This window comes from Pasteuria ramosa, from assembly GCF_056496785.1.
Window position 1 is genome coordinate 57,672 of record NZ_CP143099.1, and the last position, 230,686, is coordinate 288,357.

Here is a 230,686-nt window from a genome sequence, read left to right on the forward strand (position 1 = left end):
GCACCCGCAATCCCAATATCCGCCTCTTTAGCTTCTCCAGGTCCGTTTACAGCACAACCAAGTACAGCTACTTTTATAGGTACATGGATATTAGATAGATATTCTTCAACTTCATTGGCTAAACTAATCAGATCAATCTCAATACGTCCACAAGTCGGACAAGCAATCAATGTAGGTACATTATCAGCTAGACCAAAAGATTTAAGAAGTTCGCGCCCCACCTTGATTTCTTCTACAGGATCAGCAGTTAATGACACACGTATTGTAGAACCAATACCCTGGGCTAATAGAACACTCATACCAGCAACACTTTTAATCGTTCCAGCAAAAGGCGTTCCAGCTTCAGTAATACCAAGATGTAACGGATAGTTAAATGCTTCAGCAGCTTTTTGATAAGCTTGTATTGATAACATGACATCGGATGCTTTAAGTGATACAACAGTTGATGTAAATCCTAATTGTTCAAGAATATTTATATGATAAAAAGCACTCTCCAGCATCCCATCAGCTGTAGGATAACCATATTTTTGAATAATTTTTTTCTCAAGCGAGCCTGCATTTACACCAATTCTAATAGGTATATTATACTCTTTAGCTAAAGAAACCACTTCTGCTACTTTATGTCTATTACCAATATTACCTGGATTTATCCTTATTTTTGAAATACCATTTTTAATTGCTTGACAAGCCAATCTATAATCAAAATGAATATCAGCTACCAAAGGTACATCCACACGTTCTTTAATAGATGAAATAGCTAAAGCGGCTTCTTCATTAGGAACAGCTAAACGAACCAGCTGACAACCCGCTGTTATTAGACGTTTAATTTGCGCAACAGTAGCCTCCACATCTTCTGTTTTCGTTGTACACATACTCTGCATAACCACACGATCATTACCACCAATAGTCAGTGATTCGCCAATCTTAATTTCAAGCGTTTGTCGTCGATGGAACAAATTCAGTCCTCCTTATGCCGATAAACACAATTGACAATATTATGCTAACAGAATTACGGATCAGTTAACCTTTATTATTCATAATAAAAAGGAAAATAATGATTAATGAATTAAAAATAAATTCATTAACTAAAAAAACTTGTCGTTAAAATTTGTAATTAATTTAGATATAAATATTATTACATTAATAAAAACAAGTTTGTAAACAGCAAGAATATGCGGAAACCAACAAAATTAAAAAATTTTATAAAATTCAAATTGTATGAATTTTAATTATACCAGATAATTCAATGCATTTTATACAATTTATTAATAAATAAAAAACAAAATAAAATAAAATAAAATAAGTAACGAAAGGGATAATAAATTATAAATTTAATATAAAGATAAACATATAGAGGTTTTCCCTTATATCCAGATTACTTCAATATAAAAATAAAAAATAAAATGGTTTAGAATTAAATATCATAAAATGAGCTGATGATAACTTAAAGCTAATATCCAGCACCCAACAGCTAAGTCATTATCCAACTACAATTATATCCAAACATCACATAAATATGCTAGTTTTAACCTAAGACCATAAAAGCAAATACAAAATTAATATATATAGACGAAAGTCCTGAGATTAAAATATTATAATTTAACTTTTATTTTAATTTAATTACTTTATATTGAATATATCGGACTTGTGTCTAAATACAGCATAGGAGATTAATATAAATAATTGTTATTTATTATAATTTTTAAAAATTTATTAAAAAAATAAAATTTTAAAAAAGAAATCCCTATTTATATATTACTATTAAGATAAAATTTAACACTAAAAGAAAAGAGTAAATAAATATGTCTAATATTAAATATAAATATGGGATATGGGAAAATAGCATCATTCACTGGAAAGAAATTTATTTCTGCTGTAGGCGTTGATAAAACAAACTTTTTAATTATAGTAAAAAATGGGGGAAAACATGACTTTAAAAATAATAAAAAAGGGGGCAGACCAAACATACTCGACTTAGTAGAAAGAGTTATAGGATGGCTAAAAAAATTCAAACTTATCGCTAATAGATATCATAATAAGCCTAAAAAATTCCCAAAACAATTTGATTTAATATGTGCAATGTTCAATGCGGAAATAGCTTTAGAAAAATTCCAAAAAGTTAAAGAAAATAAAGAAGCAAGCTAAATAAATGCAAATTCAAAATTCGGATAATTTAAATATTTATTAGTTAAGCAATTTTAATATAATCCGATTTTCTATAAATACAAAAATGTCAAATTAAAAATATTGATAAAATCCCTACAACAAAAATCTTCATTTTTTTATATTTTAAATGTACTTGCAAAAAAAAATAGGCCATAATTTTTGATTTTCAAAAATTAACTTGAAAAGTTTATTGTAATCTAAGTTTGAACATTATTTGTTTATACAAAAGAGCGTTTTTATTTTTAGAGTAATTTAGAATCCTTATGTTTAATTAATCTAAAAAGAGAATTTATATATTTGTATTGTGATAATAAATTTAATTATATTTATGTATAGCCAAAAAACAAACCGAGCCTTTTTTAGTTTTTTACCATATTTATCCTTTTTAATTGTATTTGCAGATTTATGCTACCTCTTGAAATTGATAACAGTAGGCCCTTAGTGCTGCTCTTAATCCTTTTTTGGCACGTGATAAAATAAGCTTCAAAGATATATGCTTAGGAATATCTAAATATGATATTATCTCTTTAAAACATGGAATGAATATATCAATCATATCTTCTATTCGATAAGCTTCTTTTTTAGCCTGATATTTACGTAATCACTTTAGGAGATTGCCATTACCTGTATGTATACAATAAATCGCTACAAACATTTGTAAAATTAAGTATCTATCTAAAGCTTTGCTGGATATGACTTGGTATACTTGCAAAGAAAGATAATTTTTAGCTTTTCTAAAATAGGTTTCGATTTCCCATCTGTTCGAATAATAATTTAGAATTTCTTCATTGCTTAGCTCCCTATCTGTGCAAATAAAAGCTTTTGCTTTAGATATATCTTGACCTTCCTTAACAAAAATAAGAACAAACGCATTGTCAATAAAATTAAGATTACCTTCATATCTATAAACACTATAATTTTTTTTTTAATGGTAACAACTTTTTTATCTGTATTTTTTATAAAATTTAAAAACATTTTATTTGATTTTTAATGCCTAAAGGACAAATAACAATATCGATTCTTAATGCACCTATAAAATTAAATCCTTTTTTAAGCTTGTTTCGATGATCTTTTTTGAAATATACCAGGAATCTACGCAAACATATGCTTTACTATCTGGCTCGGGCGCACTAGATATGATATTGCAAGAAGTATCCATTTTATTGATTTCTGTTTTATTAGCACGTTTAACTTCTATAGGATAGCTTAAACCATCTGTATGTAAAATAGCTTAATGACCATATACACTCCTTTGAGCTAAATTAGAATAATGATAACTTGCTGCTTGCATAGGGTGTTCAGCTAATAATGATGGCTTTTTCTTACGGCATACTGTATCGTCAATTATCAGAAAGTAAGGTTTATTTTTTCTCTTAGCTTGATGGATAAATTCTTTATAAGAAACATTTTTCATGGCGTCAATAAGTATTTTTTCATCCCATTTTGAATTAGTCATCATATGGCTTATCGTTTGTCGGCACCTATTATAAAAGCTTTTTTTATGAATATCCGACAAAGTTCCGTTAAAATTTTTTGACAAAATACCATCAATAATCTGCAAAATATGATTAAAACCAGATGAAGTAAATTGGGATATTAACCCCAATTTACGAAAAAATTTGACCAAATGAGATTTATTTGTTAACCTACAATTAATAGACATTCTTTATCCTCATGTTGGTTTTTTTTAGGACACTTATATTCTACACAGGTGATAGAGGAATGTCTATTTTTGTTTGTAAAATCTTAAAATATAATATATTGTAAACTTTGTAAATATAATCATATTTTATTATTTTTATTAATAATTTAAATTTTTTTGCTTTTTTCGCATGTACAGTTTTAACACTATTAATGGAATCCAAAAAAAAATATCCATTATCCTGTAAGTACTGGAAAATGAAGTAAAAAGTTGAAAATGAGATTTTAAGAAGGAAAAAAGGTATAAAAACAGACATACCTTTCTCCTCTGTATAAGATATAAGTACCAAAAATAAAACATGCGGAGAGGAAAAGTATGTCTAATAAAAATAATTTACCACAAAAAGAAGGTTTGAGAAAATTTTTTAAAGAGTGGAATCTATAAATCTATTTTACCAAGCCGTCTTTAAAAAATATTACAAATATGGTAGATGGAATATTATCTGATGATGGACTTGTGACTAAACTTTAATTCAGGGTGTATTTAAGACTAATAAAGTGTCTTAAAAGATATTATTATCACTACTTTAATGATTATATTTTATCGTAAGCGTTAAAATATAAATAAAAATCTTTTAATCAGGGGACTAAGTTTTACTTACTTTTCCTTTATGCTCTATCTAATTATTTAGATTTAAATAATTACTAAAATTATATTAATTTTACCTAGCTGACTGCTTATGTAAATTGACTGAATTTTTTAATTTCTATTTTTGGATTTTATATAGATTTTTTGAATTTATTTAAAGATAAATGATGATTGAATATTGCTGAGATTAGATCAAATTGCTTCGAGAAATTTTTAATTTTATTACGATATCTATTAGCAATCAGCTTGAATATTTTGAGCCATCCTATAACTCTTCAAACTAAGGATCTTTCTTGGGATAAAATATGGTTATAGTCTTTTTCTGCTTGGCTTAAAACTTTGTATTTACTGTTTTGATACGGTATTTTTGCATACAAATGATATTGATTTAGGCCTTTAAAACCTAAATCACCTATCAAAGTTGCTTTTTCTGATAATGGTATATGTGATTTTTTGTAAAGATTAAAATCATGTACACTACCAGGTGAGAAATTTGTGTGGCCAATAGAAGCTGTTTAAGCACAAATTGCAAGGCAAGACTTCATTGTAGGATACTTTTTTCTTCCATATTCATATTTTTTATTATCTTTTTTTGGTCTTTCTATGCGCACTTCAGTACAATCGAATATAAACAAACCAAATATGAGAGATAAAAAGTATGGGCTCTGATTTGCAGGATATCTTTTGGATAATACTTTTTTGGCTATACCTTGTATCTTTTGTATAATGTTATTAACCGTGATTTTACTAATAACAAAAATTTGTGCAATCATTATATTCATAAGCCCAAGAAAAAAATTATAAAAAAATAAGTATACTTGATTTTCAGGGTCGTGGATATTTTGCCTTCCACCCTTTCTTTTGGTCTTTAAATCTATTTTTCTAACTATATTAAATATTTTTTCGAAGATGCTTTTATCTACACCGACAGAAGACATGAATTTGCTTTCATCAAATGCTGCTATTTTGGAATATTCCATATTTAAGTATTTAAATTTAGATTTATACATATATGCTTAATCCTCTCTTTTAAATATCAAATTTTATAGTAGTATATATCAAAAAAAATCACAATGTTATATTGATATTGTGATTTTTTTTGATATATACTACAATATTAAATTCAAAAATATTATAAAGAGATAAAATTATTTTATATAAACTTTTTTTAGCATGAACTTAAAAATATTAATAAAATGTATGCATTTCGATATATAATTATCAATATTCAAATAATTAAAACATTAGTATTTATATATCTTAAAAAATATATCAAAGGCAGCTTTATTGTTTATTTTAAGCTTTTTTAATAAAATTTTAAAATTGACAATAACTACAAATAATCTGTACTAATCGGATATATTAGTATTCTTGGACAAGTCCAGCATTTATCTAAAGATAAATTCAAAAAATCTATATAAAATCCAAAAATAAAAATTAAAAAATACAGAAAATTTACATAAGTAATCAGCTAGGTTTAATTAATATAATTTTAGTAATTATTTAAATCTAAATAATTAAATAAAGCATAAAAGGAAAATAAGTAAGACTTAGTCACCTGATTAAAACATGTTTATTTATATTTTAACACTTACGATAAAATATAATCATTAAAGTGGTGATAATAACATCTTTTAAGACACTTTATTAGTCTTAGATACACCCTGAATTAAAGTTTAGTCACAAATCCGGTTTTAAAGGTACATTGGCATATATTCATCGTGAAAGCCTGCATAATCAGGATATAAGAAGCATTATCTATATGCTTTCAAGTTTTAAATAAAATTAAGAATTTTTAAACAGGGTAGTTCGTCAAGTTTCTTATGAGGAAATCAAAACGCAAGCTGAGAAAAATGACCAACCAATCTTTTGTATAATTGACGATACTATCCGTAGAAAAATAAAGCCCTCTTCACTGGCGTTTAATTTTATAGAAGGAGCTAGTTTTCATTATTCTTCATTAAGATAACAAACAAGTTTATGGGAATGCTGTTCTTCAAGCTCTGCTGCGTACTGTTGATTTGATATATCTATTTTCTACAGAAAGATATGTCCCTAAAAAAAGAAAAAACAAAAGAAATTAATATAGCAGTTAATATGATTAATAAATTGCCTTAATTATGTCCAAAAATATATTTTTGGATTGATTCTTGGTGTGTTTAAAAATAGATGTTTGACACAAATGCTAAAAAAGGTTGTTATGTTATTGATGGATTAAAAACAAATCGCATTTTTTATCCACAAGGAATTAAGCAATCCCTAACTGAATTTGCTCCCCATATGAAAAAGTCAGATACCTATGTTGGGGCCATCAAAAATGGCCTTTATAGGGTATATCTTTATGGAGGAAAGCTTAATAACATTTATAATGCTGTTGTTATCATTCATCGAGAAGATGGAAAAGTTTTTTATCCTTCTAATTTTTACTTCATTTTCCGGCATGTACAGAATTAATATAAACAGACCTGAATATAATTAATATTTTGGCCTATTTATATTTTTATTTCCCTATAATTTCAAACAACAGATTTAGAACAGAAAACATATAATAGAATAAAAAAGAAAAAATTACTCATAAAAACTTAAATACAAAATTAGATATAAGTAATCTTTATTTTTACAACCCTTTTTTATGGTAAATTAGAATTAAGAACTATCAAAATATGCCTGTACATCTTTTGGAAAAGCCTAGTGCATTAATGGGTAGTATATATATTATTCTTAGCCCTTTTATTTGATGTAGTAGCAATTGATGATGAAAGCCCAGAGCTGACTTGAAGCCGATTAAGGTCTCGATTCCCATTCACTACCGATTCCCTATTAGTTACCCGATTAAGATTTCTACTACTTACCGTATTCTCAGATCTAGTTTGAGATCTAGAAGGATTATGATTCCTCTGAATCTTAAACTTTAGATTATCTAATTGATCACGGGCTTTACTCGCTACCGCAACAGGTGACGTGGCAATTTTAAACCAAACAGGAACTTTTTCCCGATCAGGTGTATCTCCATAGCTATATTTACGTTCAACTGTAGGTTTAGGATGATTCCTCGGTGTCTTTTTGCGGATCCAATTAGTTAGCTTAGAGTATTGCGTACGAACTTTATCTGCTAACCCCAAAGGTGCTAGGACAACCCTCAATAATAAACTTCTTTGATCTCGAATGCTCTCTCCAGGATTTCTGCTTTTAGCAGATGAACAAAGCCCCCCTGATGATCGTTTACATATATTATGCCCAGGCGATCTATCAATTAATGGTCTAGACTTATTAGTATTAGTAGGCCATTTAAAATTTAATGGGGTAAATTTATTGTTATTTGGGCTAATTATAGAAAATAAATATAATAGGGCATTCATAATTTTAAAAGGACGTTGCTCTCTTTCTTCTTTTTCTAATTCAGCTGTTTGTTCTAGATATAACTTGTTAATACGAGCACCATATATTGATTTTTCCAAATTCTTATCAGCCTGGTCCTTAGCAGTTTTTAAATCATTTCCTAGTAGTTTTTGCCAGTATGAATAGTCACCAGTAATATCTAGACTAGAATAACGTCCAACTTTATTTTTAAAGTAAGAAACAAGTTTTTTAAGAGCCTGGGAATTTCCCTTTTCCTTGTCAAGATAGTAATTGTTAATAACCTTTGCATATTCAGGATTATCAGAAGTTAAAAAATCATGAATTGATCCATCAAATGAAATTTGTTCAATATCAGGCTTTGTCATATCTTCATAAGTATAAAGAATCCTCTCAGAGATTTTTTTATAGGCCATATCCGAATTATACCCTAACAAAGATATAATATTATTTAGATTACCTATGTAATAAATATCTTGATACTTATCTGACAAAAATTTCTTGAAAGATTCAAATACATCTGACTCAGCTTTTTTTAAACTTTTAGTTTTTTCCACTTCATCGTGGTTAACCGACTGTATAAGTTTATAATAATCTTTGAGATCTGAATCTTTTTTAGAATCTACAAAGCTTAGAATTCGACCATAATCTTGGAGGTTTTTCTTCTGATCATACTTCATACCTTCGTTTGCATAAAAAATCTCATCTTGTATATTTGAAATGCCCAATCCCTTATTATGCCCCACCAATTTTCTCAATTCAGAATTATCAACAAATTGAATATCGGAAAAACATGTTTCCTTTAAATAATAATTAATAGCCTTTTTGAGATTATTAATATTATCATCTGGTTTGTTGTAATAGTCTTTTAATATTTTTTGTATATTAGAATCTTCTGATCTTAAAAACTTCAAAACATTGCTATATAATCTAGTATCCTTAGGATTTTTGCTTTTAATATAATCGATCTTAGATTTTATATTTAAAATGCTCAATCCCTTATTAGTACCTAATAATGTTTTCCATCGGGAATTATCATCCGATGTAATCTTCGATAAACCTTCAGACTCCTGAGAAGCATTAAAAGCATCTAAGAGTTCCTTCATATTATTAGAATCATCGGGTTTTTTGTAATATTTGTCTATTTGTGTTTTTATATAAGGATCTTTTGATTTTAAAAACTTTAAAACCTTTCTATCTAATCTAATAGCATCATAATTTCGGCTCATATAAGATACATTTTCAATACCCGATTCCTTAATAGGTCCCAATAATGATTTTAAATAATAAACAGCAGAATTCCATCTAATCGACTGTAAACCTTTTTTATCAAAATAAGCATTAAGAGCTTCTATGATCTTCTCCATATAGATGTTAGCATTAGTTTTAGCATTGAGGTTTTGGTAATAGTCGTTTATTGTTTTTTGTATATTAGAATCTTCTGACCTTAAAAACCCCAAAACAGTGCTATATAATTCAGTATCCTCAGGATTTGGGTTTTTAATATAAGAGATCTTATCTTTTAAATTTTTAATACCTAATTTCCTACTACTGTCTAATAATGATTGCAAATAATAAACAGCAGAATTCCATCTAATCGACTGTAAACCTTTTTTATCAAAATAAGCATTAAGAGCTTCTATGATCTTCTCCATATAGATGTTAGCATCGTTGTCAGCATTAGTTTTAGCATTGGGGTTTTGGTAATATTCTTCTATTGTTTTTTGTATATTAGAATCGTTTGAGTTTAAAAACTCCAAAACAGTGCTATATAATTTCATACTATCAGGATCTCGACTTCCAAGATAAGATATCTCAGCTTTTACGTTCGCGATACCTGATTCCGCATTAATACCTAAGATTGGAAAAAATCTATCCGGGTCAGCAAATACAGACCAGGAGACACCTTTTTCAGACATATATTCATTAACAGCATTTAAGGTTTTAGTTTTAATACCAGAATTCGATAGATTAGAGTAATATTCGTTCATTATTTTATTATTTGATTTTAAAAAATTCAAAAGATCTAGCCATATTCTAGTATAAATAGGATTTTTGCTTCTTCTATATAATAGACTATTATCAGGATTTGTTATTTCATTAGGGTGGTGACTATTATCAGGATTTGTTATTTCATTAGGGTGATGACTATTATCAGGATTTGAGCTTTCAAGATCAGCTATCTCAGCTCTGACCTTTGAAATACCTGATTCCTCATTAACATCTAAGAGTGAAAAAAATCTATTCGGATCATCAAATTTATCTTTGGAGACACCTTTTTCGGATATATATTTATTTGCATAATTTAAAGTTTTAGTTTTAATCTCAGTATTCGATAGATTAGAGTAATATTCGCCCATTATTTCCTTAGAATCTTTTGATCTTAAAAAAGCCAAAAGATCTAGCAATATTCTATTATCATCATTTTTTTTGATTTTAGTAGCATCTTCTTTAATCCCTGAAACATTTTGATGGAATTTATCACTATTATTAGTGTTTAGGATTTCAATATTACCAAGCTTATCTGTAATAATAGATTCCTTATTATTGTCCAATAATGTTCGCAATCGAGAAGTATCATCCAATGTAATCATCGTTAAACCTTGGTTTTTAAGATAATCATTAATAGCAGATATGAGTTTTTTCATATTATAATAATCATCAGGATTATCGTAATATAACTTTAGTATTTTTTGCAGCCCAGAATCTGCTAATTTTAAAAACTTTAAAACATTGCTATCTACTGTAGTATCATCAGTTCTTTGTATTTTATCAGAATCTTGTGAATTATCCGTAATATATTTATTAGATTTTTGACTATTATCTGAACTCCCTATCAAATTATTTTTACCTTCCGATATCTGTACAAAAACAGTCTGTGAAAATAACAAAACCAAAAATGGGAAATTAATCCATAATTTCTTATTTCTATGATTCATCAATTATAATCCCCTATTTGCAATTTTTACATCCTAAACAAATTATAAATGCAATTTTTACGATATGTATAAATTTAATTACAAAAAATATATAGTATTTAGCAAAGTTGTTGAATATTTATTTTAAAAGCTTAAAAATAAAAAAGCTCCAATTATATTTTATTTTTAGCTTTTTTATACTTTAAAAAATACTATAATGAGTTTAAAACATGCTCAATTAATAAAGTTGTTTTTTAAAGAAATATATATTATCATTAAAATAAATTGCAATATTAATATAAAAAGAGCAATCAATATGAATAATATAGTTTTATAATATATAAACATAGAATATCAGAAAAATAATCATTAGATTCAGGGGTATTTAAAATATCAATAGAAATTATTAAACCAACATTTTTAAGTTTAGTCTATGCATTTTAAAAAAAATCTTAAAAAAAGCATAAAGGTGGAAGGCCTAATAAATTAGATTCAGAAAATCAAGTATTATTATTCTTTCATAGCATCCGATGAGATTATACATATGAAAATATCCCTTTTGATTTTTTGGTTGATCAAATTAATGCTTGGAGAACTGCAAATTATATAGAAGATATATCAAGTATTATATTCTCGCTTACTGGACTGTAATTATATAAATGATCCAAATATATGCTACGTAAATACAAAGACCTAAAAAAGATCAAAAATCCTATTTTTCTGGCTAGAAGAAGAAACATACATATACAAATTGGCTTATAATTACTTTCATAAGCAAAAAAATTTTGATAAATTTTTATAAAGGTAGTATGAATGATTTTAATATGTATAAACACTTACCTATTAATCTACTAGAATTCGTGAATTTAATAGCTTATGCTGGATTTCAAGGCATGTCTAAGTATCATTTTAATGCAATTATATACATAAAAAGAATCAAACTCAAACCTTTAACCATAGAAAGTGCGATAAACAATTTAAATTTTTCACGACGCGGAATACCTGTAGAACATGGTATAGGTTTTTTGAAAATATTTAGGATTATCTGCATATATTCTTAAACACAATAGAAAGTTTTTAATAACAATTTAATGTTATAATTGTTATTTATAATTATTATTTGCAAATCAAAATAAATGGAAAAATCAAAAAACAGATAGTCTATGCTTGTTATTTGGCTAGACTATAATTTTATTATATTTGACACTTAAACATACATATAAAATATAAAGGGAAACTAAATTTAAGGATTAGCTTATATTTTTTGATACTTTAATATTATCGATAAATTTTAAATTCAATAACAAGTTCTTATTGTATCTTATAAACCAAATTATGCAGTTTATCTTCCTATAATATCTTTTTTGCAACAATTATATTGGGGGGCTAGAAAAATAGATTTAAAGAACCAAAAAGAGATGGGAGGCCAGACATCCCCGACCCTTAAAATTAAGTATACTTATTTTTTCCTTGGACTTACTAATAGGATGATTGCACAAATTTTTATTATTAGTAAAAACACTGCTAATAGCATTATACAAAAGATACTAGTTATCGTCAATAAAGTATTATCCAAAAGATATTCTGTAAATCAGTTTGCATATTTTTTATTTCTAATATTTAGTTTGGTTATCCTTGATTGTACTGAAGAAGTGTTCATAGAAAGATCAAAAAGAGATAATAAAAATATGAATCAAGAAGAAAAAAGACCCAAAAATGAAGTCTTTCGTTGCAATTTTTGCTGAAGCAGCTTTGATTGGCTACACAAATTATGTACCTTGTAGTGTGCATAATTTTAAACTTTTTAAAGATTAACATATTCCGCGGTTATCTAAATCTGCTACTTTGGACTTGTCCAAGAATGCTAATATAGACGATTAGTGCAGATTATTAGTAGTTATTTTCAATTTTAAAATTTTATTAAAAAAGCTTAAAATAAACAATAAAGCTGCCTTTGATATATTTTTTAAGATATATAAATACTAATTTTTTAATTATTTGAATATCAATAAAATATATCAAAATTCATATATTTTATTAATATTTTTAAGTTTATACCAAAAAAAATAAGTTTATATAAAATAATTTTATCTCTTTCTAATATTTTTGAATTTAATATTGTAATATATCAACAAAAAATCACAATATTAATATAACATTGTGATTTTTTGTTGATATATACTACTATAAAATTTGATATTTAAAAGAGATGATTAAGCATATATGTATAAATCTAAACTTAAATACTTGAATATGTAATATTCCAAAATAGCAGCATTTGATGAAGGTAAATTCATGTCTGCTGTCGGTGTAGATAAAATCATCTTCGAAAAAATATTTAATATAGTTAGAAAAATAGATTTAAAGACCAAAAGAAAGGGTGGAAGGCAAAATATCCTCGACCCTGAAAATCAAGTATACTTATTTTTTCATAATTTTTTTCTTGGGCTTACGAATATAATGATTGCACAAATTTTTGGTATTAGTAAAAGCACGGTTAATAACATCATACAAAAGATACAAGGTATCGCCAAGAAAGTATTATACAAAAGATATACTGCAAATCAGAGCCCATACTTTTCATCTCTCATATTTGGCTTGTTTATATTCGATTGTACTGAAATGCGCATAGAAAGACCAAAAAAAGATAATAAAAAATATGAATATGGAAGAAAAAAGTATCCTACAATGAAGTCTTTCCTTGCAATTTGTGATGAAACAGCTTCTATTGGCCCCACAAATTTCACACCTGGTAGTGTACATGATTTTAAGCTTTTTAAAGATTCGTACATTCCATGGTTATCTGAATATGCCACTTTAATCGCTGATTTAGGCTTTCAGGGCTTACAAAAGCTATTTCTTTTACCATATAAAAGAAGTAAGTTAAAGAATTTGACTCAGGAACAAAAGGAATATAATCAAAAAATTTCTCGTAAAAGATCATTGGTAGAAAGAGTTATAGGTTGGTTAAAAAGATTTAAGATTATTTCTAATAGATATCGTAATAATCCTAAAAAATTTCCAGAACAATTTGATTTAATATGCGCAATGTTTAAGCTCACCTAGCTTTAGGGAAATTCCAAGAATTTAAAGAAGATAAAAAAGCAAGCTAAATAGTAAAATTAAAAATTCTGACAATTTACATATATATTAGTTAGGTGCTTTTAATAGAATTTCATTGTTTATAACTACAAAAATGACAAATTAAACCTATTAATAAAATCCCTAAAACAAAAATCTTCGTTTTTTTATATTTTAACACTATTTATGGAATTTAAACACAAAAATAGCCATTATCATAGCTTTTTGTGCATTAAATTAGATTCTTAAACACGCTTTAACATGGGTTATTGGACAAGCTAAATATTTTGGGCCATCCTATAACTATTTAAACTAAGGATCTTTCTTGAGATAAAATATGGTTATATTCTTTTTCTTCTTGGCTGAAAACCTTGTATTTACTGTTTTGATACGGTATTTTTGCATACAAATGATATTGGTGTAGGCCTTTAAAACCTAAATCACCTATCAAAGTTGCTTTTTCTGATAATGGTATATGTGATTTTTTATAAAGATTAAAATCATGTACACTACCAGGAGCTTAATTTGTAAAATAAATCTTGGCAGTTCTAGGCAAATTAAAATTAAAGGATTTCTTACTTGTTTGTTTTTTAAGTCCAGATAAATAGGGTTCATAATTTACTTTAGGACGTTGCATGCATATTTCTGTACAGATAATATTCCAACTACCATATGTGTAATATTATTTACAAATGGCTTGATAAAATAGGGTGATAGCTTCCATTTTTTAAAGCATTTGCTCAAACCCTCTTTTAGCGGTAAATTATTTGTATTAGAAATCCTTTTTATACTAAATGTGTTTTGTTTTGGATACTTACAAAGAAAAGGGAATTATGGCTATTTTTATACCTATTTTCCTTCCCAAAATCGAATTTACAATTTTTTACTGCATTTTCCGAAAAGTACAATTTATTAATTAAACATGTTTTAAAAGCGTTATAGTATTTTTTTAAAAATATAAAAAAAATAAAATATAATCAGCGCTTCTTTATTTGATTTTATATCACGTATTCAAAGCCATTAAACAGCATAAAGGGGTTTAATTAAAAAATATTATTCCTTTTATAATTATCTGATTTTAATTTATATACCAATATTAGTTGTAATAAATTTTTATTTTGATTAATTAATTTCTAAAATTAAATCAGATGGCAATAATTAAGTAAAATCTCATATATTATACTTTTGAAACATGTCTCATAAATGAAAAGTAAAAGCAATCCTAATTTAATTTTAAAAAAAACACGGATTGCTTAATGAGCATTTGCTTTAGAAATATTTATTTTAAAATTTTTTTTTTGAGATTATTGAATTGTAAACGCAATAAAGATGGCAAAATACCAAACCATCTTTGTGAAAATGGTTCTTTATGAACATCTCCCCTTTTTTGCATTGTTCTTTCAATAGAATAACGTAAAAGATCTTGGAATTTCATTATACTATTCACCTCACCACTATTCTAACCAAAAAATATAATAATTAAAATCATTTCATAAATTTAATCTAAAAGATGTATATGGCATTTAAATCTATGGATTAGGTATATTTGACAACCATCTTTGCAATCTCCACCAACTTATAATACAAGATGCCACAAATTTAGGTGATTTACTGGCATCAATAACATAGTCAGCCTTAGCATAATAAGAAAGCCTTTTCCAAAACAAAGCCTCCTGTTGCATAGGCGTACCTTTAAGCATGGGACGTTGCAAAATTTGTTTTTCCAGACGCGCTCGAATAATGGGCCAATGAACACGAAGATGTACAATAAATCCTGCCTGATACATCCTTTTTCTATTAAGAGGGTTTATCATCATACCACCACCAGTCGCAATCACCGATGTAGGTGATTTTAGCAACTCATAAAGTATTTCTTGCTCTAATGATCGGAACGCACTTTCTCCATATTTTTTAAAAAAAGCAGAAATCTCCATCTGTGTATTTTGTACAAATATTTGATCTGTATCAAAATGTGGTGCTTTCATCTTCTTAGCAATAATAGGAGCTAAAGTACTTTTACCACTTCCCATAAAACCAACTAAAATGAGATGATGTTTCACCATGGGATCAGGTAAAAATGATTTACAGGGCAGTTTTCCTCATCCACCTTTTTATTTTTTATTTTTTATTTTCTTTGTTTTAATACTGTTCATTTAAAATAATTCATATATTCTGTTTTATAATTCTTTTTATATCTTTTATTTATTATTTTATTTCATTAAATAAAGTGTGTTTAGTGCCATTTCTACCAAAAGCTGTTGCTTGGAAGTATTGTTTATCCGCAAAAGTGATTTCTTGTATATAAACGGGATAATTCATGATATTTTTATAAAATGGTAATCTATCTCCCGTCTGGAATCTGACGTATATTAAAGCATTTTCAGCCGCATATCGCAAAAAATCACCTTCAATATAGAGGTTGATGAAGCGGTTTATATACCAAGATGAACTTATTAAAGTCAAGCAACTGATAAAAATTAAACTTGTCCATATACCAACCATAGGGGTGAAGAAACCATTAGGTAAATATGCTCTCTTGTGCAAGCGTATATCCCCCTATCGTAAAAGCCATTTGAAATGGTACGTCCATACGTCTCTTTATATCTAGTAATGTTAATTTAATTAAAAAGCCCTTTGTTAAAGGCTGAAAAATAAGGTCTTTGATATCAGAAATGATAATTCCCCATCCCTGAAATTTGGCTGAATCATGTGCTATTTGACGGATTAATTGTCCATTTTTAAATGTATAAGATACTTTTGTATTATTTGGGAATTCACAAATAATACTTTGTAAATTAACATATTTTATATCTTTAGCATAGCGCAATTCATCTTTTAAAACAAGGAAGCTACTTAAAGTACGCATTATTATTTGATTTTTCACTGTATTATGATAAATATCATTGTTAAATGTTTGATATATCATCAAAAAAAAAGGTAAAAAAAAACAAATAATTGTTAGGGCTAAGATAGCCTCACTTAAGAGGAATCCTTTAGATCTAATATAAGGATCGATTTTTGTTCGATACCTAAAGGATCGCGCCAATTTACTTTTACGGTAATACGCCATAAATTAGCCCCACTTTCCTCGATTTGGGATAGTAAATTATAGGTTGTAAAAGCATGCCATTTACTTGATATAGAAAAAGTATCGTATCGAATCTTTTTTTTAACATACCTTTGTCCTTCTATAAAAGCTTGCATTGTTAAATGAGCTTCTAGTCTCAATTGTTGAGCCACGTTTTTTTGTTGTACCCATATCTTAAGTTGCCAAAAAGCAAGTAAACTTGTACTAAAAATAAAAATAGACATGGTAAAATCAATTAACCAAAAACCTTTTTGGCCTTTGTTCATAATTGTATATGAGCAGGTATTATGTTTATATTAGCTGTCGAAACGTTGATTACTAACTTACCGGCATAATTATGATTTAAATATAAATATATACTACCTCCGCGAGATATGCCGTTTTTGCTAAAGGTAATTCTATTACCAGGGAAGTTGCTATCAAATTTATAAGTATCTGACCAATGATATACTTGTAATAAGTCACCTTCACACCATATATAACCTGCTTTAGCTAACAAAATAGTAACCTTACACTGCCGAACCATGGAATGTAATTTGGCTTCTAAAATAGCAGCCGTTATTTCTTGTAAAGCTTTCATTGAAGAAACTTTATGGATCATGTTAGCAGATATATTTAAATAAAAACTCAAAATTAACATACAAATTGTGAGACTAATCGTCGATTCAATCAGCATTGTACCACGTTCTGACTCTCTCATTTACAGCTTATCCGATTTTGCGGTGTCTGTGTCATAGACTGATCTACACTTAAAATATATTCTCCATTATTTAGAGGACAAGTTGGTTTAGCGCGCAAATATCCTTTTTGAACCAGTTCATCTATAGATTGCGGATTTTTTCCTTGTTCAAAAATATACTGATCTATTTGCGCCACGATCAGTTGTCGATTCACATCATCAGCTCGTTGATTAGCTTTATCCATTGCTGTTTTAAAATTAGGCATCGCTAATGATAAAAGTAAACCCATGATAACTAAGACGACGAGCATTTCTAATAATGTAAAACCCGCTTCTTTAGGATAGATAACTTTTTTAGACATAGAGGTCATCTCCTTAAATACCTTCAATCAAGGTCATAAAAGGCATCATCCAGCTTAGGACTAAAATAGCGACACCAAATCCTGCAATACATAAAATAAGTGGTTCTAACCATAAAAGTATACTTTTGATTTGGTTTTTTAAAGACTCTAAAGTAGACTTCGTTAAATGCTCCCAAAGCTGTTCACAACATCCACCGGCTTCACCTAGAATAGTCATATGATATAAGGTGCTTAAAAATAGTTTTTCAGGCTTAAAAGCCAATGCTAGTTCTTTCCCTTGTAGAACACGCTCTTTAACGCGATTAATAGCATACGCTAACTGAGGCCAAGGGGCTGTTGAAGCTGCTAATTCTAATCCGCGCATAATAGGTAAACCAGATTTTAAGGAAATCATTAGTTGATGGACAATAAAATATGTAGCAAATGTGCTCGTTATTTGCTTCATAATAGGTGTATGTTGTAAAAGAAAAAAGAGATATCTCTTATGCATTTTTTTGTAAGCAAAATATACAATCAAAGGCATTATCCAACACATAATTTGAAACACAAGCATGAAATTAAAAACAAAATCTAAGTAACTAGGTGGTGATATTTGTAATGTATTGTATAAATTAGCAAATTGAGGCATGATCATTTTCCAAATCCACAAAAAAACAATTGATGTCATAAAAAATACAAAAAAAGGATAACGCACAAGACGCTGAAACTGTTCACTCAGGATAGCACAATGATGATAAAAAAGTGCACTTTGTTCCAAGCTGATAACATAATCACCTTGCTCTTCTGCAATCTCAAGCCAAGAAACAAGCAATTTAGGCATTTTTTCCTGTTTCCAGATTTCAGCTAATGACTTTCCCTGTTTAAGATTTAAAAGCGTCCTCTGAGCTATAGGATTAGGCAATAAAGCTTCTTCTTGTAGCAACTTAATAGCAGTAAGTAAAGGCAGCCCACTAGCTAATAAATTCGCTAAACATCTACTTAAATGGGCACAATTTTTAAGCTTTAAACGCCCCAAGAGACATCATCACCCTCTCTCGTTCTGTTTTGTCGGTTTGCATACGAATATTTTTCAGCTGCAAAATTTTTTCTAATGATAAAATACCCATTTTTTTTACATGTTGTCTAAACAGGGTCAAAGAAGCTTGTTTTATAATATATTGTTGTAATATTTCGTCAATAGGTAACAATTCAAAGATACCAATACGTCCTTGGTAACCACTTTGTAAACAATGGTGACATTTAATATCACTATTGTGACATTTCACACAATTTTTACGCAACAAACGTTGTGCCACAATACCACGCAAAGCTGCTGACAGCTTATATGGAGCAATCCCCATATCTAACAAACGCGTAACCACACTCACAGCATCTACAGTATGCAAGCTCGTTAAGACTAAATGACCTGTTAAAGCTGCTCGAATAGCTATATCGGCTGTCTCATGATCACGGATTTCACCAATCATAATACTATCAGGATCTTGGCGTAAAATAGCGCGTAAAATAACTGAAAAAGTTAAGCCCGCTTTGGGATTAATTTGCACTTGACTAATACCAGCAATAATTTGTTCAATAGGGTCTTCTAAAGTAATCACATTGCAATTTTTGCGATAAAGATGTTTTAACATCATATAAAGCGTCGTTGTCTTCCCTGTACCTGTAGGACCTGTGACAACTAACAAACCACCTCCACCCATCAACCAATGAGCTAACTGTTGTGCTTGTTCACTGAATAAACCTAATTGACCCCATGACATCCAATGATGGTTAACAGGCAACAAACGCAAAGCAACACGTTCACCATGCGCTGTTGGCAAGGTAGAAATACGCAATGAAACTTTATACCTACGCAAGTTAAGTGAAAAATGACCATCCTGCGGTAAATGGCGCTTACTAATATCCAAATTACCCATTACTTTCAAATGCATAATAACCTTACTCGATTCTTCCTTAAATAATTGAGAACCCCGAAATAAACGACCATTAATACGAAAATGAACACAAAATCCACCAGGCAAAGCTTCAAGATGAATATCACTCGCCTTGCGTTCAAGAGCTTCCAAAAACATGTGTTCTACAAATGATACAACATCCAAAACGCCGGCTCCTTTCAAGGAAGAAAAAAGTTTATATTTATGTTTTCTAGAACTAGTTCATTATTCCTGCTAATATAATATTTTAATTTTGGATTTTATATTTTCATATATTAATATTAATTTTATATATTTAGTTATTTTTATATTTTTTTATACTTTTTATATTATATTTCGTTATCCTTTTATATTATCTTGTTTATCCTTTTATATCATTTTATTAATTTTAAAATAATAGATATTATTAAAAATTTTTTAAGGTTAAGTTGTTTGTACATATTTCATTTTTATATCTATATATATTAAATTAACATATATAGATATAAAAATGAAATATATATAAAAATGGAATATATATAAAAAATAAAAACAAAAAATATGCATACAAAGTAATATTTAAACTTGTAAACATATTTCATAAAAAAATATTTAATTAATCACGCAGATTGATCAGTTTGATTATCATCTTCATTTTTTTTATGCTCATAGTCCTCGTTTATTTTTTGTGATAACTTGCGCTTTTGCCACAAATATCCTACTAATACAGGCAATACAGTTAAAACAACGTATGTTAAATAGGTGAATAATTGATCTATGCTTTGAAAATAATCCTTTACAAATTCCTCTTCTAAAATAATTTTAGCAGCTGCATGCCCTAAAACAGCTGTACCTATATATATGACAATGGGAAAACGATGTAATAGTTTTGATACTAACTGACTACCCCAGACCACAATTGGCACGCTTACTAAAAGGCCAATGATAATAAGTAAATGACTACCTTCAGCTGATGCAGCTATAGCTAATACGTTATCTAAACTCATAACAACATCTGCAATAAAAATTGTTTGAATAGCTTTCCAAAGATCACTTCTACTGCTTTGCTCATTTGATGAATCATTCGATGACGTAATATCCGTCGAGGTCAATAATTTAACAGCAATAAATAATAACAAAACACCACCTATAAATCTCAACCAAGGTAAACTCAGTAATTCCACGGTACCAAATGTTAAAGCAGCGCGGAAAACAATAGCAAAAAATGTCCCTAAGAAAATAACAAAACGTCGTTGTTTAAGCGGTAATCTATTTGCCGCAATAGCAATCACAATAGCGTTATCTCCGGCTAAAACAATATCCATTAAAATGATCTTAAAAACATTTACCCAAGAAAAACCATCCAAAGAAAAATAATTTAAAAGGGAAAAATCCATATATATAACCTATTCCTTTCTTTGAATCAAGTTTTAAAATTACATATCTCAAAAAATAACATAACCAATGCATAACTTAACAAATAAAAAAGCAAAAACAAAAAAATTTCTAAAAAAGAGGAAAATATATAAGTAAAAATATATAAACCAAAATTTAAAAAATATATAAGTATGATAGCTAAATACCTGGCATAAAATGGTCAAAAAAGCACAAGTTCCATAAATATCTATAAAAAGAAATAATTTTTTAAATTAATAAATTTCATTGCTTATTGTATCGTATTACACAAAAACTAATACCATCTACAAAATAACAAAATTTTTTATAAAATTATTTTTTGTTTTTTTGTTTTTTTTGTTTTTTGTTTTTTCTTGTAAGACTTTTTCTTTTTTCAAACTTGTTAAAATATCATTTCCAAGATTGGCCAAAATAACCCGAGAGATAAACTTCATCTTATACGTAAGCGATAACCTATACCACGAACTGTTTCAATACACCCATCCATACCTACATATCGTAATTTTTTACGCATACGTGTAATACACACATTGAGTGTATTTTCATCAATAAATTTTTTGTCATCCCATAATTTAGATAGTAAACTTTCTCTACTTACAATACGGAAAGAATACTGAAACAATATTTCCAATAACATCATTTCTTTTTTACTTAATTCTATTTTCTCTTTATCGACCATCAACAAAAAACGTTCTGGATAAAGAACCATCGAACCATAGAATAACACACGTTCCCTTTGCATAACAGAATATGCTCCATAAACGCGCCGTAAATGACTACGTATTTTAGCTATGACAACCTCATGGTCTAATGGCTCACATAAATAATCATCTGCACCAGCTTCAAGCGCTTGCAGCTGTAATGTTTTGCAATCACCAACACCGATAAATAAAATGGGACAAGCTGAAACATCACGAACTTTTTTACACCAGTATAGTCCATCAAAAAAAGGCAGTTTAGTATTGATCATCAATAAATCAGGACTTATATCACAAAAATGATTCTGGATATTTAAAAAATCATTGGCAATAATAACTGTATAGCCATGTTGCTCGATATTTTTTTTTAACAATGTATTTATGTTGAAATTATCTTGTATGATAAATATCTTGAACAAAATATAATGCTCCCTCCTTAACGATATAAGACAACATATAAATATTTATAATTATATGTTTAGGCATTTTATGTATAATTGCCTCGAACTTGTCCCAAAACCTCTATAAAGAAAGTTTAAGAACCTAATTAAAAGAACTTAAAAGAGATGATAATGGCTATTTTTATGTTTAAACTACATCATTACTAATCGGCTATATTAATATTTCTGGACAAGTCTATCATTTAAATAGCTTAATAATTAGCTTATTATTTTTTTGCTATTTGCGTGTTATTTGTTTAGAATTTATTTGTTTTTTGAATAATTATAAAAAAAATGATCAATTTAAAATATAAGAATTATTGTTTATAATTAAATCAAAATAAAAAATAAATTTTACATAAAAAATAAAAATACTATTGCGAAGCGTTGTAAGCAACCTTAAGAATGTTAAAAGCTAATCAAAAACAATATATTATTAATTTTAATGTTAATTTTAATATAAAATTAACATTACCAAAATTATAACATATTAATAACAAACATACACCTAAACTTGATTTTGAACCCACTACCCTGTAAAATATAATTCATTGATATTTTATAATTTAATTTTTAACTCAAAGAAGCTGCTTTAATTATAAAGTTCAGCTTCTTTTTAATTCCAAAAATTGCTAAACTCCCCTTATTAAGAATGGTAATTTTATTATTTAAAATTTAGTTTTTTAGTTTTTTTAAAAAATGACATTTAAAAACTATAGTATTTATTTTTAGCAAATCTAAATAAAAACCTTTTTAATGGCACATTCGCAAAATAAACTAGACTCAGGGATCCGAATGATATCTTGGCAAATATTTGATAAAAACCAATCATGAAGGAGCGCCATTATATAACAATGAAGAAAAAACCTTCAAACAATAATTCATCTAGTTCGATGAAAAGTCCTCTACTTCGAGGTTGGATTTGCATCTTGCTCGGTCTAACGCTTTCATTTCCTGGTATTCCAGGTCCGGGAATACCTCTAATCATTGCAGGTCTATTCTATTTATCTCAGAAATATAGCTGGCCAAAACCCATTTTATTCTGGATTTTCATGAGATTGGAAAAAGGACACTCATGGTCTAAAAATAAATTATTGAAGTTAAAAACGAAATTCCCAAATTTACATGATAAATTTTGCAAAATGAATAAGAAAGACAAAAAACCTTTCCAAATAAAATTTCCTAAACTATACAAATTTGTAAAATCAGTATCACACAAATTAGAAATAACTCAAATTATGAGACAAGCTAAAAAAGATTATGAAGATCATAAGAAAAAAATAAACTGCAAATAAAAAAGATTACGGTGCTAACCGAAAGAAAAAATACGATCTGCAGATTATTTAATATATTAGGATGTTCTTTGTATATTATAATGTATAAAATAATCCTAAACCATCCCCTATTGGGAGAATAGTTGAAATAAAACGATTATCATTTGCTATTTTAACATTAAAATCATGGAGTGTTTTAGCAAATACAGGTCTTTTATCTTCATCCTTAAAAATAGCTTTATTTAATAAATTATCTATAACGATTACAGATCCTTTGTTAGCTAATTTGTAAGCCAATTCTAAATATAATGGACAACCCTGCTTATCAGCATCGATAAAAAAGAAATCAAATTTTTTGCCTTGAGCTAGAAAATAATAAAGCCATTCCTCAGCTGATCCTACACAGTAAGTGACACCTTCAATACCTGCTTTTTTAAGGTTCTTTTTGGCCATTTCAATACGTTGAACAGAAAGATCTACTGTCCATAAATGACTATCTTTATTTCTAGATAAAGCCCGCGCTAACCAAATAGTACTATATCCACCTAGGGTACCAAGTTCTAACACATTTTTTGGTGAAAGCATTTTAAGTAATATGTATAAAAAATGACCAACTTCCGCCGGAATGGACATAGGCGGTATATCTTTCTGTTTAAGTTCATATAAAACTTCTTTTAATATATCATCTTCTTGTGCAAATAAATTTCTTATATAATCTACATTATGCAGAAATATCCCAACCTTTTAAAAATAACGTTTAAAAAATAATTACGAAAGATACATAAATAGTTTATAAAAGTAGTTTATAACAAAAATCATGTTCGGTCTAATAAAATAACTAACATCACTTAGTATAATTCAGGAAATTTTAAAAATTAAAAAAATAATAACTAAACAGAACCTTAAAAGATAATTATATATAATTTCCAAGGTTCTGTTTAGTTGATTAAACCAAAGATATTAAAACAAAATATGAAGTGGCTCCCAAATAATAGCTAGTAAAAATGTGAAAGATCCTAATAAAATAGCCCACCATCCTGTCGTAACTTGGCGTTTTATCGATAAAACGCCAAGAAAAATTGACAAAGGAGCAAATAGAAAAGGCCATACAAAGAAGGAAAAAATAGCAACCACTATCCCGGCAACACCTAAAGATAAGCCTACATCTTGCCTTTTATCAAAATCATTCCCTTGTTTATTACGGTGTAATACATCTTTTGGTTGTTGTATAGAGGTATACGGAAAGGCAGCCATGTCATCAGCTGCCTCCATATCGCCAAATTCTTCTTGGTCATTAGGAGAATTTTTATTATTTTGATGCCGTTTCTGGGGATGAGTAGCACGCTTACCCTTTTTTTTACTCAATTAACATAGGCTCCTTCCACACAAACTATAAAGCCATAGCTATAGTATGGATACTTATGATAAAAAAATAAGTAGGGATTTAATCAGCATGCTGATTAAAAATTATTTAGTAATCTGTTTACGAAGATATTCAAAATTCTCTTCCAAATATTCCAATCGAGAAAGTACTTTCTCGATTTGTTTGGTTAAGTTTTGCATACTATCATCACCTGGTGCTTGCCTATACCTACGCCCAGAATTCGCCATATTAGGCAAAGTATTTCTGAAAGAATTTGTATTACTTAAATTATTATTACCACGCAAAGATAATTCACTATCTGTAACCTCTAAAGTATCAACTGCAGACGGTGCATTTTTTTGTTTAACTGTTTTTTTATTAGACTCATTAATAAATTTCGTCATTTGATCTTTCAATTGTTGATTCTCTTGCAAAATATCTTCATAACATTTGATAACTTGATCTAAAAATTCATTAACTTCCATTTTATCGTAACCACGGAATGCCTGTTTAAAATCTTTGTTAAAAATATCGATAGGCTTTAAACGAGCTCTTACACCATTCATTTTATTTTACCCCTTCCTCTACAATGGCGCTTCCTACAGTAAATGTGCCTACTACAAAATCCTGTACGCAATCAGAGAACAGGTAGAACAAAAAATATACCCAAATATTTAAATTTTGTTCTTTGTATACCATATAAAAATTTCCGGGCGCTTATTATAAACAAATAATAGGTAAAAAACACATATTAAATGAAATATCGATTTATTTTAAACATTATATAATATAAAAACTATATAACCAAAAAAAGTTATGTGTTCAAAATAGTTATGTGCTCAAAATAGTTATGTGCTCAAAATAGTTATGTGCTCAAAATAGTTATGTGCTCAAAATAGTTATGTGCTCAAAATAACATAAAGACAAAAATTCAAGTACAAAAAGTATGCCTATGCTTGTCCTAAGTTGTAAAATAAGTGTAAAATCGCCCATACAAGTATTTAATTTTTTATTATGATAAAAGAGGTTGATGGGATTGCAAAAAAGCAAACCTGATTATTGGCTTATCTTAATTACGTTATGCCTTTTGGGCTTTGGGCTTATCATGGTCTTTAGCACAAGTTATCATATCGGTTCATCAGGTTTTAATTACAGTTTAATTTATAAACAAACACTCCTGGCTTTAATAGGTATTATCCTTTTTTTCATTTTTGCCAATATACCCTACAAAATCTATAAAAAAAACTTAGGAAATATTTTGATCATCTGTTTTGCTCTACTAATTACCGTCCTAATATTTGGTAAAGAAACTAATGGTGCTAAAAGATGGTTAGAATTAGGTAATGATATTTCTTTCCAACCATCAGAAATGGTAAAGATAGGTTTCATAATTTACATAGCATCTATTATGTCCCAAAAACAAAAGGTAATTACATCTTTTGGGAAAGCTGTTATTGCCCCTCTAAGCGTTATTGCTGTTGCATGCACTTTATTAATTTTACAACCCCATTTTAGTACAGCCCTTATTTTATTAACAACCTGTCTAATCATTATGTTCTGTTCTGGATTAATGTGGAAACATATTATGTGGTTAGGTCTTGGTTTGTTACCAGTCGTGGTCATAATTTTTTTCGCAAAAGAATATCGCCTAAATCGGCTTATAAGTGTATTTGATCCTTTATCAGATCCCTTAGGCCATGGTTATCAAACTTTGCAATCACTGCTAGCTATTAATACTGGTGGACTTACAGGCCTTGGTCTGGGAAAAGGTATTCAAAAATTAGATTATTTACCTGAAGCACATACCGATTTTATTTTTTCCATTATCGTCGAAGAAACAGGTTTGATCGGTGCATCATTTATCCTTATTTTATTCGGTATGTTATTTTTTCGAGGGATCAAAATTGCACTTCAAGCTCAAGATCTATTCGGCATGCTATTAGCTATAGGGTTGATATCCCTATTAACAATAGAAGTAATCTGTAACATAGGTGTAGCAACCGCCTTACTTCCTGTAACGGGTATCCCCTTACCACTCATAAGCTATGGCGGTACAGTGTTAATCGTTAAATTAGTTCAATTGGGTATTTTGCTTAATATTTCAAGATATTGTCAAAAGAAAAACTAATATTAAAATTAATAACTAATAAAACTACTTGTCATAATTCACGCCACAAAAGCTAATCATATACAAAGTGGAAAAAGCCACCGGTGCAAAGGCTTAAATCCTCACGTAAAAAAGCCCACATAAAAAAAGTAAAATAATTAATAAACGTGCCGGGATATCCGGCACGGATTAACAAATTATGATTAAATAGCATAATGAATGTAAAATAATATATAAAATAAATTAAATATTAGAAATAATTAATTTAAACATTTGGCAAAATGATTCTTTATGAATATTATTTAATATTTTATTCATCTTATTTTAATATTTTATTCATCTTATTTTAATATTTTATTCATCTTATTTTAATATTGTGTTAATATTGTGTTAATATTATTTTAATATTGTGTTAATCTTTCATTTTTATAAAAAAGCTTTATAAACAAATTAAAAAATAGCCATTTTAATCATAACTTTTTTATATGTATTTGAAAAGAAAAATTATCTATTAAAAAAATAACACAAAAATCTGATTTAATTAAAATTAATCTCATATCAGCTCTTATCTAAGTAACTGGTTGCTCATTGAACAAATACTTTGATATAATCATGTTTGATGAAGATGAGGAAACAAGGCAATCGCCGGTGATATAGCCGAAAGGCTTCACGGGAGGAAAGTCCGAGCTCCATAGGGTCAGGGTGCCGGTTAACGGCCGGTGGGGGTAACCCTAAGGCTAGTGCCACAGAAATGAGAACCGCCAAACGTCTTTTTTTTGACGAGGTAAGGGTGCAACGGTGCGGTAAGAGCGCACCAGCAACGTGGAGACACGTTGGCTAGGTAAACCCCACTCGGAGCAAGACCGGATAGAGGATCTTCGTGATTAATCACGTAGCTGTGGCCCACAGTGATCCCGGGTTGGGTCGCTTGAGCATAGTAGTAATGCTATGCCTAGACAGATGATTGCCACTTCGCTACGCGGGAGATATATGAGCGTATCGCTTAACCGCATGGAGTACAGAACTCGGCTTAATGTTTCCTTTTCTTTAGTAACCCGCTCGTACCGAAGCCACCCTTTTAAGGTAATTTTTATAGTTACCTATATGCAGGGTGGCTTTAGTTTTTATAGAAATTATTTATAACAATATGATACAATAACAGATGGTTCATAAAATCCATACTATTTTCATCAAGTATGTCCTTAGCGCTAAAAAAGGAGCAAAATATCAAGCGAAAGGGCGTTTTTTATGCAAGAAGCTATTCTTAATTTTTTACAGGAGATCTTGGAAACGCCTTTTATAGAAGAATATTTTTACATTTTTATTTCTTTATTTCTTATCTTAGGGATCGTTGCATTTCCACTACCTGATGAAATTGTTATGATTTTTTTAGGACATATGGTAGCTAACGAAGCACTAAGTTTTGCACCAACCTTAATAAGCGCTATCTTTGGTTCCATTTGTGGTGTAACTATCAGTTATACCTTAGGAAGAAAATTCGGCTATCCTCTTATTCAAAAAATAGGTAGCAAAATTTTCATTACCGAAAAAAAGATTGAGATTACAAGAAAAATGTTTAAAAAACACGGGAATTGGCTTTTACTATTTGGTTACTTCATACCATTCGTAAGACATTTAACAGCATACTTAGCAGGTATATATGCAAAACCTTATAGAATTTTTGCAGCATACGCCTACATAGGAGCCATAATATGGTGTAATACTTTTATCGGTATAGGATATATCTTAAATCCGTATTATAAATTATTAATTGAAATTATACCTAAATACAATTTTTATATACTTATCTTTATAATTATAATAATTCTAACGATATATATTTGGCAAATTTTTAAATGGCCTATACCTTTTAAAAACCAAAAAAAACATAAAAAAAGTAATAAGCAAAGTAATAATTAAGTAATAACAAAAACAATAATAAATAATAAACGGAATTATTCTAATGGAATAATTCCCAAAATACTTTACCTATTTAAAAAAGCATTTTGGGAATTACCGAAATTATCAATAATTAATTAAAAATGTTAAATAGATATAAAAATAGGGATAATCGAAATATAATTCATCAAGATATTAATCATTAAAAATATAATTTATAATTAAAAAATATATCTATATTTTAAAATTAAGATTGTTTATTAAATTATTGTGCTATAAAAAATATTCTAAAGTTCATGTAGCTGAACTACATATAAAAACTAGGCTTAGTAACAATCACTTATTATACTTTGTATGACTGTAATTGCAAAAAAAATAAGGCCATAATTTTTAATTTTTAGGTAATCAAGAATCCGTCTTCTAACTTGCATGATAATAATGATTTAGATCATTTGTAAATATAATTATATTTACAAATGATCTCTAAACAAACCTAAACTTTCGGCTTTTTACCATATTTATAATTTTAAGTGTATTTGTAGATTTAGGATAAATGTTGAATTGACGGGAATAGGCCCTTCGATCTGCTGTTAATAACTTTCTTTTCTTGACACAGAATAAAATCAGTTGAATAGAGACATAGAAAATAATGTGTTGGTATTAATTTAAGCTAGTTGATTAATACCAAATCAAAAATGGTTTATTAAATATAAATGAAATGATTATATCTATAATATTATTTGAATTAGGTATTTATATCTATTAAATCATTAAATAATAAAAAGGTATCGTCTGTATTCCTAACATCTATTTTTAAATGAAGATCTAAGCTAGCTTGCATACTAAGCTCTTCACCTGGGCATAAATTGAAGTTTATAATCCGAATCTTGTGTCCTTGTTTATTTGTCGTATACCATAAATCGCGATAATATTTAACTTCATTGTTTATTAATTTATATAAATATAACAAATTAAACAAAGAACGATCTTCATCAATATAAGCTAAAGGTTGTGTAAAACTAAATTCACTATATTTAACTTCATCTGATTGAAAATCATCTGTGGCGATATTGGATTGTTGCAAATCTTTTGTTTTTAATATCTCAGCTAGATATATCAAAAATTGTATGTTATATAAATTAAATTCATCATAAGTTGCTTTTTCATTAAAAATAACTGGTCTTAAATCATTATTTATACTTTCATCAATCTCCTGCTTTATATATCTATGTAAGGATGTTAAAAATCCTGAATAAAGCTCAGAGGAATCCGAACGAGTAAAAGAAAGTAGAGCAATCCAATAATAATCATCATCTAAAGTAATATCAGGGTTTATGAGTAATGGCAAAAGTCCTTTTACCATATCACATAATCTATAGTTATCACTCATAAGTGATATTAAATCATCTAAAGATTGAAAATCTTCATCTTTAAGGGCGCCTAATGTAGGTTGTGACAATATAAATGAAAGTTTGGAACGCATTTGATAAATCGAATAATTGTGATCTTTAAATATATTAGTAGATAAGTTGTGCAAGAAGTGATCTAAAGGATTAACAGCTTGAAAATCATGCAATTGAAAGGATTTTACAATTTGTTGTGCCAAAAATTGTAACTTATGTTCAGCTAATTCAAAAGTAAAATTATTATATATTTTGCTTTGATATTTATGATAAATATCAACAAAAATAGCAGCATATAAATTATATATTCTCTTATCTTCATTGTTAATATTTTTTAAAGAATTAATAAAACTGGTTAAATTAATATTATTATGTACATCAGTTGTTAAACTGTCTGATGCTAATCCCCTAGCTAAAATAGTAAGAAAATCAGTAAAAGTAACTCCAAATTTATCATAATTAAAAAAATCAGATTTCACCGAAAATGTATTCTCATCCAAAGTATTATTTATCCAAATTCTCATTAAAGTCAGCGTATGCTGTAGATTGATAATTTCTTTATCTTCTGGACCTAGCTTTAAAATTAACTTAATCTTATCAGCAAATTCCTTTGAAATAAAATAAGAAGGTGTTACTAAATTATCTGTTTTAATGATACCTCCCTCATCTCTTACAACTTCATTCGATACAGCAGAAGAAAAATCAATACAAGAAGTATACATCATCAACAAGAAAGATAACTTATATAATTGCTGATATCTTCGAATAAACATTTTATAATGCACCTCTATATATTTTTTTAAAATATAAAACAAAATATAACAAAAATAATATATCCAGCTAAGCTAAATAATTAATAAAGCTGGTCCGAAAATCTATATAAAGAGAGCTTAAGAACATAATCTAATGAACTAAAAGATATTATAATAACAATTTTTGCGTTTAAATTACATCATTAATAATCAGATATATTAATATTTCCGGTCAAGTCTACAATATAAACTGCAAAAATATATTTAAAGTTTAGGCACAAGTCCACTATTAATTTAATTCGAATAAAAAGATATTTAAACAAAACTCTAAATAAACCCCGATGGTTTTAATACCACCGAGGTTTATAAATAATAATTATATCTTTAATTATTATTTATTTGCAAATTTTTAGTATATTTTAAATGATTACATAATAATTATTGAAAATATAAAATAATGAATATAATTTTTTTATTATCCATCCTTTCTACGGTTAGATTTAAATTTTAAAAATGAAAGATCTTTTTTTAATTTAGTTACGAGTTCTTTCATATTTTTTGCATCCTTCTTACTTTTCGTGATTTTTTCATCTAATTCTATTTTTGGAAAAACTGGAATATTTTCATTATCCCTATCAAGAGCTAATAGTATAAAACTATTCTCTAATAAAGTTTTTTGAATTGAATTTGAACTTTCATGTAAAACTTGTTTATATTCTATATTATTCTTATCAATTTCACGTTTACTGCGTGCTTCATGAAATGATTTAAAGAAATCTGCCATAAAATCATCTTCATAATTAATATAAATCAAAGAAAATAAAAGATGTTCTCTAAAAGAATATTTATTCGTATCACTTTTCATTTCCTTACTTAACAAAAATGGTAAAACACCTTTAGCTAATTTAGACAATCTAATAGTTGAATTTAGTAATTCTTCATTCTTTTCTTTAGAAGAAAAATCAACATCAGAAATACCGCCGAAATATTCGCCTTCTAATGAATTATTATTTTTAAAATCCGATCCATTCAAACTTAAATTACTTATCAATTTTTTAAAAAAACTATCATATGTATCTGAACTAAATGAACGATGGTCAATTGCACTAAATAGACCTATAGCCAATTTAGATGAAATATCTTTTGAAATAATAGAAAACTGCGATTTCCAATTATAATATGGTTTAAAAACTTGAATCAATAGATTTTTATATAATTCATATTTATCTATCGATAAATCTTTCTTTGAAAAAATCAATTCATGATCACTGTATGTATCAATATTTTGTATCTCTTTAAGTTGTTTAGCTATATCAATTAGAAAATTCTTAAATTCCATGGGATCAAAATTGATATCATATAAATTAGATTCTTTTTCTAATATGTCTTTAATATGAAATTCTAAACTCTCACCAAAAAATGCTAGATCAACTATAGAACTTTGACCAGATAGATCTTTAGTTATTAAAAGAGAATTTAAAACTTTAAGCAAATTACTATCAAAAATAATTTTAAATTCTTCATGTTTAACTTCATCTATTTCCTCTATATCTGATTTTGATTCTTCGACATCTGGTTTTACTCCCGGGAAATCATCCCCTGATTCTACTTGTCCTACACTTGCTGGTTCCGACACAACGGATGATGAACTAGAATCATTAGCAAAAATACTAGATGAAAATAAAGATGCAGATGTAAGCGCAATAAAAGAAATTCTGCTTAATTTAGCAAATTTACTGATATTCATGTAAAAAAAATCACCTCTATAAGTAAAATTTTTAAATCTATTAAAATAGTATAAGAAGTATAAGTTTATATATAATATATAAAATGTTTATACCAAAATACTACCTTATGTACACATACATATTCAAGTATAAAAAAACAAATAATAACATTTTATAAAGAAATACGAAAGATAAATTCACTTCAATACAATATTTGTATTTTATAAAGAAAATAAAATATCATCAAATAGTATATAATTTAATATATTTAAAATTTTAATTGTAATTAATTGGATTAAACACCATAAAAAATATTAATAGGTCTATAAAAATAAATCTAAACTATACTTGGAACTTGTCCAGAAATATTAAATAGCCGATTAGTCATAATTCGAAAATTGCCGTTATTATAAGCTTTTAGTGATTTCGGTCAGTTCCCGGAACTACCTTTTCCATGTGTTTTTGGACAAGCTCTTGCTAAAAAAACATAACTTTGGATTTATAAAAATGAACTTACAAAGGTGATTATAATATAAAAATATTATTTTTTTATACAAAAGAGAATTTATATATTTGTATTATTATGATAAATTTAATTATATTTATGAATAGCCAAAAAACAAAACTAGACTTTTTGGATTTTTTTACCATATGTATCCTTTGTAACTGTATTTGCAGATTTAGGCTACCTATTTCAATGGATAACAATAGGTCTTTAGCCCCTATCTTAATTCTTTTTTGGCAAATGATAAAATATGAAATTAATATATAAATCATATCCTATATTAGACCAGCTTCTTCTTTCACCTGATATTTAATTAATACCTTTAGAAGATTACCTGTATATATACAATAAATCGCTAAAAAAAACTGTAAAATTAAGTATCGATCTAAAGCTTCGCTTAATCTAACTCGATATCCCTGCAAAGCAAGATTAACTTTAGCTGTTTTAAAATATGTTTCAATTACCCACCTATTTGCATAATAATTTAGAATTTATTCATTATTTAGCTCCATATCTACGCAAATAAAAGCTTTTGCTTTAGATATATCTTGACCTTCCTTAAAAGAAACAAGGAGAACGGCATTGACGATAAAATTAAGCTTCCCTTCATATTTATAAATATGATACTTTTATTTTTTTAATGGTAAAAACTTCTGCATCTTTGTTTTTTTATATACTGCGAAAATTTTTTAATTGATTTTTTAATGCATAAAAGATAAATAATAATATCTGTTTTTAATACACAAGTAAAATTAAATCCTTGTTTTAAGATTATTTAGATTATCCCTTTTGGGGTATACCAAGAATATGTTAAAAATATGCTTTTGTATCTATAATTTGACCAAATGATATTTATTTGTCAATCTAAAATGAATAAATATTCCTTGTCATCCTGTTGTGTTTGTTGTAACGCTTACATTTTACAAAGGGGATAGGGGAATGTCTATTTTCATGTGCAAAATCTGAAAATATAATATATTATCTTGTTTTTATTTATAATTTACATTTTTTGTTTTTTGAATGTACAGCATAAAAACTCCGATATAATTTTAATCGGGTTAGACAAATTGATTAAACTGGTAAGTAGACTTTAGTATAGGAAATTAATAATAAAAATTTTTATTGGGATAATTTATAAAAAAATGTTTATATCTTTAGATCAAAAATATAATATAGCAAAAAACAACAATAATACTGAATAATATTATTGTTGTTTTTTGCTATATTATATTGGTTAGGAAAAAATAAAATAATTATTCTAAAAATCAAAATAGATATGTAAATAGAGGGTATGCTAAAACAAAATCTTTATGTTAAAAAAATTTATATCTAGAGTTTGGGTCAATAGAAGAACTTTTTTAAAAATAGTAGAAAAAGTTAACAAATTGACTTTAAAAACCCCAAAAAAAGATGTTAAAGAAACAAAAATAAACGCTTAAAATAAAGTACTTTTTACATATTTTTTATCGATCGTACTTACTTATTGAACAAAATTTTTATATTAATCGCAATAACGATAAAAAAGTATAATATATAGCTAAAAAAACATATTATTAAATAAAATACTATCTATATGGAAAATAATTATATAGCTTAACATATGATATATTTATTATCGATGGCAAAGAATCATCCTTTCAACGTACCAAAAAAAGATATAAAAATACGTATCTGATTGCAAAAAGCACACGTAAAAAATTTGGCTTATAATTAACCAAAAGGAAAATTATAATATTATATACAAATAAAAATTAAGATAATTAATATATCTATTAATTAAGGGTGATAGATATAATTTAAAATCATATTAATATTAAAATATAATGTTAAAAATAGTTTCTAAAAGTAAATCAAAAAGCAATTTAAAATTAAAAAATACTTTCAAATAAATTAAATCTAATAATAAATATTATCTATTTCTAAAAACATTTATATATCTATTCAAACATAAAGAAAGTAATGATGAAAATACAATAACAGCTAGAGAAAGTGAAAGTGATTGCCAATAACCCATCTCAATACTAAGGGATTTTTTAGGGTATGTTTTATTTTCTAAATTTTCCATTGATGCCTGATCATATAAAAGATATTGGTTATTACCACGAAGATTGTTATTTAGCATTCCTGTATTGTTAACAAGATCAACACCATTAGTAGTTGATGAATTTGCTCGATAATATGGATTAGAAAAACCTATAAAAAACCCCGAGGAAAAAATATAAATAAATGGTAATATATATATTAAAATCAATCTATATTTTTTATTCATAATTAAAAATAACTCCCATCATTATTAATAATTAAATTAATATGATTTTTTATGGATGATTATCAATTATGCAACATAAATCAACTAAAAAAGTTTCTAGAACAATATTTATATTAATTAATATCAAATGTTATTAACATCTAAACCAATTTACCACAAATATCTATTAGAAACAAGTCTTTTTTATTTTTGGATAAAAATAAAATAAATACATACAATCCGAAAAATAAATCAAATGATAATATATAAAAACATTTTATAAAACACTATATTCATTAAATAAATAAAAAAAGACTGAATCGCACTATTACTTGGAAATAATAGTGAAACCCAATCTTTATTAAATTTTATCCTTTTAATGCTAATAAAATACTTTCACCTTTATCGCCTTTATCGCCTTTATCGCCTTTATAACCTTTATAACCTTTATCTCCTTTATCACCTTTATAACCTTTATCACCTTTATCACCTTTATCGCCTTTATCGCCTTTATCGCCTTTATCGCCTTTATCGCCTTTTTCACCTTTATCGCCTTTTTCACCTTGTGCTCCCTGAGGGCCAGGTTCACCACGTCTACCAGGTGCTCCAGGTGCTCCAGGTGCTCCATTTAATCCAGGTACTCCGGGCAAACCACGCTTTCCTATATCACCTTGTGCTCCTCTAAGACCTACTAATCCCCTGTCACCTCTAGGGCCAGGTGATCCAACTTCCCCTCTAGGACCTACAAAACCCCTATCCCCTTTAGGACCAGGCATTCCAGCTTCTCCTTGGTCTCCTTTAGGACCAGGCATTCCAGCTTCCCCTTGGTCTCCTTTAGGGCCAGGCATTCCAGCTTCCCCTTGGTCTCCCTTAGGGCCAGGCATTCCAGCTTCCCCTTGGTCTCCTTTAAGACCAGGCATTCCAGCTTCTCCTTGGTCTCCTTTAAGACCAGGCATTCCAGCTTCCCCTTGGTCTCCTTTAGGACCAGGTATTCCAGCTTCCCCTTGGTCTCCTTTAGGACCAGGCATTCCAGCTTCCCCTTGGTCTCCTTTAGGACCAGGTATTCCAGCTTCCCCTTGGTCTCCTTTAGGACCAGGTATTCCAGCTTCCCCTTGGTCTCCTTTAGGGCCAGGTATTCCAGCTTCCCCTTGGTCTCCTTTAGGACCAGGTATTCCAGCTTCCCCTTGGTCTCCTTTAGGGCCAGGTATTCCAGCTTCCCCTTGGTCTCCTTTAGAGCCAGGTATTCCAGCTTCCCCTTGGTCTCCCTTAGGGCCAGGCATTCCAGCTTCCCCTTGGTCTCCTTTAAGACCAGGCATTCCAGCTTCTCCTTGGTCTCCTTTAAGACCAGGCATTCCAGCTTCCCCTTGGTCTCCTTTAGGGCCAGGTATTCCAGCTTCCCCTTGGTCTCCCTTAGGGCCAGGCATTCCAGCTTCCCCTTGGTCTCCCTTAGGGCCAGGCATTCCAGCTTCCCCTTGGTCTCCTTTAGGACCAGGTATTCCAGCTTCCCCTTGGTCTCCTTTAGGACCAGGCATTCCAGCTTCCCCTTGGTCTCCCTTAGGACCAGGCATTCCAGCTTCCCCTTGGTCTCCCTTAGGACCAGGCATTCCAGCTTCCCCTTGGTCTCCTTTAGGGCCAGGCATTCCAGCTTCCCCTTGGTCTCCTTTAGGGCCAGGCATTCCAGCTTCCCCTTGGTCTCCTTTAGGGCCAGGTAATCCAGCTTCCCCTTGCCTACCTTGCGGACCAGATTCTCCCGGGTCTCCTTTTTCTCCTTTAGAGCCAGATAACCCAGGTTCCCCTTGCTTACCTGGTGGTCCGGGTAATCCAGCTTCCCCTTGCCTACCTTGCGGACCAGGTTCTCCCGGGTCTCCTTTTTCTCCTTTAGGGCCAGATAACCCAGGTTCCCCTTGCTTACCTGGTGGTCCGGGTAATCCAGCTTCCCCTTGCCTACCTTGCGGACCAGGTTCTCCTGGATATCCTTGTGGACCAGGTATACCAATATCACCTTTTTTACCCGGTCTACCCGGAATTCCAGGCGGACCTTCTCTTCCAGGTGGACCCATTGGCCCTGCTGGCCCAGGCGGACCTACTGGTCCTGAAAAAATATTTTTAAAATTAGTATCTTGTGCTAAAGTCATGAATACCTCAAAAATTTTATGATCCAATCCAATATGAGACTCAGAAAATATAGTTTCTATTTTTTTCCGAATATCAATCATCCAATTTTCACCATATTTTTCCGCTGAAACTAAATGAAAATTCCCACATAACATAAATACTGAAAAACTGCAAGAAATAAATATTTTTTTATATTTATTCATAAAAAAATCCAATCCCCTTTATTTATATAAAATAATTTATATAAATTATTATTTTTGCGAAAATAATCAAATCTAAAATAAATAAGAAAATAAAATATATCTAAGGGTAATGATAAATCAAAAAAATAATTAACTTAATTTTCTTTTAATTTATAGCAAAATATTATTTTAGATTAATCAAAACATATGTAATTTAAACAAGATAAATTTATATAAATAGTATTTTTATAAAAATATATCTGGAATATAAAAAGATTGTAGTTGCTAAAATAGCAAATCGAGCAACCACAATTTAAATAATGTATTCTTAAAATTTATTTTTTATATAATAATCTGAATTTACTAGAAATTATTGCCGATAATAGCGAAACCGTAAAGGTTGATAATCCAAATACTAAATAATTCATATACCCACTAGATGTATCAGCTGATTCAGATAAAGATGTTGATATTTTTACATTTCTATCTGTAGTCATGTTAGAACCAGAATCATTATTTAAACCGCTCATCTGATTAACAGCAAAATCCTTGTCATCCTTAACAGAAGTTTCAAAGATGGACAAATTACCAGTCTCAAGCTTTTTAGCTGCTTCTTCACAAGCATATTGAACATTCTTCGACTTTTGATCCGGTGAGGAAAGTATCTTACAACCCAACTTAATACGCGAATCATTGCCGGACGAAATTGTAAATCTTACCTTCACACCATCTACTACCGTATCCCAGACCTTATTTAAAAAACCCCTTTTAAGATGATCATTAAATATCAGCGGCAAATTTTTTTTATCCCCTAAACCATTATCATTATTTATGACTTGTTCACCTTTATCTCCTTTCAGGCCTTGTTCACCTTTATCTCCTTTCAGGCCTTGTTCACCTTTATCTCCTTTCAGGCCTTGTTCACCTTTATCTCCTTTCAGGCCTTGTTCACCTTTATCTCCTTTCAGGCCTTGTTCACCTTTATCTCCTTTCAGGCCTTGTTCACCTTTATCTCCTTTCAGGCCTTGTTCACCTTTATCTCCTTTCAGGCCTTGTTCACCTTTATCTCCTTCCGGGCCTTGTTCACCTTTATCTCCTTTCAGGCCTTGTTCACCTTTATCTCCTTTCAGGCCTTGTTCACCTTTATCTCCTTTCAGGCCTTGTTCACCTTTATCCCCCTTGGGTCCTGGTTCACCCATAGGGCCAATTTGTCCGGGTTGTCCAGCTAATCCTGGTAATCCCGGAGGTCCTTTTAATTGATGTCTAGCATCATCGTCACTTACTAAGGCAGTAAACATATCAGCAAACTTTTGTGCCTCATCCGTAACAGAGGAAGCTATATCACTCAGCTTCTTCTTAGTTTCCGCAGAAGCAATAAAAAGGTTATTATCCTCAGCCAAGACTGGTGGGAATCCTCCAAAACAAGAAGTAGCCATAGCTAAAGTAACGACTACTAAGGTCTTTTTATATTTATACATAGAAACTAATCTCCTTTATTCAACAAATTAATTAATTCCATAAAATTAAAATATTCCGAAAAATAATGTTTTAGAACTAAACTAGCAATACATAAAAAATTAAGCACATAATTAACCCTATGGATAATGTCTCCCCCAACTATATTATGTAAATAATTTAAAATATCCGCATAAAAATAATCAGATTATTACATATATATAAAAAAATCAAAAAAAATCGGTTTTTTAATTATAACGTCTATGTTTAATTAAGTCTATATTTTTTGGTAAAATTACATCATAAAAGCAGATTTAACAATAATCGCCTATAACAAATTTTATAAATAAAGTCATAATTAAAAAATAGATAAAATAATTAAATAAATATTAAATAAATTTTTATTGAACAAATATCCACATACTTAGCCATACATATTATCACGAATAAAAAAATAAGATATAATTTTAAAATCCAAAATTATATCTTTAAAAGAATAAATCATATATATGATAAAATGCAAAACAATATAAATGTTAAGATAAATCAAAAAGGCAAATTATAATATTGAAGAAAATAGATTTTAAACATATATTTAAGCTAAAAAACAGACATATATATCTGTTGATTATTTAGAGATATTTTCAATTTGCTCGAATTAGATTTATGCTATACAATTATTAAAAATAGCTTTTATCAATACTAAATTTTTTTATAAAACATATAAAAAAATACGGCTACTATAAAGTAACCGTATTAAATAAGTTCTAACTAAGCTTGGTCAGATAAACTACGACGACGCTTGATGAATAAACCTGCTCCTGCTGCACAAGCTGCTGCTGCCATAGCTGCAATCGCCCATTGAACATGTCCAGCATCTGTTTTAGAAGATAGATCATTAGAAACAGACTTAGAAGGAGTTGGTAGACTTCCTCCACCCATACCTGATGGTAAGCTGCCACCACCAATTGAACTAGATGATACTGGTTGCATTGGTTTGTTGTTTAAAGAACCGCCACCCATAGGATTTGATGTACCCGCAGCTGCACTAGAAGCAGAACAAGCATTAGAAGTAGCTGTTTGACATTGAACATTAGCACCTGATTTTGACATAGTTACAGTAACTGTTTCACCATTTGCTAATTGTGAAGTAACAGTAACATTACCCTTTATATCTTCTTTAGCTGAACCAACCAAAGAATTAACGCCATTAGCATCTATGGATTTTTGATTTTTCATGAAATCTTCTATCATCTTTTTAACTTCTGCATTTTTATCTGTTGTTGCTGTTGTTGCTGTTGTTGCTTGTGTTGTTGTTTTTTTATTCTTAACCTCTTCTAAACTCTTGTTCCGTTCGTCGTATCTCTTTTGTGCTGTAGCTGTCTGTTTTTTCGCCTCGGTAAGAGCCTCTTCCAAAGGACGTAAATCAGTCTCTAATGAGCTAACTTGTCCGAGGTCTGCTGTTGTTACCTGTGTTTTTGCATCAGAAACAATTTTTTTTGCAGCATCCAACTCTCGCTTTTTTTCGTCATACTTCTTCTGAGCTGCTTTTTCTGCTGTCTTCTTAGACTCTAAGTTATCCTCTGCAGCATCGCGCACATTTTGTTGACTAGTCAAACCAAAAGAATATAGAGCATCATCAGCAGACGTATTAGCGAATACAGAAGTTAAAGCGCCTCCTACTAAAGACATAGAAACAGCCAAAGCAACTACTAATTTTTTAGAATTATTCATTATGATTGATCCCCTTTAGGTTTATGTTTGTTTTTTAAAAAAATTATGTTCCATCTAGAAAAATATAAAACTATAAATTAAGATAACCCCACTAAAATTACCATCGTTAAGTAGTGAATACCCGAGAATACATGTTCTTATAAATTATATGCAGTCAAGGAGAATATCCAGATTAATTAAAGAAAAATAAAATTTCTTAATTATATAATAAATTACTTAACATGTATAGGAAATGGAATAAAATATACTTTAGTCCAGAAAGCCTATATATCACATATAAATAATATAATCAAAGTCATCCGAAATAGTATAAAAAGGAACATGTATTCAAGAGTTCAAAATATATTAAATCTGGATAGTTCAGCTAGATAAGAATACTTTATATTAGTACCAGATCCAACATCTCCCCGTCCTGATATAATAAATACTACATCAAAAGTAGTATTCATGGCAATACATTTTTTAAAAAAATTTTGAAATAGAATACTTGATTAATGATATATTCCAAAATAAATACGCCACAGCAGACTAATAATTATATCTAAAAATTTGACTTTCTTAAAAATGTTCACAAAACAACTTTCGACAAAAATATGCTTTGTGAAGCCAATCTGCTCGCTCCATGATTCTATCATAATTTACGAAAAATGCAAATGCTAGATATAATGTCCACACGATATGATATTTTATGACCCTTTGATTTCCATAATTTATAGTATGTAACATATTATTTTAAATAGTTTGTGATTTTCAATAAAAGTTATAAGCAGGCATCTGCTTATAACTTTTTCATTTCTTTTTTCTGTTTTTGTCATTTCTTTTTTCGTTTCTTTAATGTTCCTTTGTCAAGCTCAATGTATTGTTTAGTTCTTTGTTTACTTAGCAAAAAGGTAATTTATATAGCCATTTCTTGAAGAAAGCCTGTGCCATTTGTTTGGCTTTTAAACTATCTATTTTCTGCTGTATAAAATGATCTGTTAATGTTTGTTCTGCTATAGCTAAGAAATCACACCCCCTTGCTATATCATAACGATATTGCTCATAATATTGTTTAATCATCGCTATAACTTTATCTAAACTACCAAGTTGTTTAGATAAATCAAATAGCATTGCGGCAGGACGCAGATAAACCATGATAGCATAATTATCTGGAGGATATTTATAAACAGCTTCGGTAACACCTAAACCTGTCTTTTTATAGATATCATCTGCTTTATCTGAAACATAGGACAAAAAATCAAGGCCATTTTTATGTTCTTTTTGATACATGTACAAAAATTCGGCAAAAGTTGTTAAACCTTCATCCACCCAAGGTTCATTAACTTGGTCATTACCAACAATACCGTAGAACCACTGATGTGCCATTTCATGTGCTACGACATTTATCGCTGGTTCTGCTTTGGCATTTTTGTTTTCTTGAAGTGCAAAGATAGAAGTGATCAATCCCGGATACTCCATACCTGCCACACCCGCACCTGTTTCACCTATTACCACATCTATTTCTTCATATGGATATTGACCAAATTTTTGACTATAAAATTGCATACTGTTGATTGCAGCTTTGTGTAAAATACTAGCAAAATCATTGTGATAGTCTTCTGTAGGCTTATACCACAGGTTCACACGTACATTATCAATAGTTTTTTGTAACATCCGATGTGTAGGCGTCAGAAATACAGCAAAATCGCGCACGCCCTTTTGGACAATTGTTGTATTTTTGGTCGTCTGAGGATTATTACCAGTACTAACAATCTGATAACCATCAGGAACATTTAAGGTCACATAAAAATCCGCTAACCTTGTATAGAAAGGATCACCAATATCCGTATAAGGATCAAAATGCCAACCCTTGTTATCACGAACAGCTAACATAGGATACCATTGCGCTAAAAAAGCTTCTTTGTCATTTTGTGTTAACCGCATACCCTTTTCCGGTATCTGTAAATGATAATCCATATTAACTGTCAACTTATCAGTTTTAGTAATTTGCGTTAAATCAATTTGCAACAAAGTATCATTAAGCACCCGATAAGGTACAGCAACACCATTAGCTAAAACATTAGTTACATCAATAAATCCCGGTTTCGTAGGCGTATTCTCTTTATCATATTTCCACGATCGAAAAGCATTAGGATACAAGTGAAAATATATATAATTATCCTGCGTTTCTGCCTGTTCTTTCATTAATATCAAAGTCATGTTACCATCAACAGCCGACTTATCAGGTAAATAATTTGCCTTAATATCATAAACAGGTAACTGTTGCGGATATTGCGCTATGCTTTGTGAAGGGAATGCAAAAAAACATAAAGTGAGACTTAAGCAATAACAAATAAAGCCGTAGTTATGGAAAGCAACAAATCTAGACCAAATTTTTGTTGCCATTATCTTCATAAAAAATGTCTCCCTCTGTCACAAATAGGGCTTAAATCAACAAATATCTTTAAATAAAACGTCCATAATAGTATCCCCACTAAATTGATCAACATGTTTTAATTGTATAGAATAAATTTAAATACTATAAAATATCGTTTTTAAATATAAAAGATGTTATAATACATCTTCAAGAGTCAATCGGATACAAAAAATATGAACCAAAAAAGGATGATCATCTATAATATAAATAATTTAAGTTATCTTAATTTGCTAAATAATAAAAATATACATATTATAATTATTATTAAATGCATTTGTTTTATAAAAAAAGTATTTGTTTGAATAATAATAAAAATTATTATATGGTTAATTTTAAATTTAAAAAATAATATAATAAAATATTTGTCTAAACAAACATTAAAATAAGGTCTTTAATAACTCAAACTTTAAAACAACATATCTTGTGAGAAATAATAAGTTAAACTTTATTTATAAATATAAGTTATATAAAATCAAAACATATAAATACAACATCCTAAGGTATTTTTTTCTCATAATGAGCATTTAGAAAAAATATATCTAAGATTGGCCTTCATAAAGATATTATGCCTTCAAAAACTTCTAAAGAAAAAGTTATTCAATGATGGACTTGTCCGGAAATATTAATATAGCCGATTAGTAATTGTGTAATTTAAAAACAAAAATAGCCATTATAATAGCTTTTTGTGCATTAAATTAGGTTCTTAAACACTATTTAACATGGGTTATTGGACAAGCTCAATATATAACTGTACATGCAAAAAAAGCAAAAGTATCGTGTTTATAGATATGAAGGTAATCTTAATTTTATTGCGGTTGTCCTTATTTACGTTAAGGAAGGTCAAGATATATCTAAAGCAAAAGCTTTCATTTGCATAGATATGGAGCTAAATAATGAAGAAATTCTAAATTATTATGCAAATAGGTGGGTAATTGAAACATATTTTAAAACAGCTAAAGGTAATCTTGCTTTGCAGGGATATCGATTTAGATTAAGCGAAGCTTTAGATCGATACTTAATTTTACAGTTGTTTTTAGCAATGTATTATATACATAAGGGTAATGGTAATCTTCTAAAAGGATTACGTAAATATCAGGCTAAAAAAGAAGCTGATCGAATATAAGATATGATTTATATATTCATTTCATACTCGAAAGGGATGATATCATATTTAGATATTCCTATGCATATATCCGTGAAGCTTATTTTATCACGTGCCAAAAAAGGATTAAGAGCAGCACTAGGTTCCTACTGTTATCAATTTAAAGAGGTAGCCTAAATCCGCAAATAAAATTAAAAATGATAATTTGTTAATGATTTAAAAATTAATATTTATTGTTTTAAAAATCTAGTCAATTTCATATATATGTTAATCTTATAATATATATATAATATTAAATTAATAATATTTGTTAAATATAATTAATATTTAAACATTTTGTTAAATTTATTATACATCATAGGTTATAAATTAATCCAAGAAATATTTAGTAACTAAAATCATGTTAAAACCTTTTCATCGAACGATGAAAAATGATAATTACCTAATTTATTAAATTGGACTTGTCCAGAAATAGTAATATAAGCCGATTAGTAATGATGTAATTTAAAAATAAAAATAGCCATTATCATAACTTTTTGTGCATTAAATTAGGCTATCAAACTCTCTTTAACATATGTTATTGGACAAGATCATTATATAGATTTGATAAATTAGTTAATTATCATTTTTTAATGTTATTAATATCCAAATTCATAAATAATTATTACATAAAAAGAATTGTTATATGTCAATAAAAAGTTCTCAAAAGTAATTTATATATTTTTTATATAATCATCTATATTTAAACCAATATATTCTGTTGCGCTAAATATTTTTATTTATCTTTTTTTAAACAATATATAGAGCTTGTCCAAAAAACCATGTTAAGAATCTAATTGAATTCACTAAAAGCTATGATAATTGCATTTTTAATGGCTATTTTTTTGTTTAGATTACATCATTATTAATCGGATATATTAATATTTCTGGACAAGTCCATCATTTAGTATGTCTAATTTTGATAAAAAATTTATCTGATATTATCATTATTTATAAAATCTGTTTCTCAAAAAGGTTTTAATCTAAGGCATTAATATTGCATATAAAATGAAAATATAATAAATCACGTTTTTTGATCTTTATAATTATATAATAAATAAATAAATAAATTGTAATCATTGTATGGATAATAATTACTTTTTCTTAATACAACAAACAGATAATTAAATGAATAAAAGAATTTTAAATGATATCTTGGATCCAAGCATTGATCAAAGGCAATCATCAAGCTATAATCAGTCTGTATAGAGTTTGTTTGCACAGATCAGTAACAGAGGATAAAATTAAATCGTTTATTTCAATTATTTAACAAATATTTATGACAGTTTTAATTAGATTTTTTTTATCTTTTTAAAATCAGTTTAAACATTCTGTATATAGACTTTCACATCATAGTACCTGTATATTAATTCTAAATAAAAATAGACCGCAGCTTTGAGCCGCGGTTGCTGAAAATAATGCTGTTATTGTTATTCTAAAAAATCTTTAAGTTGTCTGCTACGACTAGGGTGCCTTAGCTTACGCAATGCCTTTGCTTCTATTTGTCTAATACGCTCTCTTGTTACACCAAAGACCTTACCTACTTCTTCAAGGGTACGCGTCTGTCCATCATCTAGACCGAAACGCAAACATAGAACATTTTTTTCGCGCTTTGAAAGCGTATCTAAAACACCCTTAAGCTGTGATTTAAGCAATTCATAAGCTGCAGCATCAGCTGGTGCTTGCGCATCATTATCTTCGATAAAATCACCTAAATGGGAATCATCTTCTTCTCCTATAGGTGTCTCTAACGAAACCGGTTCTTGCGCAATTTTCATAATCTCACGCACTTTTTCTGGCAAGACACCCATCTCTTTAGCTATTTCTTCAGGCTTAGGTTCACGACCACACTCCTGAAGCAATTGACGTGAGATACGAATCAATTTATTAATCGTCTCTACCATATGAACGGGTATGCGAATCGTACGTGCTTGATCCGCAATAGCTCGCGTAATCGCCTGTCTAATCCACCATGTAGCGTAAGTGCTAAATTTGTAACCCTTGTTGTAATCGAACTTCTCTACCGCTTTAATTAAACCCATGTTACCCTCTTGGATAAGGTCAAGAAATAACATACCTCTACCTACATAACGTTTGGCTATACTAACTACAAGACGAAGATTAGCCTCTGCTAATCTTCTTTTAGCCTCCTCATTTCCCTCCTCAATCTGTTTAGCTAAACATACTTCTTCGTCAGCCGAAAGAAGGGAAACTCTACCTATTTCTTTTAAATACATCCTTACAGGATCATTAATTTTAATACCAGGAGGTACTGTGAGGCTATTGTCATTCAAATAAGCGTCCTGTCCGGCCGTATTCGCCTCAGCTGGGTTAAATTCCTCATCTGAGGTATTTAGTAATTCAATTCCTTGATCTGTAAGATGTTCAAAAAAATCATCCATTCTTTGTGCATCTTGTTCATATGGGGCCATTTTTTCCATGATCATTTTGTACGTCAATACGCCTTGTCTTTTACCTAGTTCAATTAATTGTTCTTTGATCTGATCTAACTTTGACTCAACCCCGATATCGGTGTTTCGTTCTTTTGCCAACTTCTATTGCCTCCTTTGAATATCCCCTTGTTGTATACCGTGCATTGACGATTTGACGTTGCCGTAGAGCCACGGTATCTATCAACATTTGTAACGCCCGCTCGGTATCTCCATCCTCCTGCACAAAACGGTCAAGCTCAGCCTCACTCTCCTCAACAGCATGCATCAGGGGATAAGATCTCAGATGAAAGAGACAATCACGAAGGGCGTGGCCAGCATCATCTAAAGGGATATCAAGACGAGCTAATGTAAGAGCTTTTGCTTGTAGGGTAGGATTGTCTGCCAAGATTGTTGTAAATGCATCATAATCCATATGCTGTTCTTTTTCATAATAAGCATACAAATGAGCGGCCAAAGCTGCATAGCAATCCGTGGGGAAAAGGTCACCAATCTGTTCCTTTGCCCACAAAGTCACGGCACGATTTTTCATCATACAAGCTAACAGCATTCTTTCGGCTGCTTCCGGCGTTGCATAAGAAGATACCCCTTTTGTATCTACAATTGCTGGTATTGTCACATTTTTATCGACATAATGATACTTCTTCTGGGAAAGTAAATTTTGAAATTCCATCTGCAAATCACTAAGAGGCACATCAAAGGATGAAGCAAGCTCCCTTAAATGATACTCACGTTCTAAAGGAGACACACCTACTAACAAAGTAACTGCTTGTTTTAAATACTGTCGACAATCATCCGGACGAGCAAAGTTATAATTATGCCTTAAGGTTTGTAAACGAAAAGTAACTAAATCAAGCGCTTCTTCCCATTTAGTCAAGAACGCATCTTTTCCATGAGTACAAATAAATTCATCCGGATCAGTACCCGGTGGTAAACGCAGCATATTTATCCAGGCACCCCGACTATATAATTGCTGCCCACATTTCACAGCTGCCTCAGTACCAGAGACATCAGCATCATAGGCAATTACAATGCGTGTTTGTTGGTTTGCTTTCTGATTTAAACGCATCAGTCTTTTTAATTGTTCTTCACCTAATGACGTGCCTAATACGCCTATTGCATTCCTAATTCCTGCTTGCCAAGCTGTAATGACATCCATATACCCCTCAAGTAAAAGCAATTGCTTGGACGTATTAATATCTCCGTATGCCCGATGCCAATTAAATAGATGATGCCCTTTTTGGAATAAAAGAGAGGTTGTGCTATTCAAATATTTAGGCTGTGTATCATCATTTTTAATTAAACGCCCCCCTAAACCAACCACAAAACCACGATTATCATGGATAGGGATAATAAGACGGCCAGCAAAACGTTCCTTATCCATCGCGGTCAATAGTCCTAACTGTTTTAAAGGGGTTAATGAAAAATGACGACGTTGATAAAAGGAAACCAAAGGATTTTGTGTAAAAGGAACAAACCCAATTTGAAAATCATCAACTGTCTTAGGTGTAATTTGGCGCTGATTTAGATATGAACGTGCAGATTCGGCATAGTCAGCTTTTTTCAAACACAAGTGGTAAATTTGTACAGCATAAGACAAAGCCTTACGAAGGGTCTGTTTATCATCCTCAGGGTTGGTTTGCCCCTTTACAGACTCCCCTAATACATTAGGTGGTAAAGCCACACCTTCTTCACTTAATAATGGTGGTGGTAGTGGTGGTGGTGGTAATGGTATTTGAGGGTCGTCAAGATGAGGCTCCAAATTATCAGTCGAAGGCCGCAAATCGGTCTTAGGTATTATGCCATGTATACGCTCACGGGCTTCCGTAAAAGACAGACCCTCCATTTCCATCAGAAATTTTGTAGCATCACCACCTACTCCACAACCAAAACAGTAAAACATCTGTTTAGCTCCAGAAACACTAAAAGAAGGTGTACGCTCTGCATGGAATGGACATAAACCAAACCAATCTCGACCTTTTTTATGTAGTTCCACATAACGTCCGATAAGAACAACAATATCCACTTTATCCGTTACCGATTGATCTACCTCTATATGTTTTGGATTGTATTTTATTAAATATACCCCTTTTTAAACATTTTGTCCCATAATACCAAAAACATCTGGCTATTCCTCTAAATAGACAATACAATGAAAATAACTAAGTAATAAACATCGGAATGATTTGCAATGACAAATATCATCAAACTAATTGACAAACAGCTGTTACTACTATCTTAGAATCTTTTCAACCAAAAAATACCCTCTAAGGCCAATAATCACTAATTTTTTGATTTTCGTTTTTTGAAATATTTTTTATTTTTTAATTTTCTCGAAATATTCAAAAATACCTAACAAATATCCTGTAATATTACTAACCTTATCCATGATTTCAAATAGAAAAAACACTATTAATAACTCATCTATACTTAATGGATATCAAAAAACTTTTCAGTAATTAGCTTAGATATTTATTTTAGTACAAACTGTGTTTCAACTTTCATGATTTTTTTGTTTTTGTGTTTTTTTAATTATCGCTGCATCTTAAATCAAATATTGCTGCTTTATATCTATTACAAAGGCTAGGTCATTTAATTTAATATAATAAATTATCAGAGAATGCTTGTCCCATAAAGGAAAAAAATAAAAAAAGTTTGTTAAAAGAATAAAAAGAAAAAAGAAATAGTGCACTAATACCAATATACAGTATTGTAAACTATTCCTTGTCAAAATTCAATGTTTTTGATATCAAAATATGCTCATTTTAAAATATTAAGAACGATATGGTTTATGCAATTTTCTTTCTATATAAATGATCACACAAGTTACAATAACAGGATAAGTTAACGGATTCACAATGCATGTGCGAATACCATGAGCTGCCAAATAAAATATAGTATTATACATTTTGACATGATGGGGAATAAAAAGATTTATTCTTCATTTCCGTTTGTACAAACTTGGTTTTTGATGTCCTTTAAAAATGCTGTTTTAAGTATTTGATCATACTGAGCAAAAACAGCCATATTGCTTCTATTCTTTTCGTTAGCAAGTTTAGGTGTAGATGATACACCCACGGGTCATTGATTCATCCTATGATGTCTTAGAAACATCTCTAATAACCGGTGACATATACTTTATGGTTTGCTTTGGTATCGGAGTAGCAATGGGCGTTTTGTGCTCTTTTAGTGATATATGGTCCGAAGTCATAGGTATTTCAGATGTGCTTTTTAAACTTTGATCTTTTTGCTTAGTACCATAAGATTGTTCCAACTGTGCTATGGTCCAATTATTTAGAGAGCTTAGTTTGTACATCTGTTAAATCAGCTAAAGTAAATCCCTTAGATAAAGGTAATAAAATTAATGATATCGTTAATTTTGGCTTAATATTGATTATTTTCTTTATTCATTTTTTTCTTTATTTTAATATTTTTCACAATATTACCTTCATCATCTTTAGGAATCTAACCTAAAAACTAACTAAATATCTAAGAAAAATCCTCATGCTGCTATGCAAAAAAGAGGAATATAAAGGGAGATATTAGGAAAAATATAAGTAGAGATATAAAGAGTAATAGAGAGAAAGAAATAAGCAATAACCCTAGAGGAATAAATGTAAAGATAAAAAGGAAATATGCTTATGTATATCTTCTAACCTATTAATTTCTTTTAATAAATAATTTTAACAAATTTAAGTCTGTTTATTTAGTCTGTTTATTATGATAAAGGTGTCTACTGTGTATTAAATTTATTGAATTGCTTTATTCCATTTTTTTACTGCAGCTTCTTTTTGTGCGTGCTCTTCTAAACCTAGTTCTATTAATTCTGTTAAAAGTTGTGCATAAGGTAAATTTGCTTCAATCCAAAGGCGTGGGTAGAGGCTAGTTTTTGTTAAGCCTGGTAATGTGTTAACTTCACTTAAAAGAATTTTACCTGTCTTTTTATCAAGAAAGAAGTCCATTCTAGCTGTTCCTTTAACGCATAAGCATTGGTATGCCTTTAAAGCAATGTACTGCAATTCACCCTCTTCTTCAGAAGAAAGACGGGCGGGTAGTTGTAATTTATGCTTGTTGTGGTTGTATTTAGCCTCATAGTCATAAAAGTTGTTTAATGGGACAATTTCTGCTATCGCTGATAGTTTTAAGTTATCATAATGGTTACCTAAAACCGCGATAAATAATTCGCGACCTCGTATTGTTTCTTCGACAATAATTTTTTCATCGTAGTAAAAAGCATTTAGGATAAAATGCTTAAGTTCTTCACGGGAGTTAGCACATGAAATGCCTACGCTGGAACCGGCGTTAGCTGGTTTGATAAAGACGGGATACTGAAAACGATCCTCTATATCTGAATAAATCTTCGTCCAATAATGCAAATGATCCTGCTGTTTCTCAAGCAAAAAACGTTTGCGAACTTTTTTATCTTCTAGAAAAGGGGAAATAATAGAACGGTGATAGACGAGATAATCTGTTTGAGGAATATGTGCGGACGTGAAAAGTCTTTTAGCAATATCTTTGTCCATACAGATTGCGGAGGAGGCAACACCAGCACCTATGTAAGGAATGTCTTGCATTGTAAAAAAACCTTGAATTGTACCATCTTCACCATAAGGTCCATGTAAGACTGGGAAAGCAATATCTATTTCATGTTTGTTTAACGGTAAAGCGATATCAAAAAATTCACCTGTCGGTTTTTCGCGTAGCAATGATAGTGCAGCTTCCCCACTATGCCATTTACCTTGCTTATCTATCCCAATAGGGAAAACCTTGAACCGATCTCGATCAAGATTTTCTAAAACCGATTTAGCAGAAATACACGCAACATTGTGCTCAAAAGACCGTCCTCCAAATACTACCGCTAAGCGACATAGTTCATCTCGCAAAATATCAACCTCCCTATCTAGGTGAAAGCAATATGTTTAATAGTTTCAGCGGCAATGATCTTCACTAGATATCTAAACATAACTGCTGTAGTTCCTTTAGACCAAGTTTGGTTTTTGATGAAAAGGGAAGAACCATCCCTCCCCTTTTCATACACATCTGTTGTTTTAATACTTTTATCTTATGAGCCCAATGCGTTTTGGAAACACAATCTGCTTTTGTCCCAATAATAATAATAGGACATTCTTGTGACAACAAAAACTGATGGGCCTCGATGTCAGTACGAAGAGGATTATGACGAAAGTCAATGATCTGCAAAATGCCATATCTAACTTTTTGTTCCTCTTCTGTATCAAGGCTCTGTTTTTGCATCCTACGTTTATTTAAATAACTACCCATAAGATGTGCCCATTTATCACGCATTTGATGTCCAACGCGTGCAAATCCATATCCAGGTGTATCGACAAGACATATTTTTTTATCTACATGATAAAAATTAATCATCTGTGTTTTACCAGGCTTACTACTAATATAAGCTAAGCGCCTACGATTGGTTAACGTATTTAATAATGATGATTTACCTACATTGGAACGACCAACAAGGATCCATTCGGGTAATAGTGGATCAGGTAATTGTTTCTCTAAAGCAGCACACGTAACTAATTCAGCATTCTTTAACATATTTTCACCAAAAATTCTTATGAATTACAATCATCTTTATTATGCCTATTTATCTTTAACTAAAGCTAATTTTAAAACTTCATCCATATGCGTAACCGGTATCATCTGAAGCTCCTCTAAAATGCTTTGCGGAATATCTTCTAGATCCTTCTCGTTTTCTTTCGGAAAAAGCACGGTTTTAATACCTGCACGATGCGCGCTTAATGCTTTTTCCTTCAATCCACCTATCGGCAAAACACGCCCTCTAAGAGTAATTTCCCCGGTCATTGCAACGTTTTTCGAAACAGGTGTTGAAGTTAAGGCAGAAACTAAAGCTGTTACCATCGTGATCCCGGCTGAAGGTCCATCTTTTGGTATTGCACCTTCAGGTATATGAATGTGCATATCATTTCGTTCATGAAAAATCGGATCGATTTTTAAAATATCGGCACGTGAACGTATATAGCTAAAAGCAGCCTGAGCTGACTCTTTCATCACTTCACCTAACTGTCCTGTCAGGGTAAGTTTACCTTTGCCAGGAAAAAGTGAAACCTCAACTGACAGGGTATCGCCACCATCTTCTGTCCAGGCTAGTCCTGTTACTAAGCCGATCTGATCACTAATCTCAACTTGGCTATGCCGAAATTTTACCGATCCAAGATAATCGGCAAGGTTTTTTTTTGTCATCTGCTTGTGTTCTTTTTGACCAGAAACGAATTCGCGTGCCACTTTACGACATAATTTGCCAATTGTCCGCTCTAGGTTACGTACACCTGCTTCGCGTGTATAATGACGAATCAAATATATGACAGCATCCTCTGCAAAACTCATATTTTCTGATGTAAGTCCATGTTCTTTCATCTGCTTAGGAAAAAGATATTCGTTAGCAATGTTTTCTTTTTCTAAATCAGTATAGCCTGAAATAGCAATTACTTCCATACGATCTAATAAAGGGCGAGGAATATTGTGCAAAGCATTAGCTGTCGTAATAAACATAACATTCGACAGATCAAATGGCATTTCTACATAATGATCGCTAAAACTATTATTTTGATTAGGATCTAATACCTCAAGTAAAGCCGAAGAAGGATCACCGCGAAAGTCCATCGACATCTTATCGATTTCATCCAACAAGATTAAGGGATTAGCCGATCCAGCCTGTTTAAGGGCTTGTATGATACGTCCAGGTAAAGCTCCTACATAAGTACGGCGATGTCCACGAATTTCTGCCTCATCCCTAACACCGCCTAAAGAAATACGCACAAAACACCGCCCTAAAGAACGGGCAATGGAACGGCCTAATGATGTTTTACCTACACCAGGTGGTCCTACTAAACACATAATAGGCCCTTTAAGGCGTTTAACCATTTTACGCACAGCTAGGTATTCTAAAATACGCTCTTTGACTTTAGATAGACCGTAATGATCCTCATTTAAGATTTTTTCCGCTTCATCAATAGAAATTTGATCTTCGGTCATTTTTTCCCAGGGAAGTTCGAGTAAAAGTTCAATATAAGTTCTGACAACACCGCCTTCAGCAGAACTAGCGGGAATTTTTTCAAAACGTTCAATTTCTTTTTTAATTCGGTCGATAACAGATTGTGGAGCAGCCAAATCAGCTACTTTATGGCGCAATTCATCAATTTCACCCGCACGACCTTCTTTGTCACCTAGTTCACGTTGAATAGCCTTCATCTGTTCACGCAAATGATACTCTTTCTGCGTTTTTTCCATCTGCTTTTTAACACGTGTACTAATTTTTTTCTCTAATTCCAAAACTTCACGTTCATTGTTTAAAATATCCAATAATTTTTCTAAACGGCTCTTAATACTAACTGTTCCTAAAATTGTTTGCTTATCAACCAAACTTAATGGTAAATGCGCTGATATGACATCTGCTAAACGACCAGGTTCTTTTGTATCAGCAATTGTCTGATACATATCAGTCGACATTTTTTGCGAAAGACGCAAATAATGTTCAAAATGCGTTAATACCGCTCTCATTAAAGCTTCCGTATCTACGCCGCCTTCGTCAACATCACTCACAACTTTATATTCAACTTCATACATATCATCACATATGATGAATTTAAGTATTTCAACACGCTTAATACCTTCTACTAAGACACGAATTGTCCCATTAGGAAGCTTAAGCATCTGTCTAATTTTTGCTAATGTACCGATGTTATATATATCAGCTTCTTTAGGTTCTTCTATATGAACCTCACGTTGAGAAGCTAATAAAATCAAGCTATCAGACATCATCGATTTTTCAAGTGCCTGTACAGAGCGATCTCTACCCACATCTAGGTGTAAAACCATAGTAGGAAACACAAGAAGTCCACGCAGAGGTAACAAAGGCATAATATTTTTTTTATCTTGGATAACCATCCTTGTCAACCTCCATCGCCATAAAAAAATCCGTTTGTTTATAATTAAATAAAGATACATCATCTAATTCAGTAATAAAAGCCTTATATTCTCAATTACTCTGACTTTGAACTTGGATGTTTATTAGGATAACCAAATAGCTATAATGCTATCATTTTTGAATTTATATATTTTTTTAAATGGCTAAGGAGAAAAAAGCACCTGCACACAAGCAGATGCTAACTAAGCTGGAAATTTTAAACTAAGCACTCTCTTCTTTTTTAGGCTTATTGACCACATGTCCTTCGCGTGAAATAAGCTTAGGTGCTAAATTACGCAAAACAGTATCTTGTGAGATCGTGCATCGAATGACATCATCTCTTGATGGTAATTCAAACATAACATCAAGCATAATACGCTCAATAATAGCCCTCAAACCACGAGCACCTGTTTTACGTTTAATAGCTTCAGCCGCAATAGAATCAAGCGCCTCTTTTTCAAAACGCAAGTCTACATTATCCATTTCTAGTAACTTAATATATTGCTTCACTAAAGCATTTTTTGGTTCTGTTAAAATACGAACCAATGCTTTTTCATCCAAAGGTTCTAAAGTTGAAATAACCGGTAATCGACCAACAAATTCTGGTATCAAACCGAATTTCAAAAGATCTTCCGGTAAAACCATACTCAAATATTCGCCTGGACGAGTTTGGGCACCTTGTGTTTCTGCATCAAAACCGATAACTTTACGGCCTATACGACGTTTAATAATCGGTTCCAGACCATCAAAAGCACCACCACAAATAAATAAGATATTTGAGGTATCAATCTGGATAAATTCTTGATGCGGATGCTTGCGTCCACCTTGTGGCGGAACACTTGCGACGGTACCTTCTAAAATCTTTAGCAACGCCTGTTGAACACCCTCACCGGAAACATCACGTGTAATCGATGGATTTTCAGACTTTCGCGCCACCTTATCGATTTCATCGATATAAATAATACCACGTTCCGCTTTTTCGACATCATAGTCTGCGGCCTGGATCAACTTTAATAAAATATTTTCCACATCTTCACCAACATAACCAGCTTCGGTTAAAGATGTAGCATCAGCAATAGCAAAGGGCACATTAAGTATTTTAGCTAATGTTTGAGCCAATAACGTCTTTCCGCTACCTGTTGGCCCCACCATCATAATGTTACTCTTCTGTAACTCAACATCATCTGTTTTCTGGGACATATTTATACGCTTATAGTGGTTGTACACAGCAACAGATAATGATTTTTTTGATCTTTCCTGCCCGATAACATACTGACCAAGAATATTACAAACCTCTTGTGGTTTAGGAAGATCGCGAAGGTCGACATCCTCTTCACTTCCTAATTCCTCTTCCACAATTTCATTGCAAAGTTCTATACATTCATCACAAATATAAACACCTGGTCCAGCAACTAATTTCCTTACCTGATCCTGTGTTTTATTGCAAAACGAGCACTTAAGATGTTCCTTTCCATCCTGGAACTTGAACAAGGGAGACATCCCTCCTTCACCTTGAGCCACCAATATAGAGATGTTAAAACCATTAAAGCGCTCTCCCTGCGCGATAATGGTTTAAAAATATCATCAGCCGGTAAGTGATATAAAAATCATTTTGATCGTTTTTATATAACATTAAAATAACGTTATTTTTAATATTAAGCAAGACAAGCGCTGAAGAAATATAATACCTAGCATGACAGATAAACAAACCTGCAAAATACGTCCAATTTAAATATAAGAGCTAAATTTTATTTATCCGATGTCTTACTAGAAGTTTTCTTTGAAATCACCTTGTCGATAATACCATATTTAACAGCAGAATTAGCATCCATAAAATAATCACGATCGGTATCATTTGTAATACGTTCGATAGGTTGCCCAGTACGCTCTGACAAGATCTCATTAATTCTTCTTTTCGTACGTATAATCCATTCAGCATGAATTTGGATATCGGAAGCTTGACCACGAGCTCCCCCCATAGGTTGATGAATCATCACTTCACTATTCGGTAAAGCATATCTTCTACCTTTTTGACCCGCCGCAAGCAAAAATGCACCCATACTAGCCGCTAAACCAACACAAATCGTGGAAACTGCAGGCTTAATAAATTGCATTGTGTCATAAATAGCCATACCTGATGTAACAGAACCCCCTGGAGAGTTTATGTACAAATGTATATCTTTCTTATTATCTTCTGCTGCAAGAAATAAGAGCTGAGCAATAACCAAATTAGAAACACGATCATCAATCGCTGAACCAAGAAAAATAATGCGATCTTTTAAAAGACGGGAATAAATATCACACGAACGCTCACCACGACTAGTCTGTTCTACAACCATAGGAATAAGTGGCATGTTAAAAATCACCTCTTCTCACAAATAAAACCTAAGCCATAAAAAACAAGTTTTATTTATATATGCCAAAACCAGAACGTATTTACATGAACAATCAACAAAAAAAACAAATTAATCCGTAGATATATCCTTACCAATCTCATTGACTAAACTCGCTAAATCGTTATAATGTACACTTTCTTTAAGCAACCATTCCGTAGCAATATCACGCTGTTTATCTTCCCTATCAGCATCACTATCTACGTCTTTCAACAAATTAGCTTCTTTTAATGTTTTGAATAGGACTTCTAAAAATAATTTAATCTTTAAACGCTCAGTAGCTTCAAATACGAAACCACTTCGTAATTGTTCTATAGTTGTTTGTGTAATTTCTAAATAACGATCTAATGTCATCTCTTTATTTTGACGCATTAAATTCATCTGCATCTGACTAATAAGATAATCAATCTCAATACGAAGCATACTCTCTGATAGCGGCGGCAAATCTTCCAGTTGATATGCTTGAGCTAAAATAGTCCCTTTACAAAGTCCTAAACATTCTTTCTTGCTTACGGTTATTAAATCAGATCGTACCTTTTCGCGCCACTGATCAACACTATCCATATCCGCGATCTGATCAGCTAAAGCATCATCTAAAGGTGGTAACTCAGGTTTTTTAGCGCCTATCAGCTTAATGGCCATGCATACCCAACGATCGGCTAAAACACGCGCCATATGATTTGGGGGGAAATTAATAATCGCTGATTTTACATCGTCGACCTTCATGCCTAAAATATGTTCTTCAAGCTTGGGATCGATTTCATTTCGACCAAGAACAAAATTCAACTCTTGACCAACTTGCTTCTTCTTGTTAGAAACATCTAGCCAAAATTTAGACTCTTTATCCTTAGCTTCGTTCTCGGTCTTATAATCATCCATAGCTAGGAAAGATATATGTACAGAATAGCCTTTTTCTACAACTTGGTCGCCTTCCAATGGTTTCCACAAAGCGTTAGCTAACCTAATGTCTGAAAAAACTGCATCAACGTCTTCTTCTGTAACTTCTTTTGGCTCAATCACCAACTTATCAACTTTTAATCCTTTATACTTATCAAGGTCAATACGAAAACGACCCCAAAGCATTTCCGGGCCAATAGTAAACTCGATCTTGTAAATAAAAGGTTGCTTCTCTACAAGATCTGTCATCTCATCTTCTAAAAGTTTTGGTTTCTGTGTCTCATCAGGTACAACATCCACATCGGATAAAGCATGACCTATACTATCATTGATAAGAATATTTTGTGCTTCATTATATAAAACTTCCTTACCATAACGAGAAACAAACACAGAATAAGAAACACGCCCAGGCCTAAACCCTCGTACAGGATATTTATGACTTAAAACAGCCAAAGCTTCTTTCACAGCCTTATCAACAGCTTCAACATCATGTTCAACCGTTAAAATCCCCTTAAGATCACTCGTCTGTTGCCAATTAGCTTTCATTGTAAATAATTCCCCTCCAGTCACTAAAATAGTGATAAAGCAAAAATCTCGCCCAAAATATAAAAAACAAAGAACTTACCCAAAATAACAAGGTAAGTCCATTACGCCCCGACCATCTAAAAAAGGCTTAACAAGATATACCTCTATAAATCATATGGCAAGCTGCTGGCAAAAATTTCACCTTCAAAAATAAAAACAGATTAAAACAAAAAAATCAATCACCATGATTATACGATCTATGGCAGAAGGATTCAATGGTAAACAAAATCAAATCAAATAAACATAGAAAATCATAAAAAAAACGTCCCAGGAGAGATTCGAACTCCCGACCGACGGCTTAGAAGGCCGCTGCTCTATCCAGCTGAGCTACTGAGACAAGTACAAGATAAAACAAACTACAAGTGAATTATAGCTTATCTATCCCGATGTTTGCAACGTTTATAATTAAATATCCAGAAATAATATACTAACCTTAAGTATAATCCACATTTTTTATATACAACAACGAAGCATAAGACCAGCATAAAACGTAAAAGGGATTTTATAAAATACTGTGTACTAAATCAATCATATTTTCTGCAAAAAAGCAGCGAAAGCTCGTCCGCGATGATTTATTTTTAATCTTTCATCTGCTTCAAGAGCAGCAAAGGTCGTTTTTAAGGGTGCATAATAGAAAATGGGGTCATAGCCAAAACCATCTCCACCATGTGGTTTGAAGGTAATTTGTCCTTCACACATACCATGGACGATGAAACTAGCCCCATTTGGCGCACAAAAAGCAATCGCACATACAAATACCGCTACACGCAATGATATATCATCAATATCTTTTAATTCATACAGAATTTTTTGGATATTTTGTTCATCAGTAGCTTTATCTCCTGCATACCTTGCCGAAAAAATCCCAGGATGTCCACCTAGTATAGGCACAACTAAGCCGGAATCATCAGCTAAAACAGGTTTATTAAAGATCTGACATACAGCGCGCGCTTTGAGCATAGCATTCGCGGCAAATGTATCCCCATTTTCTTCAATGGGGTCTATTTGTTTATGCATATCATCTAGGCTAAGTACATCGATATGATGATTTTGTAGCAAAGTCTTTAATTGCCTACACTTCCCTTTATTGTGTGTCGCCAGCAATAGTTCGGTCATTTTTTCTTTGCTTTGTAAATTTTTAGGATTTCCTGCACATGCTTCGATTTGACCATCACCTCCTTGTTTTTCCAAAGATAGTAAGTAAAAAATATAAATAAAGATAAAGATATAAAGAAAAAACATCAAAGATATAAAAACATAAAGATAAAAATCTAAATATTACTATTAAAATATACAAATCAAAATATTACTATCAAAAAAACTAATCATTCAAGTTACTAGAATCTCCGATACCTTTAGCGCAATCACCCAAGATTTCTTTTTGTTTGATCACAAGTTGATCAACGCCTTTTTTGCCTATGGCTAATAATTGTTGTAATTGATCATGTGTAAAAGGAGCTTCTTCACCTGTACCTTGTATTTCAACAAATTCACCTTTACCAGTCATAATAACATTCATATCGACTAAAGCAGCTGTATCTTCTTCATAACATAAATCTAATAGCGCTTGTTTATTGAAAATACCAACGCTAACAGCAGCAAGAAAATCACGTACCGGCAATTTACGCAATACTCCTTTATTAACCAAAGAAGCTAAAGCATCCACCATGGCAACAAAAGCGCCTGTGATAGCTGCTGTACGCGTACCTCCATCAGCTTGAATCACATCACAATCAACCCACAATGTTCTTTCACCCAACGCTTTATGATCAACGACTGACCTTAGCGCTCTGCCAATTAAACGCTGTATTTCCATTGTGCGTCCACTTTGACGTCCTTTAACAGCTTCTCTAATAGTCCTCGTCCTTGTAGCGCGTGGTAACATTGCATATTCCGCCGTAACCCAACCTCGACCAGCATTACGCAGAAACATAGGTACACGATCTTCAATCGTTACCGATGTAATAACATGCGTATTTCCCAGCTTTATATAAACAGAACCTTCTGCTGTACTCATATATCCGCGTTCCATACTAAGTGATCTAAGCTCTTCAAAATCACGACCATCTACGCGCACATGTTACCCCTTCCTCTATTACCCTTTTTATGAAACACTAGGATTAATCCACTGCGGACGCATTACATCCTGTGTCTGTTTATCATCATTTTTTTCCTTGCCATTAACGATAATACGCACTTTTTGGGCTTTTATATTATCCGTTAAAGAAAGAACAATCGTTTGCATAGCTTCCTGTGAAGCAATACCTTGTGGATGATACTGTAAAAGGCGTTCATCTAAATCCACCGTTATAACATCATCTTTAACCGAAACACTATGAACACGCATATCAGCATCAACAGCATTAACCAACTTCGTCCCAGGACGAGGCCCTTCAATTAATGCTTGTAAAGCAGCCTTAGGGATATCCTTTGTACGTTGAATCATGCGCGTTACGGGAACATAATATACACGTTTGTCCCTATCCTGGCATAAAAAATAAAGAACCACAGGCATGCTATCACCAGGACGTACATTTTGAATATCTTCAATATTGATGCCCACATTTGCCCTTGTCAAATTCTGAGCAGGTGTTTTTTGTTTAGGCATCTCTTGTAACGGTTCACCTTCAACAAATAAATTTACCATATTTACAGCAGAAAAACCCGTTAACGTCCACACGAGCGCACTAATAATATTTTTTTCTTGATTGTCCTGATATTGCAAAAATTCTTTAGACAGATCAACATTCAAAACACCTTTATTCTGTTCAACACCTAGCACACGAACATCGGCAGGTAAAGGAAAATTAAATCCCGGAGGAAGTGTTAAACGTTTGACAGATTGTTGATTACTTACCTGAGCATCATGAATAGATGGAGGTATGAGCAATTGAAGCGAATCACGAATTTTCGTAGCCTGTGAGGTGAAAGGAAAAGGCACACTGTATGGCACTAAGTAACCTTCACCGGATAAGAGGTAAAGTTCTACCATAGATATTTTTTTATGTTCTTCATTATTATGCGAAGTATATCCAGAATTATCATTAACTTTCGAAGCTCGTACAGACTTTGTTTGACCATTCAACCAAGCTTCTTCTAAAGACTTAGGCGGAGGATCAATGGAAGGACTACTATCCTGCAAGCGAATTAAATTATCTTCGCAACCGAGCAAACCAAAACCCGGCAACACAATAGCTCCCAAAATAAACAATGGCAAACGACGGGACATCCTATAAATTCCCCCTTGGTTAGTAACAAACGATATTATATAGCCCTATCTCCATTGTATGAAGTAAAGACGATAATATCCCAAATAAGGCATGTGGGATGTCCCAAAGACACGCAATAATGAATTGGCTATATATACGCAATTGATAAAAAAGGAATACTTGTTATTTGGTGCTTCATATTTGCTGTTTATCCCTTATTTTTCTTTCTTGCATTCTCTTTTATATGCATGCGCATGTCTTTTTTTGTATCTATGATGATCTTTTTTTTAAAAGAAAATCCTAAACAGCGATCACATCAATATCTCTACTTAGCCAGGTGTAGGCCAATTTTTTAAATTTAGCTGGATCGCCTGTGGTATAAAAGATATGTTTGGGTTTAGCGGCAAAAGAGAGTTGATGATTTTTTGCTAGCAAAACTTTAAGTTCGGAAACAGTTTCTAAAGCTGAGCTGATAACACTTATCGATGTACCAACTGTTTTTTTAATAGCACATCCTAATAATGGATAATGGGTACATCCTAAAACTAAGGTATCGATATTCCTTTGTAAAAGTGGTTTTAGTTGTAAAGCGACCATTTCATAAGCTTCCTTTGTGTCAGCAAGCCCTGATTCTACAATATTGACAAAAGACGGACAAGCAGACGTATGTATCGATAAATTGGGCACTAGTTCTAAAAGTTCGCGTTCATAAGCACGGCTGTTGATTGTCCCTTGTGTACCTATAATACCTACAGAACCTATCTTTGTCGTTTTTATAGCTGTACGTGCTCCTGGTTTGATAACGCCAATCACAGGGATCGTAACTTGATTAATAATTGTCTGTAAAGGAACTAAAGCTGTGGCTGTATTACAAGCAATCAAAAGCGCTTTTAAGGGTGAACCCATTAAAAAACGAACTGCTTCTAAGGTCATATACCGCACCTTAGCAGCTGATTTGGAGCCATATGGACAATTAGCAGTATCACCAAAATAGCAAATAGCTTCACAGGGCAAGTGTTGAAAAAGTTCTTTAACAACTGTTAAACCACCTGCTCCTGAATCAAAAATACCAATAGGTGCGTCTTGATAAGAAAAATTATTCATTATGTTCATATGTTTCAATTTATCACCTAATAAAAATAAATATATGCACAATTTATGCTAAATAAAAATAAATATTTCAATGTATATAAAAAATACATTTTTTAAGCTTGTTTTTTACAGCTCGTTTGAGAAACCTTAGTCACAAGTTTAAGGAAATTATCAAAAGCAACCTGATCCATACCCGGTTTCGGTAGGTCTTTCTCATCTTGACGCATCAAATCTTCGTATATGTCTACAAAATATTTCACCTTGTTACATTTATCCACTAAATAAATTTTCACACTATGTATAATATCTTTTTTGTTATCTGGCGTTTCATTTTTTATAAGAGGCGCTTTAAATGTACCCTCAGAAAATTTACTTATAATGTCAAAAGATTTGTCAGGATCTTTATCGTAACCGGTAACCAAATTTAAATTGCGCGCCATTGGTTTTGTTTGTTGATAATATACTAAATCAGCAATCTTATCTTGAGCCGGATCAACGCTAAACGCATACACAGGAATTTCAGCGGGTAATTTTTGCTGTAATTCCTTCATGAAACGCAAAACAGAAGGACAAGCAGTATAACAATTACCAAAAAACAGACCTGCGATCCATGTTTTATTTTTCAAATCTTCAATATCAAAGTTTTTTTCCTGTCCTTGATAAGTTACAACACCTTTAAGAGGCAAAACCTCCCAATCAACTTCTGTTTTTGGTCGTTTATTGCTGGTTTCATCACGAGAAGCTGGCGCGATATCATAATTATATCTATTGTATGCATAGTATAAAAAGAAGGTAGTAATGATAGTTAGCAATAAAAAAATAGCTGGTATTTTCAACTTTTGTGCCATACTTACACCCTTCCTGGCAAGTTTTGGATTAAACCTTTTACTTTTTCAATTCTCCTAATAAACGGTGTGCAACACGCCAAATGTCTCCCGCTCCCATTGTCAAAACAATATCGCCCTCTCTTACAATCTGAAGAAGTTTGTTGAAAGCATCATCATGATTTTCTACTAATTGAACCTTATCATTACCAAGATGTAAAATTTTATCTACTAATTTCATAGATGTAATCCCCTCTAACGGTTCTTCACCTGGAGGAGCATAAATAGGCGCAATAAATACTTTGGACGCGTCCTTAAAACAAGCAGCAAAACGATCCATAAACAAAGAAGTACGAGAATAACGCTGCGGCTGAAATAAAATCAGCAATCTTTCCATCTTACGGATCTCGTTTTTCCATAATCTAGCAGCTTCCAATGTAACTTCAATTTCTGTCGGATGATGCGCATAATCATCTACAATGACAATTCCTCTTTCTTCACCAAGTACTTGGAAACGACGTTTTGCCCCGGCAAAGCTATTAAGCGCTAAAGAGATATCATAAAAAGAAATTCCTAATTTCAAACAAACAATAGTCGAAGCAAGAGCATTGGCTGCATTATATATCCCAGGCTTTGACAATTCAATGGCGCCTAAGATTTGGTCATTGTGACTTACCGAAAAACAAATACCTTGTTGGCTATGTTTAGCAGAAACTACACGATAATCAGCCGTTTTATTTTCAATAGAATATGTAATAACATTGCATCTTGCGTGATCAATAATAGACATTAAATGAGGATCATCAGAACATAAAATCACTATACCATCAACAGGAACTTGTTTCAAAAAACGACAATAAGCATCTTTTAATTGTTGAAAATCACCACCATAATTTTCTAAATGATCAGCCTCGATATTCGTAATTACAGCCATTTGAGGTACATACGAAAGAAATGATCCATCACTTTCATCTGCCTCAGCTACAATATGAGGACCTTTACCTGCTTGCGCATTATTTCTTAAGCTAACAACTTCACCACCTATAACATAGGTAGGATCTAGTCCACATTCAACCATGGTATGAGCAATCATAGATGAAGTTGTTGTTTTACCATGTGCTCCTGCAACCACAACGCTGTAGTTTTGTTTCAAGAGATAGGAAAGCATATCTGATCTATGCCAAACAATCATACTATGCTTTTTAGCCGCTTGTATCTCCACATTACCTGGCAAAATGCTGGAAGAGTAAACGACCAAGTCCGCACCAGCAATATTGTGGGCATCATGACCAATAGCTACCTTAACACCCTTTTCCATAAGCATTTTGACAGCTGCATTGCATTCTATATCAGACCCTGTAATATCTAAACCTTGCTCGACTAAAACGCGAGCAATAGCACTCATACCATATCCACCGATACCAATAAAATGAATTCTTTTCTTCTTCAATGACTATACACCTCCCTAAAGCTTTTTGTGTGCCTATTGCAAAAAGTATACTTTTATTAGCTAGATTTTAAATTCGTCATGTCATATTACTTTGTGACACTTAATAATACACCACGTATTAACGATATGAGATAAAAAGAACCAGTCACAACTAAAATATCTGATGATTTAGAAAAACGATACCAGTTTAAAACTTCAGCGGCAGGATTGCACCAAATATCTATGTGCAAATTCTTTGGAGACATTTGTTTTAAAATAGCAGACATATGATACGATTCATAAAATTTTTGTTTAAAAGCACAAATATCAGCCACAATCATACGTTTTGCATGTTTAAATACAGGGGAAAAAATGTTTAATTGTTTATCTATAGCTGCCGAAATAAGAAATGTCGCCGGTAACAAATCATAATTTCGTAAAGTTTGCAAAAGGCTTTCGATGCCTTTCTCATTGTGTGCGCCATCTAAAATGATTGTCGGCGACGTTGTTAGTTGTTCAAAACGTCCTGGCAAACGCGCGTGAAAAAAACCTCTTTTTATATGTTTAATATTAAGAGAGAAGCCATATTTTTGAATATGGTCCAATACCGTTAAAGATAATAGCTGGTTAGCTTCATGATAAGTATGATAATAACCTTTTAGAGGTTTGGTGAAAAAAAGAGGTGCTTGAGCTTTATGGGCTTGAGCTAAAAAGATGTTTTTAATCGATGAAGGGACATCCCCTACAATCATCGGAACATCTTTTTGCATAATACCAGCTTTTTCGGATGCGATTTCTGACAATGTATAGCCCAGCTTATCCATATGATCATAAGAGATGTTTGTTATAACTGTCATATGTTTAGACATGGCATTTGTAGCATCTAAACGCCCACCAAGTCCTATTTCCCAAATAATCATATCAGGAACAGGTTCCTGCGCAAAATATAACATGGCTATCAATGTCCAAGCTTCAAAACGCGTTAATTGATCTATGAAAGGATATATCTTTTGCAAAAAAGTTAAACAATCACTTTTGCTAATCGGTATTTCTTGCTGCGACACACGTTCATTCCACAAAACCACAGCCGGTGAAATAAACCGCCCGACATTATAACCTGCTTCCATCAGAGTTGATGAAATAAAAGCGGCTGTTGAAAATTTGCCATTTGTCCCACCTATATGGAGGTGAAAGCTTTGGGAAAAACCGGGATTAAGTTTGCAAACAATTTCTTTTAAATTACACAATCCAAGCGTACAATCCCGTGTATGACTTAAAATCTCAGCTATATCATCGGGTTCTAATAAAGGATGATCTAAAATACCTACTTTATGCATCTGAATCATTAATAAGTTCGCGCCAGCGTTTTTGTGCTTGAGCTAATTGAACTTCATAAGATAAACCTTTTTTTTGCTCCGCCTCTACAATCTCTTTAGGAGCATTTGACACAAAGGACTGATTTTTAAGCTTTTTTTGAATACGCTCAACCTCGTATATCATTTTATTTAGCTGTTTCTGTAAATTATGTTTAATATTAGCTAAATCATCACTTTTGAACAAAATAAATATTTCTATACCTGCTGCCAAAACAATCGTCAAAGCATGTGCCGGTCGAGCCAATTTAACCCCACAAGCAAGTACCTCAACATTGGCCAAAGAAGCGATAATAATGCTTTGTTTCAGAAATATTTCCGCTAAAGGATTAAGATCATGTAAATTAATGTGGATATTTAAAATTTGTTGTATAGGTAAACCTATCTCAGCACGCAAATTACGTATAGATCTTACCGCATCAATCATCGTATCCATATACTTAGCTTGTGATACAAATGATACTCCGTTTGTCAAAACAGGCCAAGGTAAAAGCGTTAACATCTGGTCATTTTCACCATTAATCGTTAAATTTTGTACAAGTTGTTGCCATATTTCTTCCGTCACGTGCGGAGCAAAAGGATGGAATAACCGCAAAATTTGAACCAACGCATTTAATAAGCTTAATTGAGCAACTTGTTTAGTCTGTTCATCTTGCAGAGATTTTTTGGCCAACTCTATGTAAATATCACAGAAAAAATGCCAGAAAAATTGTTCAATACTTTTCAAAGCTTCGTTGAATTCATAAGCATTGATCTGTGTGGCAACTTTTTGGATTGTCATTTGCAGATGATATAACAGCGCTTCATCAGCTAATGTATATAAATGTTTATGTTTCTCAAGTTCATCATGTAAGCATGTCAGGTCCTTATATTTAAAGCCAATATTTTGTTGCAAAACAAACCTTGAGGCATTCCACAATTTATTAAGCAAATATCCCGCATGCGTTAATCTTTCAGGTCGGAAGCGCAAATCTTGACCTAAAGTACAGTTAGAAATAAGAGATAACCTTAAAGCATCAGAACCATTGTTTTTGACAATATCTGTTGGATCAATCCCATTACCTAATGATTTAGACATCTTCTTGCCTTGTGCATCACGTATTAACCCTGTAATTAAGACATCCTTAAAAGGTAATTTTTTGGTGAAACGCAAAGACATAAAAATCATCCGCGCGATCCAAAAGTAGAGGATATCATAGCCAGTAACCATAGCATCAGTAGGATAGTAACGATCATAATCCCCTTGCTCATCAGGCCAACCCATCGTCGCAAAAGGCCATAGTGAAGAACTAAACCATGTATCCAAAACGTCTTTATCTTGAATAAAGTTTGTTGAAGAACAAGCACGACAACGGCTTGGCTTTTGAGCTTCAACGTGTAATTCTTCGCATTCTACGCAATAAAAAGCTGGTATTGGATGTCCCCACCATAATTGTCTGGATAAACACCAATCACGAATATTAGTCAACCAATATCTATATGTTTTATCATATCGTCTTGGTATAAAACATACACCGGCATCTTCTTGCTGTAACTTAAGTGCATGATCAGCCATCTGACGCATCTTTAAAAACCATTGCGTTGACAAACGAGGCTCTACTACCGTATTTGTACGCTGACTATATCCTACTGTATGTTTATGAGGCAAAGTACGCGTTAAAATACCCGATTCTTGTAAATTTATCACTAATTTAGATCGACATTTTTCTCTTGTAAGACCCTGATAAGAACCAGCTTCAGCAGTCATATTACCAGCTTCATCCATAACTGTGATCATCGCTAATTTATGTTTTTGTCCAATTTCAAAATCATTAAAATCATGCGCTGGCGTTATTTTTAAAACCCCACTACCCATCTGGGGATCAACCATTTCATCAGCGATAATTGGCAACTTACGTTTAAACAATGGCGAAAGGACATGCTTACCAATTAAATCCTTATACCGTTCATCATCAGGATGCACCGCTACCGCAACATCACCAAAAATCGTCTCTGGACGCGTCGTAGCAATTTCTAAGTAAGGTATATTATGTTCATCAATCAAGTCATACCTTAAAAAATAAAGCTGACCATCTGTGTCTTTATGCTCAACCTCAATATCAGACAAAGCTGTTTTTGTCACAGGATCCCAGTTAACCATATAACGACCTCGATAAATAAGGTTCTCTTTATATAGACTGATAAAAACATCTCGCACAATTTTGGACATTGTAGAAGATAAAGTAAATTGCTCCCTACTATAATCCAATGACAAACCCAACTTATGCCACTGCTGACGAACATTTACACTCTGCTGATCCTTCCATTGCCAAATACGCTCACAAAACACTTCCTGCCCCATAACCTCTTTACTTAAACCCTCTTTAGCTACTTCAGCCTCTACACGCAATTGAGTAGCAATACCAGCATGATCCATACCAGGCAGCCATAAAACATCATAACCAGACATACGCTTAAATCGGACTAAAATATCTTGCAATATATTATTTAAAGCATGACCCAAATGTAAATTACCTGTAATATTTGGCGGGGGAATAACAATCACATATGTTTTTTTTTGTTTATCCAAACCTGCCAGAAAACAATTATGCTTTAACCACTGCTCGTATACAAAAGGTTCTATACGTCGAGGATCATATTTGTCAACCAAAAGTGATATATGCAATCATATAACCCCCTTTTCTATGTATTTTACTTATTGACTAGCATAATAAATCCCTTAATAGCTTTAGTTGTTTATTTTTTATGGATTTATTTTTAATTGGTTGTTAATTTATTAGTTTTTGCTACATTTACTAACTTCATATAAAATACTTTCATTAATATAGTCCTAAAAATAATAAAACACAAAAAAGACTTCCCGCCTAGAGCGAGAGGCCTCTTCATCATATAGCTCTGCACAGGACTCACTCCCTAAAAAGGGATATATTCCAAAAAAAAATAATTAATAAATTAAATCTAATTTTCATATTACATAATTGAAAATATGATCATTTAACGATCTATAGCTTGCTCTGATTGTACGATATTTCAACTATGTGATGCAAACAGTAATTAGAGGTTTTGGATTTGAAAATTAAATTTTAACATTATATATAACAAGACATAGTGGATTCATGTAGTACAAAATCCAAAAAATATATTTTAACATATTGTTCTAATATATTGTTCTAACATATTTTCTTTTAATTTCCACGGTAAGAAAAAAATGCTTAAATTGCTTAAATTGCTTAAATTGCTTAAATTAGACTTGTTGCAAAAAAGATCTTATGGAAGAATTAAATATAGTCAAAGTTCATAGTTTGGCCTAAAAGCTATTGCTTAAATTAAGAGCGCCGCATCCCAGGAGAAATTGTTGATCGTGAACGCACGGACCATAATGAGCGAACAATGCCTTGGAGCTGTTCTAAATGACACAATTCAGCTTTCCATAAAGGGATCATTTCTTGAGATGTTAAAGGTTTTATATTAGCAAGGGTTCGATATGTTACTGGTACATTTTCGTTATCCGTATATACAGCAGGTGCACATTTCCTTAATCGTTTCATAATACGTTCTGGATAAGCTAAATGAATAGCTAAGATTTTCTTTTCTTTAGGTCGAAGACGCCATTCTTCTTCATAAGCTTCAAGAATATGTTTAGGATCTGCTCCACCTTCTTTATCTGGTGTATAACGTCTCATAAGAACCGCTAAGTCACGGATAGGACTACAAATTCCACTATCATCAAAATCGAGTAAGTAGAAAGCAGCCTCTCCCTTTACGATATTACTAGAATGGATGCGACAATGACATAATGTGTAACGTGGTGCCTTGCCTTTTTCAATTGAAATAAACTTCTCCATACCCCTTAGTGAAAAAGAGAAAGCTTGATCCATCTTTTCGCTATAATCATTCCATAAATCAGATGTTTGATCACAGTATTTGTTTTTTAACCAATATTGTTGTTCTTTTTTCCAATTAGGTTGTTGTTCTTTCCAGCTTTGAAAAAGCAGTGTTTCTGAATTACATAGAAATTCGTCATTACTACTTACCAACTTACTGGCTAAACGATGAAATCTAGCTAACGCACGAGCTATATCAACACCTTTAGCAGATTTATCCCCATCAGGGGAAAGAGATGATTGCCATGGCATCATATACCAATTACCAATCTTATGCTCGGTAATCATCTTCCCTTCAGCATTAACAACTGTTGGTAATAAGTGAGGATAACCTTCTTCACGAATATCTTTAAGCAATTGGTGAACACGCTCTAAACGAGCCAAAGGTATATGTGTGCATTTAAGAGCATATACACCTTGATCTGTAAAAACTTTATATATAGAACCTATTAATTGTATATATCTAGGTGTGCATTTATATTTAGAAATCACATGATAAACTTCATCTATATTCCCATAAAGTGCTGGTTGCATAATTTAACCCCCTTTGTGTCTTGGGTTATTTAAAACATGTCAAAGATATTTTTAGAAAAAAATTTTTCAAAATATCTTTGAAAATATGAATTGAAATAATTTATTTACAATTTAAATAAAAATATCTATAAAATAAATATAAAAAATTAATTAGGAAAATAGAGAATTTGACCTTCAATGATATCATTTGAAGTTAATTGATTTTTTTTTATTAACTTAGTAATATCAACGTCATATTTTTCCGTTAATTTATCCAACGTATCCGTGCGCTGAACAATCACCATCTTCATAGGCGTAAATGTCTCTGGTGCATGCTCCAAAAAAAAGCAAAACCAATCTTTTTCTAACTCGCCTTCTCTTATCTGTTCTACATTCTTATTATCCTCTATGGTCGCTTTAGTACCTAAATCTTCAATTTCATTCAAATCTGTGTGTAGTTCATCAATAAGCTCTTTATCTAACTTAAGATCAGTTGTTTCAGATCGATGTAATTTTGTCATGTCAATATGATTTTCATTTAAAATATCATCGCCATGACTCGCTTCTGACATTCCATCTTCAAATGTATATAAAGGCTGTTTATCAACAACAGCCTTTTGTTGAGCTAATAAACCATCTAAAAGCAATATTGCTTCTATCTGTAATTCAGTTGATGATAACAATTTGTAATCAAAGTGTTCAATCTCAGTACAAATTTTCTGAATATCGGCACAACGCGCAGGCAAAGTAATTTCCACAGGAACTTCATATGTTAACTCTTGCTTTGAAGTTGTTTGCTGAGCAATTTCATGTGATTGAGATTCGTATGTACCACGCAACCGCAAACAACCATGGATTTTTAAATTTTCTCCTTCATATTCGATTGAAACATCTGGATATAGGTCTAGTTCTAATAAATCTTTAATCCCTGGTCGATTTGCTGAAAGTTTAACTTTTTCGGAAATATCACATCTAAATTGATTAAATGAATTTGGCATAGCCAGTTTATAACCTCCCAATAATATTGTTAAATAATGTGTTCAGATAATATTGTTAAATAATATTTTTTATAAAAAATATTTATACACCATTGAAAAGCTCGTACAAGCAAATAGCAATAGGCTTGTTATTTTAATGTTATGCTGTTTTAATAAAGCAAATTACTATATAATAATTTATAACTAATAATTTATAAAATTTGTTCAATAATTATGACTAAAAGATTAATGTGTTATTTTATAACACAAATAATAAAAACAAACAAAATTAATATATCATAATTAATTTTTTTCTATGTTTTTCGGTTAAAAATTGTCGATGGCGCAACCATTGTTGTTTTGATCATCTTTTTTGTCAGAAAAGATATATATTCTTTTGACCAAAGAAAAGAATTTATAAATATAGATGACAATAAATATATTATAAAATGTGTATATTGATAATCATAAAACATTGCGTATAAAAAAATTAAGGTTAACAAAAAAAAAGAACCTATGATCGTTAGAACTGAAAAGTTACAATAAGCAGCTATTTTATGCTGTTTATTTATGCGCTTTAAACGCACATTATGAAACAAGATGACCGTAATAATAATAATTGTGAACCAAATACCTAAGGTGGAAAACCAAATAAAACTCAGATGAGATAGAGAGTTATAGACAGAATCTAGGACCATAAATAAGATAAAATAACCAAAAATATTTACTAGAAGCCAACCTGTATGTATTTTTTTTTTTGATATAAGCCAATAAACAGGTAAAAAAGCCAATGTACCTAAGCAAAACATGCCATAAGAAATGGTTTCACGTCCTCCGAAAGTACCTTCAATCAATTTACTTAGAAGCCAGGATACAAACAAACTATTGCTTGCAGTTTGACATATACGACATACGTCCATAAGTATATCCCCCTTATGGCATGCATTGATTTAAGATACGCATTTTTATGTTATAAAATTTGGCTCATCTTCATTTTGGATCATCATTATCAAGGTTCTTATCCGTTGGTTTTTCATAAGAGATAACTAATTGCTTCTTTAACCAATTATTCATCATTGTTCTAGCAGCCCTGTGTCCGCGTCGACAAATTACTTCCCAATCAGCCGAAGTTAATTCTTGTAAAATTTCTTGACGTCTTTTTGTACTAATTTCTTGATGCTGCAAATAAGCACGCGCCTCTTTTAAAATTTTGATCCAAACAGCATAAGAAGGCCCATAACGAGCCAATAATTCCACACGTATACGACGTACTAAAGCCGGGCTAACACCACCGGTAGAAATCCATAAGCGCATATCTCCTCGTTGAATCGAAACAGGTATCTGAACATTCCCTTTATTGGGACGATCAACAACGTATACCAACGCACCACATGATTTAGCTTCACGTTGGATCGTATCATTTGTTAATGAATCATCAGATGCTGCAATGACTAACCAAGCTTTGACTAAATCACCATATCGATACTCACGTTGATGCCATATTAAATTGTTAGAATCAAATCCCGAACGCAAACTAGCTCCTAATTTTGGACTGATAATTTCCACAATAGCACTAGCTTCAAGCAAATCGCGTACTTTACGCTCTACAATAGGTCCACTACCGATAACAACACAATGGCGGCCCTCTAAATCAACCATCAGTCCATACCATCCCATTTATCCACAATCCCTCCTGATGGCATCATTTATTTATCGCTTCTGCAGCTCGTGATCTACCCTTTACTCCAATTAGTATAACCAAAGAAGCTTGCACACCAAGCACTTTATAAGCATTTATTTTTAAAAATTATTATTTATATTTTAAAGCTTTAACTTATAATAAATTAAAACAAAAAATATTTTTAAATTATATATGCATTTTTATAAAATAAATATCGATGAGATAAAAGCTATTTATGGAAATAACGTCCATAATGAAGATAGCTTATTGTCACAAAATTAAGCATTTTTAAACACGAAAAAAAACTAAATCATTGGCTACTTCTGGTATCATTGTATTTAATATATTCTCATAACGGAGGCAAAACATATGATGATCCAAATGCGTTTATTAGGTTTTTCTTTAGTTATGGTTGGTTGTTTCATCATCGCACAACATAAAGGTATTATTTCTACAATGGCATTTGCATCAAAACATTTTCTTTTTTTAGTTTTTGGACTCGTACTAATGATGATAGCTTTAGCAAAAAGAAACGGTCTATTAGCACTTATAAGCGGTCTTTTTACAAGTTTTACCTTATTTTTATGGGGACATAATCATATCACAGGTTGGCCATCACACTGGAGTATTATGCTCTTTTTGTTAGGAGCCGGCATATTATTCCGCTGCTGCGTGGACAAACATAAACAAACTACCACGATAGGCACAACACTTCTTATATGCGGATTTTGCGCCTGGCCCAAATTACATACCATACCTGGTTTCTCAGGTATCTCTCCTTTCTTAAATACTTATTGGGCACTACTTATTGTTATCTTAGGCGTACTTCTATTTAGAAAGAATTAAACATTATAAATTAATTTATATATTGATTTATATATTGATTTATATATTGATTTATATATTGATTTATATATTGATTTATATATTGATTTATATATTGATTTATATATTATTTTATTGTTTATTAATTAATAAACTTATATTAAGTTAATTACATAAATAATTTTTTTATCTATTTTATTTTCCAATCATTAAAGTAAATTAAAAAAACCTGTTATATTCTAAATTAGATTCTAGATGTTAACAGGTTTTTTGTTTTATATAAAAAAATAAATATAATTCTCACCACAGATTAATCAAGTCCATAAATCATTTATCTTTAGTTATAATATGACTTAGGTCAGCAAAAGAAGATGTTAAATTCATGATATTTTTTAATAATACCAAACGATTTTGTTTTATTTGTTCATCTTGAACCATGACCAATACTTCAGCAAAAAAACGATGGATAGGCTCGGTTAAAATCGTAATAGCATCATACATGCCTTGTGCATTTCTACTGGTATGTGCAAGATCATATTTTTCTCTTGCTTCTTGTAAGCAACGGTAAAGATCGATTTCAGCCGGCGCTCTTAAAGATGGTGGATATACTTCTTTTTTTTCTTCAACACGCGATGTAATTTTAGCTACGCGTACGAAAGCTTCGGCATGGGTTTTCAAATCATCTGAGGAACATAATTTTTCTAATAATTCACCTTTAGATAAGACTAAGTAAGGAACCGTAATATCTCCAGCCAAGACAGCTGTTTTGACCTCTTGACGAAAAGGACGTATTTCAAGTAACGATACCATACGTAAGTGAAAAAATTGTTGTAAAGCCTCGATAACTTCACCACGAGATGCCTTTAATAATCTATCTTCTACTAAAGAATCAATTACTTTGTTAAAAAAATATGAAGTACTTAACTGCGACCATTCAGGTTGTAAAAGGGTTGTCACCACAGCTTGTGCTCTTCTTCTTAGACCATAAGGATCTTGTGACCCGGTAGGACGAATACCTGCAGCAAAGTAAGCGGTAATCATTTCGAATTTATCAATCAAAGACAAAATAATACCTAATTTTGTGCCAGGGATATCATCACTTGATGATTTAGGCATAAGATGCTCAGCAATCGAATTGATCACTTCATCTGATTCACCAAATACGCGAGCATAATGTGCTCCAATGGTACCTTCTAATTCAGGATATTCATTAACCATCATCGTTGATAAGTCACATTTACATAATTCAACTGCTCTTAACAATAATTTGAGTTCTTTAGCATCTAAATTATAAGCAGGTCCTACATTATTAGCTAGATTACCCATACGCTTAACGCGTTGTAAGACACTACCTATTTTTTCATGGTAAATAATTTTATCCAGGCTTGCAATATGATCTTCCAATGTTCTCTGCTTATCTGCTTGATAAAAGAAATTAGCATCAGCCAAACGAGAAGCAATAACACGTTCATTTCCCTGAGCAATCATTTCGATATTTTCATCATTACCATTACGTACAGCAATAAAAAGGGGTAAAATTTTCTTATCTTCAGTACTTCGTACAGAAAAATAACGTTGATGGATCCTCATTGTAGTTAAAAGTACTTCTTCTGGCAATTCAATACTTTGGGCAGGTAAATCACCTACAAAAGCTGTTGGAAATTCCACGATATCGGTAACTTCTTCTAAAAGATCTAAAGGCGTATCAACGATAAAGTTTTCTTTTTTAGCAAGTTGTTGTAATTGCATACTTATTTGTGTCCTACGTTCAACCCGATCAGCTAGAACATATTGTTCTCTTAGTTGCTGAAGATATGTCGACGGTTCACTAATTTCAACTACACGCCCTAAAAAACGATGCCCTCTGGTCGTACGACCTGATTGAAGATCAGCCCATTTCATAGGTATAACTACGTCCCCGTGTAGGGCTAAAATCCATCTAACTGGTCGTAAAAAACGTGCGTTGTTTATGCCAAAACGCATGCTGTTAGGTAATTTAAGGTTGTCTAGTAAAATAGGTAAAGATGATGCCAAAAGATCCGTAGTAGAATTGCCTTTTTGTGACACTTGCGCAAAGAGATATTCCGTACCCTTAACTTCACGAACATTTAAATCATCTGCACTCAAACCATATTTCTTGGCAAAACCCGATGCTTGACGCGTCCATGAACCTGTACTATCTTTAGCAATAGCCAATGAAGGTCCGCGTATTTCGGTCAAACGTTGTCCTTGTTTTAAGGAAACTTGTTCGATACTAACAGCCAATCTTCTCGGTGTAGCGTATGATTCCGCACGACCAAACGTAACCTTTTCCTGCTCTAAAAAAGCAACAATATCCTCACAAAGTTCCTGTTTCAATGAAGGCAAAAAACGCGCTGGTAATTCTTCACAACCTAATTCTAGCAAAAAATCCGCTTTACGCATTTATCTCCCCCATTTATCATTTATTTTGTTGTGTTTTATTTATTTTGTTGTGTTTTGTTTGTCTCTCATTGTTCAACAGCAATATTTGTCTGTTCAAGCAAAGGGAACCCACGTTTTTTACGTTCAGCTATATATATTTTAGCAACACGGCGCGCTAAATTGCGAATACGACTTATGTATGAGGTGCGTTCTGCAACACTTAAGGAACCCCTTGCTTCAAGTTGATTGAAGATATGCGAGCACTTTAAAGTCCAGTCATATGCGGGGAAAGCTAGTTGGTGATTTTCTAGAATTCTCTCTGCTTCTTGTTCATAAATTAAAAATAATTGAACTAGTTTATCGATATCAGCAAATTCTAGGCTGTATGCCGATTGTTCATATTCTGCTTGTATAAAAATATCTCCATAAGTAATATTATCATTTAACATAATTGAAAAAACACTTTCTTTTTTCTGAATGTAGGCACCAAGTCGTTCTAACCCATAGGTTATTTCTACGGGAATTAATTCAAGGTCTAAGCCTCCTACTTGTTGAAAATAAGTAAATTGTGTTACCTCCAAACCATCCAACCATACTTCCCATCCTAAACCCGCTGCACCAAAGGTAGGGTTTTCCCAATTATCTTCTATGAAACGAACATCATGTTTTTTTGCATCTATGCCCAAGACTTTTAAACTTTTAAGGTATAAATCTTGAATATTGTCTGGAGCAGGTTTTATAAGTGTTTGAAATTGATAATGTTGATATAAGCGATTTGGATTCTCACCATAGCGGCCATCGACCGGTCTTCGTGATGGTTCTAAGTAAGCAACACGAAAAGGTTCAGGGCCTAAGGCACGCAAAAAAGTAAGGGGATTCATCGTCCCGGCACCTTTTTCGACATCATAAGGATGTAAGATAACGCATCCTTGTTTATCCCAAAATGCCTGCAAAGCATTTATTATCTCTAGCCAGGTCATCATTTTTTTTCTTCTCCTTCTAAACACCAGGTAGTTCGAAGTGCAGATAACAATGATTGCGTACGCAAAGCACATGGTAAATGCGCTGCTAACCAGGCAGCGCATACACGAGCTAATTGTCTGTGTGTCGATTTTTGTAATGATACTTTGCCTAAATGTTTTAAAACAAGGTTAGTCATGCTAGGTAGTAAATGCTGTACGGCTTTTGATAAATAAATCACATGCCCTTGAATATGTTTTGTCTCATGACAAGAAATACATACACGGCCACCTTGTTCTGGCATGAAACAAAAAGGTTTGTTCAAAAAACCACAAATGATACATCGCTCAAGTGTAGGTAACCAACCAGCGAACATCATCAGGCGCAATTCCACGATTCGTGTTAAAAAATCAGAATGTGCACCTGTCGAAAGTTTGTGTAAAGCAGTTTGCATAAAGTCATATAAATGGGGTATATATTCACGTTCAGCAAAACTAATAATCAAGATTTCAAACCAATAAGCTGTATAGGTACACAAAAGCAAGTCATTGCGCAAATGATGATGAATATATAATGTTTCAACATCATATAAACGTGGCAACTGCGTCTCACGATTAAAAACACGATAATGCCAGATAGCCTCTGCTAAAGGCTCTGTAACAGCTAACATCCGACTTTTTAAACGTCTAGCACGAGGTACTAGAAGCGAAATACGACCATATTTATCTGTCAATAAATGAACAATTTTATCACTTTCACCATATAGGGTAGTACGTAATACTAATCCTTTACAAACATGGAGCATAAGATATGCTCTCCTTAATCAAGAAATAAATCAAGATTTATGGCGACAAGGTCATAGGAGTAGAAGGTGTCACAAGATCCAATTTAATGTTACAAGTTTCTTTGGCTTCTTCTTCTAGCTGATATTCATCCACCATTTTACAATGATGATCTATTTCACGGTAAAGTAAATAAAGTTCAATACTACCTGTAAGAGAGAAACAATCCCAAATAAACTTACGCACCCTGGCATCCTCCTTTTCGTGGGTCTTCGCCAAGCTCGAGTTGCTTATCTTGGTTACAATGCGCTATGCACATACCAAACCTCACAACAGAAGCAGCCTGTAGGGTAACCAAGTTTATAGATCTTGATGCATAAAAATATTTTCAAACAAATTAACTCATTGCTATTTTACCCCAAAACCAAGTTGATATAAAAATTCTTTATCCTGACGCCAATCTTTTTTAACCTTAACCCAAAGTTCTAGATGAACCTGTTTTTTTAATAAAAGTTCAATACATTGCCGTGCTTCAATACCTATTTGCTTAAGCATTGAACCTTGGCTACCGATAATAATGGCTTTTTGCGACACGCGTTCAACATAAATATCAGCCCTAATATGACAATGATTCTTTTTATGAGAAATATCTTCTACTTTAACAGCCACCGAATGCGGAATTTCATGTTTGGTATGTAGTAATATTTTTTCACGAATAAATTCTGATATTTGTGTGGATAAAGACTGATTTGTACATGATTCCTTATTGTAATACATAACACCTTCAGGTAACAACTTTTCCATATGTTCAAATAAAATAGACACTTGCTCACCATTCAAAGCTGAGATAGGAACAATAGCCTCACATGGTAAGTACTTATTAACAACATCTATCAAGGGTAAGATACAATGAGGTTTGACACAATCGATTTTGTTAATAGCTACTAAAAAAGGTTTTTGCTTCTTTTTTAATAATTCAAATATATAACGGTCCGATGGTCCAATTTGATCCTTAGCTGATAGTAAAAGTAAAATTATATCTGCTGTTTGCAAAGCATTTTCAACATTTTCAGATAAATACATACCTAAGCGATGCTTTGGTTTGTGTATACCAGGCGTATCTAAAAAAATCATTTGACTATGATCAGTCGTCCGAATACCAGATACATTCAATCGCGTTGTTTGTACCTTATCAGAAACGATAGCAACTTTTTGCCCCATAAAATAGTTCAATAAGGTTGATTTACCCACATTCGGTCTACCGACTAGTGTGATAAAACCAGCTTTGAACTCAGGTGCTGTTTTCGTAATAACGATATTTCATATATCCCTTCTATGCTAGAATGATTTAAATGTTTCCAGAGAAAAACAATGTGGTAAAAGTTCTTTTAGCAACAACTGGCAAGAATCACCCTGCTTGTTCATCCATCGAACAATGGTATCAGCTAAGCCAAATTCAGCAATAACTTGTCTACAAGCCCCACAAGGAGGTATAGGCTCTTTGGCATCCGATAACACTAACACACCTTTAATAACTGGCTTCTTAGCAACTTTTTGCACAGCATTAAAAACAGCTGATCTTTCGGCACATATAGTAAGACCATAAGAAGCATTTTCAACGTTACACCCGCCCACAAAAACATCACCCTCTAACCATAAGGACGCACCAATAGAAAGCTTAGAATAAGGGGCATAGGAACAACTAAAAGCCTCTTCAGCCAATTCATGCATTCTTTTGAACACAATATCAGGTAACATTAAAAAAACACCTCCTAAAATAAAATTTTAAATAAAAAGCCAATATAATACAAAACATAGCTCCCAAAATCAGAAAGCTAAAATTTACCATACATCAAATAATAACATAAAATAGCAGTAAAAATAAATTGTTTTCAGTATTTTATTGGACAGATAAAAAGCAGATCAATAGATATCTATATCGCCAATTCAGGCTTAATATCCTAGAAAACTACTAAAATAACGAAACAAGATATGTCTCGTTATTTTATTATTTTATTTTTTCTTTTATTTTTTTTTATTGTTTTTTTCTTATTTCTTCTTTTTTTCTTTGTGTTTCTTTTTTGTCTTCTTATTTATTCTTATTTATTCTTGTTTTTTCTTGTTTTTTCTTGTTTTTTCTTGTTTTTTTAACTTAAAAACTAGTGATAAAAAATAATATAAATCAACTTATATTTCAAGATGAAACTAAAATATAAGTTGATTTAAAATATAATATAATATAAAAATATAAACTTAGGAAAAAAGATTAAAAATCCTATGCAAAAAACACCCACGCAAGTAACAAAAACAGCTGAAGCAGCAACGTCTTTGGCTATTTTAGCCAATGGATGATATTCAGGGCTAACTAAATTTACAACTGTCTCAATAGCAGTATTTAAGAGTTCCGCAGAGATAACAAGGGCAATAGAAAACAGAACCACAATAAGCTCAAAGAGGGTTGTCGGTAACAAGATCATCAACATAAGGACTAAAAAAGACATAAATAGATGAATACGCAAATTTCTTTCGCTACAAAAAGCATATTTTAAACCAGCCCAACAATAGGTGATACTTTTAGCGAGTTTGTACATATCCCATATCCTACCTTATTCAGTGCCGTCCATCCACTGCTTGATATCATTTCGTCCTTGTTTAGTTTGTCCAAAATAAACATCTTTTTTTTATCTATTTATCCCAATAGCAGCTAGGATTTGATTTTGTCTTTTTTCCATCTTTTGTGCATCATCTACTTGTTTGTGATCATAACCAAGCAAATGCAAAAACCCATGCACTACTAAGAAAATGAGCTCTCTTTCGAAAGTATGACCATATTGTAATGATTGTTCTCTAGTCTTTGTTATGGAAACAACAATATCCCCTAGTGGCATCCCATAATCCAAAAGGGGTATTTCTTCTGTTTGCCACTGTGGAAAGGATAAAACATCAGTGGCATGATCTATCTGTCGAAAATTATAGTTAAGTTCTCGTATTTTTTCGTCATCCACACCTAAAACAACAACTTCCAGTTGACCTATACCCTCCATCTTTCCAGCTATTTCCAATGATGGTTTAATAATTTTCCAGGATTGGCTTTCTAGGGGGGACAAAGGTACATTAAGTATTTGCACGACCTTTAAAGAAAGAGCCAAATGATGTTACCCCCATTAACGATGATTTTTAATATCTTTTGTATTAATTAGTTTTGGATATTCCATTCTAGTATGAAAAACAAATTGTAATGATGAAATCATAGCAAGGACAATTTTGTCTAATTCTTTTAGTGTAAGATCACAAGAATCAAATTGCCCATCCAAAAGACGTTCATGTACAATTTTCCTGACTAAAGATTCTAACCTAGCAGGTGTAATGTTTTTCGTCATAGATCTAATAGCTGCTTCGACACAATCAGCGATACCAATAATAGCCGCTTCTTTGGTTAAAGCTTTGGGTCCTGGATAACGGAAGCTAGCCTCCCAAACAATTTCATTATCTTTAGCTTGCTGTAATGCTTTATAGTAAAAAAAGCGTAAAAGTGTCGTACCATGATGTTGTGCAGCAATATCAATAATCTGTTCGGGAAAATCATGTTCTTTGAGAATTGCTACACCTTCCCAAACATGGGCTTGAATAATCGAACGACTCAAGTATGGTGATATGCTTTCATGAGCATTAGGCGATCCTAAAGTCTGATTTTCAATAAAAAAATGAGAACGTTTTAATTTACCAACATCGTGGTAATAAGCACCTGCACGAGCTAGTAAACCATTAGCACCAATCGCTATCGCTGCTAATTCAGCTAAATTAGCTACCATAATAGAATGATGATATGTACCCGGAGCTTTGAGTAATAACTGTCTAAGTAAAGGTTGATTAGGGTTACAAAGTTCAGCTAACCTCATTGGAGACAAAACATCGAAAAGCATTTCTAAGAAAGGTAAAAACCCTAGTGCTAAAACAGAGCCTAAAATACCACCAGCTAAACCAAAAGAAAGCTCTCTGACCAGAATAATCCATAGATCTTCTTCAGGAAACATCATACAAACAATAGCCAAAATAGGGACCCAACTAGCTAAAGATGATATTAAACCTGCTTTAAGGATATGTCCACGATGTTTTAATCCAGCAACCGTATACGATGACACTATACCAATGATCAATGCTACTAACCCATATCGTAGATCAAAAGGAAAGTTGATCCCAATGTTAAAACAAAATCCTACGACTAAGGAGCTTAAAGCAGAGATAATAAAACCTAAACGAACATCTAATAAAATGGTTACTAAAATCGTTGCAAAAGATACAGGAGCAGCAAACCCAAGTGAATACAAGTCTTCTGTTTCTGAGGCCAAAATGGCAAGTATTTTAATCAATAAACAGTTTAATAACAAAATAAATAGCAAAAGAGTAAGATTACGATTATCATTCTCTACACTAGGCACAAAACGCCTAATATACCCTGATAATAACATTACCATTAGAAAAGCAAAAATGATTATCCCTAATTTAGAAAGTACGGTTCTGCTTAATGAATCATCAACAGAAAAACCCAAATAACGCAATTTACGCAAATGGTCACTAGTAAAAACTTCACCCTTAGCTATGATCACTTGTCCGCTAATAATGTGTATGGGACTAACAGATTTACGCGCTGAATCTTTTTGGACTTGTGTTTTTGCTTGATCATATTCTTTATTAGAAACTAAACTTTGTTTAACTAATTTACCGACTATCCAAAAAGAATTATAATCTAAATTAGGGTATTTTTGCGATAAAAGATCAGGCAAATCTGCAACCTGCTGTTTTACATCCGTTGGCAATAAACCTTCTCGTAAAATTTCACCCACAAGATTGCTTATATAGAAACGAAGTTCCATAATCTTATCAACAGAAACTAAAGAAATCGTACGCGCAAGCTCTCTTTCGTTTTCTTCATTCGTTGAATCAAGGAAATTAAAATCTTTTAAAATATCACCAATAGCATTTATACGTTCTGTACCCGTCATACTACTTACAGCAAATTTTATTTTTTCAAACAGCTTATCTATACGCTCTAATTGTGCATATGTCTTATGACTATCTACAACATATTGTAAATCAACTGATTGCTCAGCTCGTAAACGAGCCTCTTCGGTAGCTTGCACATCAGTAACTGTAAAGGGTGAGCGAAAAGTTTCAGAACTCACTTTTCCTACTTGAAAACTATGGTGAGAAAAACCAATAATTAATAAAATACTTAGAAAAATACTAAAACCGGTATAAAGAAAAAAACGCAACCCAGCATGTATCCGCCATGTAGGGAAGCATACCAATTGCTTAATTTTAAGAAAAAAATTATGCAGTGCTCTCATGCGCTAACAATCTCCTTTGCTCTTTGCACCGCTTCCTTTATCATCATGTTTTTTTTATCACATTTGAAGCACTTTGGACCTCATATGCTTTTACCATACGTTGCACTAAAAAATGTCTCATAATATCACTCTTTTCCATCGTCACAAAATCAATACCCTGTACTTTTTTTAGAACAGATATGGCATCGTGTAACCCTGATCGTTGATGATGAGGCAAATCTAATTGTGTAATATCACCTGTGATAACCATTTTAGATCCTACGCCTAGTCGTGTTAGAAACATTTTCATTTGTTCAGGTGTGGTATTCTGTGCCTCATCTAAAATAATAAAGGAATCTTCTAATGTACGCCCTCTCATATAAGCTAAAGGAGCAATCTCAATCACACCTTTATCAATCATACGAAGCACCGTATCATTACCTAAAAGAGTATTTAAACCATCATAAAGAGGTCGTAAATAAGGATTTATCTTTTCTTGCAAATCACCCGGCAAAAAGCCTAACCTTTCTCCAGCTTCAACTGCAGGTCTAGTTAAAATAACACGACGAATATTCTTTTTCCTATAAGATGAGATAGCTAAAGCAACAGCTAAAAAAGTTTTACCTGTACCAGCAGGACCAATACAAAAAACAACATCATGTTTCTGTATAGAACGCACATAACGCAATTGACCAAGGGTACGTAAACGAACAATTTTATCATTAATCGAAACATCTAATTTTTCTTCAAAAAGGGCAAAAAACTCATCTTCTAAGCCCTCACAAACAATCTTATATGCATAAATGACATCATTGGATAAAAAAATGACACCATTTCTAGTTAGTTTAAGCAAAACGCGAAACAATTTAGACAATTTTTTGACAGAATCCTCATCGCCGCGCAATAACAATTCATCACCACGCGAAATCATTTCTACATCAGGCACTTCATCCTGCAAAGTCCGCAAAAAAAGATCATTGGGCCCCAAAATACGTATGGCTTCAGACGTGCCCTGGAGAGGAATACGTAAATTATATTTCGGATGCAATAATCTCATTCTCCTTATTGCCCAGATTGTGCAACTGCTATATTCTCCGTTGCATCAAAATGTACGAATAATACCACTTTACCACGCTCTAGTCGCTGGTGCAAAATCTTTTCTGCAACGATATGACCTTCAGGGCCTAACATCTTCAATACAGCTTCACGGGCTCTTTGTTTACCCAGCTGTGTTACTTCATATGATGTATACTGAATTTGTCTTTCCTCAACTTCTAAATATTCTTCTTCAACAAAACCAAAAGGTAACTGCCAAGGTCCTAAATATAAAGGTTGTGCTCGTTGAAAAATACGTTGTTTTTCATAAGGTAAATTAGGCATTGGTAAACGCAAAATACTATCCCCAAAATAAGGGAAATATTGCTTTTGTCTTTGACCTGTATATACATGTTTGATCATCGATGAAGGAATATGAACCTCCGCATTATACCAAACATCACCCATGACACGACCACGGGCACCTACCCATACCATACTATTTGGATTTTTTGGATCACCATAATAAGCTGATATCAGAACTTGTGATTTTTGCACTATATCACGCACATCAACTAACGGATTTCCTCGTTCAACGATAATTTCTCTAACCATAGCACCCCGTTTAGCCGAAATATTACCACTTGTGTCAATAATCTGATTACGAGAAGGAGTACGTATAACATGTTTTTTTTCAATAACAGTTATAACAAATTTAACACCTTCCATCCGCAAACCAATCCAAGCTGCTTCTGGTAACTGAAATTTAAGCCGTTGTAAAAGTTGTTCTGTTTGGGGTACTCTATAACGAAATTGACCAATATAAACACCTTCTTGCCATAGCAATTTGCGAACTTTGTGCGGATTTATAGCATCTGTACCCTCTATTTCTACTTGCCAAATAATAGATATAAGAAACCAAAAAATGCCAAACGACAAGAAAGAACTGAGCCAAAAAAATTTGCGTTTTAAAACATATCGCCATAAATAAGGAGCACCTTCACGACGTAAAATTTTCACTCTACCATTTTGACGATGGACAAGACGCATAAAATAAAGCGCATGAACAAGAAAAATTTTAAAAGTTACATGATTTTTAGATACATAATTTAAACTCCATATATCTATCTTCTCTTCACGAGCTATCTCTAATACTAAAGGCAACCAAGCAACCTCAACCGTGAAAGTGACAATACCTATACACCATTTAGGTAAGTATCGAATAAAAAAGTTCAATTACGATAATCCTTTAAGTTTATTTTCTGTTTATCTATGTATTTATCACCTATATCTTGATTGGTCTTTTGTAAATCTTCATAAAAAATGCTATAAACACATCCCCCTATAACCATATTTTCTGGCGTAAGAACACTAATCGTCATTTCTTTACCCAAAACCATTAATCTACCTAAAGAAGAAGTTATTTCAATAATATGAGGGGAAAAACTCTTTAATCCTTGATGACTCTCAATACGACATTTTTGTGTTCCAAGCCATTCAATACGAGGCTTTTTTTTGGATACCTCTAGCAATAGATCATTAAGCAAATCCATTCTCTCTACCTCCGCCGACAGGACATTCCTTCAGAGAAAGTAATATGAAAAAAAGCACAATATAAGACCAAGATCAAAAACAAAATAAATAAAAAAACCGATCACGATGATAAGTATCAAAGTTCTAGGGGAAAAATACCATTATGGGATTCTTATAAATACTGTACATGCAAAAAAAACAAAAAATGTAAATAATTAATCAAAATAATAAAATATTATTGTATTTCCAAAGTTTACAATATATTATATTTTAAGATTTTACAAACAAAAATAGACATTCCCCAATCCCCTTTGTAAAATGTAAATGTTATAACAAACACAACAGGAGGATAAAGAATGTCTATTAATTGTAGGTGAACAAATAAATCTCATTTGGTCAAATTTTTTAGTAAATTGGGGTTAATATCCCAATTTACTTCATCTGTTTTTAATCATATTTTGCAGAGTATTGATGGTATGTTGTTACAAAACTTTAACGGAACTTTGTCAGATATTCATAAAAAAAGCTTTTATAATAGGTGTCGACAAACGATAAGCAATATGATGAATAATCCAAAATGGGATGAAAAAATACTTAGTAAAGCCATAAAAAACGTTGCTTATGAAGAAGTTATCCATCAAGCTAAGGGGAAAAATAAACCTTAATTTCTGATAATTGACGATACAGTATTACATAAGAAAAAGCCATAATCATCAGCTGAATACCCTATACAAGCAACTGGTTATCATTATTCTAATATAGATAAAAAACGTGTATATGGTCATTCTATTTTTCAAGCTATGTTACATACAGATGGTTTAAACTATCTTAATAGAAGTTAAACATGCTAATAAAACAGAAAGCGATAAAATTGATAATGCTTTATATATCATATCTAGTGCACCCGGGCTAGATCATAAAGCATATGTTTGCGTAGATTCTTGGTATATTCCAAAAAAGATAATCGAAACAAGCTTAAAAAAGGATTTAATTTTATAGGTGCATTAAAAATCGATATTGTTATTTGTCCTTTAGGCATTAAAAATCAAATAAAAATGTTTTTAAATTTTATAAAAAATAGAGATACAAAAGTTGTTACCATTAAAAAACAAAGTTATAGTGTTTACAGATATGAAGGTAATCTTAATTTTATTGACAATGCGATGGTACTTATTTGCGTTAAGGAAGGTCAAGATATATCTAAAGCAAAAGCTTTGATTTGCACAGATATAAAGCTAAGTAATGAAGAAATTCTAAATTATTATTCGAACAGATGGTAAATTGAAATATATTTCAAAAAAGCCAAAAATTATCTTGATTTACAATGATACCGAGTCAGATCAGACAAAAATTTAGATTGATACTTAATTTTACAAATGTTTTTAGCAATGTATTGTATACATAAAGGTAATGGTAATCTGCTAAAGGGATTACGTAAATATCAGGCTAAAAAAGAAGCTACTCGAATAGAGGATATGATTGATATATTCATTTCATAATTGAAAGAGATAATATCATATTTAGATATTCCTGCACATATATCTGTGAAGCTTATTTTATCACGTGCCAAAAAAGTATTAAGAGCAGTACTAAGGTCCTATTGTTATCAAATTAAAGGGGTAGAATAAATCTGCAAATAAAATTAAAAAGGATAAATATAGTAAAAGACTATAAAGACTAGGTTTGTTTTTTGACCATCCATAAATGTAATTAAATTTATTAAAAAATACAAATATATAAATTCTCTTTTTAGAGTAATTAAACATAAGGATGCTAAATTACTCTAAAAATAAAAACGCTCTTTTGTATAAACAAATAATGTTCAAACTTAGATTATAATAAACTTTTCAAGTTAATTTTTGAAAATCAAAAATTATGGCATATTTTTTTGGCAAGTACAGTAACTAATTAACTTTCATCCTTCTTATCCTTAGTTATAATATCCGGCGTAACCTCAGGCACTATCTCTTTATCTTCAACTGATGGCTTACCCACTTTCTTATTTGAGCTCTTTTTATAATCTAACATATGAGCCTCCAATTCCGGATCACATGATTCTGGCATAAAACTTAAACATTTAAATTTACGTGCTATACGATACACAAAAATCGTTTGCATAATCGTACAAGAAATCCAAAAAATTAAACATAATGAAAAAAGAAAAATAAATGCAGGTGATATACCTAATGTCCATATAGGCAAACCTTCTAGCGATAACATAAAATCACCCTTTCTATAAATTGATAAAAAATTAAAAATTTACTATAAATATTATAAATAATTAACTTTTATACACTTCATTTTAACATAGATATTATGACTTAGGAACATGCACATTAAACATAATATATTTATATTATTATATAAAACAAAAAATAAAAAAAGATAATTAAAAACAGTCGAAGAAAATTAGAAATTTAAATCTACTTTATGAAAAAATTTTACAATTTGAAAAAATGGAATTTGCTTTTTAGTCTAAATTTAATAGATATTCTTTATTATAGAATTATATTTTATGTATAATAATTAATTTTTATACATAAAACAAAGAATATCTATTTTTATTTGTAAAATCTTAAAATATAAAGTATAGTAAAATTTGGCAAAGTCATAATATTTTCTAGTTTTTACTGTATTAACAATATTTTTTGCATTTTTTTTGCAATTACAGCTTTGGTTAAGGGGCATGGTTGATTTTAGCGCAAATGGTTGAGTTGATAGTAAATAGTTTCTTATGTTTGTGAAATAAGTGTGTCGTCTGAAAGCTTAGGGAATATTGCTAAAGATCGACCAGACGAAGGAGTACGGTCGATTTGATCAATTTCTGATGTTGGATTAAGTTTGTCTGACGGTTTAGAAAGAGAAGAAGATGATGATGAACTGGCACCAGTAATTGCTTCTCTTGGGGCAATATCTGATTTTAATTAGGAAGAACGCGAATCCGATAATCCCGATCCATTAGAAAAACATGAATTAGAACTATGGGAATTAGATTTATAATCAGACATATGACGGTTTCTACTATGGACTTGTCCATAAATATTAATATAGCCGATTAATAATGGTGTAATTTAAAAACTATTTAACATGGGTTATTGGACAAGCTCTATAAATGGGTCGTCGTCCCACTAAGCCTGGCTCTATATTATAACGATATGCTATAGCATTAAAATAACCCATTTTTTCGACTATTTATTAATTCTTTCTTTTTATTTATTAATTAAGTTTTATTTTTTATTTTCCTTACGTAATTATTTATGTTTTTCATTAAGACTAACCATTTCTTTCTTAAGATCATCTATTTCTCTCTTAAATCTATCGGGATCTATTGATAATTTTTCTTTAGTCACAGGTAGTCAATGAGAAGTACCCTCTCTAAACTTCCTTAAATTATAATCAAGTACATACCTTTCATATAGCTTCAATAAATCTTCTAAATTTTTTGTTCAATTTCTCAAAATCCAAAGTTTGTTTTTTAGTTAATGGAAACTCCTGCTTAATGTCATATATTTTCCTCAATCGATCCCTTATATAGGAAGATAATCTATCGCTATGACCTACAAGAGTTTTGGGAGATAAAATATGGATATGACATCCAAAATTTCCAGAAAATAATCCATTGCTACGACCTACTCTATGTCCTATATGGGAAAATGCATCAGTTACTTGCTCACGAGCAAATGCATAAATAACTGAATATATAACCTTAAAAGATGTCTTTGAGAATGACGACCAAAACCTACTATATACCCTATCACTGTACTACTAAAACCGGCATGCACCTCAGTCGATGAAGATAGAAAAAATTTTGCCAACATCATAAAGTAAGAATCTATGTTTTTTACAACGCTTTAAATTATTCTGGGAAAGATAATTACCCAAAAAATATAAATTATTTGGATATAATAATTTAATGTAACATACCGATAATCTACGCAAATACTATAATTGCCAAAAAACAGGCTATGATTTTTTATTTCCAAAAATTAATTTAAAAAGTTTATTATAATCTAGGTTTGGAAATTATTTTTTATACAAAAGCGTGTGTTTATTTTTTAGAGTAATTTAGCAGCCTTATGGTTAATTACTCTAAAAAGGGAATTTATATATTTATATTGTTTTAATAAATTTAATTATATTTATGGATGGTCAAAAAAAACCTAGCATCTTTAGGTTTTTTAACATATTTATCCTTTTTAATTGTATTTGTAGATTTAGGCCACCTTTGTAAATTGATAACAACAGGACATTAGTGCTACTATTAATCTTTTTTTGGCACGTGATAAAATAAGCTTGACGGATATATGCGTAGGAATATCTAAATATGATATTATCCCTTTCAAATATGAAATGAATATATCAATCATATATTATATTCGATCAGCTTCTTTTTTAGCCTTATGTTTATGTAATCCCTTTAGAAGATTACCATTATCTTTATGTATACAATACATTGCTACAAACATTTGTAAAATTACGTATCGATCTAAAGCTTTGTTGGATCTGGCTTTGTATCATTGAAAAGGAAGATAATTTTTAGCTTTTTTGAAATATATTTCAATTTCCCATCTGTACAAATAATAATTTAGAATTTCTTCATTACTTAGCTATATATCTGTACAAATAAAATCTTTGGCTTTATATCTGGGCCTGCCTTAAAAGAAATAACAACAATATCATTGCCCACGAAATTAATATTTCCCTGATTTTTGAATTATAAACAATTTTTCATCTGTGTTTGTTATATAAATTTGAAAATATTTTGATTTGTTTGCTCATTCCTAAATAATAAATGTTCTTATTGTTTATTAATTCATAAATAAAATTAAATTTTTTTAATCTTGTTTCGATTACACCTTTTTAAGGACTTGTCCAGAAATATTAATATAGCCAATTAATAATAGTGTAATTTAAACATAAAAATAGCCATTATCATAGCTTTTAGCACATTAGATTGGATTCTTAACCTATCTTTGCAGCCGTCCTCGGGCAAGCTCTTAGCATAATTGTAGCCCGCAGCACATTTTTAGCTAATGATGATGACCTTGTCTTGTATAATCGATGGTCAGAAAGTAAGGCTTATGCCCCTTCTTAGATTTATATATAATTTATTTTTAAAAATTATATATCAAAAAAATATTTAACAGCTTAAATAAGTGTTTTTTAATCCCATTTTGAATTAACAATCGGATTTGTCCAGAAATATTAGTATAGCCTATTAATAACAATGTCATTTAAACACAAAGATAGCCATTATTATAGCTTTTTATGAATTAAATTAGGTTCTTAAATGCTCTTTAACATAATTTTTTGGACAAACTCATCATATGACTAATTGTTTGCAGAACCCTATTATAAAAGATGCTTTTATGAATAAATGAAAGACATCGAAAATGGAAAAATATTTGAAAATGAAGAAGATTAATTAATCAAAATCGGGTTAGACTGCTAAAATTTTGGGATCGTAAATTTGATTTGATATTATTTATTGAAGTGTGTTATATATAAATATATGCCATAAAATACCTCTATGCTATCAATATATAAATAAAACAATAATTAATATTTAATTATATATCATAAGTCAGACAAAAAAACTTTGTTTAACTAAAAATAATCAATAATTACAGGGAAAAGCAGCAATATAATTATTTTGAAATTATTACCTCCATTCCCAAGTAGTTGAAATAATATAAAAATAAAAAAGTAATAATATTTCCAGAAAATAGCAATTTAATATTCAATATGGTATAATATTAGAAATAAAATAATATCAATTAAGATGAAATGTAAACTGGAAATAAAATAAAGAAATTAATACACTAGAGGTGCTAAATAATGAATCCAAATAAAATACAAAATAACATTCAACAACTTGCACTATCCTCACTGCTTCTAAGCGGTTTATTTGCTTGCAATAATAATATTATGGTATCTCAAGCTACCGGATTAGATATAAATAATGAATCACAAACTATGAATTTGGAAAAACTTATAAACAACAAAAGAACAGAAATAAAAACTTTAAGCTCTAACATATTTTATAAATTAATTCAACCTTTAGAATTATTTATAGAACACACAGATGGAACAGATAAACAAACAGCCACTAGTATAAAAACAAAATTACAAAAAATAAGGGAAAAAATACAGACCTCAGATCAAAAATTATTATCAATTATAAGCAATTACAAACATAAAGTAAAACAAGATATTCAATTATCAAAAATTACTGGCCAAAACGTATATCAAGCCATCTTCGATAATGAAATCAATGATTGTACCAAAGGTTCTGTTTTAATGAACACGGAAAGTTATCGAAAAGAAATTATAAACATAAAAAATATAATAGATGAATTTAAGGAAATAAGTGTTAAAAAAAGTTTTATAGTTAATCAATATAGTGAAATATCCAATGATCAAGAGTGGACTACTGGCAATACTATAGATTTTAATAATGAAAAAAACCTTAAGACCATGGATATTGATAGTAATGACTATATTATTGATATACAAGAATACATAAGTAGTCATCATAGCGAATCAGTAAACCAGTGCTTCATCCAACAAGAAACTGATTTAGAACAGAAAGAACAGCTAAGCCGAAAAAACAATGACAAAAGAGAACAAGGTAAAAAATTACCTGCGTTTATGGAAAAAACCCGACAATACCACGGGCAAATACATCAGTTTGAAACAAAAATAAATGAATTGCATAAAAAGATAATAAAAAGTGAAGAAAATGAAGAAATATCAAATGAAATATTAAAGTTATCAAAATATCTAATTAGTATAATGGATAATATAAACAAAGTTATTATAAATTACAATTCACTACCAGACATAACATGGCAACAAAATGGAAACAAATATATGCCTGTGTTTAATGACCAAATTAAAAACAATGAAGAATTGAAAATTTATAAATGGATTACGGAACATCAAGAAATAAATCCACTAGTAAACCATGCAATGGATATGCTTAAAAAGATAAAAATACCAAAACACTTGCTAGAACCCACATACAGTTCTAAATTTATTACTGAAGCAGATGATACTATAAGTTTTACAAACCAACGCAATTTAAATATCATCTGCTCCTCGGTCGGATTTTTAGATGAAGTAGAATATTACCCAAACTCCCTTACGCCCCCTAAACAACCTCTAAATTCAAAACCCCCACAACAACAACCCCCACAACAACAACCCCCACAACCCACTAAAAAATCTCAAAATAATAATGAATCTAAACCTAAATTTATATCTAATAATCCTAGGAAAGATATATCAACTACATTAGACAGCAAAACAACAACAAGTGATACTACAGATACAGATTGGATATCTGCAATAATCTCAACCTACTTAAAACAATCAAAGGATACCTCTACATATGGCGACAAACCACTAACACGTGATAAGACTTCAGATGATAATTACAGCAATACATTATCAGAGGGAAAGACACAAATTTATAACCCTGAAAATAATTATATGACTGATGTTGTAATAAAAACAGAAACTGCAAAAATGGATTGTATTCCGCAACATAAAAGGCCTGTACACACAGTACCTCAAAATATAAATAAATGCGCTGAATTTAGTAATTTATCAAGAGTCAAAAGATGCACACCTATAAAAACAGTTCAAATTAGTAATTTAGGTAATATCATATGTGATTTTGCTGAAAACAAAATTTCAGCTGATGCCTTTTATAAATTTCTTCAAAAATGCATGGCCAATAATATGAATAAAATGACAGAGACAATTATACCTCAAAACATCGCCCATCAAGCTGTGACAATTCAAACAAATGAATTATTTGTCAAATTTAATACGAATGCATTTGTTAATAATACATGCCTTCCTCAAATAGTAGGTAATGACATGAAAGTATTTAAAGAGATTGAAAAAAAACTATCTCCTTGCGATGTTGGATATATTAAAGCAGAAGTTATTAGTTGTTTCATTGATTGCCAAAAACAGGTGCAAAAAAATCCATATTCAATGAATATAAAAAAGAGCTTGTCCAAAAAACCTTGTTAAGAACCTCATAGAATAGACTAAAAAATATGATAATAGCTATTTTTGTTTTTAAGTTACATCCGAAATAATAGTCTGTATTAATATTTACAGGCAAGTCCATTCTTTAGAAGTTTATTTTATATATGTTATCATTTAATCTAATGATGCTATTTGTCCATACCTTCAGCTGTTTAATCCTTTCTTTTAAATTAGATATTAATATATATCAAAAAACCATAATATTATATTGATATTGTGGTTTTTTGATATATATTAAAATTTAAATTCCAATATATTAGAAAAGAAAAATAATTTTTACGAAAATCACATCATATTAAATATTAATAGTTTTTTAAAAATAAATTTTTCATTAAAAAATATCCTTATCCATAAATAATGCATTAAAAATATTTTTAATCATAAGACTTGTGACTAAACTTTAATACAGGATATATTTAAGAATAATAAAGTGTCTGAAAGGATGTAATTATGACTAATTTCATTTATATTTTATCATAAATATGAAAATATAAATGAAAATTATTTAAGCTAAAAATAATATTCCCCTTATTTATAAAAATAATATTTTTTCAAACAAATTAAAGATATTAAAATAATGACAGAACATAAAGACTGCTCGATGATATATCAATCATATATATTAAAATAATAAAAATCATATAATTAATATATAAAATAAATTATAAATAATAACTTTAACATAATAAAAACCCTAAAAAACTGTTGAAAAAATTTTTTCTCGCAAGCGAATACGCCCTAAAATACGTTTATGATGCTGTAAAATGATTTTTTGATCATGGCTCATTTCTAATAAAGTAACCGTAATAAAATTTATCTCTGTCATACGTTTATTAACAATATCTTGTAACATTGATGAGTAGTTATCATATGTTTTTTGACAAAGATCTTCCAAGGCACGCCAAGCATCAGTAAAAGACCAATATATACCTAGATTATAAAAGACCTTTAAAGTCTCTTTTAAAAGTAATTTCGCTTCTTGATAATAAGGATACGTCATCACATGTCCATTAGAAATACCATAGCAAGCGGTCAAAGGTAAAAGAACACTAACAAGAATAAATTTTTCAGTGGCTACACGATGTATATCATCTGTATATCTTAATCGAGGTAAACGTTCTAATATAAGCTGTATAGAAAGAGGTGTTTTAACTATGTGTCTATCTTGTAAAAGACCTATATCTGTTATACCTTCTCCTTTACTTAAAACAATATTGTCGTCTTTGGCCAAAGCACCGTCACGAACAACAGCTGCATATGTAAAGTAAACAGGATAAGTTTGCTTAGAAGGAAGGCCATTCTGTAATAAAATAATGGCCGTTCTTGGTTTGCTAATTTTAGATATAAAATATTTAATATCTGATAAATGATGTTGTTTCACAGCTACAAAGATAACGTCATAAATAGCTAACTTTGTATCTTTTATACAAGCCACTCTAATTGGTAAACACCGTTTTTGGTTTTGTAAATTTATATGCGTCAAACCAGTCCGGGAAAGAACAAATTTTTGTGCTAAGGTATTTGTAAAAAGCACTATGTGAGCTAAGTCATTTAAACAATCATGCAGCCGAAAAGCAAAAAGACGACCTATGGCACCTGCTCCAATAATAGCAATGCGCATAAAAAAACCTTTGGAATTATATTGAGTAAAATAATCAGCAAATAACATATAAATACCTCGTATTTAAGAGTGTGTTAATTTATATAAATTTAAATTTTAATTAATATAAATTTTAATTAATAAAAAAAAATATTTAACATATTAAACTATACAAGCTTAACCCATTTCATTGTTAAACATCGAAAAATAAAAAATGATAATATAAACGCCCACTATTCTTAAACAAAAAATGGGCTGCGTATATTTCTTGTTTTATCCTTGTTTTATTCTTTATTATTAATCAATAAATATTATTCTAACCTGAACAAGTAGCTTCTTCGGATAAAGCATCTAATAATGCGTTGTCGTCTACTTCGTTTTCTGATTGATTCTGTAAGGATAATAGCACATTTTCACGTTCAGATACTATATGTTCAGTTTCGCGTTTAAATTTCTCGGAATTATCTTGAAGAATAGACATTTTGCGAGCTCTATCCATAATTTTAACTAACATGCGATAATCATCATTAACCATGCGATAATCACTTTGCATACTTCGCAATTGACTTCTAACAGAATTGTTTTCTCTTTCTAAACGTTCTATTTGAAAATTTTTATCTTCTAACTCTTTTTGCATTTTTTTCTGTATACGACTCAACGTTTGGACCTCATTTTGATGTTGACGCAAGAGATGAATAATATTTTCTAAAGAACTCATAGGTGCTTCTTCCACATCATCCATAAAACTATCATGCTCATGATGATTGTGATGATTGTGATGATTGTGATGATCTTGATCATAATTATTATGCATAGAAACACCCATAGAAGTACGTGACATAGCTCGCTTTTTTCTCTGTGCCTTTGCCATTTGTACAGCCGTTTCATAACGTTTACGCACAGAACTATTCCATCTAAAACCACAAGCAGCGGGTGTACGACCTAATTTCCTCGCCACCTCTTCAAAAGATGACAATTGCGTCCCTCCTTCTCTAATATGGCGTAAAGTTATTTCAGCCAGAGCCATATCATCTTCATCCGTCCAAGCATCTTGCCTTTTCACAGACATGCCATTTCTACCCCCTTAGAAAAATATTTTGATTTAAATAATAAAACTTAACTTAGCAAAAAACGATAAATATGAATAAAAGAAACAAAATAGGATCTTGAAAAAATAGATAGTATAAGGGGAAAAATGAAGAATTTAAAAAAATTTTAATTTAAAGCTGTTTTATAAATAATATAAAACATAAAAACCTCATAAAAAATACTCGAAAGAATTATATTTACATAAAATCTGTTACTATCTTCATCTGTCTCTCCTTCATAATGACTACCTTATAGGTTATGACCCATATACAAAATTACTATACCTTCTAAAAATCCCATCCTCTTTTAATTATCAGAATATAATGTGACGGAATTTTCGGTAATCAATACGTTTGAAAATAAAAAGACATAAAAAATATTGTTTATGAATCCTTAGTTATTTAACCCCTGTAATCATTGCATCACCTATTACCATTAGGTTACAATTGCTGCTGATATTTAATTACAAGCAATAAAAAATACTTGAAATATTTACAACAGGAGGCGAATTACCGATGTCACGCATGTTTCAAGTGCTAGGTTTTTGGGCCTTAGTTATTGGTATGATGTTTTTAGCAGGTAATATGTGGATTCCAGCTGCTTTATTTGGTGCTAAGGCTGCTTTATTTATCATTTTTGGATGTTTAAAATATACAGAAAAAACTTATATGTACTTGTTTGCAACATATATGATATTAGCATTTGTAAGCATTAACATTTACGCAACACTTCATTAGTTATTAAAACATATGCTAATATTATCTAATTATTTTAAAAATTATCGCCTGAAAATTTAATATAATTTGCTCTACTCTAAAATGGAGTTACAATAAAAACATTTTTAATTGTTTTTTTAGAATTGTATTTTAGAGGTGATACGCGTACCAACTAACAGGTACGCGTTTTTTTAAATCATCTAACTGTTATTATTGTTATAATTAATATTGTGATTTTCTTTTTTTATTGTCTTTTTTATTTTTATATTATTTCATTTGCAATAATTAAATAATATCCATTTTATAGAGAACAAGACGAAATAATACTCGGTATATCATCATCTATCGCTACAGGCACCTGATAATCAATCCCTGGTAATGCAAAACCAAACAGCTGAAAAAATTCATTCCGATAAGCTTCTATATCTGCTAATTCTTGCAAATTATTGTCATTTATGTGCTTAAAACCGTACAAAACTTCTTCTTGCACCTTTTCAGCTAATTCATAATTGTCCATCCGTAAACGGCTTTGATCATCTAAAATTAATTTATCAGCAGATAGCAATTCAGAAAAAAAACGATATGTATGTTGTAAAGCATCTTCATGCGTTCCTATTTTTTTCATAATTTTATACAAAAATGATATATATAGAGGAACGACTGGAATAGCAGAACTTGATTGCGTAACAATAGCCTTATTAATAGAAACTAAAGCCCTACCACTTAGTTTGGTTTGTAAAATCTGATCTATGTGCCTTACAGTAGCTTCTAAGTGGTCTTTAGCACGACCTACAGTGCCTTGGCGATAAATCGGATGAGTTAATTGTGGACCTACATAGGAATAAGCAACAACACTGATTCCTTTGGCTAATAAATTTTCTTGAATCAAGGCATCAATCCAAAAAGAAAGATCTTCTCCACCCATAACTGAAATAGTATCTTGAATTTCTGTATCATTTGCCTGTTCAAGGACTAATTCACTAACTTGATTTGTATGAAAATCAACTGTCTTACTTGTAAAAGGTTCACCTATAGGTTTCAAGACTGAAACAGCTGTCTGTTTCGTTAAAGGATGTACTCTACGAGGTGCAGCTAAACTATAAACGATGAGATCAATTCCACCATTTAATTTTTCTTTAATTGCTTTGATCACTGACGATTTAGTTCTATCAGCGAAAGAATCGCTACATACACTATGCGCTATACGACCCTCTTGCATAGCTAAACGCTCAAAAGCAGATGTTTGATACCAACCAGACGTAGCAGTCCTATTAACACGCCCTGGTTTCTCTAAAAAAACACCTATTGTATCCGCATTTGAAGCAAAGGTAGCTACCATACGAGTAGCCAAACCATATCCTGTCGAAGCTCCAATAATCAACACTTTTTTAGGGCCGTGCGGAAATTTCGGAAGCTGTTTTAAACGAGCAACTTGTTGCTCTATAAGCTGCTTACAACCTATAGGATGAGCCGCTGTGCAAATAAAGCCACGAAAGCGAGGTTTAATATGGATCATATTTTACATCTTCCTTAAAAAATATTTTCAAAATAAAATATTAAAACTAACATGCTTTAAATAAAAATAAATCACATTTCAATCGACTGGGAGTAATATTTCAGCTAAATTATCATTTAAATTCCATGTTTGAATTAACAACCAAAATGCTTCACCCATAGCTTGCGGATGAAATAATTGCATAAAATGGCGCCGTTCACGAGCTTCTTTTGTAAAAGGAGATGAAGTATATGGCGGTAAAAAAGATATCATATCGGATTTTAACATAAAAGAAGATTGAGATTGACAAAATAACGTTTTTAAAGAAGATTTCTCTCCTATATCTTGTAAAAAATCAACAGGGGGTGTCGTTGTTAAATCAATTTCGCCTAAATACGGCAAAAATTGCGCAGGATTAGCGTATAATCGATGTTTATAATAACCTCTTAAAGTAATATCATATTTCATCAACAGTTCACACCTGGGACGCATGTAATCAAGCCAAAATAATAACCCATGTTTACTGTTTTTTACCCATGAAATGATTTTTTCCATTTCACGCACAGCATCTTTAGGAAATTCTAAAATATATTTTTCTTTAATAGGCATATCTTTTAAAAATTCATTAATCTTTGGTAATTTATCATCAATTATCTTCCATAACCAAATAAAACGATCTTTATTCCAGGCAAGATAAGCTTCTTCTAGAAGAACTTTTTTGAGATCATAACGAAAAACCTCTACAGCTAAAGCGTCTAGAAATTCACATCCAACAATAAAAGACGCTTCCTGGAAAGGTATATCTTCTAAAGCAGCAACGACATGAATATTCAGTTTTCGATCTTTGATTTTTTTCCTTAAACTAGCTTGCCAAAAAGGGCTTTTTTCAACCAACCATACCTTATGTACCTGAGGTGGTAACAGATCATATAAATGAAAAACCCAATTACCTTCACCAGCTCCTATTTCAATATAAGACCAAGATGATATATGCGAGTTTTTGAGTATGTTTAACCACTTGTTAAACAATAAAGGGTATAAACGACCAACGTGAGCTGGTGTATAAAAATCGCCCTTTTTACCTAGAGATGGAAAACGTGCATAATAACCATACTCATCATCATAAAGGGCAATATTCATAACATCATACCAAGGGATCTGTGTCCCTTTAGTACGTAATAAAAAAGCAAAAAATTCATCGGTTATACCTCTATCGGACCGCTCCATAAATCCATTCCTCCTATAACATTGTACAAAGAAGGAAAAGAAGCTTCAGCTAAATAAGTAGCAGCTAAAGCGCTACGACGACCTGCTTTGCAAATAATAGCTATAGGATGACCACGATATTTTTGTAAATAATCTAAATGATTAATCACCTGATCATGAGGTATATTAATAGCCGTTGGTATATGACCACTAAGATACTCTTCTTCTGTCCGAACATCTAACCAAATATATTCTTTAGATAGTAAATGAAAAGAAGCCCCTAGAGCAACAGCATCAATTTCTTTATATAAACATTTTGCTTTCTCTTCTTGCGGAAACAAAATTATCCCACCTTCTATAATAAAATTAATTTTTATTTATTTATATACATATTTTATGAATTATATTATTATGCCTTATATTGTCAATTTGATTTTTGATACTTAAAAAAAGATGATATAGATCTATCTAATTCATGTTCTTCAAGTCTATGAAAATTCCTGGTAACTCTTTGATCTTTATCGATAAAAAAGATGGTGCCTAGAGATGGTAGACCATAATTACTATAAACAACTTTATTTTTGTCCATCAATAAAAACATATCTAAACCAGCATCTTGCATAAATGTCTGTACCGTTGCTTCATCTTCACCAACATTAATAAGCAAAAAATCAATACCAATATTCTCATATTTGGGCTTTAATTTTTGTAAAATAGGCATAATACCTTTACAAATATTACACCTTGTAGAAAAAAATAAAATCACAGCACCTTGTTTAGAAACTTTTTGTAATTCAAATCGCAAGTTATATTCCTCTGGCCTATCTAAAACAGGTAATTGAAAATTACGGTAAATCATCTCAGGCCTTTCCTTAAAAACAGACCAACGCATCTGAATCATAATAGCCAAAAATGCTAAAATAAATAACAAAAAAACAATAAATGTTCTAATACGAACATTCTTAAACCAGTTAATAAACTTAAAAGATAATCTCGAAGGCAACCGCTATCGCTCCCTTATGAATACTAAAAGTGCATATCTAAGTATAACGAAAACAAGGTCTTAAAAAAGGCGATAAATGGCCATGAAAACCTTTTATGATTTTAATAACTAATAATAATACCCAAAATAATCCTTAAATGAATTGGTAAAAAATTTTTGTAGACCTTTGTGGATTTTTATAGATTTAAATATAATATTTCTAAAATTTATAAATTGAATATAAATAACATCATAAAATATTTTTTTATGATGTTATTTATATTTTAATAATAAACTAAAATTCTAAATAAATAACTTACATAAAGAGCTAAATAATAAAACTTATAGTTTTAATATATGATAAACAAAAATGATGATAAAAAAAGTGATGATTTAAATAAAAATGATGATTTAAATAAAATTATTTTTTTCATCTCAAATATGTATGATATTTTTTTTATTTAGATTTGGGTTTAAAAATTATGCCTACTAAACGGACTGAGGTATCAAATAAGCAATACGATCTGTTAAAAGTAAAATACCAAAGAGCACCATTAAAGCACCACCTATTTTCATTATAACGCTAGAATAACGTGTTAAGAAAGTTAGACGACTCAGAAATAATGAAAAAATAACAAAAGGCAATCCAAATCCAAGCGAAAAAGATGTTATATACCAAAAAGATAATTCTGGTTCTTGAGAAGCTAAAGCCAAAACAGTCACCATCATAGGGATAGCACAAGGTGTCCATCCAGCAGCAAAACCCAGTCCCATAAGAAATGAACCCAAATATCCTACTGGTTTTTTAGTCATTTCTTGGTATTCAAAAACTTTAAAACCTTTTATATAAAATAAACCTAACATAGCTAAACCCATTAAAATAATAATTAAACCACAAATCACACGCAAGATAACACTATACTCAAACCATAGTGATTGCAAAAAAATACTAAAATTACCTAAAGCCCAACCACTAATATAAAAAATCGAGGAAACACCGAGAACAAATAAACAGCTATGCGATAAGAGAATACGTATAACATGCCATTTCCGATTTTTCATACGCAAAATATTAACCGTCATACCTGTCATATAAGATAAGTAAGATGAATATAACGGAATCGTACAAGGAGAAAAAAAGAAAAGGATACCAGCGACAATTGAAGCTAAAAAAGGAGCGTAAGAAAAAAGTATATCAACGTCAAAGGTCATATTTAATACCCCTTCCGAGTTTATATGATTAAATAACATAATTTCAAATTGTAGTTATATTTTTATTTTCTAATGTTATCTTTGGGTAATATTTTACATAAATTAAAAAATAAATATTTTTAAACAAATAAATATTTCTAAAAAAATACATATTTTTAAGAAACTAAGTTATCTAAATAACGTTCCAGAAAATTAATGGGCATAGCGCCATCTTTATTTAAGAGAATTTTGTGTTCTTTATCCAAAATTATATTCTTAGGTACACCATATATATTAAAACTAGCCTTTATATCCTTATCTCCCACAAAAACAAAATTACCTCTATCTTTTCCATGTTCTGCAAATGCCTCTCCGACAAAAGATACCAAGTCAGACAAAGAGGTTTCGGATGAAAAATCGTTGATAAAAACAAAGTTAATTTTATCACGATATTTTTTAATCAATTTACTTAATTCAGGCATATGGGAATGACAAATACCACACCATGTGTTAAAAAAATACAAAAAAGTTGGTTTGGCTTCTAAATCATCAAGAGAAATTTTTGCATTAGATATATTTTGTTGAAAATTATTAAGCGTCGTCAATTTAAAATTAGGAACACAATCACCTTTTTGTAAACCTACATTCCCTATGCAAGATGAATTCGCCACTTTAGAAGTACCTGGTCTATTTTTAAAATCATTGTAAATAAACCCCCCCCCTGCAGATAGCAAAACAGCCATAACCAAAATAATGCCGCCATTTCTCTTCATTTTTTCTTTTAAAGAAGGTTTATTTGGGGACAAAGGAAGATCGGTATTTTCTGATTGCTTATCAGACATATTATTCTACTCCTCTCTAAATAAAAAATTTAATATCATTTGGTGTAAAAATTTCACAAAGAAATTCGTTAGTAACTTTTATGATCATACGCTAAACTTTCTGGTAAAATATCACATTTAACAAGATCCTCTAAAGACTCCCTTCTAACAACAAGATCGTCATGCCCATCTTTCACAAAAACCACTGCAGGCCGAGGAATTCTATTATAATTGCTAGCCATTGAATAATGGTAAGCACCGGTACAACTAACAGCTAATATATCGTCTATACAAACAGGCGGTAAATGAAGGTCCCAAATAAGGATATCACCACTCTCGCAACAACGTCCGGCAACAGAAACCAAATCCGTCACAGGATGATTTGCTTTGTTAGCTAATAAAGCTTCATAGCGAGCCTGATACAGAGCTGTTCGTATATGATCAGTCATCCCACCATCAACAGAAACATAACGACGAATACCAGGTATATCCTTAATCGTGCCAATCGTATAAAGTGTTGTACCAGCTTCACCAATCAAACTCCTACCTGGCTCAATCCAAATTTCGGGCAAATCAGGTAAATAGTTAAAATATTTTTTAACAGCATTAACAATAACCTCAAGATACAAAAAAAGCGGTTTCGGATGATCTGATTTATCATACCTAATACCAAAACCACCACCGACATTCAAAACAGAAAACACTAGATTATATTTCTGATAACATTCATGAGCAAACGAAGCCATGACAGAAATAGCTAAGCCAAAAGCATGTGTATCAAAAATTTGTGAACCTATATGACAATGCAAACCTTGCAAGATCAAAGTAGACACGTTTTTAATCATTTTCACAGCTTGCAAAGCTTGTCCAGAAGATACATCAAACCCAAATTTTGAATCTTCTTGACCTGTACTAATATAAGCATGTGTATGAGCTTCAACACCAGGATTAACACGCAAAAAAACAGCAAGTGTTTTTTTGTAAACAGAAGCTAAATGATTTAAACGTTCAATTTCTTGAAAACTATCAATCACAAAACAACGAATGCCACTTTCTACAGCATATTTTAATTCTTCAATAAGTTTATTATTGCCATGAAAATAAATACGATCAGGCGGAAAATCAGCCTGTAAAGCTGTATATAATTCCCCGCTAGATACAACATCAAGTAACAAACCTTCCTCGTGGATCAAACGACACATAGCCATAGACGTAAATGCTTTACTAGCGTAACCAATACGAAAACGACAATTTAATTTTTTAAAAGATTCCTTATATTCTTTTATGCGATTTCTAATATGTTGTTCATCAAATACATAAAGGGGTGTTTGCCACTTATTGACTAAATCCATCGTATCACAACCACCTATCTCTAGGTGGCCATTTAAATTTATCTTACTTGTTCCGTATAGTAACAAAAAATCACCCCTAATCTAACTGTTTAAAATAAACATAAAAAATAATTTAAATACAATGTATATACCTATATAAAAATAATCAAAAAAATTAATCAGATTGATTTTTTAGCAAAAAAATGCGAAATCTTCCATAGATTACTCTTGCATTTAAGCAAAATATTATAATTAGGCAACCCAAAAATACATGCTGTTAGAAACCCAAATATAATAGAAGCAGCTATCCCTGCGCTAGCCGATTTCATGATACCCGTGAAAATACCTAAGAATCCCTCTTGCTTCGCTCCCTCCAAAGCACCTTCTGTCAATAAATTACCGAAATTAGTAATAGGAATGGAAGATCCAGTTTCTGACCAATTATTAAGTGGTTCATATAAACCTAAACCACTTAATAAAGAACCAAATGAAACTAAAAAACTCATCGTATACGGAGGCGTAAGTTTAAAAACATCCATCATAATTTGACCAATAGCACAAATTAAGCCACTAACAATAAAAGCGTGTATCATTGTCATTGATAATTTATCCTCCTATTAAAAACATTATTAATAAATCTAATAAAATAAAAAATAAAAAATAAAAAAAAATACTAAATTAATAACAGTAAATAAAAAATCAAAACTATAAAAATAAAAAAATATATAAATTTAAAAATAAAATTAATATAAGATGTATAAAACTATATATAAACTACAGATAAAAATTTAGATGCAAAAATTTAAATTAAAATAAAATCAGTTAATAAAGAACCTGCTATTTTACCTAAAGCTATAATCAAAATCGAAAACATTATCAATCTTCGAGATAAACGCAACCGCCTACCCAAAATAGGTATAACATTTAAAACCTCAGTTAACGCTGCAGCTAACATACCTACAAATATACCTGTGCCTAAACCAACAATACTTAAAATAAAAATCGGTAAATTGAATTTTAAATCAAATAAATCAACTACAGTAAAAGTAAAGACACCTAAAATGATAGCCCATTCTAAAATTTTCGCTTTATCAAATAAACTACTCCAATGCAATAACCGTGGTACTAAAACTAAAGCCGAGAAAAAAGCAACAGAACCACACCCGACAATAAGACCTCCAGAAAAACCAATTAAAATCATTGATAACAAACTGATAGCATCATTAATCATTTTAAATTACCGTTAACAGGTTTAATCTCCTTCAAAAACTCCGTATTTGTATCATAAGGGTTATTTAGGATGTATTGATCAATAGAATCTTGATATTGAAATGTTTGTATTTCCAAAGGACTAGGCTCAAGATATTTATTTTTACTAAAACCATCATTAAAAAACAAGATCATACCAAAACCAATACCGATAGCATAGGGCAACTCCAACCAAATCGCATGATCTAATAATTCGCCTGTAAACAAATAATAAATACGTTTATGAACCTCAGGCATATCAACATCAGCATGAAAATGCATAATAGCTAGCCCTGATCCTAAAAAAAGAATCAACCAAGAAACAAAAAGACAAACCTTTGAAAAAGGCTTTTTTAGTATCTCTCGTTCAACCAACAAAAAAGGCGTCCCTAAAAAAACAATCTCTACTTCAGGAATTTTATTTTTTATATTTTGTATTAATCCAATTGCATCGACAACTATATTTTTTAATTTACTATCCATCTTATAAACAGCTAAATCATTTATTTCTGAAGCTAAATAACCCGTAACAAAGCACAAATCTTTAACAAATAAATTTTTACCTGCTAAAAATTTTACCTTCTTACGAAACCGCAAATAGATGGTTTTATCTGCCATATTATCACCATCCTAACTTAAAAATACGGATCGATAATCTTAATAATTATCTTTAACCTCCAACACGAAAGAAATTCTGCATTTTTTTCCCTTAATCATTTGACATAAACCAAAGCTTAAAAATAAACTATTTAAATTATTTCATGATACGAAAATGAAAAATAAACCAAATAATAAAGATGCTATTTTATAATATTTATACCATAATATAGAAATTAAAGATAATTAAACAAATAAAAAAACATAAAAAAAAATAAAAAAAAATAAAAAAATAATGCAAAAATAATTTTGCATTATCGAAAAAAACAGATAGTAGTATATAGTTTATAAATTTCATAATAACCGTAAAATATTTTTAAAATAACAGATATTAAATCTTGAAAATAATATTAAATATAATCTACATTGTTAAAATCATTTGGGATAAATAAATTACTTTAAATATTTCACAAAGGTCTTATATAATATTAAATATAATTAAAATAAATAAATATTCAGTATAATAAATATAATACTATTGTCTATAATTTATCTAAATAACTGTCCCAAAAGGACGGATAATTATATCTATATCATACTTTTTATTAATTAAATAATAATAATATATCGATATCATCCTGATCGAGTTCTTAATTCTATATTATATTTTCCATACTTATTATTCTGTCAATTATTTTTATTAATTTGATAATAATAATATTATCTTTTTATATAATCCAGAAAGATCATCGTAATTATTTAATCCTTAAGATCAAAATCCTGGATATTCGGATAATTTATATGATTTTTCTATTTCTTGAGCATTAATAACATATAGAACTAACGAAAAACATAACACAGATGATATATAAATAAATTTATATATCAATATAAAAGACTTTTTTAAAATTTTTTTCTTTAAAATTAAATATATCTAATCTTAGTTAATATTTTTTAATTAGTCAATTTCGTTATAATTTGAAGATAATTTTGGTATCTTATCTATTATCGGCAATAAATTCCCAAATATTTTTAATTTTATCTACACCTGGAATCATAGGTAATATTACATCCTTAAAAAGAGGAAATATTACACCCTTAAGTAGGGGTAATGCTGCATTTTTTATTAGAAACATTATCGTATCTTTCTTCTCGGAATCCATATTATGCCATTTTTCTTGCACTTTATTTCCTTGCTCTCGAAACCATCCACCAATCCCTCTTTTGCCACGATGTTTATTTGGTTCCTGGAGCATATGATAACCCGTCGGAATAGCTGAGGATAAATGCCCTGTTACCTGAGGTGCAGGCATTCCACCCGGAACACTGTTCTGAGAACCGTAAGATGATGGTCTATTATTACCCATTACCTGGGGTGCGGGCATTCCACCCGGAACACTGTTCTGAGAACCGTAAGATGATGGTCTATTATTACCCATTACCTGAGGCGCAGGCATTCCACCCGGAACACTGTTCTGAGAACCGTAAGATGATGGTCTATTATTACCCATTACCTGGGGTGCGGGCATTCCACCCGGAACACTGTTCTGAGAACCGTAAGATGATGGTCTATTATTACCCATTACCTGGGGCACAGGCATTCCACCCGAAACACTGTTCTGAGAACCGTAAGATGATGGTCTATTATTACCCATTACCTGGGGCGCAGGCATTCCACCCGGAACACTGTTCTGAGAACCGTAAGATGATGGTCTATTGTTACCCATTACCTGGGGCGTAGGCACTCTATTACCTTGAATACTTCCCTTATTACTTGAAGATGATGATTTATCACATCTTATTATATCCTGTATATTGTTTGGCCGGTCAGGACAATCCTTCATACTAGCCTGTCCCTGGTATTTATGACCCGTAGATAGACTGGTTGGTTTACCATCGGTTGCTGATTGGCTAGATTCGCCTCCTAGATAAATTACAGGAATATTATTGTAATTATCTGATGATTTAGCATTTGAATTATAAGGTACTATGAATCCTGAAGCCAAAACCATCGATATAATACTCATTTTACTGAAAAATACAACTGATGGTTTATATGATTTTTTAAACCAACTATACATCTTACAGGCCACCTCTTACATGATATTTTTTTTTAAATATATCTATTCAATTATTAATATTACTTATTATAAATAATTTGTTTTTTAGTTCTTACGTTTTAAATTATAAACTAAATATTTAAATAAAACATTTGTAATATATGTTATATTAATAAATATCTTAATATATAAAATTTTTGAATAATAAGACTTGATAATAGAACAAATATAGGCAAGCAATTCGAATAACTATTATTTATTATTACTTCTATAGATTGATTCAAATACTTCAAAATACAAAAAATCTATATTTATATTAGATTAATATCTTATATGATTAATATCTGATAAAAAATAAGTTTTAGAACATATTAGAAGATGAAGAAAATTGTTCTTGTTTTTATTTTGACGTTTAATTTATATATTAAAATATTAATAATATTTAAAATTATATTTATAAGGAAATTTAACATAAAAATATAGCAGATTATTGATAATGTAATTTAAAAAAAATAGCCATTGTAATAGCTTTTAATTTATTCAATTCTCAAAATATCTTTATAGCAACTTTTGGACAAGCTATGCTAATACTGCTGTTAATAATACCAATATAAAATTTAATTTAAATATTTATATAAATATGTTAAAATGCCAATAAAAAAATAAACCCTATTTATTTAAAAAATATATAAGGTTTATTCTTAAAAAAACAAATATGACATTTTTTATCGTTCAGCTTCTGCCTTCCATTCTAATTCTTCTCTAATGCGAGACAATATTTTTTTCTCTAACCGTGAAACTTGTACTTGCGATACTCCTAAACGACGCGCTACTTCAAGCTGCGTTTGATCTTTAAAATAACGTAAATAAACGATTATTTGTTCTCGTTTTGTTAAACGATCAATTGTTTCTTTTAGTACCAGTTTATCAAACCAAAAAGCACTGGAACGGTCTGCTATCTGATCCATAATAATAATAGGATCTCCATCGTTATCATATACTGTTTCATATATAGAAGAAGGTGCTCGACTAGCCTCTTGTGCAAAAACAATTTCTTCTTGTTCGACATTGAGAACTTTAGCAATTTCCTGGATACTTGGGATACGATCAAGCTTTTTTGATAACTCATCTCGTGTTTTACGAACACGATGAGCCATCTCTTTTAATGATCGACTAACTTTAACGATACCATCATCACGTAGGAAACGCTGAATTTCCCCTAAGATCATTGGAACAGCATAGGTAGAAAATTTAACTTCATACTCAAGGTTAAATTTATCTACAGCTTTAAGTAGCCCAATACAACCTATCTGAAAAATATCATCCGACTCATATCCTCGATTCAAAAAACGTTGCACTACAGACCACACTAAGCGGATGTTATGACTTACAAGCCGATCACGAGCTTTAGTGTCACCTTTCTGGCTAGATATAATAAGCTCTCGGACTTCTGTATCTGTCAGGTGATCGTAACGTCGGTTACGTACATCCGCATTGATCATTATCCATCCCTCAATTCACAACAGCTACTTTATTACTAGCTTTTAAGCGCTTAACCATATGTATAACAGTACCCTTATTAGTTTCGGAAGAAACGGTTATATTATCCATAAAATGCTCCATAATGGCGAATCCCATACCTGCATGTTCAAAATCCACTTTCGAAGTATACATAGGTTGCCTCGCGCGTTCTACATCGGCAATACCTATACCTGTATCGCTAACAGTAATAGAAATTTCTTCATTATCTATGGCGACAGAAATATGGACCATACCAGGTATTGTATCCTCATAGGCATGAATAATAACATTAGTAACAGCTTCTGAAATAACCGTTTTTATATCTGTTAATTCCTCTAATGTCGGGTCTAACTGAGATACAAAAGCAGCAACCGCAATTCGAGCAAATGATTCATTCGATGAGCAACTTGCGAACTTTATTTCCATAAAATTTTTGATCATGATGCCACCTCACAAGAAGCCACCGCAATTCGCTCACTATCATACAGTGTAGCCAATTTACATAAACCTACCATCTCCATTAATCTTAAAATTGCAGGTTGAACAGAACAAAAAATTAAACGACCCCCATTTTTTGTTATACGCCTATAACGTCCTAACATAACACCTAATCCTGAGCTATCCATAAAGGTCAGTTCTTCCATATTAAAAACAACATCAGATATCTCACCTTTAGCTAAAGCATCGTCTACTACTTCACGTAACTTCTTTCCTGTATGATGATCTAATTCACCACTTAAACGCACAACTAGTACGTGCTGCAAAACACACATTTGAAACTGCAAGCTCATACATAAATCCCCTTTTTTTTACAATATAATAATTATAAAAAACAAATATACAAAAAACTCAGTAAAAACAAAGTTAAGATAACATAAAAATAACTTGCCGTAAGCCTAAGTATAATAGCCGAAGCTAATGTTTTCGAGATATAAATGACCCGTTCCTGCTGTGTACATAATTAAAAACAAGAGGTTTAATCGGCCTCTTGTTTTTAAAGATATTAAAAATAAAATATTATCAAATAGCTTTTTCTGGCAATATGTTAGCAATAGAACCATCATCATTTTCGATAAACAAATCACGAAACCATCTTCTAATACCTTCAAAAGTGCTAGTATCATCTATCGATTGATTTAAAATTAAAGGGAGATACAAGCGATCAATACCATTAACTTTGATCACAAAATCACCTATCTTTGTACCTTTTTTCAAAGGTGCTATCAAAGGATTCATATTTAATTTTGTTTTAATATTAAAATTCACACCTGTCTTCTTAAGCAAAATACCTATATCATAAGGGGCTTTAATCACTAAATCTTCAATAACGCCACCCTTAATCTTTGAACGAGCTATGGTCGTACCGGCTTTGTAAATAATATGACGCTTATAATTTGCAAAAGTATAATCAAACATCGCCGCAATATCCGCATTACGAACCTTCGAACTGGGTTCACCCATAACAACTGCTATAACACGTAAATTATCCCTTTTAGCTGTTGAAGAAATACAAAAACCCGCATTTCCTGTAAAACCAGTCTTTAAACCATCGACCCCTTTATAAAACTTAATCAAACGATTAGTATTAACTAACCAAAAAGGCTTTGTCTGATTTTTACGAAGATAACTTTCAGATAAACTGGTAAACTTAAGAATATCAGGATACATTCTCAAGAAAAATCTACTTAACATCGCAATATCGTAAGCTGAAGAAAAATGTCCATCAGCTGGCAAGCCCGTACAATTCTTGAAAAAGGTATTTTTTAAACCCAAATTTTTTGCACGCTCATTCATCATATCAACAAACTGCGATTCTGTACCCGCTATATACTCAGCAAGAGCAACGGAAGCATCATTAGCAGAAGCTATTGCCGCCGCACGCATTAGCTCTTCCACTGTCATTTTTTCACCCGGGGATAGAAAAATCTGCGATCCACCCATAGAAGAAGCATATGAACTAGCTTGGACATAATCGCTATACTTAATTTTACCTTTAGATATATGTTCCATAACTAAGAATAAAGTCATAAGTTTCGTAATCGAAGCCTGCGGCAAAGCCGCATCTTGATTTTTGGCAAATAAAATTTCGCCACTATCCGCATCAAGTAAAATAGCAGATTTGGCATTTGGCGCCAATTCCAACTGAGCTTTTTCAGTAGGAGATGCGCTTTTAATAGGAGCTATATGAAATAAAAAAGCAAATTTATGATTTTCAACCGCTTTTTCATTTGCATCAACAGTATAAAAATTACTCCCTAAAATAGCAACGCAAATAAATAATTTTAAACCCAAACGCTGCATCAAATTAAAAAGCATTGCAGCTAAAACCCCTTCCCAAAATACTATTTTATAAAATAATCATTCTTATCAAATAAGAAAAAATAACTGCCTCATAATAATTAAATATAGTCTGTACAAAATATCAGTGTAAAATGTCTCGAATTTTAATTAAAATATTTTGATTTTTTATAATCCATAAATCAACCAAAAATGATCCTATTACCTCAGAAAAGGTAAATAAGATCATAATTTGGATTTACAAACTATATAATTTATAAAAAATATAAAATATTTTAATATTTTATAAACAATAAACTTAAATCAAGAAATCACCCTGTGAACTAGTGGTCTCTCTTTGAAAGTTTCTCCATTTTCTAACCAAGAAAAAGCCTCATTTACCATACGCAACGACGTAATGATAGCCGATTCATTATTAGTATACAAAGTCGCTAACTTCGTACCACGGAAAACTTGTTCACCAGGTTTAACATGCAACATAACACCTGCAGCAAGATCGATTGCATCTTCCTTACGCTGCCTACCTGCACCTAAACACAAAGATGCTTGACCTATAACTAAAGCATCTATACCCTTAATAACACCTGTCTGCATCGCATAAAATGTCTCTTGAAAACGAGCTTGTGGTAAAAGAGAAAAATCAGTTAAAACACGTACATCTCCACCTTGTGAAGATATCCATTTACGGCAAAAATCCATCGCTTTACCACTTAAAATTAATTGTTCCAACTTCTCAATACCCAAACGAGGATCTTCAACCAAGCCTCCCAAAGACAACATATATCCACCTAAGATTAAAGACAATTCTTTTAACGGCGTCTTATCACCGCCACCTTGGATAATTGAAAAGACTTCTTGCATACTCAAAGCATTACCAATAGCAGAACCTAAAGGAAAATCCATATTAGTAATTAGAGCAACAACTTTCCGACCAACTCTTTGACCGATTTTAACCATAATTTCTGCTAGTTTAACAGCCTCAGCTTCACTAGAAATAAATGAACCACGACCTACTTTAACATCTAAAACAATCGCCTCGGAGTTAATAACCAACTTCTTACTCATAACAGAACTAGCAATCAAAGGCAAGGATTCAACCGTAGAGGTAACATCTCTAAGTGCATATAACATCTTATCAGCAGGCGCCAATTTATCGGTAGCAGCCATAATACCGATACCTATATCTCTAATCTGTTTCTCAAAATTAGCAAGATCCATCTCAAGCGATATACCCGGAACAGCATACAATTTATCAATAGTACCACCTGTATAACCTAAACCACGCCCTGACAGCTTAGCAACTGTTAAACCTGCTCCAGCAACCAAAGGAATTAAAATAGGCGTTGTCGTATCGCCAATACCACCTGTACTATGTTTATCAACAATAACACTTGGTAGCCCAGAAAAATTAATCTTGTGCCCAGAATCAGCCAATGCATAAGTTAAATTAACAATCTCCGAAATCGTCATACCTTGATAATAAATAGCCATAGCTAAAGCAGACATCTGATAATCAGGAACCAAACCAGAAACATATCCCTTAATCAATTGCTGCATATCTCGATCATTAATCTCTAAACCATCACGCTTATCTCTGATAATACGAACAACATCTAATGAAAAACTCATAATAAAATACCACTTCCAATTCTTAAATAATGTAAATATTAATATATAAATAAAATATATATTAATATATATATAAGAACAAAACTATAATCAACAAATTTAATTAACAGAAAATAATAAAATATAAAAATACATGTAACAGATTTTAAAATAGACAAAACATATCATTAAAATAAAAATATTATAAAAAACAAACACCAGCCAATTATAACAACACCGAAAAAGAAATACCAACATAACCAAAAAATCATTCAACTTAAGACTTGCCCAGAAATATTCATATAGCAGATTAGTAATGATGTAATCCCAACAAAAAAATAGCCATTATTATAGCTTTTATTACATTCGATTAGTTCTTTAAAATCGCTTTATATTAGTTTGAGGTCAAGCAATTATTATAAATAGATCTGTTGCAAAAAACATATATGATATCATTAAATAGAAAAATAAAATCAAAGCAAATAAAAGATAAATATAAATTATATATAAAATTAAAAATTAAATTCAAAATATATAATTATATAAAAATACCATCAATAATTAATCAAAAACCATTTACACAAACTTTTATAAATGATATTATAATCAATAATTACAGAAATCATAAATTTTATTATTTATTATTTGTAGATAGATAAAAAATTTATAGATAAAAAAGTAATAGATAGATACAAACTAAAAATATCTATCTTTAAAAAACTAAAATTTTAATTTTATCAAATAAATTAATTTTATCAACCACTTGGTACTAATAATCTCAATTAATATAGAAAAATTTAATCTATAATATGAAAAAAAGAATATTAACTTCAATCCACCTCATTAATTCTACTTTTATATTTAATTATACAAAAAAATAAAATAATATTTTACTAAATTAAAAAAATATTTCAAATAGCTCGCCAAACATTAATATATGATTAAAATAATTAGATCATTGTTATTTATAACTATAAAAACAAAAACAGACTACTATTAACCTTTTGTCATATATTGTTCAAATAAATTTTATAAACTTTTTAAAATAAGTAATAAGTCATAAGTCATAAGTCATAAGTGATAAGTCATAAGTGATAAGTCATAAGTGATAAGTCATAAGTAATAAGTCATAAGTCATAAGTAATAAGTAATAAGTAATAAGTAATAAGTAATAAGTCATAAGTCATAAGTAATAAGTAATAAGTAATAAGTAATATATATTCGCTTTTTTACAAATTATATGTTTATAGTATTTTTAATTATAGAAAGCAAATCCATCATATAAAGATATAAAAAACTAAATAATTAATTTATTTATAGATTTGTATAATGTTTTATTTATTTAATTTTTAAAATAAATTAAATTGAAGAATTCAAGACGGTGCTAAAATCCCTATTATTTAGCTAAACAAAAAGAAAAGATACTTGTTTTTTAGATGAAAATATTAAGTAAAAATATATTATAAAGTTAATAATTTCATGTTTTATTTCATCGATAAATATAGTATAATCATATTAAAGGCAAATTGATTTATATTATTTTTAAAATAATTTTAAAAATAATATCTGTAACAATCTATATTGTTATTGAAATAGATTTACTGAACAATAAAGATTTAAAATAATTATAAAAAATAAATATATTTTATATTAGATTTAAAGAAAATAAAATTGCACTAAAAAATACTCTAAAATATCCAATAATAAAAACCGAGCTAAAGAACAATTCCAATTAATTAATATGTTCATCAAAACAATAGAAAAAGTTATTAATTATATTTTCTAAAAAAATCTATTATGTAATTATGATGATAAAAAACTCTAATAAATTAAAATATATAATCTTAATTAAAAATAAATATTTTATAAAAATATATCTCTAATTGCAAAATAAATAATCAAACTCATTTTTAAGATATTACGCATATAACTGAACCAAAATAAGATGTAGCTTAAATAAATTATTATTATAATAGAATAAATTATATGGTTTATAAAAAAATAAGCAAAAAATCAACAAGTCATATAAAAAATATTCAAAAAAGTATGTCCATTATCAAATATATATTATAGATATAATTTTTATTCTTCAATCTAAAATTAATAATTACTAAAATATAAATGCTTTGAAAAAATAATATTAAAAAGATATTTATTCATAATAAATAATTATAACTAAATTATTATATATCAAAATATTTTTAATAGATATAAACCGAATAAATTATTCTTGATAAAAAATTAATAAACTTTTATAAAATAAATGTATTTATAATGAGTCGGTAAACCTCCAAAATTTAAAATAATATAAAAACCTTAATATATAAAAATAGGCATGAAATAAATTAAAAACCAATATCATTTCTATATAAAAATATCATCATCAGCATATTAAAGCTTATTTTAAAACCAAAGTATATAATATCCCTTTTATAAATTCTGATAAATAATCTCCAAAAATATAGTTCTTAATTAACATTTAGAATATATTTAATATAAATATCGCGATGATAATATTAACTATAAGACCAAAGAAAAATCTAAAAATAAATTATACCCAAACAAGGAGCTTACCCACTGATGAATAAATCTAAAATCCTGAAAATAATATCTATGACTACCTCTACCATGCTTACAACCGCATTTCTAATGACACCAACTTTAAAATATATTAAAGCTAATGAATTGGGAAGTTATTTGATCACAAACGAAGACTACAATTACACCGACAAACAATGGGAAAAGAAAGAAAAAATACTGCAAGAAAAAGAAGCCGATCGGAAAGCAAAAGAAGAAGCACATTCCAAGGCTAAATCAAAATATTTATCGATACAAGAATCAATAAAATCGAAGAAAAGTTCAGGTTACTCTCCCACTGGCGAGCAAAATCACGAACTTACGTTAGCATTGCACGATCTTAATGAAAAAAGCCGTGACTTGGAAGAGGCTAAAAAAGAAGAAACTAAGGTTCGAGCAGAAGTAGAAGAATCTAAGAAAAAAAGAGATGAAGCATATAAAAAGAGACAGGACTTATTAAACAAACCAAAAGATACAACTACTAATTCAACCACTCCTTATTCAACTACTAATTCGACCACTCCTTATTCAACTACTAATTCAAACGCCCCTATCAATGGAAATCATCATTACAGTACACAAAATGGATCTATTATAGTTAATCATAATTATAAAAATAATGATCAAAACTATATAACATTGGAAACTAAAGATAAAGGTAATATAAAAGTTTATATAAATGATAAATATAATATAAATACTAATGATAATACCAAAATAACTGTAAGTATTGGTGGCACTAAATATACAAAAACAATTAGAGATCTTGAATATATATTAAAAAATAATAATGATATAGAAGTATCTATTAAATTGCCGAATGGTGAAAATGTTAACGTAGTAGTTAAAAATAAATCAGATCTAGATGAAGTAAAACAATTAGTAGTCGCCGCTCCTAATGCTATTATTTCTGAAAATAAACCTATAAGTACTGTAGTAAACAACAACCCAACCAGTTCTGCAAAAAATAATACCCCATCAGAAAGTCCAACGAAAGTTAAAGTAGCGGGAGATACAACTGCTCCTGAACCGAGCGACGGAGGAAAAAATACTATTGGGAAACTGGCAAACACCGCATCTCCCTTAGCAAATAATATCGCAATATCAATATCTGCTGGATTATTAGGTATTTTAGGACTATTAAGACTAAGAAACACAAAAAAAAATAATAACTAAATATAATGACTAAATATAATGACTAAATATAATGACTAAATATAATGACTAAATATAATGACTAAATATAATAACTAAATATAATTACTAAATATAATGACTAAATATAATGACTAAATATAATGACTAAATATAATGACTAAATATAATGACTAAATATAATGACTAAATATAATGACTAAATATTTCATTAAAATATATCCGATCTAATAATATAATAAAATAATTAATCGGAATAAATAATATGTTAACTATGATCAAAATTAATAAGTGTAAATCAGGCAAATATATTTCTAATTAACTTATTTGTCTGTTTTTTATTTATATTCATATAATAAACCAAAATCAAAATTATGTCAAATGAAAATATCTAAATTAATGCAAACTATATATGATATTTTTATTTTAGGATAATAAAATATATCTAAAGATAGCAAAAGTTATTAATTTCAATTAAATTGAAAATAAATATTAATATAATAGATTATTAATGATCTAATTTAAGCACAAAGATAGACATTATCATAGCTTTTTCTACATTCTATTAGGTTCTCTGTTTAAACGGGTTTTTGGGAAATTTCAATATGGATGTTCTACATTTGCAAATTATCCCAACTTTAATCATATCTATTTATAGCTATCAATGGGACTTATACGTAAAAATACTTCGATTAATCCTAAAAACTTTTATTTATTTTAATTTTTAAAAATCCATTTAATGCTTAGGATTTTAAAGAATAATTTATATATTATGAGGTTTAATAATTCTAATATTATCAATAAACTCTCCAATTATATAAAAATTGTCTGTAAATATGAATATAGCCGATTAATAATGGGGTAATTTAAACACCAAAATAGCCATTATCATAGCTTTTTCTGCATTCTATTAGGTTCTTAAACACTATTTAATATGGGTTATTGGACAAGCCCATAATAAATTTTAGTGCATTCGATTAAGTTCTGGAACTCTATTTAGATTAAGTTTTCGGGCAAGCTAATATTACTACTAGCTTTAAATATCTAAAAACAGTGTTTAAAAACAATTTTATTATTTTTTATATATTTTTTTAATTTAATATGAATAAATTCAGTTATCATAAATCCTCTTGCTTTATTATTCATCAAAAACCTTCACTATGTTCAAGTGATAGGTTTTTGATTTTAAAAATATAATTAATAATATCAAAAAACCGTAAAAAAGAATTAAAATTATTTAAAAATAAAATATTTTATGTTTCTTTTTATTTAAATTTATAGTATAATTAATTTAACAACAAGTTAATTAATTATACAAGGTTGATATTCATAAATATAATTAACTATTCTCATATAAATTTATAAATAAAATATGTTGATTTTTTAAAAATATTTCTAATGATAAAATATGATTTAAATATAAAATTTAATTATTGTAAATATTAAGCTTAAATATAAGTTGCATTAATATATAATAATAAACCAAAAAATATCTATAAAAAATTAATATTATTTGTAAATCAAATCCTAGATATGCTAAAAAATATAAAAAGCTTTATAAAAATTAAGGGGGTATTCCAAATATGTTGAAATTAAAAAAACAATTTCTAATAACCATATCTATAACCTCTATCATGTTTACACCATATGCATTTAATACAACGCTAGTTTCTAAAGCATATAACATGATGAACACGAATCCTTTGCCAGAAGATATACCAAATATGAATATGAATCAACCAAAACCAGATATGAACGCAATGAACTGCCAAAAACCAGATACAAAAGCCATGAACTGCCAAAAACCAGATATGAACGCAATGAACCGACAACACCAAAATAAGCATGGCCATAGTACAGGAATAAACCTAAACATACAAAAAATACAAGCAACTTATAAAGAATATTTAAAAGACCAACATCAATGGCATACTTCTCATATCAGTCAAGGATTAAAACTTTCTCATAAAAACCTGAACGCTGTATATGAAAATGAAACCACAAAAAAAATATATATTTATATACACGAAGAACAAAAAATATACACTCAAGTTACCAGTAATGGCCACGATGTTAATCCTGGGTACGAACTATTACCACCCGATAGCAACATATGTCAAGATATAATTCAAAAAATCGAAAAATCTCGGAAATTAATTTTTAATAAACAAGAAAATATCCCTATGACAGATACCCATCCTCCTAATATCCAATCTGTAAAAAACAATTTTCAACATCATACAAATAATCATGTAACAAATAATCATGTAACAAATAATCATACAAATTTCTTTATTCCACACAATATAACACAAAATCAAATACCAATCATAGAAAAAAATAGAAATAAAATAATATCTATAAATGTACCCACCCGTAATTCTCCTCATACACAATATTCCTTCTATTGTCCAGATATGACAAGGGAAGACGTTATACAAAAAGCTATTATGATATCAGATAAATTTTTAAACAATGATTCTAAAATAGAAATAAATATAGAATCTAACTATCTGACAAAAACATGGGAAGAAATTCTTAAAGAAGAAACTAGAGATGTGCATTTAAAAATAGGTGATATGAATATTACCATTACAGGTTCAAGCTTTAAAGAACGCAAAATGTGCTTAGATAGATGGGCTCAAGTATTAATGTTCTTAAGCAAAGAATATCGTCTACCAGATATACCTTCATATACTCCATTGGATATAAAGCAAAGTCCAGATTTAATAAATAAATTATCATATATAAATCCTACTCAAAATAAACCTATAGGTATCCAGGGTGTTAACAACCAATTACCTATTGTAAAAGGAGATGATACATCAAAAAAAGAAAATGATCTACCGCCTAATATGCCACCTCCAGATAAAAGCAAATTACCAATGACAGCAACTCCAATGGGACAAAATATAGTAATGTCTATATTAGCTAGCTTAACAGGTATAGGTGCATTGTTAGGATTTCGAAAAAAAAATCGAAAATAAATAAATGTATATAGTTAGAGGAAATATGAAAAGAAACAAATCATGATAATTAAATATATAAATTATACACTAGATTTAAAAAAGATAATAAAATCTGAAGCAAGGAGCTTCAAATGATGATAAATCTATAATTCTTAAGCTTGAAAAATAGCCGAAGATAATATCTAAAATTGAAGCTCCTGCTTATCTGATAAATGAATTATTATAACTTTATAATTTACTTGTCCAGAAATATTAATATAGCCAATTAGTAATGGTGTAATTTAAAAACAAAAATAGCAATTATCATAGCTTTTTGTGCATTACATTAGGTTCTTAAACACTCTTTAACATGGGTTATTGGACAAGCTCAATATTTAAAATATAAAAATAAAATTATATATATAAAATGATTTATTATAAAATATTCAATGAACTTGTCCAGAAAAACTAATCCAGCCAATTAGTAAAGAAGATTTTTATTTATTGCTATTTTTAAAATTTTACCTAAAAATATTAAAATGCAAAATAATTAATTTTATATATTTATTTTTTCGAATAAGTTTTGCATAATCTTTATATACTTTTTACATAATTTTTACATGATTTTTATATACTTTTTATATGAGTTTTATATGAGTTTTATATTCTTTTTATATTCTTTTTATATAAAAAACTAATATTTTGATTATTAAAATAAAAATATTTATAAAAATACATAAATATTACAAATAGTTTTATTTTTTAAGAAATGAATCAATAAAAAGATATTAGTGGTATACATTGAATATATTTTTATTTTTTATGAAAACAATTAATTATAACTGATAATAAAATCCCTAACAAAATCTTTGTTTATATTTTAAAAATTTTAATGAAATTAAAAAGAAAAATAGCCATTATCATAGCTTTTTGTTAATTAGATTAGGTTCTTATATTGATTTTTGGACAAACTTATCAGAAAAAATATCTATGAATTTAATTCGCAATGATCTTTTTTCATTTATATAACAAGTATATTTGGTCTATATAATATAGTATAATCAAATATAAATGATGCTTAAGGTTATATTGTTTATAACATTATTTGAAATATCGATTTAATTGTTGAAATAAATTATTATATCCTTTATAATTAATTATAATTTTATTTAAAAATTATTTAATGTTTATATTTAACTGCTGATAAATAATTAATCCGTTAATATGCGCCTAAGAGTTCGCGATAATTTTTATTAAATATATTTTAATAAAAATTATGTTGATCTCCCAAATCCTTATAATCAAAAAAAATATAAAAATAAGGATGTGCGATATAATGGCATATCTAAAACGAAATTTAATCATCATTATAAACTTAATGCTACTTATAACTACTATCAGCAGTAACTGTTTGTTATGTAAAACAGCTTATGCGGAACAAGAAAATACAGAACAAACTACTCAAGATAGCAACAATCATAAATCATCTGATAAAGAAAAATCGAATGAAGAAGTAGTACCTGAAAAGAAAGATACGAATAATACACAACAACCTAAAACCACATCCGAAAATAAAAATGTGAATAATAAAGAAGATAATTATAAAGAAAATCAATCTGTAGAAAAAAAATTCAGCGCTCTGAATGAAAAAAATGCTAATAAAACTAAAATAAATATAAAGAATAAATATAAACATAAAAAACAGGAAAATTATAACCTAGAAAAGATGTCTTTTGAAAATAATAAAGAAAAAAATCTTGTAGAACCTATATCAACACAACCTGAGAATATACCTCAACAGACTGAAAAAATTCCTCCAAACAAGCCATCTATCAACTTATATATGCCTAAAGATCGTAAATATAGCTTTAGAGATATAAATAATATGCTAAATAATAACCCCCAAGAATTACTTAAATTGGAAGTTCCTACAGAATCAAATGAAAAAACACCTTTTATCTTTTATTTCCCTAAAAATTTAAAAATAGATGACCTACAGAAAAATGTTCACGAATTTACAATAAAAATTGTTAATGAAATCTTCCCAATGGATGTTGAAGGTAAAAATATATCTAAAAACTTAGAAGACATATTAGATAAAGAAACTCAAGATTGGCCATTTAAAATTGATAATAGAAGAATCATCGTAAAAGGACAAACGCCTAAAGAACGCCGCGAATGTTTTGATCAATGGTCAAAAATCATTATTTTAACCAGCGAAAAATATCATCCTTCTAATATGCCAAAATATGAAGCAATAGATATGGATGAACTCGAAAAAACTCAATCTTCTAATCCAGCTCCAGTTCAAGATCAACATAATTTAAGAAAAAGACACAATGCTAAATTAGCATTAACAGCAACGTCACTAACAGATAATATATTTATTTCTACATTAGGTTTATTCATCGGTTCCATTAGCCTTCTGTATATTAAACAAAGAAAAGCAGTAAAATAAAAAAGAAGAAATTAATAAGAAGTTAAAAAAGAATTAAAAAAGAAATTAAAAAACAAGAGCTTGTCCAAAAGCCTATGTCAGGAGATTTTAATAATCTAATCGAATGAACTAAAAAATATGATAATGGTTATTTTTATGTTTAAATTATATAATTAATAATTTTATATATTAATATTTCCGAGAAAGTACAAATAAGTAAATCGAGCAGGTTAAATAGATAATTCAAGTTTTAAAATGCAAGAAATTTTATTTTTTCATGCTTTAAAATTTAATATAAAACAAGACCAAAGACCAAATTAAATCTTATTTATGGTGCTTTTGTCTTGTTTTAAAAATCAAACTCTATATGCTACAGAAATATTTACGGGATCCACTTCTAAATGTTGACGCGCAACATGAACGATTTGCTCTGCTTGTTGTGAATTTAAAGTTTCGCTTTGAACAATAATACTAACTTGTGGATGTTGGTGTAAAACCAGCGCATCTTTAAAGCCTTGTTCACGAATTTTTTCTTCTAAATTATTTTCTTGTCGATCTAATTTAGCTAAGTATTCAACATCTTTTTGTGCTTTGTCTACTTCTTCGTGCGAAGATTTAGGATCTGAAATAATTTTCATCGCATCTTCAGTTAAACGCTGTCTTAGCGTTGTTCGTTGTAGTTGATATCCTATAAAATAATCACTTCCTTCTTTAGCATTAGCAGCCACTGTCGGTAAAACAGCATTAACCTTAACCTCTGGCAATGCTTCATTGTTAGGAACTTTTTTGTTCATATGATCTACAACTGCTTCCCCTTGCCAAGCATTAGGTTGTATAGGTCCTGTAACAATATAATATGCTGATAATGCAAGCATAATAATTAACATACTGACTAACCAAATTGTTTGCTTACGCATAGGCATTAAATATCGCCTCCATATCTTCTGTATTTGTCTTACATAATTTATTTGAATTTTTTTATTTCATTCATATTTAAGGATCTCTTGGTAAAACAGCTATCCTATGTGCAGGGACTTCTAATGTACGCTGTACAGATTCAATTACAAGAGCTTTTAAAGATAATTTATCCACACCTTTAGCTACAATAAAAACACCTCTTACTTTTGGTTTCATTCTTTTAATAACAACTGGCTGTTCACCATCTTTTGTTTTAATATAAGCTGTCTTTTTATCTCTATGGTGCTGCGTAATTGATCTATTCCCACCTCGTTGATCAACTTCAGTTGTTACTTGTTCAGAATCACGTACATCGACTTGTACAACATCTTCAATTGTGGAATCTAAATTCACAACGATGGAAACATTTTCGATACCAACAACTTTTTCTAAAACATTTCTTAAAGATTGTTCATACTGTTGCTCATAAAAAAGCATCGGATCTGCTTTATAATCAATTTTTTGAACAGGAAAAGGTACAGAAGGAGGATCTTCTATGCCTCGGCTATCATTTTTTTGTATAAAAGTAGAGAATAATAATAAACCAACACCTAAGCAACCAAAAAACAACATGTAAAACAAACGTCGCTGTTGTTTTTTCCCTCCTATATATTCTGTCAATTTTTCTTCTAAACGTTTCCAAAAAGAAGGGATTTTCATTATTTTAAACTCCCTTCAATATCTAAGGTTACATTAACATTAGATATATCAATGTTTAATAACTTAGACGTTGTTTGCTTAATATTCTGAATTAATAATTGTTGTGAATTATCATTATTATCTACCAAAACATCTTCATGGCCAGTCTTCTGTTTGTCACTTTCATAACTATCTATATCTACCTTAACAGGAGAAATCGGATCCACCGGTTGCACCTCCTCTGTTCTATCGTGATCTGGCGTTTTATGATGAAAAAATATGATAGCTGAAGTAGCTATTTTAGCATTTGAATCCCATTTAACATTTGATAATGTCACTTTGATGGGAAAACGAACCTCAAGATGTCTAGAAATCATTTTAGCTAGAACATCTGCTGTTTGTTTATGCACAATATTCTTATGAGATGATTGAAAAGGTATATTTTTTTTTTGATCCTCTACCTCCCATTTTTTAATATCAAATAAACCTAATGGATTATATCCCAAAAAACCTAGCAGCCAGTTTAAAATAGCTAATACAATTGTCAAACCTATAACTAATCTCGCATAGCGTTCTAAATTAGAATTTGGTAAAAGAAAATGTACAAAAGTTGCTATTAAAACTAAAAGAATAATTTGCTGAATGCCTGTACTAAAGCTAGCCATGGTAAATTATCCCCATTCTTTGCTAATATTTATCTCAAAAAAAGTGACATATTACTAGCAGCTAATAAAATGGTGATAGATAAAAAAAACATTAGGCCTACTGTAGCTAAAGCAGCAAATACGTGTAACAATAACTTTCCTACATATGCCAAACTATCAATAATAGGACTGTTACCCATAGGTTGTAACAAAGCAGATGCAGCTGTATAAAGAAGTGAAATAGCCGCAATTTTCAAAGCAGGAAAAACACACAAAAATAAGATTACGGTCACACCAGCTAACCCGATAGCATTCTTTACTAACATAGATGCACCGGCGACAGTATCAACAGCTTCTGCTATGGTCTGACCAACAACTGGAACAAAATTTCCTGTCATATATTTAGCTGTCCTTAAAACAACACCATCTGCCATCGCTACTACACCACCCTGGAGTGTTAGTGTAGCTAAAAAAATCGTTAGCATGGTTCCCAGGGCAAACATACTTATCCGATGTAATAAATTAGCTAATTGGTTAAGTGAATAATAATGGGAAAAAGAACTTAAAACATAAAGAATAGCAGCAAAAAATAATAGTGGCATTACAAAATGTTGTACACCAAAACTAATAGCTTGGATTAATGAAACAATAAGTGGATGAAAAAGGGTAACTGAACCAAAATGGCCTAATGAAGCAAGCAATGTAAATAAGACAGGTAACATTGCTAGCAAAAACTGTGACATCTGCTCCATAGCACTAATAGCTGCCGAAGAAGCCCAACGAAAACTATGAATAACTAACCATAATAGCGACATGATAATAACTGCATCAGCAACTTTACTAACTGTTGGTTTCAAAAAAGAAGCTTGAAGAGCACTTAGAATCATGCTTAAAACAGTGAGCATAACTAAGGTACCCAATAAAGACCAACTATTTGTAATTTCTTGCATAAAAAAATTATAAAAGGCATTTACAAGCGAAGACCAACTCCAAAAATCACCTCCTGGTAACCATGGCTTTAAAGGATCAGATGATAATTGTTCATTAAAATAAGGTTGATATGTCTGGCGTAATTTAGACCAAATATCTGTTAGTGGTCCTGTAGACAAGTTGCTAAGTTGCTCATTTATCCAATTTATTAGTGTTCCCGAATTTCCTTGTTCAGGATGATTTGTTTTTTCATAAGAACTCGTAAATTCATCTTTAAAAACATTATAATCAGATCCTTGGTCTTGATTTGGAAAAAAATTATTAGCTTGCTCTAAATTGAGATTATTACCAAAAGTTATGTTAACATTATAGTTAAATAATGATATAAAGAATATAAATAAATATAAAAAAATATAATTATCTAAGTTATTTTTTTTATTTGCTTTATTTATATTAACTTCCTTATTTTCTTTATATTCGGTATATTTTGTATGATTATCATTGAATATATATTTATAACTATATCTTCTCTCATCAATAAAAGTTATTTTTGCCACGGCAAAACCCTCAAAACCGTTTCGATAATTAAAAGTAAGATGGGAATAGCTAGCCATAAAATTAAAACCTTTCCTGCCAGTTCCACTTTACTAGCTAAGGTTTCTTGGTCAGCATCTCGCGCAATTTGTGCTCCAAACTCAGCTATATATGCAATACCAATGATTTTTAAAATAGGTGTTACTAAATGATAATCAATTTTAGCATGTTGTACCAGATTTTGGAGAGCATTTATCACAATATTTATCTTTTCTGAGAGAAATAAAAAAATCGATATACCAACAAAAACAATTAATAAAAGCGCAAAAATAGGCTTGTGTTCTTTCAACAAAACTGCCAGAAAAGTAGCAATCAGCGAAATACCAACAACTTGCATAATATCCAAATTTTTGGCCCCCACTACTTGTTTGTCGGAAGGGTATATGTAATAATATCGCATTAAATATTAAGTAGAAAAACATTTTTTATTGTTTGGAACAATTCTTGAATTAACATAGCTACCATAAACAACACTACCCCAAAACCAACTAAGGTTACCCAATGCGCAAAATCTTCCTTCCCCATCTGACGTAATATAGTATGAATCATTGCCACAACAATACCTATACCAGCTATTTGAAAAACATTATCTAAATGGTTTGGCATATTAATCCCCTTCCAAAAATTATATTAAAAATAATGATAATAATATACCAAATAAAAAACCCATCATACGATATACACGACCTGTTTTCATAAACAAAGTATTTGCCTTTGCCTCTTCAAAACGCAAATGTTCTTGAGCTAAAGAAAGATGCCTTTGTTGCTCATTAATAGCAGATAATCCTAAATTACTAAAAAGGCGTATGAGTATTGTCTGCTCAACATTATTAAGTGAAATTTGTTCTTTCTTTAAAATTAAAGTCGCTTGAAAGGCTTGTTGGACATTTTCGACTTTGCCCATTAGTAAAAAGTTAGCACAAGATTCTAAAATATAAGCAACTGGTTTACCAATTCTTGATGAAGCAGCTAAAAAAGCATCAGCTAAAGGTCGCCTACCGTATGATATCTCTGTTTGCAAAATGGCCAATGCAGAACACCAAGCCCTTAAACGTCGTGGATATTCTTCTAATCTATGTGATATCTGCCAACCAATATTCGCTGTAGCTAGAATAATCAGTATCATACCAATAATTTTCAACAAGGAGGTCGCCTCCACATAACTTGGCCTTTTTGATCATAAACAGCCTCAATTGTCCCGGGTCCTTCTTTTCTACTTAAAAAAACAATTTTATCAAATAGATTTTCTTTTAAAAGAAAATTTAGAGATGGTCTTTTAAATGCTTCATGATAAGAAGTAGCATGAGCAGTTGCCAAAATATTTACACCTGCAAAAGCCGCTTCTTGCAAAGCATAAGATTCTAACATATTACCTATTTCATCTAAAACCAATATTTCTGGCGACATAGATCTAATGAGCATCATTAAACCAACTAATTTAGGACAACGATCTAAAACATCCGTTCTAGGACCCACATCATATTGAGGCAACCCAGCAAAACAACCGGCTAACTCAGATCTTTCATCCACAATACAAACTTTATGTGCACGCCAATCATATCCTCCATAGCTCAATAAACGCACAAGATCACGTAAGATCGTTGTCTTACCTGCTTGAGGAGCAGAAATTAAAAGAGTATTGTGAATTTTGCCATTAGAAAGTAAAAAATGCGTCAATAAAAATTTCGCACAATCTGGACAAGATCTAGCAATCCTAATATTGAAACCGGTTATTTCCTGCAAACGATAGTCACTCTCCTGCGTCATAACCATACGTCCCACTAAACCTACACGATGACCACCTAACAAGGTTAAAAAACCATTTCTCAACTCATCCTCAAAAGCATAAATAGAATATTTACTTAAACGACTTAACAAAACATGCGCATCGCTTTCAGTCGGAAAAATAGCATCCTGTATCTCTTGTACCAAAAAACCATTTGGCGTCACAAAATAAAAACGATGCGACGTCACAATTTCTAAAGGCCTAGCTACACGAATACGAATTTCCTCCAAAGTTTCATCCATGACAACCTTTTCTAAAGGAACTTTTAAGGAATTAGGTAATACAGCAGCAACTGTATCTGGTAGCATAGCTTCACCATCCAATTGGTATACACTCTAATATCTACGAAACTAAGGTCCACAACATGTCCAAATTAGAAAAAGAAAAAACAAAAAAAGAAAAAACAAAAAAAGAAAAAACAAAAAAAGAAAAATCTTACTATCATCTCCAAGACCTAATAATTCTTTTTTATTAGAATTTCATAAAATGATAATAAATAAGCTTGGTCATTAAATATTGTGTATGAGATTAATTCAAATCATGAGCTTGTCCAATAAAGAGTGTTTAAGAACCTAATTTAATGCCCTAAAAGCGATGATAATGGCTATTTTTGTGTTTAAATTAAACCATTACTAATCGGCTATATTAATATTTATGGACAAGTCAACTGATTGCTTATGTTATTTAAATACAAAAATCGTTACCATAATTATTGAAAAACAAGTAAAGTATCAAAAATTAAAAAAGATGGTTTATTCATTTAATTTTATTTTTTTATGTTCTCTGTACTTGCAAAAAAATAGGTAAATTCATTCTATGGGATTATCCAAAAACAATAAAGAGCGTTTCAGAACCTAATTTAATGCCCTAAAAGCAATGATAATAACTATTTTTTGTTTAAATTAAATCTATAATATTATATATTTATCAGAATTTGATAATTATATTTTGTATATCCTATATTTAATTATATATTTTTAAGTTTATATATATTTATTTAATCCTATCTTTCGATTTTTAATATATATAAATCGCAATTTAAATTTAAAAATTCAATGAATGAATAAAAAAATTTTATGAAAACTAATTTTTAAGCATAAATTTAAAAACATTCATAGAATATACGATTTCTATATTAAGAAGATTAAAAAGATTAACATAAATAAAACCTAAATTAACCTCAATGTTTATATGTATCTAGAGATAGAGATATATTTATATAAGGTATTATTTTTTAATTTTATTTTTTTTGTAAAATTTTAAAAATAAAAATAAAGAGAAATAATGTTTCGTAATGGGCTATATTAGATGACCAAGAACGTTTAATACTTAAATATATGATTTGGAAATAAAGGTATATTTAGGTAAATTAAATTGAAAAATCATCTTATATTTTTTAGGACAATTTGTGTGTTTTTCCTACTAAGATTTCTATAGTGTTTCAGTTTTGTAAAAAGTCTAAATTAAATACATAAAAGAATCTTGGGAAAATAAGGCAAAATAAAAGTAAAAGAAATTTGTCTTTTTTATGCTATAAAAAGAACACCGTTGGAATTTAAGTGCAAAAATGATCATTACTATTGATATTAGGAAAATTCATTATATTAAAATCATTTTTTATAAAAAATCCTATTGTCATGAAAATAACCTTCTTAATTTAGTATGTAAGTAAAAAATAAATGAAGAGCAATTTCGGCCAATACAGCACCTTATTTGACTGAAATAAGCTTAATTTAACAAAAAAAGTTGTTTTAATATTGACAATCGAGAACGATTCTCACTATAATGAGAACAGCGGCAAGGTTTTCCCAATATTATCAAGTGATGGATACAAGTAAAAATTAAAAGTTAAAAAATAAATATATGTTTAAGAGGAGTTTTCTTCATGAAAAGTTTTTTGATCTCGATAAAAGCAAAACTCCTTAACCCCATTGTGTATATAAGTTTAATATTTTCGCTTTTTTTGTTTGCTGGTTTAGGTTTATGGTTATTTAATTTAGATAAATCATCTTCTGAAACCACTGCTTCTTTAAATAATGATAATAAATTATCAATAACAGCAACCACAAATATTCTCAAAGATCTCATCGAAGATATCGGTGGTGAACATGTAAAAGTAGAAAGTTTGATGGGAGCAGGTATTGATCCTCATCTATATAAAGCTAAACCGGATGATCTGAAAAAGATTAAAAATGCTTCTTTCATTGTCTATCACGGTTTAAATTTAGAAGCTAAACTACCAGAAATTTTTGATAAAACAACTAAAAAGGGTAAAACAGTTATAAATATCGGTGAATCTTTACCAAAAGAATCACTTATTATGACAGATGGTGCCTACGATCCTCATGTTTGGCATGATCCTGATTTGCATAAACAAGCAGCCTTAACTGTATATGAAGCGCTAATAAAAAAACTTCCTGAACTCACAGAATATTTTAGTCAAAGAAAAGATGCTTATTTAAAAAATCTAAATGCCTTGAAAGAAGAAATTTCCCAAATAATAGAATCGATACCAAAAACGAAAAGAATTCTCATTACAACTCATGATGCTTTTTCATATTTAGAAAAATATGGCCTTAAAACAGTCAGTTTGAAAAGCATTAACACTGCAAGTGAGTTTGGGATTAGTGATATAAATCGTGTTATCAATATCATCATTGAGAACAAAATACCTTCTGTATTCTGTGAAAAAGGGGTTTCAGATAATGCTGTACAATCAATTGTCCAGGGTGTAACAGCAAAAGGCAAGTATGTTAATTTAACATATCCAACCATCCATGCTGATTCACTCGATGAACCTTCCTCAGAAGCCGGAACGTATGAAGGTATGATGCGTACGAATTTAAACTTAATCGCAAAGGAGCTTAAAAAATGATTAAAAATCTATCGATAAGTAATCTTTTTGAAGAAACTAAAAATCTAAAGGACACATGTCCTTTAGATTTAAGAAATGTTTGTATTAATTATAAAAATAAAATAGTCTTAAATAACATCTCATTAAAAATATCCAAAGGTAGCTTAACAGGTATTTTTGGTCCTAATGGTGCCGGTAAATCAACGTTACTTAAAGCTATCGTTGGTCTAGCAAATACATCCAATGGACAAATAAAAGTATTTGGTCAAAAATACAGCCAAAATCGCAAAAAAATAAGCTATGTACCTCAAAAAGAAAGTGTAAACTGGAACTTCCCAACTAATGTGCTTGACGTCGTACTTATGGGAAGATATGGCCACTGTGGTTGGTTTAAACGTCCTAGCGAAAGAGACAAGCAAATCGCCTATGAATGTTTAGAAAAGGTTCAGATGACCAATTTAGCTAAAAGACCGCTACAACAATTATCAGGCGGGCAACAACAAAGAGTCTTTTTAGCTAGATCATTAGCACAAAATGCTGACCTATATCTGATGGACGAACCTTTTGCTGGTGTAGATGCAACAACAGAAAAAGCAATTATTAATGTTTTAAAAGATCTACGTGATGATAATAAAACAGTCATCATTGTCCATCATAATTTGCAAACAGCCATGGATTATTTTGATCAAATTATCCTCCTAAACGTCAATCTAATTGCTTGTGGAAAATCAGCTGACGTTTTAGATCATCAAAACTTAGAAAAAGCTTATGGTCATTCTTTCGCCAGCATGCCTAAGCAAAAAATAGTCTAAACTCCAGGAGTGATCTTTAATGTCTCTAAGCATACTCCCTAATTTTTGGTGGGTATTACTTGGTACTTCTCTCCTCGGTCTATGTTGTGGAAGTCTAGGAACATTTGTCTTCCTGCGAAAACGCGGACTTGTGGGCGATGTTCTGGCTCATTCAACATTACCGGGTATTTGTCTTGCTTTCCTTATAACAACTAGCAAAGAAATCATACCTTTTATGTTAGGGGCTATGGTCACTGCTGGTTGTGCAGCTTTTTTAATATACTTTATATCGAAACATACGCCGTTGCATCAAGATAGTACCTTAGCAATTGTATTATCTATTTTCTTTGGTATAGGTAGTCTATTGCTTACCATGATTCAAAATACCGAAAATGCCCAACAAAGCGGTTTGAATAATTTCTTATTTGGCCAGGCTGCGGCTATTATAGAAAAAGATTTAAAAATCATTTCCACAATAGCTATTTTAATTTTATTAGTCATTTTCATAAGCTTCAAAGAATTAAAATTACTGTGTTTTGATTTTAATTTCGCCCAAAGTATCGGCTTCTCTACAAACAAATTAGACGGTATTTTACTTGCTATAACAACGCTAACAGTTATCGCGGGCATATCAACAGTAGGGATTATTTTAATTGCCTCTTTATTAATTATCCCTGCGGCGGCAGCTAGGCATTGGGTAAGTGATTTAAAAACAATGATCTGTATATCAGCTATCTTTGGTACAATATCTGGTGCTATTGGCACAATTGTAAGTGCCATGGGTTTAAATATACCTACAGGTCCATCAGTTATATTATCGGCATCATTCTTCTTCTTCATCTCTTTTATATTTGCACCAAAAACAGGCATAATTGCCCAATCAATTCAAAATGCTCGTGTTAAAAAACAAATTATCACTGAGCATTTAGTAAAAATAATTTTTAACATGGCAAAAGATGGCATCATAAATTATCAAGCATTAATCGAACAAAATCCAATTTTCATACCATACATTCAGAACTTCACTAAAAAAGGCTTGCTTTGCCTAATTAAAGATAACAATACAACATCGGTATCGATAACTAAAGAATTTAAGCAAAAATATGAAAATATCTGGCAAGACCACAAACATATGACGTCAAATCTTGAACCCATACCATATCATGGGAAGGGGTTAAATCAATGATGGACCATATATGGATCCTTTTAACAGGATCAACCGTAGCTGCAGCATGTGGGCTAATGGGATGTTTTCTTTTATTGCGCAATATGGCAATGTTAGGCGATGCTATTAGTCACACAATTTTATTAGGTATTGTAACCGCATATTTAATTTGTGGCAAAAGTTCATTAACCGCCATGTTTATAGGAGCAATCGTATGTGGGTGGTTAACAAGCTTCATTATTGAGTTTTTAAATAAAAAAGGTGTCCAAAATGATGCCGCAATTAGTGTAACTTTCACATCTTTGTTTGCTTTAGGGATTCTCTTAATCAGCCAGTTTGCTAATCAAATTGACTTAGACATCGATTGTGTTTTATTTGGTGAAATAGCTTACGTTCCACTAGATACTTGGCTAATTGGATCGATCGAAATGCCAAGAACATTTGTTATAATGTCCTGTGTATTATTAATAAACATCATCATCATTTCATGTTTTTATCGACCACTTAAAGTAAGTACTTTTGATCCATTAATAGCTACAGCTTTAGGACTACCTGTAGCACTAATACACCATACAATTGTAGGCATGGTTTCTCTAACAACAGTGTCTGCCTTCGAAAGTGTAGGTGCAGTTTTAGTAATATCAATGCTCATCATACCAGCCGCAACAGCTTACCTGCTAACACGTAAATTCTCAACAATGCTCTTATTAAGTGTATGGGTAGGCATTATAAGCGCAGTCATCGGATATGTAATTGCAAGCCAAATAAACGCATCCATATCAGGTGCTATGTCCATGGTATCTGGTTTTTGCTTTATGTTAGCTTTTATTTTTTCCCCACATTATGGTTTAATTTTAAAAATGAACAAAAAAAATAAATTAACAACATAAAAAAACCTGTTAAAAAACAACAGGTTTTTTTCTTTTTTCTTTTTTCTTTTTTCTTTTTTCTTTTTTCTTTTTTCTTTTTTCTTTTTTCTTTTTTCTTTTTTCTTTTTTCTTTTTTCTTTTTTCTTTTTTCTTTTTTCTTTTTTCTTTTTTCTTTTTTCTTTTTTCTTTTTTCTTTTTTCTTTTTTCTTTTTTCTTTTTTCTTTTTTCTTTTTTCTTTTTTCTTTTTTCTTTTTTCTTTTTTCTTTTTTCTTTTTTCTTTTTTCTTTTTTCTTTTTTCTTTTTTCTTTTTTCTTTTTTCTTTTTTCTTTTTTCTTTTTTCTTTTTTCTTTTTTCTTTTTTCTTTTTTAAAAATAAAAATGTGCTCTGAGTAAGAGCACATAACATAATCTACTTTATATGATAACTTTATTAACGATTACGTTTCTGCTTAGCTGCAAGAACACGTTGGTGTTCTTCGCTATTTTTGAGAAATTGTCGCATCATACCCTCAAAATCATTACGTATCGGTCTTCGTTGTCTACTACTATTATTGCGACGATTGCTGTGGTTATTATTACTACGTTCAGACCTGTTGTAATCGTTCCGCTCAGCAACTTCAGGCTTTTCCTTTTTTTGTAATGCTTTCATCGAAAGAGAAATGCGTCCTGAATCATCAATTGATAAAACCTTAACACTAACCTCCATCCCGATACAAAGAGCATCCTTAACACTCTCTACATAGGATGTTGAAATCTCAGAAATATGGACCAAACCTGTCTTGCCAAACAGATGATTCTTCTCTGGGGCAACTATTTTACTGTCGAAATCTGTTTTTTTAGGTGCAAGAAGCTCAATAAAAGCGCCAAATGGCTTAATAGAAACAACTTTACCACGTAAAACAGACTCTTCTTTCAACTCACTCATGGAAACTTCGCTACAATAAGCAACGGTATATGCTAAAAAAATTATTTTAAACAATACCGACCTCTTGTAGCTTCGTCCTTTCCTTATAATTAATGAAAAACAATAATCTAATTTCACGCCATAAGACGCAAGCATTTCTAAAAAATATATAAAAATTAAACTTTTCAATATAAACCTAAATAAACTAAAAAACCCTCATCTCATTGTACGATATAGTACATAACATGTAAACTGTCAAAAATAATATCATCATCTTAAGCAACTTTGTACAATAATACAAAACTTGGCTTTTGACATTTCTTGCATTATTAGCCCAATTCTCGTAGGATAAAGTGCGAGAGATTTTTGTACACAACAGCAAATTTTTTTGCAAACCGAAGGTGAGGCAGGTTAATGATTAACACTATTAAAACAGCGGCCGGGAAAACAATACAATTAGGTAGATTTATCTACAAAGGTATGTCTTCTGCAAAATTAATCGAGGCTGCTTTAGCTGGGAATGAAGGTCAATTATCATCCACCGGAGCTTTTAGCGTGGAAACCGGTTCTTTTACAGGACGTAGTGTTGATAACAGGTATATCGTTAATGATACCGAGACAGCTGATAAAGTCGACTGGGGAAATATTAATAAACCTCTAACAGAAGCTAATTTTGAAAATCTTCTGCAACAATTTGAACATTATTTAAGCGACAAGGATTTATTTTACGACGAAGGATGGGTAGGAGCTGATACAAACTACGCTATCCCAATTCGTGTATTCACTGAATTAGCTTGGCATCAATTATTCGCCAAGTGCTTATTTATCAATAAAGAATCTGCTAGGTCAGATCGTACAAAGCAAGATCCACGTTTAAAACCATTTACTATCATATCTGCACCTAATTTAAAAATAAATGCTAAAGCCGCACAAACAAAGTCTTCAACCGTAATTGCTATTAGTTTCCATAATCGTACCATACTCATTTCAGGAACCAGGTATGCGGGTGAAATGAAAAAAGCAGCCTTCACGGTTATGAATTATATTTTACCCTCTTTATCAGTATTACCTATGCACTGTTCTGCCAATAAAAATGAACAAGGTAATGTCGCACTATTTTTTGGTCTATCTGGTACAGGTAAAACCACACTATCAGCTAACCCGCATGGAAAATTAATCGGTGATGATGAACACGGCTGGTCAGAAAACGGTATTTTTAACTTTGAAGGTGGTTGTTATGCAAAATGCATTAAACTTACAGAAAAAGAACAACCTCAAATTTATCGAGCTATTCGTTTTGGCTCTGTTTTAGAAAATGTTGTTTTAGATGTTAAAAATCGCCCTATGTATGACGATAGCTCTATTACCGAAAATACACGAGCTGCGTATCCCTTAAAACATATCCCAAATAGTTTAATACCAAGTATAGGGGACCACACTAAAACCATTTTATTCTTAACAGCAGATGCTTTTGGTGTCTTACCACCTATCGCTAAGTTAAACAAACAACAGGCAATGTATTACTTCTTAGCAGGTTACACTAGTAAATTAGCAGGTACTGAAAAAGATGTTAAAGCACCCGAATGTGTCTTTTCTTCATGCTTTGGAGCACCTTTCCTACCACAAAAAGCAAGTGTATATGCCGACTTATTAGGCGAAAAAATTAATAAACATAATACAAATATTTATCTTGTTAACACAGGTTGGTCTGGTGGCGATTATAAAACAGGAAAACGTATATGTCTAGAAAATACGCGCCAAATGATCAGAGCTGCTGTAGATGGATTGCTAGAAAATGTATCTTATACGCAAAATGAATTTTTTAACCTGCAAGTACCTCTTGAATGTCCAGGTGTACCCGCTGATGTTTTACAACCAGAAAAAACATGGTCAGATAGCGATATGTATCAAAAGCAGGCCAAAATGCTTGTAGACCGCTTTCATAAACATATGTCTAAAAAATTCCCAGATCTAGCAAAAGATATTCTTCAAGCAGGTCCCCCGCTAAATTAAAAGCGGGGTATTTTAGATAAAAAATATATATCTATCGAAATTTTAAAAGTTTGTTAATTTTAATTATTCGCATTAATACGCCTATTCTTTTGACGCAAATTTTTGGCCAAAATATGAAGACGCATATTCACTTCTGTAACCCACTGAACATCCTTACATTTACTAGCGATTTTTAACAACTCAAGTGATCGATCAATTTGTGCTTTCAGTAAATCAACCTCATCGTGAGCTTCATCAAAAATGACGCCTCGTAAAGACCATAGGTGTATCATATCATCATTTAAAATATTTTTTATATCTTTGTCAGCTTCTTCTTCACTAATCTCACCATTACAAATCTGGATCAAAATTTCTTTAACTAAAGGATGTAACTCTATTTTAAAACAAGATGGACATGATAACATAGGGATAGAACTAAAATATATCCCTTGTTGCTCTAATTTACCCTCGATGACGGTCATACAAGCACCGCAACAATAAGCTGTCATAATTTATATTCACCTTCTATCAAAGATAATTAGATATTAATAAATATTATTATTAATTACTAGTATACAAACTTATGCTATATATGTATATAGGAAATTTTTGTTTAAATAAAAAATAACAAATCCTATCCTTATAATAAGGGGTGAATTTGTTATTTTTTATTTAAATAATATAAATAATAAATACAATATTAAGAAAAATAATGATGAAATAAATATAATAAATACAATATTAAGAAAAATAATGATGAAATAAATATAATATTAAGAAAAATAATGATGAAATAAATATAATATTAAGAAAAATAATGATGAAATAAATAAACAAAAAATAAATCAAAGGCATAGGGATACCTTTATATATTATATAAAGACTTATTAATACCCCATACCCACTGTTATAAACTAACCTGAAGTTTTCATAACTAGCATAGGAAAAGTATTGCTGCCCTCTTCATTATCATAAAGTGTTAGTTCTACAGATGATGTTAGGACATCAGCATAACTATAAGATACACGATTAAAAGAATTATGATCTTCATCTAATTTAATAACAAAAACAGAAGGATAGGTCTCTTCTAAAACACCTGTCCTTTCAATTGTTTTACGACGACCACTATTGGCCTTTAAACGAATTTTACGACCTACGTAACCATCTAAAGTTAGCTTTATATCCGATAGTGTGTGCTTTCCCACGGTCTTGATCCACCTCACTTATTTAGCGGATTTGTTAACAACCTGTTACAAGCACCTAAAACGATAAAATATGCTAATTAGCAAAACTCATAAGCTATCGTTAATAGTCTGCCCCAAGCACATATATCTAATTCTTCTGCTCTTTTCCTTACATCAATCTCAGCTTTTGTACATATGTGGACTAAATCAGCCTGTCCTACATGAGGAAAAACAGGGGCTAAAGAATTAAGGAGCTGCTTTCTTCTTTGGGAAAAAACAGCCTTAATAACCTTCTCTACCCATTTTTCATCTTTATGTTCAAAAAGCGGTTTAGTACGACGTTGTAATTTTAGCACCGTTGACAAAACATTAGGCTTAGGCCAAAAATTTCCAGGATTAACTTGTCCCATAACTTTGGAAACAGAAGCAAATCTTTGTACAAAAATCGTAAGTGCTCCATAAGATTTGCAACCCGGTGGAGCCAATAAACGGTGAGCAACTTCTTGTTGGAGCATCAACACCAACGTTTTGAGATTATGCACCTGCAACATCTTGACTAACAATGCCCCAGCAACACGGTAAGGTAAATTAGCTACACCCAACCATGGTGTCGTTGCTGGAGCAAACGATGTAAAAAGTTCAGCGAAATCAACCACCAAAGCATCTTCATGTATTAAATGTACATTCGGAACATCAGCTAAAATTTCGGTTAAAGGTGGGATTAAGCGTCGATCTCTTTCAACCGCAACCACCTTAAAAGCCCGTTTCGCCAAGATAGTCGTTAAAGCACCCATACCTGGTCCGATTTCTAAAATATATGACTTATCATCTAACAATGAAGAAGCAACAATATCATGAGCCACATTTCCTTGAATAAGAAAATTTTGACCCAAAGATTTTCTAGGTTGCAAATCATACTTTTTAGCTAAAAATTGCGTCCTTTTAGCTAAAGAATATTCTAAAAGAGCATCTGTTGTCATGTGTTGGCTTTTTGCCATGCACCTAACAATTCTTCCTCAGTTACACACAAGGTTGTTAATTGACGGTAAAATTGTTTGGCATTACCATAGCCAATTTTAAGAATATCCGCTACCCTTTTACGTAATTCTTTCGCACAAGATGATCCCACAAAACCCAATTCATGATAATATTGCCAGTCCAAATCAGATGTTTTAATCGAAGAAGTAACTGTGCGAATCTTAAGCAAAGAATTACAAATATCATCCTTAGATGCATATTCCACACCTACTTTAGCGCCAAACATAGCGGCTTCTTTAGCTATATAGGCATGCTTAGCATCAGGAACTAAACTAGCTATCTTTTTTCGAATCATCTGACCTGCATGATCAGGATCAGTAAAAATAATTATACCGCGCATCTTGTGAGCCCTTAAAATTGACGTCATGATACGCTGACTAATATGCATCCCATGAACCACTAAAACATCAGCATGCACAGCTCGACGCACAGCCTCTGCATCACTAACACCTTCAACTACCACAATCTCACTTATAACAGGTCTTTTCATTACCATCCCCCTCCTTATTAAAAATAAGAAATAAATCCTTGGCATTTTGCAAAGTTTGCCTACATACATCTTCTACATCTATCTTCTGTAACTGGGCTAAAGAACGAACCACCAAAGGCAAATAACTTGGTTCATTTCGTTTACCACGATATGGATGAGGCGCTAAGTATGGAGCATCTGTTTCAATTAAAACAGATGCCAAAGGAACAGCTTTAACCATTTTATGAACTTCGACGGCATTCTTAAAAGTTATAACACCGCCTAACCCGATCTTAAAACCCATATCTAAAGCAAACAATAAATTGTCAATACTACCTCCAAAACAATGTAAAACACCGCTCACATCCGATATATACATTGAACGCAAGATAGATAATAAACGATCATAAGCACCTCGACAATGGATAACAACAGGTAACTTAAGCTCCAAAGCTAAAGACAATTGATTCCGAAACCAAGCCTCTTGTACATCCATTGAAGCTTTAGCCTTAACATCCAAACCTATCTCACCAAGCGCCACTACTCTTGGCTTCAAAAGCTGTTCTTTCAACCACAAAAGATCTTGTTCATGAAAACGATCTACTTCACATGGATGAAAACCTAAAGCAGCATAGCAGCCACTATGCGCACGGCTTAAAAGCAAAGCCTTAGGAATTGTTTTACGACAATAACCAACTTCTAACCAACCTAGTAATCCTTGCTCACGAAAACGAGAAATCACGTCATCCCTATCAATATCAAACCTACTACTTGAGATATGGGCATGACTATCAAACAACATTTCCAAATAATCACCTTCAAAAAACTTTGGTAACCAATCAATTAAAGAAACCGCATACTACTCAATGGCCAAAAAATCAAAAAAACCGGCCCGGAAATATTCTTTTTAGGTACAGGTCCAAAGACACGACTATCTGTACTAAAATCACGATTATCGCCCATAACAAAATAACAATCGTCAGGAACAACGTATTCGGGAAAAAACTGATTACTAAGCGATGGATTAGTATATTCCTCGTTTAAACGAGATCCATTAACATAAACCTCTCTACCAGAAATTAAAATATGATCTCCAGGTATACCAATAACCCTTTTGATATAAAATTCTTTGGGATTAAAAGTCCTTTGAAAAAAACTCATTTTTTCCTTCTGTTCTTCTGTAACAATCCCCCCAGGACCTGGCGGTTCCAACACAACAACATCTCCACGAGAAAGTGAAGAAAACCAATTATACGCATAATTGACTAAAACCTTTTCATTACCATTAAAAGAAGGAAACATAGACTGCCCTTCAACATCATATGACCCTATAACAAAACAACGTAATAAAGTAGAAAGAACAGAAGCAAAAATAAAGACATAAAAAAAATCTTTTAAAAATTTTTTTTCCAAAAAACCCTTCGACATTATAGAGGTTCCCCCGAAAACCAAATTTGACCTTCATAAATTGAAAAATTCATTTTAAGACAACAGGATATGAAATGAAAAAGCATAGTATTATTATATCCAAAAAACAAAAAAGCCTAGTCGACTTAAATGATTTATACAATTAATAAAAGAAAAAAATTTCTATAAAAGGGCTGTAATTAATTTAAAAACCTTTAATGATGAAAAAAATGTTCTAAATCAGCTATTTCCTCTTCTAGATTTAAACGGGGAAAAAGAGGATCACCTTTAATCAAGAACGTCCCTGGTGCAGGTGGATTAAAATATTTAGCTTCCTGCCAAGAAATTGGGCTATTAAATCCTAAACGCCTACGCATTTCTATAGATGTTTGCGGCATCACAGGATGTAATAAAACACTCACGCGTACTAAAACAGCTAAAAGCGTTAATAGTGTACATTTAATTAATTCTGGATCTTCCATCTTAGCTTGATTCCAAGGTTGCTGTGTATCTATATAACGATTAGCACAACGTATAAAATCCCAAATAGCAGTCAAAGCAAAAGAAAATCGCAAACTATCAAACGCTTTTTCTACAGAATAAGTAGTTTCCTCAGCTCTCAAGCACATATCTTCATCCAAAGCAAAAGAAAATTCAGGGGATACACTAGAAAAATATCGATCAACCATAGTCATCGTACGATGAAACAAATTACCTAAATCATTCGCCAGATCCGTATTAATACGCGTCAGAAACCGCTGTAAAGAAAAAACTCCATCTTCACCAAAAGGTACCTCTTTTAGCAAATAATAACGCAAAGGATCACATCCATAACGCTTTACCATAAAATCAGGTCTTATAACATTACCTTTTGATTTAGACATTTTCTCACCAGAAACTTCAAAAAAACCATGCGCAAAAATCATCTTTGGTAAAGGCAAATCAAGCGCCATCAGAAAAATAGGCCAATAAACAGCATGAAAACGCGCAATATCTTTACCTACTAACTGAACATCCGGAGGCCAATATTTTATATCTTTAGATCCATCAGTCTGATAACCAAAGACGCTAAGGTAATTTAACAAAGCATCTAGCCATACATAAACGACATGCTCAGAATCACCCGGAACCGATACACCCCAAGAAATAGCAATTCGCGAAACACTTAAATCAGTTAAACCGGGATTCAAAAAATTATTTACCATCTCATTAAGACGTTTTTGGGGTCGTAAAAAAGACGGATGCTGTTCATAGAAATCCCGTAATCGTTGCTCATATTTTGTTAACCTAAAAAAATAGCTAGGCTCACTAATAAAATCTCCCTCACGATGACAATCAGGACAACAAACTTCCCTGCCTTCACGATCTGGAAAAAAAGACTCACAATAAGTACAATATCTACCTTCATAAGAACTAAGGTAAATATCCCCCTTTTGCTTTAAATAAGCAAAAACATCTTGTACAACTGACTTATGTCTTTCCTGTGTTGTACGAATAAAATCAGTATAATTAATATTTAATAATGACCATGTTTCTTTTATACCATCTACCATATGATCTACAAACGCTTGTGAACTTTTATTAACAGAAGCGGCTTGCTTAGCTATCTTTTGACCATGCTCATCGGTACCGGTTAAATAAAAAACATCATACCCTTGCGCACGTTTATATCTAGCTAACACATCACCAGCAACCGTCGTATAGGCATGACCTATATGTAACTGGTCATTAGGGTAATAAATAGGCGTTGTAATATAATAATTGCCTTTTTTTCGAACCTCGTTTAACAAAAAAATACCCCCATCTATTAGTCTAAACATTGCCTTAAGCAGCAACAAATGATGGGGGATAAAATGTTTGCCCCTCTTTTCGGCTGGCCGGGCAAAAAAACTATATTTTTTAAATAACTGTTTTAAATAACTGTTATATATATTAATCAAATATTAGATTTCAAATAGTATTTTCCATCATTATTATCTACAAAAATTACCATAAAACAAACTTGAAAAATAAAATAGCTCTAAAATTACAAAAATCACATGATACAAATCTCTAGTCATTGTACCATCTTTTGGCAGTGGTATGCAAGTTGAAAATAATCATTCACCATCGATCATAAAATATTTTTTAGGATTATTTTTAAAAGCCATAATTGGTTATTATTTTTTTACACTTTATTTTCCAACATCGTACTTGGTTGTTTTTTTAAGCTTTATTTTTTTTCGATAAATGATATATACCACCAAAAAGTCCTTCTTGTTTTTCTAAATAACCATCTATCGTAAACTGATCTAACTTTTTCATCATACTCTGGACACTAGAAGAAGGATTTAAGCTCTGTAAAGCAGCCAATAAATCAACCTCTTTAAGAGGCAATAAAGGTAATAGACGATCCAAAAAATCGCTATCAACTTTTTGGCGATGTTGACGTAATTCTGAAAACGGATCTGAACTATGGGGCGAATTCGTATAAGCACAACGAACACGTATAGCTACCGTACGACCAATAACAGAAGAAGATACAAAAGAATCTCCTGATCGAAGATAAGGCAAACGCCGACCCTCTTCAGCTGTTAAATCTGTCTCTTCACGCAAGGTAGCTATATCACTTCCACGCACCGTACGAAAAACAAATTTTGTATTTAACTGAGCCGTAATCGTTTCATCAAGTAATGTAGGCCTTTGTGTAGCTAAAACAAGAAATACACCATACTTACGACCTTCCTGAGAAACTTCCTTAAGAGCAGACTTAGAAGGCGAATCCCAACCTTTAGGCGCAAAACGATGCGCTTCATCAGTAATAATTACAAAAGGCGGGAAAAACAACTCTTCACATTTCGTATCCTGATATTCACGTCTTTTATTGTAAAGCATCCCAATAAGATATGAAGCAAAAACCTGCAACAACCAAATACTCCCCTGCAACACCACTAATTGACATTGCTTCAACCCATCAATAATCGGCTCAATATTACCTTGAAATAAACCTGATGGACAAAAATGTCCCTACACCGTACAAGAAACTATGATAGTTAAAAAACTAACAACTAACACCAGGCATGCAACTTTCATCGCACCAGGCGTTATGTTTATAAGGGGATAAAAACAACAATTCAGCAAACAAAAGGTAGCAAAAATAAACAAAAGAAAAAAGGGAACATCACCTTACAAACAAGAAATTCATCCCTCAGCTATATTTCTACAACTTCTTAGGGATAACAATTTCTGCTCTCATCTAAATAACATCATCTAAAAAATATTTATTGTTTTTTTATAAATTCATCACTTTTTATAAATCCATCGTTTGTTATAAATTTATTATAATATTTTCATATTACCATCTTTATGGATTATAATGATTCTAAAATAAGTAGATTCTATCTACTCTATGAGATTTATCAACCTTATTTATCCTAATTTACTTTATTTATTAATTTCGCAATTTTTAAATTATTTTATATAGATATCCGCAAAAATACGAGGTCAAAAATAATGCAAATATTATACCAAAAATCTCATAGTGTTAATATTCATAAATATAAATTAATGATGATGTTATGTCAACTTCACACGTTCCAAATACCCTCGCCATCCTTAATCCTAATAGGCGGGAACTATAGATTGGCAGTTTGGATAGCTAATCAAAGCTAATGTTTTTCCTTAACGAAATTCGTACTCAAACATAACTAACCAAACCCGTACACCCATTCCTTTGTCGACCATTATATAAACTAACGGCATCCTCGCCTTAAGTATTTTTTCGGCCCTACATACTTTTTTCATTTTAACAATTACAAAAGCATCTAACCTGGCTTCTTATGAAAAACATTATTACATAAGCAGGAATATCAAGGAAAGCTTAAATATAAGCTATATCGGGCATTTAGTTCGAAAAGATAAATGATATGATAAAAAAATACTTAATATATCAAAAAAATATAATATCCTCCGTCTGGTTTCGTTTTAAAAACTTATCCAGAAACGTGTCGCACCTTCGTTTCATACGGCGTAAAACTACATACCATATATCGTAGCTAAGAACCTATTCCTTTAACATTTTTCAATGTTGTCCTAGGTTACATGATCCTTACTCTCACCCAAAATTTAGGTTTTCCGCGTTCCTAACTAAAATAACGTCCTAAATATCCGTAGGCGGAGACTCTGAGTTGTCAGAATTAACACACATTTTGTGCAACATCTTTCCGAAAAGGGAACGTAATCGATGTCATTCTGCTCATAAAAAAAACAACCCTTAACACGATCTCTTTGTCAATTATAATTTTATATATAAAATCCTCGCCCTAGATACCTTATCGTTCCATATATAACCTAGCTTCTTATGAAATATATATTTATTAGAATTAAAATATGATAAATGATCACATAAGTAGGTATAATGGTAATTAAGAAAAAACATTTATATATTTTTTTATTATCATTTATTACTTCATTATCATTTATTGCTTTTTCTTAATAATTCTTAGTCAAGTTCCTCTTTCATATATATTTTTATGAAGCTAAAAGAGGTCTCTTTTCGTTTATCCAACTTATAGAAAACCGCGTCGCTCCCCTATCTAATCTCTGAAGGCGCCAATTGATACCGTGTAGTGATGCTAAAGGTACTGAGCTGTGCTGTTGCAACAAGTTATAAAGATCACGCGCTCTCGCAACAACAATTTGATCATTACTTTTCATTGCTTTTTCTAAACTAAGCTTTCCCTCTTCCATTGCTTGAATTAAATTGGACAGGCGATCAGAAAAAGATGTAAAACTATCACCTTTACGGTGCAAAGATTGAACCCCGCTGATCATAGCCTCCGATACTGATCCTCCTGCAGATTGTAGAAGTTGCGATAATTCACCTGATGTCAAAGCGTCAAAAGAAATACCAACGTCTTTACCTACAGATAGATGTACGTATCGTGAGTCAAAATTAAGCTCTGTATCTATATCCGAGGAAGTAGCAAAAGACATTTCAAAATGAGGATCCAATACAATTGTCGGAATAACTAGTTTCATAAGCTCTTCCATTACAACACGTGAAGCAAATGATTTACCTGAACCAGATCCACCAAAAATACCAACGTGGGGATATTGAGCTAATGTACTAGGATCAAAAATAAAAGGTATACCTGATTGTTTTTGAATATATCCTTTAGAATCTTTCGTAACTAAAAGATTACTTAATTCCCGAGGCAATGTCTCTGCTAAAAATGACGTCCCTTTAACTTCTCCTAAAATCATCCCTTTAGTAGGTGATGCCAAAGGTAAAAAAGATGAAATCTCCGCAAAAGTAGGATGGCGCACTTCACATCCAGTACGAACCGACTGAGAAGCTTCTGTTAGCAAACGCACTTTTGCGATATGGACTTCTTCAGCTGCCATATCATACCCTAAGTATGATAGAGCATCTAAAACTTGTTTATCAACAATAGGTTTCTCCCAATCCATCGGCAAAAGTGAATTTTGCGAAAAAGCTTCTACAACTTCACCGCAAGGATTAAATAAATTATCATCTAGGATAAGTAATAGTTCCTGCATATGAAAACGATAATCTCTAGACACAACATAAATTTCGCGGGGTGTAGTTATACCAACAACTTGCACTTATTATATCCCTCCTCCTATATCATAATTTTAACACACTATCAGCTTGTACAAAAACCAATACAAGGAGCGTTTAAGAACATAATAAAAAGTATTAAAAGCTATAATAATGACTTTTTTTATTTTTAAATTAAATCAATATTATTAAAATAAAAAGAGCTAATATTTTGGTTTTAGTGATCTTGATGATAGTTTTCATTGCCCATTTTTATATTTATAAAAAATAAAATTATATTAAATACACCTAGCTAATATATATAAATTATAAGAATTTTTTATTTGGCGGACTTGTGCATAAATACATTATTAGAAAGATATAAAATGATTTGATATGAACTTATTTTTAGCATAAACTTAGAACTATTAATAAAAAATATGTATTTTGATCCTAAATTATTAATATTAAAATAATTAAAATATTAGTATTTATATTTATTAAAAAATATATAAAAGGCATCTTCGTTGTTAATTTTAAGATTTTTTATAAAATTAAAAATTAATACCAATAATCTGCACTAATCAGGACATATTAGCATTATTGAACAAGCCCTTTATCCCCCTGTTATGTTTATTATAAAACTTACATTTTGCACAGGGGCTTGAGGAATATCTATTTTCATTTGCAAAATCTTAAAATATAACATATTGTAAAATTTGTAAATAAAATAATATTTTCTTTTTTTATTAATAATTTACATTTTTTGTTTTTTTGCATGTACAGTAATTAAAGATGACGATACAATCTTTTAGCATGCCAAAACCGATGCTGGATTTTTGGATCAATACCATTACTAAAAAAAGTTTTAACCATAGAGTCGGTTAGACGCACACGTTTATCGACAATATCTAACCAATACGGTATACCTCTACCCTGTATAGGTACGAGGTGCAATAAAAGATCTAATAATTTTTGTCTATCAGCAACTTGGGACCATAAACCATCTACAACGATAGGCTGCGGCGAAAGAGACCACCGAACCATAACACGCCATAGCAAGTCATCTGTAATTTTGCGCGGAAAATCCCAACCTTCATTTTGACGCAAAACACCGTAAAATAAAAATCTATCAGCTAAATCATATAAATCAGACCATAAAAGACCTAATTTTTTCGTTGCTATTTCTTCTCCCACACCTACTAATAAAGTATTTTGATCATAAGCGATATGGCATAATTCAGAAAAGGATAACACATCATTTTCCTTAAAATATAAAAGCGTACCATCCATAATCATCGTATGAGGAGACCATTTTTTAAGAGCGGCTTTAGCAACCTCTAGCTCCATCGTCAACAAATGTAATTGAGGTACAATTTGCTCATCATCTAATGTCAAACCGCTCAGTTTAACATCTTCAAGCCATATCTCACGACCATCCGTAGCTTGAGCTAGGACACGGAAAAAGAAAAGCTTATTCCCTAAAGCGCCAGAAATATAATTTACTGATCCATCAACCGCTACACAAAGTGTATTTTGACAAACAACATCCTGGATATCACTTCTTACAAGTGAAAATAAAGCCCCCTCCTTCATTAAACGATCACGCATACCAAACATATGGATACGGTCATCTAAAAGATTTAACTTTTGGTTTATGGTTTGTAATTTCTCTAAAAGCGAACCTTTTGTATACATCATAAACTTAGAATAACCCCTAATATATAATATAAATGAAAACTAAATTTAATATAAAAGTTGTAAAAATACCAATTTAAATAATGGGAAAATTCCAAATTCAATTTTTCTATGAATAGATTTAAATCAAAAATAAGGTTTGTATATAATATATTATTATACAAACCAAAAATAAAAATCCCGTTTTCAACCCTGCCAAAAAAAAATACGAAATATTCTATTTAAAAATTTTAAATGACATTTTAAATTATATTAATAAGCATATAAAAATCGCTATAAAACAAACTTGACAGATGCATATATTTCAATACAACCATATAAAATACCGTATACTATGAGATTGTAAAAAAACTGCTGTAAAGAAAATAATCGAATTAACTAAACACTATGGTAATTTCTATCTTTATGTTTAAACTATATCATTACTAATCATCTATATTAATATTTCCAATCAAGATCACTTAACATATAATTTAAAATCTATTTAGAAAAAGCCGGAAAATGAAATATTCTATAGATTACACCATTGGCTCAAATGCTATTTTTCGGCAAAGCGTTTAATAGTCCTAATTTAATTATCATATGTGTATATTTTTATAAAAAATTATATCTTAAAAATAGATAAAAATTATGTCTATTTTTACTAATAAAATCTAATGTAAATTTTATTAGTAAGATTAAAGAACTTATGTCTAACAATTACATAGGTTATTAATAAAAATAATTTTCATTTATTGCAATTTTGCAAAATTAATAAAAAACTACATTTATAGAAAAAAATTACTAATAAAAATCAGAAAATGTTAAGATATTTACATAGTTTGGAACATCTTAGATTTTATAAAAAAACCATATATTACTTAATCACGTGCATCGAATATATTTTATGGATAAAAACCAATCAAATAACAAAGAATGTCTATTTAATAGACCTTAAAAAATAAAAATTTTCTATTATATTTGATTTAATGTATTTCATAAGGACGAGGATATCATCATTAACTCAAAGTACTATGCAAGCAACTGATCACCATAAATTATGATCTGGAATAAAAATGCATTCAGGGTAATATTATTAAACCTATATTAAATACAACTTCAGCTATACTTCGTTAGTCGAACATTCTAATACATAAAAAATTAAAATTGATATTAATTATGATACTATAAATAGCTTACATAATTTGATTTATCATAAAAATACAAATGCATAAATTCTTATTTCAAGGCAATATAGAAGATTCATGATGAAATTGCCTTGGAAATAAGAATTATTTTTTGTATAAAAAAATAATTTTAAAACTTAGATTCTAATAAAATTTTTAAGTTAATTTTTAAAAATAAAGAATTATGCCCCTGTTTTTTTTTGAAAATCCAGCATGATTAGCTAAATCAAAATAAATAATGCTCAATTCATGTTTCTATATAATTCATTATATAGAGAATCATCAGGCGGTAATTTCGTTGTTTTGAGTACTAATTCATCTGATCTCGAAGGATCCCATCCTGCACGTTCCCTGAATTCACCAGGTACTTTGATATTTTTTCTGAAACTAACAATAAAATTATTGCTTAGAATTTTATTTTTTTGTTTAGTATTCGCTTTATTCAGCGATTTTAAGTATAAAGATTTTAATGACTTAATGGTTTTTTTACTAAATGGTAAATTATCCAATACCTTAAGAGCACGATTTTTTGATCTTCTAATTTCATGTGATAATTCTATTTTAAATTCTTCATATTCTTTTTGTATTTTTTTATACTTATTTTTAGTATATCCTTTTGCTGATGGTTCGAGTCTATTGTAATATTCCATGTCTAAAATTAACTCAAAAGGATGTGTTATGCGCCCAAGGTCCCGGAACTTTTTTTCTGACTTATGCAATTCATAGGACACTTTATTAAGGGCTTGTGTAAGTTCTTCTATAAAAAATGCTCCGTGGTCTATTTGTAAACTTTTTCGATTTTTTTGATCATTTCTTTTATTAACGTCATATTTTGGGGGTTGGTTATCTTTTTTGGATGTTGCTACACTTGAACCAAATACTATCGTTGTAGAAAACAAAGACAAAACACTCAAAATATAAAAGGAATTTTTAATTTTTTGGAACATTTATTTTTACCCCTTTATGATTTAATTAATTCTAATCACCTTTATATTATAGGTGCAATAAAGAAATTTTGTCAAGGAATTTTATTAGACTTGTCATTAAAACAAAGGAAAGGAAGGAAAGGAAGTTTAAACACCTAATAGAATATACTAAAAGCTACGATAATGCCTATTCTTTGTTTTAAATTTCATTAATATAATTTAAATATAAAAAAATTAAAATTTTGTTTGTAGTGATTTTAATAATAAGTTTAATTTAATGTTTTTTTATTTATAAAAAATAAAAACCGCGAAATACATCTATCGGGTATGAATATAAATTATCATATTTTTTTTATTTTATATTTATTTAGCTTACTTTTGTATCTTCTTTAACTTTTTCGGAATTATTCTAAAGACAAGTGCAAATTTAAAATAGTAAATATTAAATTGTTCTGAGAATTTTGTTGAATTATTACGATATATATTAGAAATAATCTTACTTTTTAATTAAAAAATAAATCCTTCTATAACGTGATATTTTTCTAAAATATTTTTCATTATTTTATTTTAGTTCCCGAGTTCCTTTAGTCAAATCATTAGCATTGCTTCTCGTATATAGTAATGTACAAAAATATCTTTTATAATCACTGAACAACTAAATTAGCAAGCGAAGTCGCAACTTCTGATAACAATGGAATATGCAAATCTTTAAAAAAAGATAAAATCATGTACAATGGCAGATGTAACCTTCGTGTAACTAATTAAATATTTTTCAGCACAAATTACAAGCAAAGATCTTATGGTTGTATATTTTTTATTACTTACTCGTATTTTTTGTTTTAAATAATATTTTTTAGCTAAAAATTGTATCTTTTGTATAATTATTAATTTTATTAATAGCAATTTTTCTAATATAAAGGATTTATAAAATTATTATATAAGAAAAATTGCTAAAAATAGATATACTTTATTTTCGCGTTGGACTTGTGCTTAAATACATTACAGGCAATTAATACCAATAATTGTTATTTATTGGTATATTTAAAAATTTATTAAAAAATAAAATTTCAATATCTGTTCTTATTTATAAGCTGTATTTTTATAATCATCTGAATAAAATAACAAATATTATATACATTATTACTAGTTTTGGGATTTCATTAAGATATGAAATTTAAAACTAAAAGAAAAGGGCAAATAACTATCTCTAATATTAGAAAGGGATATGTTATGGAAATATGCAAAAATAGCAAAATTAACTGGCAAGGAATTTATATCCGCTTTAGGTGTTGGTAAAATAACCTTTTTAATTGTAGTAGAAAGTGTGGGAAAACATGACTTGAAAACCAATAAAAACTGTGGAAGACCAACAATACTTGACCCGGCAAATCAAGTATTGTTGTTTTTTCATAATTTTTTCTTTGGTCGCACTTATAGAAGTATTGCACAAAATTTCGCTGTTACTAGAAGTAATGTTACTAAAACTATAAAAAAGGTACAAGCTATCGCAACAAAAGTACTTAATAAAAAAATCCTCAAAATATGAAAAAACATTTACCTAACTTAACATATGGCAGATTCATTATAGATGATACAGAAATATGAATTCAACGTCCTAAAGTAAATTACAAACCCTATTTATATGGAAGTAAAAAACAAACAAGTAAGAAATCATTAATTTTAATTTGCTCTAAAACTGTCAAGATTTATTTTACAAATTAAGCTCCTGGTAGTGTACATGATTTTAATCTTTAAAAAAAATCACATATAAAATTATCAGAAAGCGCAACGCTGGTAGGCGATTTAGGTTTTAAAGACCTACAACAATATCATTTGTATTCAATCATACCGTATAAAAAAAGCAAATACAATGTTTTAAGCAAAGAAGAAAAAGACTATACCCATATTTTATCCAAAGAAAGATCCTTAGTAGAAAGAGTTATAAAATGGCTCAGAATATTCAAGCTCATTGATAATAGATATCGTAATAAACTTAAAAATTTATCGCAGCAATTTGATCTAACCGAGGCAATATACAATCATGATTTATCTTGAGATAAATTGAAAAAATCTATATAAAATCCAAAAATAAAAATTAAAAAATTAAGACAATTCGTGAAAAGAATCAGCTAGGCGAGATTAACATAATTTTAGTTATTATTAAATCTAAATACCTAAGGGGAATGTCTATTTTTTTTTGTAAAATCTTAAAATATAATATATTGTAAACTTAGGAAATACAATAACATTTTATTATTTGGATTAATAATTTACATTTTTTTGCATGTAAAATGATTCTTCGATCTTGTCTACAAACCCGTGTTAAGAATCTAATTTAAACCCAAAAATAGCTATGATCATAGCTATTTTTGGGTTTAAATTAGATAATTACTAATCGGCTTATTTCAGATAAGTCCTTTAAATATATTTTTTAACTCTCCCAACTATTATTAAGAATATTATTTTATACATAAATATATTATGAATAAATTAATTATAATTTAATAATTCGATTTATATATATTTCATACTTTAAGGATCTTTTTTAACTTTAAATATAAATATTTAATCTTCTGTTTTAAATGTTAAATCCTATTTTAATATTATAAATAAATGAAAATATTTTATATAATTTTGGTAAGATTTAAAATTATCATTAATATATAACTAGTATTTTAATAATAAAAATATTAGCGTTTATGCATATGAGTAAATATATCTAAAAATATTATTTTGAATTTTTTATATTTTTTTTAAAATAATAATAAAAACAAATTACCTGTACTAATAAGCTACATCAGTCTTTTTTTAGAACATAATTTAATCGCATCAGCTAAATAAAAAATGTTGTTATCATCATTCCTTAGGCTATTTTAAATCACTTGTCATCTAATGATTATATTTTATAATATACCTTGTTTATGTATATAAAATCTGTATTTGTTATTTTGATAACCCCTTTTATGCTAAAGTTAAAATTTATATTCATTATACTATGTATTTATTAAAAAAAGTTATTAAATAAAAATGTTTTTCAAAAATTAAAAAACTCTAATGAAATCATATGAAATTTTTTAATTTTATTCGACATAAAGCATTAAAAACTATCAATTAAAATAATTATTATATAAAAAATATTAATATTATATAATCGCCGGATTATTATTTATACACACAGATGAATGGACATGAAAATTGATAATGATAAATAAATTTTAATAATTACATTAAAATAGCAACAATTGAATGAAATAGCCTGTATTATACCTTCTCAAAATGTCTAGTATATAAAAAATAATTAGTAGTTGACGTATATGGAAATGCTTGGTATGATACTTTCTGGTGTTAATTTTTAATACTCAATTACAAAAATGTATAAATTACAATTGGAATTTTGGCCTTAAATTATATAAATTGACCAATTTTTATAAAATAATCAAAAAATACTAAATTAAAACATTTTTCATTATTCCCAAATTAATAAAAGAGGCTGAGATATTTCATTGGTTTTTCTATAATTTTTGTATTTTTATCTTTTTAAACACTGCATTTTTATATCCCCTTTTTTTATTAAGATTCTTTTTATAAAGTTTATTTATTATAGAATTAAAAGAAATCATAATTAATATATTTAAATATATCTAAAGGAGGCTTTCGATCAGTATGCTAAAATCCACTGGTATCGTGCGCAAAGTCGATGAATTGGGAAGAGTTGTCATACCCATTGAATTGCGACGTACACTATCCATTAGCGAAAAAGATGCTTTGGAAATTTACGTGGATGAAGAAAAAATAATCTTGAAAAAGTATGAGTTTGCTTGTATGTTTACAGGTGAAATAAAGGAAACTATCAGATATAAAAACAAGATTATAAGCAAAGCTTGCATTAATGAAATGTATAATATAATAAATCAATAACTAATAAATTATGGATAAAAGCAAACTATGTTAACGCATAGTTTGCTTTTTTATATTTATTATATATTTAAGAATCTCCCATCATTTATGAAGAAAATACAGCTTCCAAAGCTTTTAAAGCATTTTGTTCATCTGGTCCATAAATTTTAATAATAAAGTTATCGTTATTGCTAGCAAAAAAAATAATAACGTCTAATAAATTATGTACATCAATGATTTTATCACTCGATGTCTTAATGTTAATTTTTGAGGCAAATTTATGAACTATGTTTAATAAAGCTAAAGCATCCCGACCATGTAAAAATCTTGTAGACGAAATCGTAATTTTTTTTTCAATCACAAAAGGTCCCCCACTAGTTAGATAAACTGTTAGCGATGGATTCTAAACGCCTTAAACGATGATTAACAGCCGATTTGCTAACTTGACCTCCAGGGAATAATTTACCTATTTCTTCTAAACTTAATTCAGGATGTTTACAACGTAATCTAGCTATCTCTTGTAAACAAGTGGGTAATTTTTGTAATCCTCCTGCTTGTGCTATCTTTGTTATATTATTTATCTGACGCATAGAAGCAGCTACTGTTTTATTTATGTTAGCTGTTTCACAATTGACAATCCTGTTAATCGAATTACGTGTTTCTTTCATGATACGAACATTAGCAAAAAATAATAGCGCAACATGTGCCCCTATTATACCTAAAAAATCACCTATTTGTTCACTATCTTTTAAATAAATAATCGTACCTCTTTTACGCTTTAATTGTTTGGGTTGAAGAAAAAAAATATTCATTATTTTACATAAAACATGTCTTTGTTCTGGATATGCCGTGATCATTTCTAGATGATAAGAACTACTCCGGGGATTACTTATAGACCCACTAGCTAAGAAAGCACCTTTTAAGTATGATTTACAGCAACATTTTTCTGGGACAGAATATTTATCTATGTCAATAATTGTTCTATATTCTTTGTTTATAATACCTAAATCAAGTAAGATTTTTAAAAATTTACTTTTCAATTCTAAAATGTATACACGATTCTTACGCAAACATTTTTTTTTATGAATAAGAATTCTTGGAATTTGATTATACCGATTTTTAATTAGCTTAAACAAATATCGGGCAATCGCCGCATGTTCCGTAACTAGTTGCAAAGAAAAACCAGTATGATAACTATGAATATAACCACTCATATTGATAAATGCCCCTAAAAAAGCGTTCTGGCAACATGGTCGATGAAGGTCATTTCTCAAAACTTCTTTTTTAGTAATAGAAGAAAAAGATTCCATAAAGACCTCCTTTTACAATGATCCATCTTTTATCTATATAAGTGATCACGATTGATACAAATTAGCCATTAAATTAGCCAAAGCAACACAAATGATATGTTTGCTAACTAAATCAGCATTATGCCGTATATAAGAACAATCCATCAATAAATTATCGATAATAATAGAACAACCCATACCTTTAAGACGAGCACGATCAATACGAACCATGCGTTGATAAAAACGAGCATATCTTTCACGGATTGTGTGATCAGGAAAACCATCGTTGATAATAACCACATCAATACAATCTTTACCGAGATGATTATGTAAAACTTTAACATGGTCACCAACAGTAAAATTATCCGTTTCGCCTCTTTGTGTCATAACATTACATACATAGACACGACAAGCTTTCGAAGAACAGAATGCTTTCATAATTCCAGGTACAAGGATAGGTGGTAAAAGGGAAGTGTACAAACTACCTGGACCAATAACAATGACATCAGCCATTTCCAAAGACCTAATAGCTTCGTTTACAGGTAAAGGAATAGGTTCTCGCAGAAAAACACGCTTAATACGTTTATTTGTATGAGGAATATTGGATTCACCTTCTATTATTGAACCATCAATAAATTCCGCAATCAATGTAGCACCTTCTTCACTTGCAGGTAACACACGCCCTCTAACCGCCAAAACACGACTAATTGCCTGTACAGCACTTGTAAAGCTCCCAGTTATTTCACACATGGCAGCAAGCATCAGATTACCTAAGGTATGACCAGCTAACTCTTTACCTGTTTTAAAACGATGTTGAAAAACCTGAGCTAATAAAGATTCTGTATCCGCTAAGGATAACAAAACATTTCTAATATCACCAGGTGGCGGCATCTGTAGATCGGTGCGCAAACGTCCTGAGCTACCTCCATCATCTGACATAGTAACAATAGCAGTGATAGAAACCGGATATTTCTTTAAACCGCGCAATAAATTAGGTAAACCTGTACCACCACCAATACAAACTACATTTAAAGGTTGAGGCAGTATAAAATTATCTAAAGTATATAACAAATTTGTCATGGGGAAATATTACCCCTTTCGCACATCACGATGTCGAACACGGTACTCGCGAGCAAGCAATTGTACATCAATTTTAAAATAGTCTTTTAAAGCATTGGCTACAACAACAGATCGATGGCGCCCTCCTGTACAACCAATGGCCACGACAAGTTGTTTTTTACCTTCCTTTTCATAACATGGTATCAAAAAACTTAATAATGATTGCAAGTGGTTCAAAAATTTCTGTGTAATCTCATTTTGCAAAACATATTGTGATACTGGTAAATCACAACCTGTTAAAGGACGTAAATCATCAATATAATATGGATTATCTAAAAAACGCACATCGAAAATTAAATCAGCTTCTAAGGGCAAGCCATATTTAAAACCAAAAGATAAGAAAGTGACAAAAAACACAATTTGATCAGACCTTGTAAAGTAAAAAATAATCGCTTTTTTCAAATCCATAGGCCGAAAATAACTAGTATCAATTATATAATGCGAATTTTCACGAACTTCCTTTAATAGATCTCTCTCTTTCTTAATACCATCGATAATAGAACCATCAGATGATAAAGGATGCAACCTACGCGTTTCTTTATAGCGTTGAATAAGGGACATATCAGAAGCATCTAGATATAATAAGCAATAATTTACACCTGGTAGGTCATTTAATCTAGATAATACAGATAATAAAATGTCAAAAAAAGCTTGGCCGCGTAAATCCACAACAATAGCTACTTTGATAATTTTGGCTTCTGATTTTTCTAAGAGTTCAATAAAAGACGATAATAAAATAGGTGGCAGATTATCTATACAAAAATAACCCAAATCCTCTAAATTTTGAATAGCTAACGTTTTCCCAGCACCAGACATCCCTGTTAAAATAATCAATTTCAAATCTGTATGCTCACATTCTCCGCTATCATTGCCAATACACATAATTATATACCTCCATATTAAATACTACTAAAACCAGAAACATGAATTATAAAATTAAAGTGATTTAAAATTAATAAGACCCTAATTAAGGGTCTTATTAATTTTGCAAGCGTTTTATATTTTTAGCTTTTCTTTTTAAACTTATCAAGCAAAGTATAGATAATAGGTACCACAAACAACGTCAATAAAGTCGAAGAAGTCAATCCACCTACTACTGTTACAGCCAAGCCACGGGAAATTAAAGTTCCTTCACCAAAACCTAGCGACAAGGGGATTAAAGCACAAATCGTAGCTAAAGCAGTCATAATAATAGGCCGAAAACGCGTTTGTGCAGCTTCTAAAATAGCATCTCTTAATTCCAAGCCTTGTTCCTGTAATTTTATTACACGATCAATCAAGACAATAGCATTCGTAACAACAATACCTATTAGCATCAGAAACCCAATCATTGCCGAGACGCTTATAGGCTGATCTGCAATCCATAGACCAATTAAAGCACCGATAATAGCATACGGTAAGGAAAATAAAATTGTAAAAGGTACTATCATGGTGCCAAAAGCCACGACCATGACAAAATATACTAAGAAAACCGCTATAATCATAGCAATACCTAATGTTTTAAAACTTCGATTCATTTTCTGTGTATCACCAGTAATACGCCAATCTACATCTTTCGGAAATCCTTGCTTTAAAGTTTCTAACCTTTCCTTAATATTATTTTGTACAGCCTTCGTATCCTTACTAGTCACGTTACCCATAATTTTAACCGAAGGTATACTGTTTTCACGTTGAATAGTTATTGGATCATCTGCCAAATACAATTCAGCAATATCTGAAAGTACAACTTTTTTACCTTTAGGATCAACGACCGATAAACTTTTTAAACTTTTAGGATCAAAATCATTCTCACTACGATCTATTTCGATAAAAATATCCTTTTTAACACCATCATCAACTAACTCATCCATACGAATCGGAGATAGAAAAGCGCGTATTTGAGGATAAATTTGACTAGCTATTAAGCCATATTTTGCCGCTTTTTCACTGTCAATACTAATCATTAATTTTTTCTGGTTCGCAGACAAATTATGTTGAACATTCACTAAATTATCTACATTATATCTTAAATCAGTAACAATATCCTGGGCAACTTTTCGCACATCATCTAAATTATTACCACGTGTAATAATTTCTAAAACGTTAGACGGTGGTCCTAAGCCTTTTAATTCACTCACATTAATATCTGCCACATCGGTAAAAACTTTTAACTCTTGACGCGTTCTAGATAAAAGATCATTAACAGATGCATCATCTTTTAAATTAACTAAAATGCGCGCACTATCGTTTGTAGACTCACCCATCATACTTGAAGTAAGCTTAGCTTCCTGTGAGTTATCGATAATCGATGATACCGTCGAAACACCATCAATACGATTAACAACCTCGCCTACTTTATCAGCTAAATCAGTTAGTTTTTGCACACTAGTACCGACAGGAACTTTAACTCTGATATGCATACCCTTATCCTTATCGGTAGGCAAAAAACTGGATCCTAGATAATACCAAGTAAAACAACTAGCTAACAATAAAGAAAAAGAAGCTGTTAAAATGCGTTTAGGATACTTTAAAACAAACGCTAAACTCTTACGATACGCATTATTCATGCCCCTCCAAGGTAATGGTTTAACATTCTTCTGCTGTGGTAAATGCTTCAGAAAACGTAATGCTAAAGCAGGTACCAAAGTTAAAGAAACTAAAAGAGACGTTAACAAAGCAAACGTAACAGTGAGCGCAAATGGAAAGAAAATTTTACCTACAATATCTTGTATCAAACCAAGTGGTATAAAAACAGCCACCGTGGTCAACGTAGACGTAATAACGGCATTGGATACTTCTTTCGTTGCATCTAACACAAGTTCTTCGTTGCAATACCCTGTTTTCCTTATCCGTCGATATATATTTTCGATAACAACAATGCTATCATCGACAACCCTACCTACAGCAACAGCTATACCTCCTAAAGTCATAACATTCATCGTTACACCTTGTGTCCATACAAGAAGAAAAGTGAATAGAACAGCTAAAGGAATGGAGATAATTGATATAACGGTCATACGTATATTGCGTAAGAACAAAAATACAATCAAAGCAGCAAACAAAGATCCCAAGATACCTTCATTACGCATCGTGCTAATAGATTTTTCAACCTGAAGCGAATAATCAAATAAATTCTTTATCTGAAATTTTTCATACTCATTTTGTAAATCAGTAAAAATATCACGTAATTCTTTACCAACTTCTGTAATACTAGCTTTTTCACCCAAGGTAATCTGTAAATTTACCGATCTTTTGCCATTTGTTTTAACAATTAATTGCTCTTCAGGTTCAACTTCGCGGATATTAGCAATATCCTCTAATTTCAATGATTTACCCATAGCCGTAGGTATAGCCAGTTTCTGCAAATCATCTAAAGTACTTAATTTATTTTCAAAATAAACCGGTAAAATATTACCATCAGCAACCAAATTACCTGCAGGTAATACAAAGTTCATTTTAATAAGTGTCTTTTGGATATTTTCATAAGATATATTTTCAGCAGCCAATTTTTCCGGTTTAAAACTTATTTTGATCACAGGTGTTTTTTTATCATACTTTTTAACAGAATAAATTCCGGATACGTTATTAATTTTAGGCAGCAATATCTTATCTACCCAAAAAGATAACTCTTCGTCTGTAACGTTATCATTTTTAGGCAAAACCGCAAAATGTGTCAAAGGTATCGTGCTAAAACCAACTGATTTAACACTAGGTGTACTAGCCTCTTTAGGCAAAGATACACTTTTCAATCTATCCTCAATAACTTGTTGAACTTTCGTTGTATCAGCATTATCTAATAAATCTAACTTCAACACAGAAATATTTTCTGAAGATATAGACGTAATAACATCTACACCCTCGATACCTTGCAAAACTTTTTCCATTGGAACTGTAACCTTGCTATCAACGTCAGAAATTGAAGCACCAGGATATGAAGAAAAAACCTGTAATACAGGAAAGCGAATATCAGGCATAAGTTCTTTTGACATATTCCATATAGCATAAATACCACCTAGAATAAGTAAAAAAGTCATCGTAAGAACCAGTGTTAAATTCCTTATAGAAAAACGAATAAAAGTATTCATTTATCATACCCTCTCTAAAAAACGTTAAAACCCATGAATCCTATATACAATAAATTATTGATATTATTTTTTATTTACCCGTTCTTTCTTTTTATCTAAATTAATAGCCATACTTCTAACTTGTGCAGGTTCTGGCGGTGGTAAAGGACCGTTTCCATAACTAGAATTTGTAGCCTTTATAGCCGTAATTAATGGTTGCGCCAACCCTTTATAACGCCTGTAAGACCACATAAGTATAGCGAAAATAACCATAAATAAACTAACTAACTGAGGAATGCGTACGAGTGAACCTCCTAATGGTAACACATCCATAAATTTACCAAAAGGTTCCCAAAATGTATCTATAGTACCCTTAATCCATCCCCACTTCTCAGTTAAAAAACTATCCTCCCTTAGCCCGTCAATGTAAAAACGTCCGACAGCATACCAAATAAAATACGAAAAGAAAATTTCACCTTGTTTAAAAATATTTTTTAAACGATAAGCAAACAGTAATACAAAAAAACCGATTAAATTCCAAATACCTTCATAAAGAAAAGTCGGATGATGATATGCACCATCGATATACATCTGATCGATAATCCATTCAGATAATCCAATATTTTCTAAAAAAGAACGACTAACTTCACCACCATATGTTTCTTGATTAAAAAAATTACCCCAACGTCCGATAAATTGGGCGATCAAAAAAGATGGAACAACCAAATCAAACAAAAATAAAACAGGCAATTTATATTTACGGAAAAGTAAAAACGAAGCTATAAAAGCCGTAAAAACGGCGCCATGAATTGCTAAACCGTTAATACCAAAACGTATACCACCCTCATCTGTTATATTAATCCCGATGATGGCCAATAACCTTCCTTGATATTCGTCCAAAGAAAACAAAACATCATACAAACGAGCACCTATCGCTGAAATAGGTATAACCATAACCATAATCATAAAAACAGTATCAAAATCGACGTTATAATATTTAACACGCGATAAGAAAATAATAGCGCCTACAAAAACAGCACAAAGCATTGTTAAGGAATAGGCGCGTATAGCAAAAAAACCAAAATCAAACAAAACCGGATCAATAACATGCATAAAATCCAAACACTCCTTCATATATAAATATTAACCTCAAAATGTAATTATATGTATATAAAAACTAATAAAGCAAAAATATCAAAAAAATCAGTATTATTCTATAAATATTTAAAGAAATTTTTCATCATATGCTCCACATTAATTCACAATATTATTTTGATCTTTACAAAAAATTTATATCAATAATAGATTATGAAAAACAATAAAATATATAAAAATATACTAAAATTATAAAGAGGACAGAAATACATAATAGCACAACAATAAAAAAACAAAGAAACATTAAAACGGCAATAACAAATCATTAACGATAACCCACCTCTACAAAAAATCAATCGTCAACTAAGTTCCAATACTCCTCACCATGTTAACATATGCATTAATTGATCAAAAGGTAGCCATACTCAACATCCCATAACCAAACAACCCTATTATATGAAAAAAATCTATTAACACACCATCTTTAAATAAATAAAAATAAAAAGAAAATAAATCATTTAATTCATTTTAAATAAAAACTAAAAACAAAATAAAAAATATAATTGATAAACTTGTACAAAATAATGCCATAATTTTGCGTTTTTAAAAATGAACTTAACAAGATTATTATAATCTAAGTTTTAATATTATTTGTTTATAAAAAAGGGCATTTTTATTTTTAGAGTAATTTAGTAGCTTTATGATTAATTAATCTAAAAAATAATTTATATATTTATATATGATCAAAAAACAAACCTAAACGTTTTAGGTTTTTAAAATATTTATCCTTTTGAATTGTATTTGCAGATTTAGGATACCTCTTTAAATTGATAATAATAGGATATTAGTGCTGCTCTTAATTATTTTTTGGCATGCGATAAAATAAGCTTCACAGATATATAAGTAGGAATATCTAAATACGATATTATCCCTTTCAAGAGTGAAATGAATATATACATCATATCTTCTATCTGATCAGTTTATTTTTTAGCCTGATATTTACGTAATCCCTTTAGAAGATTAACATTATCTGTATATATAAAATACATTGCTACAAACATTTGTAAAATTAAGTATCGATCTAAAGCTTTGCTGGATCTGACTAGATATAATTACAAAGAAATATTACTTTTATATGTTATAAAATATGTTTCAATTTTCCATAGGTTCAAATAACAATTTAGAATTTCTTCATTACTTAGCTCCATATCTGTGCAAATAAAATCTTTTACTCTAGATATATCTCGACATTCCTTAACAAAAATAAGGACAATGGCATTGTCGATAAAATTAAGCTTCCCCTCATACTTATACACATGATACTTTTGTTTTTGAAAGGTAACAACTTCTGTATCTGTTTTAGTTATATTCTCCGCAAATTTTTTGATTGATTTTTTATACCTAAAGGATAAATAATAATATCGTTTTTTAATTAACTTATAAAATTAAATCCTTTTTTAAGCTTATTTTAGATTATATTTTTTTTGAAGTATACCAATAATCTATGCAAACATATGCTTTCTGATCAAGTACATACGCTACTAGATATGATATCTTCAGCAATATACATTTTATTCCTTTCCGTTTTATTAGCACGTTTAACTTCTAAAAGATAGCTTAAACCATCTATATGTAACGTAGCTTAAACATTTGTAAAATCTTAAAATATAATATATTTTAAGATTTGGAAATACCATAATGGACTTGTGCCTAAACTTTAATGCAATGTTTATTTGAGACTAATAAAGTGTTTTCAAAGATGTTATTATCATTACTTTCATGATTATATTTTATCATAAGTGTTAAAATATCAATAAACATGTTTTAATAAGGAAACTAAGTTTTACTTATTCCTCTTATATGTTTAATTTAATTATTTAAATTTAAATAATAGCTAAAATTATATTGATTTGATACAATTGATTGTTCGTGTAAATTGTCTGAATTTTTTAATTTATATTTTTGGATTTTATATAAATTTTTTGAATTTATCTAAAGATAAATGATGATTGAATATTGCTGAGATTAGATCAAATTGCTTTGAGAAATTTTTCAGTTTATTACGATATCTATTAGCAATAAGCTTGAATCTTTTTAGCCATCCTATAACTCTTTCAACTAAGGATCTTTCTTGGGATAAAATATGGTTATAGTCTTTTTCTTCTTGGCTTAAAACCTTGTATTTACTGTTTTGATAAGGTATAATCGCATACAAATGATATTGGTTTAGGCCTTTAAAACCTGAATCACCTAGCAACGTTGCGTTTTCTGATAATGGAATACGTGATTTTTTGTAAAGATTAAAATCATGTACGCTACCAGGAGCGTAATTTGTAAAATAAATCTTGGCAGTTTTAGAGCAAATTAAAATTAAGGATTTCTTACTTGTTTGTTTTTTACGTCCAGATAAATAGGGTTTGTAATTCACCTTAGGACGTTGAATGCATATTTCTGTACCATCTATAATGAATCTGCCATATGTTAAGCTAGGTAGATATTTTTTCATATTTTTAGGATTTTCTTTATTAAGTACTTTTGTTGCGACAGCTTGTACCTTTTTTATAGTTTTATTAACAGTACTGCTAGTAACATCGAAAGTTTTTGCAATACTTCTATAAGTACGACCAAAGAAAAAATTATGAAAAAACAATAACACTTGATTTTCCGGGTCAAGTATGTTTGGTCTACCCCCTTTTTCATGGTTTTTCAAGTCATATTTCCGCACACTTTCTACTATAATTGAAAAGGTTATTTTATCGACGCCTACGGCGGACATAAATTCTTTTTCTGTTAATTTTGCTATTTTTGCATATTCCATATTTACATATCTCTTGTTAATATTAGACATAGTTATCTGCTCTTTTCTTTTAGTGTTAAATTCCATATTAATAGTAGTATATATACATAAAAAAAACAACACAATTTAATAATAGTGTTGTTTTTTTTATGTATATAAAGAAATAGCATTTTAATTTAAAGATATCAAAACACAAAAATTTATCTTTTTTCATATCTTAATGAAATTCCAAAAAAATAATAATATATATAATATTTTTTAGTTTATTCAGATTATTATAACAATATAGCTCATAAATAAGAATAGATATTGAAATTTTATATTTTTAAAAAAATTTAAAAATATCCATAAATGACAATTGTTCGTCTTAATCACATGTATTAAAGTTTAGGCACAAGTCCAATATCTTCTTATTTTTTATTCATAATTTACATTTTTTATTTTTTTTTTGCATGCAAAGTAATAACTTAAAACAAAATAAAACTAAAAATAATTTGAACCGTTGTTAATCCAAGGTTATAATACAAAGCGTTTTTTTAAAAATTATAATATCAAGTTTGCGATCTAAGGCGTCAAGATAAATAATTATATGCTAGCAAATGAACCAATTTTGTTTATTATTGTTTTTAGAAAGTTGAACTGGATAACAAATTAGATTTGTAATCTAACTTAATATAGAGGGCCAGATGCTTTATGATGTCTCATATGATCCCTACCGCCAATATATGGCCCTATATTTAGTGGCGGAATAAAGAAGTACGAAAAATATATTAAGTAACTTTATTAAAATATAATTTACTAAAAGAAAAAATTAATAAAATATAATACAAACGGAGAGAAATATAATAATGGATATCATAACCCGAAAAATAAAAAGACAATGCTATCTATCTGTATTTATTGCGTTTATAGTAATGATTTATAGTATATTCCATGTAAATGTACGAGCAGCATCTAATAGTGATTTTCCGTCACGCGAGGGGCCCTTGGAAAGAGTAATATATTGGTTAACTTTTTTTATTTATCCAGGAATAACTTCTACAGGAGTAATTGGAGCGAATAAATTAGAAAAAGTCGCTAATACTACATCTTTTAAAATTTTACAAACAACAGGTGATGTTACTCATTCTTTGGTTGGTTCAGCTATTACTAATACATCTAGAGTAGCTACATCGTCCCTAGTGTACCTGAACGTTTAATACGAACAAACTCAGTACTATCATCATCCAGCGCATTAAAGTCATCGTTTAATAATAGATAAGTTTCATCAGGGAATAATCTTGCATTTATTAACAACACTACAGCACCTCTATGAGGTACAAGTATAGATATTAGTCGTATGGAATAAAAACAATTATTAATATATTTGTTAGATATCGTTATAGTGTTGAAAATACATTGAAGTTGTAAAAGTATTTATGATGGACTTTTCCAAGAATACTAATATCTGTACTTGCACAAAAATTATATTAAAAAGTTTATTATAATCTAAATTTTTAATATTATTTGTTTATAAAAAAAGATAGCTTTTATTTTTAGAGTAATTTAGCAGCCTTATGTTTAATTACTCTAAAAAGAGCATTTATATATTTGTATTGTTATAATAAATTTAATTATATTTATGGATGGTCAAAAAACAAACCTAGCTTTTTTAGGTTTTTTACCATATTCATCCTTTTTAATTGTATTTTCAGATTTAGGATACCTCTTTAAATTGATAAAAGTAGGCTTAGTGCTGCTCTTAATCCTTTCTTGGCACGTGATAAAATAAGCTTCACAGATATATGCGTAGGAATATCTAAATATGATATTATCTCTTTCGAGTATGAAATTAATATATCTTCTATCTGATCAGTTTCTTTTTTAGCCTGATATTTAAGTAATCCCTTTAGAAGATTAACATTACCTGTATGTATAAAATATAGTTCTATAAAAAAACTGTAAAATTAAATACCAATATAAAGTTTTACTTGATATTATTAGATATTATTATATATTATTATAGATAAAGATTGCTTTTATCTTTTATAAAATATTTTTAAATTTCCCATCTGTTCGAATAATAATTTCGAATTTCTTCATTACTTATCTCCATATCTATTAAAATAAAAGCTTTTGCTTTAGATATATCTTGACTTCCTTAAAGAAAATAAGGACAACGGCATTGTCAATAAAATTAAGATGACCTTCATAATCTGTACACACGATACTTTTGTTTTTTAATGGTAACAACTTTTGTATCTGTATTTTTTATAAACTTTAAAAAAATTTTTATTTGATTTTTAATGCCTACAGGACAAATAAAAATATCGATTTTTAATGCAACTAGAACTTGAATAAAAAAATAATCCCTTTGCTAGGGATATTTTTTTATTATATTTTTAATACACAGGAAATGGATTTTAAATAAAATGACCTAAAATATGCCAAAGATTTTTTGTTTTTGAGCTGGTTTTTTTGTTAATCGTCTTGGCGAAGGTAATTCTAAGTTTTTTAATTGTTGTTGGAAAGTTATATTTTGCATCTCTTTTTGAAAATTATGTTGTTGTTTCTTGAAGTCTTCAATCATCATTTGCAGTTTATAATTATTAACAGAATTTTGATTTAAATTTATAAGCATATTTTCTATTTTACTCAAACGATTTTTAAATGATAAAATACATTTCTCGGATTTGATTATTTTTTTATTAATATCATATATTTCTTGTCTTAACATTTTGATAGTTTTTCCTATCATAGGAATATGTTGTGTTTCGATCTTTATATTATTTTTAATTTCTTCATTTTTAATTTCTTCATTTTTAATTTCTTCATTTTTAATTTCTTCATTTTTAATCTCTTTATTTTTAATCTCTTTATTTTTAATCTCTTTATTTTTAATCTCTTCAGTTTTTTTATTATTTATGATCATATTGGTTCTGTTAGGTATCTTGCCTTCCCATATAAGAATGGCACGTAGTTCACGAAAATTTAAAGGAGGATTTGTTTTGTTTAGTCTTTTTTGGATATTTCTTAAAGGTTCTAAACAACTGTTTTTTAACCATAATCGAGCATGCTTGTCCCAGTAAGGTTTAACATATTCAGGAAAAGCTTCGACCCATGAACGAACAATACGCGGGTCTAATCGTAATAAGCTTGCACCATGCCCGATGGTAAAATAGCCTTTAGCTTTTAATTGTTCATCAAGTATACGGTAAGCTTTATTAATTTTATCTATACTCGTCATCCATTTGTATCCTCCTGGTTCGGAAAATCAGTCGCATCATTTTCAGTTACTTCTTTTTTTTTTTAGTTAATCCTGCTAATTATATTTTGTTGCCAGAAATATTAAAGACTAGTTTTATGTTTATTATGTATATAAACATATTTTTTTAATAATATATAACTGTATTATATTTACACAGGGAATTTATTTTAAATTAATAAATTTATTTTTTGCTTTATGGATTTATTTCATGTTTTTGTTTTCTATTTTTTTTTTTCTATTTTTTATTTTATGTTTTTGGTATTAATTTATTTCCTCTGAACTTTTTCTTGGGATTTTCATAGAAAAGATTAAAATATGGACTTGTCAAGAAATATTAATATAACCGATTAGTAATGGTGTAATTTAAAAACAAAAATAGCCATTATCATAGCTTTTTGTGCATTAAATTAGGTTCTTAAACACTATTTAACATGGATTATTGGATAGTATCTATGTATCTTGATTAGATTTATCATAAATCGATGGTATTTGTCATCTATGTTATGAAAATTTTAGGATAGGGCTATTTGATATGATTTTATTACCATATAAAGATTGTGGTTAAATATTTGTAATATAATTAATTCTATAAGGTTAAACTATCTTTACCTTTATAATGTATTGGCGAAAATTAAAATACAAAACTTTTGTGTGTTTTAATTTTTAAGGGGGAAAGATGATGCCTAATAAGAAGCTTGGTAAAGCTACTTTTTTTTTAGAAAATAATGTGCGTATCTTACAAAATGCAACGGTAGGCGGTCCTTTAGAGGGTAAGGGCCCTATAGGTTCTAAGTTAGATATTGTGTATGATTACAATAATGCAGGTCAATCTTCATGGGAAAAAGCTGAGTTAAAGATGGTTGTAGATGCTACTTCTTTAGTTTTATCTAAAGCTAACAAGAAACCTGAAGATGTAGATTTATATATAGCAGGAGATTTATTAAACCAAATGATCACAGCATCATTTTCGGCGCAGAAATATCCCATCCCTTTTATAGGTACATACGGTGCATGTTCGACTTCTATGCTTACGTTGGCCATGACATCAATGTTTGTGAATAGCGGTTATGTTGATTTAGCCATGGCATCAACTAGTAGTCATCGTTTTACATCAGAACGTCAATTTCGTTTCCCTATCGAGTATGGCGTGCAAAAAGCACAAACAGCACAATGTACCGTTACAGGTTCTGGAGCTGTTTTAGTTGCTAAATGTACAGAAGGAATTAAAGTAACACATGTTACTCTGGGTCGTGTCATGGACTATGGTTTAAAAGATCCTATGAATATGGGAGCTGCTATGGCACCAGCAGCTGCTGATACGATTTTGAAACATTTTTTGGATACAGGTCAAGAAGCATCAGATTATGATTTGATTGTTACAGGCGATCTCGCCTACTTCGGTCTAAAATTATTAAAAAATCTTTTGCTTGAAAAGGGTTTTAAACTAGCTAACAATCTAAAAGATTGCGGAATGATGATTTATAAAGCTGATGACTATGGTAAGGCACCTGTATTTGCTGGAGGTAGCGGATGTGCTTGTAGTGCTTTAGTAGTATATGCTCATCTATTAGACGAATTAAAAAAAGGTAGATACAAAAAAATACTTGTTGTTGCCACAGGCGCTTTATTAAGTGTTCTTTCTTTTCAACAAAATAAAACAATTCCTGGTGTAGCACATGCAATTACACTTACGTCTGATAATTAATTTTATCTATATTAATATTATTTATACTAATATTTTATAAATAAAAAATATTAGTATAAATAAGTAATATTTTAGGTTTTATAAATATATTTTAATAATTATAAAATTAAATATTAGTTAAAATATTGGACTTATGCCTAAATACAATATAGGTGATTAATATAAATAATTGTTATTTATTATAATTTCTAAAAATTATCTTTTAAAGAAAGACTTTTTTTAGACATACAGCTGGAACGAAAACTAATCTAAAGAGGGTTTAATTAACTAATCGAAGGCAACCAAAGATATTATAATGGCTACATTTGTGTTTGAATTAAAAAAATATTTTTAAAATATAAAAAATAAAATATTTGGATAAAAAATAAAATATATAAAAGAAATAATTTGCCTTATGCTCATCCTTAAAATAAATTTAAAACTATTGATAATATATATGTATAAAAAACATTATTGTTTATATATTTTCTAATATATAAACAATAATGTTTTTTATTTTAATTTTAAGTTTGTTAACAAAAATAACATTAAAAATAAAAATAAATACAAATTATCTTCGCTAATTGTATATAGCAGTATTTATAGTCAAGTTCGATATGATAATAACAATTTTTATATTTATGTTTTATAAAAATAACATAATATAGATAAATAATTTCGAATTGCAACATAAAATAAAATAAAAATTAATAAAATACAAAAAATAAATATAATAATACCTTATAAGAAATTAATATTCATGTGATTTTAAAAAATATTGAAATGCTATTTATTTTTTGTTATTATTATTTATTGTTCTTATTTATTGCTTATTTATTGCTTATTTATTTTAATCTTTTGCAAATAATTCCATCTCTATAACGAAACCGATTTCTTATTAAGCATGAAAAAGCAAATAGGAATAAAAGACCATAATAAACTCTGATCAATGGAATGTAATGATCGGGAAAAGAAAAGAACATTTTAGTTAATACCACAAGCCATTGGGGAGCATTTATAATTGTGGGATCTATTCTTAAACTCTCAAGATAAGCTAAGCCAAAGAAATACCAAGACATATATATGTAAAAAAGTTCCCCTATGAATAATTTGTTAGAAATTCTGTAATACAATGAAATTAAAAGATAGCAACCAATAATATCCCAAATAAATTCATATAAAAAAATTGGATGATAATAGTTTCCACTGATATAAGTATAATCAATCAACCAATCAGGGATGTGAGATGCTTTCAAATCAGCTAACGTTGTTTCAAAACCATAATTTTCACGATTAATGGTATCTCCTAAACGACAAATAGCATGCGCCAATAGTGCTAATGGCGCTATTTTATCTATCAAGGTTAAAAAAGATAATTTGTATAATTTAGCAAACCCCCAAAGCCCAATAAAAGTAAAACAAAAGGCTCCGAGGGCAAAAAAACCACCTTGCCAAATTTTAAAAATATCTGCCACGTGATATCTATAATATGACCAATGAATTAGAACATAGAACAAACGCGAACCTATAATAGAAAATACAGTAACACAACCAATAAGATCTAATAAATTCAACTTCAAAAAGTCTCTATACTGATTGAGCTGCCAAAATAACCAAGCACAAGCTATAATAGTAATTAAAATAAAAAAGCTGAAAATTCTCATCTCAAAAAAAGCGAAGAAATCATTTAAAAAAATAAACATATTTTTAAAAATCCCTTCTAGGATAATAATTGCTACATCATCGAAAAAAAATATAAGAAATACCTTGCAAATTATTTTAGATCTTTATTTTTTGATTTTTTTTTATTTTTTTGGTTGTTTATTGTTTATTTATAAATGTTTAAAAAATATAATTTCTAAACTGTTTCTTTTAATACTTTGCATTATTATTTTTTTAGAAAACCTACAAAACAAAGAGCGCCTTCTTCATTTATATATGAGCTACTCATTTGTTTTTTTGTTTTATCTAAGGCTATTTTCAAAAATTTACCGGTGTATGATGACGGGTATTCTATAATTTGTTCAGGTGTACCTTCAGCTACAAGTGAACCGCCTTGTTTGCCTCCTTCAGGTCCTAAATCAATGATATAGTCAGCTGTTTTGATGAGGTCAATATTGTGTTCGATTACAATAACTGTACCCCCTTGTTTAACTAATTCATTTAATATATTTATTAATCTTGCTATATCTTCGATATGTAAACCAGTCGTAGGTTCATCAAGTACATACAATGAAGATGCTACTCTGGATTGTCTGCCATATAATTCTGTCGCTAATTTCAAGCGTTGCGCTTCGCCGCCTGACATGGTAGGGGCTGATTGTCCTAGTTTCATATATGATAATCCTACATCTGCTAAAGCTTTTAGTTTTGGATATATACGTCTGTGATGTTCAAAAAATGGACAAGCTTCTTCGACGGTCATGTCTAAAATTTCCGCTATATTGTGATCTCGGTATTGAATAGCTAAAGTATCTTTATTATAACGGCTCCCGCGACATGAAGTACATGTAACGTAAACGTCAGGTAAAAAATGCATCTCTATTTTTAAAACACCATCGCCTTCACAAGCTTCACAACGGCCCCCTTTTACATTGAAACTAAACCGCGACACACTGTAACCGCTAATTTGAGCTCTTTGTGTAGAGGCAAATAAAGCACGAATTTCATCAAAAATACCTGTATATGTAGCTAAATTACTGCGTGGTGTACGACCAATAGGGCTCTGATCGATTTGCAAAATACGATCAATTGAAGAAAAACCTGTTATATTTTTACATATGCTCTTTATATATTTATCGGCACATGCATCTAATGTTTCATCATCATTAGGTACATCATTACGGTAATTTATTCTTTTGCATTCCAAAAATTTTTCCAAGCCAGGAACTAACACCTTATTAATCAATGTACTCTTCCCTGAACCCGAAACACCTGTAACGCATATGAAAGTACCTAAAGGGAAGGAAACTTCATCTAGACATAAATTATTAACTCGCGGTTCATGTACAATAAGCCAATTATCATCTTTTGCTTTGCGACGCTCTAGTGGAACAAGCAAAAAACGGGTACCTAAAAGATAACGAGCTGTTAAAGAAGCAGGATTTTGCATAACCTGTGGCGTCAATCCAGCGGCGACAACATGTCCACCTTGCTGACCAGCACCAGGTCCCATATCGATCAAGTAATCGGCCCTAAGCATGGTTTCTTCATCGTGTTCGACGACAATTAAAGTGTTACCTTTATCGCGCATATTTTTTAGAATAGCTAACAATTTTTCATTATCACGTGGGTGCAACCCAATACTAGGTTCATCTAAAACATAAATTACACCCATTAAACCAGAACCTATTTGCGTAGCTAAACGTATTCTTTGCGCTTCGCCGCCTGATAATGTAGCAGCGGAACGGCTTAGGGTCAAATATTCTAATCCAACATTAATTAAAAAACTAATCCGTGTCTTTAATTCTTTACAAATAACATCAGAAATTAATTTTTTTGCTTCGATCAAGTCGAGTTGATCAATAAATCGATAAAGTTCTTCTAATGGTAAAGAAGAAAGCTGAAATATATTATAACCATTTATCAGAACAGATAATGATGATTCACGCAAACGAGCTCCTTGACAGATATGACAACTATGTACTGAAAAATATTTTTTCAATGACCTGCGACGTGATTTATTAGATATTTTATTATAAGCTTGTTGAAGTAAGATTATCAGCCCTGGAAATTTCATTTTTTTAGAAACTAATTTTTTATTCTTATAATATTCATATGTATAAACTTCATCTGATCCATAGAAAATCAATTCTTTTTGCTCAGCGTTAAGATCATTCCACCCCTCATCACCTGTTAGATCTAAAATTGCCATTAAAAAATAGTCGAGGATCCCCTCTTCTTCAAAATTTAGGATCCACTCAATTCCACCCCTGGTAAGAGGTAGGCTTGCATCTGAAATAATACGATCCTTATCAACATATTCCGTAACGCCAAGTCCATCACAGTTTTCACATGCTCCTAATGGGTTATTAAAAGAAAAAATACGTGTGCTTAATTCTGTTAAATTAAAACCACACATTTTACATGAATAATTTTGACTAAGATAGATGATTTCACCTTTAATCATCTCAACTAATGCTTCTCCATCAGCTAGACGGAGTGCTGTCTCTAAAGAACTGGTGATCCTTTGACGTTGATTAGCTTTAATAATGATACGATCGACGATAACATCTATCGTATATTTCTTATTTTTATCTAAAGTAGGTAATTCTTCTAAATCATAGATAGTACCATTTAATTTAACACGCACAAAACCATCTTGTCTTATTTTACTAAGCAGTTTTTTATGCTCACCTTTTTTGTCTTTGACCAAAGGAAACATAATCATTGCTTTTGTACCTTCAGTAAAAGTAAATAGATGATTTACCATGTGATCTATGGTTTGTCCCGCGATAGGTATTTTATGCTTAGGACAATAAATATCACCAATACGTGCAAATAATAAACGTAAATAATCATAAATTTCCGTAACCGTGCCAACGGTAGAACGCGGATTACGACTTGTAGTTCTTTGATCAATTGAAATAGCTGGAGAAAGGCCCTCTATTTTATCAATATCCGGTTTATCCATCTGGCCCAAAAACTGCCTAGCATATGAAGATAATGATTCAACGTAACAACGGTGTCCCTCAGCATAAATGGTGTCAAAGGCTAAGGAAGATTTTCCTGATCCACTGACACCGGTAATAACTACTAATTGATTACGAGGAATCTTTACTGAAATATTTTTTAAATTATGCACACGAGCTCCTTGAACTGTAATCCATTTATTCATCAATTATTCCTCTCTGCTTTTAATTCAAAGATGCAATCACGCAACTCAGCAGCACGCTCAAAAGCATGTTCTTTGGCTGCTGTACGCATTTCTTTTTCTAAAGCTATAATTTGTGCCTTTTTCTCTTCTAAAGTTAACTTTTTAGACTTAACTCGACTCGACGGCTTTCCACTAAGTGATTTTGTTGCTTCAATAACTGGTTGTACTGGTTTGAAAATTGTTTTCGGCGTAATACAATGAACCTGATTATAAGTATCTTGTATCTGACGACGACGATCTGTTTCAGAAATAGCCTTTTCCATTGAAGGTGTTATACGGTCCGCATAAAGAATAACTTTACCATGCTTATTGCGAGCTGCACGACCGATCATTTGGATCAAAGAACGATCTGTGCGCAAAAAACCTTCGCGATCAGCATCCAAGATAGCGACTAAAGAAACTTCGGGAATATCTAAGCCTTCCCTCAACAAATTTATACCTATTAAAACATCGAATTTACCTAAGCGCAAATAACGAATAATATGCATGCGATCAATAGTTTTGGTATCTGCATGCATATATCGCACAGCTACACCTACACCTTTAAAATAATCGGTTAAATCTTCCGCCATTCTTTTCGTCAATGTAGCTATTAACACACGTTCTTTCGCCTTAACATTTCGTTTAATCTCCGCTAATAAATGATCAATTTGACCCTTTGTAGGATGAATTTCTAGCACAGGATCCAGTAAACCCGTTGGACGAATAATTTGTTCCACAAAACCACCAGATCGCTCTAATTCATAATTACCCGGTGTAGCGGAAACAAAAATCATAGTTGGCAGGCGTTCCTCAAATTCTGCAAAATTTAATGGCCTATTATCCATAGCAGACGGTAAGCGAAAACCATGTTCGACCAATGTTTGTTTACGAACTTGGTCACCTTGGTACATACCACGCACTTGTGGCACAGTTACGTGAGATTCGTCAATCATAATTAAAAAATCATCGGGAAAATAATCGATTAATGTATATGGCGGCGTACCAGGTAAAGCACCTGTAAAATGACGTGAATAATTCTCTATGCCTTTGCAAAAACCCATCTCTTCTAACATTTCTAAATCATAACAAGTACGCTGTTCTAAGCGTTGTGCTTCTAACAACTTATCTTCTTTTTTCAAACAAGCTAAGCATTCGGTCAATTCTGAACGAATAGATTTAATTGCTTTTTTTAAACTATTCTCACCCACAACGTAATGAGAGGCAGGGAAAATCGCAATATGATCTCTATCAGCTAACAAATGTCCCGTAGTTGTATCAATTTCCCTAATTCTCTCAATCGTATCGCCAAAAAATTCTACCCTAACAGCTCTTTCTGTACGTGCCACAGGGAAAATTTCTAATACATCTCCTATGACACGAAAAGTACCTCTTTGAAAATCTATATCATTTCGTTTATATTGCATATCTACCAAACGACTCAATATATCTTTGTACTCTAACGACATATTGACACGCAAGCTGAGAACTAAATTTTTATACTCCAGTGGTGATCCTAAGTTATATATACATGAAACACTTGACACAACAATGACATCACGTCTTTCAAATAAAGAACTCGTAGCTGAATGTCGTAATTTATCAATTTCATCGTTGATCAAAACATCTTTTTCCATGTAAGTGTTTGTCGAAGGCACGTATGCTTCTGGTTGATAGTAATCATAGTAACTAACAAAATATTCCACAGCATTACTGGGAAAAAAACTTTTCAATTCACCACATAATTGAGCTGCTAAGGTTTTATTATGTGCAATAATTAACGTTGGCCTATTTAATTGCGCAATAATAGCAGCCATCGTAAATGTCTTACCTGTCCCTGTCGCTCCTAAAAGGGTTTGTGATGACTGGCCATTCTTAATACCCTGTAGTAATTCTTCAATCGCTTTTGGTTGATCACCACAAGGCTTAAAAGGAGCTTCAAGCTTGAATTTACCTTCCATATTTAGATGTCACATCCATATATTATATTTAAATTATGATATTTAAATATATATTTACAACACATATAGTACGATGGATCACGGAATATAAGGCTTAGGATCAACCAAATTATACTTCGAGCAAACATTTGTCTTACTCAAACAAACTTCAAAATGTAAATGCGCACCTTTAGAATCGCCATTATTACCACTATAGGCGATAATATCACCTGTCTTAACTTTTTGATTCGGACGAACTAAAATATCTTTACGATATGAATGAGCGTAACGAGTAAATACCTTTTTACCATTCATGGTACCATGAAAAATAGTTATCAACATACCATATCCCAAGGAACCGCGAACATCAACAACAACACCATCTAAAGGAGCAAATATAGGCAAACGACCTCCACCAAAATCCAGCCCTCGATGAACCGTTGGTTTATGTGTAATAGGGTGAATACGTTTTCCAAATCCTGAAGTAACATAACCGTTTGATGGCCTAATAGAAAAAGATCTAAAAGGAAATTTTAAAGATCCTTCATGCGAAGGACTTAGATTAACTGATATTTCATTTTCATAATCTTTCGCAATTCCTTCTAAAATTTGCTTCCCCTCTTCAGAAAGTGCATTGCCTTGAAAAAGATCACCACAAAGATCTTTCATTTTTCCAATTTCCATTTGTTGATTATCTAAATATAAATGCCAAGCATTATATTGCGTTTTCAAATTTTGTAACAAATCATTGTTATCCATAATGTTGTGTTGCTGAGTTTTGATGATATCATTTATTACTTCCAGACGAAAAATAAATTGTGAAATATTTCGTGATTCAAATAAACTTATAAAAAAATTCGCCTGCCCTCTAATATACATAACATGCAAAAAAGAACCTAAAACTTTGCGTAAATTCCCTAAACTTTCTGTTGTCTCTCTTATATCATTATTTAGCAATTCTAATCTTTTCTGTGAAAAATCCAAATATTGCTTTGAACGCTCAACAGTTTTTTTACAAACTTCTAAATTATCACGCATACCAGACTGAGATGGTTTAGCACTAACCGGAGGAATATATGTAAAGTAGCTATAAAGAAAAAAATGACTTATTATTAATAAAAAAAAATAAAATTTCAATTTATGAACTGAATTCAACAACCATGTAAACACATTTAAAATCCCCCCTGAATTATGAATTGTTTAGAATAAAAATATAATATCATTAAATATAATATCATTAAATATAATATCATTAAACTTAATATAATTAAATGTAATTAATTTTATTATAAACAACAAAATGGTAGTATGGATCAACTGCCAATTCATTGTTTATAATAACAAAAATATAATTAGAATTTAATGACAATTTTTATTTATCAATTTAAATAATTTAAATGCCTTTTAATCCAATGCTTATATAATTAATTAAAAATAAGGCCATTTAAAAACGATAATAAAAATTCCGAATATTTTGCATTAAAATAAAAATATCCCTCGCATCATCTTCTTAAAGAAAAATAACCTTGAGGATTCAAATTAATGTTGTTTTTTAGAACTTCAAAGTGTAAATGCGGTCCTGTAGACTGACCATTACTACCTACCTTAGCAATCAATTTACCTCGTGCCACCTGATCACCCGGCTTAACAAAGATATCATTTAAGTACATATGTGCATATCTCGTCACTAACCCATTACCATGATCTAAATCAATCAGCGTCCCATATCCATTAGCTGGTCGAGCTTGAAGAACTTTTCCAGATGCTACTGCATAAATATCTGTACCAAAATCCCCAGGAATATCGATTCCTTGGTGCATAGAACCTCCTCGCATACCAAAACCAGAAGAAATTCTCGGATATGCATTAGGTAAAGGCCAGCGAAAATTTTTACCGTTAGGTGATACACCTACATCAGAATTACTGTGTTCATCATCGTGAAAATGTTCAAGTTTTTTCTTATTCTTCTTAATGAATTCTTTGTGTTCATTTACCTTATTAATAGCTTCTTCTCTTAATTCATTTAATTTATAAATCGATCGCTCTTTTTGCGCTTTATTAACTTCATACTCATCAATATCCCTGGCAATTTGTGAATGCCCTAAAATTGTATGATCTAAAATACTTTTAAAAGAATTAATTAAAAACCACATTCTATCAAAAGAACCCACAGATAAAAATTCAATCAAAAAATTAGATCTCGCTCTATCCGCTAATAACAATGATTTAGATATATAATTCATACTATTACTTAAAACCTGACGTGAATTTTTAATAAATATTTCTAACTCATTCAACGCCTCTTGCTCATTATATATGCTATTCTCCAGATCGCGGACATCTTCTTGTAACTTACCCAACTCTTTCTTTAATTCAGCTGTCGTCTTAAGTTTAACATTTTGTATCTTAATTAAATCAACTTGGTTCGCATAAACAACATAATCACTTCTTGAGAAAGTAGAAGTTATTGTCGTGAAAGATATAATTAACCATTTATACCAATCAATCGCGAACATTTTTTTCACAATCGATTGATTTTTCATAATTCCTCCTTTAATAAAACAAGGTAATTATATTTAATATCCCATTAAATAAAAAACCAAAGCGATAAAGCATGAGAAAAGCGATAAAGAAAATATAAATAAATAAAATAAAGAAAATATAAATAAATAAAACATAAATAAAACATAAATAAAGAGATGAAGAAAACATGAATAAAGAAAATAAATAAAGAGATGAAGAAAACATGAATAAAGAAAATAAATAGATAAATTTTAAATTTTTAAATATTTTCTTATAGATAACCAACTACCAAATATACCAATAAAAATACCTAAAGAGAGTAATGATAAAACTAAATACAAAGATAGATGCCAAAAAGATAACAAATTAAGTACTCTGAAAATAATTTCAACCCATGAAAACAAACCATAATATAATAGTACCAAAACTGTCGTAGGAAAAAAAGCACCTGACAATCCTATAAAACCACCTTCTATTAGAAAAGGCCAGCTAATAAACCAATTACTAGCACCAACTAAACGCTGTATCTCAATTTCTGATTTTCGCGCAATAATAGTTAATCGAACGGTGTTGGAAATTAAAAGACTCGTTAGGACAGCTAAAAAGAGTGAAAAACATAAGATTCCTATACTAATATTTTGCGAAACACTATTAATCTTTGAAGATCCTCGCACTTCGGTTACATGGCTAATTAAAGGTTGTGATGAAATTGACTGGATTAAAGCTTTGATTTTGTCTGGATCGCTCTGATAAATTAAAAAAAGATCATTCATAGGATTGTTCTCATCTGAATCGAAAAGCGAAGTATCATCAATACCTAAGAGTGTGGTAATATCCTTTAACGTCTCAGACTTGGACTTAAAAACAACTTTCTCTACATAAGGATTTTGTACTAACGTCTGCTCTAAATTAGCAAACTCTTCCTCTGAAATATCACGCCTTATCTCCGCTTTCACAGCAGATAATTGACGTAATTGATCCAGAAGGCTATTAAGGTTTAAGGCCAACATCATAAAAACACCAAACATGAATAAGGTGATAGACACAGCTGTAACAGCCGCAAAACTCATCCAAGCATTACTCTTAATCCCTCGCCATGCCTCACGTGTATGCCGAGACATGACGAGAAATTTAGTCCTCATATCCATACTCTCCTCCTATCTCATCACGTACAATTAATCCATTCTCTATCGCAATGACACGTTTACGAAGAACGTTCACAACTTCTTTATCATGTGTCGCCATAACGATTGTGGTGCCTCGTTTATTAATTTCATCAAAAAGGTACATAATATCCCATGCATTCTCAGGATCTAAGTTACCCGTAGGCTCATCGGCAATAATAAAATTCGGATTGTTCACAATAGCTCTGGCAATTGCTACTCTCTGCTGCTCTCCTCCTGATAACTGAGAAGGGATAGCATCAGCGCGATCCTGCAAACCAACTAGTTCCAAAACTTCTTCAACTCTTTGACGCACTTTGTTAGGAGGAGATTCAACAACTTCCATAGCAAAAGCTATATTTTCTCTAGCGGACATATTAGGCAATAATTTAAAATCTTGAAAAACGACACCTATCTGTCGACGTACATGAGGTATTTTCCAGTTGCGTATGCGTTTAATGTTAACACCGTTTATTAAAACAACACCATGTGTAGGTTTTTCCTCTCTATACATAAGCTTAATAAAAGAACTTTTACCGGCACCACTTGGTCCTACAACATACGAAAACTCACCTTGTCGTATATAAATATCTATTCCGCGAATCGCTTCAACACCATTAGGATATATTTTCCAAACACCATGCATTTCAATCATATGTGCATCCAAGCCTCCTTATGAAAAAATAGCCACTAATAGTTTAACACGACAGCAATATATAACAAATATCCATTATTAATTCAAATTTTTATAAATAAATCATCTTTTAGCAAAAAAACAGAAAATAACGATTAAAGAAAGTGCTTGATATAGTATCTATTATACATAATAAAAACGCTTTAAATATATAAAAAATAAAATAAACATCATTAAATTAATGTTTATTTTATAAAATCAATTCAACTTAATATCAATAGGCGACAAAGGTATGGGTATAGAATCATCTTCAGCAACTTTTCGGCCATCTTTTTGATCTATCATTTTTTTATCTTTTATATCTTCTTTTATATCTTCTTTTATATCTTCTTTTATATCTTCTTTTATATCTTCTTTTATATCTTCTTTTATATCTTCTTTTATATCTTCTTTTATATCTCCTTTTATATCTTCTTTTATATCTTCTTTTATATCTTCTTTTATATCTCCTTTTATATCTCCTTTTATATCTTCTTTTTTATTTATCATGTTTTTATCTTTAGAATCTATATCTTCAATATCTGAAGATTTATTATCTCTATCCAATTTGGCTTTAAACTTATCAGATGAAATTAAACCCCGTCCCACGGAAATATCTTTCACAGGTGAAAAATATAAGGGGAGATTTCCAACCAAGGGATCAAAAATAGCTATCCTATATAAATAAGTATGCTTTGTGTCCTCATCATCTTCTGTTACCTTAATTGTATCAACAAAAATCTGGTCATGCCCGTAAGACAATGTAGCAACTTTATGAAATTCTTTCCCTGGTACAGCTCGCTGTAGCTCTAGTACCATACCGTTTACTTTTGCTACAAAAGTAATCATTATATCATTTCCATTGGCAGCAATATCTGTAATAATCGGCATCTTAAATTTACTATCTGAAGTAATTGGGAAATGACTTTTAACACCATCTTCTGGAAGCAAAGCATGAAAATCATCCATGATAAGATTAAACATACGCGTAGTCAATTCACGAGGTGTACCTTTCTGAGGTATCCTTCGATGAGGATAAAACATATTTACAGCCAAAACATGTGCAGGTGTAAAACCCACAAACCAAGAAGCTTCGCCATTTTGACTCGTACCCGTTTTACCAGCTACAGGATAATTATGTTTTAAACGAATATTACGGGCTGTGCCTGAATGGACCACTTTTTCGAGCATGCGCACCATAAGAGAAGAAGATTTAGCGTCAAAAACATTAATATAACGGTATAAAGGTACCATAGAAGGTATAGAACGCCCTTGATCATCTAAAATTTCTTTTATAACATGAGCCGGGATATACTTACCTCCATTAGGATAAACAGAATAAGCTTGTGCTAATTCCTTAGCATTAACACCACGATACAAACCACCTAAAGACAAAGGTGCATACCCACGATCTTCTTCTAATAAAGGCAATCCTAACTTTCGACCATAATTAATCGCACGATCAATACCTATAACCTCTTTAAGCAACCATAACGTAGGCAAATTTAAAGAATGAGCTACAACGTGTTGTAAATCAACATCACCATCTGTAAACTTACCATCAAAATTATTAGGTGCCCATGAACCTATTTTAATCTGTCTATCCGGCAATTTACTGTATTCGTGATACGCATAATCCTGTATAGCGGGCGTAAATACGGTCAAAGGTTTAATCGCTGATCCAGGCGGCATACGTTCTAAAGCCCTGTTCATAGATCCAGGTTGAAAAAAACGACCGCCCCCTACAGCTAAAATCTCACCTGTTTTAGCTTCTAGTAAAATTAAACCGGCATCAAGATCAGAAATATCACTACCCTCAGCATTTGTAAACAAACTTCGATCTTGAATTTTTTGTTCCATAACCTTTTGCGCACCAGGATCAAGCGATGTATAAATGCGATAACCCTTTTCCGATAGATCTTGTTGGGACAATCCATATCGCACTTTAACCTCAGACCACACCATATCCTTAAAAGCTTCATATTCGCCATATTTAGCTAGCTGTTTCTCCGCCAAAGGATTTAAAGACAAATCTGACTTCTTTAATAAATCCAATTGCTCATCATCTAATAAATTAGGCATATCATCATATGATTCTGCCATAATTTCTAACACGAGATTACGCCTTTCTAAAGCTTTTCCTGGATATCGTATAGGATTATATTGATTAGGAGCCTTAGGCATACCAACCAACATAGCAGCTGCTTCTAAAGGAAGACTCTCTTTACTAAGATCAACACCAAAATATATTTTAGCTGCCATAGGCAACCCAACAATATTAAATCCAAAAGGTATGTAATTAATATAAGTTTCTAAGATAGAATCTTTAGAATAAGAATTTTCGAGTTTTAAAGCACAAAGAACTTCTTTAAACTTCCGCAAAAAAGACTTTTGTCTATCCTTAATAATCACATTACGGCAAGTTTGCATTGTAATCGTACCAGCACCTTCATGATGTTCAAAATGTTTAACATTCTGCCATGCCGCACGAAAAAAACTTTTAAAATCTACCCCACTGTGATCTTTAAACCGACGATCCTCCATACGGATAACCATCTGTAATAACAACGCATTATATTTGCTAATTTCATCAAGCGTCATATATTCACGCTGAACATGACCAATATATCCTACCTGTTTACCATAGCGATCAAAAACTTGAGCCGACCCCGGTGTACTATCAATTTCCACTTTTTGCAACGGTATTACATAAGGTCCTAGGAACAAAATAGCTAAACCAACCGAAACCATAAAAAAAGAAATCAAAACAACGCACATTAACCATTTGAAAGTAAAAAAATAACGCAACATAATTGAAGAAGAACAAAAATATTGAAAACGCGAAAACAATGATAAATTACGGAAGAAGGCGCGACCCGATTTATGATCACTCATTACCCTCACCCCCGCAAATATCTTTGATAAAAAAAATTTAAAAAGAAAAAAACAAAATAAATAAAACAAAATACACAACATAAATAAATAACAAAAAATAATATAAATAAATAACAAAAAATCACTTCACAATGATCTATATGACTTAAAGTATTGATCAATTATGAGTGAATTATTTTAGGGAACTATTGGATAATATAAATCTTCATTTTAATATCAATCAATTATACCCTTAGCATAATTACAATATGGTCTTAAAAAACAAGCTCCACACTGCGGATTTCTTGCCTTACAAAGCAAACGACCATGTCTAATAAATTGTTGATGCAAAGAAATCCAACGATCTCTAGGCACCAATTCCATTAAAGATTCCTCTGTATCAAAAGTATTCTTTGTTATAACAAAACCAATACGATTAGCTAAACGGTGTACATGAGTATCTACAGCTATAGCTGGAATATTAAAAGCATAAGCTAAAACAACATTTGCCGTTTTACGCCCTACACCCGGCAGTTCTTGTAATAAGTTACGACAATTAGGTATTTTACCTTTATAATTAGATATGATAATTTCACAAATACCTAAAAGATAACGTGTTTTTGTACGAAATAGACCCAAAGACTGAATATAAGAGCTCAATTCAGTTTCTGTTAATTTAACCATCTCATCAGGCGTACCATAAAAGGTAAACAAACGCTCTGTAACTTTGTTTACCTGTTTATCTGTTGATTGAGCTGATAAAACTGTAGCTATAAGTAATTGAAAAGGATTATTGTAGTAAAGTTCGCATGTAACATCAGGATAATGAGAATCTAATTCTCGCAAAATAAGATCAAGCAGCCTCCTATCCAAGGTCCTGCTCGTCATGTTCCTTCTTCCATGCAAGTAAATAATCCAAAACTTCTTTTACATGATTAAAAACACATGATTTATTATATATATACCTGATGAAACCATCTCTATCAATTAACATCGTTGTACGAACAACACCCATATAAACTTTACCAAATATCTTCCTTTCTTTTAAAATTCCATATTTCTTGCATGTTGATCCATCTTCATCACTAAGCAATAAAAATGGCAATTGATACTTATTAACAAACTTAGCATGCGAATCTAAAGAATCACGACTAATACCTATAATAACTGTATCTTGTTCCAGAAAAGATGAGTATTTATCTCTAAAACCACATGCTTGAGATGTACAACCTGGAGTATTATCCTTAGGATAAAAATATAATACAACATATTTTCCTCTAAAATCATTCAGAGACACTAAATTATCGCTATTCACAGCAGGCAATGTAAAAGAAGCCGCTAAATCGCCTATTTTCAACACAAAAAACCACCTCAAATTAATTTAGAATTAATATAAATTAAATTAATAAATTAACCCTCAACCAAGTCAATTAATTTATCATATTTATTAATAAAACAACCTCTGAGAGACAAAACAAAGAAATAGAAAAAATAATCTTCTATCTCTTTGTTTAAGTTAATAAATTATATGAATATACTTTAATCATCCCTATTGCATACATTTTAAAATATATCTTTAAAATAATATACCAAAAAATACATATAAAAATATAAGGCACTAAAAATATAAGACACTAAGTGTAATTAAACGGATTTTTGCGAAGCAATATCTTCATTCTCTTCTGCACTAATAATTACATTCCTCAAATAAAACAAAAAATCATGCATGATCTTTTGTTCCGTATTCAAAAAATTTAAAATACCTTCGCGATATTTCAAATCATCTTGCTCATAAAAATCATCTTTTGATTCCCTTAAGCTATATATACTAACTAATGTTTGTGCCCATTGACTCGCAAATTTTTGTCTATGCTCAGGTGTCAATGAAGACATAATCTTCAAACCTTTGAAAATAACATCCTCTTCTAAAACAGGACGATCCAAACTAACAATATCCGCGATATATCTAAAAGGCAAGCCAAGTTGTTTGCGAATACTCCGTGAAAACTCATCAAAAGAAAACGTTTTCTCATCAGTATAAGGCATCATATCAAATACACTAAAAATATCACGTGAAGCTGATATAATCCGAACATTCTCCTCAAAATCAACTTCTCCCTGAGAATTTTTGCTAACTTTTTTAAAACACTTAGATAAAACATTATTACTGCTGTTAAATTGCTTAATGACTTTAACAATATTACTCGGATCTTTTTCACCTAAAATCTTACGCAACAAAGCATTCATAGAATCACTAAAAGGCATATTACCAGGTAACATTTTGATAGATTTATCCCATAATTCAGCATTTAAAACACAAATACAAAAAGTTACCCAGTCAATTTCTTTATTTGTAGACGGAGAAAACTTAGGGGAATAAAAACTAAATAACTTTATATTTCCATCTGGTGTTAATACAAAATTTCGCAAATCCATAAAAGGTTGCATAGGTATTGTATAGACATCTAAAAATAAAGATAAATCTAATAATTCATCTAACCATCTAATAAGCATCGTCTCAGAAATCGATAACCCACGTTCTAAAATATTACTCAGGGTTACAAAGTGCCCAAAAGGCCTAAGCAATACTAAATAGCCTTCTTCTACAAAAACCTCTTGTATGGGTAACCAAGAATCATGCTTAAACTGATTATATTGCCGTATTAAAACATCAGAAGGCGCCTTTGACAAAGCAACTGTCTGCAAATAATAACGTTCTTTACAATCAAATACAACAACAGCCAATTGTCCTGTTAAAAAAGGTACAACATGCTGAATATAATATTTTTCTCTATATATCCTACCAGCAGTTAACAACGACATCTGCACCTCCATTATTATAATAATGTGTTTTCAACAAACTAAAATCATTTAATATATATTATAGTAATTTTACATATTTTATTTTTAACCTTGGATAAATAAATTTAAATAAAAAATATAATAAACTAAGTATACATAAAAAATTAAATACTTTTTAAAAATAAAATTAATTTAATTTATAAGTTAGTAAAATTAATATAAATAACAACTCAAAAATAATAATAACATTTCGAGGATAACAAATTATAACAGTCAATGCAACTAAAAGTCACTTTATCACGAACTTGTGTTTACATTCTTTTATTTTATTAAATGTTCATTAATATCAAAAAAGGACAATTATATAAGTTAACTGTATCACACAATATAAGTTCACCAAATATCATATCATTATAGTTTATATATTCAGTATAACATATAAATATAATAGGTATGTTTATATAAATTACAAGATAGTTATTTTTTTATGTAAAATCAAAGCGATTTCTAAAAAAAATAATAATAAAAATATTAAATAAAAATAATAAAATATATGAATTATTAATTAAAAACATTAAGTAGACTTGTTACAAAACAGATACTATGGGAAGATTAAATATATTCAAAGTTCATAGTTTGGTCTAAAAGATATAATAAGAGTATATTAGGTTAACAGATCTTCTTAAATTACCTTGAAAAAATACGCAAATTACCCTTGTACCCTAAGATAATATTTAATAACATATCTACTGAATAAAAATATACCATAATTTAAATTATATTGAAATAATAGTTTGTATTTTCTTTCGTTGTTAATTAATATATTCTTTAGTTATTTCTAGCTATTACCCCGTTATTTCTAGCTAGCACTCTGTTATTTATCATTTGAAAAACAATTCAGAAATTAATCTAAGAAAGTAGGTATACAACTTTGCATCATCTATATCAAAGAGCTTGTAATATCATACCCGGCGGTGTTAATAGCCCAGCTAGATCATGGAAGGGTATTAAAGGCAATGGTACTCCACACTTTATTAAAAAAGGACAAGGTGCATATGTATGGGATACACACAACAAACGGTTTATAGATTATGTAGCAGCATTAGGTCCCGTCATTTTAGGACATGGAGATGAAGATATTGTAGCAGCAGTTAATACAGCTATCCGTCAGGGAAGCGTATACGCCTTCCCTACAGAGCAAGAAGTTTTGTTTGCCGAAATGCTCCAAGAAGCGATTCCATCATTAGAAAAAGTTCGCTTAACTTGTAGCGGAACCGAAGCAGTGATGAGTGTGATACGTTTAGCCAGAGCTTATACAGGTAGAGTTAAATTATTAAAATTCGCTGGCTGTTACCATGGTCATAGCGATCCCATGCTATTAGAGGCAGGTTCAAGTGCAGGAAATACAGAGAACAAATTAACTGGTATTCCTGACGCTATATCTAAGGATATCATAACAATACCTTTTAATAATCAAGAATCCCTGGAAGAAACATTCAAAAAATATCATAACGAAATAGCTGCTGTCATTATCGAACCATTAGTGGGTAATTTTGGCTTAGTAAAACCTAATCCCGGTTTTTTAGAAAAAATTCAAAAATTAGCAAAAACTCAAAAAACACTTGTAATCTACGACGAAGTTATAACGGGATTTCGCTTCCATTATGGAGCTGTCCAAGATCTATTTAATATAAAACCTGATTTAACAACTTTAGGAAAAATAATCGGCGGCGGACTACCTATAGGAGCATACGGCGGGCGTAAAGAAATCATGGATCTCCTATCACCAAAAGGCTCAATTTTTCAAGGTGGTACAATGGCAGGAAATACCGTGTCCACAGCAGCAGGTATAGCTTGTCTGAAGAAACTAAAAAAACAAAATCCATACAAAGATATGGAAACCAAATCATTAAAATTATGCAATGGTATTAAACAACAAGCACAAGACAACAATATCTCACTAACTATAAACCATTATGGCAGCGTCTTTAGTACATACTTCCACAAAGGACCTGTTGAAAATTATGAAGACGCCCAAAAAAGCGACAACGAAAGTTTCTCATTATTTTTCAAGAAATTAACACAACAAGGAATTGCCATAGCTCCTTCCTGCTATGAAGTATGGTTTTTAAACACAAAACACACAATGAACGACATCGATGAAACACTAGAAGCAACTAGAATAGCTTTTGAATATCTAAAAAATATTTAGATGTACACAAAAATAGCTATAATCATAGCTATTTTTGTGTTTTAGATTAGGTTCTTAAGCTATCTTTAGATTATTTATCAGTAAAAATAATTAACTTTTACAGTGCTAAAATAAGTTTAAATGGCTGGACTTGTCCAAGAATGCTAATATATCCAATTAGTACAGATTATTGGTATTTATTGTTAATTTTTAAAATTTTATAATAAAGCTTAAAATTAACAATAAAGTTGCCTTTTATATATTTTTTAAGATATATAAATACTAATGTTTTAATTATTTGAATATTAATAATTTTATATAAAAGTACATACATTTTATATCTTTAAATTTATACTAAAAATTAAGTTAATATAAAATTATTTTATTTATTTCTATTTTTTAAATTTAAATGATAGTTCATATAAAAAGCTGCAATTGTAATATGATATTGCGGTTTTTTATATATAAAATAATATTAAAATAGAATTCAATATTTAAAAAAGAGGATTAAACATATATATAAATCTAAATATAAATACTTAAATCCGGATGCTTTAGATAGAATTTCATTGTTTATAAAAAATGGTAAAGCAAATCTATTGATAAAATCAATAAAGTTAAAATCTTTTATTTTTTTATATTTTAACACTATTGTTGTAATTTAAACACAAAAATAGTCTTTATGATAGTTTTTAATGACTTAGATTAGGTTCTTAAACTTCCTTTGCAAATGTTCTTTGACAAGTACAATCATCTGTTTTCATAATAATTTAGCATTTGTTCATTACGAAATGTTATATCTGTGTAGATACAAGATTGTATCTGGGAAGGATCAAAAAGTTGTCCATATCCCAAGAAAAACAATAGTATTATCAATTTGATTAAACTTTACCTCATAACGATATATCCTATAGCGGTCATTTTTGATAGTAAAAATATCAGCATCTAAATTCTTGCTCTAGGAAGCAAATTAAGTTAGGGATTGCCTTATGGATAAATAATACGATTGGTTTTTAATTCATCAATAACATGCCAACCTTTTTTAGCGTTTATTTCAAGCTGTGATTTTTAAGTATATCAATAATATATAAAAAATATTTAATATAATTTTATCAAGTCAATTAATAAATAATATTATATACTAGATTAAATTATTTTGATTAGGTCCTTAAAATATCTTTAAATTGGTTCTTGGACAAATTCTATGTTTAAAAACAAGCTAATAAATCTTTAAATTGGTTCTTGGACAAATTCTATGTTTAAAAACAAGCTAATAAATCTTTAGATCGGTTCATAACTTATGTTTTTATCATGCTTTTTATTTATCAAATAATATTATTATGTTATGATATTATAAATTTAATTAAATTTATAATTTTAATGCTAGAATTTTAATGCTAGAATTTTTAATTTTATTTTTTGATATCATTAATGATTACTGATATATATTAGGGGGATTCTTTTGGCAAAAGATCTTATTACTATTATCATACCAATTGTTATTTCGCTTATTCTTATTCTTATTCTTATTCTAAAATACGACGAAAGAAGTCTTTTATTAAAAGAAGGTAAATTATCAAATAAATTGTTTTTTAATCAGAGAAAAATGAAAATTATTAATGGAATTTTTTATTTATTTTGTATCATGTTAACTTTATTTTATATTATTTACAATGCTAATCAGTTAATTTTATACAATCAAGTTGGCAGCTCAGCGTTTTATCTATCGTGCATAAATTTATTTTTTGCAATCGTTATTGGTGCTATCTTTCTATTCCCTTATCCCCGAAACAAAATGATGGAAATATTAAAATTGGATTCCAGTAAATGTCTTCATTTATTCTTTGTTTTATTCTTTATTTTCATGTTTTTTATATTCGTTAAATCGCGGATACCCGAAGAATTCGCAAAAATAGGCTCAACTATGAAAGATATAAATTTTTTAAAGCCTTTACCTATATTTTTAACTAACTGCGCCATGACATTTATTGGTTTAGGACTTTATGTCCATCGTACACCTAGGCAGTGTATAGAGCGTTTAAGATTAAATCATCGATCTATAACTTGGCAAAAATTTTCCTTAATTACAGCATTAGCTATTGCTTTATTTATTGTAAAAATTATTGTGATTATAATTATATCATCTTTTAATATAGCTAATCCTAATGCTGTTGAACCATCCCCATTATCTACAGCAGCAAAATTTTTGGCTATCTTATCTATAGCAATTTTGCCTGCTATAGGAGAAGAATTGCTGTGTAGAGGTTTGTTACAACCTAAAATCGGAATTATATTTACAAGTTTTTTATTTACTATTATGCACTCATATAAAAATATACCAGAGCTAATGTTATGTTTTTTTGCTTCACTAATATATGGATGGTGTGCTAAGCGTTACGGTTTATGGTCATCTATGTTAATGCATTTTATTGGTAATTTATTAATTGGTCTTATAACTTTGTTGAAATAAACTTTATCTTTACTAAAAAAATAAAGATATAATAAAGATATAATAAAGATATAATAAAGATATAATAAAGATATAATAAAGATATAATTTTTATTTTTATTTTTAAAAAACAAACTTAAAAAAGTTATCATAATCTAATTTTTAATGTTATTTGTTCATAAAAATATAGCTTATATTTTTAAAGTAATTAAGCATAAAGCTGCTAAATTACTTTAAAAATAGAATTTATACCATTATGGTAAATCAAATTATATTTTTAAATGCTCACAAAAAAACCTAGAATTTTTAGGTTTTTTTTAACATATTTATCATTTTGAAGTGTCTTGGTAGATTACAGCTACCTGTTTAAAATATTCCTTTTATATTATTTTATTTTTTTGAAAATAACTCTAATGAGATAAAGTAATTTCTTATAATATTTTAAGCATAATTTTATAGATATATAATCCGGGCTTGCAAATCATAATCTATTTATGCAACAATAAGCATGTATCAAAATTACAAAATATATATTCTATTTATATAAAATAAGCAAATTAGAAATCTTAATTAAAAATATACTAACCTTCTTAGAAATTTCCGAATATATAATTGTCATAATTTTTGTTTTTTTAATTATATAATTTATAAAGAACAAAATATTATTTTATCATAATAGGAGGTTTTATATGACCAAATATCTTTTCCATCAAAAATTACTTTTATACTGCACTTTATTTATTATTTATAACATAAATCTAACATTTAGCATGACAAATTATACTTTTGAGTCCCATAAAATGGTCCATCAGAAATCGAACACAAAACATAAGCTAATCCCATTATCTCTCTCAGGTATCCAACATAAAGCAAGTAGCATGGCTTACATAGCACCTTTATGCGGAGGAATAGCGGGTATATCTATTTACAGCATTTTTCGATTTATTGGCATCTCGCGCATTTTATCAGGCGCAGCTGCAATTATAGCTGCAGGTACAGGCTCTTTTATGTGCGCTATTCCAAATTCTATCTCTTACAGCAGGTTCTACAATAAAGTTTATTGAAATATTTTTCATTTTAAAATTATTTTTTAAAATTATTTTTTAAAATTATTTTTTAAAATTATTTTTTAAAATTATATAAATGGATACCATTATTTTTGAATTTTTTTTCATATAAAATAAGACCTATCTATAAAGATAGGTCTTATTTTATATTTCTTGTTCATTGTTCATTGTTTACTGTTTGCTGTTTAATGTGCATGGTTTACTGTTCATTTAATATTTTTTCTAATGATTCGTTAACAATTTTAGGATCTGCTCTTCCTTGTGTGCGGCGCATAACTTGTCCGACGAGGAAACCACGTGCACGTTCTTTACCGGCTTTAAGGTCTAGGACGCTCTGTTCGTTTTGCAGAACAACTTCTTGCACAATTTTATGCAAGGCATTCGGATCACTAATTTGTTTCCAACCACGCGCTTCGACAATATCCGCAGGTTCTTTACCTGTATCCATAATCTCTTCTAATAAAGGCTTGGCGAGCTTACGACCTATTTCCTGTTTAGTTAACATCTTTATGACAGAAGCTAGTTTTTTATTTGTTAGTCCGGTATCGGTGATTTTTTTATGATGTTTATTTAGATATGAGAGTATGTCGCCTGTCAACCAATTTACAACTTCGTTAGGAGGAACATCTAAATCAATTGTTTGTTCGAGAAAAGTAGCTAAATGAGGATTGTTAATAAATATTTCAATATCATTGGTGGGAATTGACCAATTTTTTTTATATCTTTCACGCTTAGCAAATGGTAATTCGGGTAATATTTTTTTGATTTCTTTAAGCTTTTTAGAGTCAATTGTTATATTAACTAAATCAGGTTCTTTAAAATATCGGTAATCATTTGCATCTTCTTTGATACGCATAAGTTCTGTTTTACCAGTATGTTCGTTGAAGCGCAAGGTTGATTGTATAATTTGCTCGCCTTGATCTAGTAAGCTAGATTGACGAATAATTTCATAATTGATCGCTTTTTCAACATGACGAAAAGAATTTAAATTTTTCAACTCTGTCTTTGTACCTAATGGATCGCCTGGTTTCCTTAAGCTGATGTTAGCATCACAACGCAAGGAACCTTCTTCCATTTTGCCATCAGAGATACCTAAGTAAATTAAAATAAGTCGCAATTCTTCTAAGTAAACTTTGGCTTCAGCAGCTGATCTAATGTCAGGTTCGGAAACGATTTCAAGAAGTGGTACGCCTGCTCTGTTAACATCAACTAGGGATATATTTTCTTTATCTTTATGTATTAATTTACCTGCATCTTCTTCTAGATGAAGTCTTGTAATACCGATTTTACGCATACCTAAAGGTTGTTCTATAAGTAGATAACCATGTTCTCCAAAAGGTTTTTGGTACTGTGTGATTTGATAAGCTTTTGGCATATCGGGATAATTATAGTTTTTACGATCAAACCAACTAATAGAAGGAATAGTACAGTTTAAAGAGGAAGCTGTAAGGAGAGCATAATCGACTGCCTGTTGATTTAAAACAGGTAATGTACCAGGATGACCTAAGCAAATGGGACATGTTTGTGTATTAGGTTCTCCACCAAATGCCGTTGAACAACCACAAAAAAGTTTGCTCTTAGTAATCAATTCAACATGAACTTCTAAACCAATCACAACTTCATATTTCTGTCCATGATTATCCTGCATGATGTGTTGATCCTCCTTTAACAGAAGGGACATATGATGAGATGCCTTCTATTTGTTCAAAAGCATGTGCGATGCGTAAAAGCATGGGTTCTGCAAAAGGAGCTGCCATGATTTGTAATCCAACAGGTAAATTGTTGATGATACCGCAAGGAACACTAATAGCTGGTATACCGGCCATATTTGCCGGTATCGTACAAAAATCACTCATGTACATTGATAACGGTTTTTCTGTTTGAGAACCAATTTTAAACGCTTGTGTCACTGTGGTAGGGCCTAGAAGTGCATCATACTTGGTAAATAGATGTTGAAAACTATCTTTAATAAGTGTTCTAATCTGTTGCGCCTTATGGTAAAACGCATCATAATACCCCTCACTTAAAACATATGTGCCTAAAATAATCCGACGTTTAACTTCTCGGCCAAATCCACGACTACGTGTCTGTAAATAGGTATCTAATAAGGTATCAGCTTCTACACGCTCACCATAACGTATCCCATCGTAGCGTGCTAAATTTGAGGAAGCCTCTGCTGTAGCTAAAATATAGTAAGCTGCAACGGCACATTTTAAACCTTTCAATGACACACGATCCACAGTTGCTCCTAGGGAAATCAATTTCTCTGCTGCTGTTTCAATCATTTGTCTTACCTTATCATCGGAGATAGATGTTAAAAATTCATCCACTAAAGCTAAGCGTAATCCACGAATATCACCTGTTAAATAGTCTTCATATGAAGGTACAGATTCAAAACTAGATGTACTATCTTTTTCATCATGCCCAGCGATAATTTGCAATGCTTGCGCAGCTTCTTTAACTGTCCTAGTAATTGGACCTACATGGTCTAAGGAAGAAGCAAAAGCTACTAAACCAAAGCGTGATACACGTCCATATGTTGGTTTCAAACCAACAACTCCACAAAAAGAGGCTGGCTGTCTAATAGACCCTCCTGTATCTGATCCTAAAGCTAAATTAACAATACCAGCCGCTACAGCTGCTGCAGAACCACCACTTGAACCCCCAGGAACATAATCAATATTCCATGGATTACGAGTAATCTTAAAAGCAGATGCTTCTGTGGAAGATCCCATACCAAATTCATCCATGTTCGTTTTACCCATGATCATAGCTCCTGCAGCACGTAACCTTGAAACAGCAGTAGCTTCATACAAGGATTGATGATTCGTTAATAATTTACTCGCACAAGTGGTTTTTAAACCAAACGTACACAGATTATCTTTAATAGCTACAGGAATACCAGTAAAAGGTGACTTAGATTCCTGCTTCATTAACTTCTGAGCATCATTAAGAAAAAGTTCACGATCCATACAAAGAAATGACTGTACCATATGTTCTACTTGATCAAATTTTTCTAATGCCAATTCAGCATTTGACAAAACATTACTAGACATTTTATTTCTCCCTTCCAGACATCACCGCCGGGACAACAAAACATTTATTTTTCGTAACGGTAGCTAAACGTAAAGACGCATCTCTTGATACAGATGATTTATGTTCATCTGGACGCAAAACATTCTTAAGATCTGTAACATTAGAAGTAGCGGGAATATTTTTGGTACTAACATCTTTTAATTTCTCAACAAAAGAAAAAATATCACCTAACTGAACAGCAAAAGCTTGTTTTTCATCCTCTGTTAAATCCAATAAGGACAAATGAGCCAATTTTTCGACTTGTTTTATAGATAAATCCATTTATTAAACCAATCCTTTCTAAAAAAATAAATATAAAATTTATCATATTAATTCCAAACAATAAAAATAAACCAAAGCTCACCACCACGAGCTCAATAAACAATTACGGTCATTTTAGCTAATAAAACAACTTTCTTCAAATTAGTCTGTACACCTTTTTCAACATATAAATTTAACATATCATCGTTAAAGAAAAAAAACAAAAAACAAACACACAACACACATAAGTTTGATGTGTGAGATTTTTGTTTACTTTATACAAAAATTAAGGAAAAAATAACATATCCCAGTTATATAACAAAGATATTTGCATATATAGGGAGGAATTTCTTTTGTCAATCATCCGTACGGCCGCCGTGTTAGGTGCTGGTATAATGGGTTCATCTATTGCTGGTTTGTTGGCCAGTGTCGGTGTAAAATCGCTATTGCTCGACTTGCCTTATCGTGGTAATAGAAATTATTTGAGCATTAACGGTAAAAAAAAGTTAGCTCAGTATAAATTGTCCCCTATTTATGATAAAAATGCTTTAAAGCTTGTTGAAGTAGGCAATTTTGAAGATGATATGGAAAAATTAAAAAATGTCGATTGGATTATTGAAGCAGTTGAAGAAAATTTAAATACGAAAAAAAAATTATTTACTAAAATAATACCATTTTATAATCCAAATACTATCATAAGTTCTAATACCTCTGGATTATCTATAAACGACATATGTGCCGATATGCCTCTTGAAATGAAAAAAAGTTTTCTTGGAACACATTTTTTTAATCCCCCCCGATATATGCAACTATTAGAAATCATCCCCACAAAATATACCCAAAATAAGCTACAACAAAAAATCATACAGTTTGCTGAAAATCGGTTGGGAAAAAAAATTATTATTGCTAAAGATACACCAAATTTTATCGCAAATCGTATCGGCATATATAGTCTACAAACAACTTGGAATCTAATGGATAAATATCAACTTACACCATCCATGGTCGATGCAATAACAGGACCCATTATGTGTAGAGCGAAAAGCGCAACTTTTCGCACCTTAGATATTGTTGGTTTAGATATCTTTGCTAATGCCTTGAAAACAATGCAAACTAGTAAATATATCCCTGAGGAAGAAAAAAAGCTCTTTATGCCAAATCAAGTACTGAGCAAAATGATTGATAAAGGTATGTTAGGAACGAAAAGTCAAAAAGGTTTTTATAAAAAAAATAATAAAAATATCGAAGTTTTAGACTTAAAAACCTTTGATTATATTAATAATCCCAAAGATATACCCGAGGTACTCCAAAAAGCAAAAAAAATAAAAGATGCTAAAAAAAGGCTAAAATTTTTATGCCAAGATAAAAGTGACATCGGTTGTTTTGTCTGGGAATCGCTTAAAAATATTTTACTATATACATCATGGCATGCCGAAGAGATTGCTGATGATCCAATGTTGATCGATAAAGCAATGATATGGGGGATGAATTGGTCCAAAGGACCTTTTGAACTATGGGATTTACTTGATATAAAAGAAACATCCGAACGTATGGAAAAAGAAGGCCATACTGTACCAACTTGGATAAAGAAGATATGCTCAGAAAAGAAAAATTTCTTTACTAATAAAAAAGATGGTTCAATAATCGTCTCATTACCTAACAATACTTCAAAGTTAGTGCAAATGGACAATAAAAATTTAAATTTAAAAAGATATAAGTGCCTCTTTGAAAGTAATGGTATAAGTCTAATATCTTTAAATGCCAATATTGGGGCCATCCACTTAAATCCACCAAAACAAGTGTTAAGTACAGAAACACTTTTGTGTGTACAGAAAGTCCTCGATAAAGCAAAAAAACTGCCATTTAAAGGACTTGTGGTGGTAAGTGAAGCAAAACATTTCTGCTTAGGTGCTAATTTATTACAACTGTTAGTAGCAGCTCAAGAAAAAGAATGGTCAAGAATCGCTCAAATGATCGATTTATTCCAACAGGTGGCACTTACCATACGTTACTATCATCTACCAATCATTGTTGCTCCCCACAGTATGACATTAGGTGGTGGATTAGAACTATGCCTACCCGCCGCTAGAACACAACCATTGATGGAAACATACATGGGCTTAGTAGAAACAGCAGCAGGTTTAATCCCGGCTGGAGGTGGCCTATTTGGAATGCTACAAAACATTGAAGCTTCCCTCCCCGTCAATCATGCCGTACGGGAAGAATTGGTCAAAAAGATTTTCATGAATATTGCCCAAGCTAAAGTTAGCCAAAGCGCCTTAGCAGCTAAAGAGATGCTCTATTTAACACAAACATCATCGATCATGATGAAAAAAGATCATTTATTATTTGCTGCCCAAAAAACAGCAATAGCATTATCATCTATAAACTACAATCCGCCTTCAGAAAGTAAAATAAAGGTTCTAGGAACAACAGGCTACGCTATCTTAGAAACCATGATTTACAACCTATTACAAACAAAATATATCAGCGAACATGATGCCAAAATTGCTACAAAACTAGGAAAAGTTTTAACGTGTCATAATTTAATCCCCGAAACAACTGTTGAAGCCGACTATATTTTAAAAAACGAAAAAGAATTTTTCCTAAGTCTAATAGGTGAACAAAAAACACAAGAACGTATATCACATCTATTACAAACAGGTAAACCATTAAGAAATTAAATATAAGTGCAAAAATGAAAATAAAAGCCAAAATATAAAAAATTAAATAAAAGAAAAAATATTAAACGCAAAATATAAAAAATATTAAGTAATTTACAATTAATAATACACAAGGGGGAGCTAAATATGCCAGGACGTAATGTCGTCATCGTCGATGCTCTTAGAACACCTATTGGTAAAGCTCATAGAGGAGCTCTAAGTCATATAAGGCCTGATGAATTAGGTTTTCTGGTCATTGATGCCCTTTATAAACGTTTACCAAAATTTAAAGTCCTTACTGTCGATGATATAATTGTCGGCTGCGCTACACCAGAAGCTGAACAAGGGTTTAATTTAGCACGCATGCTAGCTTTAAGGTCTCCATTAGGTACAAAGGTTCCAGGTATGGTTGTTAATCGCTTTTGTGCCTCGGGGTTGCAAGCAATTGCAGATGGTGTTCGTTCCATCGCTATGAAAGAAAATGATATAGTCTTAGCAATGGGTATCGAAAGTATGAGCCATATCCCTATGGGTGGTCATCATTTACGACCAAATCCATATGTATCAAAAAATTATCCAGAAGCGTTTTTAAATATGGGCCTTACCGCAGAAAATGTGGCAGAAAAATATAATATATCACGCAAAGAACAAGATTTTTTTGCAAATGCAAGTCATGAAAAAGCTGGACAAGCTACGAAAAAAGGTTACTTTAGTGATGAAATAATCCCCATAAATATTACGAATCATCCTAAAAAACAAAATAACCAGCAAATATATCTCGATCGTGATGAAGGTATCCGTTTTACGACAGATATTGAAAAATTAGCAGCTCTTAAACCAGCATTTAAAAAAGATGGCAGTGTCACAGCTGGTAATTCTTCACAGATAAGTGATGGTGCTGCAGCAGTACTCTTGGTAGCTGAGGAAACAGCAAAAAAGTATCAATTACCGATTTTAGCTAAATGTTGCGGTTTTAAACAATGCGGCCTCAAACCAGAGATCATGGGTATGGGTCCTGTATTAGCTATCCCTCGTTTATTAAAAAGCTTAGATATAAAAATAGAGCAAATAGAGCATTTGGAAATAAATGAAGCTTTTGCCGCACAAATACTAGCTGTGATAAAAAAGCTGGACCTTGATCCAAAAAAAATCAATCCGTACGGGGGCGCAATTGCTCTAGGTCACCCTTTAGGATGTTCCGGCGTACGTCTTGTTGTAACATTACTCCACGCGCTTAAAAGGGAAAATAAACGCTATGGACTGGTATCATTATGTGCTGCTTTAGGTATGGGTATTGCTGGTCTCTTTGAACGTTATCATTAAACTAGTATTACCATGGAGGTGCAAGTGTACATGAAAGGCAAAGGATCTTTTTTGCTTGAAAATCATCCTAATAGAAATGACGAAATTTTCATACCAGAAGATTTTAGTGATGAACAAAAGATGATGTCCCAAGCGACGAAGGATTTTGTCAATAAACATGTTTTGCCATCTTTAGGCGAGATTGAAAAAAACCCGCTTTTACATTCCAAAAAATTACTTCAGAAAGCTGGAGAAAAAGGTCTATTATCGGCAGAAATCCCCAAAAAGTATGGTGGGCTTGGTTTAGATAAAATGAGTTCAACCCTCATTGTGGAAAATATGGCACTTGCACGTTCATTTTGCCTCTCTCATGGCGCACATGTAGGTATTGGTACATTACCTATTGTTTATTTTGGTAATGAAGGCCAAAAGAAAAAATATTTACCTGCCTTAGCTAAAGGTGAAACAATCGCCGCATATGCACTAACAGAATCAAATGCTGGTTCAGATGCCCTCTCTGCAAAAACGATAGCTTATACTGAAGACAACGGCAAATATTACCGCTTATCTGGAGAAAAACAATGGATTACTAACGGTGGCTTTGCCGACCTATATACCGTATATGCACAAATAAATGGTGAACATTTTACCGCATTTTTAATAGATAAAAACACAAAAGGCATCAAACGCGGCCCAGAAGAAAAAAAACTCGGCCTATCAGGATCATCTACATGCAGCTTATTTCTTGATGAAGCACGTATCCCAGCTCAAAATATCTTAGGTATAATTGGTAAAGGACATGAAATAGCGCTAAACATCTTAAATATTGGACGTTATAAATTAGCCGCAGGTGCTTTAGGGACAATGAAACAAGCACTTCAACTGGCTTTAAATCATGCTAAAACACGAAAACAATTCGGAACACAAATTATTAACTTCAACCTTATACAAGAAAAAATCGCTTTTATGTGTATGCACATCTACGCTGTTGAAAGTATGGTATATGGCTTAGCTGGAAACATGGAACATAATTTAGCGAATATACAAAAAAACATTGTCCATTCATTACAAGCATTAGCTATCGAATGTTCTGCAGCAAAAATCTTTGCTACAGAATCGCTTGATCATGTCGTAGATGAAAGTTTACAAATTCATGGTGGCTATGGTTTCATGAATGAATATGAAATATCCACTTTATACCGCGATGCACGCATTAACCGTATCTTTGAGGGCACGAATGAAATAAATCGTTTGTTAATGCCTAGTATGTTGTTAAAACAAATAAAAAATAACAAGAATATTTGGGAAATAGATGAAAAAACTTTACTAAATAAAATTTTACATTGGAAATATCCAAACGAAAACTTAACCCCAGCACAACAATGGCACCATCACCTCACAGGCGCTAGAAATGCTTTTGTCTTAGTAAGCGGTCATATCATTAAAAAATATGGAAATAATTTAGCAAAAGAACAAGAAATACTTAGAGATATAGCGGATATGATGATAATAATATTCGTTTTAGAAAACGTCTATCTACGCACAAAACAAGTTTTAGAAAAATATCATCATAAAAATAATGAATTTTATATTAAAATTACCATATTAATATTGCATTATCTATTAAATAAGTTTATTATTTATGGAGAGCATTCATTATGTTCATCGTTAGAAGGAGAAGAATTACACACATATCTATCTTTATTCAAAAGGCTAATCAAATTAAAACCTGTTAATAGTGTTCATATTTGTAGAGATATAACTTCTTATATCATAAATAACAAACAAAACATATTTTGTCATAATTAATAAATAAAAACATAATTAACAAAAAGCATTAAAAAATAAGCATACCTAGCATCAACCATAAATAAAAAAATCTATTTTTGGCAAGAAAAATAGCGGACTAAAAAATACACAGCATACCTATTATCCTTAAAACCAAGCCACCAGTAAACCTTATTACTTAATAACAACAACATAAAAAGCAAATTAATTCTACGTCTACTTACAAATACTAAATACACATCAATGCTTATATCTTGATCAATGGATTTTGAATTTCATTTGATAAATTAAATATTTGAAATTAGAATTCGAAAAAAGAAAAAAAACAACTCTAAACAATACAGTTTTTCTTTTTTGGTTTTAGTTTTTATTTCAATTTTATTTTTTATCTGCTTTTTATCTATTTTTTCTTGTTAATAAAAAAAGCTAATACAAAAATGTAGGTCGTGTACTAAAGAATATGTAAAATTTTTGCTAAATAATCAATAGTTAGTATAAATTATATGTTTAAACATTTTATATGAAATATAATAAATTTTTCAAAAAATATTTTCATCATGTTTTATCATCAAAAAATCATGATATTATTTAAAAATCAGTAAAGGAGTTATATAGCATATGTCAAGTGTGGCACAAGAAAATCAAGCAAGTTCTCAAAATCAAGAGAATCAAAATAATAAGACTTACCAAGAATTAAAAAGCATGGAGAAAGAAGAACACGGGAATAACACTAGATACCAAAACAGTACCATCAGCAAGAAGGGAAGTGAGATTGAAACACATGGTCATTTACCTGATACCGCTACTGACTATGGGATGATGATTGCAGCAGGTGTCGGTATAGTGGTCATTGCCATAGCAGCGCTAATATTTATTCGCATGCGTAAGAAAAAACAAGAAGAAAATGATTATAAACAAGATGATAATCACGACAATAGGGATCAGGAGTAATTTAAGAAGCTAAATAACCTAAAACCTCATAATCGTAAAGAAGCTTGTATTAAGCAACAATTTTAGATATATATAACATACTATACAATAAATTATCAATGCATATTTAACATGATAAATGTTATGCTAATAGCACATCATGAAAAAAGATTTACAACTTACGAACTAACTACAAACTTAAAATCTAAAACAACATGAATAGATCAACTACGAGAAGGGATTGAGGTATATGAAAAAAAACCTTAACATGAAAAAACAAATTAATATAATTTTAGTATCAGCTCTTGGTTTAGGAATGCTAAGTATGTCTTTAACACCGATTAAAGCAGACGCAAACGCGGGAGGAGCTGCAGCTGGTGCAGCTGCTGGCGGAGCACAAATGGCCCCTCCTCCTCCTCCTGGTCCTGGTCCTGGTGGTCCTGGTGGTCCTGGCGGTCCTCCTCCTGGTGGCGGAAATGAAGAAAAAGAAAGTAGTAGTAAGTCAACGAAAGAAACAAAAGAAGAGAACACCAAAAAAGGTAAAAAAGGTGGCATGATGCACGAAAAAACCGAGAAAACCGAAAAAATGGATGGCCCCCCAGGAGAAGACCCTAATGCAGATAAAGGAATGAAAGATAAGACAAAAGGTGGTACTTTACCTAAAACAGCCTCAGATTCTGGTAATTTAATCGTTGTAGGTTCCTTATTAGCATTAGCTGGTGGTGCAGCTGCTGTATATAGCCGCAAACGCAAAGAAAGTTACTCTTCTATCAACTAAAGAGACATATTTTAAAATCCCAGATATTTTATAGCTGGGATTATTTTTTATGCTAATTTTATTCATTTGTCTTTTTGTTATTTTTTTATTTTTTTTATTTTTTTATTTTTTTATTTATCAATTTTTATTTTTCTAAGATTTTATATATTTATAAAAAATATATAAAATCTATAGGAAAATAATTTCAATGTCTAATGTAAAATTTATATATTTAAATAATAATTTAAGATATATAACAAATAATATCTATTAAGATAAAATAACTTGTTCAATTTCTGCTACCTTTTGTTGAATCTCATTTTCAAGAGATGCAGGAACAGGTACTTCAGTATCTAGACCATGAGGAAAATAATGCATGGCAAACAAAGGACATCCTAAGACAATTTTCGCCTTAGGATGTTCTATCTTTGGTGTACCTAATACGTGTCCACCTAAACGTAAGTAATATCTAAGGCCTTGATCATCAATATATTCTTTGTCATAAATAACATGATCATAATCCCACGTCCACCTGACAAAATTAATCCCAAGCATCAATTTTTCTAATTGAGCAAAGTTTTTTTGTACTTTATAAGTTTTAGAATTCTCAAAAATCAATTTTTACTCCCCCACATTTAACGTAAATAGACGTTACTATTTTTTACCCTCATGTATTTAAGTTTTTACACTCATGTATTTAAGACTCCCATAAAGAAGATAGACATTTTTCTAAATCTTCAATTAAACGCTGTCCCTCATCATTCGTTATTAAACCTGCACGTACAGCAAAATGTACTTCTTTAGAAAAGCCAAACATATTTGTATCCAAGACTTCTTCATACAAAGGACATCTTGGTAACGTAAGGTGTTTTATCTGCACTTCGATTAATTTCTTGATTTTCTCCGCATCTTCGTTAAGTATTTGCAAAGCTTGCTCTCGATACTTAATAATCTGAGGTGCCGCCGTAGTCACCAACCCCTTGAAATAATATAATGCGCTAATTGTAAGTTATAAATTAACATAAACTAGCAATAAATCTAAAAAATACTTAAGCCATGCTCTTTCGATAAATCTTCTAAAAGTGACCAACCACCTAAGCTATTACCTTTAGAATCAAGGGAAGGACCAAAAACACCGATACCCATCTTCATTGGTACCGAAGCTAATACACCGCCAGAAACACCGCTTTTAGCAGGTATACCAACACGCATAGCAAACTCACCTGAAGCATTATACATACCACAAGTTACCATAAATGTTTTGACCAATCGAGCCAATGATTCAGGAAACAAAGATCGCCCTGTTATATCCAATCCATAACGAGCTAAACAAAGACCCATACGTGATAGATCGTGACAATCTACTTGAACTGAGCATTGACGTAAATAAAGTTCTAACGTAGCATCAACATCATCTATTAAGTTTAATTCTTTTAAAAGATGTGCTAAAGCCCTGTTACGATGAGCATGAGCCTGCTCTGATTGATATACAGATTCTAAACAATCAATCTTGTCATTCGCAGCCATCGCCCGAACAAGTTTTAAAAAACGATCTAACCTTTCTGCTACAGTATTACCCTTGATAAGAGAACAGACCACCATAGCGCCTGCATTTATCATTGGATTTAAAGGTTTACGTGTAGACATAACTTCCATTTTATAAATAGAATTAAACGGATCTCCAGTAGGTTCCATACCCACTTTAGAAAAAACTTCATTTTCACCCGCATCTGATAAAGCTAAAATTAAAGATACCACCTTGGAAATACTTTGCAAAGTAAAAGGTATCTTTGAGTCGCCTGCTGCATATTTACGCCCATCAGCCATAATAATTGCTATACCTAAAGAACGAAGATCTTGTTCTTTAAGAAGAGGGATATAATTGACCATTTCACCGTTCTCACAAACAGAACGATGGTTCTCAATTAGCTTCTGTAAAAAAATTGTTTGGATCACATCTATCGTACCCCTCATGATTTTTTATATCAATTTATAAATCCTGAAAATAAAGCATAGGCAATTAAATACAAAAAAAATTAAAACTAGGCAATAAAAAAGTCAGCAATAAAACAGTAAGCATAAATATACAAAACAATAACATTGTAAACCTAAAATAACATTACACCCTAAATCATACATCATCCTTTAATAGCGTCTTATAACGCAAAGAAGCACAAGAACAATGCCATTTAGGACCCTGAATAAGACGCTGTAAACTCTTTGTCAAAACATCAGACATCGTTCTAGCTTCTTTGTAAAAGATATCACGCAGATCGTCATGTTCCCAATCTTCACCTATACCTTCAGCATTATTAACAATCATATATACACCTGCATAACAAGCACCTATTTCACGCGCTAAATAAGCTTCAGGCAATAAACTTTGGCCGACAATATCAGCACCTAGTTGACCATAAGCTCTAATTTCCGCACGACTTTCAAAATGCTTACCCTCAGTATTTAAATAAACGCCTTGTTCATGTAAACGTCTATCTGTACCCTTAATAACATCACAAACAGCACCTGCTAAATGATGCTTCAAACAAGGACATAAAGGATCACGCATCACCAACAAATACGGTAAGTCTAAAGTAATATGTTTACGCGTGGAAAAATCGATATAATCATCAGGTAAAACAAAATCACGCAAAGCAAAAGTAGGATGCATCGCACCTACGCCACCTTCAGACAAAATATACCTTACACCAACTTCCTTAAGAAGCCAAAAAAGTTGTTGTGAAGCTAACCCACGATCAACACCTGTACGCCATCCATGCATACGAAACATGATAACAATTTGCTGATCCATTTTGAAAATGGTAAAACAAGGACTTTCACCATATGGTGTTTGCACAGTTTCCGCATGAACCAATGTCTCCATATTTTCAAGCGATACGGGCCAAGAAAGGGAAAAAGTACTAGATCCACCAATAATAGCATGTGTAATTGTATAGGGAAATAGCAAAAAAATATCCTCCAAATCAACTGCTTGTAGAATTAATAGCATATTTTAATATAAACAAACACCAATATCTTTTCTAAAAAAAAATAAATACAAACAATAATTTTTTTTAATAAAACTAGCTCCCTACGCATCATCATAGCAAATGACTTGTTAATATGCCAACATCTATGCTTTTAGTATAAAAATAATTTTTATTGAAAAAAACAAATTTATTTAACTTTAAATTAAACAACCAATAAACACACAAAAAACCCAATAGATTTTAGTGCATGCAATTAGGCTTAAACTCCCTTTAAAATTTTTTTTTGGTCAAGCTCCAAAAAAATAACCACTAAAAAACGCAAGAACAAAATAACATCTGTAGAAAATAAAAACAAAATTTTAATTTAAATAAAAACCATAAAATTTAAATAAAAATATAAGGCATCATACCTAGAAATTTAAAATAAAAATAAATTAAATGAATTAAAAAGAAACATAATCGCTAAATAGAAGAAATTAAAATGATAATGAATTAAAAATAAAAGTAAGAAAAAACAAATAATAAAGCCATAAAAATAAACACAATAAATATTAAACGATATAATCAAAATACCTAAGATAAATTTTATTTATATTTAAATCTTGATTTAAATTAAGCTTTAAATATAAATAAAATCCAAAATAATTTATAATCAATAAAATAATTATAATTTATGGACTTGGCCATGGATACTAATATCTCCAGTTCGTACAGATTATTGGTATTTATTGTTAATTTTAATTTTTTTAAGACATATAAATACTAATTTTTTAATTATTGAAATATCTGTAATTTTAGATAAAAATGTATATATTTTATTAATAATTTTAGGTTCATAATAAAAAATAAGTTCAAAAGTATTTTATCTCTTTCTAATGTTGTTAGTGCCTTCGATTAGGTCCTTAAACTCTTTACATTGGTTCTTGAACAAGTTATATAAATATTAAAGAACAAATATAAAATATAAGATAAAAATGTTTTTTTGACTATTAGCCAATAATAATAATAATAATAATATATGTTTATATTGATAATTGAAATTAATCATCAATATAAACATCCCTATTCTGCGTTATGGAAATTAATATTTAGCTTAGAAATATATAAGCTAAGAAAGGTGAATAACAAATTGTCCCAACCTAATATTCCAAATATTACACCCTTAATTAACTTAAATAGATCAGACGCTCTTAAACTAATGATTGCATCCATAGCAATGGAGGAATTAGGACTTAGCCACATTTAAATCATTCTCCGTGTAGATATATATACCACTGTTATATCTACACCATTACACAATACTTAATGGATGAAGAAAATGAACGTTAAACAACTTAAAGAGGTCCTAAAACTTGTATATATTCTTGATGTGGCTAAAAATATATATGTGGTACAAGTAACTAACGCATCCATTAGTATTTTAAATATCAAAAATATACAACGAATTCTCTGGTGTTTGAAGCTGTTAACAACAACTACATGGCTAAAGAGGATAGGTTAAGCTATAAACAATACATTAACGTAAAATTTATAGTCTAACTGGAAAGCCGTATGTATTGCAAAATGCTTGTACGGTTTGGGAGGGGCAAAAAAGCTACCTCGTATTATTAATACCGAAGGTGAAGGGCGACACGTTATTGGCTAAATAAATTTATAAAACCAATCATTTTATATATATTTTATATAAAAGAGAACTAAAACGTTTAATCCAAAAAACCTGCCTGCAACTAAAAATGCCGGAAGCCAGGTAATACATGAACAAATGTATAGGATGGAAAATCATCTATGGCAAGAACAAAAATTAAGTAAAAAATACTAGCTTATTTTCACCTAAGCAAAGATAATGATAATTAATTAAAAAAAATAAAAAAATAAATAAGAAATAGACTAAAACACTTATATCGCCCGAAAACTAATCCAAAAGATAGTTTAATAGCACATTGAATGTAATAAAAAATATGGATAATAACTATCTTGGTGTTTAAATTATATTATTCAATAATAATATATATTAAATCAACTATAAAACAAATAAAAAATAATAACAAATAAAAAATAAAAAAATATTTAATTAATTATAATTTTACTTAAAAAATTTTCATGCCTAAAGATGAACATATAACATAAAACGCTTTGGAACGTGGTAAGCAGCAAAGCTGTGAAAGCAACATCATCTGATAAAGGATCGTATTGAAAAATACAGCATAAATAGATGTTTTAAAAAACGCCGTATGAAATGAAGTGCGACACGTTCTTAGCTAAAAACTAAGCATATCTATATATGAACTAAATGATTAATCGCATAGACTTTAACACCTGTTTACAAAAAAAATTATATATTTGTAAAAAGCCAGGTTAAAAAGAAGCAAAAGATCTTCAAGGCAAGAGGATTGTTAAGAAACCATACCTTAGCAGTTTTAACAAAGAAGCAAACGTAAAGGTTACGGCTTTAGGAAGTATTGTAAAAACAAAGTTCATTAAGTTAAACAATAAACAACAAACTTCTATACCTATAGCTTCTGCCTAAAAAAATCAAAGAGAAAAAATCATTTGGAACGTGGAAATCAAAGAACAAAAAATTTGAGAGAGTGAAAATCATCATACCTAGTAAGTGCTTAAAACACACGAAGGAATAGATTTTCCATAATTTATAAATATAAAATTATTAAATAAATAAAAATATAAACAATTAAACATATAAAAAATTAATGAAATATAAACAATATAAAAAACTAAGTAAAAAATTTTAATAATTTTATAAAAAATAAATTATGACATGCCATGTGAGGCGAAAACCTCACGCATGGTATAACAGCAAAAAATGCTGATAGTTTCATGTATGGTGTAAAGCAAGAAAAAAGAAATATTGCGATAAACTACAATATATTCTCGGTACATTAACAGGCATTACGAATCCAAACAAACCATCCATACAAGATTTAATAATCATAAACCAAAACATCAAAAATAAAATGCAAGCAATCGCAGCACAAGAATCATCTATATCTCATCAACTAGAAACAGCATTAGATGAACTCAACAAATTATCATCAGGTCCAGATGGCCCACCAGGACCCACAGGGTCGCAAGGTCCACCGGGACCACAAGGGCCTCAAGGACCTCAAGGTCCAGAAGCACCTGGTATACCTTTAAGTGCAAAAAGTAGAAATATAGTAACATACCAAAGCACACTAGGACCAACTGGTCCAACAGGACCTCAAGGACCAACTGGGTCAACAGGAGCAATGGGACCCACAGGCTTTCAAGGAAATCCAGGACCTACAGGACCCCAAGGTGTAACAATTACAGGAAAACAAGGGCCTCAAGGAGTTCAAGGGCCTCAAGGAGTTCAAGGGCCTCAAGGGCCTCAAGGCGAAACAGGACCAACAGAATCAGGAACGACCGGACCAACTGGTCCAACAGGTGCAACTGGTGCACAGGGAATTGGCCTTACAGGAAACACAGGACCTAATGGTGCCACAGGACTTGTTATAACCACAGGGCCAACAGGTCCTAATGGTATAACTGGAATAACAGGCGCTAGAGGTGCTACTGGAGTTACTGGTGATGATAGCAATAATAGTTTTATAAATATTTATAGTAGCAATTATCGTACAACTAACATTCAAATGAATAATTTTTTCATATTAAGCATTAATAATTCAATAAGCCTAACTTTAACACCTAATATAACTATATCATCAGACAAAACAACACTAACACTTACTAAAACAGGAATATATACGGTTTGGTTTGGCTTAGCCTTCGTTAGAGCATCTAATCCAAATATATTCAATTTAAAACTTTCTGTCATCCAATTACTAGTAAATGGATCTCCTTATACTGGTGGTACCCTTTATAATTCATTAAATGGTTTAACATATGATAATCCCGATTATACGGGCGCTAGTGCTATATCAATGACAAAAGTTTTAATTCCAGCCACAAATAATACTACCTTAAAATTCCAAGGATTATTAAGCCAATATACAGCAGCATTAGCAACCCCACAAGCACTGGGCTGGGAATTATCAGTCCAACAAATAGGATAGTGGATATTCAAAATATTTTAGCAAAGGATTTAAACTAATGAGTATATTAATTGGCCCTACAGGCAACACAGGTCCCACAGGTAATACAGGTTTACCTGGCGGACCTCCCGGTATAACAGGTCCAACAGGCCCAAGTAGTTTAGGTATAACAGGTCCTCAAGGTCCTGAAGGTAACCAAGGACCTCAAGGTCCCATAGGTGTAACAGGACCAACAGGTAATACAGGAGCTACTGGTATTGAAGGTTTATCTATTACAGGACAAATAGGATTAACGGGTAATCCAGGCATAGATGGTTTAATAGGTAATACAGGAATTACAGGACCTACAGGATTTTTAATAACAATCACTGGACCAACAGGACCCCAAGGGCCTCAAGGTAATACAGGGATTGGCGCAACAGGAACTCAAGGTCCTATAGGAAATACTGGTATTGGTCCTACAGGTTCTCAAGGCGTCCAAGGGATACAAGGACCCCAAGGGATACAAGGTATACAAGGTAACACAGGTACACAATTATTATCTAAAGAAATTGCTTATTTTGCATACTTTATTACCAACAGTACTTTAGGGCCAACCAACGCAACTATACCTTTTAATTATCAAGTCAATTTAAGCACTAGTATATCATTGATTAATTCCACAACAATTCAATTACAACCAGGGGTTTATATATTTAATTATGGAGTAAACGTCTATCTTTATAATAACAACTATATGCCTAGTAGAATAAAAATTAATGCAACAACTGGTAGTGTGATCGAATATCCCGCTACACAATACCCACTAACATCCTTATCTTATAATGCCAATACAAGTACCTTTTATCTAGGAAATGGTTGGGTATGGAAATCTGGTGAATTTTCAGGAAATATATCGACATTAACTAATATTACAGCCTCAACAGGAAGCCCTACAACACAACCCACTATCTCTGACCCTGCTATTCAAGCTGTGCTACCATACAGTCCCATACAAGCATGTTTGGCTATTAGGAAAATAGGTTAATATCTTTTTTATTATTTTTGTCTTAAGGAGATAATTATAAAATATGTCACAAGCAAATATACCAGGCATATCTCCAAATATTTCACTTGACCAAGAAAGTGTCTTAAATCTGTTATTAGCTTCTTCAGCTATGAATTCTTTAGGTTTAAGTCATCTTTTAAATGCTGAAGCAGAAAAAATGCAGTATGTTTTAGGTACTTTACCAGGTATTACAAATGATACACCGCCTTCTGTGCAAGATATATTAACTATTAATAAAAGTGTAAGTTCTATCTTACAAAGCGCTGCGACGAAAAATGCAGCTTTGGTTGATCAAACAAGTTCTGTTATGAATACTATTTCTCAAATCGGAGCTACTGGTCCTGCAGGACCAACAGGGGTAACTGGTCCAGCTACAGGTTATCCTGGCCCTACCGGTCCTACTGGTTTATCTATTACTGGTGCTACTGGACCAGTAGGTATTACTGGTCCTACTGGTTATCTAGGATTATATGGTGCTTTAGGTCCACAAGGTGTTACAGGTGCTACTGGTCCTTCAGGTATTAGTATAATAACTGGACCAACAGGTAACACCGGACCAATAGGTCTTACGGGACCAACAGGTAATACTGGTCCAATGGGTCCGGCAGGTAACGCAGTTAGGTTAAATAATACAGTTATAACAGGAGCAACAGGTCCTACTGGTATAACAGGTAATACCGGTATTGGTGCCACAGGAGTTACTGGTTTAACTGGCGCTAGTATTACGGGAGCTACTGGTGCTACCGGCTTAACTGGTAATACTGGTTTAACTGGCGCTACTGGTTTAACTGGTGCTACAGGATCTCCATTTAGCGTCATAGGTGCAGGTTCTTTTGGTTTTGTCGCCACACAAGCCGTTTCTTTTCCTGTAGACATACCTGTACCGCTTAATTCTTTTGAAAATATATCAGGTACAGGTATTTCATTAACATCACCAGATACAATTACCGTATCACCTGGTATTTATCAAATAGATTATGGTCTGATAAGCAATTCACAAAATAGTATGAAAATAGCAGCTTGTGAACTTTTAGCAAATGGCAGTAAGATACCAGCCAGTTTTATCTTCACTAACCTACAAAATCCAGATGGCACATATAATAATCAATCAGCAAGTCAACTATATAGTAATATTTTAATTAACCAAAGTGTCACAACAACTATCCAACTTGTACCACGTATAGCTAGTTTAGATTTCACATCAGATAGCTCTGTTATATCATTAGTTGCACCCCTTAATCCTACTTTAGCAAATGTAACAGTTGTAAAATTAACTTAGTTTGATTTTTGTAAAAATTAAATAAAATAACCAAAATAAAACCCACAATTAAGAGTGCTTAAATTTAAGCACTCTTAATTGTGGGTTTTATTTTTCTTTAAAATACAATGGACTTGTCCAAGAATCAATGCGAAGGGAGTTTAAGGGTCTAATCAAAGGCATTAAAAGCTATGATAATAGCTATTTTTGTGTTTAAATTCCATCAATAGTGTTAAAATATAAAAAAACGAAGATTTTTGTTTTAGGGATTTTATTAATAGGTTTAATTTGTCATTTTTGTAGCTATAAACAATTAAATTCTATTAAAAGCACCTAACTAATACATATATAAATTGTCGGAATTTTTAATTTTGCTATTTAGCTTGCTTTTTTATCTTCTTTAACTTCTTGGAATTTCCCTAAAGCTAGGTGAGCATTAAACATTGCGAATATTAAATCAAATTGTTCTGAAAATTTTTTAGGATTATTACGATATCTATTATAAATAACCTTAAATCTTTTTAACCAACCTATAACTCTTTCTACCAATGATCTTTTACGAGAAATTTTTTGATTATACTCCTTTTGTTCCTGAGTAAAATTCTTTAACTTACTTCTTTTATATGGTAAAATCACGTATAGAAATAGCTTTTGTAAGCCCTGAAAGCCTAAATCAGCGATTAAAGTGTCATATTCAGATAACCATGGAATGTACGAATCTTTAAAAAGCTTAAAATCATGTACACTACCAGGTGCGAAATTTGTGTAGCCAATAGAAGCTGTTTCAGCATAAATTGCAAGGAAAGACTTCATTGTTGGATACTTTTTTCTTCCAGATTAATATTTTTTATTATCTTTTTTTGGTCTTTCTATGCGCACTTCAGTACAATCGAATATAAACAAACCAAATATGAGAGATGAAAAATATGGGCTCTGATTTGCAGGATATCTTTTGGATAATACTTTCTTGGCGATACCTTGTATCTTTTGTATGATGTTATTAACCGTGCTTTTACTAATACCAAAAATTTGTGCAATCATTCTATTTGTAAGCCCAAGAAAAAAATTATGAAAAAATAAGTATACTTGATTTTCAGGGTTGAGTATATTTTGCCTACCACCCTTTCTTTTGGTCTTTAAATCTATTTTTCTAACTCTATTAACTATTTTTTCGAAGATGATTTTATCTACACCGAAAGCAGACATGAATTTGCTTTCATCAAATGCTGCTATTTTGGAATATTCCATATTTAAGTATTTAACTTTAGATTTATACATATATGCTTAATCCTCTCTTTTAAATATCAAATTTTATAGTAGTATATATCAAATTCAAAAATATTATAAAGAGATAAAATTATTTTATATAAACTTATTTTTTGGCATGAACTTAAAACTATTAATAAAATGTATGCATTTCAATATATAATTATCAATATTCAAATAATTAAAACATTAGTATTTATATATCTTAAAAAATATATAAAAGGCAGCTTTACTGTTTATTTTAAGCTTTTTTAATAAATTTTTAAAATTGACAATAACTAACAATAATCTGCACTAATCGGATATATTAGCATTCTTGGACAAGTCCAATTTACCTTAATGTTTAATATAAAAAAATTATCCTAAATAAATATATAAAAAATAATATATTCAATAAAAAATAAAAATTTAAACAGAGGTATTATATAGTAAGTTAATATTAATAATTTCGTCAAAATATTATATCATTAATCCGTTATAAGTAATATTTAACGGACTTGTCCAAGAATCAATGTGAAGGGAGTTTAAGGGTCTAATCAAAGGCATTAAAAGCTATGATAATAGCTATTTTTGTGTTTAAATTCCATCAATAGTGTTAAAATATAAAAAAACGAAGATTTTTGTTTTAGGGATTTTATTAATAGGTTTAATTTGTCATTTTTGTAGCTATAAACAATTAAATTCTATTAAAAGCACCTAACTAATACATATATAAATTGTCGGAATTTTTAATTTTGCTATTTAGCTTGCTTTTTTATCTTCTTTAACTTCTTGGAATTTCCCTAAAGCTAGGTGAGCATTAAACATTGCGAATATTAAATCAAATTGTTCTGAAAATTTTTTAGGATTATTACGATATCTATTATAAATAACCTTAAATCTTTTTAACCAACCTATAACTCTTTCTACCAATGATCTTTTACGAGAAATTTTTTGATTATACTCCTTTTGTTCCTGAGTAAAATTCTTTAACTTACTTCTTTTATATGGTAAAATCACGTATAGAAATAGCTTTTGTAAGCCCTGAAAGCCTAAATCAGCGATTAAAGTGGCATATTCAGATAACCATGGAATGTACGAATCTTTAAAAAGCTTAAAATCATGTACACTACCAGGTGCGAAATTTGTGTAGCCAATAGAAGCTGTTTCAGCACAAATTGCAAGGAAAGACTTCATTGTTGGATACTTTTTTCTTCCAGATTCATATTTTTTATTATCTTTTGTTGGTCTCTCTATGCGTATTTCAATACAATCGAAGATCGACATACCAAATATGAGAGATGAAAAATATGGGCTCTGATTTGTAGGATATCTTTTGGATAATACTTTCTTGGCGATACCTTGTATCTTTTGTATGATGTTATTAACCGCGCTTTTACTAATTAACAAAAATTTGTGCAATCATTCTATTTGTAAGCCCAAGAAAAAAATTATGAAAAAATAAGTATACTTGATTTTCAGGGTCGATTATATTTTGCCTACCACCCTTTCTTTTGGTCTTTAAATCTATTTTTCTAACTCTATTAACTATTTTTTCGAAGATGATTTTATCTACACCGACAGCAGACATGAATTTGCTTTCATCAAATGCTGCTATTTTGGAATATTCCATATTTAAGTATTTAACTTTAGATTTATACATATATGCTTAATCCTCTCTTTTAAATATCAAATTTTATAGTATTATATATCAAAAAAAAATCACAATGTTATATTGATATTGTGATTTTTTTTTGATATATTACAATATTAAATTCAAAAATATTATAAAGAGATAAAATTATTTTATATAACCTTATTTTTTGGCATGAACTTAAAACTATTAATAAAATGTATGCATTTCAATATATAATTATCAATATTCAAATAATTAAAACATTAGTATTTATATATCTTAAAAAATATATAAAAGGCAGCTTTACTGTTTATTTTAAGCTTTTTTAATAAATTTTTAAAATTGACAATAACTACCAATAATCTGCACTAATTGGATATATTAGCATTCTTGGACAAGTCCAACATAAAAACAAATAAAAGCAGAATATTTAATATTTTTGATAACATATCCGTTTAATAACATTGTTTTTTAAAACAATTCATAGTAAAATTAAGATAATATATAATATTAATATGAAATAAGTGATTAAAGTATATAGATATATGGTACAATAATCATATATATATAAATTTAAACTAATCATAGATTTTACAAGAAATAAATTTTAACATAAATAATAAATATGGTTATTATAAATTAATTTTATATAGAAAAATATTATCTCTTAAATGCAGACAATATACTTGCTGGAAAAATATTAATATAGCCAATGATTAATGATGTAATTTAAACACAAAAAATAGCAATTATCATAGCTTTTAGTTCATTCAAGTAGGTTCTTAAACTCTATGAAGATTAAGTTTTTGGGCAAGCTCAATAAATAAGAAAATATTGATTTTTTAAGTTAAATAAAATTATTTTTGAAAATATATAAGAAATATCCATCATTTAAACCAGAAAATCAATTTTTTTAAAATCTTAAAAAATAAAAAACCCGCAAGACAAATACCTCGTCTGCGGAAAATTAAAATGAACAAAATAATAATTTAAAAAACTAATTATTTAATTGACTACGACGGATGTAGAATAAAGCACAACTAGCTACAACAAACAAAGAAGCTAACCCAACAGCTATACGACCATTATTCGTGTCACCTTTAGTAGCAGAACCAGCTCTAGAAGATCCTTTTGCAGGTGTCATGTCTGTAGATGGACCAATTTCACGTTTAGATCTTGTTGGTTGGACATCATCTTTTTTAAGCTCAAAAATTTGACCTTTTGGAGAAGAAGTTAGTCCTGAAGCAAAACTAGATTTCTCTTCTTTTGTATCTAATAGCTTGTCTGCTTTTTTATCTTCGGAATCAATTTCAATCTTAGCGTGCAACTCTTTAGATCCAATAGTTCCTTGAGTAACAACTGGTTTTTTATCGTCATCTTTAGTTAAGTGACCAACAGATACACCTTTAGAATCTAAAATAGAAACATCTAACTTACCATCTTTATCTTTAAGATCTAACTTCTCTAAAGCTTTAGATAGATCAATAGAACTGCTAGTTCCTAAAGGTGATTTCTCTTCTTTCAAACCAGTTTTCAATGATAATTGAAAATCTTTTAAATGCTCACCATTTTCAATTTCAACTTTCTTACCCGAAAATTTAAATTTAACGATTTTCTCTTCTTTTTTAACTTCGGTTTTAGCCTCAGTTTTAGCAGTAGTAGGAGTAGTAGGAGTAAGAGTACTAGAATTACTAGTAGGTGAAGCAAAAACAGATCCTGCAATAAGTGAAGTAGTTGCCATAGAAGCAACAACCAATCCTAAAAAATTGATTTTTCTAATCAATTTACAAACGCCCTTTCAAATAATTAATTTTTATAATAAAAGTCACTTTTAAAAATCCAAGGTATATAAAACTAAAAACTACCTATTAAAAAACAAAAATTTTAATAACCAAAAGCTTAATCCAAGCTAATATACAGCTTTGATTACAAAGGAAAAACTCAATGATATCTCCAACACTTTTCAATCTTAGCATATTATAACTTTGATAGCAACATGTTGTTTTAATTTATTTTCCAAAATATAATGAATCCACCATAATATAACACTATAATAGGTCTGTTGACGAATCTTTGTTATCAATTATTTCTATAAAAACATAAATGCAACCAAATGAATCTAAAAATATATAATGAGTGAAAAATACTATAAAAAATCTGATGGTTTAAAAATATGTTCTTGGACTTGTCCAAAAATCAATGCGAAGGGAGTTTAAGGGTCTAATCAAAGGCACTAAAAACCATGATAATAGCTATTTTTGTGTTTAAATTCCATCAATAGTGTTAAAATATAAAAAATGAAGATTTTTGTTTTAGGGATTTTATTAATAGGTTTAATTTGTAATTTTTGTAGCTATAAACAATTAAATTCTATTAAAAGCACCTAACTAATACATATATAAATTGTCGGAATTTTTAATTTTGCTATTTAGCTTGCTTTTTTATCTTCTTTAACTTCTTGGAATTTCCCTAAAGCTAGGTGAGCATTAAACATTGCGCATATTAAATCAAATTGTTCTGGAAATTTTTTAGGATTATTACGATATCTATTATAAATAATCTTAAATCTTTTTAACCAACCTATAACTCTTTCTACCAATGATCTTTTACGAGAAATTTTTTGATTATACTCCTTTTGTTCCTGAGTCAAATTCTTTAACTGTACATGCAAAAAAAGCAAAAAAATGTAAATTATTAATAAAAATAATAAAATATTATTGCATTTCCAAAGTTTACAATATATTACATTTTAATATTTTACAAACAAAAATAGACATTCATCTATCACCTGTGTAGAATATAAGTCTCCTAACAAAAAACAACAGGGGGGATAGAGAATGTCTATTAATTGTAGGTTAACAAATAAATCCCATTTGGTCAAATTTTTTCGTAAATTGGGGTTAATATCCCAATTTACTTCATCTGTTTTTAATCATATTTTGCAGATTATTGATGGTATGTTGTCACAAAACTTTAACGGAACTTTGTAAGATATTCATAAAAAAAGCTTTTATAACAGGTGCCGCCAAACGATAAGCCATATGATGACTAATTCAAAATGGGATGAAAAAATACTTAGTGACGCCATAAACAATGTTGCTTATGAAGAAGTTATCAATCAAGCTAAGAGAAAAAATAAACCTTACTTTCTGATAATTGACGATACAGTATGCCATAAGACAAAGCCATCATCATTAGCTGAACACCCTATACAAGCAGCAGGTTACCATTATTCTAATCTAGATAAAAGAAGTGTATATGGTCATTCTATTGTTCAAGCTATGTTACATACAGATGGTTTAAGCTATCCTATAGAAGTTACACGTGCTAATAAAACAGAAAGTAATAAAATGGATACTGCTTGCGATATCATATCTAGTGCTCCTGAGCCAGATCACAAAGCATATGTTTGTGTAGATTCTTGGTATATTTCAAAAAAGATCATCGAAACAAGCTTAAAAAAAGGATTTCATTTTATAGGTGCATTAAGAATCGATATTGTTATTTGTCCTTTAGGCATTAAAAATCAAATAAAAATTTTTTTAAATTTTATAAAAAAATAAAGATACAAAAGTTGTTACCATTAAAAAACAAAAGTATCGTGTTTATAGATATGAAGGTAATCTTAATTTTATTGACAATGCAGTTGCCCTTATTTGTCTTAAGGAAGGTCAAGATATATCTAAAGCAAAAGCTTTTATTTGCACAGATATGGAGCTAAGTAATGAAGAAATTCTAAATTATTATTCGAAAAGATGGGAAATCGAAACCTATTTTAGAACAGCTAAAAATTATCTTGCTTTACAAGGATACCAAGTCAGATCCATCAAATCTTTAGATAGATACTTAATTTTACAAATGTTTGTAGCAATGTATTGTATACATACAGGTAATGGTAATCTCCTAAAGGGATTACGTAAATATCAGGCTAAAAAAGAAGCTGATCGAATAGAAGATATGATTGATATATTAATTTCATCCCTTAAAGAGGTAATATCATATTTAGATGTTCCTACGCATATATCTGTGAAGCTTATTTTATCACGTGCCAAAAAAGGATTAAGAGCAGCACTAAGGTCCTACTGTTATCAATTTAAAGAGGTAGCCTAAATCTGCAAATACAATTAAAAAGGATAGATATGGTAAAAAAACTAAAAAAGCTAGGTTTGTTTTTTGACCATTTATAAATATAATTAAATTTATTATAACAATACAAATATATAAATTCTCTTTTTAGATTAATTAAACATAAGGATGCTAAATTACTCTAAAAATAAAAACGATCTTTTGTATAAACAAATAATGTTCAAACTTAGATTATAATAAACTTTTTAAGTTAATTTTTGAAAATCAAAAATTATGGCCTATTTTTTTTGGCAAGTACAGTAACAATATCGATTCTTAATGAACCTATAAAATGAAATCCTTTTTTTAAGCTTGTTTCGATGATCTTTTTTGAAATATACCAAGAATCTACACAAACATATGCTTTGTGATCTGGCTCAGGAGCACTAGATATGATATCGCAAGCAGTATCCATTTTATTACTTTCTGTTTTATTAGCACGTGTAACTTCTATAGGATAGCTTAAACCATCTGTATGTAACATAGCTTGAACAATAGAATGACCATATACACTTCTTTTATCTAGATTAGAATAATGGTAACCTGCTGCTTGTATAGGGTGTTCAGCTAATGATGATGGCTTTGTCTTATGGCATACTGTATCGTCAATTATCAGAAAGTAAGGTTTATTTTTTCTCTTAGCTTGATTGATAACTCCTTCATAAGCAACATTGTTTATGGCGTCACTAAGTATTTTTTCATCCCATTTTGAATTAGTCATCATATGGCTTATCGTTTGGCGGCACCTGTTATAAAAGCTTTTTTTATGAATATCTGACAAAGTTCCGTTAAAGTTTTGTGACAACATACCATCAATAATCTGCAAAATATGATTAAAAACAGATGAAGTAAATTGGGATATTATCCCCAATTTACGAAAAAATTTGACCAAATGGGATTTATTTGTTAACCTACAATTAATAGACATTCTCTATCCCCCCTGTTGTTTTTTGTTAGGAGACTTATATTCTACACAGGTGATAGATGAATGTCTATTTTTGTTTGTAAAATATTAAAATGTAATATATTGTAAACTTTGGAAAAATAATAAAATTTTATTATTTTTATTAATAATTTAAATTTTTTTGCTTTTTTTGCATGTACAGATATTAGCATTCTTGGACAAGTCCTAACTCTATTAACTATTTTTTCGAAGATGATTTTATCTACACCGACAGCAGACATGAATTTGCTTTCATCAAATGCTGCTATTTTGGAATATTCCATATTTAAGTATTTAACTTTAGATTTATACATATATGCTTAATCCTCTCTTTTAAATATCAAATTTTATAGTATTATATATCAAAAATATTATAAAGAGATAAAATTATTTTTTAGCATGAACTTAAAACTATTAATAAAATGTATGCATTTTGATATATAATTGGACTTGTGCCTAAACTTTAATACATGTGCTTAAGACGAACAATTGTCATTTATGGATATTTTTAAATTTTTTTAAAAATATAAAATTTCAATATCTATTCTTATTTATGAGCTATATTGTTATAATAATCTGAATAAACTAAAAAATATTATATATATTATTATTTTTTTGGAATTTCATTAAGATATGAAAAAAGATAAATTTTTGTGTTTTGATATCTTTAAATTAAAATGCTATTTCTTTATATACATAAAAAAACCAACACTATTATTAAATTGTGTTGGTTTTTTTATGTATATATACTACTATTAATATGGAATTTAACACTAAAAGAAAAGAGCAGATAACTATGTCTAATATTAACAAGAGATATGTAAATATGGAATATGCAAAAATAGCAAAATTAACAGAAAAAGAATTTATGTCCGCCGTAGGCGTCGATAAAATAACCTTTTCAATTATAGTAGAAAGTGTGCGAAAATATGACTTGAAAAACCATGAAAAAGGGGGTAGACCAAACATACTTGACCCGGAAAATCAAGTGTTATTGTTTTTTCATAATTTTTTCTTTGGTCGTACTTATAGAAGTATTGCAAAAACTTTCGATGTTACTAGCAGTACTGTTAATAAAACTATAAAAAAGGTACAAGCTGTCGCAACAAAAGTACTTAATAAAGAAAATCCTAAAAATATGAAAAAATATCTACCTAGCTTAACATATGGCAGATTCATTATAGATGGTACAGAAATATGCATTCAACGTCCTAAGGTGAATTACAAACCCTATTTATCTGGACGTAAAAAACAAACAAGTAAGAAATCCTTAATTTTAATTTGCTCTAAAACTGCCAAGATTTATTTTACAAATTACGCTCCTGGTAGCGTACATGATTTTAATCTTTACAAAAAATCACGTATTCCATTATCAGAAAACGCAACGTTGCTAGGTGATTCAGGTTTTAAAGGCCTAAACCAATATCATTTGTATGCGATTATACCTTATCAAAACAGTAAATACAAGGTTTTAAGCCAAGAAGAAAAAGACTATAACCATATTTTATCCCAAGAAAGATCCTTAGTTGAAAGAGTTATAGGATGGCTAAAAAGATTCAAGCTTATTGCTAATAGATATCGTAATAAACTGAAAAATTTCTCAAAGCAATTTGATCTAATCTCAGCAATATTCAATCATCATTTATCTTTAGATAAATTCAAAAAATTTATATAAAATCCAAAAATATAAATTAAAAAATTCAGACAATTTACACGAACAATCAATTGTATCAAATAAATATAATTTTAGCTATTATTTAAATTTAAATAATTAAATTAAACATATAAGAGGAATAAGTAAAACTTAGTTTCCTTATTAAAACATGTTTATTGATATTTTAACACTTATGATAAAATATAATCATGAAAGTAATGATAATAACATCTTTGAAAACACTTTATTAGTCTCAAATACACATTGCATTAAAGTTTAGGCACAAGTCCATTATCAATATTCAAATAATTAAAACATTAGTATTTATATATCTTAAAAAATATATAAAAGGCAGCTTTATTGTTTATTTTAAGCTTTTTTAATAAAATTTTAAAATTGACAATAACTACCAATAATCTGCACTCATCGTCTATATTAGCATTCTTGGACAAGTCCAAAGAATAAAAAATTGTTGATGCTTTAAATACTATAGCTAGTCTACCCTTTCTGGATATAAAATAATATTTTTTAAAAGATTATTGGTATATTTAAAAAGAGATAATCGAAACAAGCTTAAACAAGGATTCCATTTTATAGGTGCATTCAAAATCGATATTGTTATTTATCCTTGAGGTATCAAAAAACAAATCAAAATATTTTTAAAGGGTACAGCAAAATACAAATGCAAAAGTTGTTACCATTAAATAGTAAGCAAACCTAGATTTTTAGGTTTGTTTCTTGGCCATATGTAAATATAATCTGATTTATTATAACAATAAAAATATATAAATTCTTTTTTTATAGTGGACTTGTCCAAAAACCTATGTAAAAGGGAGATGCAAAATCTAAAATAAAACACAAAAAGCTTATAATAACGGCTATTTTGGAGTTCTAATTATCCCATGAATAATGGAATATTTAACATTTCTGGACAAGTCCAGTAATTAAGCATAAAGCTGCTAAATTAATCTAAAAATAAAAACGCTCTTTGGTATAAAAAAATAATATTACAACTTATATGATAAAACCTTTTTTAGTTCATTTTTAAAAATCAAAAATTATGTCCTTATTTTTTTTTGCAAGCAAAGATTTTATCAAAGTTCTTTATTACCTTCTTTTTTCTTTGTCGGTGTTTTTAACCTCCAATTATAAAGTTGCACACGGAAGCGCTGTAAAACAGCTTCTATATGATATAACCTTATTTTATGATTAGAAATCAAGTCTCTATACCATTGCAAGCTTTCATTATACTTTTGATGAGTTTCTGGGGAACCTTTATCTGCCGGAGGATTTTTCTCGAGTTCCTCTAAATCCTTATTGTGTTCCTCTAAAGCCTTTGACCAAATATCATATTCGGAATAATGGGAAACCATTTTGTATAACAAAAAGTATGCCTGCGAATATAAAACACCCGCTTGCGGATCCAAAGATATAGCACCATCAAAATTATACCCTAGAATATCCAAAATTCTGCTGGTCAATTCAGGTAAATATTCCTCTTGAGAATCAATATCTAATACTAAAGGTTCTTCCATTAAACCAATATCATCATAATCATAGTCATCCTGATCTATTCTCCCCCCTACTGCTCCTTCTAATTCAACTTGCTGATCAATCATCTGATTCATATTTATCGAAGCTTCATGTAAATAACTTAAAGCACGATTTGTCCTCTCGATATCTAATAATCTAGTTATTTCTTCAGGCGTTCGAATATCTGATGTAAATCGGCTATCAGCTCTATTTATAATCCCATCTATATCTTTTAAATCTGCAATGGCCGAAGAACAAAAATCAACTAATGATGATGTCTGTCTTTTGTTTCTTAAATTTTTGGTTTTAATTTCATTGCAAGAAAAGGCTTCTCTAATAAAATTAAAAGAATTCAAGATGGTTGGTTTTAAAGAAGTTTTTAAGTTATCTAGGGAATTTATTTTTTTATTTATTTCCTGTTTCAATAAAATATCATCGTATGTCGTGTTACCCATGATCTTTATTAATTCTGTATTGAAGTTACGAATTTTTTTCATCATTTCTTCTTTATATTTTTTATTTAAGGGCCATAGCTGGAGATCAGATTTGTTTTTAAATATATTTTGAAGCAAATTAGAATCCGAATATATATTATTAGCTAGATAAGCAAATATTTCTCTTCTTTTTCTAAGAAAAAAAGCATCTAAAAATTCAATATCCTCTGTAGAGAATGTCCCATCTGTTTTTTGGGATTTAATTTTTAACAGTCGTTCTTTTTCTGAATCATTAGCATATCTATATATATTATCTACAATTTCAGTAATCCTTTCATTTAATTTTTTTGAAGAAAGTACTATATTTTCCCCTGAACTATTTTTTATAAAATTAATATAATAATTTTGCAATTTTATTAATTCAGTATATGAATTGGAAAATGGCTGGGAATTTCCGACATCCCAAATTGTTAATATTTTCTTTAAAACTATCTCCTTTATCCCTAAAAATAACCAATTAGAAGTGAAATTAGAAAAAGATTGCTCGTGGTTTTCAAACTCTGATTTAATTCTATTTTCAATTTCAATTTCTTCGCTTTTTTGTTTAGATTCATATATTTTATTAGTAAATTTAAATAATGATGATGAATACGATATTTTATCTATAATATCAGAATCGAGTTTTATAACACCTATATTTTTAACTGAAGATTGGTAAATACCCTTAACCAATAAACGAGTATTTGATCTCTCTAAATTATTCAAGGGAATCCAAAAAGTATATCCTCTCCCGTTTACAAATGAAATTAATCCTATTTCATTCATATTTGTTAATCCTTCTTCCCTAATAAAGCGTACATAAACGGAATCACCAAAATCTCCCAATGAAATTAACTTATCAGTTGAATGCACAGATGATAAATTTGTTTGGGCTATATCCCTGCGGAAATACTCATCCTTTGATAATTTGTCTAGGAATAATCTTATAATTTGATTAATTTCGCTGTTTAAATGATCTATGGTGTTTAAATCATCGGAAATCTCTTTGTCCATTTCACGATGAAAATTCTGTAATGAATCCCAAAAAGTCCAAAAAGTTGGGATGAAATCTTGCTCCGATAATGGTTTCTTTAGTTCTTTTTCGTAAGTATTAAAAACTTTTAATCCATATTTCCAATCTATATCCAAGAATTTTTTAGCTAATAATAGAACTATATTAGGGTTTTTTTTCGGATCATCAAAATATTCTAATAGCTTTTTACTTAAATTATATATTTTTGCCAGTATAGTTCCTTTATATGTCGCCGTACCCCAACCAAACCAATCTTGGTACTCATCAGGATGATAACTGCTAAATTTTATAGTAGGCCAACTTGCTAGATGATAAAATGTATTTTTGATATTTGATAACTTGTTCTTCATGTCGGAAACATCCTTATCAATTTGCTGTTCTATGAAATTAATATTTGATACTGAACGGGTAGATAATGCATTAGATAATAATAAAAAATGCGATTTATCATAATAACTAGCTATACTATTATCAAAATAGCTATTAAATGAAGTGCCTCCATATAATAATAGAGCTGCTGATAACAATTTGATATTTTTAGTTTTAAAAAAATTTTTAATTTGAAAAAACCCCTTTTGTTGAAAAAGTATAATATTTTCTACGTTTGAGTTGGACATTTATTTAAAATATACTTATTTTTGATTTTTAATTTTTAAAATTATTTCTAAAAATTAAAAAGAATAAAATATTATCGTATTAGCCATAAATTAGCAAGCTATACGTGCCAAAAAATGAAGGGAAAAATTGAAAATTAATTTTGGATGAATTTTCTCTATACCATGATTAGTTGTTTTTGGATTCGGCTAAGATCAAAGTCTGATTGATCTGGTTTATATATATGTTTGATTTAACAGCATTTCTTTTTCTTTCAATGTACTTACCTGCAAATACTGATATCAACAGGTCGTGTAAATTATGGTTGTTTATTATTAGTTTTAGGTAAAGTGCTATATTTTATTTATATATATTTAAATTTAAAAAAACATAAAGTGATAAAAGAATTTTTATATGGTTTTTTTAGTATGAACTTACAAACTATTAATAAAATATATGTATCTTGATTCAAAATTAGTTATATTCAAATAATTAAAAAATACTTTTTTATATGTATTAAAAAATATATAAAAAACATCTCGTTTATTAATTTTGATATTTTTATAAAATTTTAAAATTAACAATAATAATGAATCATCTGCACTAATTAGCTATAAAAATCTTTTAGATAACGTTCTAAGTATGCAACTATAAGTTGTTTTTTATTTTAATCAGTGCCACAAACTTTTGCAACTGTTAATATGTATTTAATCATTTTTTATATCTATTATAATGTAGTTTTTAAGAATTTATGTATAATTAAAAAATTTAAAAAAATATAAAAACAAATAATGCTACCAAATTTTATATATCTAAATTTATGTTTATTGAGAAATAAATTAAATGAAAATTATACATATATTTAAAATATTATATAAATATATAAAAAGGTACAAAAAGAGGACCTATGTAATATAGATCCTCTTTTTGTACTTAAAAACAATTCATAACAATACGTAAATTAGACTAATTAATACCTTTAGCAGATCTACGTCCACGGATAAAGAATAATGCAGCTGCACCCATAGCTACAGCTCCTGCAGAAATCAACATATAATTGTTATATCCGGTTGCTGTATCAGGTAATGTTGCAGATGACTTAGCGGAAGGCGCGCTAGAAGTAGTTGTGGTTGTAGTTGTTCTGTGTACCATGCTTTTAGATTTACTACGGGCTGCACGTGTCTCAGCAGCAGCCACACGACTTGCTAAAATGTATTTGTCTGTAAATTTAACTTTGCCATTTGAAACTTTAACATAAGTGTCTACTGTTTTGTAAACAGATTCATTTTTGCTATAAACAGTCATACGAGCAATGTAAGTACCATCTTTTAAATTGCTATTAACACAAATATCTGCTGCATTACTAACTACTTTAGCAATACAATTATCAACAATTTCTTTGTTGTCTTTTTGTATCAATTCAAAAGATAAATCAGTAACTGGTACTTTAACACTTTCAAAACTTAATCGACCGTGTTCAGAAACACCTATGTTGAATGAAGCAATAGATGAAGAAGTTTGTTCTTTAGCAATAGCCGCATTGGAAGAAGAAGCAAAAGCGGCAGCATTAGCACTACCAGAAGCGGTAGCTTCTGATTTAGCTGATGCTTGTGGATTAGCAGTTTCTGCTGTTTTAGCAGTTTCTGCTGGTTTAGCAGTTTCTGATGGTTTAGCAGTTTCTGATGGTTTAGCAGTTTCTGATGGTTTAGCAGTTTCTGATGGTTTAGCAGTTTCTGATGGTTTAGCAGTTTCTGCTGGTTTAGCAGTTTCTGCTGGTTTAGCAGTTTCTGCTGGTTTAGCAGTTTCTGCTGGTTTATTAGCAGAATCTGCTGTCACTGCTGAGTCTGACCCAATAACTGATCCCTCTACTACTGGCTCACCCTGAACTAAACTTAAAGGCGACACAATCATCGCTGTCGCAAAAAACAAAAATGCAATTTTTTTCAATTTAGTCAACTCCTTAACTGCTCAATTATATTTTAGGGCAATATGGGAGCAAACCACACAAACGAATTTTCGCTACGTTTGATTGCTACACAGTATAGGGAGAAAAGAAGCAACATTCTAAATATTTAAATTACTGTATCGGCCTAAAAACAAAGATCTTTTAGACATATAAATATACTTGAATAACTGCGTAAAAATCAAAAACCCTACTGTTCCCATTTGCCAACTTAATATGCGTGTATATTGTCCGGAATTCCATTTTATAGTAAAAAAACTGCCAAGTGGTCAAAAATATCTAAAAGAACCAATATTCCCCAAAAAAAAACCGAAATATGTAAAAAAAACAAAAGTAAGTTTTATATAACAAATTTGCTAAAATATATCTGCAATAGTAAGATACCGGAACAACAACGCGACACTCATACTAGCATATTCAAATTATATTAGCAAATCAAAATTTGCCTATTTTAGATATGTCAAATTAAATAAAGATTTTTCTGACAGATGTTCTTTTTTATTACTTAAGACTTTGTTATATACTATTTATTGGTTGTATTTACCACAAAAGTTTGATATTTATTTATTCTGCTTTGTTATTTTAAAAAATTAATTTTTAAAATAACGCGTCATAATTTTACAAAGCGTCCTAAAATATATCAGGTTTATGTTAATTTTTAAAAAAATATTTTATTTTAAAAATTACAACTTTTGATAAAATCAAAAAATAAATAAAGTCAAAATAACCAATCAAAAGCATACTGTCTTTTATATTCCTTAAAATTCATTTTATGACAGTAATTGCAATCTCAATAGCTAACAGAACTACTATCTAAACCAAATCATGGTAAATAATGCACAGCCCTACGCTCCCACATGGTACCCGGACGACCATAGCTAGCGTAAGAATCAAAACCAATTCCACAACGAGGTGTAAATTTACCACAAACTTCAATATATTTAGGTTCTATTATTTTATACAAATCTTCCATAATAACCATGATGTAATTTTCACCAAAATTATCATCATAACCAAAGTGTGTTAAATAATCTTTAAGTGATTGATGATCTAATAAAAAAACATCCGGAATATAACGAATATGAAGTTTGACGAATTCTGATTGTCCGGTTAAAGGACATAAAATCTTAAACTTCGGAATATTCAGTTTAATTGAATAATCAAAGTCGCCATATACATTAACAAACTTTTTCAAAACTTGTTCTTTACATATTTCTTCCTTAACATCATCACTTACTAAATAAAGCATATCAGGTGCTTCACACGAAGAAAGATAAGATGTTTTTATTTTATAATCTGTAGAAGGACACAAAAGATCATCCTTATCAAAAGGAACACATTGATGTCTATCGAGATTAATTAAATTATTCAAATCATCCTTATCATTTATATTCATAATATTACAGTAATATGACGACTTTAAAGATTTTTGGGCAGAAAAATCATCCTTATCAAAATGAACAGAACACGGAAAATAAAACGTTTCAGACATCTTCGTGGTATTTAACCAAGATGATCCTGAAGGAAATACCTCTTCATTATGCAAATGATCAATTTGCTCGATCATCGTTTGCGCAAAACGTTCAGCAGGAGAACTATTAAGATGTGAAGAAATATTTTCAGAAAAATCATTTTGGAAAACACGGTTTAAAGCTGGCTTGTCCTTAGATAAAACATTGATGGGCAAAGAAGAATTGTACATGTTGTGATCCTCCATCTTATTTTTTGTATTAAATTTCTTTTTATTATCCTGCATATGAATGTGCTTTTTATTATCATTAATATAAATTATATTTTTGTGATTATGAATATGAATGCGCTTTTTTTTAACCATTGTATTGAATTTATTTTTTTGAATATAAGCACATTTATATAAAAAACTATCGAACACCATATCATTATTTCTAACTAGTTTATACAACTTACACAACTCCAAGATGCGTGTTATTATTTTTAAAATTTTCAGGTTTTTTTTGAAAAAATGACTTTAACGTAGCAATTCTATCAAAAATATACCCTCATTAGCAAACATCCAATAGTTAACTTGTATAGCTTATTTTAATAAATAATTATATTACAAATAAATATCAAACTAAAAATATATCATAATTGATTGTATAATCGTGATATTTAATGCGAAAAAATATATAAATCAAAAACAAAAATGAGAACTTAAAATTAAAAACTGAGAATCGATGCGTAAAGTAAATAAAGATATAAGTAAAAATTAAAGCGATTATAAGCTGCTAAAATAAACGATATGTCAAATAATGAAAAATGATTTGCATAATATAATTTGCATTAATAAATGCAAATTATATTATGCAAAAAT

Annotated in this window: 191 protein-coding genes, 1 tRNA gene and 1 other RNA gene (1 of these 193 running past the window's edge); 45 read left to right on the forward strand and 148 right to left on the reverse strand. The window is 30.3% G+C overall.

Going from position 1 to position 230,686, the window contains the following annotated elements; all coding sequences use genetic code 11:
• A protein-coding gene (ispG, locus tag VS182_RS00350; protein ID WP_479484580.1) for a flavodoxin-dependent (E)-4-hydroxy-3-methylbut-2-enyl-diphosphate synthase crosses the window boundary here: on the reverse strand, nucleotides 1-956 show its 5' portion. It extends 145 nt beyond the left edge of the window; only the first 956 of its 1,101 coding nucleotides appear in the window; it begins with the start codon at nucleotides 954-956; its stop codon lies off the left edge, out of view.
• Nucleotides 957-1,824: 868 nt separating this feature from the next.
• Between ispG and VS182_RS00355 the strand changes: the two genes are divergently transcribed.
• Nucleotides 1,825-2,145 carry a hypothetical protein gene (locus VS182_RS00355; protein ID WP_479492590.1) on the forward strand — a complete coding sequence of 107 codons (321 nt, stop codon included), beginning with the start codon at nucleotides 1,825-1,827 and terminating at the stop codon, nucleotides 2,143-2,145.
• A 424-nt stretch (nucleotides 2,146-2,569) separates the two neighbouring features.
• Here VS182_RS00355 and VS182_RS00360 read toward each other — a convergent pair whose 3' ends face one another.
• The 6 genes from VS182_RS00360 to VS182_RS00385 form a co-directional block, all read right to left on the reverse strand.
• Nucleotides 2,570-2,722, reverse strand: a complete 153-nt coding sequence (locus VS182_RS00360; protein ID WP_479484582.1) for a hypothetical protein — start codon at nucleotides 2,720-2,722, stop codon at nucleotides 2,570-2,572.
• Nucleotides 2,723-2,767: 45 nt separating this feature from the next.
• On the reverse strand, nucleotides 2,768-3,046 hold the full coding sequence (locus VS182_RS00365) for a transposase (RefSeq protein WP_479492799.1): 279 nt from the start codon (nucleotides 3,044-3,046) through the stop codon (nucleotides 2,768-2,770).
• 150 nt (nucleotides 3,047-3,196) lie between these two features.
• Nucleotides 3,197-3,325, reverse strand: a complete 129-nt coding sequence (locus VS182_RS00370) for a hypothetical protein (protein WP_479484583.1) — start codon at nucleotides 3,323-3,325, stop codon at nucleotides 3,197-3,199.
• 72 nt (nucleotides 3,326-3,397) lie between these two features.
• Nucleotides 3,398-3,829, reverse strand: coding sequence for a hypothetical protein (locus VS182_RS00375; RefSeq protein WP_479488714.1), 432 nt, complete (start codon nucleotides 3,827-3,829; stop codon nucleotides 3,398-3,400).
• Between the two features lie 902 nt (nucleotides 3,830-4,731).
• Complete coding sequence (locus tag VS182_RS00380) at nucleotides 4,732-4,875, reverse strand: hypothetical protein (RefSeq protein ID WP_479484585.1); 144 nt, start codon at nucleotides 4,873-4,875, stop codon at nucleotides 4,732-4,734.
• A gap of 96 nt (nucleotides 4,876-4,971) precedes the next feature.
• Complete coding sequence (locus tag VS182_RS00385; RefSeq protein WP_479492591.1) at nucleotides 4,972-5,466, reverse strand: hypothetical protein; 495 nt, start codon at nucleotides 5,464-5,466, stop codon at nucleotides 4,972-4,974.
• A gap of 1,159 nt (nucleotides 5,467-6,625) precedes the next feature.
• Between VS182_RS00385 and VS182_RS00390 the strand changes: the two genes are divergently transcribed.
• Nucleotides 6,626-6,910, forward strand: a complete 285-nt coding sequence (locus VS182_RS00390; RefSeq protein WP_479484587.1) for a hypothetical protein — start codon at nucleotides 6,626-6,628, stop codon at nucleotides 6,908-6,910.
• A 242-nt stretch (nucleotides 6,911-7,152) separates the two neighbouring features.
• On the opposite strand, the gene VS182_RS00395 is transcribed toward VS182_RS00390, so the two are convergent.
• Nucleotides 7,153-10,752, reverse strand: a complete 3,600-nt coding sequence (locus tag VS182_RS00395; protein ID WP_479492592.1) for a hypothetical protein — start codon at nucleotides 10,750-10,752, stop codon at nucleotides 7,153-7,155.
• 2,274 nt (nucleotides 10,753-13,026) lie between these two features.
• Here VS182_RS00395 and VS182_RS00400 point away from each other — a divergent pair.
• Entirely contained in the window at nucleotides 13,027-13,797 is a 771-nt protein-coding gene (locus VS182_RS00400; RefSeq protein WP_479492593.1) for a transposase family protein, read from the forward strand.
• 1,294 nt (nucleotides 13,798-15,091) lie between these two features.
• On the opposite strand, the gene VS182_RS00405 is transcribed toward VS182_RS00400, so the two are convergent.
• The 15 genes from VS182_RS00405 to VS182_RS00475 all read right to left on the reverse strand — a co-directional run bounded on the left by VS182_RS00405 (nucleotide 15,092) and on the right by VS182_RS00475 (nucleotide 25,608).
• Nucleotides 15,092-15,259: a hypothetical protein gene (locus VS182_RS00405; RefSeq protein ID WP_479492594.1), complete on the reverse strand. Its 168-nt coding sequence runs from the start codon at nucleotides 15,257-15,259 to the stop codon at nucleotides 15,092-15,094.
• Between the two features lie 82 nt (nucleotides 15,260-15,341).
• Complete coding sequence (locus VS182_RS00410; RefSeq protein WP_479484591.1) at nucleotides 15,342-15,872, reverse strand: shikimate kinase; 531 nt, start codon at nucleotides 15,870-15,872, stop codon at nucleotides 15,342-15,344.
• 145 nt (nucleotides 15,873-16,017) lie between these two features.
• On the reverse strand, nucleotides 16,018-16,356 hold the full coding sequence (locus VS182_RS00415) for a hypothetical protein (protein WP_479484592.1): 339 nt from the start codon (nucleotides 16,354-16,356) through the stop codon (nucleotides 16,018-16,020).
• Nucleotides 16,331-16,738 carry a hypothetical protein gene (locus tag VS182_RS00420; RefSeq protein ID WP_479492595.1) on the reverse strand — a complete coding sequence of 136 codons (408 nt, stop codon included), beginning with the start codon at nucleotides 16,736-16,738 and terminating at the stop codon, nucleotides 16,331-16,333. Before VS182_RS00420 ends, VS182_RS00415 begins: the two co-directional genes overlap by 26 nt.
• 53 nt (nucleotides 16,739-16,791) lie before the next feature.
• Entirely contained in the window at nucleotides 16,792-17,124 is a 333-nt protein-coding gene (locus VS182_RS00425; RefSeq protein ID WP_479492596.1) for a hypothetical protein, read from the reverse strand.
• A 38-nt stretch (nucleotides 17,125-17,162) separates the two neighbouring features.
• Nucleotides 17,163-17,600 carry a hypothetical protein gene (locus VS182_RS00430; protein WP_479484595.1) on the reverse strand — a complete coding sequence of 146 codons (438 nt, stop codon included), beginning with the start codon at nucleotides 17,598-17,600 and terminating at the stop codon, nucleotides 17,163-17,165.
• Nucleotides 17,597-17,941 (reverse strand): competence type IV pilus major pilin ComGC, encoded by a 345-nt coding sequence (locus tag VS182_RS00435; protein ID WP_479484596.1) that lies wholly within the window; start codon nucleotides 17,939-17,941, stop codon nucleotides 17,597-17,599. The genes VS182_RS00430 and VS182_RS00435 overlap by 4 nt, the downstream gene beginning before the upstream one ends.
• Nucleotides 17,942-17,954: 13 nt before the next feature.
• On the reverse strand, nucleotides 17,955-18,956 hold the full coding sequence (locus VS182_RS00440) for a type II secretion system F family protein (protein ID WP_479484597.1): 1,002 nt from the start codon (nucleotides 18,954-18,956) through the stop codon (nucleotides 17,955-17,957).
• A complete protein-coding gene (locus tag VS182_RS00445) occupies nucleotides 18,937-20,037 on the reverse strand; it encodes a GspE/PulE family protein (RefSeq protein WP_479484598.1) in 1,101 nt (366 codons plus the stop codon). The genes VS182_RS00440 and VS182_RS00445 overlap by 20 nt, the downstream gene beginning before the upstream one ends.
• Nucleotides 20,038-20,471: 434 nt before the next feature.
• Nucleotides 20,472-21,248, reverse strand: a complete 777-nt coding sequence (locus VS182_RS00450; RefSeq protein ID WP_479484599.1) for a TerC family protein — start codon at nucleotides 21,246-21,248, stop codon at nucleotides 20,472-20,474.
• Nucleotides 21,249-21,697: 449 nt separating this feature from the next.
• Nucleotides 21,698-22,384 carry a response regulator transcription factor gene (locus VS182_RS00455; RefSeq protein ID WP_479484600.1) on the reverse strand — a complete coding sequence of 229 codons (687 nt, stop codon included), beginning with the start codon at nucleotides 22,382-22,384 and terminating at the stop codon, nucleotides 21,698-21,700.
• Nucleotides 22,385-23,249: 865 nt separating this feature from the next.
• Nucleotides 23,250-23,393, reverse strand: coding sequence for a hypothetical protein (locus VS182_RS00460; RefSeq protein ID WP_479484601.1), 144 nt, complete (start codon nucleotides 23,391-23,393; stop codon nucleotides 23,250-23,252).
• Between the two features lie 382 nt (nucleotides 23,394-23,775).
• Nucleotides 23,776-24,414 carry an O-methyltransferase gene (locus VS182_RS00465; RefSeq protein ID WP_479485179.1) on the reverse strand — a complete coding sequence of 213 codons (639 nt, stop codon included), beginning with the start codon at nucleotides 24,412-24,414 and terminating at the stop codon, nucleotides 23,776-23,778.
• Between the two features lie 225 nt (nucleotides 24,415-24,639).
• Entirely contained in the window at nucleotides 24,640-25,044 is a 405-nt protein-coding gene (locus tag VS182_RS00470) for a hypothetical protein (RefSeq protein ID WP_479488722.1), read from the reverse strand.
• Nucleotides 25,045-25,146: 102 nt separating this feature from the next.
• Nucleotides 25,147-25,608: a DivIVA domain-containing protein gene (locus tag VS182_RS00475; protein WP_479484603.1), complete on the reverse strand. Its 462-nt coding sequence runs from the start codon at nucleotides 25,606-25,608 to the stop codon at nucleotides 25,147-25,149.
• A 539-nt stretch (nucleotides 25,609-26,147) separates the two neighbouring features.
• Between VS182_RS00475 and VS182_RS00480 the strand changes: the two genes are divergently transcribed.
• From VS182_RS00480 to VS182_RS00490, 3 genes are all read left to right on the forward strand, one after another.
• Entirely contained in the window at nucleotides 26,148-27,170 is a 1,023-nt protein-coding gene (locus VS182_RS00480; RefSeq protein WP_479492597.1) for an FtsW/RodA/SpoVE family cell cycle protein, read from the forward strand.
• 605 nt (nucleotides 27,171-27,775) lie between these two features.
• Nucleotides 27,776-28,197: RNase P RNA component class A (gene rnpB, locus VS182_RS00485), an RNA gene on the forward strand.
• Between the two features lie 200 nt (nucleotides 28,198-28,397).
• Complete coding sequence (locus VS182_RS00490; protein WP_479484605.1) at nucleotides 28,398-29,069, forward strand: DedA family protein; 672 nt, start codon at nucleotides 28,398-28,400, stop codon at nucleotides 29,067-29,069.
• A 724-nt stretch (nucleotides 29,070-29,793) separates the two neighbouring features.
• Here VS182_RS00490 and VS182_RS00495 read toward each other — a convergent pair.
• The 9 genes from VS182_RS00495 to VS182_RS00535 form a co-directional block, all read right to left on the reverse strand.
• Complete coding sequence (locus VS182_RS00495; RefSeq protein WP_479492598.1) at nucleotides 29,794-31,224, reverse strand: hypothetical protein; 1,431 nt, start codon at nucleotides 31,222-31,224, stop codon at nucleotides 29,794-29,796.
• Nucleotides 31,225-31,678: 454 nt separating this feature from the next.
• Complete coding sequence (locus VS182_RS00500) at nucleotides 31,679-32,950, reverse strand: hypothetical protein (protein ID WP_479488724.1); 1,272 nt, start codon at nucleotides 32,948-32,950, stop codon at nucleotides 31,679-31,681.
• A 760-nt stretch (nucleotides 32,951-33,710) separates the two neighbouring features.
• Nucleotides 33,711-33,857, reverse strand: a complete 147-nt coding sequence (locus VS182_RS00505) for a hypothetical protein (RefSeq protein ID WP_479488725.1) — start codon at nucleotides 33,855-33,857, stop codon at nucleotides 33,711-33,713.
• A gap of 1,487 nt (nucleotides 33,858-35,344) precedes the next feature.
• Nucleotides 35,345-35,704, reverse strand: a complete 360-nt coding sequence (locus tag VS182_RS00510; protein ID WP_479484608.1) for a hypothetical protein — start codon at nucleotides 35,702-35,704, stop codon at nucleotides 35,345-35,347.
• 347 nt (nucleotides 35,705-36,051) lie between these two features.
• Nucleotides 36,052-36,495: a hypothetical protein gene (locus tag VS182_RS00515; protein ID WP_479492599.1), complete on the reverse strand. Its 444-nt coding sequence runs from the start codon at nucleotides 36,493-36,495 to the stop codon at nucleotides 36,052-36,054.
• Nucleotides 36,426-37,685, reverse strand: coding sequence for a hypothetical protein (locus VS182_RS00520; RefSeq protein WP_479492600.1), 1,260 nt, complete (start codon nucleotides 37,683-37,685; stop codon nucleotides 36,426-36,428). The genes VS182_RS00515 and VS182_RS00520 overlap by 70 nt, the downstream gene beginning before the upstream one ends.
• Nucleotides 37,686-38,315: 630 nt before the next feature.
• On the reverse strand, nucleotides 38,316-39,458 hold the full coding sequence (locus VS182_RS00525; protein ID WP_479492601.1) for a collagen-like triple helix repeat-containing protein: 1,143 nt from the start codon (nucleotides 39,456-39,458) through the stop codon (nucleotides 38,316-38,318).
• Between the two features lie 748 nt (nucleotides 39,459-40,206).
• Nucleotides 40,207-41,169, reverse strand: coding sequence for a hypothetical protein (locus VS182_RS00530; RefSeq protein WP_479492602.1), 963 nt, complete (start codon nucleotides 41,167-41,169; stop codon nucleotides 40,207-40,209).
• Between the two features lie 879 nt (nucleotides 41,170-42,048).
• Nucleotides 42,049-43,563: a M1 family metallopeptidase gene (locus VS182_RS00535; protein ID WP_479492603.1), complete on the reverse strand. Its 1,515-nt coding sequence runs from the start codon at nucleotides 43,561-43,563 to the stop codon at nucleotides 42,049-42,051.
• Nucleotides 43,564-44,339: 776 nt separating this feature from the next.
• On the opposite strand from VS182_RS00535, the gene VS182_RS00540 reads away from it, so the two are divergent.
• The gene (locus VS182_RS00540) at nucleotides 44,340-44,708 is read left to right on the forward strand and encodes a transposase (protein WP_479484613.1); all 369 of its coding nucleotides are present in this window, start codon (nucleotides 44,340-44,342) and stop codon (nucleotides 44,706-44,708) included.
• A gap of 3 nt (nucleotides 44,709-44,711) precedes the next feature.
• Nucleotides 44,712-44,864 (forward strand): hypothetical protein, encoded by a 153-nt coding sequence (locus tag VS182_RS00545; RefSeq protein ID WP_479492604.1) that lies wholly within the window; start codon nucleotides 44,712-44,714, stop codon nucleotides 44,862-44,864.
• 1,292 nt (nucleotides 44,865-46,156) lie between these two features.
• Here the strand turns inward: VS182_RS00545 and rpoD are convergent.
• The 3 genes from rpoD to VS182_RS00560 form a co-directional block, all read right to left on the reverse strand.
• Nucleotides 46,157-47,278 carry an RNA polymerase sigma factor RpoD gene (gene rpoD / locus VS182_RS00550; protein ID WP_479484614.1) on the reverse strand — a complete coding sequence of 374 codons (1,122 nt, stop codon included), beginning with the start codon at nucleotides 47,276-47,278 and terminating at the stop codon, nucleotides 46,157-46,159.
• Nucleotides 47,244-49,202: a DNA primase gene (locus VS182_RS00555; RefSeq protein WP_479492605.1), complete on the reverse strand. Its 1,959-nt coding sequence runs from the start codon at nucleotides 49,200-49,202 to the stop codon at nucleotides 47,244-47,246. The genes rpoD and VS182_RS00555 overlap by 35 nt, the downstream gene beginning before the upstream one ends.
• A 908-nt stretch (nucleotides 49,203-50,110) precedes the next feature.
• Complete coding sequence (locus tag VS182_RS00560; protein ID WP_479484615.1) at nucleotides 50,111-50,254, reverse strand: hypothetical protein; 144 nt, start codon at nucleotides 50,252-50,254, stop codon at nucleotides 50,111-50,113.
• Between VS182_RS00560 and VS182_RS00565 the strand changes: the two genes are divergently transcribed.
• Nucleotides 50,242-50,418, forward strand: a complete 177-nt coding sequence (locus VS182_RS00565; RefSeq protein WP_479488731.1) for a hypothetical protein — start codon at nucleotides 50,242-50,244, stop codon at nucleotides 50,416-50,418. The two genes, VS182_RS00560 and VS182_RS00565, sit on opposite strands and share 13 nt — an antisense overlap.
• Nucleotides 50,419-50,925: 507 nt before the next feature.
• Here the strand turns inward: VS182_RS00565 and VS182_RS00570 are convergent.
• The 19 genes from VS182_RS00570 to VS182_RS00660 form a co-directional block, all read right to left on the reverse strand.
• Nucleotides 50,926-52,059 carry a D-alanine--D-alanine ligase family protein gene (locus VS182_RS00570; protein WP_479484617.1) on the reverse strand — a complete coding sequence of 378 codons (1,134 nt, stop codon included), beginning with the start codon at nucleotides 52,057-52,059 and terminating at the stop codon, nucleotides 50,926-50,928.
• Between the two features lie 64 nt (nucleotides 52,060-52,123).
• Complete coding sequence (gene yihA / locus VS182_RS00575; RefSeq protein ID WP_479484618.1) at nucleotides 52,124-52,738, reverse strand: ribosome biogenesis GTP-binding protein YihA/YsxC; 615 nt, start codon at nucleotides 52,736-52,738, stop codon at nucleotides 52,124-52,126.
• Nucleotides 52,739-52,783: 45 nt separating this feature from the next.
• Entirely contained in the window at nucleotides 52,784-55,108 is a 2,325-nt protein-coding gene (gene lon, locus VS182_RS00580) for an endopeptidase La (protein WP_479484619.1), read from the reverse strand.
• 241 nt (nucleotides 55,109-55,349) lie between these two features.
• Nucleotides 55,350-56,618 carry an ATP-dependent protease ATP-binding subunit ClpX gene (gene clpX / locus VS182_RS00585; protein ID WP_479484620.1) on the reverse strand — a complete coding sequence of 423 codons (1,269 nt, stop codon included), beginning with the start codon at nucleotides 56,616-56,618 and terminating at the stop codon, nucleotides 55,350-55,352.
• A gap of 257 nt (nucleotides 56,619-56,875) precedes the next feature.
• Nucleotides 56,876-57,481: an ATP-dependent Clp endopeptidase proteolytic subunit ClpP gene (gene clpP / locus VS182_RS00590; protein WP_479484621.1), complete on the reverse strand. Its 606-nt coding sequence runs from the start codon at nucleotides 57,479-57,481 to the stop codon at nucleotides 56,876-56,878.
• 111 nt (nucleotides 57,482-57,592) lie between these two features.
• Nucleotides 57,593-58,963, reverse strand: coding sequence for a trigger factor (locus VS182_RS00595; RefSeq protein WP_479484622.1), 1,371 nt, complete (start codon nucleotides 58,961-58,963; stop codon nucleotides 57,593-57,595).
• Nucleotides 58,964-59,265: 302 nt separating this feature from the next.
• A tRNA-Arg gene (locus VS182_RS00600) sits at nucleotides 59,266-59,339 on the reverse strand.
• Between the two features lie 191 nt (nucleotides 59,340-59,530).
• On the reverse strand, nucleotides 59,531-60,193 hold the full coding sequence (rdgB, locus tag VS182_RS00605; RefSeq protein WP_479484623.1) for an RdgB/HAM1 family non-canonical purine NTP pyrophosphatase: 663 nt from the start codon (nucleotides 60,191-60,193) through the stop codon (nucleotides 59,531-59,533).
• 130 nt (nucleotides 60,194-60,323) lie between these two features.
• Complete coding sequence (gene rph / locus VS182_RS00610; protein WP_479484624.1) at nucleotides 60,324-61,079, reverse strand: ribonuclease PH; 756 nt, start codon at nucleotides 61,077-61,079, stop codon at nucleotides 60,324-60,326.
• Nucleotides 61,080-61,106: 27 nt separating this feature from the next.
• The gene (locus tag VS182_RS00615) at nucleotides 61,107-62,231 is read right to left on the reverse strand and encodes a GerMN domain-containing protein (protein ID WP_479484625.1); all 1,125 of its coding nucleotides are present in this window, start codon (nucleotides 62,229-62,231) and stop codon (nucleotides 61,107-61,109) included.
• A gap of 280 nt (nucleotides 62,232-62,511) precedes the next feature.
• Nucleotides 62,512-63,324 carry a glutamate racemase gene (gene murI, locus VS182_RS00620; protein WP_479492606.1) on the reverse strand — a complete coding sequence of 271 codons (813 nt, stop codon included), beginning with the start codon at nucleotides 63,322-63,324 and terminating at the stop codon, nucleotides 62,512-62,514.
• 92 nt (nucleotides 63,325-63,416) lie between these two features.
• Nucleotides 63,417-64,151 carry an SCO family protein gene (locus VS182_RS00625; protein ID WP_479492607.1) on the reverse strand — a complete coding sequence of 245 codons (735 nt, stop codon included), beginning with the start codon at nucleotides 64,149-64,151 and terminating at the stop codon, nucleotides 63,417-63,419.
• Nucleotides 64,152-64,188: 37 nt separating this feature from the next.
• Nucleotides 64,189-65,577: a UDP-N-acetylmuramate--L-alanine ligase gene (gene murC, locus VS182_RS00630; protein WP_479484628.1), complete on the reverse strand. Its 1,389-nt coding sequence runs from the start codon at nucleotides 65,575-65,577 to the stop codon at nucleotides 64,189-64,191.
• A gap of 86 nt (nucleotides 65,578-65,663) precedes the next feature.
• Nucleotides 65,664-66,902, reverse strand: coding sequence for a bifunctional folylpolyglutamate synthase/dihydrofolate synthase (locus tag VS182_RS00635; protein WP_479484629.1), 1,239 nt, complete (start codon nucleotides 66,900-66,902; stop codon nucleotides 65,664-65,666).
• On the reverse strand, nucleotides 66,886-69,594 hold the full coding sequence (locus VS182_RS00640; protein WP_479484630.1) for a valine--tRNA ligase: 2,709 nt from the start codon (nucleotides 69,592-69,594) through the stop codon (nucleotides 66,886-66,888). Before VS182_RS00640 ends, VS182_RS00635 begins: the two co-directional genes overlap by 17 nt.
• Before the next feature lie 661 nt (nucleotides 69,595-70,255).
• Nucleotides 70,256-71,347 carry a phosphotransferase gene (locus VS182_RS00645; protein ID WP_479484631.1) on the reverse strand — a complete coding sequence of 364 codons (1,092 nt, stop codon included), beginning with the start codon at nucleotides 71,345-71,347 and terminating at the stop codon, nucleotides 70,256-70,258.
• 146 nt (nucleotides 71,348-71,493) lie between these two features.
• Nucleotides 71,494-72,324 carry a LysM peptidoglycan-binding domain-containing protein gene (locus VS182_RS00650; protein WP_479484632.1) on the reverse strand — a complete coding sequence of 277 codons (831 nt, stop codon included), beginning with the start codon at nucleotides 72,322-72,324 and terminating at the stop codon, nucleotides 71,494-71,496.
• Nucleotides 72,325-72,617: 293 nt separating this feature from the next.
• Nucleotides 72,618-73,223 (reverse strand): hypothetical protein, encoded by a 606-nt coding sequence (locus tag VS182_RS00655; protein ID WP_479484633.1) that lies wholly within the window; start codon nucleotides 73,221-73,223, stop codon nucleotides 72,618-72,620.
• A 70-nt stretch (nucleotides 73,224-73,293) separates the two neighbouring features.
• A complete protein-coding gene (locus VS182_RS00660; RefSeq protein WP_479484634.1) occupies nucleotides 73,294-73,980 on the reverse strand; it encodes a precorrin-2 dehydrogenase/sirohydrochlorin ferrochelatase family protein in 687 nt (228 codons plus the stop codon).
• Nucleotides 73,981-74,353: 373 nt separating this feature from the next.
• On the opposite strand from VS182_RS00660, the gene VS182_RS00665 reads away from it, so the two are divergent.
• Nucleotides 74,354-74,830, forward strand: coding sequence for a hypothetical protein (locus VS182_RS00665; RefSeq protein WP_479484635.1), 477 nt, complete (start codon nucleotides 74,354-74,356; stop codon nucleotides 74,828-74,830).
• A gap of 306 nt (nucleotides 74,831-75,136) precedes the next feature.
• On the opposite strand, the gene glyS is transcribed toward VS182_RS00665, so the two are convergent.
• The 12 genes from glyS to VS182_RS00725 form a co-directional block, all read right to left on the reverse strand.
• Nucleotides 75,137-77,233, reverse strand: a complete 2,097-nt coding sequence (gene glyS / locus VS182_RS00670; RefSeq protein ID WP_479492608.1) for a glycine--tRNA ligase subunit beta — start codon at nucleotides 77,231-77,233, stop codon at nucleotides 75,137-75,139.
• A gap of 65 nt (nucleotides 77,234-77,298) precedes the next feature.
• Nucleotides 77,299-78,192, reverse strand: a complete 894-nt coding sequence (gene glyQ / locus VS182_RS00675; RefSeq protein ID WP_479485104.1) for a glycine--tRNA ligase subunit alpha — start codon at nucleotides 78,190-78,192, stop codon at nucleotides 77,299-77,301.
• Nucleotides 78,192-78,977, reverse strand: a complete 786-nt coding sequence (gene recO, locus VS182_RS00680; RefSeq protein WP_479484637.1) for a DNA repair protein RecO — start codon at nucleotides 78,975-78,977, stop codon at nucleotides 78,192-78,194. The genes glyQ and recO overlap by 1 nt, the downstream gene beginning before the upstream one ends.
• Before the next feature lie 37 nt (nucleotides 78,978-79,014).
• Complete coding sequence (locus tag VS182_RS00685) at nucleotides 79,015-79,233, reverse strand: YqzL family protein (RefSeq protein WP_479488737.1); 219 nt, start codon at nucleotides 79,231-79,233, stop codon at nucleotides 79,015-79,017.
• 129 nt (nucleotides 79,234-79,362) lie between these two features.
• Complete coding sequence (gene era / locus VS182_RS00690; protein WP_479492609.1) at nucleotides 79,363-80,205, reverse strand: GTPase Era; 843 nt, start codon at nucleotides 80,203-80,205, stop codon at nucleotides 79,363-79,365.
• 87 nt (nucleotides 80,206-80,292) lie between these two features.
• Complete coding sequence (gene cdd, locus VS182_RS00695; protein ID WP_479484639.1) at nucleotides 80,293-80,712, reverse strand: cytidine deaminase; 420 nt, start codon at nucleotides 80,710-80,712, stop codon at nucleotides 80,293-80,295.
• Nucleotides 80,713-81,176: 464 nt separating this feature from the next.
• Nucleotides 81,177-81,545 (reverse strand): diacylglycerol kinase, encoded by a 369-nt coding sequence (locus tag VS182_RS00700; protein WP_479484640.1) that lies wholly within the window; start codon nucleotides 81,543-81,545, stop codon nucleotides 81,177-81,179.
• 90 nt (nucleotides 81,546-81,635) lie between these two features.
• A complete protein-coding gene (gene ybeY, locus VS182_RS00705; RefSeq protein WP_479484641.1) occupies nucleotides 81,636-82,103 on the reverse strand; it encodes an rRNA maturation RNase YbeY in 468 nt (155 codons plus the stop codon).
• Nucleotides 82,104-82,118: 15 nt separating this feature from the next.
• A complete protein-coding gene (locus tag VS182_RS00710) occupies nucleotides 82,119-84,302 on the reverse strand; it encodes an HD family phosphohydrolase (RefSeq protein WP_479484642.1) in 2,184 nt (727 codons plus the stop codon).
• A gap of 43 nt (nucleotides 84,303-84,345) precedes the next feature.
• On the reverse strand, nucleotides 84,346-85,338 hold the full coding sequence (locus tag VS182_RS00715) for a PhoH family protein (RefSeq protein ID WP_479492610.1): 993 nt from the start codon (nucleotides 85,336-85,338) through the stop codon (nucleotides 84,346-84,348).
• Between the two features lie 5 nt (nucleotides 85,339-85,343).
• Entirely contained in the window at nucleotides 85,344-86,552 is a 1,209-nt protein-coding gene (locus tag VS182_RS00720; RefSeq protein WP_479492611.1) for a sporulation protein YqfD, read from the reverse strand.
• A complete protein-coding gene (locus tag VS182_RS00725; protein WP_479484645.1) occupies nucleotides 86,549-86,869 on the reverse strand; it encodes a YabP/YqfC family sporulation protein in 321 nt (106 codons plus the stop codon). Before VS182_RS00725 ends, VS182_RS00720 begins: the two co-directional genes overlap by 4 nt.
• Nucleotides 86,870-87,241: 372 nt before the next feature.
• Here VS182_RS00725 and VS182_RS00730 point away from each other — a divergent pair, with 372 nt between their 5' ends.
• The 4 genes from VS182_RS00730 (at nucleotide 87,242) to VS182_RS00745 (ending at nucleotide 88,477) form a co-directional block, all read left to right on the forward strand.
• Nucleotides 87,242-87,514, forward strand: coding sequence for a hypothetical protein (locus VS182_RS00730; RefSeq protein WP_479484646.1), 273 nt, complete (start codon nucleotides 87,242-87,244; stop codon nucleotides 87,512-87,514).
• 276 nt (nucleotides 87,515-87,790) lie between these two features.
• Nucleotides 87,791-88,129 carry a hypothetical protein gene (locus VS182_RS00735; RefSeq protein WP_479492612.1) on the forward strand — a complete coding sequence of 113 codons (339 nt, stop codon included), beginning with the start codon at nucleotides 87,791-87,793 and terminating at the stop codon, nucleotides 88,127-88,129.
• A 96-nt stretch (nucleotides 88,130-88,225) separates the two neighbouring features.
• A complete protein-coding gene (locus VS182_RS00740; protein WP_479492613.1) occupies nucleotides 88,226-88,348 on the forward strand; it encodes a hypothetical protein in 123 nt (40 codons plus the stop codon).
• Nucleotides 88,349-88,477, forward strand: coding sequence for a hypothetical protein (locus tag VS182_RS00745; protein ID WP_479492614.1), 129 nt, complete (start codon nucleotides 88,349-88,351; stop codon nucleotides 88,475-88,477).
• 280 nt (nucleotides 88,478-88,757) lie between these two features.
• Here the strand turns inward: VS182_RS00745 and VS182_RS00750 are convergent, their stop codons facing one another.
• From VS182_RS00750 to VS182_RS00760, 3 genes are all read right to left on the reverse strand, one after another.
• Nucleotides 88,758-89,069, reverse strand: a complete 312-nt coding sequence (locus VS182_RS00750; protein ID WP_479484648.1) for a hypothetical protein — start codon at nucleotides 89,067-89,069, stop codon at nucleotides 88,758-88,760.
• A 1,442-nt stretch (nucleotides 89,070-90,511) separates the two neighbouring features.
• Nucleotides 90,512-90,664 carry a hypothetical protein gene (locus tag VS182_RS00755; protein ID WP_479492615.1) on the reverse strand — a complete coding sequence of 51 codons (153 nt, stop codon included), beginning with the start codon at nucleotides 90,662-90,664 and terminating at the stop codon, nucleotides 90,512-90,514.
• 399 nt (nucleotides 90,665-91,063) lie between these two features.
• Nucleotides 91,064-91,216, reverse strand: a complete 153-nt coding sequence (locus VS182_RS00760; protein ID WP_479492616.1) for a hypothetical protein — start codon at nucleotides 91,214-91,216, stop codon at nucleotides 91,064-91,066.
• A gap of 1,471 nt (nucleotides 91,217-92,687) precedes the next feature.
• On the opposite strand from VS182_RS00760, the gene VS182_RS00765 reads away from it, so the two are divergent.
• The gene (locus VS182_RS00765) at nucleotides 92,688-94,895 is read left to right on the forward strand and encodes a hypothetical protein (RefSeq protein ID WP_479492617.1); all 2,208 of its coding nucleotides are present in this window, start codon (nucleotides 92,688-92,690) and stop codon (nucleotides 94,893-94,895) included.
• A gap of 712 nt (nucleotides 94,896-95,607) precedes the next feature.
• Here the strand turns inward: VS182_RS00765 and VS182_RS00770 are convergent.
• On the reverse strand, nucleotides 95,608-96,534 hold the full coding sequence (locus VS182_RS00770; protein WP_479492618.1) for a ketopantoate reductase C-terminal domain-containing protein: 927 nt from the start codon (nucleotides 96,532-96,534) through the stop codon (nucleotides 95,608-95,610).
• A gap of 295 nt (nucleotides 96,535-96,829) precedes the next feature.
• Nucleotides 96,830-97,582 (reverse strand): RsfA family transcriptional regulator, encoded by a 753-nt coding sequence (locus tag VS182_RS00775; RefSeq protein WP_479488742.1) that lies wholly within the window; start codon nucleotides 97,580-97,582, stop codon nucleotides 96,830-96,832.
• Between the two features lie 535 nt (nucleotides 97,583-98,117).
• Here VS182_RS00775 and VS182_RS00780 point away from each other — a divergent pair.
• Nucleotides 98,118-98,339: a DUF2626 family protein gene (locus VS182_RS00780; RefSeq protein ID WP_479484652.1), complete on the forward strand. Its 222-nt coding sequence runs from the start codon at nucleotides 98,118-98,120 to the stop codon at nucleotides 98,337-98,339.
• A gap of 280 nt (nucleotides 98,340-98,619) precedes the next feature.
• Here VS182_RS00780 and fabV read toward each other — a convergent pair whose 3' ends face one another.
• From fabV to VS182_RS00860, 16 genes are all read right to left on the reverse strand, one after another.
• Entirely contained in the window at nucleotides 98,620-99,834 is a 1,215-nt protein-coding gene (fabV, locus tag VS182_RS00785) for an enoyl-ACP reductase FabV (RefSeq protein ID WP_479492619.1), read from the reverse strand.
• A gap of 78 nt (nucleotides 99,835-99,912) precedes the next feature.
• Nucleotides 99,913-101,040 carry an SAM-dependent methyltransferase gene (locus VS182_RS00790; RefSeq protein WP_479484654.1) on the reverse strand — a complete coding sequence of 376 codons (1,128 nt, stop codon included), beginning with the start codon at nucleotides 101,038-101,040 and terminating at the stop codon, nucleotides 99,913-99,915.
• Entirely contained in the window at nucleotides 101,016-101,360 is a 345-nt protein-coding gene (locus tag VS182_RS00795; RefSeq protein ID WP_479484655.1) for a rhodanese-like domain-containing protein, read from the reverse strand. The genes VS182_RS00790 and VS182_RS00795 overlap by 25 nt, the downstream gene beginning before the upstream one ends.
• 83 nt (nucleotides 101,361-101,443) lie before the next feature.
• Nucleotides 101,444-102,022 (reverse strand): TlpA family protein disulfide reductase, encoded by a 579-nt coding sequence (locus tag VS182_RS00800; RefSeq protein ID WP_479484656.1) that lies wholly within the window; start codon nucleotides 102,020-102,022, stop codon nucleotides 101,444-101,446.
• 468 nt (nucleotides 102,023-102,490) lie between these two features.
• Nucleotides 102,491-103,213: a cytochrome c biogenesis CcdA family protein gene (locus tag VS182_RS00805; protein WP_479484657.1), complete on the reverse strand. Its 723-nt coding sequence runs from the start codon at nucleotides 103,211-103,213 to the stop codon at nucleotides 102,491-102,493.
• 155 nt (nucleotides 103,214-103,368) lie between these two features.
• Entirely contained in the window at nucleotides 103,369-104,034 is a 666-nt protein-coding gene (locus VS182_RS00810; protein WP_479484658.1) for a TlpA family protein disulfide reductase, read from the reverse strand.
• Nucleotides 104,035-104,102: 68 nt separating this feature from the next.
• Nucleotides 104,103-105,431: a diaminopimelate decarboxylase gene (gene lysA / locus VS182_RS00815; protein WP_479488744.1), complete on the reverse strand. Its 1,329-nt coding sequence runs from the start codon at nucleotides 105,429-105,431 to the stop codon at nucleotides 104,103-104,105.
• A gap of 92 nt (nucleotides 105,432-105,523) precedes the next feature.
• The gene (locus VS182_RS00820) at nucleotides 105,524-105,943 is read right to left on the reverse strand and encodes a SpoVA/SpoVAEb family sporulation membrane protein (protein ID WP_479484660.1); all 420 of its coding nucleotides are present in this window, start codon (nucleotides 105,941-105,943) and stop codon (nucleotides 105,524-105,526) included.
• A 203-nt stretch (nucleotides 105,944-106,146) separates the two neighbouring features.
• Complete coding sequence (locus tag VS182_RS00825) at nucleotides 106,147-106,575, reverse strand: stage V sporulation protein AB (RefSeq protein ID WP_479484661.1); 429 nt, start codon at nucleotides 106,573-106,575, stop codon at nucleotides 106,147-106,149.
• Nucleotides 106,572-107,210 carry a stage V sporulation protein AA gene (locus tag VS182_RS00830; protein WP_479484662.1) on the reverse strand — a complete coding sequence of 213 codons (639 nt, stop codon included), beginning with the start codon at nucleotides 107,208-107,210 and terminating at the stop codon, nucleotides 106,572-106,574. Before VS182_RS00830 ends, VS182_RS00825 begins: the two co-directional genes overlap by 4 nt.
• 977 nt (nucleotides 107,211-108,187) lie before the next feature.
• Nucleotides 108,188-109,270 carry a hypothetical protein gene (locus tag VS182_RS00835; protein ID WP_479488745.1) on the reverse strand — a complete coding sequence of 361 codons (1,083 nt, stop codon included), beginning with the start codon at nucleotides 109,268-109,270 and terminating at the stop codon, nucleotides 108,188-108,190.
• A 704-nt stretch (nucleotides 109,271-109,974) separates the two neighbouring features.
• Nucleotides 109,975-110,748 (reverse strand): RNA polymerase sporulation sigma factor SigF, encoded by a 774-nt coding sequence (gene sigF / locus VS182_RS00840; protein ID WP_479485106.1) that lies wholly within the window; start codon nucleotides 110,746-110,748, stop codon nucleotides 109,975-109,977.
• A 13-nt stretch (nucleotides 110,749-110,761) separates the two neighbouring features.
• Nucleotides 110,762-111,211 carry an anti-sigma F factor gene (spoIIAB, locus tag VS182_RS00845; protein WP_479484664.1) on the reverse strand — a complete coding sequence of 150 codons (450 nt, stop codon included), beginning with the start codon at nucleotides 111,209-111,211 and terminating at the stop codon, nucleotides 110,762-110,764.
• Nucleotides 111,208-111,561 (reverse strand): anti-sigma F factor antagonist, encoded by a 354-nt coding sequence (spoIIAA, locus tag VS182_RS00850; RefSeq protein WP_479484665.1) that lies wholly within the window; start codon nucleotides 111,559-111,561, stop codon nucleotides 111,208-111,210. Before spoIIAA ends, spoIIAB begins: the two co-directional genes overlap by 4 nt.
• A 229-nt stretch (nucleotides 111,562-111,790) precedes the next feature.
• Nucleotides 111,791-113,086: a serine hydrolase gene (locus VS182_RS00855; protein WP_479492620.1), complete on the reverse strand. Its 1,296-nt coding sequence runs from the start codon at nucleotides 113,084-113,086 to the stop codon at nucleotides 111,791-111,793.
• Nucleotides 113,087-113,371: 285 nt separating this feature from the next.
• On the reverse strand, nucleotides 113,372-114,697 hold the full coding sequence (locus VS182_RS00860; RefSeq protein WP_479484667.1) for a thymidine phosphorylase: 1,326 nt from the start codon (nucleotides 114,695-114,697) through the stop codon (nucleotides 113,372-113,374).
• A gap of 2,559 nt (nucleotides 114,698-117,256) precedes the next feature.
• Between VS182_RS00860 and VS182_RS00865 the strand changes: the two genes are divergently transcribed.
• The 3 genes from VS182_RS00865 to VS182_RS00875 all read left to right on the forward strand — a co-directional run bounded on the left by VS182_RS00865 (nucleotide 117,257) and on the right by VS182_RS00875 (nucleotide 123,814).
• Entirely contained in the window at nucleotides 117,257-118,429 is a 1,173-nt protein-coding gene (locus VS182_RS00865) for a hypothetical protein (RefSeq protein WP_479484668.1), read from the forward strand.
• 1,562 nt (nucleotides 118,430-119,991) lie between these two features.
• On the forward strand, nucleotides 119,992-121,395 hold the full coding sequence (locus tag VS182_RS00870; RefSeq protein WP_479492621.1) for a hypothetical protein: 1,404 nt from the start codon (nucleotides 119,992-119,994) through the stop codon (nucleotides 121,393-121,395).
• Between the two features lie 1,297 nt (nucleotides 121,396-122,692).
• Nucleotides 122,693-123,814 carry a hypothetical protein gene (locus tag VS182_RS00875; protein WP_479484670.1) on the forward strand — a complete coding sequence of 374 codons (1,122 nt, stop codon included), beginning with the start codon at nucleotides 122,693-122,695 and terminating at the stop codon, nucleotides 123,812-123,814.
• A gap of 335 nt (nucleotides 123,815-124,149) precedes the next feature.
• On the opposite strand, the gene VS182_RS00880 is transcribed toward VS182_RS00875, so the two are convergent.
• The 8 genes from VS182_RS00880 to spoIIIAA all read right to left on the reverse strand — a co-directional run bounded on the left by VS182_RS00880 (nucleotide 124,150) and on the right by spoIIIAA (nucleotide 129,666).
• On the reverse strand, nucleotides 124,150-124,716 hold the full coding sequence (locus VS182_RS00880; protein WP_479484671.1) for a SpoIIIAH-like family protein: 567 nt from the start codon (nucleotides 124,714-124,716) through the stop codon (nucleotides 124,150-124,152).
• Between the two features lie 70 nt (nucleotides 124,717-124,786).
• A complete protein-coding gene (gene spoIIIAG / locus VS182_RS00885; protein WP_479492622.1) occupies nucleotides 124,787-125,410 on the reverse strand; it encodes a stage III sporulation protein AG in 624 nt (207 codons plus the stop codon).
• Nucleotides 125,410-126,054, reverse strand: coding sequence for a stage III sporulation protein AF (locus VS182_RS00890; protein WP_479492623.1), 645 nt, complete (start codon nucleotides 126,052-126,054; stop codon nucleotides 125,410-125,412). Before VS182_RS00890 ends, spoIIIAG begins: the two co-directional genes overlap by 1 nt.
• 29 nt (nucleotides 126,055-126,083) lie before the next feature.
• Nucleotides 126,084-127,520, reverse strand: a complete 1,437-nt coding sequence (gene spoIIIAE / locus VS182_RS00895; RefSeq protein WP_479484674.1) for a stage III sporulation protein AE — start codon at nucleotides 127,518-127,520, stop codon at nucleotides 126,084-126,086.
• The gene (gene spoIIIAD, locus VS182_RS00900) at nucleotides 127,508-127,903 is read right to left on the reverse strand and encodes a stage III sporulation protein AD (RefSeq protein WP_479484675.1); all 396 of its coding nucleotides are present in this window, start codon (nucleotides 127,901-127,903) and stop codon (nucleotides 127,508-127,510) included. The genes spoIIIAE and spoIIIAD overlap by 13 nt, the downstream gene beginning before the upstream one ends.
• A gap of 53 nt (nucleotides 127,904-127,956) precedes the next feature.
• The gene (spoIIIAC, locus tag VS182_RS00905; RefSeq protein WP_479484676.1) at nucleotides 127,957-128,163 is read right to left on the reverse strand and encodes a stage III sporulation protein AC; all 207 of its coding nucleotides are present in this window, start codon (nucleotides 128,161-128,163) and stop codon (nucleotides 127,957-127,959) included.
• A gap of 19 nt (nucleotides 128,164-128,182) precedes the next feature.
• On the reverse strand, nucleotides 128,183-128,701 hold the full coding sequence (locus VS182_RS00910) for a hypothetical protein (protein WP_479484677.1): 519 nt from the start codon (nucleotides 128,699-128,701) through the stop codon (nucleotides 128,183-128,185).
• A complete protein-coding gene (gene spoIIIAA, locus VS182_RS00915; RefSeq protein WP_479484678.1) occupies nucleotides 128,695-129,666 on the reverse strand; it encodes a stage III sporulation protein AA in 972 nt (323 codons plus the stop codon). Before spoIIIAA ends, VS182_RS00910 begins: the two co-directional genes overlap by 7 nt.
• A gap of 1,562 nt (nucleotides 129,667-131,228) precedes the next feature.
• On the opposite strand from spoIIIAA, the gene VS182_RS00920 reads away from it, so the two are divergent.
• Genes VS182_RS00920 through VS182_RS00935 form a run of 4 tightly spaced genes read left to right on the forward strand, consistent with a single transcriptional unit; the run spans nucleotide 131,229 to nucleotide 135,043 of the window.
• The gene (locus VS182_RS00920; protein ID WP_479488749.1) at nucleotides 131,229-132,218 is read left to right on the forward strand and encodes a metal ABC transporter solute-binding protein, Zn/Mn family; all 990 of its coding nucleotides are present in this window, start codon (nucleotides 131,229-131,231) and stop codon (nucleotides 132,216-132,218) included.
• Entirely contained in the window at nucleotides 132,215-133,009 is a 795-nt protein-coding gene (locus VS182_RS00925; protein ID WP_479484680.1) for a metal ABC transporter ATP-binding protein, read from the forward strand. Before VS182_RS00920 ends, VS182_RS00925 begins: the two co-directional genes overlap by 4 nt.
• 19 nt (nucleotides 133,010-133,028) lie before the next feature.
• The gene (locus VS182_RS00930; protein ID WP_479484681.1) at nucleotides 133,029-134,174 is read left to right on the forward strand and encodes a metal ABC transporter permease; all 1,146 of its coding nucleotides are present in this window, start codon (nucleotides 133,029-133,031) and stop codon (nucleotides 134,172-134,174) included.
• Nucleotides 134,174-135,043 carry a metal ABC transporter permease gene (locus tag VS182_RS00935; RefSeq protein WP_479484682.1) on the forward strand — a complete coding sequence of 290 codons (870 nt, stop codon included), beginning with the start codon at nucleotides 134,174-134,176 and terminating at the stop codon, nucleotides 135,041-135,043. Before VS182_RS00930 ends, VS182_RS00935 begins: the two co-directional genes overlap by 1 nt.
• Before the next feature lie 9 nt (nucleotides 135,044-135,052).
• On the opposite strand, the gene VS182_RS00940 is transcribed toward VS182_RS00935, so the two are convergent.
• Entirely contained in the window at nucleotides 135,053-135,427 is a 375-nt protein-coding gene (locus VS182_RS00940) for a hypothetical protein (RefSeq protein ID WP_479492624.1), read from the reverse strand.
• A 24-nt stretch (nucleotides 135,428-135,451) separates the two neighbouring features.
• Nucleotides 135,452-136,000, reverse strand: a complete 549-nt coding sequence (locus VS182_RS00945) for a S1 RNA-binding domain-containing protein (protein WP_479492625.1) — start codon at nucleotides 135,998-136,000, stop codon at nucleotides 135,452-135,454.
• A gap of 339 nt (nucleotides 136,001-136,339) precedes the next feature.
• Between VS182_RS00945 and pckA the strand changes: the two genes are divergently transcribed.
• Complete coding sequence (pckA, locus tag VS182_RS00950; RefSeq protein WP_479484684.1) at nucleotides 136,340-137,938, forward strand: phosphoenolpyruvate carboxykinase (ATP); 1,599 nt, start codon at nucleotides 136,340-136,342, stop codon at nucleotides 137,936-137,938.
• Between the two features lie 59 nt (nucleotides 137,939-137,997).
• Here pckA and VS182_RS00955 read toward each other — a convergent pair whose 3' ends face one another.
• The 13 genes from VS182_RS00955 to VS182_RS01015 form a co-directional block, all read right to left on the reverse strand.
• Nucleotides 137,998-138,426 carry a hypothetical protein gene (locus VS182_RS00955; protein WP_479484685.1) on the reverse strand — a complete coding sequence of 143 codons (429 nt, stop codon included), beginning with the start codon at nucleotides 138,424-138,426 and terminating at the stop codon, nucleotides 137,998-138,000.
• Between the two features lie 405 nt (nucleotides 138,427-138,831).
• Nucleotides 138,832-139,122, reverse strand: coding sequence for a biofilm formation stimulator Veg (gene veg / locus VS182_RS00960; RefSeq protein WP_479484686.1), 291 nt, complete (start codon nucleotides 139,120-139,122; stop codon nucleotides 138,832-138,834).
• 77 nt (nucleotides 139,123-139,199) lie between these two features.
• Nucleotides 139,200-140,099: a 16S rRNA (adenine(1518)-N(6)/adenine(1519)-N(6))-dimethyltransferase RsmA gene (gene rsmA, locus VS182_RS00965; protein ID WP_479492626.1), complete on the reverse strand. Its 900-nt coding sequence runs from the start codon at nucleotides 140,097-140,099 to the stop codon at nucleotides 139,200-139,202.
• Nucleotides 140,078-140,629, reverse strand: coding sequence for a ribonuclease M5 (gene rnmV / locus VS182_RS00970; protein ID WP_479492627.1), 552 nt, complete (start codon nucleotides 140,627-140,629; stop codon nucleotides 140,078-140,080). Before rnmV ends, rsmA begins: the two co-directional genes overlap by 22 nt.
• Nucleotides 140,607-141,410 (reverse strand): TatD family hydrolase, encoded by an 804-nt coding sequence (locus tag VS182_RS00975; protein ID WP_479484689.1) that lies wholly within the window; start codon nucleotides 141,408-141,410, stop codon nucleotides 140,607-140,609. The genes rnmV and VS182_RS00975 overlap by 23 nt, the downstream gene beginning before the upstream one ends.
• A 41-nt stretch (nucleotides 141,411-141,451) precedes the next feature.
• Nucleotides 141,452-142,036, reverse strand: coding sequence for a signal peptidase I (lepB, locus tag VS182_RS00980; protein ID WP_479488751.1), 585 nt, complete (start codon nucleotides 142,034-142,036; stop codon nucleotides 141,452-141,454).
• Nucleotides 142,037-142,230: 194 nt separating this feature from the next.
• Nucleotides 142,231-143,805 (reverse strand): methionine--tRNA ligase, encoded by a 1,575-nt coding sequence (gene metG, locus VS182_RS00985; RefSeq protein ID WP_479484691.1) that lies wholly within the window; start codon nucleotides 143,803-143,805, stop codon nucleotides 142,231-142,233.
• Between the two features lie 415 nt (nucleotides 143,806-144,220).
• Nucleotides 144,221-144,964, reverse strand: a complete 744-nt coding sequence (locus VS182_RS00990) for an ATP-binding protein (protein ID WP_479492628.1) — start codon at nucleotides 144,962-144,964, stop codon at nucleotides 144,221-144,223.
• Nucleotides 144,965-145,021: 57 nt separating this feature from the next.
• The gene (locus tag VS182_RS00995; RefSeq protein WP_479492629.1) at nucleotides 145,022-145,159 is read right to left on the reverse strand and encodes a hypothetical protein; all 138 of its coding nucleotides are present in this window, start codon (nucleotides 145,157-145,159) and stop codon (nucleotides 145,022-145,024) included.
• A 516-nt stretch (nucleotides 145,160-145,675) separates the two neighbouring features.
• Nucleotides 145,676-145,798, reverse strand: a complete 123-nt coding sequence (locus tag VS182_RS01000; protein WP_479492630.1) for a hypothetical protein — start codon at nucleotides 145,796-145,798, stop codon at nucleotides 145,676-145,678.
• Between the two features lie 726 nt (nucleotides 145,799-146,524).
• Nucleotides 146,525-147,622 (reverse strand): helicase HerA domain-containing protein, encoded by a 1,098-nt coding sequence (locus VS182_RS01005; RefSeq protein WP_479484693.1) that lies wholly within the window; start codon nucleotides 147,620-147,622, stop codon nucleotides 146,525-146,527.
• A 724-nt stretch (nucleotides 147,623-148,346) separates the two neighbouring features.
• Nucleotides 148,347-149,258, reverse strand: a complete 912-nt coding sequence (locus VS182_RS01010; RefSeq protein WP_479484694.1) for a DNA double-strand break repair nuclease NurA — start codon at nucleotides 149,256-149,258, stop codon at nucleotides 148,347-148,349.
• A gap of 1,405 nt (nucleotides 149,259-150,663) precedes the next feature.
• A complete protein-coding gene (locus VS182_RS01015; RefSeq protein WP_479492631.1) occupies nucleotides 150,664-151,368 on the reverse strand; it encodes a hypothetical protein in 705 nt (234 codons plus the stop codon).
• Nucleotides 151,369-152,572: 1,204 nt separating this feature from the next.
• On the opposite strand from VS182_RS01015, the gene VS182_RS01020 reads away from it, so the two are divergent.
• The 3 genes from VS182_RS01020 to VS182_RS01030 all read left to right on the forward strand — a co-directional run bounded on the left by VS182_RS01020 (nucleotide 152,573) and on the right by VS182_RS01030 (nucleotide 155,265).
• Nucleotides 152,573-152,893, forward strand: coding sequence for a hypothetical protein (locus VS182_RS01020; protein ID WP_479484696.1), 321 nt, complete (start codon nucleotides 152,573-152,575; stop codon nucleotides 152,891-152,893).
• A gap of 287 nt (nucleotides 152,894-153,180) precedes the next feature.
• Nucleotides 153,181-153,402, forward strand: a complete 222-nt coding sequence (locus tag VS182_RS01025; protein ID WP_479492632.1) for a transposase family protein — start codon at nucleotides 153,181-153,183, stop codon at nucleotides 153,400-153,402.
• 1,608 nt (nucleotides 153,403-155,010) lie between these two features.
• Nucleotides 155,011-155,265 carry an AbrB/MazE/SpoVT family DNA-binding domain-containing protein gene (locus VS182_RS01030; protein WP_479484697.1) on the forward strand — a complete coding sequence of 85 codons (255 nt, stop codon included), beginning with the start codon at nucleotides 155,011-155,013 and terminating at the stop codon, nucleotides 155,263-155,265.
• A gap of 85 nt (nucleotides 155,266-155,350) precedes the next feature.
• Here VS182_RS01030 and VS182_RS01035 read toward each other — a convergent pair whose 3' ends face one another.
• The 8 genes from VS182_RS01035 to VS182_RS01070 all read right to left on the reverse strand — a co-directional run bounded on the left by VS182_RS01035 (nucleotide 155,351) and on the right by VS182_RS01070 (nucleotide 165,674).
• Nucleotides 155,351-155,605, reverse strand: a complete 255-nt coding sequence (locus VS182_RS01035) for an HPr family phosphocarrier protein (RefSeq protein WP_479484698.1) — start codon at nucleotides 155,603-155,605, stop codon at nucleotides 155,351-155,353.
• Nucleotides 155,606-155,618: 13 nt separating this feature from the next.
• Nucleotides 155,619-156,554, reverse strand: coding sequence for a DNA-binding protein WhiA (gene whiA, locus VS182_RS01040; protein WP_479484699.1), 936 nt, complete (start codon nucleotides 156,552-156,554; stop codon nucleotides 155,619-155,621).
• Nucleotides 156,555-156,599: 45 nt separating this feature from the next.
• Nucleotides 156,600-157,613 (reverse strand): gluconeogenesis factor YvcK family protein, encoded by a 1,014-nt coding sequence (locus VS182_RS01045; protein ID WP_479484700.1) that lies wholly within the window; start codon nucleotides 157,611-157,613, stop codon nucleotides 156,600-156,602.
• A gap of 9 nt (nucleotides 157,614-157,622) precedes the next feature.
• The gene (gene rapZ / locus VS182_RS01050; RefSeq protein ID WP_479484701.1) at nucleotides 157,623-158,534 is read right to left on the reverse strand and encodes an RNase adapter RapZ; all 912 of its coding nucleotides are present in this window, start codon (nucleotides 158,532-158,534) and stop codon (nucleotides 157,623-157,625) included.
• A 122-nt stretch (nucleotides 158,535-158,656) separates the two neighbouring features.
• Nucleotides 158,657-161,716: an efflux RND transporter permease subunit gene (locus tag VS182_RS01055; protein WP_479492633.1), complete on the reverse strand. Its 3,060-nt coding sequence runs from the start codon at nucleotides 161,714-161,716 to the stop codon at nucleotides 158,657-158,659.
• Between the two features lie 63 nt (nucleotides 161,717-161,779).
• Entirely contained in the window at nucleotides 161,780-162,808 is a 1,029-nt protein-coding gene (gene lgt / locus VS182_RS01060; protein WP_479484703.1) for a prolipoprotein diacylglyceryl transferase, read from the reverse strand.
• Nucleotides 162,809-163,902: 1,094 nt separating this feature from the next.
• Nucleotides 163,903-164,106, reverse strand: a complete 204-nt coding sequence (locus tag VS182_RS01065; RefSeq protein WP_479492634.1) for a hypothetical protein — start codon at nucleotides 164,104-164,106, stop codon at nucleotides 163,903-163,905.
• A gap of 653 nt (nucleotides 164,107-164,759) precedes the next feature.
• Nucleotides 164,760-165,674 carry a transposase family protein gene (locus VS182_RS01070; RefSeq protein ID WP_479492400.1) on the reverse strand — a complete coding sequence of 305 codons (915 nt, stop codon included), beginning with the start codon at nucleotides 165,672-165,674 and terminating at the stop codon, nucleotides 164,760-164,762.
• A gap of 827 nt (nucleotides 165,675-166,501) precedes the next feature.
• Between VS182_RS01070 and VS182_RS01075 the strand changes: the two genes are divergently transcribed.
• Nucleotides 166,502-166,786 (forward strand): hypothetical protein, encoded by a 285-nt coding sequence (locus VS182_RS01075; protein ID WP_479492635.1) that lies wholly within the window; start codon nucleotides 166,502-166,504, stop codon nucleotides 166,784-166,786.
• 1,217 nt (nucleotides 166,787-168,003) lie between these two features.
• Here VS182_RS01075 and VS182_RS01080 read toward each other — a convergent pair.
• Complete coding sequence (locus VS182_RS01080) at nucleotides 168,004-168,813, reverse strand: hypothetical protein (RefSeq protein WP_479492636.1); 810 nt, start codon at nucleotides 168,811-168,813, stop codon at nucleotides 168,004-168,006.
• 700 nt (nucleotides 168,814-169,513) lie between these two features.
• Between VS182_RS01080 and spoVAD the strand changes: the two genes are divergently transcribed.
• Nucleotides 169,514-170,539: a stage V sporulation protein AD gene (spoVAD, locus tag VS182_RS01085; protein ID WP_479484707.1), complete on the forward strand. Its 1,026-nt coding sequence runs from the start codon at nucleotides 169,514-169,516 to the stop codon at nucleotides 170,537-170,539.
• Between the two features lie 824 nt (nucleotides 170,540-171,363).
• Here spoVAD and VS182_RS01090 read toward each other — a convergent pair.
• The 11 genes from VS182_RS01090 to VS182_RS01140 form a co-directional block, all read right to left on the reverse strand.
• Entirely contained in the window at nucleotides 171,364-172,221 is an 858-nt protein-coding gene (locus VS182_RS01090; RefSeq protein ID WP_479488755.1) for a prolipoprotein diacylglyceryl transferase, read from the reverse strand.
• A 185-nt stretch (nucleotides 172,222-172,406) separates the two neighbouring features.
• Nucleotides 172,407-175,358 (reverse strand): excinuclease ABC subunit UvrA, encoded by a 2,952-nt coding sequence (gene uvrA / locus VS182_RS01095; protein WP_479484709.1) that lies wholly within the window; start codon nucleotides 175,356-175,358, stop codon nucleotides 172,407-172,409.
• Nucleotides 175,355-177,334, reverse strand: a complete 1,980-nt coding sequence (uvrB, locus tag VS182_RS01100; RefSeq protein ID WP_479492637.1) for an excinuclease ABC subunit UvrB — start codon at nucleotides 177,332-177,334, stop codon at nucleotides 175,355-175,357. Before uvrB ends, uvrA begins: the two co-directional genes overlap by 4 nt.
• A gap of 78 nt (nucleotides 177,335-177,412) precedes the next feature.
• Nucleotides 177,413-178,483, reverse strand: a complete 1,071-nt coding sequence (locus tag VS182_RS01105; RefSeq protein ID WP_479484711.1) for a peptidoglycan DD-metalloendopeptidase family protein — start codon at nucleotides 178,481-178,483, stop codon at nucleotides 177,413-177,415.
• Between the two features lie 332 nt (nucleotides 178,484-178,815).
• Entirely contained in the window at nucleotides 178,816-179,856 is a 1,041-nt protein-coding gene (locus VS182_RS01110; RefSeq protein WP_479484712.1) for a peptidoglycan DD-metalloendopeptidase family protein, read from the reverse strand.
• A 231-nt stretch (nucleotides 179,857-180,087) separates the two neighbouring features.
• The gene (gene ftsX, locus VS182_RS01115; RefSeq protein WP_479484713.1) at nucleotides 180,088-180,978 is read right to left on the reverse strand and encodes a permease-like cell division protein FtsX; all 891 of its coding nucleotides are present in this window, start codon (nucleotides 180,976-180,978) and stop codon (nucleotides 180,088-180,090) included.
• Nucleotides 180,968-181,654, reverse strand: coding sequence for a cell division ATP-binding protein FtsE (ftsE, locus tag VS182_RS01120; protein WP_479484714.1), 687 nt, complete (start codon nucleotides 181,652-181,654; stop codon nucleotides 180,968-180,970). The genes ftsX and ftsE overlap by 11 nt, the downstream gene beginning before the upstream one ends.
• A 237-nt stretch (nucleotides 181,655-181,891) precedes the next feature.
• Nucleotides 181,892-184,567 (reverse strand): transglycosylase domain-containing protein, encoded by a 2,676-nt coding sequence (locus VS182_RS01125; protein ID WP_479492638.1) that lies wholly within the window; start codon nucleotides 184,565-184,567, stop codon nucleotides 181,892-181,894.
• 216 nt (nucleotides 184,568-184,783) lie between these two features.
• On the reverse strand, nucleotides 184,784-185,434 hold the full coding sequence (nth, locus tag VS182_RS01130) for an endonuclease III (protein ID WP_479484716.1): 651 nt from the start codon (nucleotides 185,432-185,434) through the stop codon (nucleotides 184,784-184,786).
• Nucleotides 185,412-185,906 carry a thioredoxin-dependent thiol peroxidase gene (bcp, locus tag VS182_RS01135; RefSeq protein ID WP_479484717.1) on the reverse strand — a complete coding sequence of 165 codons (495 nt, stop codon included), beginning with the start codon at nucleotides 185,904-185,906 and terminating at the stop codon, nucleotides 185,412-185,414. Before bcp ends, nth begins: the two co-directional genes overlap by 23 nt.
• 284 nt (nucleotides 185,907-186,190) lie before the next feature.
• On the reverse strand, nucleotides 186,191-187,381 hold the full coding sequence (locus VS182_RS01140) for a hypothetical protein (RefSeq protein ID WP_479492639.1): 1,191 nt from the start codon (nucleotides 187,379-187,381) through the stop codon (nucleotides 186,191-186,193).
• 898 nt (nucleotides 187,382-188,279) lie between these two features.
• On the opposite strand from VS182_RS01140, the gene VS182_RS01145 reads away from it, so the two are divergent.
• The 3 genes from VS182_RS01145 to VS182_RS01155 all read left to right on the forward strand — a co-directional run bounded on the left by VS182_RS01145 (nucleotide 188,280) and on the right by VS182_RS01155 (nucleotide 193,052).
• Nucleotides 188,280-189,560 carry an aspartate aminotransferase family protein gene (locus VS182_RS01145; protein ID WP_479484719.1) on the forward strand — a complete coding sequence of 427 codons (1,281 nt, stop codon included), beginning with the start codon at nucleotides 188,280-188,282 and terminating at the stop codon, nucleotides 189,558-189,560.
• A 1,441-nt stretch (nucleotides 189,561-191,001) separates the two neighbouring features.
• Entirely contained in the window at nucleotides 191,002-192,009 is a 1,008-nt protein-coding gene (locus VS182_RS01150) for a lysostaphin resistance A-like protein (RefSeq protein WP_479484720.1), read from the forward strand.
• 668 nt (nucleotides 192,010-192,677) lie between these two features.
• Entirely contained in the window at nucleotides 192,678-193,052 is a 375-nt protein-coding gene (locus VS182_RS01155; RefSeq protein WP_479488760.1) for a hypothetical protein, read from the forward strand.
• 202 nt (nucleotides 193,053-193,254) lie between these two features.
• Here VS182_RS01155 and gatB read toward each other — a convergent pair whose 3' ends face one another.
• Genes gatB through gatC form a run of 3 tightly spaced genes read right to left on the reverse strand, consistent with a single transcriptional unit; the run spans nucleotide 193,255 to nucleotide 196,412 of the window.
• Nucleotides 193,255-194,703: an Asp-tRNA(Asn)/Glu-tRNA(Gln) amidotransferase subunit GatB gene (gene gatB / locus VS182_RS01160; RefSeq protein ID WP_479484721.1), complete on the reverse strand. Its 1,449-nt coding sequence runs from the start codon at nucleotides 194,701-194,703 to the stop codon at nucleotides 193,255-193,257.
• Complete coding sequence (gene gatA, locus VS182_RS01165) at nucleotides 194,693-196,111, reverse strand: Asp-tRNA(Asn)/Glu-tRNA(Gln) amidotransferase subunit GatA (RefSeq protein ID WP_479492640.1); 1,419 nt, start codon at nucleotides 196,109-196,111, stop codon at nucleotides 194,693-194,695. Before gatA ends, gatB begins: the two co-directional genes overlap by 11 nt.
• 1 nt (nucleotide 196,112) lies before the next feature.
• Nucleotides 196,113-196,412, reverse strand: a complete 300-nt coding sequence (gene gatC, locus VS182_RS01170; protein ID WP_479484723.1) for an Asp-tRNA(Asn)/Glu-tRNA(Gln) amidotransferase subunit GatC — start codon at nucleotides 196,410-196,412, stop codon at nucleotides 196,113-196,115.
• A 332-nt stretch (nucleotides 196,413-196,744) separates the two neighbouring features.
• On the opposite strand from gatC, the gene VS182_RS01175 reads away from it, so the two are divergent.
• The 5 genes from VS182_RS01175 (at nucleotide 196,745) to VS182_RS01195 (ending at nucleotide 203,852) form a co-directional block, all read left to right on the forward strand.
• Nucleotides 196,745-199,075, forward strand: a complete 2,331-nt coding sequence (locus VS182_RS01175) for a 3-hydroxyacyl-CoA dehydrogenase/enoyl-CoA hydratase family protein (protein ID WP_479492641.1) — start codon at nucleotides 196,745-196,747, stop codon at nucleotides 199,073-199,075.
• A 126-nt stretch (nucleotides 199,076-199,201) separates the two neighbouring features.
• Nucleotides 199,202-200,377 carry a thiolase family protein gene (locus tag VS182_RS01180; protein WP_479484725.1) on the forward strand — a complete coding sequence of 392 codons (1,176 nt, stop codon included), beginning with the start codon at nucleotides 199,202-199,204 and terminating at the stop codon, nucleotides 200,375-200,377.
• A 30-nt stretch (nucleotides 200,378-200,407) separates the two neighbouring features.
• Nucleotides 200,408-202,165, forward strand: a complete 1,758-nt coding sequence (locus tag VS182_RS01185; protein WP_479488762.1) for an acyl-CoA dehydrogenase family protein — start codon at nucleotides 200,408-200,410, stop codon at nucleotides 202,163-202,165.
• A gap of 597 nt (nucleotides 202,166-202,762) precedes the next feature.
• Nucleotides 202,763-203,095: a FeoB-associated Cys-rich membrane protein gene (locus tag VS182_RS01190; protein ID WP_479488763.1), complete on the forward strand. Its 333-nt coding sequence runs from the start codon at nucleotides 202,763-202,765 to the stop codon at nucleotides 203,093-203,095.
• Between the two features lie 229 nt (nucleotides 203,096-203,324).
• Nucleotides 203,325-203,852 (forward strand): LPXTG cell wall anchor domain-containing protein, encoded by a 528-nt coding sequence (locus tag VS182_RS01195; protein WP_479492642.1) that lies wholly within the window; start codon nucleotides 203,325-203,327, stop codon nucleotides 203,850-203,852.
• Between the two features lie 249 nt (nucleotides 203,853-204,101).
• Here VS182_RS01195 and VS182_RS01200 read toward each other — a convergent pair whose 3' ends face one another.
• From VS182_RS01200 to VS182_RS01215, 4 genes are all read right to left on the reverse strand, one after another.
• A complete protein-coding gene (locus VS182_RS01200) occupies nucleotides 204,102-204,449 on the reverse strand; it encodes a YugN family protein (RefSeq protein WP_479484729.1) in 348 nt (115 codons plus the stop codon).
• A 79-nt stretch (nucleotides 204,450-204,528) separates the two neighbouring features.
• Nucleotides 204,529-204,783: an Fpa/YlaN family protein gene (locus VS182_RS01205; protein ID WP_479485108.1), complete on the reverse strand. Its 255-nt coding sequence runs from the start codon at nucleotides 204,781-204,783 to the stop codon at nucleotides 204,529-204,531.
• A gap of 86 nt (nucleotides 204,784-204,869) precedes the next feature.
• Nucleotides 204,870-205,787, reverse strand: coding sequence for a glutaminase A (gene glsA, locus VS182_RS01210; RefSeq protein ID WP_479484730.1), 918 nt, complete (start codon nucleotides 205,785-205,787; stop codon nucleotides 204,870-204,872).
• A gap of 175 nt (nucleotides 205,788-205,962) precedes the next feature.
• A complete protein-coding gene (locus VS182_RS01215) occupies nucleotides 205,963-206,838 on the reverse strand; it encodes an MTAP family purine nucleoside phosphorylase (protein ID WP_479492643.1) in 876 nt (291 codons plus the stop codon).
• Nucleotides 206,839-208,136: 1,298 nt separating this feature from the next.
• On the opposite strand from VS182_RS01215, the gene VS182_RS01220 reads away from it, so the two are divergent.
• The 4 genes from VS182_RS01220 (at nucleotide 208,137) to VS182_RS01235 (ending at nucleotide 213,176) form a co-directional block, all read left to right on the forward strand.
• Nucleotides 208,137-208,319 carry a hypothetical protein gene (locus VS182_RS01220; RefSeq protein ID WP_479488765.1) on the forward strand — a complete coding sequence of 61 codons (183 nt, stop codon included), beginning with the start codon at nucleotides 208,137-208,139 and terminating at the stop codon, nucleotides 208,317-208,319.
• 1,429 nt (nucleotides 208,320-209,748) lie between these two features.
• Nucleotides 209,749-210,870: a hypothetical protein gene (locus VS182_RS01225; protein WP_479492775.1), complete on the forward strand. Its 1,122-nt coding sequence runs from the start codon at nucleotides 209,749-209,751 to the stop codon at nucleotides 210,868-210,870.
• 37 nt (nucleotides 210,871-210,907) lie between these two features.
• Nucleotides 210,908-211,876 carry a hypothetical protein gene (locus tag VS182_RS01230; protein ID WP_479492644.1) on the forward strand — a complete coding sequence of 323 codons (969 nt, stop codon included), beginning with the start codon at nucleotides 210,908-210,910 and terminating at the stop codon, nucleotides 211,874-211,876.
• A gap of 43 nt (nucleotides 211,877-211,919) precedes the next feature.
• The gene (locus tag VS182_RS01235) at nucleotides 211,920-213,176 is read left to right on the forward strand and encodes an alpha-helical endospore appendage domain-containing protein (protein ID WP_479492645.1); all 1,257 of its coding nucleotides are present in this window, start codon (nucleotides 211,920-211,922) and stop codon (nucleotides 213,174-213,176) included.
• 357 nt (nucleotides 213,177-213,533) lie between these two features.
• On the opposite strand, the gene VS182_RS01240 is transcribed toward VS182_RS01235, so the two are convergent.
• The 6 genes from VS182_RS01240 to VS182_RS01265 form a co-directional block, all read right to left on the reverse strand.
• Nucleotides 213,534-213,968: a transposase family protein gene (locus VS182_RS01240; RefSeq protein ID WP_479492646.1), complete on the reverse strand. Its 435-nt coding sequence runs from the start codon at nucleotides 213,966-213,968 to the stop codon at nucleotides 213,534-213,536.
• A 24-nt stretch (nucleotides 213,969-213,992) separates the two neighbouring features.
• Complete coding sequence (locus VS182_RS01245; RefSeq protein WP_479492647.1) at nucleotides 213,993-214,433, reverse strand: helix-turn-helix domain-containing protein; 441 nt, start codon at nucleotides 214,431-214,433, stop codon at nucleotides 213,993-213,995.
• A gap of 729 nt (nucleotides 214,434-215,162) precedes the next feature.
• Nucleotides 215,163-215,810, reverse strand: a complete 648-nt coding sequence (locus VS182_RS01250; protein WP_479492648.1) for a transposase family protein — start codon at nucleotides 215,808-215,810, stop codon at nucleotides 215,163-215,165.
• A complete protein-coding gene (locus VS182_RS01255; RefSeq protein WP_479492649.1) occupies nucleotides 215,800-216,063 on the reverse strand; it encodes a hypothetical protein in 264 nt (87 codons plus the stop codon). The genes VS182_RS01250 and VS182_RS01255 overlap by 11 nt, the downstream gene beginning before the upstream one ends.
• Nucleotides 216,064-217,033: 970 nt before the next feature.
• The gene (locus VS182_RS01260; RefSeq protein WP_479492650.1) at nucleotides 217,034-217,819 is read right to left on the reverse strand and encodes a hypothetical protein; all 786 of its coding nucleotides are present in this window, start codon (nucleotides 217,817-217,819) and stop codon (nucleotides 217,034-217,036) included.
• A gap of 645 nt (nucleotides 217,820-218,464) precedes the next feature.
• Complete coding sequence (locus tag VS182_RS01265) at nucleotides 218,465-218,707, reverse strand: transposase family protein (RefSeq protein WP_479492651.1); 243 nt, start codon at nucleotides 218,705-218,707, stop codon at nucleotides 218,465-218,467.
• A gap of 166 nt (nucleotides 218,708-218,873) precedes the next feature.
• Here VS182_RS01265 and VS182_RS01270 point away from each other — a divergent pair, with 166 nt between their 5' ends.
• The 3 genes from VS182_RS01270 to VS182_RS01280 all read left to right on the forward strand — a co-directional run bounded on the left by VS182_RS01270 (nucleotide 218,874) and on the right by VS182_RS01280 (nucleotide 220,146).
• Nucleotides 218,874-219,026 (forward strand): hypothetical protein, encoded by a 153-nt coding sequence (locus VS182_RS01270; protein WP_479492652.1) that lies wholly within the window; start codon nucleotides 218,874-218,876, stop codon nucleotides 219,024-219,026.
• 51 nt (nucleotides 219,027-219,077) lie between these two features.
• Nucleotides 219,078-219,599 (forward strand): transposase, encoded by a 522-nt coding sequence (locus VS182_RS01275; protein ID WP_479492653.1) that lies wholly within the window; start codon nucleotides 219,078-219,080, stop codon nucleotides 219,597-219,599.
• 70 nt (nucleotides 219,600-219,669) lie between these two features.
• Nucleotides 219,670-220,146, forward strand: coding sequence for a transposase (locus tag VS182_RS01280; protein ID WP_479492776.1), 477 nt, complete (start codon nucleotides 219,670-219,672; stop codon nucleotides 220,144-220,146).
• A gap of 247 nt (nucleotides 220,147-220,393) precedes the next feature.
• On the opposite strand, the gene VS182_RS01285 is transcribed toward VS182_RS01280, so the two are convergent.
• Together VS182_RS01285 and VS182_RS01290 are read right to left on the reverse strand one after the other, a co-directional pair.
• Nucleotides 220,394-221,089: a transposase gene (locus tag VS182_RS01285; protein WP_479492655.1), complete on the reverse strand. Its 696-nt coding sequence runs from the start codon at nucleotides 221,087-221,089 to the stop codon at nucleotides 220,394-220,396.
• A 41-nt stretch (nucleotides 221,090-221,130) separates the two neighbouring features.
• A complete protein-coding gene (locus tag VS182_RS01290) occupies nucleotides 221,131-221,418 on the reverse strand; it encodes a hypothetical protein (protein ID WP_479492656.1) in 288 nt (95 codons plus the stop codon).
• Between the two features lie 446 nt (nucleotides 221,419-221,864).
• On the opposite strand from VS182_RS01290, the gene VS182_RS01295 reads away from it, so the two are divergent.
• Entirely contained in the window at nucleotides 221,865-222,779 is a 915-nt protein-coding gene (locus tag VS182_RS01295; RefSeq protein ID WP_479492400.1) for a transposase family protein, read from the forward strand.
• A 1,073-nt stretch (nucleotides 222,780-223,852) separates the two neighbouring features.
• Here VS182_RS01295 and VS182_RS01300 read toward each other — a convergent pair.
• From VS182_RS01300 to queF, 3 genes are all read right to left on the reverse strand, one after another.
• Nucleotides 223,853-226,324, reverse strand: a complete 2,472-nt coding sequence (locus tag VS182_RS01300; protein WP_479492657.1) for a hypothetical protein — start codon at nucleotides 226,322-226,324, stop codon at nucleotides 223,853-223,855.
• A gap of 1,033 nt (nucleotides 226,325-227,357) precedes the next feature.
• Nucleotides 227,358-228,338 carry an LPXTG cell wall anchor domain-containing protein gene (locus VS182_RS01305; RefSeq protein WP_479492658.1) on the reverse strand — a complete coding sequence of 327 codons (981 nt, stop codon included), beginning with the start codon at nucleotides 228,336-228,338 and terminating at the stop codon, nucleotides 227,358-227,360.
• Nucleotides 228,339-229,177: 839 nt separating this feature from the next.
• Nucleotides 229,178-230,056 carry a preQ(1) synthase gene (gene queF, locus VS182_RS01310; protein WP_479488771.1) on the reverse strand — a complete coding sequence of 293 codons (879 nt, stop codon included), beginning with the start codon at nucleotides 230,054-230,056 and terminating at the stop codon, nucleotides 229,178-229,180.
• Nucleotides 230,057-230,686 lie beyond the last annotated feature (630 nt).

What these genes read in the sequence shown, in the direction of transcription:
- VS182_RS00355 (WP_479492590.1), top strand. Translation starts at nt 1,825, where the DNA reads ATGGGATATGGGAAAATAGCATCATTCACTGGAAAGAAATTTATTTCT.
- VS182_RS00360 (WP_479484582.1), bottom strand. Translation starts at nt 2,722, where the DNA reads ATGATTGATATATTCATTCCATGTTTTAAAGAGATAATATCATATTTA.
- VS182_RS00370 (WP_479484583.1), bottom strand. Translation starts at nt 3,325, where the DNA reads ATGGATACTTCTTGCAATATCATATCTAGTGCGCCCGAGCCAGATAGT.
- VS182_RS00375 (WP_479488714.1), bottom strand. Translation starts at nt 3,829, where the DNA reads ATGTCTATTAATTGTAGGTTAACAAATAAATCTCATTTGGTCAAATTT.
- VS182_RS00385 (WP_479492591.1), bottom strand. Translation starts at nt 5,466, where the DNA reads ATGTATAAATCTAAATTTAAATACTTAAATATGGAATATTCCAAAATA.
- VS182_RS00390 (WP_479484587.1), top strand. Translation starts at nt 6,626, where the DNA reads ATGTTTGACACAAATGCTAAAAAAGGTTGTTATGTTATTGATGGATTA.
- VS182_RS00395 (WP_479492592.1), bottom strand. Translation starts at nt 10,752, where the DNA reads ATGAATCATAGAAATAAGAAATTATGGATTAATTTCCCATTTTTGGTT.
- VS182_RS00400 (WP_479492593.1), top strand. Translation starts at nt 13,027, where the DNA reads ATGTCTGCTGTCGGTGTAGATAAAATCATCTTCGAAAAAATATTTAAT.
- VS182_RS00420 (WP_479492595.1), bottom strand. Translation starts at nt 16,738, where the DNA reads ATGATATATCAAACATTTAACAATGATATTTATCATAATACAGTGAAA.
- VS182_RS00425 (WP_479492596.1), bottom strand. Translation starts at nt 17,124, where the DNA reads ATGTCTATTTTTATTTTTAGTACAAGTTTACTTGCTTTTTGGCAACTT.
- VS182_RS00430 (WP_479484595.1), bottom strand. Translation starts at nt 17,600, where the DNA reads ATGAGAGAGTCAGAACGTGGTACAATGCTGATTGAATCGACGATTAGT.
- VS182_RS00435 (WP_479484596.1), bottom strand. Translation starts at nt 17,941, where the DNA reads ATGTCTAAAAAAGTTATCTATCCTAAAGAAGCGGGTTTTACATTATTA.
- VS182_RS00450 (WP_479484599.1), bottom strand. Translation starts at nt 21,248, where the DNA reads ATGGATTTTTCCCTTTTAAATTATTTTTCTTTGGATGGTTTTTCTTGG.
- VS182_RS00460 (WP_479484601.1), bottom strand. Translation starts at nt 23,393, where the DNA reads ATGATTAGAGGTATTCCCGGACCTGGAATACCAGGAAATGAAAGCGTT.
- VS182_RS00475 (WP_479484603.1), bottom strand. Translation starts at nt 25,608, where the DNA reads ATGAATGGTGTAAGAGCTCGTTTAAAGCCTATCGATATTTTTAACAAA.
- VS182_RS00480 (WP_479492597.1), top strand. Translation starts at nt 26,148, where the DNA reads ATGGTCTTTAGCACAAGTTATCATATCGGTTCATCAGGTTTTAATTAC.
- VS182_RS00490 (WP_479484605.1), top strand. Translation starts at nt 28,398, where the DNA reads ATGCAAGAAGCTATTCTTAATTTTTTACAGGAGATCTTGGAAACGCCT.
- VS182_RS00495 (WP_479492598.1), bottom strand. Translation starts at nt 31,224, where the DNA reads ATGTTTATTCGAAGATATCAGCAATTATATAAGTTATCTTTCTTGTTG.
- VS182_RS00500 (WP_479488724.1), bottom strand. Translation starts at nt 32,950, where the DNA reads ATGAATATCAGTAAATTTGCTAAATTAAGCAGAATTTCTTTTATTGCG.
- VS182_RS00510 (WP_479484608.1), bottom strand. Translation starts at nt 35,704, where the DNA reads ATGAATAAAAAATATAGATTGATTTTAATATATATATTACCATTTATT.
- VS182_RS00515 (WP_479492599.1), bottom strand. Translation starts at nt 36,495, where the DNA reads ATGCCTGGTCCTAAAGGAGACCAAGGAGAAGCTGGAATGCCTGGTCCT.
- VS182_RS00525 (WP_479492601.1), bottom strand. Translation starts at nt 39,458, where the DNA reads ATGTATAAATATAAAAAGACCTTAGTAGTCGTTACTTTAGCTATGGCT.
- VS182_RS00530 (WP_479492602.1), bottom strand. Translation starts at nt 41,169, where the DNA reads ATGAATAATTCTAAAAAATTAGTAGTTGCTTTGGCTGTTTCTATGTCT.
- VS182_RS00535 (WP_479492603.1), bottom strand. Translation starts at nt 43,563, where the DNA reads ATGAAGATAATGGCAACAAAAATTTGGTCTAGATTTGTTGCTTTCCAT.
- VS182_RS00540 (WP_479484613.1), top strand. Translation starts at nt 44,340, where the DNA reads ATGCAAAAAAAGCAAAAGTATCGTGTTTATAGATATGAAGGTAATCTT.
- VS182_RS00545 (WP_479492604.1), top strand. Translation starts at nt 44,712, where the DNA reads ATGATTTATATATTCATTTCATACTCGAAAGGGATGATATCATATTTA.
- VS182_RS00565 (WP_479488731.1), top strand. Translation starts at nt 50,242, where the DNA reads ATGATACACCCACGGGTCATTGATTCATCCTATGATGTCTTAGAAACA.
- yihA (WP_479484618.1), bottom strand. Translation starts at nt 52,738, where the DNA reads ATGTTAAAGAATGCTGAATTAGTTACGTGTGCTGCTTTAGAGAAACAA.
- lon (WP_479484619.1), bottom strand. Translation starts at nt 55,108, where the DNA reads ATGGTTATCCAAGATAAAAAAAATATTATGCCTTTGTTACCTCTGCGT.
- clpP (WP_479484621.1), bottom strand. Translation starts at nt 57,481, where the DNA reads ATGCCACTTATTCCTATGGTTGTAGAACAGACTAGTCGTGGTGAGCGT.
- VS182_RS00595 (WP_479484622.1), bottom strand. Translation starts at nt 58,963, where the DNA reads ATGAAAGCTAATTGGCAACAGACGAGTGATCTTAAGGGGATTTTAACG.
- VS182_RS00615 (WP_479484625.1), bottom strand. Translation starts at nt 62,231, where the DNA reads ATGTCCCGTCGTTTGCCATTGTTTATTTTGGGAGCTATTGTGTTGCCG.
- murI (WP_479492606.1), bottom strand. Translation starts at nt 63,324, where the DNA reads ATGAACATAATGAATAATTTTTCTTATCAAGACGCACCTATTGGTATT.
- VS182_RS00625 (WP_479492607.1), bottom strand. Translation starts at nt 64,151, where the DNA reads ATGGCACAAAAGTTGAAAATACCAGCTATTTTTTTATTGCTAACTATC.
- VS182_RS00635 (WP_479484629.1), bottom strand. Translation starts at nt 66,902, where the DNA reads ATGATTCAGATGCATAAAGTAGGTATTTTAGATCATCCTTTATTAGAA.
- VS182_RS00645 (WP_479484631.1), bottom strand. Translation starts at nt 71,347, where the DNA reads ATGCAACCAGCACTTTATGGGAATATAGATGAAGTTTATCATGTGATT.
- VS182_RS00650 (WP_479484632.1), bottom strand. Translation starts at nt 72,324, where the DNA reads ATGCCAAATTCATTTAATCAATTTAGATGTGATATTTCCGAAAAAGTT.
- VS182_RS00655 (WP_479484633.1), bottom strand. Translation starts at nt 73,223, where the DNA reads ATGGACGTATGTCGTATATGTCAAACTGCAAGCAATAGTTTGTTTGTA.
- VS182_RS00660 (WP_479484634.1), bottom strand. Translation starts at nt 73,980, where the DNA reads ATGGGATGGTATGGACTGATGGTTGATTTAGAGGGCCGCCATTGTGTT.
- VS182_RS00665 (WP_479484635.1), top strand. Translation starts at nt 74,354, where the DNA reads ATGATGATCCAAATGCGTTTATTAGGTTTTTCTTTAGTTATGGTTGGT.
- glyS (WP_479492608.1), bottom strand. Translation starts at nt 77,233, where the DNA reads ATGCGTAAAGCGGATTTTTTGCTAGAATTAGGTTGTGAAGAATTACCA.
- glyQ (WP_479485104.1), bottom strand. Translation starts at nt 78,192, where the DNA reads ATGACCTGGCTAGAGATAATAAATGCTTTGCAGGCATTTTGGGATAAA.
- recO (WP_479484637.1), bottom strand. Translation starts at nt 78,977, where the DNA reads ATGCTCCATGTTTGTAAAGGATTAGTATTACGTACTACCCTATATGGT.
- cdd (WP_479484639.1), bottom strand. Translation starts at nt 80,712, where the DNA reads ATGTTACCTGATATTGTGTTCAAAAGAATGCATGAATTGGCTGAAGAG.
- VS182_RS00700 (WP_479484640.1), bottom strand. Translation starts at nt 81,545, where the DNA reads ATGTACAAACTCGCTAAAAGTATCACCTATTGTTGGGCTGGTTTAAAA.
- VS182_RS00710 (WP_479484642.1), bottom strand. Translation starts at nt 84,302, where the DNA reads ATGAGAGCACTGCATAATTTTTTTCTTAAAATTAAGCAATTGGTATGC.
- VS182_RS00715 (WP_479492610.1), bottom strand. Translation starts at nt 85,338, where the DNA reads ATGAGATTATTGCATCCGAAATATAATTTACGTATTCCTCTCCAGGGC.
- VS182_RS00725 (WP_479484645.1), bottom strand. Translation starts at nt 86,869, where the DNA reads ATGGATTTGCTTAATGATCTATTGCTAGAGGTATCCAAAAAAAAGCCT.
- VS182_RS00740 (WP_479492613.1), top strand. Translation starts at nt 88,226, where the DNA reads ATGTTTTTAGCAATGTATTGTATACATAAAGGTAATGGTAATCTGCTA.
- VS182_RS00750 (WP_479484648.1), bottom strand. Translation starts at nt 89,069, where the DNA reads ATGTTATCGCTAGAAGGTTTGCCTATATGGACATTAGGTATATCACCT.
- VS182_RS00760 (WP_479492616.1), bottom strand. Translation starts at nt 91,216, where the DNA reads ATGATTGATATATTCATTTCATATTTGAAAGGGATAATATCATATTTA.
- VS182_RS00765 (WP_479492617.1), top strand. Translation starts at nt 92,688, where the DNA reads ATGAATCCAAATAAAATACAAAATAACATTCAACAACTTGCACTATCC.
- VS182_RS00770 (WP_479492618.1), bottom strand. Translation starts at nt 96,534, where the DNA reads ATGCGCATTGCTATTATTGGAGCAGGTGCCATAGGTCGTCTTTTTGCT.
- VS182_RS00775 (WP_479488742.1), bottom strand. Translation starts at nt 97,582, where the DNA reads ATGTCTGTGAAAAGGCAAGATGCTTGGACGGATGAAGATGATATGGCT.
- VS182_RS00780 (WP_479484652.1), top strand. Translation starts at nt 98,118, where the DNA reads ATGTCACGCATGTTTCAAGTGCTAGGTTTTTGGGCCTTAGTTATTGGT.
- fabV (WP_479492619.1), bottom strand. Translation starts at nt 99,834, where the DNA reads ATGATCCATATTAAACCTCGCTTTCGTGGCTTTATTTGCACAGCGGCT.
- VS182_RS00790 (WP_479484654.1), bottom strand. Translation starts at nt 101,040, where the DNA reads ATGGAGCGGTCCGATAGAGGTATAACCGATGAATTTTTTGCTTTTTTA.
- VS182_RS00805 (WP_479484657.1), bottom strand. Translation starts at nt 103,213, where the DNA reads ATGACCTTTGACGTTGATATACTTTTTTCTTACGCTCCTTTTTTAGCT.
- VS182_RS00810 (WP_479484658.1), bottom strand. Translation starts at nt 104,034, where the DNA reads ATGTCTGATAAGCAATCAGAAAATACCGATCTTCCTTTGTCCCCAAAT.
- VS182_RS00820 (WP_479484660.1), bottom strand. Translation starts at nt 105,943, where the DNA reads ATGACAATGATACACGCTTTTATTGTTAGTGGCTTAATTTGTGCTATT.
- VS182_RS00825 (WP_479484661.1), bottom strand. Translation starts at nt 106,575, where the DNA reads ATGATTAATGATGCTATCAGTTTGTTATCAATGATTTTAATTGGTTTT.
- VS182_RS00830 (WP_479484662.1), bottom strand. Translation starts at nt 107,210, where the DNA reads ATGGCAGATAAAACCATCTATTTGCGGTTTCGTAAGAAGGTAAAATTT.
- VS182_RS00835 (WP_479488745.1), bottom strand. Translation starts at nt 109,270, where the DNA reads ATGTATAGTTGGTTTAAAAAATCATATAAACCATCAGTTGTATTTTTC.
- spoIIAB (WP_479484664.1), bottom strand. Translation starts at nt 111,211, where the DNA reads ATGATCAAAAATTTTATGGAAATAAAGTTCGCAAGTTGCTCATCGAAT.
- spoIIAA (WP_479484665.1), bottom strand. Translation starts at nt 111,561, where the DNA reads ATGAGCTTGCAGTTTCAAATGTGTGTTTTGCAGCACGTACTAGTTGTG.
- VS182_RS00855 (WP_479492620.1), bottom strand. Translation starts at nt 113,086, where the DNA reads ATGCTTTTTAATTTGATGCAGCGTTTGGGTTTAAAATTATTTATTTGC.
- VS182_RS00860 (WP_479484667.1), bottom strand. Translation starts at nt 114,697, where the DNA reads ATGAGTTTTTCATTAGATGTTGTTCGTATTATCAGAGATAAGCGTGAT.
- VS182_RS00865 (WP_479484668.1), top strand. Translation starts at nt 117,257, where the DNA reads ATGAATAAATCTAAAATCCTGAAAATAATATCTATGACTACCTCTACC.
- VS182_RS00870 (WP_479492621.1), top strand. Translation starts at nt 119,992, where the DNA reads ATGTTGAAATTAAAAAAACAATTTCTAATAACCATATCTATAACCTCT.
- VS182_RS00875 (WP_479484670.1), top strand. Translation starts at nt 122,693, where the DNA reads ATGGCATATCTAAAACGAAATTTAATCATCATTATAAACTTAATGCTA.
- VS182_RS00880 (WP_479484671.1), bottom strand. Translation starts at nt 124,716, where the DNA reads ATGCCTATGCGTAAGCAAACAATTTGGTTAGTCAGTATGTTAATTATT.
- spoIIIAG (WP_479492622.1), bottom strand. Translation starts at nt 125,410, where the DNA reads ATGAAAATCCCTTCTTTTTGGAAACGTTTAGAAGAAAAATTGACAGAA.
- VS182_RS00890 (WP_479492623.1), bottom strand. Translation starts at nt 126,054, where the DNA reads ATGGCTAGCTTTAGTACAGGCATTCAGCAAATTATTCTTTTAGTTTTA.
- spoIIIAC (WP_479484676.1), bottom strand. Translation starts at nt 128,163, where the DNA reads ATGCCAAACCATTTAGATAATGTTTTTCAAATAGCTGGTATAGGTATT.
- VS182_RS00920 (WP_479488749.1), top strand. Translation starts at nt 131,229, where the DNA reads ATGAAAAGTTTTTTGATCTCGATAAAAGCAAAACTCCTTAACCCCATT.
- VS182_RS00925 (WP_479484680.1), top strand. Translation starts at nt 132,215, where the DNA reads ATGATTAAAAATCTATCGATAAGTAATCTTTTTGAAGAAACTAAAAAT.
- VS182_RS00930 (WP_479484681.1), top strand. Translation starts at nt 133,029, where the DNA reads ATGTCTCTAAGCATACTCCCTAATTTTTGGTGGGTATTACTTGGTACT.
- VS182_RS00935 (WP_479484682.1), top strand. Translation starts at nt 134,174, where the DNA reads ATGGACCATATATGGATCCTTTTAACAGGATCAACCGTAGCTGCAGCA.
- VS182_RS00940 (WP_479492624.1), bottom strand. Translation starts at nt 135,427, where the DNA reads ATGTTATGTGCTCTTACTCAGAGCACATTTTTATTTTTAAAAAAGAAA.
- pckA (WP_479484684.1), top strand. Translation starts at nt 136,340, where the DNA reads ATGATTAACACTATTAAAACAGCGGCCGGGAAAACAATACAATTAGGT.
- VS182_RS00955 (WP_479484685.1), bottom strand. Translation starts at nt 138,426, where the DNA reads ATGACAGCTTATTGTTGCGGTGCTTGTATGACCGTCATCGAGGGTAAA.
- rsmA (WP_479492626.1), bottom strand. Translation starts at nt 140,099, where the DNA reads ATGGCAAAAAGCCAACACATGACAACAGATGCTCTTTTAGAATATTCT.
- rnmV (WP_479492627.1), bottom strand. Translation starts at nt 140,629, where the DNA reads ATGAAAAGACCTGTTATAAGTGAGATTGTGGTAGTTGAAGGTGTTAGT.
- VS182_RS00975 (WP_479484689.1), bottom strand. Translation starts at nt 141,410, where the DNA reads ATGTTGTTTGATAGTCATGCCCATATCTCAAGTAGTAGGTTTGATATT.
- lepB (WP_479488751.1), bottom strand. Translation starts at nt 142,036, where the DNA reads ATGTCGAAGGGTTTTTTGGAAAAAAAATTTTTAAAAGATTTTTTTTAT.
- VS182_RS01000 (WP_479492630.1), bottom strand. Translation starts at nt 145,798, where the DNA reads ATGAAAAAAGTATGTAGGGCCGAAAAAATACTTAAGGCGAGGATGCCG.
- VS182_RS01010 (WP_479484694.1), bottom strand. Translation starts at nt 149,258, where the DNA reads ATGATGTATACAAAAGGTTCGCTTTTAGAGAAATTACAAACCATAAAC.
- VS182_RS01015 (WP_479492631.1), bottom strand. Translation starts at nt 151,368, where the DNA reads ATGTTCCAAAAAATTAAAAATTCCTTTTATATTTTGAGTGTTTTGTCT.
- VS182_RS01020 (WP_479484696.1), top strand. Translation starts at nt 152,573, where the DNA reads ATGTTATGGAAATATGCAAAAATAGCAAAATTAACTGGCAAGGAATTT.
- VS182_RS01030 (WP_479484697.1), top strand. Translation starts at nt 155,011, where the DNA reads ATGCTAAAATCCACTGGTATCGTGCGCAAAGTCGATGAATTGGGAAGA.
- whiA (WP_479484699.1), bottom strand. Translation starts at nt 156,554, where the DNA reads ATGGAATCTTTTTCTTCTATTACTAAAAAAGAAGTTTTGAGAAATGAC.
- VS182_RS01045 (WP_479484700.1), bottom strand. Translation starts at nt 157,613, where the DNA reads ATGACAAATTTGTTATATACTTTAGATAATTTTATACTGCCTCAACCT.
- rapZ (WP_479484701.1), bottom strand. Translation starts at nt 158,534, where the DNA reads ATGTGTATTGGCAATGATAGCGGAGAATGTGAGCATACAGATTTGAAA.
- VS182_RS01055 (WP_479492633.1), bottom strand. Translation starts at nt 161,716, where the DNA reads ATGAATACTTTTATTCGTTTTTCTATAAGGAATTTAACACTGGTTCTT.
- lgt (WP_479484703.1), bottom strand. Translation starts at nt 162,808, where the DNA reads ATGCATGTTATTGATCCGGTTTTGTTTGATTTTGGTTTTTTTGCTATA.
- VS182_RS01070 (WP_479492400.1), bottom strand. Translation starts at nt 165,674, where the DNA reads ATGGAATTTAACACTAAAAGAAAAGAGCAGATAACTATGTCTAATATT.
- VS182_RS01075 (WP_479492635.1), top strand. Translation starts at nt 166,502, where the DNA reads ATGATTTATAGTATATTCCATGTAAATGTACGAGCAGCATCTAATAGT.
- VS182_RS01080 (WP_479492636.1), bottom strand. Translation starts at nt 168,813, where the DNA reads ATGACGAGTATAGATAAAATTAATAAAGCTTACCGTATACTTGATGAA.
- spoVAD (WP_479484707.1), top strand. Translation starts at nt 169,514, where the DNA reads ATGCCTAATAAGAAGCTTGGTAAAGCTACTTTTTTTTTAGAAAATAAT.
- VS182_RS01090 (WP_479488755.1), bottom strand. Translation starts at nt 172,221, where the DNA reads ATGTTTATTTTTTTAAATGATTTCTTCGCTTTTTTTGAGATGAGAATT.
- uvrB (WP_479492637.1), bottom strand. Translation starts at nt 177,334, where the DNA reads ATGGAAGGTAAATTCAAGCTTGAAGCTCCTTTTAAGCCTTGTGGTGAT.
- VS182_RS01110 (WP_479484712.1), bottom strand. Translation starts at nt 179,856, where the DNA reads ATGAAAAATCAATCGATTGTGAAAAAAATGTTCGCGATTGATTGGTAT.
- ftsX (WP_479484713.1), bottom strand. Translation starts at nt 180,978, where the DNA reads ATGAGGACTAAATTTCTCGTCATGTCTCGGCATACACGTGAGGCATGG.
- ftsE (WP_479484714.1), bottom strand. Translation starts at nt 181,654, where the DNA reads ATGATTGAAATGCATGGTGTTTGGAAAATATATCCTAATGGTGTTGAA.
- VS182_RS01125 (WP_479492638.1), bottom strand. Translation starts at nt 184,567, where the DNA reads ATGAGTGATCATAAATCGGGTCGCGCCTTCTTCCGTAATTTATCATTG.
- nth (WP_479484716.1), bottom strand. Translation starts at nt 185,434, where the DNA reads ATGACGAGCAGGACCTTGGATAGGAGGCTGCTTGATCTTATTTTGCGA.
- VS182_RS01140 (WP_479492639.1), bottom strand. Translation starts at nt 187,381, where the DNA reads ATGGAGGTGCAGATGTCGTTGTTAACTGCTGGTAGGATATATAGAGAA.
- VS182_RS01155 (WP_479488760.1), top strand. Translation starts at nt 192,678, where the DNA reads ATGACCAAATATCTTTTCCATCAAAAATTACTTTTATACTGCACTTTA.
- gatB (WP_479484721.1), bottom strand. Translation starts at nt 194,703, where the DNA reads ATGCAGGATAATCATGGACAGAAATATGAAGTTGTGATTGGTTTAGAA.
- gatA (WP_479492640.1), bottom strand. Translation starts at nt 196,111, where the DNA reads ATGTCTAGTAATGTTTTGTCAAATGCTGAATTGGCATTAGAAAAATTT.
- gatC (WP_479484723.1), bottom strand. Translation starts at nt 196,412, where the DNA reads ATGGATTTATCTATAAAACAAGTCGAAAAATTGGCTCATTTGTCCTTA.
- VS182_RS01180 (WP_479484725.1), top strand. Translation starts at nt 199,202, where the DNA reads ATGCCAGGACGTAATGTCGTCATCGTCGATGCTCTTAGAACACCTATT.
- VS182_RS01185 (WP_479488762.1), top strand. Translation starts at nt 200,408, where the DNA reads ATGAAAGGCAAAGGATCTTTTTTGCTTGAAAATCATCCTAATAGAAAT.
- VS182_RS01190 (WP_479488763.1), top strand. Translation starts at nt 202,763, where the DNA reads ATGTCAAGTGTGGCACAAGAAAATCAAGCAAGTTCTCAAAATCAAGAG.
- VS182_RS01195 (WP_479492642.1), top strand. Translation starts at nt 203,325, where the DNA reads ATGAAAAAAAACCTTAACATGAAAAAACAAATTAATATAATTTTAGTA.
- VS182_RS01215 (WP_479492643.1), bottom strand. Translation starts at nt 206,838, where the DNA reads ATGCTATTAATTCTACAAGCAGTTGATTTGGAGGATATTTTTTTGCTA.
- VS182_RS01220 (WP_479488765.1), top strand. Translation starts at nt 208,137, where the DNA reads ATGAACGTTAAACAACTTAAAGAGGTCCTAAAACTTGTATATATTCTT.
- VS182_RS01230 (WP_479492644.1), top strand. Translation starts at nt 210,908, where the DNA reads ATGAGTATATTAATTGGCCCTACAGGCAACACAGGTCCCACAGGTAAT.
- VS182_RS01235 (WP_479492645.1), top strand. Translation starts at nt 211,920, where the DNA reads ATGTCACAAGCAAATATACCAGGCATATCTCCAAATATTTCACTTGAC.
- VS182_RS01240 (WP_479492646.1), bottom strand. Translation starts at nt 213,968, where the DNA reads ATGAAGTCTTTCCTTGCAATTTATGCTGAAACAGCTTCTATTGGCTAC.
- VS182_RS01245 (WP_479492647.1), bottom strand. Translation starts at nt 214,433, where the DNA reads ATGTATAAATCTAAAGTTAAATACTTAAATATGGAATATTCCAAAATA.
- VS182_RS01255 (WP_479492649.1), bottom strand. Translation starts at nt 216,063, where the DNA reads ATGTATAAATCTAAAGTTAAATACTTAAATATGGAATATTCCAAAATA.
- VS182_RS01270 (WP_479492652.1), top strand. Translation starts at nt 218,874, where the DNA reads ATGTCTATTAATTGTAGGTTAACAAATAAATCCCATTTGGTCAAATTT.
- VS182_RS01275 (WP_479492653.1), top strand. Translation starts at nt 219,078, where the DNA reads ATGATGACTAATTCAAAATGGGATGAAAAAATACTTAGTGACGCCATA.
- VS182_RS01285 (WP_479492655.1), bottom strand. Translation starts at nt 221,089, where the DNA reads ATGTCTATTAATTGTAGGTTAACAAATAAATCCCATTTGGTCAAATTT.
- VS182_RS01290 (WP_479492656.1), bottom strand. Translation starts at nt 221,418, where the DNA reads ATGTATAAATCTAAAGTTAAATACTTAAATATGGAATATTCCAAAATA.
- VS182_RS01295 (WP_479492400.1), top strand. Translation starts at nt 221,865, where the DNA reads ATGGAATTTAACACTAAAAGAAAAGAGCAGATAACTATGTCTAATATT.
- queF (WP_479488771.1), bottom strand. Translation starts at nt 230,056, where the DNA reads ATGTACAATTCTTCTTTGCCCATCAATGTTTTATCTAAGGACAAGCCA.